Origin of the sequence: Rhizobium viscosum (genome assembly GCF_014873945.1) — a bacterium.
Taxonomy (GTDB): Bacteria; Pseudomonadota; Alphaproteobacteria; order Rhizobiales; family Rhizobiaceae; genus Rhizobium; species Rhizobium viscosum.
This window is the reverse complement of the sequence record NZ_JADBEC010000001.1, coordinates 2126213-2332500: the sequence shown is the minus strand read 5'-3', so window position 1 is coordinate 2332500 and position 206288 is coordinate 2126213. Positions and strand designations below refer to the sequence as shown.

The following is a 206288-nucleotide window of genomic DNA, read 5'->3' as shown; positions in this document are numbered from 1 at the left end:
CACACCGCAGACTGAAGAATTCGCCGACGACATTCTGCCGGTGCGCCAGGACACGACAATCGCCAAGGCGCTTGCCGATTCCGGCTATCCGCAGCCGCAGGCAGACGGCATGTCCGGTTATATCGCTCCCCTGCTCGGCACCGATACGCTTTCGAAGGGCGATGTCCTGCGCATCGGCATCATTCAGAAGGGCGAGCAGGCGAAGATCATTCGCGCCAGCATCTATCGCGGTACACGGCATCTGATTACCGTCGCCCTCGACGACAAGGGCCGTTTCGTGGCCGGCAGCGAACCGCCGATGCTGGATGCGGTCGCCACTGCCTTTGAGGACAATTCCTTCGCTCCGCCCGCCGGCCAGAATCTGCCGCGCGTCTATGACGGTATTTACCGCGCAGCTCTTTCCTATGGCATGACCAAAGACATGACGGCGCTGATCATCAAGCTGCTCGCGGCCAATGTCGACTTCCAGGCGCAATTGAAGCCGACGGATTACCTCGAAGCCTTCTTCTCCGTCACCGACAGCAACGGCCAGGCGACCGAGGATTCCGATCTTCTCTACGTCAATGCCCGCTTCGGCGATACATTGACGCGCTTCTATCGCTTCCAGGACCCGGAAGACGGCACGATCGATTACTTCGATCAGGACGGTAAGAGTATCCGCCAGTTCCTGCTGCGCAATCCTGTCCCGAACGGCATCTTCAAGTCCGGCTTCGGCATGCGCCGCCACCCGATCCTCGGCTTCGCGCGCATGCATACTGGTGTCGACTGGGCGGCCCCGCGCGGTACGGCAATCATTGCGGCCGGCAACGGCACGGTCGAAAAGGCAGGCTGGGATTCCGGCGGCTACGGCAACCAGACGATCGTCCGCCACGCCAATGGCTATGAATCCTCCTATAACCACCAGAGCGCCATCGCCAAGGGCATCGTGCCAGGCGCTAAGGTGCGACAGGGCCAGGTCATCGGCTGGGTGGGCACGACGGGTGAATCCACCGGCCCGCACCTGCATTACGAACTGATCGTCAACGGCACCAAGGTCGACCCGCTGCGCATCCGCCTGCCGGGCGGCAAGTCGCTCCAGGGCGATGCGCTCGCCAAGTTCGAGGACGAACGCAAGCGCATCGACACACTGCTGAATAACCAGCCCGCCACGGATCAGGTCGCGAGCAAATAATTCCCCCTTCTGCGGAAACAAAATTGGCGGCCCAAGGGCCGCCAATTTCAATTCTCATCTGCGCAACCTTACGCCGCTTCGCTGACCGACTGTTTCGACCGGAACAGCAACCGATCTGAGCCGCTGGTGATCTTCACCGTCGATCCATCCGGCACCTGACCCGAAAGGATCTGCTCGGCGAGCGGATCCTGGACGAACTTCTGGATCACCCTCTTCAGCGGACGAGCCCCGTAGACCGGATCGTATCCCTTATTCGCCAGCCAATTGCGGGCATCCTCATCGAGGTCGAGTGTGATCTTGCGCTCGGACAGCAACGAGATCAGCCGCTTCAGCTGGATATCGACGATCGCGCCCATCTCCTCGCGCTTGAGGCGATGGAAGAGGATGATCTCATCGATACGGTTCAGGAATTCCGGCCGGAAGTGACCGCGAACAACATCCATGACCTGCTCGCGAACAGTCTCGCTGTCCTCGCCCTCGCGCAGCTGCGTGAGGTATTCGGCACCGAGGTTCGAGGTCATGATGATCATCGTGTTACGGAAATCGACCGTCCGGCCCTGACCATCGGTCAGGCGACCATCGTCTAGGACCTGCAGCAAGACGTTGAAGACGTCAGGATGCGCCTTCTCGATCTCGTCGAACAGAACGACCTGATAGGGCCGGCGACGGACCGCTTCCGTCAGCGCACCACCTTCGTCATAGCCGACATAGCCGGGAGGCGCACCGATCAGCCGGGCAACGGAGTGCTTCTCCATGTACTCGGACATATCCATGCGCACCATCGCCGTCTCATCATCGAAGAGGAAGCGGGCGAGCGCCTTGGTGAGCTCGGTCTTGCCGACACCGGTCGGGCCGAGGAAGATGAACGAGCCGATCGGCCGGTTCGGATCCTGAAGGCCTGCGCGGGCCCGGCGCACGGCGCGGGATACGGCCTGAACCGCATCGCCTTGGCCGATCACCGACTTCGCCAGCTCGTCTTCCATCCGGAGCAGCTTGTCACGTTCACCCTCCAACATCTTGTCAACGGGAATGCCGGTCCAGCGGGAAACGACATGGGCGATATTGTCAGGGATCACGACCTCCTGCACCATCGCGTTGCGGCTGTTGTCTTCCTTGCTTTCAGCCTCAGTGAGCTGTTTTTCGAGACCGGGGATCACGCCATAGGCGAGCTCGCCGGCACGCTGGAATTCACCCTTGCGCTGGGCGATTGCCAGTTCGTTGCGGGCATCGTCGAGCTGCTTCTTAAGGTCAGCGGCAAGGCCGAGCTTCTGCTTTTCCGCCTGCCAGCGGGCCGTCAGTGCGTCGGCTTCTTCCTCGAGCGAGGTAAGCTCGCCTTCCAGCCGCTTCAGCCGATCGGCGGAAGCCACGTCGGTTTCCTTCTTCAGCGCCTCGCGTTCGATCTTCAGCTGGATGATACGGCGGTCGAGCTCGTCGAGCTCCTCCGGCTTGGAGTCCACCTGCATGCGAAGGCGGGCAGCCGCCTCGTCCATCAAATCGATCGCCTTGTCCGGCAGGAAACGGTCGGTGATGTAGCGGTTCGAAAGGGTCGCAGCGGCAACCAGCGCGGCATCGGCGATGCGCACTTTGTGATGCTGCTCATACTTTTCCTTCAGGCCGCGCAGGATCGAAATCGTATCCTCGACCGTCGGCTCTTCAACCATGACCGGCTGGAAGCGGCGGGCAAGGGCCGGATCCTTCTCGACATGTTTGCGGTATTCATCGAGCGTCGTTGCGCCGACGCAATGCAGCTCGCCACGGGCAAGAGCAGGCTTCAACAGATTGGAGGCATCCATTGCCCCGTCCGCCTTGCCGGCGCCAACAAGCGTGTGCATTTCGTCGATGAAGAGGATGATCTCGCCATTCTCCGACTGAACCTCGTTCAGCACAGCCTTCAAGCGCTCTTCGAACTCGCCGCGGAATTTCGCACCGGCAATCAGGGCACCCATGTCGAGCGCCATCAGCTTCTTGTCCTTCAGGCTCTCCGGCACGTCGCCATTGACGATGCGCAGCGCAAGGCCTTCGACGATTGCCGTTTTACCAACGCCCGGCTCACCGATCAGGACGGGATTGTTCTTGGTGCGACGCGAGAGAACTTGGATTGTGCGGCGAATTTCGTCATCGCGGCCGATAACCGGGTCAAGCTTGCCTTCGCGGGCTTCGCTCGTCAGGTCGCGAGCATATTTCTTCAAACTGTCGAAGCCTTGTTCGGCGCTCGCCGTATCGGCGGTGCGGCCCTTGCGGATCTCGTTGATGACCTGGTTGAGTGCCTGTGCGGTCACACCGGCATTCTTCAGCGACTGATAGGTCGAGGCAGAGGTTTCGATCGCCAGTGCCTGCAGCAGACGCTCGACCGTCACGAAGCTGTCGCCGGCTTTCTTCGCGGCCTCTTCGGCAGTGGAAAAGACCTTGGCGAGCGGCTGGGCGAGATAGATGTTGCCGTTACCGCCGGAAATTTTCGGCAGCTTGGCAAGTGCGGCATCATTGGCAAGCCGCGCGGCCTTTGCATCGCCGCCAGCGCGCTCAATTAGCGAAGCAGCCATGCCCTGATCGTCATCGAGCAGGACTTTGAGCACATGTTCTGCGGTGAATTGCTGGTGCCCTTGCGCAAGCGCATAGGTCTGTGCGGACTGAACGAAACCGCGCACCCGCTCGGAGTATTTTTCGATATTCATACGTTACCTCCATGAATCGCCCTGCCCTTCATAAGGCACAGACCGATGATTGAGATTGAGCTCCCTTAAAAGGCAAGCCCCTGTTTGTCGCGGTTAAGATTTGCGGCAAACAACATGGGCAGGATATGGTGGAGAATCCCAGGAGTTTAAAGGGGGAACACACGGGAAAACTGTCACCCCCGGACACCTATCCCTCGCGCCCCTACTTGCGCATCAATGCGACATCCGGCAGCACCCATTTCTTGTCAAAGAAGTCCTTGGTTGGACCATAAGCGCGAAACATCAGCTCGAACTTCCGCTTGGGATCGGTCGGTACCCAATTGGCCTCCTTGCCCCTCGGCGCACTTGGCCCGAAATAGAGGTCGATGGAACCATCCTCGTTCTTGACAAGCTCAGAAATCTGCGATGAGCGGCTCGCACGCGAAACGTTCTTGATCAGCGCATGCGTCTGCCGGTCATAGGCCGTCACCGACCAGTACTGCTCGACAGGCACATTTGGCGGAACGTTGAGGCGATAGGTCTTGCCACCGTCAAAATTATTCCCGTCCTTGTCGCGGATCGAGATCGAATAGAATTGGCCTGCGCCCAGCCGCTTGATGCCGATATAGGCATAGCTGTAGGCAACACCGCGATGATCGACGGGATAGGCATCGGGTTCATCGAAATTGGACTGCGAAGCCTTGATGAGATCGGGGTAAGCCGGGAAGGTCCAGCGGCTTTTCTCGGTGAAAAATGGAGGAAGCCCGGCATCGTATTTCGCCTCCAGAAGCGCCTGCGCTTCCTTGACGCCTTTGGTCAGGAGGGACTGCACATGCCGGTCCGGCTTGAAGGGCTTGTCCTTTTCGATGCCGATCGATTTCAACTGATCGATCATCACGCGGTCACGGACAATCCACGGCTCCTCCTGAATGACGCGGTTCAGATTGTCGAAGAAGCTCTCATCCCATTTGATGGTGGAATCAAAGAGGATGTTTTTGACATCAGCAAAAATGGTCTCCGGCGGATTGCCGGCAACGGAGAGAGGGTAGATCTTCAGCTTCTTGCCATAGTCGATCGAAGCCTGCACGTCGGTGTCGCTGTGGCTCTTCAGGTTTGAACGGAAGAGCATGTAGCCGCCGTAGATCTCCGACTGCAGCGGAATGAAACCATCCGGCAGCTTGTCCTTGTAGTCCGGCGGCAGGATTACGAATTTTCCGCCCTTGCCTTTATCGATTCCGAGCAAGCCGGCATCCTCGAGCGGCAGTTGCCAGGCATTGACGATGTTGCCGTTGAAAGAAGCGCCGCTCTCTGCGGCCGGCAGGTCGAGAACAACGGGACCATCCCTCGTGGTGAAGAAAGCCATGAAATAGAGGGCATCGGGATTGGGCGTCAGCGTCTGGTTCTTCCAATCCAGTGGCCGGCCCCAATAGATGACCTGCCCGACCTTGCCCGATGTCTTGGTCAGCATCTCCTGGCGCATCAGGTCGTAATTGACGGCAGGAATTCCCCATACGACGGCCTGGACGGCCTTCCGCTCGATCTCATTGTCGAAAACTTGCTGCGCTGCCTTCTCCACACCATGGGCGGAGGCAGCGACCAGCAGCATGCACACGAACACGAGATACTTCATGACGGCGTTCCTCCGGTCCCGACAGGTGCCCTGGAGTGAATGCCTCGGAGGCTCAATCTGGAAGTACGTTACTGTAAATTCGCGTGTAAACACGCCCTGGCAATAGCCGCAGCAACTGAAAGCAGCAGGCGCCGGCAAAAGAAAGGCCGCCCGGAAAGGCGGCCTTTCAAATTCTACGATTGAAGCAGGCTTATTCGGAAGCAGCTTCAGCCAGAACCGGCGCGTCGGCGGAAGCACCGTCCTCACCGGCCGCCTCACCTTCAGCGCCGCGGCGTGGACGGCGCGGACGGCTGCCAGCATTGCGACGACGGGGTTGACGCTCGCGCTGCGGCGCAGCAGAGCCTTCGTCTTCCATCGCGACTTCGGCGGGAATGCCTTCGATTTCCGGCTGCGGGCCGGTTCCATCAATCGCTTCCGCCTGCTGCACCGGCGCCGCTACCGGAGCCGCCTGCTGCTGTTCGCGCTGCTGCTGGTGGGGCGGCTGAACGATGACGACATCGTCAGCCGTATCCAGTTCGTCGCCGTCACGGTCCACGTTGTCACGATCATTATAATCGTTGCGGTCGTCGCGCTGAAAGCGTTCCTGCATCTGCGCCTGTGCGGCAGCAATGATGCGGTTATAGTGTTCGGCGTGCTGCAGGTAATTCTCAGCTATGACGCGGTCGCCGGAACTCTGGGCGTCACGGGCGAGCTGCGCATATTTTTCAGCTATGTGCTGGGCAGTGCCGCGGATTTTCACATCGGGGCCGGAACTGTCATAGGTCCGGGTCAGCGGGTTCCCGCCCTTGCGGTTGAAATTGTTGTTGTTGTTTCCACCGCCGCCATTGTTATTGTTGTTGTTATTACCACGCCCTCGACCGCGCTTGTTCTGCTGTCCTGGCCTCATCGATCGTTCACCTGAATTCTCTGTTTGTGATTGGATACATGGCACCAACCGCCAAGACCGGTCCATCCGGATCAGGGCCTTCGTGCCGCAAGCATAGTGCGCCTTCGCGCCGACCTGCCGCTTGTCTTCAAGTCAGTTTGACTGATTCACGCATTGGGTCGTGTTCAACCTTTGAAACTCTCGTTTAAAAGAGCAGACCCCCGAGGCCGAGCAAGTACCGAACGAATCTCGTTCATTCCTATGCGCCCAACGCGTGAGGGCAACCTATATTGCTTCCTCGGGAAATCCAAGCCTTTTCTTCGCAATAGCAATAAAGTCCAGTTAGATGCTGCAATTTGTCGCCGGTCATGCCAGCGAGAACACGAGCACTCTATCATTCTGGCCATAGTCTTTCACGGATTTGAGACACTTGAAGCCTTCCGCTTCGAAGATCGCCGTCACGTCGTTTCGTTGATCATAGCCGATTTCCAGTCCGACGATTCCATTTGGCCGTACGAACCTTCCCACATCCTTTGCTATGGCTTTGTAGGCGTCAAGCCCATCCGGGCCGCCGTCCAGAGCTGCAGCCGGATCAAATTTCGTCACTTCGGGAGCGAGATCGTGAATGACATTGGAAGCAATATAGGGCGGATTTGAGACAACCACATGAAACGCCCCATGGATGTTCTCGAACCAGTTCGATCGAATGGTCGTGAATCGATCCTGCAATCCGTTTCTCTCTGCGTTTGATCTTGCCGTCTCAAGTGCATCGGTCGAAATGTCACTACCGATGGCTGATGCTTCCGGGCATTCACTGAGGAGCGCAAGGCAAATCGCTCCGGTCCCGGTTCCTATGTCCAGGATGTGGAGATTGCTTTCTGTTTTTGCAAGGTCACGCAGATAAGGAATGATCGTATCGACGAGAATTTCCGTATCGGGCCGCGGCTCCAGCGTGCCGGCGGACAACGAAAGCGGCAGACCGTAGAATTCCCGCTCTCCGAGAATGCGATGCACCGGCTCGTGTTTCAACCGCCTTTCGATCGCCCGACCGATGGTTCCTGCCTGCTCTTCCGAAACCACGTCACGGCTGGCGGTCAGCATCTCGGTCGGCGAAAGTTTCAACAATCCTGAAATCAGCAGCCGCGCATCGGTCTGCGGATCGGCAATGCCGGCTTCCGTGAAACGGCGCCGGGCCTCGGCGAGCATTTCGGAAACCGTCGGCCCAGATGCGGTCATTGCTGTTCGCCAAGCTGCGCGAGCTGACTCGCCTGGTAGTCGGCGAGCAGCGCATCCACCACTTCGTCGATCTCGCCGATCATCATCCGGTCGAGTTTATAAAGCGTCAGATTGATGCGATGGTCGGTCACACGCCCCTGCGGAAAATTGTAGGTGCGGATGCGCTCCGAGCGGTCGCCGGAGCCGACCTGACTTTTTCGATCGGCCGAACGTTCGCTATCGGCCCTCTGCCGCTCGGCATCGTAGAGACGCGAGCGAAGCACTTGCATGGCCTTGGCGCGGTTCTGATGCTGCGATTTTTCCGAGCTGGTCACAACGATGCCCGTCGGCAGGTGGGTGATGCGCACCGCCGAGTCCGTTGTATTGACGTGCTGGCCGCCCGCACCCGAGGAGCGCATCGTATCGATGCGTATATCTTCCGGCCGGATATCGATATCGATCTCCTCCGCTTCGGGAAGAACGGCAACCGTCGCGGCCGAGGTGTGAATACGTCCCCCTGCTTCCGTCTCCGGTACGCGCTGTACACGGTGTACGCCGGATTCGAATTTCAGCTTGGCAAAGACCCCCTTGCCGGTGATCGTCGCGATGATTTCCTTATAGCCGCCGGCTTCACCTTCGCTCGACGAGAGCACTTCCACCTTCCATCCGTGCGTTGACGCATAGCGCTCATACATGCGGAAAAGGTCGCCGGCGAAAAGGGCCGCCTCATTGCCGCCGGTGCCCGCGCGGATTTCCAGGATCGCGCTCTTCTCGTCGGCCGCATCCTTCGGCAGCAGCAGGATCTGGATTTCGTTCTCCAGCGCCTCGATCCGCTCTTTCACGTCAGGCAGCTCGAGTTCGGCAAGCTCACGCATGTCGCGGTCGACGGACTTGTCCTCGATCAGCACCTCCAGATCGGCAAGCTCGCCGACAGCCTTCTGATAGGAGCGGATCTTGGTCACGACCGGCTGCAGTTCTGAGTATTCGGACGCGAGCTTTACATAGACATCGGCCGAAGGGCCGACCGACATGCGCGCTTCGATCTCGCCGAAGCGACGCTCAAGCTCGCGCATTTTTTCAATGGGAAGCTTCGCCACCCCTTACTCCAATTCTTGTTATATATGACTAAAGGGGAATATTGTGGCTCTCGGCGAAGCGGGCAAGCACCTCGCGCATCGGCACGGTCGCATTCCGGTCGTCCAGCGCCTCGTTGACAGCCTTCGTCAGAGCCTCGGCATCGAGGCCGAGCAACATCGCCTTGACCGGCCCGATCGAAGCCGGCGACATGGAGATGGAGCGGAACCCGACGCCGAGCAACGCCATGGCCGAAATCGGCTTGCCTGCCAGTTCGCCGCAGAGCGTCACCGGCGTCTTGTTGCGATCCGCGCCGCGCACGATATCGCGCAGGATACGCAGGAATGGCCGTTCCAGCGGATCGAAGCGCTCGGAAACCCGTGCATTGCCGCGATCAACAGCCATGGCAAACTGGAAGAGATCGTTGGAACCGACCGAGACGAAATCGACCGCATCCATCAGTTCATCGAGCTGCCAGAGCAGCGCCGGCACTTCCAGCATCGCGCCAAACTGCAGTTTGCGCGGCAGACCGTGGCCGAAACGTGAAAGATGCTGCACTTCCTTTTGCAGGAGTTCGCGCACCTGCCTGAGCTCAGAAACCTCGGTCACCATCGGCACCATCAGCTTCAGCTCGGCGCCTGCCGCAGCTTTCAGCATGGCGCGCAGTTGGGTGCGCAACAACCCCGGACGGTCAAGTGACAGGCGGATTGCCCGCCAGCCAAGTGCCGGATTCTCTTCCTCGTGGCCGCGGAAATAAGGAACGACCTTATCGCCACCGATGTCGAGCGTACGAAAAGTCACGACACGACCCGCCGCCTGCTTCAGCACATTGCGGTAGAACATCTCCTGCTCTTCCGCTTTCGGCATGGTCGAGGCGATCATGAATTGCAGCTCGGTGCGGAATAGGCCGATACCCTCTGCCCCGGATTCCGCCAGTTGCGGCAAGTCGACCAGCAGGCCGGCATTCATCAGAAGCTGGATGCGTTGCCCGTCCCGGGTGACCGGCTCGACGGAGCGCAGCGCCCGGAACTGCTCCTGCCGCCTGGCACGAAAGCGGACCTTTTCCTCATAGGAGCGCTGATGCTCCGGCATCGGCCGGATATGCACATGCCCTTCGTCGCCATCGATAATGACGGCGTCACCATTTTCGGCAAGCGCCACAACACCCGCCGCCTGGCCGATAACCGGAATGCCCATGGCGCGTGCGACGATGACAACATGGCTCGTCACCGCGCCTTCCTCCAGCACCAAGCCGCGCACATTGGCGCGCGGATAGTCGAGGAGTTCCGCTGCGCCCATGGCGCGCGCCAAAATGATCGCATCGGTCGGAAAGCCCTCGGCCGCCGTGCGGCCGGTATAACCGGTCAGTACGCGCAGCAGCCGATTAGCCAGATCTTCGAAATCGTGCATCCGTTCGCGCAGATACGGATCAGTCAGGCGCATCATTCGCGCCTTGGTGTCGCTCTGTACTTTCTCGACGGCCGCTTCCGCCGTCAAACCGTTGCGGATCGCTTCCTCCAGCTTGCGCACCCAGCCCTGATCGTGAGCGAACATGCGATAGGTTTCGAGCACCTCGCGGTGCTCACCTTCCATGGAAACATCGCGGCGCGATAGCATGTCGTCGATGGAGATTCGGAGGGAGCCCATAGCATCCGCCAGCCGCCGGATTTCCTTCTCCGCATCTTCGTTGAGCAGATTGGTGACGACGATGCGCGGCTCGTGCAGCACGACGTAACCAAGGCCGATCCCGTCATTATACGTATCGCCGTCAACCGTGACCGAACGGGTCAGATCGAGTTCGAGGCCAGGCTTGGTGATCTTCTTGAGTTCGCCGGTCGCGATCATCTCGGCGAGAACCATCGCCGTCGTCTCGAGCGCTTCCAACTCCTCGTCGCGATAATTGCGGCTCGCCTTGTTCTGCACGACGAGAACGCCGAGCGAACGTCCCGTACGTAGAATCGGCACGCCAAGGAAGGAATGATAAATCTCTTCGCCCGTTTCCGGCAGGTAACGGAAGGCCGGATGCGACTGCGCGTCGGAAAGATTGAGCGGCTGGGCCGATGCGGCGATGGTGCCGACGAGGCCCTGTCCCATCTTCAGCTGCGAGAGGTGGACGGCTTCCTTATTGAGGCCTTCGGTCGCATAAAGCTCGAGAACGCCATCAGCGCGCAGCACGTAAACGGAGCAAACCTCCGCCACCATGTTGCTGGCGATCTGGCGCACGATCCGGTCGAGTCGCTCCTGCGGCTCCAGCGGCTCCGCCATCAATTCGCGCAGCCGCTTGAGCAGCACGCGCGGACCGCCGGAAAGGTCTCTCATTGCGTCTCAAGCTCCCCGAAACAAACGCTTGGTGCGGCCAAAAGAACTGGCCGCATCTTCAACCTGAAGGGGCAGGCCGCCCGCTGGGAATCAATTCTTATCCAGACCGTAGCAGGAATGCAAAGTTCTGACAGCGAGTTCTGCATAAGGACCGTCGATCAGGATCGAAATCTTGATCTCCGAGGTTGTAATTGCCTTGATGTTGATGCCTTTTTCGGCAAGTGCCCGGAAGGCAGTCGCTGCAACGCCCGCATGACTGCGCATGCCGATGCCGATGACCGAGACCTTCACCAGACCCGATTCGCTTTGCGCAACGTCGTAGCCGATCTTGTCCTTGTTGTCGGAAAGAACCTTGATGGCCTTCTCCACATCACCCGAGGGCACGGTGAAGGTCATGTCGGTCTTCGAACCGTCTTCGGAAATGTTCTGGACAATCATGTCGACGTTGATGTGGCTTTCGGCAAGCGGCCCGAAGATCGCGGCAGAAACGCCCGGCCGGTCGGCAAGACGGCGAAGCGAGATCTGAGCCTCATCCTTGGCATAGGCGATGCCGGTGACTACTTCCTGTTCCACGATTTCATCCTCGTCACAAATCAGCGTTCCGGGAGGGTTCAAGAGGTCGCCCATGCCCGGAGCATCGGGATCCTCGAAAGACGAACGCACGAAGGTGCGTACCTTGTGCACCATGGCAAGCTCGACCGAGCGCACCTGAAGAACCTTGGCACCGAGCGACGCCATTTCCAGCATTTCTTCGAAAGCGATCTTCTTCAGGCGCCGTGCCTTCGGCTCGATGCGCGGGTCGGTGGTATAGACGCCATCGACATCGGTGTAGATGTCGCAACGATCGGCCTTCACAGCAGCAGCAATCGCCACTGCCGACGTGTCCGAGCCGCCGCGTCCGAGTGTCGCGATACGGTTATCGGGACCGAGGCCCTGGAAGCCGGCAACGATGGCAACCTGCCCCTCACCCATGCGCTTGATGATATCAGCGCCCTCGATCTCCATGATGCGAGCTGCGCCATGCGCATTGTCCGTACGGATCGGGATTTGCCAGCCCTGCCAGGAGCGGGCATTGATGCCCATGCTCTGCAAGGCGATCGCCAGAAGACCGGATGTGACCTGCTCGCCGGAAGCGACGATGGCGTCATATTCGCGTGCATCGTAGAACGGCGAATTGGCACCGATCACTTTAGGCATGTTCTGGACCCAGCCGACCAGTTCGTTGGTCTTGCCGGACATGGCGGAAACGACGACGGCCACTTCATGGCCAGCATCGACTTCACGTTTCACATGGCGGGCAACGTTCTTGATGCGATCCAGATCAGCGACGGAAGTTCCGCCGAATTTCATAACGATGCGTGCCATAAGCCTCTACCATGACCCGCGCGCGATTGCCGGAAACGGGATTTGCTTTCCCGGCACGCCACGCGCCATTCACAAACCGCCGGGAGACGCATTGCCCTCCCGGGCATCAGAAAACCTCAGCTGTCAAATGGCCGAAGAGCCCGGAAATACTGGTTTCTGGAACGCTTCTAAAGCCCCGCCAACCAAGGACGAAAGTTGGCGCGTCTCTTAGCGAGTTTGACAGGGGGTGGCAAGGGCGGGGAAAGGGTGAAGTGGAAGCGGCAGGATTTCGTCGGAAATGGTTGCTGCGACTGCTGCAAAAGCGCCCTATATCCCATCCCGATGAAGAGGCATGGGGACGATGGAAACTTATTGGCCTCAAATGCGTTTTGATTGCAGATAGATATATCAGGAAAGCTGGTAAGCAGAATGAGAAGATTAGTGATAATTGCACTGTCGATAGCGACCGCATTCTCCGGAATGCCCGCCTGGGCAGGACCGACCTATACGTCAAACCCGATTCAGTCGGCAGCGCAGCCGCAAACAACCGGCGGCCAAGCCACCCCTCTTCTTCAGGTTGGCTGCAACAACTTCACGAACTGCCCTCGTTATAACCAGGGTTGGGGCCGCAATTACCGCTATTCGGACCGTTATCGCTATGACCGCAGGTGGGACAGGGACCGCCGCTATTATGGCGACCGCTACTACCGCGACCGCTATTATCGCCGCCATGACAATACTGGCGCCATTATCGGTGGCCTGGCTGCCGGCGCGATCATCGGTAGTATCATCGCCTCGCAGCCGCGCGTGCGTGCGGGCAGTTCGCATGCCGATTACTGCTACAGCCGTTATCGCTCGTACCGTGCATACGACAATACGTACCAGCCCACGTACGGCCCGCGCCGTCAGTGCCGCTAAATCGGCGTCACCCAGGATCCGAAACCCCGCGAAGAGGCGGGGTTTTTTACTGCTTTCAGACTTGCTCTATTTTTTGCGGTCCTTGCCAAGCCTCCGGTGCGACCCGAGCGCCCTTGACTTATCGCCTCGATCGTCCGACTTCACTCACAGGACATTAAGGAGCGGCAGATGAACGAAGCGGCCAAAACCACCATCGACCAGAGCGAAGTCGATCGCTTTTCCGCCATGGCAGCCGAGTGGTGGAGCCCGACGGGCAAGTTCAAGCCGCTGCACAAGTTCAATCCTGTTCGCCTGGCCTATATCCGCGACAAGGCAGCAGAGAATTTTTCGCGCAGTCCGAAGAGTGCCAAGCCGCTTGAAGGCCTGCGCGTGCTCGATATCGGCTGCGGCGGCGGCCTCTTGTCGGAGCCCGTCGCCCGTATGGGCGCTGAAGTCGTCGGCGCCGATCCCTCGGAAAAGAACATCGGCATCGCCTCCACCCACGCCAAGGCATCGGGTGTTGCAGTCGACTATCGCGCCGTCACCGCCGAGCAGCTTGCCGAGGCAGGCGAGACCTTCGATATCGTGCTCAACATGGAAGTGGTGGAGCATGTGGCCGATGTCGAGCTTTTCATGAATACCTGCGCCGGCATGGTCCGGCCGGGCGGCCTGATGTTCGTCGCCACGATCAACCGGACCATGAAGGCGGCCGCACTTGCGATTTTTGCCGCTGAAAACGTCCTGCGCTGGCTGCCGCGCGGCACGCATCAATATGAGAAGCTGGTGCGCCCGGAAGAGCTGGAAAAGCCGCTTGCCGCAAGCGGTCTCGAGATTATCGACCGCACAGGCGTCTTCTTCAATCCGCTGGCAAACCAGTGGAACCTGTCGAAGGACATGGATGTGAATTACATGCTGCTGGCAAAACGGCCGGCCTGATCGCGCCGCATATCAGTTCACGTCTTCGGGCAAGACCGGCAGGGCTGCGATCTCGATGCCCTCTTCCACCAGCGCTTCAGCTTCGTCAGGCGTTGCCTGGCCGATGATACCGCGGGCATCCGCCTCACCGTAATGGATCTTGCGAGCTTCTTCGGGAAAACGCGTCCCGACATCCTCCGAATTCGCCTTGATTACAGCAACTGCTTCCTTGAGCTTCAGGAAGGCTTCGCGGCGGACCGTGTCCATCGCGACCGTCTGCATCTCTTCCTTCTTGCGCGCGGTCGAGACGGAGGGAGCCATGAGTGACTTGGAAATGGACGCGGAATTGCAGACGGGACAAGTCAGAAAGCCGCTTGCGACCTGCCGGTCAAAATCGGCGCCTTCAGAAAACCAGCCTTCGAATTCGTGGGCATTCTCACAAATGAGGGAATAGCGGATCAAGCTGCTGCGCCTCCTGAAATTTCCCCCGCAATCCTCTCGATAGAAAACTCCCGGCCGTTCTTAAGGTTCGGAATCTTGTCATGCGCGGCCTTCACGGCGGCCGGATCGATCTCTGCCAAAATGACGGCCTCGCCGGTCGGACCGGCTGACGCCAGCACCTTGCCCCAGGGATCGATGATCATCGAATGGCCGAATGTCTCGCGCCCGTCTTCATGCAGGCCGGCCTGCGCTGCGGCGATGACGAAGACACCGTTTTCGATGGCACGCGCCCGCAGCAGAATTTCCCAATGTGCCTCGCCGGTCTGCTTCGTGAACGCGGCCGGAACAGTCATCACCTCGGCACCGGCAACCGCCTGCGCTCGGAAAAGCTGCGGGAAGCGCACGTCGTAACAGATGGTGAAACCCATCTCGGCAAACGGCAACGACAGAACGCGCGCTTCCGAACCCGGCCTGTAAGCCGCACTTTCGCGCCAGCTCTCGCCATTGTCGAGATCGACGTCGAACATGTGGATCTTGTCGTAACGGTTCAGGATCTTGCCGTCAGGTCCGAAGAGGAAACCGCGATTGGCCATCTTACCATCGTCGAGCGCAATCGCCGTCGAGCCGACATGCATGAAGATGCCGAGTTCGGCCGCAAGGGCCGAGCCGGTTTTGACGATGATGTCATTGCTCTCGTCGCGCAGAACTTCTTTTGCCGCCGCGCGGTTACGCTGCAGCATGCCGGTCATTTCAGGCGTCTGCACGTAGGTTGCGCCCTTTACAGCAGCCTCTCGGACGAGGCGCGCCATCGAAGCGGCATTCCGCTCCGGATCAACGCCGGAACACATCTGGATGGCGGCGGCCGCGAAGCTCATCGCTCTTCCTCAGGCTGCCAGCAGCGGATCGAGCTTGCCGGCCCGATCAAGCGCGTAGAGATCGTCGCAACCGCCGACATGCGTGCTGCCGATAAAAATCTGCGGAAAGGTGGTGCGGCCGTTCGACTTGCCAAGCATTTCCTGGCGGAGCTCGGGCGAGAAGGTCGCGTCATGTTCGACATAGTCGACGCCCTTCTCTTCAAGAAGAGATTTGGCGCGTGCACAATAGCCGCAGAATTGACGCGTATAGATGGCAACCGGTACCATAAAGGTCTCCAGACAGTGCTGTTTTCTTTCTGTCATATAGTTTCTGCGATAGCCCTTGCAAAGGTCAAAACCGTTATATCGGCAGCCCCGGCCTTGCGTAGCGCACGCGTTGCCGCACCAACTGTCGCCCCTGTCGTAAAGACGTCGTCGACAAGCACGATGCGCTTGCCGAAGACATCGCTTTCCCTGCCCGCGGCAACCGCAAAAGCGCCACGGACATTGTCCTCGCGCGCCCGTACACCAAGACCGACCTGCTGGCTGGTGCGCTTCACACGCCGAAGCGTTTCCGGCAACAGCGGTTTTCCTGCAAGCCGCGCCAGATGTCGGGCAAGCTCCGCGGCCTGGTTGAATTTGCGCGAGACCATGCGGGTGCGATGAAGCGGAACCGGAATGACGGCATCGCAGCATTCGACCATGCCGTCCGACGCGCGCAGCATCCAGGCGGACATCATCGGCGCGAGATCGGTGCGATCCCGGTATTTGAGGCCGTGTACAAGAGTGCGAACGGCATGATCAAGAGTGGCTGCTGAACGCAGCCGATCGAAGGGCGGCGGATTGGCGATCGCCTCGGCGCTCAGGATGCCGGCCCCGAGATCATGCGAAAAGGGAAGGCCGAGCACCTCGCAATAGGGCCGCTCGATGAAGCGGACCTCGGACCAGCATGTGGCACAGAGCCCGCGATGTCCGCCTGTCGAAACACCGCAAGCCGCACAGGACGGCGGATAGACAAGATCGGCAAGCATCGAAAAGGGCCGCAGGAGCTGCGCCCATATCCGCCCCGTCTCACCTTTCGTCTCGATCGTCCCCATATGAGCAGACTAACGCATGTCGCGCAAAAGTGTGTAGCGGTTTTGCGAGAACGACATGCGTAAAAACAAAGACCGAAAGCGCTGCTAGCGGATCTGATGATCGCGACGCGCTTCAGCGTGTCGCGCCAAAGGAAAATCGCCTTGCCGCCCGCTGGATGGCGGAATATGGACATCGCCATGGATATCATCTTCGATAAGGCGCAGATCGCCTCAAACCGTCGGCGCGCGCTCGCAAATAACGACCCGAAAGCGGGCTTCCTGCTCGATATCGCCGCCGAGGAACTGGCAGACCGCCTGGCCGTCGTGGAGCGTCGGTTCGAACATGCGGTGGAACTGCACGGCACCACGGGCGCAGCCGCCCGTGCGGCGATCGCGACCGGCAAGGTCGGCAGCCTCACCCGCGTGGAAAGCGACATGCGCTATGTCGCGCCGGGCGAACCTTTCCTCGAAGCACCACTCGAAGACGTGCCGCTCGCCCCCCAATCGGCTAATCTGGTCATTGCACCGCTCAACCTGCACCTGACCAACGACACACCCGGCGTCTTCATCCAGATCCGCCGCGCGTTGAAGCCGGACGGCCTGTTCCTGGCCGCCATTCCGGGCGCCGGTACGCTGCAGGAACTGCGCGACGTGCTGCTCGCGACCGAGATCGAGATGACCGGCGGTGCAAGCCCGCGCGTCATCCCCTTCGCCGATGTCCGCGATGTCGGCAGTCTGCTGCAGCGCGCAGGCTTTGCGCTGCCCGTCATCGATGCGGAGAATTATACGGTACGCTACGATTCAATTTTTCCGCTGATGCGCGACCTGAGAGCAATGGGCATGACCAATCCGCTCGCTGCCCGCAGCCGCAAGCCACTGACGCGCGCCTTCTTCCTGCGCGCCGCTGAAATCTATGCCGAGCGCTATTCGGACCCAGACGGCCGCATCCGTGCGACATTTTCAGTGATCTATGTGTCGGGATGGGCACCGCATGAAAGCCAGCAGCAGCCGCTGAAGCCAGGAACGGCCAAGGCGCGGCTTGCTGACGCACTGAAGGTGGAAGAGCAGAAGCTCAGGCAGTGAGTGAGGCCTAACGGATAGCTCAGTTGATCGTCAGGTTATTCTCGACGGTGTTGAACACGCCGCGTAGGCCATTGGTGAACACACCCAGGCCCCCAATAAGGGCAACCGCCATCAGCGCTGCAATCAATCCATATTCGATCGCTGTCGCACCGCTTCTGTCTGCCAGAAATTTCTTCAGCAAATTCATCAACCCAACCCTTCTGCGCGCAAGACAGCAATGAAAATCATGGCCCCTGGAACGGGAGCTTCATTTCCTCAGCAGCCGGCGCCGACGCCGTAGCCCTGGACAACACAGACCGAACCAGGCGTATCCTGCAGCACGCTGCGGCGGATTGTATAGCGCTTACCGCTCTCGCTCTTCGGGCCATTCTCGGTCTTCGGGATGGAGCCGGTGGTAATCGTGTCGAAATCCGCCGGCGCGCTGGCTAGCACACTCTTCTTGGAAGAATCCGCCAGCATTGGCGTCAGGATGAGGGTCAACGCCACTACCGCCGTACCGAATAGAAGGGCAATATTGAGCGCCCCCGTCCTGCGCGAAGCAGACGAAGAAGCGCGTTCCTTTTCGCGCACAGCTTTCCAGAAATCGTCGTCCATGACGTCAAGCCCTTAAATACACACACGCCAGTTGCTTGAGTGAGGCCGATCATTGCCAGAAGGTGCTAAATGATCGATTAATATCCACAGGCGAAATCGACGTTTCGTCCCGATAATCAGCAAAAGCTAAAGTAGATCCTGCAGTACCGGGATGAGCGGCTCGTCGGCCGGCGGCATCGGATAATCGCGCAGTGCCTGCGGGCGCACCCATTTGATTGCCTGGCCCTCACGGCCCTGCGGAATGCCTTCATAGCGGCGGCAGACATACAGCGGCATCAACAGGTGGAACGTATCATAGCTGTGGCTGGCGAAGGTCAGCGGCGCGAGACACGCCACCTTCGTAGAAATACCGAGCTCTTCGTTCAGTTCACGCACCAGCGTTTCCTCCGGCGTCTCGCCGGGTTCGACCTTACCGCCGGGGAATTCCCACAGGCCGGCAAGCGACTTGCCTTCCGGCCGCTGTGCCAGAAGGATACGTCCGTCCGCATCGATCAGCGCACAGGCTGCGACCAGAAGCAGCTTCCGTCCGGCCTCGCTCATTCGCAGCGCTCCTGCCAGTAGCAATAGTGATAGGCATCACGGAAACCAAGACGCTCATAAAGAGCGATTGCCGGCGCGTTCGAAAGCTTCACCTGCAGCCAGGCCGTGCGGGCACTGCGCATCCGCGCCCAGCGCAGGGCCGAAGTCAGGATTTCGATGCCGAGCCCCTTGCGGCGATGGCCGCCCGCGACCGAAAGCGACATGATGCCCGCAAGATCGTTGTCCTGCACGCAAAGGACCGTTGCCAGCGAGCCGTGGACGGTATCCTCGATCATGAAAAGACCGGATGGCGGCTTGATTGCCGAGATGATCTCGGCAAGCGCCGGTTTCAGAGAAAGCTGCGCCTGATCGACGGCGAGATTGGCATCGACGAACCGGCCGACATCGTGGGTCGGGAGATGATCGAGCGTATCGGGCAAATCGGCCTGCGAAAGATCGCAGACCATCACAGCCGTCTCATCGAAACGCTTCCATCCCTGTTCCTTGATCAGGTCGATCAGAACAGGCGAGGCAAGCGGCGTCTCGCGCACGACGGCAGGGCGGCCATAGGCCTCGAATTTGCGGCTTGCCTTCTCCAGCCTGATCTCGACATCACGATGGTCGGAGGGATCGAGCGGCACGATGGAATTCAGGCGGTTGGAGGGATGGCCCGCCGTCAGGCGAACCTGCCAGCTTCCGTCATATTGTACGGAAGCGGCCGGCCAGGCGCGAAAGCCCACGGCTTCCAGCCGCCGGACCAGCGGCAGGTTCTGCTTCGGAAGGGATGCCTGCATCAGCGAACGATCAGCTCCGGTAGTCGCCATTGATCGCAACATATTCCTTGGTGAGGTCGCAGGTCCAGACCGTAGCCTTGCCGGAGCCGAGACCAATATCGACTTTAACAGGAATATCCTGCTTCTTCATCACGGCAGACGCCGCATCCTCGGAATAGGAAGGGTCGCGCTCGCCGTTAACGGCAACGCGCACGTCGCCGAACCAGATGGCCAGCCGGTCGCGATCGGCCATTTCGCCGGCTTTGCCGACGGCCATGACAATACGGCCCCAGTTGGCATCCTCGCCCGCAGCCGCAGTCTTGACCAGCGGCGAATTGGCGATGGAAAGGGCGATCGTCTTGGCAGCGGCATCGCTCTCGGCACCGGTCACGGTGATTTCGAGCATCTTCGTGGCGCCCTCGCCGTCGCGGGCGACCTGGATCGCCAGATCCTTGAGGAGGTCGTTGAGGACCGCGCGGAATGCGTCGAGCTGCGGATCGCCCGCGCTCGTGATGCGAGCTTGTCCGTCGGTTGCTGCAGCACCCGTCGCAAACAGCATCAGCGTATCCGAGGTCGAGGTGTCGCTGTCGACGGTCATGGAGTTGAAGCTCGGCTCGACGCCGGCAGACAAGAGCGACTGCAGGACGGAGGAATCGATCGCAGCATCCGTGACGACGAAGGAAAGCATGGTCGCCATGTCGGGCGCGATCATGCCGGCCCCCTTGGCGATGCCGTTGATCGTCACCTTGACACCGCCAATTTCAGCAGTGCGGGTTGCAACCTTCGGATAGGTGTCGGTGGTCATGATGGCCTTGGCGGCCTCGAACCAGAAATCGCCTGTCGCATCGGCATGCATCTGGTCGAGCACACCGGCAAATTTGGTGGCGTCGAGCGGTTCGCCGATGACGCCTGTTGACGCAAGGAAGATTTCATTTTCGCCGCAGCCGACGGCAGTGGCGGCAGATTTGGCGGTAAGCTCAGTCGCGGCACGGCCCTTCATGCCGGTAAAGGCATTGGCATTGCCGGAATTGACAACGACGGCACGTGCCGTGCCATGCGGTAGGTTGGTCCGGCAGAAATCGACGGGCGCGGAGGGGCACTTCGACTTGGTGAAGACGCCCGCGACGGCAGCCGGCGCGTCAAAGACCATCATCAGCACGTCCGTCCGGTTCTTGTACTTGATGCCGGCGGAAGCGGTCGCCATGCGCACGCCGCGAAGCGCCGGCAGCGAGGCAAAGGTTTTCGGGGCAAGTGGAGAAACGGTAGCGGACATGGGATGTGACCTGTCTATCATAGTGAAGGGCCCGGAAGAACCGGGCCCAGATGCTGATGATTACTGCTGCGGCGCCGGTGCGGGCGCGGGTTCGGCACCCGGCTCAGGCTGCTTGTTCGCGTCTTCGTAACCCTTGCGGAGCGTTTCGTCCATGATCTCGACCTTGGCCGAAGCCTTCGCCTGGTTCAGGAGTGCAAGATACTTGTCGCGCATGACGAGCTGACGAACCTGGTCCTTCACCTGGTCGAACGGCGGCGGCGGGGCGTCGCGCTTATCCTCGACCTTGATGACATGATAACCGAAGTCAGTCTTCACAGGGGTCTTGGAATAGGTGCCCTTCTCAAGTGCGAAAGCGGCATCCTCGAATTCCTTGACCATGCGGCCACGGCTGAAATAGCCGAGGTCGCCGCCGTCATCCTTGTTCGGATCAGTGGACTTTTCCTTGGCGAGCTCGGCAAAGTCCTTGCCGGCGTCGAGCTGCTTGATAACGTCCTTGGCCTCATCCTCTGTCTTGACGAGGATGTGGCGGGCGTGAACTTCTTCCTGCTTCGGCAGGGCGGCAACTTCCTTGTCGTAACGCGCCTTCACGTCGGCATCCGTTACAGTGTCGACGACATGCTTCTTGAAGTAGGCGTTGTGAAGCTCGCGGTCGGTCAGGTATTGCATGCGCTTCTTGAAGTCGTCCGTCTGGTCGAGCTTCTCGGCGGTAGCGTCGGCGGCAAGCAGCTTCACGTCGATAGCGGCAGAAAGTGCGGCGACCTTCTTCTGGTCGTCAGGGAGCTGCGCAAGCTGCGGGTCGAGATTGGCCACCGCCAGATCGAGTTCCGACTGGTGGATTTCCAGATTGCCGACCTTGGCGACGACGGCATCATCGGCATAGGCCGGAGCCTGGAAGGCGACGAAGGCCGTAAACGCCAGCGCAGCAAGTTTGTTGGTGCTCAACATCAAATAACCCTTCACAATTATACCGCCGGCTTCAGCTTTCGTGAATCCAGCCCGAAAACAGCCTTCAACACCGGAATGTGGCCTTTCTATATCAGCCAAATCCGTTGACATCATTTGCCCCCCCTCTTATCTGTCACGCAACCTCGCGTCCAGAACAGTTTCCGGGCGTTTTCAAGCGTGCGCCTGTTTTTCGGCTGGGTAGCGAATAAGAAACGTCGGGGAAGAATATTCAGAAAGGACCAGTCATATGGTCAGCTTTGGCGGTATTGCCCGCAAGTTATTTGGCTCAGCCAACGATCGCCGTGTGCGGTCCTTCCAGCCGAACGTCGCCGCAATCAACTCTATTGAAGAGAAGACCAAGGCGCTGACGGATGAGCAGCTTGCCGCAAAGACGGTGGAGTTCCGTGCCCTTCTGGCTGAAGGCAAGACGCTGGACGACATCCTCATTCCGGCCTTTGCGGTCGTGCGCGAGGCCTCCCGCCGCGTTCTCGGCATGCGACCTTTTGACGTACAGCTCGTTGGCGGCATGATCCTGCATTCCAACGCCATTGCCGAAATGAAGACCGGCGAAGGCAAGACGCTGGTTGCGACCCTGCCGGTCTATCTGAACGCGCTTTCCGGCAAGGGCGTGCATGTCGTCACCGTCAACGACTATCTCGCACAGCGCGACGCTGCGACCATGGGCCGCCTCTACGGCTTCCTTGGCATGACCACGGGCGTCATCGTCCATGGCCTTTCCGACGAGGAGCGTCGCGACGCCTATAATTGCGACATCACCTACGCGACCAACAACGAGCTCGGCTTCGATTATCTGCGCGATAATATGAAGTACGAGAAGAACCAGATGGTCCAGCGCGGCCACAACTTCGCAATCGTCGATGAAGTGGATTCGATCCTCGTTGACGAAGCGCGCACGCCGCTCATCATCTCCGGCCCGCTCGATGACCGCTCCGACCTCTACAACACCATCGACACCTACATTCCGCTACTGACGCCGGAAGATTATGAGATCGATGAAAAGCAGCGTTCGGCGAACTTCTCCGAAGTCGGCACCGAGAAGCTGGAAAACCTGTTGAAGCAGGCCGGCCTCCTGAAGGGCGCCTCGCTCTACGACATCGAGAATGTCGCGATCGTTCATCACATCAACAATGCGCTGAAGGCTCACAAGCTGTTCCAGCGCGACAAGGACTACATCGTCCGCAACGGTGAAATCGTCATCATCGACGAATTCACAGGCCGCATGATGCCGGGCCGCCGCTACTCGGAAGGTCAGCACCAGGCGCTGGAAGCCAAGGAAAAGGTACAGATCCAGCCGGAAAACCAGACGCTGGCCTCAATCACCTTCCAGAACTACTTCCGCATGTACGGCAAGCTCGCCGGCATGACCGGTACGGCCCAGACGGAAGCGGAAGAATTCGGCAATATCTACAACCTCGATGTCATCGAGGTGCCGACAAATCTGCCGATCAAGCGTCTCGACGAGGATGACGAGGTCTACCGGACGGTCGAAGAGAAATACAAAGCGATCATCGCCGAGATCCTGGACGCCCACGAGCGCGGCCAGCCGGTGCTCGTCGGCACCACCTCGATCGAAAAGTCGGAATTCCTGGCCGAGCTGATGCGCAAGCAGGGCTTCTCGAACTTCCAGGTACTGAACGCCCGCTACCATGAACAGGAAGCCTATATCGTCGCCCAGGCCGGCGTGCCGGGCGCGGTCACGATCGCTACCAACATGGCCGGCCGCGGTACCGACATCCAGCTAGGTGGCAACCTCGATATGCGTGTCGAGCGCGAGCTCGGAGAAATCGAGCCGGGTTCGGAGCGCGACACCAAGATCGAGGCGATCCGAGAAGAGATCAAGCAGCTCAAGGAAAAGGCGCTCGCCGCCGGCGGCCTTTACGTCATCGCCACCGAGCGCCACGAAAGCCGGCGCATCGACAACCAGCTGCGCGGCCGCTCGGGCCGTCAGGGCGACCCGGGCCGTTCCAAGTTCTATTTGTCGCTTCAGGACGACCTGATGCGCATCTTCGGCTCCGACCGTATGGACAGCATGCTGCAGAAGCTCGGTCTCAAGGAGGGCGAAGCGATCGTCCATCCCTGGATCAACAAGGCTCTGGAACGCGCGCAGAAGAAGGTCGAAGCCCGCAATTTCGACATCCGCAAGAACCTTCTGAAGTACGACGACGTTCTGAACGACCAGCGCAAGGTCATCTTCGAACAGCGCGTCGAGATGATGGAAGCGCCGAACATTTCCGAGACCGTATCCGACATGCGTCGCGAAGTGGTCGATGATCTGGTCACGACCCACATTCCGGAACGCGCTTACGCCGAGCAGTGGGATGCCGCCGGTCTGAAGACGCAGGCTGCCAACATCCTCAACCTCGATCTGCCGATCGAGGACTGGGTGAAGGAAGAAGGCATTGGCGAAGACGATATCCGCGAACGCCTGACGGAAGCCACCAACGCCGCCTTCAACGAGAAGGTCGAGCGTTTCGGCCCCGACATCATGCACTATGTCGAGCGCCAGGTTGTCATGCAGACGCTCGATCATCTGTGGCGCGAGCACATCGTCAACCTCGACCACCTGCGTTCCGTCATCGGCTTCCGCGGTTACGCCCAGCGCGATCCGCTGCAGGAATACAAGTCGGAGGCCTTCGAGCTTTTCCAGGCGCTGCTTAACAACCTGCGTCAGGCCGTCACCGCGCAGCTGATGCGCGTCGAGTTGGTGCAACAGGCTCCGCCGCAGCCGGAGCCGCCGATCATGCAGGCCCATCACCTCGATCCGACGACCGGCGAGGATGAGTTCACCAACACGACCTATCAGGCGCTTGAAGTCACCGTGCCACCAGAAAACCGCAACCCCAACGATCCCCAGACCTGGGGAAAGGTCGGCCGCAACGAGGCCTGCCCCTGCGGCTCGGGCAAGAAATACAAGCACTGCCACGGTGCTTTCGAACAGGTCTGAGAATGGCGCCTTCAGGCGCCATTTTTCTTGGGTAATTTCCGCCCAATTATGGATCATCGCGGCGGGTAATGCTGCCTCGTTCGGCATACCGTTTCTTAACTCTGATCTGGCAAGACTTGGCCGTGCGAATGCCCTGCCCTTAGAGTTTTGCGTGTTCAGAATGGCGGTCATAGAAACAGCGGAAAAGATGCTGCCCGCGGGGCTGCGGCCGATCGCCGGCCGGGCGCGGCGCATGCTTGCCGCGGTTCTGACCGAACGAGGCGACAAGGCCACCGCACAGCGCATGGCACTAATCGCCTTTTCAATCCGTATTCTGAGCGCCGCTCTCGCCTTCCTGTCGCAGATCGTGCTCGCCCGGCTGATGGGCGAATATGAATACGGCATCTTCGTTTTCGTCTGGGTGCTGGTCGTCCTCTGCGGCGATCTTTCCTGCCTCGGTTTCCACACAGCGATCGTCCGATTCCTGCCGCAATATCGCGCCGCCGGTGCCTTCGCCGAAATCCGCGGTCTGACGGGCTCCGCGCGCGTTTTCGCGCTGCTCTCGGGTACGACCGTTCTCATCGCCGGCATGCTTGGCCTCCATTTCTTCGGCGACAGGATCGAGAGCTATTATCTGGTGCCGATCTTCCTCGGCCTCATGGCCATGCCGATGATCGCGCTCGGCGATATTCTCGAGGGCACGTCGCGGGCCAATCATTGGCCCGTCATGGCGCTCAGCCCGGTCTATATTGTCAGGCCGATCCTCATCATCCTCTTCATGCTGACTGCGATCTTCTTCGGCGCGCCGCACACGGCAGTCACCGCCATGCAGGCAGCACTCGCGGCAACCTTCGTCACCGCGCTCGGCCAATATGCCGCCACGCTCTATCGGATGCGTAGGCATTACGATGCCGGCCCACGCAAGGTGGACTTCCTGGAATGGCTGGGCGTTGCCTTCCCGATCTTCCTGATCGAGGGCGTGAGCTTCCTGCTGACCAACTCCGATGTCGTCGTCGTCGGCATCTTCCTGGAGCCGCATGATGTCGCAATTTATTTCGCAGCGGCCAAGACGATGGCGCTCGTGCATTTCATCAATTTCTCGGTGAAGGCCGCCGCCGGCCCGCGCTTCTCCTCGATCATCGCCGAGGGCAACCGGGCCGATCTCGCGGTTGCGGCTGCCGATGCCGCCCGCTGGACTTTCTGGCCTGCGCTTGGAGCCGGTCTCGCGGTGCTGGCTGCCGGCCATTTGCTGCTGTCGCTTTTCGGCGGCGCCTTTACGGCCGGTTATATGCTGATGGCGATCCTGCTGGCCGGTATCCTTGCCAAGGCGCTGGTCGGCCCCGCCGAGACGCTGCTGATGATGGCAGGCAAACAGAACCTCTGCGTCGCCCTTTATGCTGGAGCGCTCGCCGCCAATGTCGGCCTCAATCTCCTGCTGATCCCACACTACGGCATCGTCGGCACGGCGATCGCCACGGCCTCCGCCATGGCCGTGGAAGCGATCCTGCTGCATGTCTTCGTGCGTCGCGCACTCGGCTTTACGCTTTTCGCCTTCGTAACCCCTTCCGCCTCAACGCCAGAAATGAGAGCCCGATAGATGGTGCGTGTACCACCCATCACCGAGAGCACCGACAGCAACGCGAACCGCATGGTTCACGATCTTGCCGCACTCAGGTTCGAAGCCCCGCAGGCTGAAGCACGGATCGAAATCGGCCGGCTGGGGCGCGAGCTTTGCCTTTACCCTGGTAAGCTGGGTTACGATCTGCAGGAAGAATTGGACTTCCTTTCCAACCGCGCGATGGAGCCGAATGTCTTCTTCAGTGGTCGTTTTCTGGCGCCTGCCATGCCGCGGCTGGAAGACCGGCAGATCAATTTCGCGATCATCCGCGACGAGAACGAACATCGCAGCCGCATGCGTCTGCTCATGCCCTTCTCGGTCGACAAACCCGGTTTCGCCGTCGGTCCATCGATCATACGCGGCTGGGCAAACAGTTTCGGTCCGCTCGGCACCCCCTTGGTTGATGCCGAGGACGCGGCCGAGACGCTGGACAATCTCTTCGAAGGCCTTGTCACACCAGATCTCGGCTTGCCGGGCACGCTGGTGCTGCCGGACGTCCGGCTGAACGGCATCTTCGTACGCATGGCAAAGGCGGTGGCGCTTAGTCGCAACCTGCCGCTGACCATCGCCAATCCCTATGAGCGGCCGATGCTGCAGAGCGATGACGAGGCCATGGTCTATCTCGGCCGTACCGTGTCCTCCTCCCACCTGCGCGAGATGCGCCGCCAGTGGCGGCTGCTCGAAGAACTCGGCAATGCCGTCCACACCGTTGCCCGACAGCCGCGGGAGATTCACTTGCGCTTCGAGGAATTCCTGGCGCTGGAGGCTGGAGGCTGGAAAGGCAAGCGCCGCAGCGCGCTGGTAACCGACCGCTATCACACCGCCTTCGCTCGCGAGGCCGTCTCCAATCTGGCGGAAGTGGATGCCGTGCGCATCCACACGATCGACATCAATGGCAAGGCGATTGCCGCCGTAGTCGTGCTGATGATGGGCGGCGAGGCCTATACCTGGAAGACCGCCTATGACGAAAGCTACTCCCGCTACTCGCCGGGCAAGCTCTTGATGAGCGAACTGACGGAATGGCATCTCGACGACGCCAATGTCGTGCGTTCGGATTCCTGCGCAGTCTCCGATCATCCGATCATGAGCCGCTTCTGGCAGGAACGCGAGGAGATGGGCACGCTGGTGATCGGCCTCACCCAGAACGGCGACCGCGACATGCGCCAGGTCGCAGCCCAGCTTCACATGTACCGCAGTACCCGCAACATGGCGAAGATGCTCCGCGAGAAGATCATGTCGCTTGCCGGCCGCGGCTAGAGCAATTCCAGCAAAACTGCGCAGCGGTTTTGTGTCCGGAATTGTGTAAAAACAAAGATATAGAGCATTTCCGTGACTTGGAGAGAGACGGAGATGCTCTAGTTTTTAGCTTCCGCCGCAGCCTTTTCCCGCAGCAGCCGGCGAATGACCTTGCCCGTGGTCGTCAGCGGCAGGGCATCAACAAATTCGACCTCGCGCGGATATTCGTGCATCGAAAGCCGGGTTTTCACCCAGTCTCGGATTTCGGCTGCCAGCTCCATGCTGGAGCTGTAGCCCGGCGAAAGCACGATATAGGCCTTGACGATCTCCGTACGCAGAGCATCGGGCTTGCCGACAGCGGCGGCAAGCTGCACGGCCGGATGGCCTATGAGACAATCCTCGATCTCTGCAGGCCCGATACGGTAGCCAGATGAGGTGATGACGTCGTCGTCGCGACCTGCAAAGGTGACATAGCCCTCAGCGTCCTGCCGACCGATATCGCCAGTCAGCAGCCAACCCTTGGCATATTTCCTCTCCGTCGCGTCGGGATCGTTCCAGTAACCGAGAAACATTACCGGATCAGGGCTGGCGATCGCGATCTGCCCCTGCTCGCCGACCGGCAGCTCGTCGCCCTCGTTGCTGACGATCGCCACCCTGTGGCCGGGTGAGGCACGACCGATCGCACCGGCCTTCGTCACCCCGAAAGCAGCGCTGGAAGACAGCACGAAATTGCACTCCGTCTGCCCGTAAAATTCATTGACTGTAACGCCGAGCGTACGGCGCACCCACTCGTAGGTTTCGCGCCCCAGGGATTCACCTGCCGAACCGATGGTGCGCAGCACGAGATCGTATTTCGAGCGCGGCTCCTCGACGGATTTCAGGAGCCGGAGTGCCGTCGGCGGAATGAAAGCATTGCGCACCTTCATCTCGGCCATGATGCGATAGGCCGTGTCCGCATCGAATTTCTGTGCCGGCGATGAAGCAACAGGTACGCCGAGCAGCAGGCTCGGCAGCAGCGCATTGAGCAGCCCGCCCGCCCAGGCCCAGTCTGACGGCGTCCAGACCTTGTCTCCCGCCTGCGGGAAACCCTCATGGGCAAACTGCATGCCGGGAATATGGCCGGCGAGAACCCGGTGCCCGTGCAGCGCGCCCTTCGGCGGCCCCGTCGTGCCCGACGTGAAGATCATCAGCGCTGGCTCGTCCGGGCCTGACTGCGCAATTTCGAAAGTGGAAGAATGGGCGGAAACCAGATCGGCAAAGCCGAGTGTGCCTGCGGAGGCTCCCTCGACGCTGATGACATGTTTGACGTCGGGCAGTCGGTCGCGGATCTGGTTGATGCGCCCGAGCCCGAAACCATTAGTGACGATAACCGCCGCACCCGCAGCCTTCAGCCGGTACTCCAGCGCCTCGACACCAAAAAGCAACGCGAGCGGCAGCGCGATCGCGCCCATCTTGTAGATCGCCACATGCGAAATGACTGTCTCGAAGGATTGCGGCAGGAGCAGCGCCACACGGTCCCCCCTGCCAACGCCAAGCGCTGAAAGCGCATTGGCGAAGGATGAGGAGCGGGCGGCAAGCTCGCCATAGGTCAATGACAGATGGTGGCTGTCGGGACTGAAATGTTCGAGGCAGACACGACCGGGATCACGCGCAGCCCAATCATCGCAGACGGCCCGGCCGATATTGAAATCCTCTGATATCTGCCAGGAGAAATTGCGGTAGAGCGTGTCATATCGATCGCCGGGCGGCAGTTTCATGGGCATGATCCGGTAAAATGCTGCACCAGCTAACACCTCACCGACCGAATGCGCAAGCATTGTAATCCGCATGGATAAAACGACATCCCGCCCGCTCATCACGTATTATTGCGCTAGCTGCAGAACACATTCTCCGCGTGCTCGCTGAGACTTCGGCGATTTCTGCGCTACATCATGTGCATGCGCCTGGGGAGTCGCTGAAATTCATCGCGGAGCACTTTCATGGAATATGTAAAACTCGGGAAAACCGGTCTCGAAGTCTCGAAGATCTGCCTCGGCTGCATGACCTATGGCGATCCCAACCGCGGAAATCACGCCTGGAGCCTGCCGGAAGAGGAAAGCCGCGCGCTCCTCAAACAGGCGATCGATCTCGGCATCAATTTCCTCGACACGGCCAACACCTACTCCAATGGTTCCTCCGAGGAGATCGTCGGACGCGCCATCAAGGATTTCGCCAAGCGCGAGGATATCGTACTCGCCACCAAGGTCTTCAACCGCATGCGGCCCGGGCCGAATGGCGCCGGCCTGTCGCGCAAGGCGATCTTCGACGAAATAGACAACAGCCTGCGCCGCCTCGGCACTGATTACGTCGACCTCTACCAGATCCACCGCTGGGACTATACGACACCGATCGAGGAAACGCTGGAAGCCCTTCATGACGTCGTGAAATCAGGCAAGGCACGTTATATCGGCGCCTCCTCCATGTATTCCTGGCAGTTCGCCAAGGCGCACTACACCTCACGTCTGAATGGCTGGACGGAATTCGTCAGCATGCAGGACCACGTGAACCTGCTCTACCGCGAGGAAGAGCGGGAAATGCTGCCCTTCTGCGAGGACCAGAAGATTGCCGTCATTCCCTGGAGCCCGCTTGCCCGCGGCCGCCTGACCCGCGACTGGAATGAGAAGACCAACCGCAGTGAGACCGATGAATTCGGCAAGACGCTCTATAAGCAGGCCGAAGATGCCGATCGCAAGATCGTCGAGAAGGTTGCCGAAATCGCCAGGGCCCATGGCATTTCCCGCGCGCAGGTCGCCACCGCCTGGATCCTGCAGAAGAGCGCCGTTACCGCCCCGATTATCGGCGCATCCAAGGCACAACACCTGACGGACGCCGTCGGCGCACTGACGGTAAAACTCAGCGCCGATGATATCGCCGCACTCGAAACACCCTACATCCCGCACAACGTCGCCGGCTTCAAATGAGCCGCCACGTGACTGCCTCCCTCCGCCGATGCGGCGGGAGGCTCATTCCTTTCCCGATATCAGGACTTTCAGGTGGGTGCCTTCTGTGTGAGCTCGGCCGCGACCTATTGAAGCAGATCATGCCGCTCCGGCGCTGGGTGGCGGAAAACGCGGTCTCTTTCGAGGCCGCGCGTACGCAATCCAGGAGACCATCACGAGCCGGTCACAGTTGAGCCTTAGCGGTTTGCGGCAAACGGAGGACCGTCCTCATGACCATCGTTCCCTACGAAGCTCGCCGCTTTCGCACCACTGCCGTCTACTACAGCCGCTTCCGTGTCCCCTATCCGGACAGACTGATCGAACGCGTCGCCGAAAGAACCGGCCTGAAACCCGGCGATCGCGTGCTCGATCTCGGCTGCGGACCAGGACCGCTCGGCGTCGCCTTCGCACGCCTCGCCGGCGCTGATGTGATCGGGGTCGATCCCGAGCCGGAAATGCTGGATGCCGCGCGCGAAAATGCGGCCGAAGCCGCCGTGAACATAAGGCTCATCCAGGGCTCCTCTTACGATCTCGACCCGGATCTGGCGCCGCTGAAACTTGCTGTCCTGGGCCGATCTTTCCATTGGATGGACCGCCCGGCGACGCTTGCGGCACTCGACAAGCTCATCGATCCGGACGGGGCCGTCGTTCTCTTCTCCGACAGGCATATCGCAGCGACACCGGATTGGCGTGATGTGCTGCATCAGCTGTCGGAGACCTATTCGCCGGAAAAAAGCGCCGAGCGTAAACGACGCCGCGCGCAGGAATTCGGAGCCCATGAGGCGGTCTTGCTGCGCTCCCCCTTCCGCAACCTCGAACGCATCGGCATCGTCAACGAACGGGTAATCGGAACGGAGGATATCGTCGGCCGCGCCTTCTCCATGTCCGCTACCTCTCCACAGGCGCTCGGCGACAAGACAGAGGAATTCGAAGCAGCCTTCCGCAGCGAGCTCGCCGCTCTGTCGCCGGACGGCACCTTCACCGAAATCGTCGAAGGCCATGCGATGATCGCTTCGCGGGATTAGGATTATTGCGCCGGGTCGAGCTTGCGGCGCATCGTGACCAGAAACTGCTCTGCGAGCGCCCGATCCTCGACCGCGCGGGCAAGGATGACGGCCCCCATCATCGATGAAAGCGTCGACGTCGCATTGGCGCGGCGCTCTTCCTCCGTCGCACCCGGCACTACCTCCTTCAGCACATCAACCAGCGCGGCCAGCCCCTCGCTGAAGGTCGCACGAACCGCACCTTCGCTGCGGCTGACTTCCTGGATCAGTGAGGCGAACACGCAGCTTCTTCCGGGATCGTCGACCGTGCGCCAATGGATATAGTGATCGAGCAGCGCCTGAAGCGGCTTGTCTGGTTCAGCGGCGATCAGCTCACGCCAGCGTTCTTCCACCCGCTCGATCAGCTTGCGGCTGACCTCCAGCGCAAGGTCATCCTTCGATTCGAAATGGCCGTAGAACCCGCCATGCGTAAGACCAGCAGCCTTCATGATGTCGGCGACGCCGACGCCGTCGAACCCATTCTCGCGGAAGAGCATGCTGGCTGCCGTCAGGATCTTCTCGCGGTTTTCTGCAAATTTCTCGCGGCTGACCCGCATTTTCGTCTCCGGAATGGTCGCTTGACAATTTATATGATGTCCATCATCAATACGCAACAAATATGATGGCCGTCATGTAAAGCGGCCTTGTATATGGTCCTCACGTCATAACCGGAATTTGCCCATGGTCTCTGCAGTCCTTGCATCATCCCTTGCCCGGCGAAACATTCACTATGGGTGGGTCGTCGTCGCCGCCACCTTCCTGACCATGCTGGTAACTGCCGGCGCAATGGGCGCGCCGGGCGTGCTCATCAAGCCGCTGCAGGATGAATTCGGCTGGGAGACCTCGCAGATTTCCTCCGCACTCGCCATCCGCCTGATCCTCTTTGGCCTCATGGGTCCGTTTGCGGCAGCCTTCATGAACTATTTCGGCGTCCGCAAGGTCATCGTCTTCGCCCTTGCCCTGATCGGTGCCGGCTTCGTCGGATCGCTGTTCATGACCAAGCTTTGGCACTTGCTCGCGCTCTGGGGCATCGTCGTAGGTTTCGGCACCGGGCTCACGGCCATGGTGTTGGCAGCCACCGTTTCAACGCGCTGGTTCGTCAAGCATCGCGGCCTTGTCGTCGGCATGCTCTCGGCAAGCTCGGCAACCGGCCAGCTCGTTTTCCTGCCGCTGATGGCGGAATTGACCGAACGCTACGGCTGGCGCGCCACCGTCTTCTTCGTCTGCGCCATGATCATGGTCGCCGCTCTTCTCGTGCTGCTCTTCATGCGTGACCGCCCCTCGGACGTAAACCTGCCCTCGGTCGGCGAGACCCAGGTTGCGCCGGCCCCGGCCCGCGGCACGCTCGGCGCAGCACTTGCAATGCCGATCACGGTTCTCAGGGACATTTCGACGACCTCGACCTTCTGGATCCTGTTTGCCACCTTTTTCATCTGCGGGCTCAGCACGAACGGCCTTATCCAGACGCATTTCGTCACACTCTGCGGCGATTTCGGCATCATGCCGGTCGCAGCCGCCAGCGTTCTCGCCGTCATGGGCATCTTCGATTTCTTCGGCACGATCGGCTCCGGCTGGCTCTCCGACCGCTTCGACAATCGCTGGCTGCTCTTCTGGTATTACGGCCTGCGCGGCCTCTCGCTGCTTTTCCTGCCTTTCAGCGATTTCAGCTTCTACGGCCTGTCGATCTTCGCCGTCTTCTATGGCCTGGACTGGATCGCCACCGTCCCGCCGACCGTCAAGATCGCCGCCGACCGCTTTGGCCGTGAGAAAGCCGGCCTCGTTTTCGGCTGGGTCTTCGCCGGTCATCAGCTTGGTGCCGCCACCGCGGCTTACGGCGCAGGCCTGTCGCGCACGGCGCTGGAAAGCTACCTGCCGGCCTTCTTCATCGCCGGCGCCTTCTGCCTCCTGGCCTCGGTTCTGGCGATCACGCTGAAGAAATCCGGCCTCACTGCCCAGAGTGGGGCAGTCGCCCACTAAACCCGGATTTCCAGACGCCAAAACTTCGCCCGCCGTCTTGCACGCGCGGGCGAACGCATGTTAGACAGCCGCCTCGTATTTCGCTGCCCCATTGGCGGAATTGGTAGACGCGCTCGACTCAAAATCGAGTTTCGAAAGAAGTGCTGGTTCGACCCCGGCATGGGGCACCAGAAACTTCTAAGCGACATTGATTCTGTTGATAAAAGCGGGCCGATTTGCCCCACATTTTCCAACCCTAGAACGAGTGGGACAAATCTGAGTCACTTTTGTTCCAGTGATGTCTTCGCGATCATCCGTCGATTCGCCACCCTCAAGCGAAAATCTTCACTGGGCGCAAACGCGCGTTCAAACAGTGCGAGGGATGTGATCCATGAAACGCGACCGATCCTCATCGATCGGCAACGTCACGAGCTGGCTCCAAAAGCGTGTTCAGATGCGGGGCTGCAATACCTTAATCCGCCATATACGAATTAAATCACTTGAAGACGTTTCACGCGTTTCTAAATGATTTCATTGCGCGTAAATGCGTGTGCAATAAGCTGCTCTAGCGAACACAAACACTTTATCCCACATATACGGCTGAGTGTTCGCCAACTTTTGATTTGACGCTTTCGTCATTTTCACTGATATTGATTGTGTCTCAGCGGTCAATTTTCTAATTGGCCCTTCAAAGAAGCTCGGTAGGCCACCACCCTACCGAGCTTTCCGTTTCTAGATCAATGATTTTGTTCATCATTTCCTACGTCGGATGCGATCTACGATTTCAATGATAGCAATAGCCGCTACCGGTACCGTGAGTACCAGCGTTAATGTCTCAGCGGTCATTTTCTAAAGGGTCCTCATATTTGTGGCCATCGGCCGGTTGCTGTTTCCCCGTGCAGTCTCCACCACAGAGCTACACGAAGCACTTGAGCGATTTTGCCTGTAAATCGCTATTCTTGAATTCTACTACTAGTACCCGGGATTGGCTACCCGGGGGCACTTTGGGTACGAGGTTCCAGTTACTAGATATAGCACTCTAATTCTCACTTTTCGTTAACTCCACTTATTGTTTCCTCCTTAATGCTTTCAGGCAAGAGCCTGTTTGTGCATCACGCTGTGGAAGGCTTAACTTCCAAGGACAACATGGAGAACGGGTGGTTAAAACTCAATCTCGTAAACTGCGCAGTAAGCTACACTCTCATGCTCTTCTGACAAAACTGAAATCCGCTGAGTGGATGCAAAACACGACCAACCTACGAAACTAATATGAGCCAAAGCCCTCCAAAAACCAATGCGTGCAACTGATTAACGAGGCAAAACTCATGAAGCACGCGACGCTTTTATGACGTATCCCCTCTTTCTCACCCGAACCTAGTGTCGAATATTCGTCTTCTTCAACATGCGGAGATTTGCAAACGTCTGCAAGTCCAGGAAATAGGGTCGGCCCCTCCCCGGTATGGACCCGTTCACCTCTTGCTGTCGGTCTAAGTTGCGTGCCACGCCCTCGTATCGACATCGATTATCATTAAACGGCTGCAACCTTCTGTGAAATTTTTCGTCGGCCTCCAGTCAAACCATTCGAGTCTCAGCTTCAATCAACTGCGAGTGAAAAATTAACAAAATAAGGTTCTGCCCGGAAATCACGTTTTAGTCGTTTGGATCGAGATCGCCTCTGTCCGCCGCCGGCGGCGGACATCACCCGTCAGCAACTCAATGCGTCTGAAGTCGTTGGACATAAGCCTATACTCAAGCCTTTGCTTGAGCCTCTCTGCTTATGCCGACTGTCCGGTCGAAATGGGGTGCAGTTCAGCCACCTATCGCACGTCGACCATCATCCGGCGCGTCGACTGGAAGGACCATATGCCGGCAGACGCCGCTTCAGAAGAGCGGGAGGCGGCATGATGGATTTTCAAAGAGTTCAATTATGCCCAAACATACTGCTTAAGAGATCGCTTCCATTTGTCACTCAAATCGACGCCCGGGATCTGAGCGCCGAAAGGAGTGAGATAGCGTTGCGCGTGTGCTTCAAGGTCAATGATGTATTGGCCAATCTGCAAGCAGGCTCCAACAAAAACCAATCGCTGCGATCGTGCGTCTGTAATCGGGCCATCAAACCATTCTTCGGTGACACTAAGCACATTCAGCTTCTTAAGCTCTTCTCTGAGGTGGCTCGCGAGCGTTTTGACAAAAACCGGCTCCATATTTTTATTCTTATAAATCAAGTCGTTGTAAGTATCGAATTCGGCTTCATCGAGTGCGCCGTTGAGTTTTTCAACTCTGAAACCCAGATGCTCAAATTTCGCAGCGGCGCTAATGCTCGATCGTTGGTCCGAGATCGATACGATGCAAGCGGTAAGCTCGAAATCACATCTTCTTGCTTGGGCAACAATCCTTTTTGCCAGTTCAACGTGTTCGCGGTTTTCAAGCGTCAGAGCCTGCTGGTGATGCAACCTGGCATCACGAAGTTGTTGACGCAACAACATAAGCGTCACGATCGTTGCCAGCGCACCAACCCAGCCGCTCATCGCTGCAATCCATTGTTGCAGGCACGGATCACCGATTTTGCAAAGTTGGCCGGAGGGGATTACCGGCAGCCAGTCATTCGTAGAAAGAGCGATGACCGCAAGTGCGGTCAATGCTGCAAACAGAGCAAGTTTACCCATCCCCATCGTAGTTTCCCCGGCTCGGACCCTACTATAGGCGAGCCTTCGGTTATTCGGCAACAGACGCGGGTTATGCTGGAAGGTGAGCGGGAGACAGGCCGGTGAGCGAGCTTCTCCCTATTGTCGAAGAGCTGGAAAACTGCACTACGCATGAGCAGCGCCGCGCGTGGCTGCTCATGGTCCCGCCATCGGTGCTTCTCCGCGCCGAATTCGCAATTCGCGCCATTCTGCGCAAGGCCGGCTTTCGGTCGGGAGTCGCCTAACTCGATGCGGAATTGAACGCCAGCCGTTCGGTGCGGCTTGAGGACGGCTCTCTGCCGCAGACGCGCATTATCACCAGCAACATGGCGAAGATCGACATGGCGATTGAAGCGCGCACCGGCAGGAGCTTGTCGTGATATACTGCCCCCTTTATTTGATTGGATTTGCCTTCCCCAAAAAGTCGGTGAACGACGGAGGGTCGAGATTTTCTGGCCCTTGCCCGGGCGCTGGACGGAAAAGCGCATTCAAAATGAGCCCCCTCTCCTCAGTCGTCGCGGCATTTCGTTCGAGCAGAATGAAGTAGGTGTCCATCATTGTCTGTCGCTGCCGGGCATCGTCGTGAAGTGTGAGCGAGCGCGTATTGAAGCGGACGATGAGCCTGATAACCCAGAGATACAGTACCAAGGGGAACGTTACGACAACCAACCTGCTGATGGTTGCGACAGTCAGCAACGTCCCGCTTTCCGTAGCCGGAATGCCTACGGTCGTCGCCTCACCGATATGCCTCAATACGCCGATTACCCAGTCCAGTTGCCAGAGGCCAATAACCGGAACTATCACCAGGAGGATTGCCAGTATACCGGTGGAAATTGCGAAAGCGTTCCATGCTTCTTCATCTCGATTTTGCCAAAGCTTTCGTGTTTCAGCGCCACGCACTTCTTCCTGCACGGCCGTCTTGAAAGCCGAAATATTGGTTGCGTTCGTAACGACTTTGGCGTCAAGCTTGCTGATTTCTTCATCCAATTTTCGAAGCTCAGTGGATTCCGCTTCTGTGCGCTTGGCGGTCGCGGCGAAAAGCTCCTCAACCTGTGTGGTCGCCTTGTCGAGCGATTCTCGGATGCGCACATCGCGGCTTTGAAGATCGAGTCCTCGCGTGTTGAATTCTGCCAATCGGGCATCAAGCTCAGCAACCGCGTTTTTGTGACACTCTTCGAGGGCGGCAAGTGTATCCGTGTAGCGAGTTCCAAGCTCTTCAAGTGCCGTTATGTTGTTTTTGGTCAGATTGTCATTCTCGACAATATTGAGCCACGATGTGTAGCTCCACATTTCGAATCGTACTTCGTCGCTTATCTGTTCGTCATCCAAGTTAACGATATTCCGAAGCTGGACGAGAAGGGCGGCGATGATAGCAAGGCCAACATCTTTGCGGTTTCCTCCCCGCGTTTGAAACTGTTCCTGCAGCTTCATTTGGAAAGTTATCACCCTATCCGGATAAATTCGCGGCGGCGGTGATGTTGTAGATTTGAGAGCAGACTGCACCTGCGTCATGAGCGACTTAAGGGGTGGCACCAACACACCGAGAGTCGGAAGGATCACAGAGATTATCTCGCCAATGATCTGCGAATAAAGGTCGGCGACCTCAACATTGCGGGAGATCCCGCGCGTCTTTTCACGCGGTTCGGTAGCGCCCTCAAATTCATTGTTGCGCAGATACGGACTGTGCGCCAGTTGAAAGACTTCTCGGTTCATATTTCCTCCAGAGTACTTCCAAATAGCACTGCATCTTTAAGTCGCAAAGTATTTCGCGTACTAAAAGCTGTCGATGCGACTTTTGCCAGCTTGAATGGGGCAGCCGCATGAGCGCCTTTCAGACCGATGAAGGCACTGTCACAAAAACGGTCAGACTGTGTGATTGAATAGCAGGCTGAGGGCTCGGCACTCCACCCCGCCGCGACTTCAGCATCATGCGATTACACGCATAGGATGGGATTCCTATGCAGCCTCGAAAAGGTTGTAGAGGCGGCAAATCAGCCGGAAATACCATGCACGAACGGGCAAGAGACCGGCAGGGCATTAGCTGCCCGCTCGCGCTTGAGGGCATCGCATCAAGCTTCGTCGCGGTTCACCGGGATTCTGAGCTGATGCAGGCATGGGCCGCAGAACATGAGCGGCGCGGATGGCCGTTCTTCAATCCGCCAGAATGGAGCTACTTCCCGGCCATCGTGTCGGGTGGAGACGATGCGGCAGCGGTGCGGGCTGCTTTGGACGAATTAGATGCGGCTACAGCGATTATCAGAAACGAGGGAATACCACACATGACGGCAGCGTAAAATCATACTTAGCAATGTTGAGGAACAGCGAGCGCTGGCGACGGCTAGGCGTGGCCGCCAACCTCAGGAAGAGAAACCACGAAAGTTCCGACCGGAGCGCACGTTTCCATGTCGAAGACGAACGACTTTTATACCTCGCCCACGCCCCGAAGGGCGAGGGCATGATCCCTGGCAGGTGCTATTAATCACAACGGCGAACCGTCTTGGTCACAGTGCCTTCATCGGTCTCACGGGTCACGCTACGCGTGTAGCAACGGTCACGGTCCCGATCGCGCCAGCGATCCCGTTCGCGCACCGCGCCGAACGTAATGCCGCGATCACTAATGGTAACGCCGGGACGGACCCGGTCACGGTCATATCGATCATAACGGTCATAACCGTCATAGGCACGCTCGCGTGTGACCGTCACGCTGTCTGCCATTGCAGGCGCTGCAGCCGAACCAAGGGCAAGGGCAGCGATGGCACAGTTGATGATGATCTTTCGCATCTCTCTTCTCCTTGTCGTCATGTATAGGCAACGACACGGGAGCTTAGTGGTTCCGCTCAAAAAGCCGGCCATTTAAGCCTAATCCATCCAAATCAACTCTTTAACTTTGCCGGCGCTTCATCCTAAAGTGCCGGCCGCGGGGCATTTTGAGAGGGCTGATGCATCAGGAAGCGGGATTGATTGCGACGGTAGCCATAAGCTTCGTCTTTGCGGCGGTTCTTGGCTATTGCGCCGACAGGCTGCGGCTGCCGCCACTGGTCGGCTATCTCTTCGCCGGCATTCTCATGGGACCGTTCACACCGGGCTTTGTGGCCGACACGGAGCTTGCGAGCCAGCTCGCCGAAATGGGCGTGATCCTGCTGATGTTCGGCGTCGGCCTGCATTTCTCCGCATCCGATCTTTTGGCCGTGCGCGGCATCGCCGTGCCGGGCGCGGTCGGCCAGATCCTGCTTGCCACCCTGCTCGGCGTCGGCCTCGGCGAACTCTGGGGGTGGAGCCTCGGCGCCGGCATCGTCTTCGGCCTCAGCCTTTCGGTTGCCAGCACGGTCGTGCTCCTGAAAGCGCTGGAAGACCGCAACCTCGTTAATACCGCCGGCGGGCGCGTAGCCGTCGGCTGGTTGATCGTCGAGGATCTCGCCATGGTACTGGCGCTCGTGCTGCTGCCGGCCCTCGCCGAACTTCTGGGTGGACATGCGAGCGACACCGCCTCGCATGGCCTCGATCTGCCGCTTTGGATCACGATCGCGCTTACCTTGCTGAAGGTCGCAGCTTTTGCCGCCATGGCGATCTTCCTTGGGCCGCGCATCGTGCCCTGGCTTTTGACGCTGATTGCCCGCACCGGCTCGCGTGAACTCTTCACGCTTACCGTGCTCGCCATCGCACTCGGCATTGCGTTCGGCTCAGCGGCAATCTTTGGCGTTTCCTTTGCGCTCGGCGCCTTCTTCGCCGGCGTGGTCATGAGCGAATCCCATCTCAGCCATCGCGCCGCCGCCGACTCCCTGCCGTTGCAGAATGCCTTCTCGGTGCTGTTTTTCGTTTCTGTCGGCATGCTCTTCGATCCGTCGATCATTGTGCAGCATCCTCTGGCCGTGATCAGTGCTTTGGCACTGATCATCGTCGGCAAGGCAATCATCTCTTTCGGTATTGTCGCCCTGTTGCGCTATCCGATCGGCATGGGCCTGACCGCCGCCGGCGGCCTTGCCCAGATCGGCGAGTTCTCCTTCATCCTTGCCGGCCTCGGCGTTTCGCTCGGGCTCCTGCCGCATGAAGGACAGGATCTGATCCTTGCCGCCGCAATCCTTTCAATCACGCTGAACCCACTCGTCATCTTTGTGGCCGAGAAGCTGAACCGCAAGATCAGGGTGAAATGGCCGCGCCTACATGAAAGCTACGGCCGGAAAAACCAGGACGCCCTGGCACGGGAACTGGAAAAGATCAGGGCGCTCGGCGAGGAGCGCGCGCGCCAGCATCATCTGCGGATCCAGCAGTTGGTCGAGACCTTCCCGCTTTTCTCCGAAGTAGGCGAAGATGCGCTTGAGGAATTGCTTTTGCTGTTCAACCCCAAACTCGCCTCGCCGGGCGAACGCGTCATCCGCCGGGGCGACCGTGGCGACAGCATGTATTTCATCTCCTCCGGCGCGGTCGAGGTGCGGCTGGCAAGTGGTGCCGTGCGACTCGAACCCGGCGCCTTCTTCGGCGAAATGGCGCTGCTCAGCGGCGGACGCCGCACGGCTGATGTCACCGCCGTCGATTTCTGCCAGTTCGAAGTACTGGAACGGCGCGACTTCAATATGTTCATGTCTCGCCACCCCAACCTTCGCGCCATCGTCAGCGAAATGGCGCAGAAGCGCACCGAAATGAACGTCATGCGCCAGCAGTGGGAAAAATCCATGGATCTGTCGTAGGCGGATCACGCCGTCGCAGTTTCATCCAGCTTCGGCCAGTAAAGATCAGAACGAAAATCGGCCGGGATGGGATCGAGCTGGCAGATAGCATCGGCAGCGAAGTCGATCTGCATGGCGAAATATTGCAGTGCCGGCGGCATCGGCACGCCGGCTGCTTCCATAATGCGGAAACGGTGATAGCCGCTGGCGCTGAGACGACGAGCCGCCTCGTGCCTGATATCCTCGTGCTCAGGCCCGCGATCGTTCGCCTGCCTGTCCCTCGCCGCGGTAGAATTCAACCCGCCCTCTATGACCCTGAATTTCATGACATGCCCGGATTCGTCGAAGGTTTCCAGCCTGACGCAATTTCACGCTTTTGCCATCCCGCAAGATCTTGGGAGGGAATGCCTGCATCAGATCACGAAAATTTTCAGCGGGAACGCCGGGAAGCCGCAACCCGAGCATTTACAGCGTCATGATCGCCCCCTAATGCTTTGTGCGTCGCAACAGAGAAAGGAAACGGATGCTCCGCAGACTTTACGACTGGACCATGTCTCTGGCCTCGAAGAAATCAGCCGAAGTCTGGCTCGCCGTCATCGCCTTCGTCGAAAGCTCCGTCTTTCTAGTTCCCGCTGACGTGCTCTTCCTGCCGATGGCGCTTGCCAAGCCCGAACGCTCCTATCGCTACGCGATCGTCGCCACCGTCGCATCGGTGCTGGGCGGTATCGCCGGCTGGGCGCTCGGCTATTTTGCCTACGAAACCGTCGCACGCCCGGTTCTGGAATTCTATGGAAAGCTCGATCAATTCGAGCAGATGAAATCCTACGTCACTTACGAGACGATCCTGCTGCTGCTCGTCACCTCGGGTCTCGCGCATCTGCCACCGATCAAGATCGTTACGATTCTATCAGGCGTCATCCACGTCAGCCTGCCGCTCTTCATCGTTTCGGCGATCATCGCCCGCGGCGCCCGCTTCCTGTTCCTTGCCTGGCTGCTGCGCCGTTACGGCGAACCGATCCGCTACTTCATCGAGAAGCGCCTCGGGCAGATCGTCGGCATCGGCGCGGCGATCGTGATCGTGCTATATATCGCCTACCGATACTTTGCCCACTGAGCCAACTTCGCGGAGTTCCGCCATGAATGCCACCACCTCGCCGCTTGCCCGCCCGGGCTTCACCCTCTCGCTGCTTCTTGCCGTTGCCATGGCGGTGGTCGTCGGAACGGCACTCGGCTTCCAGTATATCGGCGGCTATATTCCCTGTGCGCTCTGCCTGCTGCAGCGCCAGCCCTATTATTATGGCATTCCGATCGCGATCGTCGGCGCTCTCGCAGCCCTCATTGGCCTGCCGAACTGGATGACGCGGGCCATCATTCTCGCCGTCGGCATTCTCATGCTCGTCGGCGCCGGTATGGGCGTCTATCACGCAGGTGTGGAATGGCACTTCTGGCCAGGCCCTGCCACCTGCTCGACCACCGCAAGCAGCATGACCACCAATGCCGGCGATCTGCTGGGCGAATTGAACACGATCAAGGGCCCGTCCTGCACGGATGCAGCACTGCGCGTTCTCGGCCTGTCATTTGCGGGCTGGAATGTGATCGCAAGCCTGATCCTCGCAGCCTTCGCCTTCTGGAGCGTGAAGAAGACTGCGTAATCAATTCGATCACGGCTGCAGTTCGGTATCCCAGTAGAGGTAGTCGAGCCAGCTGTCATGCAGATAGTTCGGCGGGAAGAGCCGGCCGTTGTTGTGCAGATCCTGCACGGTCGGCTGGTACGGCTTCTGCGCCGGGAACATGCTTGCCTGCTTCGGAAGCTTGCTGCCCTTGCGCAGATTGCAGGGCGAACAGGCCGCCACGACATTCTCCCAGGTCGTCTCGCCGCCATGAGCGCGCGGGATGACGTGGTCGAAAGTCAGATCGTCATGCGCGCCGCAATACTGGCACTCGAACCTGTCGCGCAGGAAGACGTTGAAGCGGGTGAAGGCGGGATTGCGGGACGGCTGAACGTAAGTCTTCAGGCACACGACACTCGGCAACCGCATCGAGAAGCTCGGTGAGGAAACCTCATGCTCATATTCTGCGATAATGTTCACACGGTCGAGAAATACCGCCTTGATCGCGTCCTGCCAGGACCAGAGCGACAAGGGGTAATAACTCAGCGGCCGGTAGTCAGCGTTCAGGACGAGCGCTGGCAGGGCCTGTGGTGAGACTGCAATCGTCAAGGAGCCCTCCTGGATCGATTCGGCATCTGCACTTGTATATTAGGCCGGTTGTTACAGGATTGTGAAGTCCAATAAATTCAGGGGATAAAGGCAAATTGAGGGAGGGCGTCCGTTAGCCGATCGGCAGCACGTCGCGACGCGTTTTTGCGGCGTAATAAGCCCAGAAAAGCCGGGCTGCGACCGAGCGCCAGGGTGACCAGATTTCCGCAAGCCCTGTAAGTACCTTGGCTTGCGGGCGTTCAGCGAGACCGAATGCCGCAGCGACCGCCGCCTGAAGCGCCACGTCACCCGCCGGAAACACGTCCACATGGCCGCCGCAGAACATCAGATAGACCTCGGCCGTCCACGGTCCGATTCCCTTCTGCGCCGTCAGTTCTGCGAGCGCTTCGGCAGGCGGTTTTTGCACCAGCGCCTGCAGATTGATTCGCCCGGAAGCGACTGCCTGCGCAATCCGCGTCAGTGTATCGGCCTTGGCGCGCGAAAGCCCGAATTCGCGCCAGGCATCGGGGTGAAGCAATATATAAGATTCCGCGCTTAGCAGTCCGCTCGCCGGCTGCATCCGCCGCCAGATCGCCTCGGCGCTGGCGCGCGATACCATCTGCGAAACGATGATATGGGCAAGGCCGGCAAAGCCCGGCTCGCGCAGCCTCAGCGGGACAGGCCCGGCCTCTCTGGCAATCGCCACGAGCCGTGGATCGAGAACAAAGAGAGAGGCAAGCCCCTCTTCCATATCCTTTTCATTGCTAATGACCCGCACCTTGCCTCGCGATCGCTTCAAATCCATGCCAGAAGAAAGCATGATCACGACTCCGCGTCAAAAACCCGTCTTCCGTTTCGCCCCGAGCCCCAACGGTCCGCTGCATCTCGGTCACGCGCTGTCGGCTTTCCTGAATGACGACATGGCCAGGGCCGCAGACGGCCGGTTGCTGCTGCGTATCGAAGACATCGATCTGACGCGCTGCACACCCGAATTCGAAGCCGGCATCTACGCCGATCTCACGTGGCTTGAGATCGAATGGGAGCAGCTGGTCCGTCGCCAGTCGGAACATTTCGCTGAATATCAGGCCGCCCTTCATTCGCTGATCGAACGCGGCCTAGTCTACCCTTCATTCCTGACGCGTGGCGAGGTCAAGACCCGCGTAGCGGCTTACGAACGGATAAGCGGCCCCTGGCCGCGTGACCCTGACGGCACACCGCATTATCCGGCCGATGACCGGGACCGCAGCGAGGAGGAACGTGACACCATGCTGCTTTCCGGTCTCAAACATGCATGGCGGCTCGACATGAACAGGGCGATGGAATTGATCGGCGAGCCGCTGTTCTGGACGGAGACCGGTGACGAACGAAAGGGCGAAATCCTGGCTGAGCCTGCCGCCTGGGGCGATGTCGTTCTCTCACGCTCGGATGCCCCTTCGAGCTACCATCTCTCAGTCGTCATCGACGATGCGCTGCAGGGCGTGACCCATGTCGTGCGCGGCCTCGACCTCTTCCACGCCACCTCGGTGCACAGGCTGCTGCAGAACCTGCTCAACCTGCCGCAGCCCGTCTACCACCATCATCGCCTCGTCGTGGATGCAGACGGGCGCAAGCTTTCCAAGAGTGAGGGCGATACCGGCCTTGCGGAGCTGCGTGCGAAGGGACTGTCAGCTGCCGATATTCGCCGTCTTGTCGGACTTTGAATCAGCGGCGTGATCACGTCCGACCACCGAGAAGGTTCTCGAGAAATTGCGCAGCACGCGGAACTTCATCAGCGCTGCATTGATCTCGGCGCCGACGATGAAAATGACACCGACCATATAGAGAAAGATCAGCACGATCACCACCGATGCCAGGCCGGCGTAAGTGGCGGTGTACGTGGCGAAAGTTACCAGGTAATAAGCAAAGATGAGCGCACCGACGAGCCAGGCAAGCAAGGTCAGAAAAACGCCGGGAATGACATCGAAGACGCGGCGCTTGCCAGCAGGCAGCCAGAGATGAACGACAAACAGTGCAATCGTCAACATGAAGAGCGTGCCATAGATACGCCAGCTGAAAACAATTTCCAGCGTGTCAACAATGGCAGGCAGCCACTGACGAATCGTTAGGGGAAGCCATTCGAGCGTGTCGTTATGCAGCAGCCAATTGCGCGCATAATCGAGACCAACGGGAACTGCCACGAGCAGAATACTGATGGCTGCAAAGATGATTACAGCGATGAGGACATAGCCGAGGCTCGCAAGACGCGTGAGATACCAGGGCCGGGTTTCCTGCACACGATAGGCACGATTGAGCGAGATTCTGAGTGCCTCGACACCGTTCGAGGCGAAATAGGCAGCTGCAAGTACGGAGATGGTCAGCAGCCCGCCGCGAGGGATCGTCAATACCTGCACCACTTGGTCGGCCAGGGGCTTGGCGATGGCTTCCGGCCATGTATCGAAGATCAGATGGATGGCCGTGGTGGAAAACTGGTCGGCGCCAAGAAAATTGGCAAGCGCCGTGCCGAAGATCAGGAAGGGAAAGACTGCAAGCAGAGTGGAAAGTGCCACATGGCTTGCCATGGCAAAACCGTCATCGTCAATGAGGTGGCAGATGGCGTCGTAGACCACATCATAGAGCGTGCGCAGGAATTTCGGCATTCGGCTTCCCAATTGTATCCTTCCCGCGAATATGGGAAACGAGTCCCATTTTGTACAGGAATCATTGAATGGCCGATCAGCGCACCATCGTCGTGACCGGATGCTCTTCCGGCATCGGCGCCTATTGCGCACGCGCCCTGAAAGCGGACGGCTGGCGTGTCTTCGCCACAGTACGCAAGGTGGAAGATCTGTCGCCGCTCGAAGCAGACGGCATCGAAGCTTTACTGATGGACTACACACAGCCTGAGACAATCTCGGCACTGGTGGGCGCAGTGGCCGAGCGCACTGGCGGCAGGATCGATGCCTTGTTCAACAACGGCGCCTATGGGCAGCCGGGCGCGGTCGAGGATCTCCCTACGCAGGCGCTGCGCGACCAGTTCGAGACCAATGTCTTTGGCTGGCACGAGCTGACCAGGCTAATCATTCCCCTCATGCGCCGGCGCGGCCAGGGTCGTATCGTGCAATGCTCCTCGATCCTCGGCCTCGTACCCTACCGCTACCGCGGCGCTTACACAGCCTCGAAATTCGCGCTCGAAGGCCTGAGCGTCACCCTGCGCATGGAGCTGCAGGGAAGTGGCATTCATGTGAGCCTGATTGAGCCGGGGCCAATCACCAGCCGCTTTACGGCCAACGCGCTGGCGAAGATCAAGGAACATATCGACCTCGAACATTCGCCCCATGCGGTCGAGTACCGCAGACAGCTTGCCCGCCTTGAAGGCTCAGGCCCGGTCAACCGCCACAAACTTGGCCCCGAGGCTGTCTACGCAGCATTGACACGTGCATTGAACTCCAAAAATCCGAAGCCACATTATCCCGTAACGACTCCGGCTAAACAGGGCATATTGTTGAAGAGGCTGCTTCCGTCCAACCTCTTCTACCGCCTGATGCGCTGGACGGACTGAAGAAGAAAAGAGACTGCGATGTCTACAGTCACCTACGTCATTGCGATCATCGTCATGGGCCTCGTCGCCCTCGTGCTGATCCGCGGCCTGTTCAACATGATGAAAGGTGGCGATGCGAACCTTTCCAACAAGCTGATGCAGCTCCGCGTCCTACTGCAGGCGATCGCCGTCATCCTGATCATGCTAACGCTCTGGCTGACCGGCGGCGGACGCCCGAGCTGATCCGAGAACCGGCGATGGTCAAGCTCAACAAGATCTACACTAGAACCGGCGATGACGGCACGACTGCGCTGGTCTCCGGCCCGCGCCGCGTCAAACACGACATGCGCGTCGAAGCCTACGGAACCATCGACGAAACCAATTCGGCAATCGGCGTCGCAAGGCTGCATGCGGCGGACCTGGCCGAACTCGACGCCATGCTGGCACTGATCCAGAATGACCTCTTCGATCTCGGCGCCGATCTCGCTACCCCTGGAACTGACGAGCCACCGGCTTACGAGCCGCTGCGCGTCGTCGAAAGCCAGGTCACACGGCTGGAGCGGGATATCGACAGTCTGAATGCCGATCTGCAACCGCTGAAGTCCTTCGTGCTGCCCGGCGGCAGCGCCGCGGCCGCCCATCTTCACCTCGCCCGTACGATCGCGCGCCGCGCCGAACGGCTGATGGTGGCGCTTGCCCGAAGCGACGGAGAAATCGTCAGCGCCGCAGCACTCCAATACGTCAATCGCCTCTCCGATTTCCTGTTCGTAGCCGCCCGTCATGCAAATAATGGCGGCAAGGCAGATGTGCTTTGGGTTCCTGGAAAAAACAGGTAGGTTCGCAGCCGTCACGATCGCCCGGGGGCAGGCCTTCATGTTCATACCGCTGCACGATGCCAATACGCTGAAACACATTAGGGTTCAGTGGGTCACGCTCGGCCTGATGACAATCGATATCGTCGCCTGGATCGTCACCACGATCGAGAGCGAGCAACTCGTGCAGGCCACGACTGTCGGCCTCGGTTATATCCCCGCCATCATCTTCGGCCATGCGGAGCTGGCACCGGGGCTGGAGATCGTGCCGGAAGCAGCGACCTACATTACATATTCCTTTATCCATACGGGCTTTTGGCATCTTGCTGGCAACATGATCTTCCTCTGGGTCTTCGGCGATAATGTCGAGGATGCGATGGGGCACCTGCGCTTCCTCATCTTCTACCTCGCCTGCGCAGCCGCCGGCGCCCTCTGTCACGGCCTGCTGTCGACGACATCCGAAGCGCCCCTCGTCGGTGCATCAGGCGCAATTTCCGGCGTGGTGGCTGCCTATCTGATGCTGCATCCGCGCGTGCGGGTCTGGGTGCTGGTCTTTTTCCGCGTGCCGTTACCGCTGCCGGCCTTCATCCCGCTGCTGCTCTGGGTTGGTCAGCAGTTTTTCATGCTGTTGGTCGATCCTGACGGTAACGTCTCCTGGGGCGCCCATGTCGGCGGCATCATCGCAGGCGCCCTGCTCGTTCTCGTCCTGCGCCGGCCAGGCGTGCCGTTGTTCGATCGGCAGATCGTCACGCCGCGCACCGTCAAGGATCGGCCGATCCCCATTCGCGTCACCGCCTCGGGCATGCCCATGCCGCCGCGCCTGCCTTGGGGCCGGGACAAGCTTTAATATTGACGTGAACGTAAACGTTAATATATTGCCATTCAAATCGACCGGCTGCGTCACGGAAGCGTTGTATTTGGAGGAAAAACGCGTATCCATGTCGCCATTCGACAATCGGAGCGGCGTCCAAGCGCGCATTTTCCCAGAAGTCTCTGTTGAAGGCCCATCTCTGTTCGAAGGAAGGACCCCATGAAAATTCTCGTCCCAGTCAAGCGCGTTGTCGATTACAACGTGAAGATCCGCGTCAAACCGGATGGATCGGGCGTCGACCTTGCCAACGTCAAAATGTCGATGAACCCGTTCGACGAGATTTCGGTCGAGGAGGCCCTTCGCCTGAAGGAAGCCGGCAAGGCCGAAGAAGTGGTCGTCGTTTCGATCGGCCCGGCCAAGGCAGAGGAAACGTTACGCACCGCGCTTGCCATGGGCGCCGACCGCGCCATCCTCGTCGAAACCGATGACGCCGTCGAGCCGCTCGCAGTCGCAAAGATCCTCAAGGGTGTCTCAGACGCTGAAAAGCCCGGCCTCATCATTGTCGGCAAGCAGGCGATCGACGATGATTCCAACCAGACCGGCCAGATGCTTGCAGCCCTTCTCGGCTCCGCACAGGCGACCTTCGCATCCAAGGTCGAGATCGCCGGTGACAGCGCGACGGTTACCCGTGAGATCGACGGTGGCCTGCAGACGATCAAAGTCAAACTTCCGGCCGTCGTGACGACCGACCTGCGTTTGAACGAGCCGCGCTACGCAACGCTGCCGAACATCATGAAGGCGAAGAAGAAGCCGCTCGACAAGAAGAGCCCGGCCGATTTCGGCGTTTCCACCGCGCCGCGCCTGAAAGTGCTGAAGACGGAAGAACCGTCGGGCCGCAAGGCAGGCGTGAAGGTGAAGTCGGTCGCTGAGCTTGTCGACAAGCTCAAGAACGAAGCCGGCGTACTCTGAGATTTGGAAAGGGAGAACACGATAATGGCCATTCTTCTTCTGGCTGACCACGACAATGCGAGCCTTTCCGACCAGACCGCCAAGGCCCTGACGGCCGCAACGCAGATCGGTGGTGACATCCACGTACTCGTCGCCGGCAAGGGCGCCAAGGCTGCGGCCGATGCCGCTGCGAAGCTCTCCGGCGTCTCCAAAGTACTGCTCGCCGAAAGCGACGAACTCGCCAACAACCTTGCTGAACCGCTCGCCGACCTGATCGTTTCGCTGGCCGGCAGCTATGACACGATCGTCGCTGCGGCCACCTCCACCGGCAAGAACGTCATGCCGCGTGTCGCGGCTCTGCTCGATGCCGCCCAGGTCTCCGAAATCATAGAGGTTGTCTCCGCCGACACCTTCAAGCGCCCGATCTATGCCGGCAATGCGATCCAGACGGTGCAGGCGACCGACGCCAAGAAGGTCATTACCGTACGCACGGCCTCCTTCGCCTCCGCTTCCGAGGGCGGCTCGGCTGTCGTCGAACTGATCCCGGCCGTTTCCGATCCCGGTCTTTCGAATTTCGTGTCCGACGCGCTGTCGGCCTCCGAGCGGCCGGAACTGACCTCCGCCAAGATCATCATTTCCGGCGGCCGCGCTCTCGGCTCCGCCGAAAAGTTCAAGGAAGTCATCCTGCCGGTCGCCGATAAGCTCGGTGCTGCCGTCGGTGCATCGCGCGCCGCCGTCGACGCCGGCTACGCCCCGAACGACTGGCAGGTCGGCCAGACCGGCAAGGTCGTCGCCCCGCAGCTTTACATCGCCTGCGGCATCTCCGGTGCAATCCAGCATCTCGCCGGCATGAAGGACTCGAAGGTCATCGTCGCCATCAACAAGGACGAGGAAGCCCCGATCTTCCAGATTGCCGACTATGGACTTGTCGCCGATCTCTTCGACGTCCTGCCGGAGCTCGAAAAAGCCCTCTGATCGGGCAGATTGCCTTCTTTTCGCACTTGCGAATGACTGGAAAATTGTCTTCTATCGGTCTACTACTTTTGCCGGGCGATCTTTCGTCCGGCAATTTCATATAAGAATACCGGCAGCGCGGAGGTGTATGCCGGGCGGGGGTTGGAGATGAGTGCGGTGTTGAAGAATATTGGTATCATCGGTGCGGGCCAGATGGGCTGCGGCATCGCGCATGTTTCGGCCGCCGCAGGATACAAGGTTCACATCTACGATCTGTCGCAGGATCGTATCGAGTCCGGCCTTGCCACCATCAACGGCAATTTTGCCCGTCAGGTGACGAACGGCAAGATGACCGATGAAGAGCGCAGCGTAGCGCTTTCCCACATCACCGGCTCGGCCGATGTCAACGATCTCGCCCCCTCCGATCTCGTGATCGAGGCGGCGACCGAGGATGAAAGCGTCAAGCGCAAGATTTATGCGCAGGTCTGTCCGGTACTAAAGCCGGAAGCAATCCTTGCCACCAACACCTCCTCGCTGTCGATCACACGTCTTGCATCCGCGACAGACCGCCCCGAGCGCTTCATGGGCATCCACTTTATGAACCCGGTTCCGGTGATGAAGCTCGTGGAGCTGGTGCGCGGCATCGCGACCGAGGAAGCAACCTTCTCTGCCGCCAGGGAATTCGTCGCATCGCTGGAAAAGACGGTCACGGTCGCTGAGGACTTCCCGGCCTTCATCGTCAACCGCATTCTGCTGCCGATGATCAACGAAGCGATCTATACGCTGTACGAAGGTGTCGGCACGGTCGATGCCATCGATACCGCCATGAAGCTCGGCGCCAATCATCCGATGGGGCCGCTGCAGCTTGCCGATTTTATTGGCCTCGATACCTGCCTGTCCATCATGCAGGTGCTGCATGACGGCCTCGCCGACAGCAAGTACCGCCCTTGCCCGCTGCTGGTGAAATATGTCGAAGCCGGCTGGCTCGGCCGCAAATCCGGCCGCGGCTTCTACGATTATCGTGGCGAAACGCCGGTTCCGACCCGCTAAGCAAATCATCGCCTGAAAAGGCGAGTGGAACAAACGTCCGAGAAATGCTTTCCTTGCCGTGAACGGAAGGAAAATGCCATGTCGAGCGAATTGCCGATGTTCCTGCTGCAATGCTGCGTCCTGATCGGACTTGCAGGCGTCTTCCTCATTCGCGGCGCCGGCGACCCCTGACGGCCGCTCCTACGAACCCACCGCACCCTTTATCAGCGCCTTGGCATCCTCGCTGTCCCAGGCAGCAGGACCGTTCATGGCGGAGATCAGGCAGCCCTTGTCGTCGAGCAGCAGCGTCACTGGAAGACCAAAGGCGAGGCCTTCTTTCTTGAGGCTATTGAAAACACCGATCGTGTTGTCACGGTAGAGCTGCAGAGCAGCCACACCGATTTCGCTGAGAAACGCCTTCGGCTTCTCATCGTCACCAGTATCGATATTGACCGGTACAACCTGGAACTTGTCGCTGCCCATCTCCTTCTCCAGCGCATTCAGCGCCGGCATCTCCTCGCGGCAGGGCACGCACCATGTGGCCCAGAGATTGAGAAGCACGGTCTTGCCGGCGAAATTATCAAGCGTCATCGGCTTGCCGTCGGGGCCGTTGAAGGCAACGGTTTCAAGCTTCTTCGGCTCGTTGGCGGCGACCATGGCTGCAACCTGGCCCTTCATGAGGGGACTGAGATTGGCGGCGCGCTCCTTTGTCAGCGGGCATTCGGCAGAGGCCGTATCACTGACGCCATTGCCAATGCCCGTCTCCTTCACGTATACCGCTGCCGCACCGGCAATGATGCCTGCAACGGCAGCGATTGCGATCAGTTTCACGGACGGCAGGCCGAAGGGTTTTTTCGTCGTCATTTCATTCTCCAGGACGGGCATCTTCCATGGCTGAGGGCAACACGGACACCAAATCCTCCAACCAGATGTGGGGCGGACGTTTCGCCTCCGGCCCCGATGCGATCATGGAGGAGATAAATGCCTCGATCGGTTTCGACAAGAAGCTGTTTGCCCAGGATATCCGCGGATCGATCGCCCACGCCACGATGCTCGCTCATCAGGGCATCATTTCCGCCGACGATAAGGACAAGATCGTTCACGGGCTAAACACGATCCTGTCAGAAATCGAAAGCGGCAATTTCGAATTCTCTCGTCAGCTCGAAGACATTCATATGAATGTCGAGGCCCGGCTTGCGACCCTGATCGGCCCCGCCGCCGGCCGCCTTCACACCGCCCGCTCGCGAAATGACCAGGTGGCGCTCGACTTCCGCCTGTGGGTAAAAGAAGAGCTGCAGAAAACCGAGGCGATGCTGACCAACCTGATCGCAGCCTTCCTCGACCGTGCCGAGGAACATGCAGACAGCGTCATGCCCGGCTTCACGCATCTGCAAACCGCCCAGCCGGTCACCTTCGGCCATCATTGCATGGCCTATGTGGAAATGTTCGGCCGCGACCGTTCCCGCGTTCGCCACGCGATCGAACATATGGACGAGAGCCCGATCGGTGCGGCAGCGCTCGCCGGCACCGGTTATGCGATCGACCGCCACATGACGGCAAAGGCGCTCGGTTTCCGCGAACCGACCCGCAACTCGATCGACACCGTTTCCGACCGCGACTTCGCCATCGAATTCCTGGCGATTGCCGCTATCTGCGCCGTGCATCTGTCGCGCCTTGCCGAGGAAATCGTCATCTGGTCGACGCCGCAATTCGGCTTCGTGCGCCTCTCGGACGCCTTCTCGACCGGCTCCTCGATCATGCCGCAGAAAAAGAACCCGGATGCGGCCGAGCTGGTGCGCGCCAAGACTGGTCGTATCAATGGCTCGCTTATCGCCTTGCTGACGATCATGAAGGGCCTGCCGCTTGCCTATTCCAAGGACATGCAGGAAGACAAGGAACAGGTCTTCGACGCCGCCGAAAGCCTGGAACTGGCCATTGCCGCCATGACTGGCATGGTGCGCGACATGACGATCAACACTATCAAAATGAAAGCGGCTGCCGGATCCGGTTATTCGACCGCGACGGATCTCGCCGACTGGCTGGTGCGCGAGGCGGGCCTTCCCTTCCGCGACGCCCACCATGTCACCGGCCGCGCCGTGGCCCTTGCCGAAAGCAAGGGCTGCGATCTCTCGGAGCTTCCGCTCGCCGATCTGCAGGCGATCAATCCCGCCATCACCGACAAGGTCTATGACGTGCTGACGGTCGAAGCTTCGGTCGCCAGCCGCAAAAGCTTCGGCGGCACTGCACCTTCGGAAGTCAGGAAGCAGATCGCCTATTGGCGCGCGCGCAATTAAGGCATCTCCGGGCGAAACGGAGATCGGTTCGCCGTCCGGAAATGCGCACAGGCCGAAGCTTCAACAATCGGGGTGCACAAGGCTGATAAACTTCGCTATGAAGATGCCAGCCAGTGCCCCGTGCCCGATATGAGGATATTCATGCAGATGAGCTTGCCGCATTTCATCCGCCTTACGGTGGTTTTTGCCGTCATCGGCCTTGCCGTTGCCGGATGCGGCCGCAAGGGCGACCTCGATCCGCCGAGCGCCAATGCCACGAAGGGCGGCGATGTTTCCAAGCCGACGAAACAGCCCGGCAGCGTCGATAAGCCCTTCATTCTCGATCCCCTTCTCTAAGGCCCTGCTACCGTGAACCACTTCGAGTACCGCGACGGCATTCTCTACGCCGAGAATGTTCCCGTTCCCGAAATCGCCAAGGCAGTCGGCACGCCCTTCTACGTCTATTCGACAGCAACGCTCGAGCGCCACTACCGGGTCTTCTCGGAAGCCTTCGGCGATGTCGATTCCATGGTCTGCTATGCGATGAAGGCAAATTCGAATCAGGCCGTGTTGAAGACGCTCGGCCGGCTCGGCGCCGGCATCGACGTGGTTTCCGAAGGCGAGTTGCGCCGCGCGCTTGCCGCCGGAATTCCGGCCAACCGCATCATGTTCTCCGGCGTCGGCAAGACACCGAATGAGATGGATTACGCACTCGAAGCCGGCATCTACTGCTTCAATGTCGAATCCGAACCGGAACTCGAAATCCTCAACCAGCGTGCCGTGCGCGCCGGCAAGAAAGCCCCTGTTTCCTTTCGCATCAATCCCGATGTTGATGCCCGCACCCATGCGAAGATTTCGACCGGCAAGAAGGAAAACAAGTTCGGCATCTCCTGGGAGCGCGCCCGAGCCATCTATGCCCGCGCAGCCAGCCTGCCCGGCATCGAAGTAACCGGCATCGACATGCATATCGGCAGCCAGATCACCGAGCTGCAGCCCTTCGACGATGCCTTCAAGCTGCTGCACGATCTGGTCAACACGCTGCGCGCCGATGGCCATAACATCCACCACGTCGATATCGGCGGCGGTCTCGGCATTCCCTATAAGGACGACAACAATCCGCCGCCCCTGCCGGACGCCTATGCCGCGATCGTCAAGAACCAGCTTCGCGCTCTGAATTGCAAGATCATCACTGAGCCCGGCCGCCTGATCGTCGGCAATGCCGGCATTCTCGTCACCGAAGTCCTCTATGTGAAGGATGGCGGCGAGAAGACTTTTGTGATCGTCGACGGCGCGATGAACGACCTCATCCGCCCGACACTCTATGAGGCCTATCATGAGATCCGGCCCGTGGTGATTTCGGCCGCCAACGCGCCGCGCATCCGCGCCGATGTCGTCGGCCCCGTCTGCGAGACTGGCGATTACCTCGCGCTAGACCGGGAAATGGCGACCCCGAAGCCGGGCGATCTCCTCGCCGTCGGCACGGCCGGCGCCTATGGCGCGGTCCAGGCCGGTACCTATAATAGCCGCCTTTTGGTGCCTGAAGTACTGGTCAAGGGTGACGAATTCCATGTGGTTCGTCCTCGCCGCACCTATTCGGAGCTGATCGGTCTCGATTCCGTTCCGGCCTGGCTGGACTAAAAGTCGCAATCACTTTTTGGCGACCACACGCGAAAAAGCGGTATTGACAGGTGCTCGCCCTCGCCTTCGCCACAAAGAGTGTTATCCTTTTCTTTCGTGAGCGTATTGCCCAGCAATCGCCGGAAGCGCCCTCTGTTCCCTGAACACCAGATCGCGGAGACCGGATTGATGACTAGCCTCGCAAGGCAGAAGAAAGGCGCATTCGCGCTTCAACCCTCTCTTGCGCGGCTGGTGGCGGCAAAACGTTTCCTGGCCCGGATCGTGCTTTTTGCCGAGCAGGTTCTTCCGCTGCTGGTGCCTGCCCTTTCCGTCATCGCGATTTATCTCTCGGTCTCCTGGTTCGGCTTCTTCCGTATTGTACCGGACTGGCTGCGTGTCCTCCTCCTGATCGCCTTTGCTGCCGGCTTCCTTGTTTCCCTGCTGCCGTTCCGTAATCTTCGCTGGCCACAGGTTGTCGACGCCGACCGCATGCTGGAAGAGCGCAACGGCCTGCCACATCAGCCGGTCATGGTGCAGGAGGATGAGCCCGCCTTCGATACGCCCTTCTCTCGCGCCCTATGGCGTGAACACCAGACGCGCATGGCGCGGAAGATCGCGACATTGGACGCTGGCCTGCCGCGACCCGATATCGCCCGGCACGACCGTTTCGCGCTACGCGCCATACCGGCGCTGCTTGTCGTCACCGCATTCGGTTATTCGCTGTCGATCAACGGCGGCTCCGTCGCCGACGCATTTCAGCCTGCACCCGCACAGGTTACGAGCAACCCGGCCGTGCGTATCGACGCATGGGTGACCCCGCCCTCCTATACCGGCCGCGCACCGATCTATCTGACAGCCGATGGCAGTGAACAGACCGCGATCGGTGTTCCGCAGTTTTCCAGTCTGACGGTGCGCGTCAGCGGTGGCCAATCGGCCGAGAAGGTACTGTTCAGGAAGGCCAATGGCGAAAGCCAGGAAATCGCTGTTCAGGAAGACACCCGGCCGCAGCTGGCCACCAACTCCAATGCTGAACAGGCCTCAGGCGCTCCAGCTGCACCTCAGCTGATGGCGCAGACGCACATCATGAAGCTCGAGGAGAACGGCGCGCTACAGGCAAACGGCCGCATCTGGAGTTTCGACGTCCTGCCCGACAAGGCGCCTGAAATTGCCTTCGATGGCATGCCGCGCCGCGCCGTCAACGGTGCTCTGGAAATCGGCTTTACGGTGAAGGACGATTACGGCGTGCAAGAGGCTCATGCCGAGATCGTACCGGTCGAATCCGATCCGGCCGCAACGCCGCTCTATCCGCTGCCGGAATTCCGGCTGGACATTCCCCGCCGCAATGCACGTGACGGCAAGGGCCTGACGAGCAAGAACCTGACCGAACATCCGCTGGCAGGCAAACGCGTGCGCATCACCCTCGTCGCCAAGGATGCCGCCGGGCAGACGGGCCGCAGCCCGCCCTATGAGATGATCATGCCATCGCGTCCGTTCAGCGAGCCGCTGGCAGCGGCCGTCGCCGAAGAGCGCCAGACCTTCGCTCTCGATACCCGCAAAATGCCGGAAGCTATCGCGCTCAACGAAGCCCTGACGATCCGGCCCGAGGAGACGATCCCGAACACCACCCATTACCTGCTGATCGAGTCCGCGCTGACCCGCATGAAGCTCGCCAGAGGTGATGAGCAGCTCAAGGATACCGCCCAATATCTCTGGGACATCGCGCTTGGCATCGAGGAAGGTGATCTTTCGCTGGCGGAACGGCGGCTGCGCGACGCCCAGCAGAACCTTGCCGATGCGCTGAACCGTAATGCTCCAGACGCCGAAATTAAGAAACTGATGGATGAGCTGCGCAAGGCGATGCAGGACTATATGAACGAGCTCGCCCAGCGCCTGCAGAACATGCCGATGCAGCCGAACCAGAACGCCCAGAATTTCCTGCGCCAGCAAGATCTGCAGCGCATGATGGACCAGATCGAAAACCTGGCACGTTCCGGCAATCGCGATGCCGCCCAGCAGATGCTCTCCGACCTGCAACGGCTGATGAACAACCTGCAGACGGCGCGCCCGCAGCGCGGCCAGCAGCAGGAAAACAGCCAGTTGACTCAGCAGATGAACAAACTCGGCCAGATCCTCCGCGACCAGCAGAAGCTGATGGAGGAGACTTTCCGCCTCGACCAGCAGCTTCGCGACCGCATGCAGCGCGGTGACCCCAACATGGACGACATGATGCCCGGCGAGGAAGGCCAGCAACAACAACAGCAGGGCCAGCAGCAGCAAGGCCAGCAGCCCGGCGACCAGATGACGGCCGAGCAACTGCGCGAAGCGTTGAAGCAGCTGCGTGGCCAGCAGGATGCGCTCGGCAAACAGTTGCAGGAACTGCAGAAGAGCCTTGGCGATATGGGTATGAAGCCGGGCGAAGGCTTCGGCCAAGCACAGCGCGAAATGGAAGGCGCCGGCCGTGATCTCGGTCAGGGCAACGGTAGCAGCGCTGTGGAGGGCCAAGGCCGGGCTCTCGAAGCCCTGCGCCAGGGCGCACGTGACATGATGAGCCAGATGATGCAGGCGCAGCAGGGCCAGCAAGGACAGCAGGGCCCGAACGGCCAGCTCGGCCAGGGCAACCAGAACGGCCGCGATCCGCTCGGCCGCCCACGCCAGACTGACCTCGGGCCGGATATGAACAACGATGTGAAGATACCTGACGAGATCGACGTTCAGCGCGCCCGGGAGATTCTGGACGCTATCCGCGAAAAACTCGGCAACAATCCGACCCAGGCGATCGAGCGTCAATATCTCGAACGACTGCTCGATATTCAGTGATGCTGAGAGGATATCGGGCTGTTGGCGTGCCCTGGGAGCACGCCTGCGCCACAAGATGCTAAGCGACCAGAGCCCGCGCTACGGCCCTGCGAATGTCCGGCAAGGCGAACGGCTTCGGCACGACATCGATGATCTTTTCAGCGAGGTCGTCGGCCCGTTCGCGCTGTTCGGCATAGCCCGTCATCAGCAGGATTTTCAGCGCCGGAAAGGCGTCCTTCGCCTGATGCGCCAGTTCGATGCCGTCCATGACCGGCATACGGATATCGGAAAGCAGCAGGTCGTAGCTGCCGCCCTTCAGCTTTTCCAGCCCTTCCGCCCCGTCGGCGGCTTCATCGGTCTCATGACCGTCAAGGCGTAGTGCCCGGGCTACGAAAGTACGAAGGGAATCCTCGTCTTCCGTGATCAGAATTTTTGCCATCTGTGCATTGCTCCGTCGTCATGCCCCGCGACGGAGATCGCATGCGGTTCCCTAGCGATCGGTAAACGCGCAAAGCCGATCGACGGAATGGTTAACAAGCCGTCTTGAAGCAGAACGCCTTACGCATCGCCGGTAACCACGCCGACGAAGGGCAGCTCGCGGAAAGCATAGGCGACATCCATGCCGTAGCCGACCACGAAATAGTCGGGGCATTCGAAGCCGACATAGTCCGCTTCCAGCTCTTCCTTGCGCTTCACGCGCTTGTCGAGCAGTACGGCGATCGTCACGTTGCGTGCGCCGCGCTCATAGAGCAATTCCTTGGCAAACCGCAGCGTACGGCCGGATTCGAGAATGTCGTCGATCAGCAGGACATCACGGTCCTTCACGTCGCTATCGATATCCTTGACGATGCGCACACCCTGCGAAACCGTGCCGGCGCCATAGCTCGAGAGCGTGATGAACTCTACCTCGGGAGCAAGGCCGGTATCATGCAGAGCGCGCAGCAGATCGGCCGCAAAAATGAAGGAGCCCTTCAAAACAGCGATGACCAGCAGGTCCTTCGTCGGGCCGGCGGCGATATCCCGCGCCATGGAGTGATTGCGCTCGGCGATCTGCTCGGCAGTGAAGAGCGGCTCGATGTTTTTTCCGCGCACGACAGGCATAAAGGCTTGCTCCGTAAAATGAAGGGTAAGCCGTTAGCACATTAATTCCGGCGAAACACCCCGGAGCGACAGGTTTTTCCCCTCGAACAATCCAAAAACGCGCCTCTGCGCTCAAGGCATGAACGAAAGCCGGACCTCCGGCACCTTGCCGCCGGCATGCTGCACGCGGGCTGAAAAGCCGCGACTCTGGCCGGCATAAATGGCATCCGTCGGCGGCGCGATGACGATGCTGGCGGTCAATCGCTCGTCGGCGACGAGATCGGCGCGGATCGGCTGGACCTGTTGTGTCACGCCGCTTTCATTCTCGATGATGCCGTTGATCAGCAGGATGCGCATGCCATTGGCGTCGCGCGGGGTAATCGTCACATGCGAGAAGTGGAGCGTGGTAGCCGGCGACGCTCCGCTCTTCGAAAGACCGGAAAATCCGCCGGCAAGCCCGAAGACCAGCACGAAAAGCGAGATTACAAGTGCCGCAAAGCCCCGCAGCGACGCTTGTTGCAGCCAGACCTCCATGCCCCGCACGACCGCGGCAGCGGTTGCAAGCAAGACTGGAGGCTGGGTCTTGAGCGGAACGCTACGACGGCGATTGTCGTTGCGGGTCGTATCGCGGGCACTGGCAGACGCACCTTGCGGTCGCACTTTGCCGACGACGACGAATTCGGCATCGGCAACGTCATCCCTGCGCGGCATGCGGCGGGGTTGGCGGATAACCGGCTCTGGCGGCAGAAAATCATAGGCCCGACCGGCGGCCTGTCGTCTGAAGGAGGATGCTTCCATGATGGCGACCTCTCGGATGTCCACATGGTTTCGCTGCCCAAGACAATCTTGGCATTGAAACGAATCCAGCCCAGTCGTAAATTTCAATGGTTAATGCTTCGCAAAGATCGCCATCAAACGGGCGTCTTTCCGGCAAAATTTACCTGCTGTTAACGGTGTTGGTTAACAAGTCATGCGGTGAAACCACGAAAGACTGAGCTACCCCGTTGATCCACTTCGAGAATGTCGGTTTGCGATATGGTATGGGCCCGGAAATCCTCCGGGACCTGACTTTCGATATCCCGAAAAAGTCCTTCCAGTTTCTGACCGGCCCGTCCGGCGCCGGCAAGACCACGCTGCTGCGCCTGCTCTTCATGTCGCTGCAGCCGACCCGCGGCCTGATCCGCATGTTTGGGCGCGACATATCCGAGATCCCGCGGCCCGAACTGCCGCTGCTGCGCCGCCGCGTCGGCATCGTCTTTCAGGATTTTCGTCTCCTCGACCATCTGACGACCTACGAGAATGTGGCTCTGCCGCTTCGCGTGCGCGGCAAGGATGAAAGTACTTACAAGACCGACGTGCTGGAACTTTTGAAATGGGTCGGCCTCGGCGAACGTATCAACGTGCTGCCGCCGGTGCTCTCAGGCGGTGAAAAACAGCGTGCCGCAATTGCCCGCGCTCTGATGGACCGGCCGGAAGTGCTGCTTGCCGACGAGCCGACCGGCAATGTGGATCCGCCGATGGCCAAGCGCCTTCTGAACCTCTTCATGGAACTCAACCGTCTAGGCACCGCAGTGGTGATCGCCACCCACGATCTCTCGCTGATGGACCAGGTGGAAGCCCGCCGCATGATCCTCTCGGAAGGGCATCTCGATATTTATGACTAAAACGCCCACCAGGACCCGCGCAAAGGCGCCCGCCGCTGCCCCTGCCCAGCAGCCCAAGCGGCCGGAGATGCGCGTGCGCCCCACGGCACCGATCCTGCCGCCATCAAACATTCAGGGCAATGCGCTGATGGTTGTCATTGCCATCATGGCCTTCCTCGCCTGCCTGACGCTCGGCGGCGTCAGCATGGTTCGCTCGACGGCAGCGAGCTGGGAAAGCCAGATCTCCCGCGAAGTCACCATTCAGATCAAGCCGGACGACAATCTGGATATGGAAAAGGCCCTCGTCCAGGCCCGCGATATCGCGCTGACCTTCGTCGGCACGAAGAGTGGTCAGATCGTCGATGAAGCCGCCACCGCACGTCTTCTGGAGCCATGGCTCGGCAGCGGCCTGGACATCAAGGAACTCCCGGTGCCGCGCCTCGTGATCATCACCATTGACGAGAGCCATCCACCCGACTTTGCGGCGATGCGGGACCTTCTGAAGGAAAGCATTCCGCAGGCCTTCCTTGATGACCACCGCACCTGGGTGGACCGGCTGGTCGCAATGGCCCGCACGACGGTCATGATCGGCACCGGCATCCTGCTGCTCGTTTTCACTGCCATGGTGCTGACAGTGGTCTTTGCCACGCGCGGCGTGCTCTCCGGCAATCGCCACATCGTCGAGGTCCTGCATTTCGTCGGCGCCGAGAGCTCGTTCGTCGCCACGGAATTCCAGAAGCACTTTCTGAAAATCAGCCTGAAGGGTTCGGCAATCGGCAGCGCGCTGGCCGCCCTCTTTTTCGCCGGCGCAGGCTTCTTGCAGAGCAAAACAATCGCCACGCCGGAGACCGATCAGGCAACGGCCCTCTTCGGCACTTTTTCGGTCGGCGCCCTCGGCTATCTCGGCATCTTCGCGACGATGATCGTGATTGCGTTGCTGACGACGTTGACGGCGCGGCTCACCGTCATGCGCACGATCTATGAAATCGATACATTGCGTTCAGATCCGACGCGCGCGGACGGTATCGTGAATTAGTCGCAGCATGCCGATTTGCCATGAAAGCGTCTGTTCCGCGCCGCAATCAGCGTATAATCACGATTCATGACGATGGGCCATACGACACGCAATCCGATTCGCCCGGACCCGGAGCTTGAACGCCCCGAGAGCGTCTCGCCGCGGCGTGGCCCGATCCGTCGCGTCCTGCGCTGGATGGGTTTTTCCTGCGTGTTGATCGCTGCGCTGATCTTCGGCGGCTTTTTACGCTTTGCAGATTCGGTGACGACCCTGAAGCCTCCGGCCGAGCCGCGGGCCGATGCAATCATCGTGCTGACTGGTGGCTACCAGCGTATCGATCAGGCCGTCGAACTCTTGCAGAAAGGCGCCGGCAAGCGGCTGCTGATCTCGGGGGCACATCCCTCCACTACGCCAGCGCAGATCCGTAGGATGACACAAGGGCCTGCTGATCTTTTCTCCTGCTGTGTCGACATCGGCTACGACGCACTCGATACGATCGGCAACGCGGAGGAGGCGTCGAACTGGATTCATGCCAAGGGCTATAAGAGCATCCTCGTCGTCACCAACAACTATCATATGCCACGCAGCCTGGCTGAACTCGCCTACGTGGACCCCGACATCGAGTTCATCCCCTATCCTGTCGTCAACTCCGATCTGAAGACACGCGACTGGTTCACCGACCCGAACGCCTTGCGCGTCATGCTGGCCGAATATGCCAAGGTGCTGCTGGCAGGGGCGCGAAACATTCTCGGCCTGCGCCATACCGGCCTGCGCTCCGCCAGCCTGGCCAGCCAGAGCTAAGGCTTTTATGCGCTACAGCATCGGCCTGAAAATCGAAATCGATTTTCAGAAAGCCTGATGCGTAGATTCAAAGAGTTAGAGCATCCTTTGTGCGTCCGAATGGACGCACGGAGCTCTAGCGGCAATCAGACGCTTTTTCTGACGAGCAATATCGTGTAGGCCGGTCCGCGTGACCGTGCCTCGGGAAAGTTTCATGATCGCCCTGCGTTCCGTTCTGTTCAACACAATCTTCTATGCCAACCTCATCATCAGGATGATCGTGCTCTCTCCCATCTACTTCATCATCCCGCGCAAACTTGCCTACAGCGTTCCAAAGAACTGGGCGCGCTCGAACCACTGGCTGATGCGGGTGATCGTGGGAACGACTTTCGAGATCGAGGGCATCGAGAACCTGCCTCACGGCAGCTACATCATTTCGCCGAAGCATCAGTCCTTCTGGGATACTTATGCGCTGCTGCCCAACCTCGACGATCCCGTCTACATTCTCAAGCGAGAGCTGATGTGGATCCCGCTCTTCGGCTGGTACGCCAAGAAGCAGCGCATGATTCCGGTCGATCGCGGCGCTCGCGGTAAGGTGATGGTCGAAGTGCTGAAGCGCACCAAGGAAGAACTCGCCACCGGCCGCCAGCTCATTATCTATCCCGAGGGCACGCGGCGCCCACCAGGTGCCGAGCCACAATACAAATACGGCATTGCCCGCATGTATCGCGACCTGCAGCTCCCGGTCGTACCCATCGTCATGCATCCCGGCCTGTTCTGGCCGCGCCGCAGCGTTATGCGCTATCCCGGTCATTTCAAGGTACAGATCCTGCCGCCCATCATGCCCGGCATGGATCCCGACGCCTTCTTCGCCCATCTGATCGACGTGACGGAAAGCGCCAGCGATCAGCTTCTGATTGACACGGTCGAACGCAACCCGCATGTGCCGCTGCCGCCGTCGGCAGTAGAACGGCTGGCCGAGTTGCGCAAGGCAAAGGCCGCGACGGCTTGAAGCAATTCCAGCAAAAGCGTGCTGCATGAAAACAAAGAAATAGATCCTTCCTGAGAAAGGATCTAAGCCGCAGCGCGCAGCCGCGTGACCTCCTCGACCACCTGTTCCAGCCACTGATCGCGAATGCCCATCTCCTTCAGATGGGAAAGCGTATTGAAGACATAGGCATCGTTCGGCCCCGACTGGCCGACCGAAACGTTGACGACCCGCGCAGCCGCAAGCGCATCCAGCGCACCGGCATATTGCTCGTGGGCACGGTCGACCACATAGGCGACGGCCCGGGCGCTGCGTCCATCAGAAAGCTGCAGCGGCAAGTGCCGTTCCAGATAGACATTGGTAACGAGTTCGCGGGCGCGCAGATAGTCGATCACCTCGTCCCATTTCTCTGGTGCTACGCGAAAAGCCATGCCGCGGCAGGCGCCGCCCCTGTCGAGACCGAGAACAAGGCCGGGATTTTCGCGACTGCCGCGATGCACGAAAGAACGGACGCAGAGCGAGCGCCGGTAGCCATAAACCAAGGCTTGCGATCGCTCGACGAATTCGAAGCCCGGATTCCACATCAACGAGCCGTAGCCAAATACCCAAAATTCGTCCATATCGCACGCCAGATCAAATCAGATTTCGCTCTCACCATTGGAGAACATCATGGCAGCGTCAAGCCAATCCGGCAGCGGCCAATACAGCAGCGGCAGGAAATTCTGGTTGCTGGGCGGCGCCATCCTTCTGGTGATCGCTCTTTATACGGGCGGCTGGTTCTATGCGGCGTCTGCGCTGAAACAGACCGTGCTGACCGCAATCGCTCCCCGTGCCGATGTGGGCGTGAGCGGCGAGTGCTCCGATATCGAATTCCGCGGCTTTCCTTTCCGCATCGGGCTCTTCTGCTCCAAGGTAGACGTGGATGACAATGTGAACGGCATCTCCGCCACTTTCGGCGCGCTCCGTTCCGCCGCCCAGGTCTATGCCCCCGGCCACATCGTCTGGGAACTCGACTCGCCCGCCGAAATCCGTACCGCGCAGGGCCTGACCGTCAATGCCCAATGGGACAATCTGCAATCGAGCCTCGTCACCAAGGCGCCGGGCATCGCCCGTACCTCCACCGTCATCGACGGACTGAAGGCCGTGGCCATCTCCTCCTTCACCGGGCAGACCGTCAATTTCGATGCCGCCCGCACCGAAGTCCACCTGCGACAGAACGGAGCGGATCTTGACGGCGCAATCTCGGTCGAAAACGCCAATGCGATCGTCAAGGACTGGCCGCAGGTCTTCCCGAAATTCTCCGCCAGCGCCGACCTGACATTGATTGGCAAGGCCGGAATGATCGATGGTACCGACGAACAAGGCATCCACGGCTCTCAGGGCGAGCTGCGCCGCATCGTCGCCGATATCGGCGATGGCAAGGTGATGACCGTCTCCGGTCCCTTCGCCTTCGATGAACAGGGCTTCCTGTCCGGCAAGTTCAAACTCGAGATCGAGCAACTTGGTCCCTGGGGCAAAAGCATCAAAGAGGCCTTCCCCGATATCGCCTCGACAGTCGATACCGCAACCAAGCTGTTGAAGGCACTTGCCGGCGGCGGCGACAAGGTTTCGGTCGATCTGGTCGTCGATCACGGCAATGCAACGGTGAGCGGCTTCATCCCGCTCGGCAAGATTCCGCCTGTTTAATCGAGTTTCTTAAGGAAGAAGACTTCCGGCACCGTCTGGATGCCGGGCAGTTCGATCGACCCGGTTTCAGAAAAGCCGTTGCGGCGATGCCAATCCTGCGGACGACTTTCATCGCACTCGCTCGACGTCATCAAAAGACGCGCGCCGCTCTCGCGCATCTCGGTTTCCCAGGCGAGAAACAGCGCCGTGCCGACGCCGGACCGGCGATGGCCATCCAAAACGCGAATCATCTCCATATAGGGGATCCTGCCCCAGAAGCGGGAGAAGCGCAGGAAGCCGAGGATCTCGCCCTCTTCGCGAGCGATCAGATATTCGTCGAGATCGATGCAGCGGGAAACCCAGGCTTCGCCAACATGATGATCCTCGCGAAGTAGCCATTCCTTATCCCCCTGGCCGGGCTTCGCGATCTCCACCATGAGATTATTTCTTTTCCAGCGGATGCGGGCGGCCGAAGTCCGGCGCATCGACATCCTGGCCTGCCTGGACAATCGAGCGGCGGATGGCACGCGTGCGGGTAAAGAGTTCGAAAATCTTGTCGCCCTCGCCCCAGCGGATGGCACGCTGCAGATAGGCGAGGTCCTCTGAGAATCGCGCCAGCATTTCGAGGATCGCATCGCGATTATGAAGGCAGACGTCGCGCCACATTGTCGGGTCGGATGCGGCAAGACGGGTGAAATCGCGGAAACCGGAAGCGGAATATTTGATCACTTCCGATTCCGTCACGGTCTCCAGATCGTCGGCCGTGCCGACAATATTGTAGGCTATGAGATGCGGCAGATGCGAGACGATGGCGAGCACCTTGTCGTGATGCTGGGCGTCCATCTCGTCGACCCGGGAGCCGAGCGCTTCCCAGAAGCTGCGCAGCGTCTTCAGCGCCACTGGGTCAGTCCCTTCGAGCGGAGTCAGGATGCACCACCGCCCCTGGAACAGGCCGGGAAAGCCTGCATCCGGGCCGGACTTTTCCGTACCCGCGATCGGATGGCCGGCTATGAAATGCACATGGCTGGGCATATGCGGCTGCATCTGCGCGATCACGGACGCTTTGGTGGAGCCGACGTCGGTAACGATCGTACCGGGCTTCAGGGTACCAGCGATCTCTTTCGCCACGCTTTCGGAGGCGCCGACCGGCACCGACACGATAACGAGATCGGCATCCTTTACCGCCTCTGCCGACGAGGTCGTATAGCGATCGCCGAGCTTCAGCTCTTCGGCACGCTTCAGCGTCTCGGCACTGCGCGTGGCGACGACGATTTCATTGGCAAGGCCCAGACGCTTGATGTCATGGGCAAGCGAAGAGCCGATCAGCCCGATGCCGATCAGGGTGATGCGATTGAACTGCGCTGTCATGCCTTGCGTCCCATGAATTCGCTGAGCGCCTCGATGACGCCGCGATTGGCTTCTTCCGGACCGACGCTCATACGCAGCGAGTTGGGAAAGCCGTAGCCGCGCACCGCGCGCAGGATATAGCCGCGACTCGTCAGGAACTCATCAGCATCCGCCGCCCGCCTGCCGTCGACATCGGGGAAGTGGATGAGAACGAAGTTGGTGACCGATGGTGTAACGTTCAGGCCGAGGGCTTCGAACGCGCTCGTCAGTTTCTCTATCCAAATCTGGTTGAAGGAAACGGCGTCCTGAACGAAGGATTGGTCGCGGATCGCCGCGGCACCAGCCGCGATTGCCGGCGCGTTCATGTTGAAAGGCCCGCGCACGCGGTTCAGCGCATCGATGATCTCGGCCGGCGCATATATCCAGCCGACACGCAGTGCCGCAAGGCCATAGATCTTCGAGAAGGTGCGGGTCATGACGACATTGGCGTTGGACGAGACGACCTCGATGCCGGCTTCGTAGTCGTTGCGGCGAACATATTCCGCATAGGCAGCATCGAGCACGAGAACGACGTGCTTGGGCAGGCCGGCCTGCAGGCGGCGGATCTCGCTGACGGGAACATAAGTGCCGGTCGGATTGCCGGGATTGGCGATGAAGACGATCTTCGTCTTGTCGGTCACCGCAGCAAGGATCGCATCGACATCGACCGTATGGTTCTTTTCCTTGACCACGACAGGCGTCGCACCCGCGCCCATGATCTGGATCTTGTAGACGAGGAAGCCGTGCTCGGTAATGATGCCTTCATCGCCAACGCCGAGATAGACGTGGCAGAGCAGACCTAGCAGTTCGTCGGAGCCGTTGCCGCATAGGATGTTTGCCGGGTTGAGGCCGTGCACTGAAGCGATCGCCTCGCGCAGCTCGTGCGCCTGTCCGTCGGGATAACGCTCGAGATTGCCTGCGGCCGCCTTGAATGCTTCGATCGCCTTGGGGCTCGCGCCAAGCGGCGTCTCGTTGGAGGAGAGCTTGTAGACGCGGGCCACGCCCGGCGCATGCTCCTTGCCCGGCACATAGGCAGCGATGTCCAGAATACCGGGACGCGGAACGGGCTTGCTCATCTCAACACTCATGGATCGACCTTGGAAATTGCCGAAAAGCCGGCGAAAGACTTGAGTGCCAATTAAAGCGGAATGGCGATTTTGTCGAGTGCTGCGACGCCTAGCGGCTGCGCGTGGTCGGCACGCCATGCGGCGCAAGCACGGGCACGAAAACGCGCCGCGAGGCGCGCGCGGCAACCGGCAGACCTTGATAGAGCCGCTTCTGCGCTTCCACGATGATGACGCCGGAAAAAGCCGGCCAGAGCGTGCGGCCGACCCGCTCGAAGCCGCGGCGCAGGCGCAGCACGGCGCGCAGTTTCGACGGCGGGAAGAACAGCGCTTCGGCCGTCGCGCCCGGCGTGAAATTGGTCTCGCGCAGCAGATGGGTCAACTGGCCGCGCGAATAGGGCCGGCCGGAGCCGAAAGGCGTATGCTCCATGCGCGCCCAGACACCACGGCGGTTCGGCACGACGATAACGAGGCGCCCGCCCGGCGCCAGCACCCGCCAGAGCTCCTTCAGCGTCTCGCGCGGGCTTTCGGCAAATTCCAGCGAATGCACCATCAGCACTCGGTCGATGGAGGAATCCGGCAGCGGCAGTTCCTCGTCGAAGATCAATGCGGTGGAAGAAAGCGAACCGACAGGCCAGTTCACAGCCCCTTGTCCCGCGGGCATGAAAGCGAAGGTGCGTTCCGTATCGGCCTGGAACCGGTCGAGGAAGGGCACGGAATAACCAATACCCACAAGCCGCTCCTGCGGCAGGCGCACCCAGAGCGACGACAGCGCCATGGCAATCGACTGCTCGGCCATGTGTCCAAGCTCGGAATGATAGAATTGGCGAAGGTCGACGATATCGGCGTGCATTAAGACAAATGTTATCAGTGACCGGTTGGACTTCAAGGCCGGAACCTCTACATTCCCGGTCAGTACGAGGGATAAGGGACTATTTGAGCAATGAAACCTTTGGAATTAGAAGTTTTTCTCTGCCGCAGCGACAATTTCGGCGTTCTCGTCCATGACCCGGAAACCGGGCAGACGGCCTCGATCGACGCGCCCGATGCGGCAGCCGTCGAAGCCGCTGCTGTCCGCCGTGGCTGGAGTATCACCCATGTCTTCACGACCCATCACCATATAGACCACGTCGAAGGCAATCTCGCCCTGAAGGAACAATACGGCCTTGAGATCATTGGCCCGGTCAACGAAGCGGTAGCGATTCCCGGCCTCGACAAGACGGTGGGCGACGGCGACAGCTTCCACTTCGGCGACCATACGGTCAACGTCATCGAAACGCCCGGCCATACTGCCGGCCACATCTGCTATCATTTTGCCGACGACAAGCTGCTCTTTGCGGCCGATACGCTGTTTGCGCTCGGTTGCGGCCGCCTATTCGAACGGCCCGCCGCCGACATGTGGCATTCGCTGCAGAAGCTTGCCGTTCTTCCGGATGAGACCGCCGTCTATTTCGGCCACGAATATACGCTTTCCAACGCCCGTTTTGCGGTCACCATCGACCCGGACAACGAACGCCTGAAGAGCCGCGCGGCGGAAATCGAAGCGTTGCGGGCTGAAGGCAAGTTCACCATTCCGACGACACTGGCGCTCGAAAAGGAAACCAACCCCTTCCTGCGTGCCGCCGATCCCGCAATCCGCCGCAATCTGCTGATGGAAGGCAAGACCAATGAAGAGGTCTTCGCCGAAATCCGCAAGCGCAAGGACAATTTCTAGGGCATGGCCGGCAAGACCCTGTCACCCGAGGACATTATCCGCGAACTCGGTATGCAGCCGCATCCCGAGGGTGGCTGGTATGTGCAGACCTTCCGCGATAGGAATGGCGGCGAACGCGGCCATTCGACGGCGATCTATTATCTGCTCGCCAAGGGCCAGCGCTCACACTGGCACCGTGTCCACGACGCGGCGGAGGTCTGGCACTATTACGCCGGCGCCCCGCTCGCACTGCACCGCTCCGAAGACGGTAGCCACAGCGAAACGTTAAAGCTCGGCACGGATATGGCCGGCGGCGAACGACCGCAGGCAATCATTCCTGCCAACTGGTGGCAATCGGCCGAAACACTGGGCGACTATACGCTGGTCGGCTGCACTGTGGCGCCCGGTTTCGAATTCTCCAAATTCGAAATGGCGCCGCCGGGCTGGAAACCGGGCTCTTAAATTTGCTCCGCCGCCGGCTGCATCTGTGGCTTGCGGCGGAACATCTCTTGCGCCGCAAGCACTGCACCGCCTGTGATCAGCAGGCAGGCGAGCGCAATACGCCAGCTCGGTTCAGCTATTCCGAAGACAGTCAGTATCAGCGTTGAAAGCAGCGGCGCGGCATAGCTGGCAGCGCCGAGAATCTGAATGTCGCCGTTCTTGACTCCGTGATCCCAGGCATAGAAGGCCGCACCGACGGGGAAGAGACCGAGACCGACCACCGCAATCCATTCGAAGCCCGTTTCCGGCCAAACAGTTGTCTCCAGCCCCAGATGGCAGAGCAGCGAAAGGACCGAGGTCGCAAGGCAGAAGCCGGTGACGACATCGGTGGAGACGGCATCAAAACGCCGCGTCAGCAGCGAATAGCCCGACCATGTGAAGGCACAAAGGAAGGCCGCCCCATACCCTACGGCATAGGCACCGTCGAAATCGACGCCGTTGCGCCCGACGATCATGAAAGTGCCGCTGAGACCGGCCAGAGCGCCGACGATGTGGTACCAGCGCAGCCTCTCGCCTGGCAGCAGTGCCGAACCGACGACGATCAGCAGCGGCCAGAGATAGGCAATCAATCCTGCTTCCACGGCCGGCGCATTTCTGAGCGCCGTGAAATAGAGGAAATGATAGCCGAACAGACCGGCAATACCCGTGATCCAGACCTTTGCCGGCTGCTTCAGGAGGGCGATCCGCGACGGGTTGAGGGTGAGCACGAGAATGCCGGGGATGCTGCCGATGGCAAAGCAGATGGCAGAGAGCTGGAACGGCGGCATCTTGCCGGAGGCAGCCGTAAAGAGCGCCAGAAACGACCACATCAGAATGGCCGTAAAACCGATCAACGTTGCCCGAAGCTTCACCCGTCCCCCTCGCGGAGACTTACCAAAGCTCCGTCAACTGTTCACGCGGCCGTACTTCACAGCCCTGATCGTCACCGTCCCGTATTCCGTGGGAATGCGGACGTAGACCGGAGCATATACATTTGCCGCCTCCGCCTTGGCAAACCAGATTTCCATCCGGTTGCTCTTGCTGAGGTAGACGAGATCCTTGCGGCCCTTTTTGTAGCCGGAGCGCGGAATGAAGCGCACACCGCAGACGGTCGCCTTGCCCTTGAAGCCATCCGTCGAGAAATCCTCGTCGCCTTTCGGTGAAAGCACCAGGTCCATGCGCGTCTCGCCGTCGAAGATCGGCAGCTTCTGCGAGCAGACATCGGTATCGCCGGTGAAAATGAGCCCCGAAATCGGGTCAAGCACGGAGCGCATATCGCCCTGTGTTACCGGAATCCATTCCTTCGGCCGGCGCGGCTCCGGTGTCGTGGTGGCCGAAACGATATTGCCGTCGCGGTAGCTGACCTCATAGGTGCGAACCTTTTTGCCCGTCTTGTAATAGAGGACATATTTTGCCGCCTGCAGCCGATCGTTGCGTACCACCCCGGTAACGCTGGTCTTTGCCAGGATATCGGTCACGAGATCGGCAAGCCCGGCCGATTTGATGTCACCGTCGATTTTGTAGCTGTGATCGTCTTCGATCTTGGTGAGAAAGGCAGCCCGCGCGATCGTCAGGCCGGCAAGGGCTACCCTGTACTCCGTGCGGTGCTGTACTTCGCTCGCACCGGCCGGCAGGGCCAGAAGCGCAGCAAATGCCGAAACTAAAATCCGTCTGCCCAGATGAGCCATGGTGAGAGCCTTGTCTTGCCGGGCCGCTTGCGCCCTTGCACTGCGGTCTATACTCCTGCCGCATTGCGAAGAAAACAGCAGCTTTTTGACAGAATTGCGGGAAAGGCCAAGGTTTGGCTTGACGCGCGCGACCGGTCTGACTATAGAACCGCAACTTTCCAATCATGGCCTGATGGATTGCGCAGCCGGTTGTTACCGGATTGTCATTCAATGGCCCGAGAAAAACAAGAATAGGTGTTCCATGTCCCGCATGTGCGAATTGACCGGCAAGGCAGTCCTGACTGGTAACAATGTCAGCCATGCCAACAACAAGACCAAGCGCCGGTTCCTCCCGAACCTGTGCCAGGTTACGCTGATCTCCGACGCGCTCGGCCAGCGTTACCGTCTTCGCGTTTCGGCTGCTGCTCTTCGTTCCGTCGAGCATCGTGGCGGCCTCGATGCCTTCCTGCTGAAGGCAAATGAAGGCGAACTTTCGATGCGCGCCCGTCTGCTGCGTCGTCAGATCGTCAAGAAGACGGCTGAAGCTGCTGCTGCTTAAGCTTCAGCCCACGTTCTTCTAAAGCTTTGAAAGGCTTGCACGGATAATACCGGACAAGCCTTTTGCTTTGCTAGGCTGGCCCTGGTTCCAGCCTGAAATTTTTACTCGAACTGGTGGCATCACCCAGGATAAAAAAATGCTGACGACCCGCTATACCCTTATCTATGTCGCCCTGATGACGTTTGTCGTCGTCGCCTCCAACTTCCTCGTCCAGTTTCCGCTGAACGCGACGGTTGCCGGCATCAATCTCGCCGACATTCTCACCTGGGGCGCCTTCTCCTATCCGATCGCCTTCCTGATTACCGATCTGACGAACCGCCAGTTCGGCCCGCAGGCTGCGCGGAAGGTGGTTTTCGCTGGCTTTGTCGTCGGCGTCGCCCTTTCCTTCTTCACCTCCGTCCCGCGTATCGCGATTGCCTCCGGCTCAGCCTATCTCGCCGGCCAACTTCTCGATATCGCCGTCTTCAACCGCCTGCGCCGTCAGGCCTGGTGGCGCGCGCCGATCTTCGGCTCGCTGATCGGTTCGGCGTTGGATACGGTGATGTTCTTCTCGCTGTCTTTTGCCGCCTTCTTCGTCCTCCTCGGCCCGAACGAACCCTTCGCGTTAGAAAACGCGCCGATCTTCGGCGTTCTCTCGACGGAAGCTCCGCGCTGGATCTCCTGGGCACTCGGCGATTTCGCGGTAAAGATGCTTGTCGGCCTGGTTATGCTGCTGCCTTATGGCGCACTCATGAACGTGCTGCGCCCGATGCAATCCGCTGCGGCCCGGTAAATACCGTCCCCCAGTCCACCCTCGGATCGGAATCTTCGCATTCCCCACCTTGCTCCTCGCTTTGGACGGAGATCATTTCTGGTCGAGCGACCCAGGAAAACGCTCAGATCATGAATGCTGGACGGGCTGGCTGCAGATTGCTGCAGCCAGCCCGCACCAACCAATGGCAACGCCACCGCAGATCTCACGACGACTGAGGGCGCCCTGCAATAACCGCCGGGTGACTCAGCACCTCCGCAACGAGTTCGTCGACAGGCCGTGATGAATCAAGCCGCAGGATTGGCTTCGTCAGCGTCTTCAGCCACTCCTCATGCCCAACGAGACTTCGGCGTTCCGGTCCCGCCGTATCGTAGCTCTCTGCCCATTCCATGAATTCGCGGCTTTTCACCGCCATATCACCACCAGGCCTGATCCTCTCGCCGTAGTGCGCCTCCTCGCGCTTGCGAATGCGCTCCATACGCGCGATGGGATCGATCCTCAGAAAGACCACCAGATCGTAAAGCGGCTCGAATTCTGCGCCCCATTTCATCGCCGAGCCGGAAAGCACCCAGCCGGCATGGGGCAACGCTTCCCGCCTGAGCATCGCGATACGCGCCCCAACCTCGCGCTGCGTCGTGAAGGGCGGATCGGTCGGCATCCAGAAGAAATGATCGGTATCGAGATGACGGATGCCGAGCAACTCGGCCAGCGCCAGGCCAAGCGTCGTCGTGCCGGAGCCCGACGCTCCCGTGATATGGATGTGCATGATACGCTCTCAAAGGCTGGTGTCGAAAGGGATGGTCCGCATAGCGCAGAGTTATGACAGCCGTTCGACGGCCGCTCAATCGATGAGCCGGAATTCCAGCAACAGGTTGCGCTGCAGGATGGAGTGATTGTCATCGGACACCAGGATGACATGCGTCGTGCCATCGGCGGCCTGGAAGGCATCGAGCCCTTCCATATTATCGATATTGTAATTGAAGTTGCCCTCGACGAGCAATTCGCCGTTCACGATGGCGCCGGGCTTGATGTCTGCTCCCTTGATGCGGCGAATGCGCATGCCGATACCTTCGGCCATGTTGAAGCGCCGTTCCAGCAGCAGCAGGTCGCCACCCGGCAGGAAGGCACCGTCAGTCACATCGAAGCTGCCATCCTTCTCGACTGTGAACTGGCCCTTCAGCGGCCCGTCCAGAATAGCCGCAAGCCGATTGCCGTCCTCGTCGAGGCTACGCTCTGCTACGATTACAGGCGCCCCTTTCAGCGGGCCTGAGGCAGGCGCCACGACAACGGTTTCAATTCCACGGTTTGACCGCATCTCGTCACGTGGAATGAGGAGCCCGACCGTCGACAAGGATCGCGAGTCGAGAAAACCTGGATCCGGATAGACGTCGACGCGATGATACTGTTCGAAGGACACAAGAACCCTGTCGCCATCCAGCGCAAGGCCTTCGGCATCCATATGTCCCTTACCCTCATAGGTCCGGCCAACCCGATCCCGCATCGAGGTAATTTCGACACCGGAAAGCCCAGACAGCCTGCCCTCGGCATCGCGCTCGATGCTGCCCGTCAGCCAGTGTCCGGTATCGAGAACGCCGACGAAACTCCTGCCGTCAGGGCGCATACGGATGGAGGAAAGCGAGCCGAAGAGCGAATTGCTCGATACCATCTCCAGCCCACCGATAAACTCCAGCGGGCCGAAACGGGTTTCGCTACGACCGATATGGAAATCCGAAATCTTGCGGCTGATGATCTTCGCAGGCTCGCCCGCATGAGCGCTTGAGAACCCTGTCGCAAGGCCGAGGGCGACAAGGGCCGCGCGAGACAGGTTTTCAAACGCCATGCGGATATTTCCCCGGGACAGTATCAGCCAGCGCGGCGCAGACGGCCACCGCGCGGCTGCGCGGCATGATCCTCGAACAATTCGGCAAGCTGCTCGGTCATGGCGCCTGCAAGCTCGTCGGCATCGACAATTGTCACGGCGCGGCGATAGTAACGCGTCACGTCATGGCCGATGCCGATTGCCAGAAGCTCGACCGGAGAACGCGTCTCGATCTGCTCGATCACGGCGCGCAGATGCCGCTCCAGATAATTGCCCGGATTGACCGATAGCGTGGAATCATCGACCGGCGCACCATCCGAAATCATCATCAGAATGCGGCGCTGTTCGCGCCGGGCCAGCAGGCGATTATGCGCCCAGATCAGCGCCTCGCCATCGATGTTTTCCTTGAGCAGGCCTTCGCGCATCATCAGGCCGAGATTGGTGCGCGCGCGCCGCCACGGGGCATCGGCAGACTTGTAGACGATATGGCGCAGGTCGTTGAGACGGCCGGGCGTCTGCGGCTTGCCATTCGCAAGCCAGCTCTCGCGTGCCTGACCGCCCTTCCAGGCCTTCGTCGTAAAGCCGAGGATCTCGACCTTGACGCCGCAGCGCTCGAGCGTGCGCGCCAGGATATCGGCGCAGGTGGCCGCAACCGTGATCGGCCGGCCGCGCATGGAGCCGGAATTGTCGATCAGCAATGTCACGACCGTATCGCGGAACTGCGTGTCGCGCTCCATCTTGAAGGAGAGCGGCTGTGTCGGATCGATGATGATACGCTGCAGGCGCGCCGTATCGAGATAGCCTTCCTCGAGATCGAAATCCCAGGAACGGTTCTGCTGCGCCATCAGCTTGCGCTGCAGGCGGTTGGCAAGACGGCCGACAGCACCCTGAAGATGTGCAAGCTGCTTGTCGAGGAAAGCGCGCAGGCGCTCCAGTTCGGCGGCATCACATAGCTCCTCGGCCGTGATGATCTCGTCGAACTCTTCCGTATAGACGTGGTAGTCGACCTTCTCGTTGAAATCGGCGAATGGCGTATTCGGACGGCGGGTTTCGCCCGGAGTCTCGGAATCGTCCTCACCTTCTTCCATCATGTCGTCGTCGGAGATTTCGGCGCCTTCGGTTTCGCCGTCCTCCATCTGCTCATCGGAGACTTCGCTGTCCTCGACGGGTGCGGCATCGCTGCCGGCATCCTCGTCGACCTCATCCTCGTTCTGCTCGTCACCGGTCGGCTGATCATCATCGCTGGACTGATCGTCGGCGTCAGGATCACTGTCGTCATCGCCATATTCCTCAGCCATCTCCATGGCCGAGAGCATGTTGCGAATAACCTTCGAGAAGGCCTGCTGGTCGTTGATGACACCGGAGAGGTTGTCGAGCTCGCTGCCGGCCTTGTCCTCGATGAAGGAACGCCACAGGTCGAGAACTTTTCCGGCCGAAGCCGGCGGCCTCTGGCCGGTGAGCTTTTCGCGCACCATCATCGCAACGGCTTCGCCAATCGGCGCATCTTCCTGCCGTTCGATGCCGGTGAAATTCGCCTTGGCGTACTTCTCCTCGGTCATGGAACGCAGATTGGCAGCCATGCCTTCCATCCGCAGGGAACCGATCGATTCCACGCGCGCCTGCTCGACAGCGTCGAAGATCGCCCGGGCATCCGAGCCCTGCGGCGCCATGCTGGAATGGACCTTCTCGTCGTGGCAGGCGATACGCAGTGCCATGGAATCACCAAGGCCGCGCGTCACTGCCAGCTCATGCGCCGTCGGACGCTTGGAAAGCTCCGGCAGACGAATGCGCTCGCCCGTCATGCCGGGACGCTCATTGGCGAAGGCTACCTCGACCTGGTCATCGCCTGCGATTGCGCGCACGCAGCCCGTTATCGCCCGCCGCAGCGGCTCGACATCGACGGGCGCACCAGGCTTTGCTTTCGAATTGTCACCACGAGATGCCATGATCGACTGGCCCTTAAGCCCCCAGCACGATGTTGGCAGCGCTTTCCTTCAGTTCCACGCCGAAGGCGCGCTGATAATGCTCGGCCACCAGAGGACGCTCCAGCTCGTCGCACTTGTTGAGGAAGGTGACGCGGAAGGCGAAGGCGATATCACCGAAGATCTCGGCATTCTCGGCCCAGGTGATGACAGTACGCGGGCTCATGACCGTGGAGAGATCACCGTTCATGAACGAAGCGCGTGTGAGATCCGCAACGCGGACCATCTTGGAAACGGTATCGCGGCCTTCCTTGTCCTTGCCGAAGCTCTTCACCTTGGCGGCGACGATATTCACTTCGTGGTCGTGCGGCAGATAGTTCAGCGTCGAGACGATCGACCAGCGGTCCATCTGCGCCTGGTTGATCTGCTGCGTGCCGTGATAGAGGCCAGTCGTGTCGCCAAGACCGATGGTGTTGGCGGTCGCAAACAGGCGGAAGGCCGGGTGAGGACGGATGACGCGGCTCTGGTCGAGCAGGGTCAGGCGGCCGGAGGATTCCAGCACACGCTGGATGACGAACATCACGTCGGGGCGGCCGGCATCATATTCGTCGAAGACGAGCGCGACATTGTGCTGGTAGGCCCAGGGCAGGATGCCGTCCTTGAATTCGGTGACCTGCAGCCCGTCCTTGACGACGATCGCGTCCTTGCCGACGAGATCGATACGGCTGACATGGCTGTCGAGGTTGATACGCACGCAAGGCCAGTTGAGGCGCGCGGCAACCTGCTCGATATGCGAAGACTTACCCGTACCGTGGTACCCGGAGATCATCACGCGTCGGTTATGGGCGAAGCCCGCGAGGATCGCGAGCGTCGTCTCGCGGTCGAAGAGATAGTCGGAGTCGAGATCCGGAACATAGGCGTCGCCCTTGCTGTAGGCGGGCACACGAATGTCGGAATCGATGCCGAAGACCTCCCGGACCGAAACGGTGGTATCGGGCAGTTCGGAAATATCAAGGTCAATCTTGCTCATCATGTCTCCAAGGCGGGTGACGGCCACCCGACCACACTATCTCAGCCATTGCGCAGCCATGCGCCGCAGTATCTGTTTCGCGTTCTCCAAGGGTCGGAACGTCGGCGATACTTCTCCGGGACTGAAACGAAACCTCGGCGGGATAATGACCGCTGGCGGGCATTCTTGAAAGAGTCCCGGACAAGAAACGCCGCGTCCGGAAGGTCGGCAGAGGCGATGTCGGGAAAACGCACAAATATATATGCCGCGGTTGCCTGCGGCCTCAGCCGATGTGGACCATACCCGATTGAAGCTTAAGAGCAAGGACGGGAATTAACAAAAACCGTTCTGCTTCAATAATTGATAGGCCTGGATGACGGCGCGGAAACGCTCTTCCGAACCGCGATCGCCGCCATTCGCATCGGGGTGATGCTTCTTGACCAGTTCCTTGTACTTGCTCTTGATCTCCGCCGAGGTGGCGTTGGCTGCAAGTCCCATCGTGTCGAAAGCCTTGGCTTCCAGCGATTTCAGCTTGCGGGCCTGCGGGAAACGCGGGCCGCTGCCCTTGCCGCCACCTTCCTTCACAAAACCGAACGGATCACGCACGCGCGAATAGGCGCCGGAGCGAACTTCGGCATGCAGCGGGCTGTTCTTGGCATCCTTGTTGACGCCGACCGTCCAGGTGGGGCGGTGACCGGTGATCGCCTCCTTCTGGTAGCGTGCGATCTCGCCGTCCGAGAGGCCGGAGAAATAATTGTATCCCTTGTTGTAGTCCTTGACGTGCTCGAAGCAGAACAAAAAGAACTGGCCTTCCGCATTGCGTCCCACAGGAGCGCGATGCGTACCTTTTTTGTCGCAGCCATCCCACTGACAGCTTGGAGGCGCCTGTTCGGGCTCCTGCTCTCGCCTGCGGCGCGTTCGGATGCGATCGAAATATTTGGAATCAAGTCTCATGGCGGCGCTAATTATGGGGCTGCTGACTGCTGACAACAAGAATTGACAAACGGGAATGTTGCTGGCTTGGTGGGAACCTTTTTCGTGAACTCAGAAGACCCGGCAATGACACTCCAGACCAGCATCGAAGAGAAGCTCAAGGCGACCTTCGCACCCGAACGCCTCTCCGTCATCAACGAGAGCCATCTGCACGCCGGCCACCAGCCGGACATGACGGGTACCGGCGAGACGCATATGCGCGTTCGCATCGTCTCTGCAAAATTCGTCGGCATGTCCCGGCTGCAACGGCATAGGGCGATCACCGACCTCTTGAAGCCCGAGCTGGATGCCGGGCTTCACGCGTTGGCCGTCGAGCCGGCAGCGCCAGGCGAACCGACGCGCTGGTAGTGCTTGCTTCACGCAATTCCGGACGCAAAACCGCTGCGCGCTTTTGCTGGAGTTGCTCTAGCGGATAATAAGCGCCGTCGCGTAGAGCCCGAAACCGAAGACGGTATGGGCGAGCAGATTGAGCACCCGGACCTTCGTGGGGTTCGACGTCTTCGAAGCCGCCCAGCCAAGCCCGAGACCCGGCTGCATCAGGAACCAGCCCGCACCGACGGTGACGATGCCGAGGATCCAGGCCGGCAGGAAAGTCGGCGCGGCAAACCAGGCCGGACCGACGAAGATCGCCAGCAGAATACCGTAGAGGATTCCGACCACGTAGTGGCCGATCCAGCCGAGCGCCAGCTCGTTGGCATAGGGCGCGGCATCAGTGATATTATCGTGAAAGACCTTGCCCTTGCCGAGGTGCCAGAACCAGCGGCCGGCCGGCGCCCAGTTCGGTGACGACGTCACCCCGAGCTTTGCGAGCAGGATCGCCCAGAGATCCATGAGGATGGTTGCCCCGATGCCGATGACGACGGAGCGCCAGATGATGTCGAACATGTCAGATCCTGCGGAATGAGCCGGCATCAGGAGATTTCCTTGCCGGCATGAAGGCTATAATCAGACGGATTTCGTCTCGTCTTCCTCGGCGGGGCGGATACGCAGCTTGGTGATGCGGTTCTTTTCCCGCTTCATGACGACGAAGCGCTTGCCGTAAAAGGTGAAGGCCTGCCGCTCTTCGGGAATGGTCATCGATTCATGGATGACGAGGCCCGCGATCGTCGTCGCCTCCTCGTCCGGCAGGTTCCAGTCCAGCGCGCGGTTGAGATCCCGGATCGGCACGCCGCCATCGACGACGATGGAACCATCAGCCTCCTGTCGCACGCCCTGCATGTCGATATCGTGCTCGTCGGAGATATCGCCGACGATTTCCTCCAGAATGTCCTCGAGCGTCACGATGCCCTGCACCTCGCCATATTCGTCGACGACGACGGCGAAATGCTGCTTGCGGCGCAAGAAGGCATTGAGCTGGTCTTCGAGATTGGTACTGTCGGGCACGAACCAGGGCTTTTGGGCGATCTTCACGATATCGAGCTGCTGCGGCTCCATGTTCGGTTCGGCAAGCGCCCTGAGCAGATCCTTGGCGTGCACGACGCCGATGATGTTGTCGATCGTACCGCGCCACAGCGGCATGCGCGTATAAGGACTTTCGAGGATCGCCCGGACCACGGATTCCGGCGGATCGTCGGCATTAATCGCCCGCATCGCCATGCGGTGGACCATGATATCGGAAAGCTCGAGTTCGCCGAGATCGAGTACGCCCCCGAGACGGTCACGGTCGGCCTTGACGACAGACCCCTCGCGATGCAGCAGGTCGACGGCGCCGCGCAGCTCCTCATGGGCTGACAGCATCGACACTTCGCGCGAGAGGTTGATGCCGAAGAGGCCAAGGATCTGGCGCACGATCGCATTGACGAAAGAAGAGAGTGGACCGACCACGGCGACGAAGATCCGCGTCGGTATTGCAACATTGAGCGCAAAACGCTCCGGCGTCGAGATCGCCCAGCTCTTCGGCAGAACCTCCGCGAAGATGACGAGGATGATGGTCATGGCAAGCGTTGCCAGTGCCACGCCGGAATTGCCGAAGATCCCCAGAAATACGCTTGTCGCCAGCGACGACGACAGGATGTTGGCGAGATTGTTGCCGATCAGCAGCGCACCGATCAGCCGGTCACGACGCTCGATGAGGGTTCTGACGAGACCGGCACGCTCATCGCCATTGGCTTCCAGCGTATGGATCCGGCTTCTCGAAACGGCGGTCAGCGCGGTTTCCGATCCCGAAAAGAAGGCAGACATCAATACCAGGGCCACGATCGAAAGGATCTCCGGCCAGTAGACCGACAAAAACGCCAGGGTGCCCTCGACTGACATCAGGGATGTTTTTCCTTCAGAAAGCTGATGACTTCGGAAGCCGGCACGTCATCGGCGACGAATGACTGGCCGATGCCGCGGGTGAGGATGAAGGTAAGCTTGCCGCCCTTGACCTTCTTGTCCTGCGCGATCGCATCCATCAGCACTTCGGCCGGCGGCAGGGTGCCCGGAATTTCCGACATGCGGGTCGGCAGGCCGACAGCCTTTAGATGCGCCTCGACGCGGCGGGCATCATCGGGGCTTGCGAGATTCATGCGTGCCGAAAATTCATGCGCCAGCACCATGCCGATCGAAACGCCTTCGCCATGCACGAGGCGGCTGCTGTCATAGGCGGTCGCAGCCTCCAGCGCGTGGCCGAACGTATGCCCGAGATTGAGCAAAGCCCGCTGGCCATTTTCATGTTCATCGGCAACGACAACATCCGCCTTGGCCTGGCAGCTCACGGCAATCGCCTCGATCCGCTCGGAACCGCCGGCAAAGACCGCCTGCCAGTTTTTCTCCAGCCAGGCGAAGAAATCCGGCTTGTCGATCAACCCGTATTTGGCGACCTCGGCATAGCCTGCGCGGAACTCACGCTCGCTCAGCGAATTGAGCACATCCGTATCGGCGAGAACCAGATTCGGCTGATGGAAGACCCCGACGAGATTCTTGCCGTGGCGGCTATTGATGCCGGTCTTGCCGCCGACGGAAGAATCCACCTGAGCGAGCAGCGAGGTTGGTATCTGTACGAAGCGCACGCCGCGCCTGACGATGCCGGCCGCAAAACCCGTGAGGTCGCCGATGACGCCGCCACCGAGCGCGATAACATAGTCATTGCGTTCGACACGCGCTTCCAGAACCTTGTCGCAGACATTGATCAGATGCTCGAAGCTCTTGGTCTTTTCTCCGGCCGGCAGCACGACAGCTGCCGAAACGATGCCGACGGCATCAAGGCTTGCCTTCAATGCATCGAGATAAAGCGGTGCCACATGCTCGTCGGTGATGATGGCCGCCTTGCGACCCTTGATCCGCGAGGCAATCTCGGAGCCTGCGCTTGCGATCAGCCCTGGCCCGATCAGAATGTCATAAGCACGTTCGCCAAGCGGGACATGCACCTTGCGGACGGCGGAAGCGGAGGTGATCGCGTTCATGATACTGCACTTTCCTTCTGGGCCTCGACCACGGCTCTCAGCACTTCATCGGCCATGACTTCCTTGCGCACGTCGCGCGAAAGCACCGTAAGATCGGCCTCGGCATAAACGGGGTAGCGGGCATTCATCAGATTTTCGAGCGTCTGCTTCGGATTTTCTGTCTTCAGCAGCGGACGTGTATCGCGCTTGTTGACCCGGTCCCAGAGCACGTCGAGATCGGCCTTCAGCCAGACCGAAAGGCCGCCCTTCTTGATGTGCCTGCGCGTGCGGGCGTTGATGAAGGCGCCGCCGCCGGTAGAGACGACGCGCGGGCCGCCTTTCAGCAGGCGCTTCATCACCCGCGCTTCGAGCGCCCGAAACTCTTCTTCTCCATAGGCTGCGAAAAGCTCAGTGATCGTCATGCGCGAAACACGCTCGATCTCAATATCGCTGTCGATGAAGGGAATGCCGAGCTGGTGCGCAACGAGGCGGCCGACTGAGGATTTTCCGGCTCCCATAAGGCCGACGAGGATCAGATTGCGTGAACCGAGCGCGGCGCGAGCTCTGTCTCTCAGGCTGTCAGCAACGGAAACTGGCGGTTCACTCATCGGTCCATTCACACTTTGTTTGCAAACGGTATCGACAAATGCGGGTGTAGCGTCAAGTCGCGGGCAAGGGAATCATGGTCTCACTGCCGCTTCTTGCACTTGCAAACATGCTTCTTATAACAGAAGCAGAGTTCTAAGGAGTAGCCGGATGCCGAGCCTGATCCGTTTCCTGTCCGTCTTGGCGGTCATCGCCGGACTGATCTATGGAGCGATGTGGGCGCTCGTCACCTTCGTCGAACCGCAAGAGCGGGACGTGACGATCCGCATCCCCTCCGAGCGGGTAAACCCGCCCTCGACAGGCACGATCAACACGACGAAGAAGTGACGCGATGAAGGATCTCGGCCGCGTCCATGTGGAATCATTCCTGGAAATGATGAGTGCCGAGCGGGGTGCTGCGGTCAATACGCTGCAATCCTACGAACGCGATCTGGACGACTTGCGCTCCTTCCTCCACGGCCGCAGCATCCGCCTGACGGAGGCGGCTTCAGGCGATCTCGGCGCTTATCTCGCCTCGCTATCCGCACAGGGTTTCAAGCCTTCATCGCAGGCCCGTCGCCTTGCCGCCATGCGCCAGTTCTACAAATTCCTCTATGCCGAGGGCCTGCGCACCGACGATCCGACCGGCATTCTTGATGCGCCGAAGAAAGGTCGGGCGCTTCCGAAAACCATGGGCGTCGGGGAGGTAACGAAGCTGCTCTCGCAGGCGGAAGCCGAAGCCGCCGACCCAGCCCCCGGCCAGCTTCATCGCCTGCGCATGCTGGCGCTGCTGGAACTGCTCTACGCCACCGGCATGCGCGTCAGCGAACTCGTCTCGCTTCCCGCCCGCGTTCTCGATCAGGAGGGCCGCTTTCTGATGATCCGCGGCAAGGGCAACAAGGAGCGGCTGGTGCCCCTTTCCCAATCAGCCATTGCCGCGCTGAAAGCCTACGGCCGCATGCTGGCGTCTGAAAACGCCGCATCAAAACAGCCCCAGGAGAGCCCCTGGCTCTTCCCGGCCGCCTCGAAAGAGGGATACTTGCCGCGCCAGGTTTTCGCCCGCGATCTCAAGAATCTGGCAATCCGAGCCGGCCTCACACCGTCGATGATTTCGCCGCACGTCATGCGACACGCCTTCGCGAGCCACCTTCTGGCCAATGGCGCGGACCTGCGCGTGGTGCAGGAACTCCTCGGTCATTCGGACATTTCGACGACACAAATCTATACGCATGTTCTGGAAGAACGGCTCCAGCAGCTCGTCCATACGCACCACCCCCTTGCAAAACAGGCGAAAAAGCACGAATAGGACCGGCGACAAGGGACGGAACCAGGAAACTGTCCCGCGCACAAGGAACGGAAACGCACCTCATGCACAACTATCTCGACTTCGAAAAGCCGATCTCCGACCTCGAAGGTAAGATCATCGAGCTTAAGAAGCTGGCGACGGAAGACGAAAGCATCGACACCTCCGACGAAGTCGGCAGGCTCGAAGTCCGCGTCCGCGAGGCGATCGTCGAGATCTATTCGAAGCTCAACGCCTGGCAGAAGACGCAGGTCGCGCGCCATCCGCAGCGTCCGCATTTCGTCGATTATGCCAAGACGCTCTTCCAGGAATTCACGCCGCTTGCCGGCGACCGCAAATTTTCCGAGGATGCCGCCATCCAGGCCGGTCTTGCCCGTTTCCGTGGCCAGCCGGTCGCCGTCATCGGCCAGGAAAAGGGCAATGACACCAAGAGCCGCCTGAAGCATAATTTCGGCAGCGCCCGTCCTGAAGGTTATCGCAAGGCGATCCGCATCCTCGAAATGGCGGATCGTTTTCAGCTTCCCGTCATTACTCTCGTCGATACCGCAGGCGCCTATCCGGGTGTCGGCGCCGAAGAGCGCGGTCAGGCCGAGGCCATCGCCCGCTCGACCGAGATGTGCCTCGGCGTCAAGGTGCCGCTGATCTCGATCGTCATCGGCGAAGGCGGCTCGGGCGGCGCGATCGCGATTGCCACCGGCAACCGCGTCTACATGCTCGAACATTCGATCTACAGCGTCATCTCACCGGAAGGTGCCGCCTCGATCCTCTGGCGCGATTCCACCCGCGCCAAGGAAGCTGCGACCAACATGAAGATCACGGCGGAGGACTTGAAGGCGCTCGGCGTTATCGATGGCATCATTCCCGAGCCGCTCGGCGGCGCACACCGTGATCCCGACAGCGTCATCGCCGCCACCGGCGATATGATCTCCAATGCGCTGGCCGAAATGGCTTCCCGCTCCGGCGAACAGTTGCGCAACGACCGCCGCCAGAAGTTCCTCGCCATGGGCCGCAATCTGTAAGTTCCAAAGGGCAGCACAGCCGATTGGGGCCAAATCTTGGCCACAATAATGTTATCTGTAACATTGCGCTTGCAGGACACGTCCGCGCAAGTCATAGGCTGGTAAGGATTTATCAAGTATAAGCCGCCTATGATTCCGCGCTACGCCCGGTTTCCGTAAGCGGGTTGGGTCGCATTATTGATGGGCTGATTGAATGCGCATACGTCATTTTGCCTATGTTTCACTCATGGCGCTGGCTCTGACCGGCTGCAATGACGCATTGGAATCGGCTCAAGGCATCGACCTTTCGACCGTCAAGAACAAGGTGGAGCAGCCGCTTCCCGCCCGCATCCTTGCCGACATGTCGGCCAAGGGCATGGACCGCAACTCGCCGATCATGATCCGCATCTTTAAGGAAGAAGGTGCGCTGGAAGTCTGGAAGGCGAAGACGGACAACCGGTTTGAGAAGATCGCCGGCTACAAGATCTGCGCCTGGTCCGGCAAGCTCGGCCCGAAGGTCAAAACCGGCGACCGGCAGGCGCCGGAAGGCTTCTACAACCTGAGCCGCGCCAATCTGAACCCCAATTCCAAATATTATCTGGCGATCAATACCGGTTTCCCGAACCGGTATGATGCCGTCAACGGCCGCACCGGCAGCGACCTGATGATCCACGGTGCCTGCTCATCGTCCGGCTGCTATTCGATGACCGATCAGCAGGTTCTGGAAATCTACGCCTTTGCCCGTGACGCCTTCAAGGGCGGCCAGGAAAGCGTCCAGCTTCAGGCCTTCCCCTTCCGCATGACGGCCGAGAACATGGTCAAACATCGTCTGGATACGAATTATGATTTCTGGAAGATGCTGAAGGTCGGCTACGACAATTTCGAAGTCACCAAGCGCCCGCCGGAAGTGAATGTCTGCGAGAAGAAATACGTCTTCAACCAGCAGGCCACGAACGGCGGCAGCTTCAATCCGGCCGGCGCCTGCCCGGCCATGTCTACGCCGCCGGCGCTGACGGCAGCGCTCGCCTCCTACGGCAAGACCTATGATGCCGATTATCAGACGGCGCTGAAGAAATATGACGGACTTGCCTGGTACGACCCGACGGAAGCAGAACGTAAGGCTGTGGTCGCCAAGCAGCGCAAGGGTCGTGAACTCGCCTATGCTCCGACGGGCACGTCGCTTGAGGCCGGCCGCATGGTCAAGATTGCCGAACTCGAAGACATGATGGCCAATCAGGCCGCAAAGAGCGTGGCTGCAAAGACTGCAGCTGCTGCTACGCCGACGACGCAGGCTCAGGCCACGACCGTTGCCGCAGCGCTGCCAGCCAATATTCCCGTGCCAATGCAGAACCCGCTGGCCTATGCCGCACCTGAGCCGGCACCGCAGGAAACCGCAGACGCCACCAAGAAGCCGTTCTGGAAGTTCTGGGCCAGGAACTGATCGGCTTGGACGCCGTTCTCTACGATCTGCGCGGGCTGAAATGCCCGCTTCCCGTCATCAAGACGCGCAAGAAGCTGACTGCCATGCCGAGCGGTGCGATGATCCTCGTCGACACCAGCGATCCGCTTGCCGTCATCGACATCCCGCATTTCTGCAATGAAGACGGCCATGAGCTTGTCAGCACGGAAAAGACCGAGCGCGGCCACCGTTTCCTGATCCGTAAGGGATGATCGTCAGATCCGCATGCCCGGAATGGCGAGCGGATTGTCGCTGAGGGCTGCCCGATCCGGCGCATCGATCCGCGGTTTGTCGAGGAAGGCGTCGAAGAGATCCTTCACGAAAGCCTCCGGCAGATCCTTGGTGATCAGCACCATGCGCGTGCGCCGGTCTTCGGGGTTTGGCCAAGCCGCAAGCCGCACCGGCGGGTGGAAGATGCTCTGGACGCCATGCAGCACCAGCGGCCGCTCCGGCCGGTCCGATGTGGCGATAATCGCCTTCATGCGCAGAAGCTTTTCCCCATGCGCAGAACGCAAGAGATCGATGAACATTTCGAGCGCCATCGGATCGATCGCCTTCTCCTCGATGATCGAGAAGGAGCGGATCGACGCATCGTGACGATTGACGTCGTGCGGGTCCTGATCGTGGCCATGACCATGATGATGATGATGGTGGTGATGACCGTGATCGTGATCGTGATCGTGCCCATGGTCGTGATGATGATGCCCCTCGTGCTCATGCTCGTCTTCATCATGCAGCCATCGGCGGACATCGGCGATCTTTGTGCCGGGATCATAAAGCCCGTTGACGAAAATACGCGCTGAGCCTGCCTCATCACTGTCGGCATCCATGATGGCGGCGCGTGGATTGAGGCCATGCAGACGTGCCATCAGCGCATCCGGGTCGCCGGCTATGCTCTGTTTCGAAACGATCAGCCGATCGGCAACAGCCGCCTGCTTGCGCGCCTCCTCGTGATTATCGAGCGTCTGCAGGCCGTTGACGGCATCGACGACGGTGACGACGCCATCGAGCTCGAAATTCTGCGCAACAACAGGATTGCCCATGATCGCCTGCATGACGGGAGCCGGATCGGCAAGGCCGGTGGTCTCGATGACCACGCGCTTGACCGGCTTCACACGGCCCGTCTGCACGGCATCCATGAGGTTCGCCAGCGTATCGACCAGTTCCCCGCGCACAGTGCAGCAGAGGCAGCCATCGGAGAGCTCGATAATGGAATCGCCGGAGCTTTCGACCAGCAGATGGTCGATGCCGACATCGCCGAATTCATTGATGATGACGGCCGCATCCTTCATGGCAGGATCTTTGAGGATACGGTTCAGAAGCGTCGATTTTCCGGCGCCGAGGAAGCCGGTCAGGATGGTGACCGGGATCTTGTCGCTAAACGTGCTCATGTTTCTTCCTTAGAAGGATTTCGGCCGCGGGAGCGGCACCGGCACATTGGCAAGCGCCTCGACCGCGTCGCCCTTGGCGATCTTGTCGTTCTGCGCGACCGGCTGCGGATCCTGCCCCGGAATGAGGCCGGCGAACACGAATTGCGGCTCGTGATCCATCTCGTGAATATAGGGCGACTGCACCTTCATGCGGCCAACCTCGTCACGCGTTTCGCTGCGCACTTTCGCGCCCTTGGCGCTGCAGATATCGGCCGTGATGTCATTCACCTGGTCCTGCCCCGGACCGTAGGGCCTCAGCGAACCCAGTGTATCATTTGCCACAAACTGCGTGGTGAAGCCCTTCTGCAGTAGATTGGCGGTGGCGTCGGCGCGGGCCGCCAGGCTGTCGGTACCGAGCACGACGGAAACCAGCGTGCGGCCGCTGCGTGTCGCCGAACCGATCTGGTTGAAGCCCGAAGCGCAGATGAAGCCGGTCTTCATGCCGTCGGCGCCGGCAAAACGACCGATCAGCATGTTGATGTTCGGAACGTTCTGCTTGCCGGTCGTAAAACCTTCCAGCGAGAAATAGCCGGCATATTGCGGGAAGTCGCGGCGCAGCGCCACCGACAGGATCGCGAGGTCGCGAGCCGTCGTATACTGCCCCTTGCCCGGCAGGCCGTTCGGATTGATGAAATGCGAATCCGACATGCCGAGCTTCGCCGCTTCGGCATTCATGCGCACGACGAAAGCCTCCTGCGTGCCGCTGACCGCTTCGGCGACGGCGACCGCGATATCGTTCGCCGACTTCACCATCAGGATCTTGAGCGCGCTGTCGAGGGTGAATTTCTGGCCTGGCTTGAAGCCCATCTTGGCTGGCGGTTCGGCGGCTGCCCGCTTGCTCATGACAACGGGCGTGTCGAGGCTGATCTGGCCGGAGCGGATCGCATCAAACACCGTATAAACGGTCATGAGTTTGGTGAGTGAAGCCGGATACCACTTGCGGAAAGCTTCCTCATGCTCCAGCACCCGTCCGGTCTGCACGTCGACGAGGATATGCGGATTGGCCTGAGCAAGTGTAACGGACGAGACAAGAACCGCTGTTGCTGTCGCTATAAAAGAAAACGGCCGCAAAGCGGCGAACAAACGATCGTGGCGCGTCGACAAGTGCTCGTCCTTCAGGGAATTATCTCGAAACCTTCCCCTATTTACCCTATATGGCTATGACATGGCAAAGGTCATTGACTAAGTTATTTCCAAGGCATCACGCCCTTGTGATGCTTTCAGACAGGCCCCACGCATTTCATTCACAGGAACCCAAGAATGCCGATTCTGAATAGAGCCGCCGAACTTCAGGATGAAGTCGCAGAGTGGCGCCGCCACATCCATGCGCGGCCGGAACTTCTCTTCGCAGTCGAAAATACGGCCGCCTTCGTTGCTGAAAAGCTTAAGGAATTCGGCGTCGACGAAATTGTCACCGGTATCGGTCGCACCGGCGTCGTCGGCGTCATCAAGGGCAAGGGCGAAGGCAGCCGCACGGTGGGCCTGCGCGCCGATATGGATGCCCTGCCGCTCACCGAAATCACCGGCAAACCCTGGGCATCGAAAACACCCGGCAAGATGCACGCCTGCGGTCATGACGGCCATACTGCCATGCTGCTGGGTGCCGCGAAATATCTCGCAGAGACGCGCAACTTCAATGGCAATGTCGCGGTGATCTTCCAGCCGGCCGAAGAAGGCGGCGGCGGCGGCAATCTGATGGTCAAGGACGGCATGATGGAGCGCTTCGGCATCGAAGAGGTCTACGGCATGCACAATCTGCCGGGCCTGCCCGTCGGTCAGTTCGCCACCCGCAAAGGCCCTATCATGGCGGCGACCGATGAGTTCACCGTCACCATCAAGGGCCGCGGCGGCCATGCGGCGCAGCCGCACCGTACGATCGACCCGATCGCCATCGGCGCGCAGATCGTCGCCAACCTGCAGCTGATTGCCTCGCGCAGCGTCAATCCGCTCCGCTCGGTCGTGGTCTCCGTCACCAAGTTCAATGCCGGCTTCGCCCACAACGTCATCCCCAATGACGCAACCTTCGCCGGCACGATCCGCACGCTGGATGACGAGGTGCGCGCCCAGGCCGAAGCACGCCTGCGCGAAGTCGTGGAAGGCATCTGCGCCGCCCATGGTGCGGCAGCCGACATCAACTTCCACCGCAACTACCCCGTCACCTTCAATCATGCGGATGAAACGGAACATGCCGTCGCCATCGCTAGCGACATTGCCGGCGAAGCCAACGTCAATCCCGAGGTCGATCCGATGATGGGCGGCGAGGATTTCTCCTACATGCTGAATGCCCGCCCTGGCGCCTTCATCTTCATCGGCAACGGCGACACCGCCGGCCTCCATAATCCCGCCTATGACTTCAACGACGAGGCCATCGCCCACGGCATTTCCTACTGGGTGCGCCTTGCCGAACAGCGCCTCGGCGCTTGAAACGAAACGACATTGGAAACACTGAAAAGGCTTGGCTTCCTTCCAAGCCTTTTGTATGCATGGCAACGGAGTGGTCCCGTAGCTCAGCAGGATAGAGCACCAGATTCCTAATCTGGGGGTCACGCGTTCGAATCGCGTCGGGATCACCATTCTCTCATCGATAACCAGGTCGCCACTGCACGGCGCGTTTTGCGCCTATCCCGAACAGTACCGCGACGATCCAGCCGCCGATGAAGCCAATTGCCGCCCAGGCGAGACCGGGGAAGCTGACGGGGACTCCAAGCACGAAGTCGTGCCATGTATTGGCAAGGATCCCTTCATCGGCATTACGCATGAGAACGAAGGGCCTTGCGACCGGCGCCGTACTACCGAGATCCGATTGCTGGGTGACGAGGCGCTCATAGCGCTCCAGCGTACTGCGCATCGAAAGGCCGCGATCGCGCAGGAAATCGTCGGGAGAACGGGCATAGACATCGAGCGCCTGCTGACGATCGAGATGATGGTCGGCGGCCTGTTTCGTGAAGTCGTCCACGATGACCTTGAGCTCGTCGATCGCCCCACCGATGCGCTGGCGATATTGCTGCGCGAATTCCGGCGCCTGCGAGAAAAGCGTGCCGCCGGCAAGTCCAACCGCAAGTGTGACGGCCCTTCCGATCTGTCCCATGACGATGTCTCCGGCTGTTCCGACATGAGAACGATTTCAGGCGGGCAAAGGTTGCCACTGACACAATTGGTAACGCTATGTGATTGAACTGATTGCGCTTCGTTCGAGTTGATCACCCGACCAACTCAGAAAGAGAGGCTTGTCATGAAGAATATTATCATCGCTTCCGCATTTGCTGCGGCTACGATTCTCGCCACTGCTCTGCCCTCGCAGGCGGCCAGCGTAACCATCACAACTGACAATGATGGATACGGATATCACCGCATGGTGGACCGTCCTTACTATCGCCATCGCCTGCCGCCGCGCCGTGTTTCGCATGACTGTTATACCCGCACGGAACGCTTCCATAGCCACGGCGAAACCGTGATCAAGAAGACCCGTGTCTGCCGCTAAGACAGGAAGATCCCGGCTGGAGGCCCAGCCGGGGTCATCTGTTCTGAAGCATGAGGAACTTCGGAATTTTTCCCGCGTTTACCGGCAAAACAGGAGTATCCGTCATGCGTATTCGAATGACCCTGCTTGCAATTGGCGGCGCAATCGCCTGCGGTCTGCTCATCGCCATCAGCTACCAGCCGCAAGGCCCGGTCACCACACATAAGACCGATCGGCTCGTCGGTGAAAAGGCGCCTGCTGGCTTCCTGACCGAGCGGTTCGGCTGATCAGCTGAGCGACGGCTTGCGTGCCAAGACGTGGAAATATTCCTCGTTCGCCGGCATTTCGCCATCGAGGGGGCGACCATCGACCGAAAAGAGTAACGGCTCGCCGGTAAAACCGCTTTCTGTGAGTTGTGAGCGCAGCTGGCCGGGTGTCGTGGCGTAGACCATGATGCCGAAATCATGGGCGCGATGCAGCAGGATTGCATGTTCGCCATCCCGCTCCTCCAGCGGCGCGAAACGGCACTCCCGCACCATTCCCATCGCGTGCTTGAGGAGCCGGAAACTCAGCTTCACCGGGTGATTGGACCAGACGATCGAGGAGCGGGCACGGTTTTGGCCAAAACCGTGCCAGTTGCGATTGAAGGTCGAAAAGGCAAAGGTGCCGCCGGCCTTCAACACGCGCGAGACTTCACGCAGGACCGATTTGCGTCCATCGGCATCGACGGAGTCGATGCCGTTATAGCTGAAAACGACGAGATCGAAGGAGCCATTGGCAAAGGCCGAAAGATCACGTGCGTCCATATTTTCGAAGCAAAGACCCAGGTGGTTGGAGCGCGCAAGCGTTACCATCTCGGGCGTATAGTCGATGCCGACATAGTTGGCGGCCTCCCTGGCGAGAAGCGCAGCCGTGCGACCGCCGCCGATGCCTATATCGAGGACGCTGCCTCCCCTGGAATTCGCAAGGCCAATGCCGAGCACCACGCGCTCGCCTTCATTGATGAAACCGCTGCTATTGCGATAGTCGCGCCGGGAGAGCGGACTGCTCCATGTCCGACGATTGATCATTTCCATCTGATGCATCGAAATACCTGACTTTCCGGGGCTGTGGAATAGGTCAAACCTAGGTCAGGGGACGGTGCGGATAAACTTACAGAAAGTTAATATTTGGTTAATAGTTAATGTCGAACATTAACTATCGGGTCCGCAAGCAAAATACGGTTTCGAACCGTATGCACGCCTTCAACAGTTCTTGCGACGACTGTTGCCCGCTCGATTTCATCAACCGTACCGACGCGTCCGCTCAAAACGATCTCGTCGCCTTCGGCCGTAACCTCGACATCGGATGCATCGATACCGCCAGCAACGGCCAGTGCATTGGCGACCGCAGATTCCAGCGTCGCGCGGTTGGCATATTCAGCCTCGGCTTCGGGCAGATGACCGTGAAATGTCTGTTCCTTGAAGACCATCGTTCTGTCCTCCTTGGTGATTAGGAAGAAACGCGGCTGACAAGGCTTTGGTTTCGCCTACCAGCGAAGCTGATAGTTCAAATTGACATTCCCCGTCCGCCCCGTCGAAAGCGGATCGGACACGGACGCGCTGAGTCCGAGATTGGGCAGGATGTTCTGGCTGACGGCAACGGTGCTGGAAAAGTCGCCATTGACATTACCGATGCTGCTGCCCGCGGAAATCGATGTGCCAGTCCATGGATAGATAAGCTTCACCGCCTGGGAGGCCGACACCGTTGCCTGCCGCGCATCGACGGCGTTGTAACCGAGGCTCACCGCGCGTGTCGTCTGCATGTCGAGCGAATCGGAAAGTATCCAGCTTCGCGAGCGGCTGAGCATAAGCGCGCCGCTGCCGCGTAAAGTATCGACCTGCAGCGTCACATCCTGCTGCGCACGGCTGGCCGGCGTAACACTTACCTTCTGCAGCTTCCCCCAGAGCATCGCCTGGCCGGAATCCGGCAGCGGTGCCCCGCTCTTGTTCGAGGCGAGCGCGAGATCGGCGCCGGCGCTCGTCTCCCATTCCATCGGCAGGCGAAACCCGACCGTCGTTTTGTAGGAACGAGTGGACACCTTCACCGGCGACCAGATCACCAGATCATCCGCAAATACCGGATTGGCCAGAGGCAGAAGGGCAAAAACAAAGCATGCAATCTTTATTTTCGTCATAATATCGCATCGTTTTGAACTAGCACGCCAATCGCGCACCGATAGGCGCAAAGCGGACGTGGAGCGCTCGCGTCGAACGCAATGAAGGACGGTGCAGACACGCAATCCCGGTTCAGTCTTCGATTTTTGTTTGGCCGCGGCCAATGGCATTAAATTGCCGGTCGCTCGTCGGACGCATCAACGCCCAGCGGATTTGCCTTTTTCGACCGTAACCGGCCGCAGCAGATGATCATCCCCGTGAGGACCGTTATCAGGATCACATCATGGCGGACCTATGTAAACCCCTCTGGAGTTGAAATTTGCTGCACCGCACACTTGCTGCCTCCCGCGATCCCCTGTAGAGCCGATGCCGAATATGCAATTTCTTGCGAAATCGACGATGATGACGAGCAAAATCGCGCCTCGGCGCCTCAGTATCTTCGGTTCGACAGGCTCGATCGGCCAAAATACGCTCAATGTCATCGATCATCTGGGCGGCCGGGATAATTTCGAAATTTCCGTCCTGACCGGCAACGGCAATGTGGAATTGCTGGCGCAGCAGGCAAAATCGTCAGGCGCGCAGCTGGCCGTCATCGCCAATGACCGGCATTACGAATCGCTGAAGAGCGAGCTTTCGGGCAGCGGCATCGCAGTCGCTGCCGGCAAATCCGGCCTGATGGAGGCAGCAGACCGCGAGGCGGACTGGGTGATGGCAGCCATCGTCGGCACGGCCGGCCTTGCTCCTACGCTTGCGGCGGCACGCCGCGGCGCCGATATCGCGCTCGCCAACAAGGAATGTCTTGTTTCGGCAGGTGATCTCTTCATCGAGGCGGTGAAGAACGGCGGCGGCAAGCTGTTACCTGTCGACAGCGAACACAATGCGATTTTCCAGGTGCTGGAGGAAAACCAGCGCCATGCCGTGGAACGTATCATCCTGACGGCATCAGGCGGTCCCTTCCGCACATCCTCGCTGGAGGAGATGGCCAACGTCACAGTGGAGACCGCACGCGCCCATCCGAGATGGTCGATGGGCCTGAAGATTTCCATCGATAGTGCGTCGCTGTTCAACAAAGCGCTGGAGATGATCGAGGCGAAGCACCTTTTCGGTCTGCGCCCCGAGCAGGTGGAGGTGATCGTCCATCCGCAGTCGGTTATCCATTCGATGGTCGGCTATACGGATGGTTCGGTGCTGGCGCAGCTCGGCGCACCGGATATGCGCACCGCAATCGGCTACGCCCTTTCCCATCCGCGCCGGGCGAACCTGCCGATCGAGCGGCTGGATTTCGCCAAGCTCGCGCGGCTGGACTTCGAGGCTCCGGATGAAAAACGTTTCCCTGCCCTGCGGCTTGCCCGTCTGGCGATGACGCGCGGCGGCGTCCAGGGTGCAGTGCTGAACGGCGCCAAGGAAGTGGCGCTCGAAGCCTTCATCGAGGGCCGCCTGCCCTTCCTCGCCATGGCCGAGATCACCGAAAAAGTGATGGACGATCTCATCGATCTGCCAGCGGCGGCAACGATGGATGATGTCTTCGCCGCAGACAAGGAAGCCCGGCAGCGGGCTGCCGGGCTCATCCGATAAAGAAATTTTCCTGAAAAATCAGGCGCAGTGACGTCAGGCTACGTGACGGGCGAGCGCGCAGCGCGACCAGAGCGAATGCAGCGCGCCGACGAGATGTTCGATATCGGCGTCCGAATGCAGCGGTGTCGGCGTGATGCGCAGGCGCTCGGTCTTCTTCGGCACCGTCGGATAGTTGATCGGCTGCACATAGACCCCGAAATTGTCGAGTAGCAGATCCGAGATCCACTTGCACTTGGCGGCATCGCCGACCATGACCGGCACGATATGGCTCGGGTTCGGCATGTGCGGAATGCCCTGCTGGTCAAGCAGCGCGCGCAGCTTTCGCACGCGATCCTGATGGCGGGCTCGCTCGAAGGGGCTCGCCTTCAGATGCCGGATCGAAGCGATCGAGCCGGCAGCGAGGGCCGGCGGCAGCGACGTCGTGAAGATGAAGCCCGATGCAAAAGAACGGATGAAATCGCAGAGCGCCGTGGAAGCCGCGATATAACCGCCCATGACGCCAAAAGCCTTCGCAAGCGTGCCTTCGATGACGGTGATGCGATCCATCAGGCCTTCGCGCTCGGCAATGCCGCCGCCGCGCGGACCGTACATGCCGACGGCATGCACTTCGTCGAGATAAGTCATCGCGCCATACTTGTCTGCGAGATCGCAGATTTCCTTGATCGGCGCGATATCGCCATCCATCGAATAGACGGATTCGAAGGCGATGAGCTTCGGCGCCTTGGGATCGGCTGCAGCGAGCCTGGCTTCGAGGTCGGCCACGTCATTGTGCTTCCAGATGACCTTCTCGCACTTGGCGTAGCGGATGCCCTCGATCATCGAGGCATGGTTGAAAGCATCGGAGAAGATGATGAGGCCAGGGATCCTGGCGCCGAGCGTGCCGAGCGCTGCCCAGTTGGAAACATAGCCTGACGTGAAGGTCAGAGCGGCTTCCTTGCCGTGCAGATCAGCGAGCTCCTGTTCGAGCAGAACATGGTAGTGGTTGGTGCCAGAGATATTCCGGGTGCCTCCCGCACCCGCGCCACAGTGATCGATGGCTTCCTTCATCGCCTCGATCACCTTGGGGTGCTGGCCCATGCCGAGATAGTCGTTGGAGCACCAGACGGTCACTTCCTGTTCGCCATTTGCCGTGTGGCGGGTCGCACGCGGAAAGTTGCCGCGATGGCGCTCCAGATCGGCAAAAACGCGGTAACGGCCCTCAGTGTGAAGCCCGTCCAGCTCGCTTTTGAAAAACGCTTCGAAATCCATCATATGCTCCAGTTCGTACGGCTGTTTCTTGCTGAGACGGCAACCGGACGTCAACCCTTACGTCCCTGATTTAACATCAACTGCGGCAAAAGGCGCAGACTTTTGAATGATTCCAGATAAAAAATATGCGAGCCGTGATCGGGGAAATTGATCGACGTCAATTCCAGCGAAAAATTCGCTTTTAATCGTGGAAAGAAATCCACGCCTTACGAAAAAAGCTCGATGATGGTGGACAAGCCCTTCTTGCGACATAGTTTTCGGGCTAGCCTGAGAAAAAAACAGGTTAGGGACGACATCCGCCCGCTGGGGCGCCAAAAACCTCGGAGAGAAGAATGAAAAAAGTCCTCGTACTCGCGTTGATCGGCCTTTCGATCGCAAGCTGCACACCCACGCAACAAGGTGCCGGTATCGGCGCAGCGTCTGGTGCCGTTATCGGCGGCGTGGTCACCGGCGACGTGCGCGGCGCGGCAGTCGGTGCAGCAATCGGCGGCGTTTCAGGCGCGCTTATCGGCAGGGTCGCAGAGCAGCCCGGCCAATGCTATTACCGGGACCGGTATGGTCGCCGCTACATCGATGATTGCCGCTGAGATCTGCAATCAGAATAGGAAAAATGGAAATCCCGGACCCTCGTCCGGGATTTTTTTGTGCTAAATTAGTGCGCCAACAGTTTAAATTGGTACACGTGGCGCGATTTTGCCGCTAAGCTTGCTATCGGCTGGGCAACGCAGAGCTTCATTTTAATGTAACCAAAAAGCGGCGGATGCGGATTAGAGGGACGGGCCTGAGAACTGGTATTGCGTATCGAGCAGGCGCCATGGCGGTGGTCGCAGCGGCGACTGCATTTTCACCGGTCCTCGTGGGCAACGCTTACGCATTCAAGCTTTTCGGCATCACCATATTCGGCAAGGACGAGGACGAGAACCTGCAGGTGCCCGATCCTGTGCGCTATGATGTCGACCTCGAAACCGGGACAGCCGATAGCGACCTCAAGGAAGCGCTGGAGAACAGCTCTCGTCTCGTCGGCGATAAGAACCGTCCGGTTTCAGGCGATCTTGGCGTCGTCGTGAAAGCCCGCGACGACCGCGACAGGTTGATCGCCACACTCTTCGAAAAGGCGCGCTACGGCGGTGTGGTGACGATCACCATCGACGGCCGCAATATAGACGATCTGCCTCCTAACCCGACTTTCGATCGCTCAAAGCCCGTCCCGGTCAAAGTGGATATAGCCCCTGGCCCGGTCTTCACCGTGAATGAAGTACAGTTCGGCGGCGATGCCGCGCACCGCAATCCCGCCGATTACGATCTGGCACCTGGTGAGCAAGCCGGCTCGCTCGCCATCATCAAGGCCGGCGATACGATCGTCGACCAGTTGAAGAGCGAGGGAAGGCCTTTTGCCAAGCTCACCGAACGCCGCGTGGTTGCCGACCACAGCAGGAACACCGTCGATATCGTTCTCGCTGCCGAAGGTGGCCCGGTTGCTCCGATCGGCGAAGTCGGCGTGACTGGGGAGGAAAGGGTCAAGCCGGAATTCATCCAGCGCTATTCCCGCCTACAGAAGGGCGAGGCCTATTCGCCCGAGGCATTGAGAAAGGCAGGCGAGCGCCTGCGCGCACTTGGCGTGTTCTCCAGTGTGACGATCCACGAAGGCGACGCGCTGGCCTCCGATGGTACCTTGCCCATGACGATCGAGGTTTCCGAAGGTAAGCGGCGCTACCTCGGCATCGGCGCGCAATATTCGACGATCGACGGCTTCGGCGTCAACGGCTACTGGGGCCATCGCAACCTGTTCGGCGAGGCCGAATCGCTGCGCATCGAAGGCGCCGTCTCGCGTCTCGGCGAAGCGTCCGACCTCGGCGATCTCGATTACTCCGCCGGCATCCTCTTCACAAAACCGGGCTTCATCCACCCGTCCGCCACCTTGAAGGCCGGCATCGTCGCGAAGACGGAAAATCCGGATGCTTATAATGCGAAACTTATTACCGCTTCGCTCGGCATCTCCTATGAATTGACGGATCAGGACACCATCTCTGCAGCGGGCGAGGTGAGCTTCGAGAATGACGACGACGCTTTCGGCAACAACAACTATCTGACCTTCACGCTGCCGATCACCTATGATCGCGACGCCCGCGACGACAGATTCAATCCGACCAGCGGCTATCACGCCACGCTCTCGGCAAAGCCGGGCTATGAATTCTTCAACGGCACGATCTATTCAGCCTTCGAAGGCTCGATATCAGGCTATCTCGGTCTCGGCGCCGAAGACGGCATCGTGCTGGCCGCCAAGCTCGCGGCCGGCACGCTGATCGGCGGCGGCGGCGTTCAGGATATTCCGGCCACCCAGCGTTTCTTCGCCGGCGGCGGCGGTTCCGTGCGTGGTTACGGCTATCAGGAAATCTCGCCCTATAATGAAAACGACGAGGCCACCGGCGGTCGCTCCTATGTGACCGGCTCCTTCGAGACGCGTATCAGGATCACCGATACGATCGGTATCGTGCCCTTCATCGATGTCGGCACGGTTTCGGACAGCATTGCGCCTGATTTTTCCGATATCAGGGCCGGTGCGGGCGCCGGTATCCGCTATGCAACGCCTTTCGGCCCCCTTCGGCTTGATTTTGCCGTACCGCTGAACAAGTACGAAGGTGGGACGGATTATGGAATTTATGCCGGCATAGGCCAGTCGTTCTAAAGCAATTCCAGCAAAAGTGTGCAGCGGTTTTGCGTCCGGAATTGCGTGAAAAAAGATAGAGCATTTCCGTGACCAGAAACGGAAATGCTTTGAGAATGCCGATTTCGCAGTGCTTTCCGACCTGTGAGCTGTCATGAAAACGGGATAGTGTCCGCTCTTATGCAAATGTTGGCGAAAATCATGAACTGGATAATGCGGCTCGTTGGCTACGGTCTCGGCGCGGCGATCATCCTTGCCGTCATTGCTTTGGCGATCTTCGGCTTCACCTCCTTCGGTGCCCGCATTGTCACAGAAAATGTCGCTTCAGCACTTTCCAACCGCGATATGACGATATCGGTGCGCGAACCCGAGGGCCTGCTGACCGGCGGCTTACGCGCAGCCGAGATCACCCTCTCGGACACGCGTGGCACATTTGCAGAAATCCGCGGCATCGCCGTCGACTGGAATCCCCTGGCGCTGCTGACCGGTACCTTCCATGCCAGGCAGGTATCAGTCGCCTCCATCGAGGTGCGCCGCCAGCCGGTACGCACCCTCCCTTCCAGGCCGGTGACTCCAGAGGAAGGAGGCAGCGGGGGCTTCCGGCTGCCGCTGAAGATCGATATCGAGCATATCGCTTTGCCCGATATTTCCCTTGGCGCGCCTCTGGCCGGCCGGGCCTTCTCACTTGCCGCCACTGGCAACCTCAGAGCCGATGGCGATGGCGGCGAAGCGCTTGTTAACGTCAACCGCCATGAGGTTCCCGACGCAAAGCTCTCCGCCGATATCGCCTTCACCCCGGCAAATGGCCATCTGCGGCTGAACGCGCAGCTTGCCGAACCGCAGGGCGGCCTGCTCGCAGGCTTTCTTGGTCTGCCCGGCAGCCCGGCAGTTAATATCGCGCTCAACGGCGAAGGTCCGATCTCGGACTGGAACGGCAAGCTGCAGGCTGCCCTCGATGGCCAGCAACGTGCCTCGCTGGAAGGCAAGCACGCGATCACGCCCGACGGCTTGCATCATCTCGACCTCAAGGGCGGCGGCGATGTAAGCGCGCTGCTCCCCATGGCATTCCGGCCGCTTTTCGCAGGCCAGACGAATATCGATGTATCCGCAACCTTCGACGATCACGGTAAGATCGATATCCAGACCGGCAATCTGGCGACCGGCAGCGTCGTCATCGCTGCATCCGGCACGCTCGACCCTGCCGGCAATAACAGCCTGAACGCCAATGTGCTCGGCACCTCCGGTCCGGTCGATTTTCGCTGGCCGCTAGCAGATGGCGAAGCACGCTTCATGATTTCGGGCCTCAATCTGGCAATGACCGGACAGGCACAGGCCGTGCGCATCAACGCCAGCGGATCGCTGGATTCCGCCACGATGCCACAAGCCGATATCCGCAACGTCAAGCTGACTGCCAAGAGCGATGCCTTCAATCTCGCCAATGGTGCCGGCGATATCCAGCTGCGCCTCGTCGCGGGAGACGCAACCTTCACCGAGCCCAACCTCAACCGCGCGGTTCGGGGTCCGATCACACTCGTCGCGCCGCTTCAGATTTCCCGCAACGGCATCGGCTTCAACGGCACGACTGTCGAAAGTGCCAATATCGGCGCCGATCTCAACGGTTCCTATCGCCTGGCCGACAATACGCTGACCGGCAATGCGAAATTTACTGTCCAGCCTGCCGCCTTGCCGCCGGCCGTCGCCGAAAAGTTCGATGCACCGATCAACCTCGAGACCCAGATTGCCGGCACGATCCCCTCCAAGGTGACGCTGTCGAACATCACGATCAAATCCCCCACCATCGAGGCAGGCGGCAACGTCGTGCTCGAGGATGACGTGCTGACGGCCGATCTCGCCGGCAAGCTTCCCGATATCGGCAAGCTGCTGTCAGGCACGAGCGGGGAAGCGGATTACAGCATTAAGGCAAGCGGCACGCTTCCAGCACTTGCACTCACTGCCAATATGAAAGCTGCCAGCCTGCAGATGGCCGATCGCAAGGTCGGCGATCTCAACATCGATCTGACGGGCTCCGCCGATCCTGCCGCTCCGCAGGGCCGGATAGCCGCGACCGGCACGATCGACGGCCAGCCGATCGGCATCAATGGAGACGTTAAATCCGAGAAGGGGATCATTTCTATCCCCGCGCTGACGGCCGATGTCGGCGGCAATCGCCTGGCAGGCAACCTCACACTTTCGTCAGGCATGACGCCGGCGGGTGCGCTGACCTTCGACTTCCCCGATATCAGCCTGCTTGCCGCTCTCGGCGGCCAGAAGGCGGAAGGCGACCTCAAGGGCTCCGTCGACATTACCGGCACTGAAGGCAAGATTGCGCTCAAGGTTGCCGCCAGCGGCAGTGGCATCCGCCGTGACACGCTTACGATCGCCAGGCCGACGATCGACGTGACCGTCAGCGATATCAAGGCTTTTGCAGCCAGCGGAACAATAAGGGCCGACGAGTTCGGCGTCGGGACCAATAAGCTCACCGGCATTGCGCTCGATTTCGTCCAGCAGCAGACCCGCACCGACTTCAATCTGGATGCGGGCTATGACGGCAATCCGCTGCAGGCCGCCGGCAACGTGCAGTCGGCAGGCGGCATGATCGATCTCAATCTCGACCGTTTCGCCGCCAAGCCGCACAACATTCCGGTCGAGCTGGCGTCACCCGCACAGGTCAACATCACCAAGGGAGTTGCCAGCCTGAACGGTCTGACCGTCAAGACCGGCAGCGGCTCGGTATCGGTCACCGGTTCGGCTGGTGAGACCCTGAAGCTCGATGCCGTCATCACTGACCTGCCGGCAAGCCTTGCCAACAGCTTCGTTCCTAATCTTGCCGCCGATGGCACGATTTCCGGTACGGTGAACGTAACCGGGACACCGGCCGCCCCCGCTGTCAATTTCAAGCTCGACTGGAAGGATGCGGCCACCAGCCATACAAAAGGCGCCGGCATCGCCCCTCTCGGCGTCTCGACATCTGGCACCTTCGCCGACAACAGGCTGAACTTCGATGGCGGCATTAGCGGCGCTGACGGACTTTCCCTGAAGGCGGCGGGCGACATCGGTCTTGCGGATCCGAACGGCCCGATCCTCAATATCAACGCCGACATCGTCAGCCTGCCGGCAAAGGTCGCCAATGGCTTTGTTCCCGATCTTGCTGCCGAGGGTACGGTTTCGGGAACAGTCACGGCAACGGGCACGCCAGCAGCACCAGCGGCCGATTTCAAGCTGAACTGGAAAAACGCCGCGACAAGCCAGACAAAGAGCGCCAGGCTTGCTGGTCTGTCGTTCAACGCATCCGGCAAATTTGCGGATAACAGGCTCGATTTCGATACTGCGCTCACTGGCAAGGGTGGACTATCGCTGAAAGCGCTCGGTAATGTCGCTATTATCGGAACCACGATCGGCGACATCAAGATCGACGCAAATCTTGCGAATGTTCCGGCCAATATCGCCAACGGTTTCGTGAAGGATCTCGATGCCGGCGGAGTGATTTCCGGCACTGCCTCGGTATCAGGGACGCCTGCCGCTCCGGCTGCGGATTTCAAGCTCAGCTGGCAGGACGCCACGACACGGCACACCAAGACCGCCGGCCTGACCGGGCTGAACCTTACGGCAACCGGCCAGTTTGCCGGCCAGAAACTCGATTTCGATGCCAATCTCGCCGGACCGAAGGCCTTGTCGCTGAGAGCGATGGGCAATGTCGAGCTAGCAGGGACGGCGGTGCGCAATCTGAAGGTCGATGCCGATCTCGCAAACCTTCCAGCAGGCCTTGCCAACGGCTTCGTTCCCGATCTGGGCGCTGAAGGCACGATTTCCGGCAAGGCGTCGGCCTCCGGCTCGCTGCCGACACCGGCAGTCACCTTCGATCTGGCCTGGGTAAATGCGGCAACGCGCCAGACAAAGAGCAACGGCCTCACCGATCTCTCCGCCAAAGCTACCGGCAAATACGAAAACAACAGGGTCGATTTCGACGCCAATCTCGGCAGCAGCAATGGCGCGCTGCTGAAGGCGAACGGCGGCGTGACGATCGACGGCACCGCCATTCGCGACCTCGCGGTCAACGCCGACATTGCCGGCCTGCCCGCAAACCTCGCCAATGGCTTCGTGCCCGGTCTTGGCGCCGAGGGCATAATCTCCGGCACTGCCGTCACCTCAGGCACGCCGACAGAGCCGGTGGTCGATTTCAAGCTCGACTGGACGAACGCGGCAACGCGCCAGACCAAGACCGCCGGTCTTTCCGGCCTGGCGCTAGCCGCCTCGGGAAAATACGTCAGCAACCGTCTGGATTTCGACGCCAGCTTGAATGGCAAAGGTGGCGTCTCGCTCAAAGCCGCCGGCAATCTCGCATTGGCAGGCACCACGATCCAGGGCATCGATGCGAAGGCTGACATCACCAATCTGCCGGCTGCCGTCGCCAATGGGTTCGTCCCTGATATTGGAGCCGAGGGCATCATCACAGCGACAGCCACGGCCTCCGGATCGCTCACCGCCCCCGCCGCCGATTTCAAGATCGACTGGAAAAACGCCGGAACGAAACAGACCAGGACTGCCGGCCTTTCCGGCCTGACGCTCGCTGCTTCGGGCAAGCTCAGCAAAGACCGGCTGGATTTCGATGCCAATCTCAGCGGTAATGGCGGTGTCTCGCTGAAGGCCGCGGGCAATCTCGATATAGCCGGAACGACTATCAAGGGCGTCAACGCCAAGGCCGATGTCACCAATCTGCCGGCCGCCGTCGCCAATGGGTTCGTTCCGAACCTTGGTGCCGAAGGCGCCATTACCGCGACAGCGACTGCCTCGGGATCGCTTCCCCTTCCCTCGGTCGATTTCAAGGTCGACTGGAAGAATGCCGAAACGAACCAAACGAAGGGCGCCGGCCTTGCCCCACTCACCCTTGGCGCAAGCGGTAAGCTGGCCGACAACAGGCTGACGGTCGACACCAGCCTTGCCGGCGACGGCGGATTGTCGCTGAAAGGCGGCGGCACTCTCGCAATGACTGGCAACCGTGCCATGTCGATGCGCTTCAACGGAAGCCTCCCCTTCGCCGTTCTCGGCGCACAGCTCGCCCAGCAGGGTCTCGTTGCCGAAGGCGTCGCCAATGTGAACCTGGAAGTCAGCGGCACGACGGCGGCACCCGTCATTAACGGAACGGTCACCACGGATGGCGCAAAGCTGATCGACGTGCGCCGCAACCTCGCCCTCGAAGGCCTCGGCGCGACCATCACGTTCAACGGCCAGCAGGCTGTCATTTCGCGGCTGAACGGCAGGCTCGCAAGCGGCGGCTCGATCTCGGCCAGCGGCTCCGTCGGCATTACCGGCAACTTCCCCGCTGATCTTTCCATCCGCCTGGACCGAGCGGTCTATGTCGATGGCACGCTGGTTGTCGCAACGGTTGACGGCATGCTGGGATTGAGAGGACCGCTGCTTTCTAACCCCACGTTGAACGGCAGGCTTCACATCGACAAGGCCTCGATCACCGTTCCTGAAAGGTTGCCGACATCGCTGCGTGAGATCGATATTCGCCATATCAACGCGCCGCCTGCCGTACTCGCACAACTCAAGAACAAAGGGAGACAGGAGCCGCCGCGCGAAAAATCGTCGACCATTATGCTGGATATCCAGCTCGATGCACCCTCGCAGATCTTTGTACGCGGCCGCGGCATCGATGCAGAGGTCGGCGGTAACATCACGATCCGCGGCTCAGCTTCAGTCCCGGAAGTTGTCGGCGCCTTCACCATGCGCCGCGGCCGCCTGACGATCCTCAACCGTCGTCTCGATTTCTCCGATCGCAGCCGCATTACCTTTGCCGGCGACCTGACGCCCGCCCTCGACATGGAGGCCACGTCCACGTCAGGCACGACGACGCTCACGGTGGATGTCGCAGGCCTTGCGACCGACCCCGCCATCACCTTCTCCTCGTCGCCTGCCCTGCCGCAGGACGAAGTGTTGGCCCAGCTCATCTTCGGTCAATCCATGTCCCGCCTGTCGCCGGTGCAGATCGCCCAGCTTGCCGATGCCGTCAGCCAGCTCGCCGGCAATCGCTCGACCTCGCTCTTCGAGGGACTGCGCAACCAGCTCGGCGTCGATGACCTCGACATCAGCACGGACGCGAAGGGCCGGACCAGTGTCAGTGTCGGCCGCTACCTCAACGAACGGACCTATTTCGAGCTGCAGCAGGGCGGAGAAGCCGGCGCCAAGGCAATCATCAATCTGGATGTCGGCCGCGGCGTGAAGCTGCGGGGCGCCGCCGGCGGCAATGGCTCAGGTGAGGCCGGTATCGTCTACGAACATGAATATTGAGGCCTAAAAGCTCGTCTTGCTGGTCTTCAGCAAAATGTTGGTTTCGGTCGTGTTGATGCCGTCGAAGAGGCGTATCCGACGCAGCGTCTCGTCGAAGGAGACGAGGTCACGGTCCTCGAGCTCGGCGACGAAATCCCATTTGCCGTTGGTGCTGTGCAGCGCGCGCACCTGCGGCAAGCCGCGCAATTGGGTAGCGACCTTGTCGGCAAGCTTACCATGCACTTCGATCATGACGATGGCCCGGACGCCAGCGGAACGCGTCTCGTGACCGGTGCGGATGGTGAAGCCGGCAATCGTGCCGTTTTCGACCAGCCGGTCGATGCGCGTGGCAACCGTCGCCCGCGAAGCCCCCGTCAGCGCCGCAAGCGAGGAGACGGAGATTCGCGCATTGTGCCGAAGCGCACTCAGGAGCTCGTTGTCGAGATCGTCCATGGTTTCACTTTGTCAAATTAGCTTTATCAATCTGCGCAATCATAATCCATTTCTGACATTTTTCCATCTATTTGCCGCCGCCACTTTATCTCACTATCGGCCAAAACAGGCCTCAGAACGGAGCCCTTGGAATGGAAGTACAACCTCGATCTGTCGCTCTTATCGGCGTTCCCCTTGAAGAGGGCTCCGGCCGCAGAGGTGCGGGCATGGGACCGACAGCGTTGCGCATTGCGGGTGTCGATAAGGCGCTTAGCGATCTCGGCCACACTGTTGTCGATACGGGCGATCTCAGCATCGTCCCGGCCAGGGATCTCCCCAATCACCCGAAAGCGCATAATCTCCGCATCGTCGGCGCCTATACGCGTGCGCTCGAAGCAGCCACCTATGATGCGGCGAAAGCCGGCCATTTCCCGCTGATCCTCGGCGGAGACCACAGCCTTTCCATGGGCAGCGTCTCCGGCATGGCGCGTTATGCCGCCGAAAAGGACCGCCCGCTCTTCGTGCTGTGGCTTGACGCCCATTCGGATTTCAATACGCCCGAGACCTCGCCGTCAGGCAATATTCACGGCATGCCCGTCGCCTTCTTCTGCGGTCTGGCGGATTTTGCCGAAATCCTGCCGAAGGACCGCGCACTCGTAGATCCCAAGAAGATCTTCCAGGTGGGCATCCGCTCAGTCGATGCCTCCGAGCGAGTCGAAATCCGCAAGCACGGCGTCAACGTCTTCGACATGCGCTCGCTCGACGAACAGGGCGTGGCTGTGATCCTCCGCCAGATCCTGGAAACGATCGAGAAGGCAAACGGCCTGCTGCATGTCAGCTTCGACGTTGATTTCCTCGATCCGGATTTTGCGCCCGGCGTCGGCACCACCGTTCCCGGCGGCGCCACCTTCCGCGAAGCTCACCTTATCATGGAGATGCTGTCCGACAGCGGCCTCGTCTCCTCGCTCGACCTCGTCGAACTCAATCCTTTCCTTGATGATCGCGGCAAGAGCGCCCGCATCATGGTGGAGATGACGGCAAGCCTCTTCGGCCGCCGTATCTTCGATCGTCCTACACGCGCCGCATAAGGGAGCACCGGCCATGAACATCTCGTCGAACCTCATCGCCACCGAACAGCGTCTTGGAGCCAATAACTACAAGCCGCTTGATGTCGTGCTGACGCGGGGTGAAGGTGTTCATGTCTGGGACACGGATGGCAAGCGCTACCTCGATTGCCTCTCGGCCTATTCTGCCGTCAACCAGGGCCATTGCCATCCGAAGATCCTTGCCGCCATGGTCGAGCAGGCAAGCCGCCTGACACTCACCTCGCGCGCCTTCCGCAACGACCAGTTGGCCTATCTCTACGAGGAGCTGGCCGCGCTGACCGGCTCCCACAAGATCCTGCCGATGAACTCGGGCGCGGAAGCCGTCGAGACCGCCATCAAGGCGGTCCGCAAGTGGGGCTACGAGGTGAAGGGCGTCCCGGAGGGTAAGGCGGAGATCATCGTCTGCGCCAACAATTTCCACGGCCGCACGCTGAGCATCATCAGCTTCTCGACTGACCCCGACGCTCGGACCGGCTTCGGGCCTTATACGCCAGGCTTCCGCATCGTTCCCTTCGGTGATGCAGAGGCCTTCGCGGCGGCCATCAACGCCAATACCGTCGCAGCACTGATCGAGCCGATCCAGGGCGAGGCTGGCGTCATCATTCCCCCGGCCGGTTATTTCACCCGCGTGCGCGAACTCTGCACGGCAAACAACGTCACGCTCATCCTCGACGAAATCCAGACCGGCCTTGGGCGCACCGGCAAGCTGCTCGCCGAAGAACATGAAGGTATCGAAGCCGACGTAACGCTCATCGGCAAGGCGCTTTCCGGCGGCTTTTATCCGGTTTCAGCCGTGCTTTCGAATTCGGAAGTCCTCGGTGTGCTCAAGCCCGGCCAGCATGGCTCGACCTTCGGCGGCAACCCGCTGGCCTGTGCGGTCGCCCGCGCCGCGCTGAAGGTGCTGACTGAAGAAGGAATGATCGAGAACGCCGAGACGATGGGCGACTACTTCCTCGAAGGTCTGCGCTCGATTCGCTCCAACATCGTCAAGGATGTGCGCGGCCGCGGCCTGATGCTCGCGGTCGAATTGGAGCCGGAGGCCGGTGGTGCCCGGCAATATTGCTATGCACTGAAGGATCTGGGGCTTCTCGCCAAGGATACGCACGACCATACGATTCGCTTTGCGCCACCACTCGTCATCGATAAGGAACAGGTGGATTGGGCGGTAGAGCAGATCGAAAAAACCCTCACCTAAAGTAAAGCGTAATATATTTCTGCAATCACTAATCCATTACTTTCGAATATGCGCGAATTTTTCTTCCGAAATCGTGAGGAAAGCTGCGTTATTTCAATTCTATCGAACGTCCGGTTACGCATCATTAACCGAAATAATCATACTTAAATACTGCAATTCAAAAACATCACGTGCCTCGGGACTTTGGGGCCGTATTTATAAACAATTGATGCTGCTCCGCCGTCACATGCGAGGCAGGTCGGGCTTAAGTATTGACGGATATACTGCAGCCCATGCAGATTCGGCATAGCTTGAATCCGATCACCCGACAGCGGCCGACCGCCAAAGAGAAGAGATCGGATTTTGACATGTCGTTGTTTTCGCTGGGCGGGACACTGGACTCGCGGGCCATCGTCACCGCACTCATGAAATCGCAGGCTACAATCGAATTTGACCCGCAGGGAAATATTCTGAACGCTAATGAGAATTTCTGCCAGGCCCTGGGCTACAAACTCAGCGAGATCGTTGGCAGACACCACAGTATTTTCTGTGAACCCGACTACGTCGCCTCACCTGGCTACCGGGAATTCTGGCAGAAGCTCGGCAGGGGCGAATTCGATGCCGGTGAATACAAGCGCATCGGCAAGGACGGTCGTGAGGTCTGGATCCAGGCGAGCTACAACCCGCTGATGTCGGGCGGCAAACCCTACAAGATCGTCAAGCTGGCAAGCGACGTGACCGCCGCCAAGCTGAAGGCAGCCGATGCCGAAGGCAAGATCGCGGCCCTCTCGCGGGCTCAGGCCGTCATCGAGTTCACGCCGGATGGCGAGATCCTGCAGGCGAACGACAATTTCCTCTCGGTCATGGGTTACCGGCAAGAGGAAATCCGCGGCAAGCACCACAGTATGTTCTGCGAACCGGCCTATGTGCGCTCCGAAGCCTACAAGGAATTCTGGAAGAAGCTTGCCGCCGGCCAGTTCGTCGCAGAGGAATTTCTGCGTATCGGCAAGGGCGGCAAAGTCGTCTGGATCCAGGCATCCTATAATCCTATCTTTGACATGAGCGGCCGCATCTTCAAGGTCGTCAAATTCGCGACCGACGTCACCGAACGCGTCCGTGCCGTCGATGATCTTGCAACCGGCCTGACCGCGCTTGCCGAGGGCGATCTGACGAAGCGGGTCGAAAACCCTTTCCCGCCCGCGCTGGAGAAGGTCCGGACCGATTTCAACGCCGCGATCGACAAGCTCGGCAGCGCGATGCGCACGGTCCTCGTCAATGCCGAGGCGATCGCCAGCGGTGCGCGCGAAACGAAGGAAGCCGCCGACGTGCTATCCAAACGCACCGAACAGCAGGCTGCGACCGTCGAGGAAACCGCTGCCGCACTCGATGAAATCACGCAGACCGTTGCCGACAGCGCCAGACGCGCCGCCGATGCGGGCGGCCTCGTTGCGGAAACGAAACGCGGTGCGGAACATTCCGGCAGCATCGTCCGCAAGGCGGTCGACGCCATGGGCCAGATCGAGAAATCCTCGCGCGAGATCAGCAATATCATCGGCGTCATCGACGAGATCGCCTTCCAGACCAACCTGCTGGCGCTGAACGCCGGCGTCGAGGCAGCGCGCGCCGGCGAGGCCGGCAAGGGTTTTGCCGTCGTCGCCCAGGAGGTGCGTGAACTTGCACAGCGCTCGGCCGGCGCCGCCAAGGAGATCAAGGCGCTCATTACCACCTCCTCGGAGCATGTGAAAAGCGGTGTCGAGCTTGTCGGCCAGACCGGCCAGGCGCTGGAACAGATCGTCACCCAGGTCGGCAACATCGACGTCAACGTCACGGCGATCGTCGAATCCTCGCGCGAACAATCGACCGGGCTTGTCGAAATCAACAAGGCCGTCAACATTATGGATCAGGGCACACAGCAGAATGCCGCCATGGTGGAGGAGACGACAGCGGCGAGCGCACGGCTTTCGTCCGAGACTGAAAACCTTCGCAATCTCGTCTCACAATTTAGATTTGGGCAACACTCTTCCGTTAATGTCATCGATAACCGTAACGATGCTTCGCCAAGTGCAAAGCCATCGCGTGGTGTGAAGGCAAAGCTCGTCCGCGCCAATGGTGGCGCATCCGCTTCTGCCCTGGCTTATGACAGTTGGGAAGAATTCTAATGGCCACGATCAATTCCACTAGCTTCAGCGGCGATACGCTCGAAATCATTGCCTTCCGCCTGCATGATCAGGAGTTTTGCGTGAAGACCACGACCATCCGCGAAATCCGCGGTTGGGCACCGTCGACGCCGATCCCGCACTCTCCGGCAGATGTCATCGGTGTCATGAATCTGCGCGGTTCGGTCATCCCGATCATCGACCTCGCCTATAAGCTCGGCATGAAGAGCACTGTCGCCAATGAGCGTAGCGCCATTGTCGTCGCCGAAGTGCATAATATGGTCATCGGCATGCTGGTTGATCGTGTTTCCGACATCCTGACGATTTCTTCCAGCCATGTGCAGCCCGTTCCGGAAGTAACCGCTTCCTTCGACCGTGCCTTCTGTGAAGGTATCATCGCTTCCGAAAACGGCATGATCTGCTTCCTGAACCTTGCAAAGATGTTCAAGGAAAATGAGACGGACGAACTGGCCGCCTGATCGCTTCGCGATATGACATGAACGAGGAACCGCCCCACAAGGGCGGTTTTTGTTGTTCAAGCTCTCGTTGTGTACCGGAGGTTCGCTGTCACGATGTCGTTGGAGACGAGCGGTTTCGACGCCAGCCTCGTTAAGCTTTGCAAGATTGTTCCTGCAAATGAACTGATCCTCCTAAAAACCGGGCGGGAAGCAGGCCTCCCGCCCGGTCTCCTCCAACTCCAATCTCCCTACAGCTCCCGCAAGGGAGCTGTTAGCCGAACAATGCCAGGGTCGCCTTCAGCGTCACCCAGACGCCCCAGAGCAGCGGAATGCCGACCACAGCCCAGGCAAGCGCCGCCTTGGCGTCGAGACCGCCCGTGCCAATGCCGAAAGAGCCTGTGGGGCCGGCATTGGCCGCAGCGCTCCTCGCCTGAAGTGCAGCGACTTCATCATCCGACATGAACCATTTGTCGGAGAGCGGCCGGACGAACGCATTGGCGATCAGGCCGAGCGCCAGCATGCAGGCGAGAATGTACATCGTACCGGTATAGAGCGCCGGTCCGGGCGCCACGCCAGCAGCGATCTGTGCTTCGCGGATATAGTTGACGACAACGGGCCCGACGATGCCGGCTGTTGCCCAGGCCGTTAGCAGGCGGCCGTGGATCGCGCCGACGAACTGCGTGCCGAAGATATCGGCGAGATAGGCGGGGATAGTCGCGAAGCCACCGCCATACATCGACAGGATGATACCGAAGGCAAGCACGAAGAGAGCCTTGTTGCCCATATCTGCCAGTGTCGGAGCCGCGGCATAGAGCACGATGCCGAGGATGAAGAAAGTATAATAGGTATTCTTGCGGCCGATCTTGTCGGACAGCGAAGCCCAGAAGAACCGCCCGCCGATGTTGAAGAGCGAGAGCAGACCGGCAAAGCCGGCAGCAATCGTCGCAATCGACGCCTTCTGACTGGCATCAAGCTGCGCAAAGCCGACATCCGGCAGCCCAATCAGCGAACCGGCGAAGATTTCCTGCAGCATCGGCGAAGCCATGCCGATGACGCCGATACCAGCCGACACGTTGAGGCAGAGCACCGCCCAGATCAGCCAGAACTGCTTCGTCTTGTGGGCATCGCGCAGATGCACGTGTTTGGTGGTGATCATCGTGCTTTTGGCGGCAGGCGGCGTCCAGCCTTCCGGACGCCAGCCGACCGGCGGAATACGGTAGCCGAAGGCACCGCCGATCATGAAGACGAAATAGATGGCCGCCATGACGAGGAAGGTCTGCCAGACGCCGACGGACGTATCCGTCTTGAAGCTGTTCATCAGCAAGTTGGCCAGCGGAGCGCCGATCATTGCACCGCCACCGAAGCCCATGATCGCCATGCCGGTTGCCATGCCGCGTCGGTCCGGAAACCATTTGATGAGCGTCGAAACCGGTGAAATGTAGCCGAGACCAAGGCCGATGCCGCCGATCACGCCAGCGCCGATCCACATGATCCAGAGCTGATGCGAAATGACGCCGAAAGCCGCGATCATGATGCCGCCGCACCAGCAGCAGGCCGAGACGACGCCCGCCTTTCGCGGACCGACCCGCTCCAGCCAGCCGCCCCAGATGGCAGCGGACGAACCGAGCAGCACGAAGAAGAGCGTATAGATCCAGCCGAGGTCGGCAACGCGCCAATCGCATGTCGTGGTGAAGAGCGCCGATACAAGCGTCAGATCCGGGCAGGCCGTCGAAGCGGTAACGCCGAGGGATTTTGACAGCGGCAGCCAGAACACGCTGAAGCCATAGGCCATGCCGATGCAAAGATGGATGGCGAGCGCGGCCGGCGGTACGAGCCACCGATTGAAGCCGGGCCTTGCGATGATCCTTTCGCGATCCAGCAGGCCCGCGCCTGCCAGAATTCCGCCTGAACTTGTATCCGCTGCAGTCATGAACAACTCCTCCTTAATTCAGACCTTGCTGTCACAAGCGCATGCGCAAGCGGGCTGATCCCGCTCGCCTCTTTCATGCGCCGATGTTGGTTTATCGAAGCGGCTGTTCTGCCGGCTCCGGTTTGCGGATCAGAGGAACGGCCTGCAGCACGAGCGCGTCGAGGCCATTGTCTTCCTTCTCAAGAATTTCAAATAATTGCCGCCGCATACGCGGCTCCCAAAATTTGTTGATATGCGTCGCTACCCCCTGCGCAGCCTCGCTTTCGGGCTGGGTCTTGAAGAAGGTTGCAATCTGGTTTGCCATGTAGACGAGTTTGGTCTTGGTATCATGCGACATCGGCGATGCTTCCGGGCGACAGGCGATGTGGGTGGGTGAAAATCTCGAAATCCTCGCCGCGCACGAGGGCGACAAGCGTCATTCCTGCTTCCTCAGCCGTGCGGATGGCAAGTGCCGTCGGTGCGGAGATGGCGATCAGCACCGGCGCGCCGAGGATCGCCGTCTTCTGAACCATCTCGACGGAGAGGCGGCTGGTAACGGCAACAGCGCCGGAAGCGCCGGCCTCCCCCGCCCTGATGACGGCGCCACAAAGCTTGTCGAGCGCATTGTGTCGGCCGACATCCTCACGTACGGCGATCAATCCCTTGCCGGGGATGTAGAAGCCGGCCCCGTGAACGGCTCGCGTCTCGCGATGCAGAGGCTGGGAATCGTTAAGCAGCGCGATCGCCTGCACAATATCGGCATGCGACAGCGACAGCTCGGTCATGGAAACATCAGGCACCTTCCTGACCGCCTGCTCGATCGACTCGATACCGCAGAGGCCGCAGCCGACAGGCCCCGCCATGCTGCGCCGCCGCTTTCTGAGCGCGTCCTCGACATCATCGACAAGCGTCACCTGGACGTCGATACCCTTCTCGTCCTCGATGAACTCGACACCAGCGACCTGGTTGCAGTCGGTGATAATGCCCTCCGTAAGGCTGAAGCCGACGGCAAAATCCTCAAGGTCGCCGGGCGTGCCCATCATGACCGCATGCGAACTGCCGCCATAGGAAAATGCAATCGGCACTTCCTCGGGCACGATACGCTCGCCCCGCGCCATGATGCCGCCCCTCCGGGCGACCTCCGTCACGCTTATGCGGGTCGCCCGTTCGGTCATTATTCCGCCGCCTCCATCTTGCTCGCGATACGGCGGGACTGGCGGGCCTGCTCGTCATACTCGACCTGCCACTCGGACGGACCGTTGGAGGGCGAAACCTGCACCGCCGTCACCTTGTATTCCGGGCAGTTGGTCGCCCAGTCGGAGAAGTCGGTGGTGATGACGTTTGCCTGCGTATCAGGGTGGTGGAAGGTCGTATAGACGACGCCGGGTGCCACGCGGTCGGTGATCAATGCACGCAGCGTCGTATCGCCGGAGCGGCTGCCAAGCTTCACCCAATCGCCATCGCGGATGCCACGCTGTTCAGCATCATGCGGATGGATTTCCAACCGGTCTTCGGAGTGCCAGACGACATTATCGGTGCGCCGTGTCTGCGCCCCGACATTATACTGGCTAAGGATGCGGCCGGTGGTGAGAAGCAGCGGGAAGCGTGGACCTGTGCGCTCGTCGGTTGCCACATATTCCGTGCGGATGAACTTGCCCTTGCCGCGCACGAATCCATCCACATGCATGATCGGCGAGCCGAGCGGATGCGCCTCGTTGCAGGGCCATTGGACCGAGCCCATCTTTTCGAGATAGTCGTAAGAGACCGAAGCGAAGCTCGGCGTCGTCGCGGCAATCTCATCCATGATCTCAGACGGGTGCGTATAGTGCCAGTCGAGGCCCATGGCCTGGGCGAGCTTCTGCGTCACTTCCCAGTCGCCATAGCCGTTGCGTGGCGTCATGACCTTGCGCACGCGGTTGATGCGGCGCTCGGCATTGGTGAAAGTGCCGTCCTTTTCCAGGAAAGTAGAACCCGGCAGGAAGACATGAGCATAGTTCGCCGTCTCGTTCAGGAAGAGATCCTGCACGACGACGCATTCCATCGCGGCAAGACCGGCGGCGACATGTTTGGTATCCGGATCGGACTGCAGGATGTCTTCGCCCTGGATATAGATACCCTTGAAGGAGCCGTCGACGGCAGCGTCCAGCATATTCGGAATACGCAGGCCCGGCTCGTTGTTGAGCTTCACGCCCCAGAGCTTTTCGAAAATATCGCGCGTCGCATCGTCTGAGATGTGGCGATAGCCCGGCAGCTCATGCGGGAAGGATCCCATGTCGCAGGAGCCCTGCACATTGTTCTGGCCGCGCAGCGGATTCACGCCGACGCCGGGACGGCCGATATTGCCGGTCGCCATGGCAAGATTGGCGATCGCCATGACCGTCGTCGAGCCCTGACTGTGTTCGGTCACGCCGAGACCGTAATAGATGGCGCCATTGCCACCGGTTGCGAAAAGCCGGGCAGCGCCGCGCACATCCTCCGGTTTCACACCGGTAAACTTCTCGACGGCTTCCGGGCTATGCTGCGGCTCGGCGACGAAAGCTGCCCAATCCTCGAATTCCGACCAGTCGCAGCGCTCACGGATGAACTTCTCGTCGTAGAGACCTTCGGTCACGATCACATGCGCAAGCGCCGTCATGATTGCGACATTGGTGCCGGGCTTCAGCGGCAGATGGAAGGATGCCTCGACATGCGGCGAGCGGATGATATCGATACGGCGCGGATCGATGACAATAAGCTTTGCGCCCTGCCGCAACCGCTTCTTCAAGCGCGAACCAAAGACGGGATGGCCATCAGTCGGGTTGGCGCCGATGATGACGACCACATCGGACTGCTCCACGCTGTCGAAATTCTGTGTACCAGCTGATGTGCCGAAAGCCTGACCGAGCCCATAACCTGTCGGCGAATGGCAGACACGGGCGCAGGTATCGACATTGTTGTTACCGAAGCCGGCGCGGACCAGCTTCTGGACGAGATAAGTCTCTTCGTTGGTACAGCGGGACGATGTGATACCGCCGACCGCTTCGCGACCATACTGATACTGGATGCGGCGGAACTCGGAAGCGACATGGGCGTAGGCCTCGTCCCAGGTCACCTCACGCCAGGGATCCGTCACTTTCTCGCGGAGCATCGGGTTCAGGATGCGGTCCTTGTGCGTGGAATAGCCATAGGCAAAGCGCCCCTTGACGCAGGAATGGCCGCGGTTTGCCTGCCCATCCTTCCACGGCACCATGCGCACCAGCTCTTCGCCGCGCATTTCCGCCTTGAAGGAGCAGCCGACGCCGCAATAGGCGCAGGTCGTGACGGCCGAATGTTCTGGCTGGCCGATGCGGATCACCGATTTTTCCGTTAGCGTCGCGGTCGGGCAGGCCTGCACGCAGGCGCCGCAGGACACGCATTCGGAATCGACGAAATGCTCGTGCATACCAGGCGAAACGCGCGATCCGAAACCGCGCCCCTCGATCGTCAGTGCAAAGGTGCCTTGCACCTCTTCGCAGGCGCGCACGCAACGGGAGCAGACGATGCACTTCGACGGATCATAGGTGAAGTACGGATTGGACTCGTCCTTCGGCATCCATTTCAGATTGATCTCGCCGCTGTTGCGCGCCTTGACGTGGTTGTCACCCTCGTAGCCATAGCGCACGTCGCGCAGACCGACGGCGCCCGCCATGTCCTGCAGCTCGCAATCGCCATTGGCCGCACAGGTCAGACAGTCGAGCGGATGGTCGGAGATATAAAGCTCCATGACGCCGCGGCGGATATTCTTCAGCCGCTCCGTCTGCGTATGGACGACGATGCCGGACGCCACCGGCGTGGTGCAGGAGGCGGGCGTTCCGTTGCGGCCGTCGATTTCGATCAGACAGAGACGGCAGGAACCGAAGGCATCGACCATATCGGTCGCGCAGAGCTTCGGCACCTGAATGCCGGCCTCCATAGAGGCGCGCATGATCGAGGTTCCCTCAGGAACCGTCACCTGCCGGCCGTCGATGGTCAGTGTCACCATCGTTTCGGATTTCGAAGCCGGCGTTCCGTAGTCGATTTCATGAATGAGAGACATGGCTTATTCCGCCGCTTCAATGAGAGGGACCGGAGCAAAATCGTCCGGGAAATGCGTCATGGCGCTCATGACAGGATAGGGCGTGAACCCACCGAGCGCGCAGAGCGAGCCGAACTTCATCGTATTGCAGAGATCGGCGAGCAGTTCGCGGTTCTTCTCGGGCTCTATGCCCTGGGCAATCTTGTCCGCCGTTTCGACGCCGCGCGTCGAGCCTATACGGCAGGGCGTGCACTTGCCGCAGCTTTCCACCGCGCAGAATTCCATCGCAAAACGCGCTTGTTTCAGCATATCCGCGGTATCGTCGAAGATAACGAGACCTGCATGCCCGATAAGGCCGTCCTTGGCTGCAAAGGCCTCATAATCGAACGGCGTGTCGAAGAGTGCACGCGGGAAATAGGCGCCGAGCGGCCCGCCCACCTGCACCGCCTTCACCGGCCGGCCGGACGCCGTCCCGCCACCGATCTTCTCAACGATATCGCCGAGCGAAAGACCGAAGGCGGTTTCGTAGAGACCGCCATATTTCACATTGCCGGCGATCTGCAGCGGGATGGTGCCGCGTGACCGACCCATGCCGAAATCGCGATAGAAGGCAGCCCCCTTGTCCATGATCACAGGCACGGACGCGAGCGAGATCACATTGTTGATGACGGTCGGACAGTTGAACAGGCCCTTATGCGCCGGCAGCGGCGGCTTGGCGCGCACGATGCCCCGCTTGCCTTCGAGGCTGTTGAGCAGTGCCGTTTCCTCGCCACACACATAGGCGCCCGCACCGGTGCGGATCTCCATGTCGAAGGCCTTGCCGGAGCCAAACACCGAAGCGCCCAGAATGCCGGCCTTGCGGGCAATTTCCACCGCCTCCGTCATCGTGGCGATCGCATGCGGATATTCCGAGCGCGTATAGACGAAACCTTTTGTGGCGCCAGTCGCAAGCCCGGCAATCGCCATGCCTTCGATGAGCACGAAAGGATCGCCTTCCATGATCATCCGGTCGGCAAAGGTACCGCTGTCGCCCTCATCTGCATTGCAGACGATATATTTGCGCAGACCCGCCGCATCGAGCACCGTCTTCCATTTGATGCCGGTCGGAAAGCCTGCGCCGCCGCGGCCGCGAAGGCCGGAATCGGTGACTTCCTTGACGACATCGGCAGGCTGCATCGAAATCGCGCGGCGAAGACCGGCAAGCCCGCCATGGGCCTCGTAATCCGAGAGCGAGAGCGGATCGGTAATGCCGCAGCGGGCAAAGGTGAGGCGCGTCTGGTTCTTCAGGAACGGGAGGCCTTCAACCTCCCCGAGACAGAGCGCATGCGCTCCGCCTTCCGTCAATCCAGCATCGAACAGAGCGGCGATATCCTTCGCCTTGACTGGCCCATAGCCAATCCGTTTCCCGGAAATCTCAACCTCGACCAGCGGCTCCAGCCAGAACATTCCGCGCGAGCCGTTGCGCACGACTGTCGCATCGAGGCCGCGGGCGGCGATCTCCTGGGTAATCGCCATTGCCACCTTCTCGGCCCCGAGCGAGAGCGCTGCGGCATCGCGCGGAACATAAATCTTCACAGTCATCGGCGCGCCTCCTCGACGAGTTCGGTCGCCAGTTCGTCATCAACTCGGCCATGCACTTCGCCATCCAACATGGCGGCTGGCGCGCAGGCACAGAGACCGAGACAGTAGACGGGTTCCAGTGTGACGCTGCCGTCGAGTGTCGTCTGATGAAAATCGATGCCGAGCAGGGTTTTGATGCGCTCGGCCAGAGCATCGCCGCCCATCGACTGGCAGGCTTCGGCGCGACAGAGTTTCAGCACGTGCCGACCGGCGGGATGATCGCGATAATCATGATAGAAGGTTACGACGCCGTGGACCTCGGCGCGGGAAAGATTGAGCTCGTCGGCGATAACCGGCAAGGCCTCCTGCGGCACATAGCCGAACTGGTCCTGAACCTCATGCAGAATGGGGAGCAGTGGGCCTTCGAGGGATCGAAGATCGGCAACGATCGAGCGGATACGCCCGGCAATATCGCCCTGGGCGATACGTATATTCATCAGCAGCCTCCCTTCGGCTTACGCATTCGGTGAAAACCGCAAAACTCCCCATGCCATTGCGATTTCTACGGAACTGTCTCAGGGAAACAGGCTGCAATCAATAAAGCAGTCTTGTTGCTTGATAGTTTTTTTCTATCAAAGTTCTGCGTCTTCAACGAGTGTTCTTGCTTCATGCAACAAAGCGGAGACAAGCGGCGTGAAAGGCTCCCGATAAGGAGCGACAAGGCCCACGAGATGGTGCGCTTCCGGCTCGACGATCGGGATCATCCGGATCTCCACAGGAAAACCGAATGATTTCGCGACATTATGCGGCATTATGCTCGCCCAGCGGCCGGTGCGCACATGAGAAAAAAGCACGATCATCGAGTTCGATTCGAGTGTCGGATGGACTGTCGCGCCTGCTTCGGCCAAATGTCGGTTGATGATACGCCGGTTCTGCATGTCGGCCGTCAATAGGCAAAGCCGAAGATCGCCCACTTCACGCCATGTCACACTCTCGCGATCCGAGAGCGGACTGCCGGCGGCGGTGATGAGATTGTAGCGTTCCGCATAGAGCGGCACCGAAGTGACGCGCCCGAGCGGCTCGTTTTCGAGATAGGTGATTCCGGCATCGATCTCGAGATTTTCGAGCATGCTCAGCACCTGCAGCGAATTGCGCGAAACGATGGAGAAGGTGACGTCGGGATGCCGCTCCTGAAAAGGCGTGGTGATTCGCGACAGCATGGCGAGTGCGGTCGGAATGGACGCCAGGCGCAGATGGCCGGAGAGGCCCTTGCGGGCGGCGCGCATTTCCTCGCGCATGGTACGCGTGTCACCGACGATGCGCCGCGCCCATTCAAGCACGCGCTGCCCTTCCGGCGTCAATCCCTGGAAGCGCGAGCCGCGCTGCACCAGCATGACGCCCAGTTGATCTTCGAGCTGGCGAATGGCGGCCGAGAGCGTGGGTTGGGAAACGCCGCATTCCTCCGCCGCACGACCGAAATGTTTCTCGTTGGCGAGTGCGATGAAGAATTCCAGCTTGTCGATCATCCGGCCTCCTGCCGAATTCGGGATGAGGCCTATTTTTGCGGCTTGTCAGCGACTTCGCAAGAGTGAGCGGTTCAGCTTTTCTCGGCAACCGGAAAGAGACTGAAAAGTGATTCGAGGAAAGCCATGACGCTGTCATTGCCCATGCTGTAATAGACGAGCCGCCCTTCGCGCCGCGTATTGACGAGGCCTTCGAGCCTCAGCCGCGCAAGCTGCTGGGACACCATAGCCTGCTGTATACCAAGGATATTCTCGATTTCGCCGACTGTCTTTTCCCCTTCCGACAGGATACAGAGAATGAGCAACCGGGTCTGATGGGCTAGCGCCTTCAGGAGATCGCTCGCCTCGTGGGCTTTGTCAGCAAGCTTCTGCAAGTCCTGGCCGGTCATGCCCGGCTTCGGTTTAGGCAATGGCATTTGCTTCTCGGAAGGAGGTAATAGGGTAGATCAGTACAATATCATATTCGCAGAAGCGAATTCGTCAAATGTCGCCAAACACCAAAAAAAGTCCAACCAAATCAGCAAATAAGCTGGCCGCCATTAATCTCCAGGACTTGACCTGTGATGTAACCGGAGAGCGATGGAGCCGCCAGGAAGAGATAGGCGGGAGCACAATCCTCTGCCGTTCCGAGCCGCTGCAGTGGTATCGACTTGCGGGTCTGCTCCAGCTTTTCACGCGATGAATAGCGTGCATGGAAATCGGTTTCGATCGTACCGGGCGAGACGCAATTGACCCTGATACCATCAGGCGCAAGCTCTCGGGCCAGCGCTTTCGAATAGGTGGCAACAAATGCCTTCGATGCGGAATAGATTGCAGAACCGGGGCTTCCGCCCGTCAGCGCCGAAATCGAGACCGTATTGACGATGGCTGCGCCCTGTGCGGCCCGGAGCGCTGGAAGCAGCGCCCGCGTCAACTCCACTACCGACGTCTGGTTGAGGCGCACGACAGTTTCATAATCGGCATCGGTCAGTTCACCGGCGGGAAAACGCCCATGCATCGTGCCGGCATTGTTGACCAGCACATGCACCTTGTCGAAGAATTCGAGCGCCTCTTGCGCAAACTTCGCAGCGCCGCCCGGCCGCAGGAAATCCGCCGGCAACAGCAGGGCCCGGCGCTCTGATTCGGCGGTCAGGAGAAAATCCGGCAGTTCGCGTTCCCCATCGCGCCCGGTATGGACAAGGACGCGCGCCCCGCAATCCAGAAACTGTCGGGCAACTTCGAGGCCGATACCGCGGCCGGCACCTGTCACGACGACATTGCGGTTTTCGAACAATTTGGGATGAAACACGAAGCTCTCCTCCTTGCGGGCCGGCCCGCCGCTTGCGCTGTCAGACCTAACATATGCAGCCATCGGCCAAAAGAAAGCCCGAAGGTCTAGGCACCCGGGTCGAGAAGCCGCGCACCGGCGCCTTGCCTGCCGAGCACATCGAAGGGATTACGCAGCGGACAGGCGTCGATCGAGAGGCAACCACAGCCGATGCAGCTCGTCAGATGGTCCCGCAGCAGGCTGAGCTGCTTGATGCGTGCATCGAGATCATCCTTCCAGAGTGCCGACAGTTTCTGCCAGTCCTCGACTGTCGGCGTCCGGCTCTGCGGCAGGGTTTCGAAGGCAGTCTGGATTTCGGCAAGCGGAATGCCGACGCGTTGCGCCACCTTGATGATACCGAGGCGCCGTAGCACATCGCGGCCGTAGCGGCGCTGGTTGCCGCGGGTGCGGATGCTGGAGATCAGTCCCTTCGCCTCGTAGAAATGCAGGGCGGAAACCGCAAGTCCGCTGCGCTCCGCCACCTCGCCCACCGTCAGGAGCCTGCTCAGGGAGAATGCCGGATTTTGCTGCATGGCCTATTGACCTCAATATTAGTTGAGGTTTTATAGACTGCGCTCCCGAGGCCGTAAAGCCGAAACGAGAAGGAGCAATGCATGCAGAAACCCATGAGGCTTGCCGTCATCTACGGCAGCACGCGCGAGGGGCGCATCTGCGACAGGGTTGTGAAATGGCTCGAAAGAGAACTCGCCCGCTTTCCGCAATTCGAGATCGATATCATCGACCCGCTGGCATTTTCACTGCCGCGAGAGCATGTACCGCATCATCCGGAGGCAAGACGGCTTGCAGACAGGCTCCATCAGGCCGACGGCTTCATCTTCGTCACGCCGGAATATAACCACAGCTTCACTGCTTCCCTGAAATTCCTCATCGATCTCTTTGCCGAGCCCTGGCACGGCAAGCCGATCGCCTTCGTCTGCTATGGCGGCATCTCCGGCGGGTTGCGGGCGGTCGAACAGCTCCGCCTCGTCTTCGCGGAGCTTCACGCCGTCACGATCTGCGATGCCGTAAGCTTCAATTCCCCCTGGCGCCGTTTCGACAATGACGGTCGGCTGCAGGATCCGGAGGACGCGTTGCGCCGGCTTTCCCGAATGATGGCCCAGTTGCAATGGTGGACTGAGGCGCTGATCGCTGCCCGCAGCGACACTCCTTATGCCGGCATCGCCGCCTGAGACAACGACATCCGATTCCGTTTCTGGCAGGTACGGAACCGGCTGGACACCCGGACAGGACCTCCGTCCGGGTGTTTCCTTCCCAGCACTTGGTGCGTCCGAACCCTTACCGACCGAGTAGCCGGATAGGAATTTTACGGTTGCGGTATCGCAGGCCCGGTGATAGCTTCCGCCACAATTCACGGGGGAGCTCCGAATTGCCGGGGCTGAGATGTGAGGCGCATGCCTCCGGACCCTTCAAAGCTGATCTGGGTAATGCCAGCGGAGCGAGGTCCAAGTGTTTTCCGGCGCACAAGTGTCTCTATATCCGATGTCCGGCAATTTCGTCGGCATCATCCTTGAAGCGATCAAGGCTCTCGATCCCTATCGCGATCGTCTTCGCATCGAAACCGACGATATTTCCACGCTGATGGTCGGCCCGCCCGACGTGCTGTTTGCCGCCATGCGCGACCTCTTCGTCTCGGCTGCCGCAAGCGGCGAGCATTGCGTATTGTCCGCCGCGATCTCGCGGGGCTGCCCCGGCGAACCGGATGATGCGATCTGCGGCGTCGGCCTGTCTTCCAGCCGATCAGAGCCGCTCGCCGAACGGGTGGAAGCCGCGATCGCGGCAGTCAGGGATACGACCGAAACCGGTCAACCAACCGCCGCCCAATTCTCTCTCTATGTTATGGGAACAGGCACCCATATGGACGAGATCTACGGCTGCATCGATTTCCTGAAGCGCTCGGGCACATTCGACCGCTCCAAGAATTTCTGTACCAAGCTGCGTGGCGATGCCGGCGCGATCTTCGCGACAATCCATGAAGCCTTCCATCGCTTTGGCGATCCCGAAGGTCATGTGACACTGGATATCACGGTCTCCGCGAACAGCCCGAGCAAAGCCTGAGACGCCTGACGGCAATGACCCTATCGAAACCGGATTCGACATTTGCGCCACTGAGGCGGGTCTTGCCCGCCATTCTTGCCGTGTTTGCCTTCCTGGCTGTCTGGGAGCTCTATGTCGATCTCTCCGGCATCAAGCCCTCGATCCTGCCCTCACCTTTGCGGATCCTCACACAGGGCTGGCTGAACAGGCAGGCGCTGCTCGACAATACCTGGCCGACACTCGGCGCGACGCTCGGCGGTTTCGCTTTGTCGCTGGTCTTCGCCTTCGCCTCGTCGGTGCTGATGGATTTTGTGCCCTTCATGCGCCGCGCGCTGCTGCCGCTCTTCATCGTCAGCCAGACATTGCCGCTGGTCGCGATCGCCCCTCTCGTCGTGCTCTGGTTCGGTTTCGGACTGCTGCCGAAACTTCTGCTCGTTGCTCTCGTCACCTTCTTTCCGCTGCTGGTCGCCCTGCTCCAGGGCTATGAAGCGACGGACCGGGATGTCACCGAGCTTCTGAGTTCCATGAAGGCAAGCCGCTGGCGCATCTTCTGCCTGGCGAGGCTTCCCTCCGCCATGCCCTTCTTTTTTGCCGGCCTGCGCATTTCGATCACCTATGCCGTGGTCGGCGCCATCTTCGCCGAATATGCAGGCGCCGCACGCGGCCTCGGGATCTATATCCTCAACGCCAAGAACAATTTCCGGCCCGACCTCGTGCTTGCCGCCGTCGTCGTTAGCGCCCTCCTGACGCTCTGCCTCTTCGGTCTCACGCTGGCGGTGCAGCGTTTCGTCATGCCCTGGCAATCTCCTGCGGAGAAACGCCCATGAGCGGGATGCTTGAGCTGAAGAACGTCTCGAAGTCCTTCGACGGCATGGAAGTGCTGAAGGACATTTCTCTTCATATCGCAGGAGGTGAATTTGTCTCGATCGTCGGCCCCTCCGGCTCCGGCAAATCGACGATCCTCCGCTTACTGACACAAGCGCTGCAGGCTGACAGAGGCGAGATGCTCTTTGACGGCGCGCCGCTCTCGCAAGCAGCGCACGCCTTCGCCTTCATGCCCCAGCGCGATGCGCTGATGCCGTGGCGAAGCGTCATCGACAATGCGATCCTTGGTCTCGAAGTGCACGGCATGCGCCGCAGCCAGGCGCGCGCCATTGCAGCCCCTCTCTTTGAACGCTTCGGCCTTGCCGGTTTCGAAAATCACTATCCCGTGGCCCTCTCAGGCGGCATGCGCCAGCGGGCGGCCCTGCTGCGCACGGTGATCCAGCGGCAGGACATGCTGCTGCTCGACGAGCCCTTCGGGGCACTCGACGCGCTGACCCGCACCCAGATGCAGGAATGGCTGCAGGGCATGTGGACCGATCATCGCTGGACGGCCCTGCTGATCACCCATGATGTGCGGGAAGCCGTTTTCCTGTCTGACCGTATCTATGTGCTTTCCGCCCGCCCGGCGGCCGTGATCAGGGAATTCGAAGTGCCGCTGAAAAGGCCGCGCACGCTTGCCGATCTCGGCTCCCCGGCCGCCCAGGCGATCGAAACCGAAATTCTTCAAACATTGCTGCATCCGCAAAGAACCTGAGGAGGTTATGATGCTTCTCACCCGCCGACAGACCCTTTTTGCCGCCATGGCCGCAAGCCTCGCCGGCCGCACTGCCTTCGCCCAATCCGCCGCAAAGGTGCGTATCGCGCTCGACTGGACACCGAACACCAATCATATCGGCATCTATGTCGCCAAGGCCAAGGGCTTCTATGAGGCCGCCGGCCTCGACGTCGAGATCCTGCCCTACGCCGATACCAGCGCCGGCACGCTGGTCGCGAACGGCGTTGCCGATTTCGGCATTTGCGGAGAGATCGAGGCCTTTACCCAGCGCGCCGCCGGCGCTGATGTGAAACTCGTCTATGCCGTCGTGCAGACGGAAACCGGCAGGCTGATCTTCAAGGGCGGCCGCAACGATATCAAAAGTCCCAAGGATCTGGACGGAAAAACCTATGGCGGCTTCGGCGGCGCATGGGAGGAGGCGCTCGTCTCCGCGATGATTCGCAACGACGGCGGCAAGGGCACCTTCCAGAATGTCACGCTCGGCACCTCGGCCTATGAGGCGCTCGACAACGGCGCCGTGGACTTCACGCTGGAAATCTACACCTGGGAGGGTATCGCGGCGCAGCTGGAGAACCGGCAGGTCGGCCGCTGGCGCTACAGCGACTACGGCATTCCCGACGAACAGACGACCGCGATCGCTTCCAGCGACGCCTATCTCTCGGCCAATCCGCAAAATGCCCCCGCCTTCATCCAGGCAACGCTCAAGGGCTACGCCTATTCGGTCGACAATCCGGACGAGGCCTGTGACCTCCTGATTGCCGGCAGCAACGGCGCGCTTTTGAATACCGAACTGGTCAAGGCATCGCAAAAGGCGCTGGTCGAAGGTCATTTCCTCAAGGGTGACAATGGCACGATCGGCATCATCGATCCGGCCAAGGCAGAAGCGATCGGCACTTTCCTGTTCGATCATGGCATCCTGCTTGATGCCAATGGTGTGGCGCTGAAGGAAAAGCCCGACTTTTCCAGCTATTACACCAACGATCTGCTTGGCTGAGACGACCCTGCCCTTGCCGGCAGTAGCTTTCCGCTGCAAAGTCCGGCAAGGAGCGAGGGAGTGACATGCAACAGCAGGACCGGGTGGCCGGAGCGGATTTCTTGCGTGCAACCGCCTGCCTGCTGGTTCTCATCCACCATCTTATTCTGCGCATCGACCTCAACAAGACCGAGGCATTGCAGCCGACGCTGACTGCCCTGCGCTTCGGCAATTTCGGCGTCGCAATATTTTTCATCCTCAGCGGTTTCCTGCTGGCCCTGCCGTTCTGGCGTTCCCTTGATGCCGGTTGCGCCGTGCCTGACCTGCGCACCTATGTGCTGCGTCGAGCGGCCCGCATCGTGCCCGGTTATTGGGTGGCTTTGACGGCGGGCTTCATCCTCAGCGTCACGCTGCTTGGGCATGCGCTGACGCCGGAGCTCGTTATGCGCTATGTCAGCGGGCTCTTCTTCATGAGCCAATGGCACTGGCGCACCTTCTTTCCTGTCGAAGGCAACGGCCCGCTCTGGTCCATATCTTTCGAAGTAACGAGCTATGTGCTGCTGCCGCTTGGTTTCCTCTGGCTTTTCGCTATCCTGGAAAAACGCCGTTCTCCGCTCGTGACGCGCCTTGCCTGGCTCGGCATCATTGCCGTGACGCTGCTTGCCCACGAAACCTTCCGTGCGCTTCTTCCCGCCAATGAGATTGATCGTGGCTGGCAATACGGCATGCAGGGCGGCGCGAAGGAGTGGATGCCGAACTATAATCCCGTCGGTTTCTTCGCCATTTTTGCGCTGGGCGCGCTCGCAGGCGGCATTCAGATCATGCTGCCGCCAAAGCGGCAGATCTGGTTCGACATCCTCGCGGTCGCTTCCCTGATCGCCGCCGGCTTCCAGCTGCCGCTTTCGACGGGTGGACCTTGGGAGGCCTATGGATGGCTCGGGCTCCCTTACGCCTTTCCGCTGTTTCCGATTATGATCGCTGTCGCGCTTGTAGCCCTCTCGCGCTCTGTGCTGCTGGCGGCACTGCTCGACAATGTCTTCATGCGCTTCACGGCAACCGTCTCATTCGGCATTTATATCTGGCAGGACATCGTTCTGACCTCGATGCAGACGATCTCTCCCGCCATATTCGGGATCGGCAAAGACGATCCGCTACGGGACTGGTTTGTCGGCTGCGCCTTTGCGACAGCAATTACTTTTCTTCTGGCGAGCCTCAGCTATTTCGCTATCGAACGGAAGGTAATACGACACGCCGCACGCATAGCGCGCAAGAATACCCCTAATACTCAATATAGTTAATTCCCAACCAGCCAAAAATATCAGGGACATATTTAGAAATACTCCCAAATTTGGATCAATTGAGGTTACGAAAACATTAAGGAAGCGGGTGACAAATCGATCCCGTCCATGTATTTGTGCCAGCGCGACGCAATATGCGAGTATTTCCACGGACGTTGCTTAATGAACGTGTTTACTTCAAATAAGCTTCAAGACACGGCTTTCTCTGCAAAGACAGTGAAAATGAAGGCTCTCGACGCAGCGAATTCCAATATTCGCCAGCCGGAAAGCTTTGCCTCATTGGATGGCCGGAACAGGCTTCAGCTTGGCTTGAAGAGAGCTTTCGACATTTTCGGTGCAGCAAGCGCGCTGGTCGTCCTGTTTCCCGTCCTTATGACGATCGCGCTTCTCATCGTGATCGATGATGGCGGGCCGGTGTTTTTCCGGCAAATTCGCTGGGGCCTGCGGGGCAGCAAGATCACCGTCTACAAATTCCGCTCCATGCGAGCGGATCTCTGCGATCCCACCGGCGTCGAACAAACCGTCAAGGGTGATCGGCGCGTGACGCGGATCGGCGCCTTCCTGCGCAAGACCAACATCGATGAGTTGCCGCAGCTTCTCAACGTCATCAAGGGCGATATGTCGCTCGTCGGGCCCCGCTGCCACGCCATCAACATGCGTGCGGCCGGCATGCTCTACGAAGAACTGGTGCCCGAATATCATTACCGCCATCTGATGCGGCCAGGCATTACCGGCCTTGCCCAGACGCGCGGCTGGCGCGGCCCGACGGAGCGCCCGACAGAGGCACGCGCCCGCATCGCCAGCGATATCTATTACATCAGAAATTTCAGCCTCCGGCTGGATATGAAGATCCTGTTCGGCACACTGATGTCCGAACTTCGCGGTGGCACCGGTTTCTAAGTAGTTCCAATTAATCTCGGGCACGGGCGGTCAAAGGCCGCCTGTTTTCGTTTCTGAGGTCTCGGCGTGGAAACCTTAGCTTTCGCCGTGATGAGAACGGCCTGCCCGGCGTCAAGAAACTTTCCAGGATGTCTCAGGCCACTTCCACGCGGTTTTCCGTGCTGCCGGTGACGCATGGCCGAAGCTCGTTGCGGCAGACTCGGCAAAAAGAAAAGCGGCCTTGAAAGCCGCTTTTCTCACTCTGTTTATCTCTGGCTGAGCCGGTCAGTCCTGCTGGACGACACCACGCAGATGCGTCAGTTCCATGATGAAGTGCTCCAGCCTGGATTTGTGCTCGTGGTGCTCGGCATCTTCGAGCTCCTTCTTCGCAGCTTCGATGCGGCGAGTGAGTTCATCCTTGTTGAGCTCTTGGACCGGAACAGCGGATTCGGCAAGCAGCGTGCAGCCAGTCGGCAAGATGTCGGCGAAACCGCCGAACACAATGTAATCCTGCTTCGATCCGGAACCGGAACGTACACTCACGATGCCCGGCTTGATGGTCGTCATCGTCGGAGCATGGTTGGCCATGACCGTCATTTCGCCCTCGGTCGCGGGAATGACGACCTCGGTCACCATTTGCGACAGCAGCAGACGCTCCGGCGAAACGAGCTCAAAGTTGAAATTGTCAGCCATCAGTGACTTACCTTCTCGGCTATGGCTTCTGCATCTTGCAGTTTGGTCCCGCAGAACGGGCAGTGCATTATCGCATGGTCGAGATAGCCGAGGCCTTCCTCGCTCTGGGCCAGCCCGACGACCATCATCATCACGCCGTTATCGGCACGGTAGATGGTCGGCGCTGCCGGTTCAGGAAGCTCTGCCACGACACTTTTAAGGGTGTCGCAGCAGAATATCTCGTCCTGAGCGTCGCTCATCAAGCGGCTGCGAGCTTCTTGGCCTTCTCGATAGCTTCTTCCATCGAGCCAACCATGTAGAAGGCAGCCTCAGGCAGGTGATCGTACTCGCCGTTGACGAGCCCCTTGAAGCCCTTGATCGTGTCTTCGAGCGCAACCAGCTTGCCCGGCGAACCGGTGAAGACTTCGGCAACGAAGAACGGCTGCGACAGGAAGCGCTCGATCTTGCGGGCGCGGGCAACCGACAGCTTGTCTTCTTCAGACAGTTCGTCCATGCCCAGGATGGCGATGATGTCCTGCAGGGACTTGTAGCGCTGCAGCGTCGACTGAACCTTACGAGCAACTTCATAGTGCTCTTCGCCGACGACCATCGGGTCGAGCATGCGCGAGGTGGAGTCGAGCGGGTCGACGGCCGGGTAGATGCCCTTTTCAGCGATCGAGCGCGACAGAACCGTCGTTGCATCCAAGTGGGCGAACGAGGTTGCCGGTGCCGGATCGGTCAAGTCGTCAGCCGGAACGTAAATGGCCTGAACCGAGGTAATCGAGCCCGTCGTCGTCGTGGTGATGCGTTCCTGCATCTGGCCCATGTCGGTTGCAAGCGTCGGCTGATAACCGACGGCCGAAGGAATACGGCCGAGCAGAGCCGACACTTCCGAACCAGCCTGCGTGAAGCGGAAGATGTTGTCGACGAAGAACAGAACGTCCTGGCCCTGGTCGCGGAAATGTTCAGCAACCGTGAGGCCCGTCAGAGCGACGCGAGCGCGGGCGCCCGGCGGTTCGTTCATCTGGCCATAAACGAGCGCAGCCTTGGAGCCTTCGCCGCCGCCATGCTTGTTGACGCCCGATTCGATCATTTCGTGGTAAAGGTCGTTGCCTTCGCGGGTACGTTCACCCACGCCTGCGAAGACCGAGTAACCACCGTGCGCCTTGGCGACGTTGTTGATCAGTTCCATGATGAGAACGGTCTTGCCGACGCCTGCACCGCCGAACAGACCGATCTTGCCGCCCTTTGCGTAGGGAGCGAGAAGGTCGACGACCTTGATGCCGGTGACGAGGATCTGTGCTTCCGTGGACTGCTCGACATAAGCCGGAGCGTCCTGGTGGATGGCGCGCTTGTGAGCGGTGTTCAGCGGACCAGCTTCGTCGACCGGCTCGCCGATGACGTTCATGATACGGCCGAGCGTTTCGTCACCAACCGGAACCGAGATCGGAGCACCGGTATCGGTAACCTGCTGACCGCGAACGAGACCTTCGGACGAGTCCATGGCGATCGTGCGGACTTCGTTTTCGCCCAGATGCTGAGCGACTTCGAGAACCAGACGGACGCCGTTGTTGTCGGTTTCGAGCGCGTTCAAAATCGCCGGCAGTTCGCCTTCGAAAGCAACGTCGACGACGGCGCCGATAACCTGGGTGACTTTGCCGACAGAGCGGGTAGCTGCCTCAGCCATTTTCTTACCCTCTTTCCCTAACTCAGAGCGCTTCCGCGCCCGAAATGATTTCAATCAGTTCCTTGGTGATCTGAGCCTGACGCTGACGGTTGTAGCTCAACGTCAGCTTATTGATCATCTCACCAGCATTGCGCGTCGCATTGTCCATCGCGCTCATCTTGGCACCCATTTCACCCGCGACGTTCTCAAGGAGAGCGCGGAAGATCTGGACAGAGATGTTGCGCGGGATCAGATCGTCGAGGATCGAAGCCGGATCCGGCTCGTACTCATAGACGGCGCCGGCATGGGCTGCATCTTCGGCAACGGCTTCAGGAGCCTTGGCCGGGATGAGCTGCTGCGCCGTCGGGATCTGGCTGATCACCGACTTGAATTCCGAGTAGAACAGCGTGCAGACGTCAAATTCACCGGCTTCGAACATCTCGATGATGCGTTTGCCGATCTGGTCAGCATTCTCGAAACCGATCTTCTTGACTTCGCGCAGTTCCTTGCGCTCGACGATCATCGACGCAAATTCGCGACGCAAGATATCGTGGCCCTTCTTGCCGACGGTGAAGATCTTCACCGTCTTGCCTTCGGCGACCAGCTTGCGAACGTGATCGCGAGCAAAGCGGGCGATCTGCGAATTGAAGCCGCCGCACAGCCCGCGTTCGGCCGTGCAGACGACGAGCAGGTGCACTTGATCCTTGCCCGTGCCGGTCATCAGGACCGGCGCGCCGTCCGCATCGGTAACGGCCTTGGCGATATTCGCCAGGACCGCACCCATACGCTGCGAGTAAGGCCGGGCGGCCTCGGCCGCCTCCTGCGCACGCCGAAGCTTCGCCGCGGCGACCATCTTCATCGCCTTGGTGATCTTCTGCGTCGCCTTGACGGAGGCGATCCGGTTTTTCAGATCCTTAAGTGAAGGCATCCGTTATCCGTCCTAACCTGGGGCCCGATTACTGGAAAGACTTGGCGAAGCTGTCGAGAGCAGCGGTGAGCTTGCCCTTCGTAGCGTCGCTGATAGCCTTTTCCGTGCGGATCGCATCCAGGATGGCAGAGCCTTCCGAACGCAGGTAGGACAACAGGCCCTGTTCGAACTTGCCGACCTGAGCGACCGGCAGCTTATCGAGGTAGCCATTGACGCCCGCGAAGATCACGGCAACCTGCTCTTCCGTCTTCAGCGGCGAGAACTGCGGCTGCTTCAAGAGTTCGGTCAGGCGCGCACCGCGGTTCAGCAGGCGCTGCGTAGCGGCGTCAAGGTCCGAGCCGAACTGTGCGAAGGCGGCCATTTCGCGATACTGGGCGAGTTCGCCCTTGATCGAGCCGGCAACCTGCTTCATCGCCTTGATCTGGGCCGAAGAACCGACGCGGGAAACCGACAGACCGACGTTAACGGCCGGACGGATACCCTGGTAGAACAGGTCGGTTTCGAGGAAGATCTGGCCGTCGGTGATCGAGATCACATTGGTCGGAATGAAGGCCGAAACGTCGTTACCCTGCGTTTCGATGACCGGCAGAGCGGTGAGCGAACCAGCACCCTTGTCGTCGTTCATCTTTGCAGCGCGCTCGAGGAGACGCGAGTGCAGGTAGAAAACATCGCCCGGATAAGCTTCGCGGCCCGGCGGGCGGCGCAGCAGCAGCGACATCTGACGGTAAGCAACGGCCTGCTTGGACAGGTCGTCATAGCCGATCAGCGCGTGCTGGGCGTTGTCACGGAAGTATTCGCCCATTGCGCAGCCTGCAAACGGAGCGAGGAACTGCATCGGAGCCGGATCGGAAGCCGTAGCGGCAACGACGATCGAATACTTCAGTGCACCGCGCTCTTCGAGAACCTTGACGAACTGGGCGACGGTTGAGCGCTTCTGGCCAACGGCGACGTAGACGCAGAAAAGCTTGTCCTGATCCGGGCCGTTGTCATGGATCGGCTTCTGGTTCAGGAAGGTGTCGAGGATGATGGCGGTCTTGCCGGTCTGGCGGTCGCCGATGACGAGCTCGCGCTGACCGCGGCCAACCGGGATGAGCGCATCGATAGCCTTGAGGCCGGTCGACATCGGCTCATGAACCGACTTGCGCGGAATGATGCCCGGAGCCTTGACGTCGACGCGCGCACGGCGGGTCGCGTTGATCGGGCCCTTGCCGTCGATCGGGTTGCCGAGAGCGTCGACAACGCGGCCGAGCAGTTCCGGACCAATCGGAACGTCAACGATCGCGCCGGTACGCTTTACGGTGTCGCCTTCCTTGATGTCTCGGTCGGAGCCGAAAATAACGACACCGACATTGTCGGATTCAAGGTTGAGCGCCATGCCGCGGATGCCGCCGGGGAACTCGACCATTTCACCAGCCTGGACGTTGTCCAGGCCGTAAACGCGAGCGATACCGTCACCAACGGAGAGAACCTGGCCGACTTCCGAGACTTCTGCCTCTTTGCCGAAGTTCTTGATCTGGTCTTTAAGAATTGCGGAAATTTCCGCAGCGCGGATATCCATCAGCCGACCTCTTTCAATGCAAGCTTAAGGGTAGAGAGTTTGGTACGAAGAGACGTATCAATCTGACGGGACCCGACCTTGACGATCAGACCACCAAGAATTGACGGATCAACCGTGACAGCAATTGCCACGTCTTTGCCGGTGACGCCCTTCAGCGCCGCCTTCAATTCATTTTCCTGCTCTGCCGAGAGAGCATGAGCCGAAGTGACTTCGGCAGAAATTTCGCCGCGATGATTGGCAGCAATGATGCGGAAGGCCTTGATCATGCCCGGCAGGGCAAAGAGGCGGCGGTTACGCGCCACGACCTTGAGGAAATTGGCAAAGAAGCCCGAGAGACCAGCCTTTTCGCTGATTGCAACGATGCCCTTGAGCTGATCTTCTGCGGAGAAAACCGGGCTTTGGACAAAGCGCTTCAGGTCGTCGCTTTCGTCCAGCATGGCCTGGAAACGGTCGAGATCGGCGGTAACGCTGTCGACTGCGCCTTCTTCGAGCGCCAACTCGAAAAGCGACGAGGCATAGCGCTCTGCAACACCAGAAGTAAGCTGGGACGTGTCTGCCACGGGCACAAATTTCCCTGATTTCAATTCAAAATCGGACTTCCGGCGGGCGCCGAACCTATGACTTTGAATTCGTTTTGATTTCCCCCAGAAATCGCAAGAGAAGCCTCTTGCTTCTTCCGAAATTCGGGGTCCGTCTAACATAGGATGTTCGGACTCGCAACACGCGTAACGTCCGAATACGTGTTTCGCATGATTTTCTGTCAGCAAAATTACGGAAACATCCAGAAGCAGCCCGCAAATCGCATGAATTTCGGCTTTGGATCAGCCCTGCAAGAAGCCGAATACGTGTAGCAACGGCAATGCGGCTATCGCCATCTGCACAACCAGAAGTAAATAGTTGAGGAGCGTGCTCCCCTTATCGGACAGGATGGAAATGATGCGTGCGAAAGCCGCCATCGCGAAGGCCGCTCCGAGCGACAGATAGGTCCAATCCTGCGCCAGCATGATCGCGGCAACGCCGAGACCGAGATAGAGGCCGCCCATGGAGCGCACTTCGCTGAAGCCTTCGCGCCGTTCACCGCGAGGCGCCAGACCAAAAGCCCGCATGGCAAGACCGGGCGCAAACATGATGACGAAGCCGGCAAGTGCGGTGAAGGCTGCTGCACCAAAGGCAAGCTGCTCGCCAAATTCCGTCGGAAAGTAGAATTCCATGCCTCGCCCCAAATAATCAGCTGATTCTGCGTTTATGCCACGATCAGCGACATCCGGAAACGCCAGGAGGAAATGATCTACAGGAAGCTCTGCGGGTCGATATCGAGCTGCACCTGAACCGAGCCCCGCTCCTTCGGCGCTTGCGACAACATCGCGCGCAGATAGGCCTGCATGTCGGAGTTTCGGCGTCCGTGCACCAGCAGACGGAAACGATGGCGGCCGCGCACCAGCGCCAGCGGCGCTTCTGCCGGGCCCAGCACGGAAATGCCCGAAACCTGCGGTGCCGCATTGCGCATGCCGCGCGCGTGGTTTTCCGCATCGTGCCGCGTGTCGGCAGAAACGATGATGGAGGCGAGCCTGCCGAAAGGCGGAAGGATCGCACGCTCCCGCTCACTGATTTCGCGCTCGTAAAAGGCCCGCGCGTCGCCGGAGACGATTGCCTGCATGACGGGATGCTGCGGCTGATAGGTCTGCAGCAGGCCGTGGCTTTTGAGGCCGGTTCGCCCGGCACGACCAGTGACCTGCGAGAGAAGCTGGAATGTTCGCTCCGCCGCACGCGGATCACCGTTCGCCAGGCCGAGATCGGAATCGACGATGCCGACCAGCGTCATCAGTGGAAAATTGTGCCCCTTGGCGACCAACTGCGTACCGATGACGATATCCGCCTCGCCTTTGGCGATGGCATCGAGCTCCAGCCGCAGCCGCTTCACCCCGCCCATGATGTCGGAAGAGAGGACAATTGTGCGCGCATCCGGAAAATGTCGTTCTACTTCTTCGGCGATGCGTTCCACACCCGGCCCGCAGGCGACGAGGTGGTCGAGCGTTCCGCATTCCGGGCAAGCCTCCGGCGTCGGCTCGGAATGACCACACTGATGGCATTGCAGCTGCCGGCGAAAGCGATGCTCCACTAGCCAGCTCGAACATTGCGGGCACTGGAAACGATGGCCACACACGCGACAGAGCGTCAGCGGCGCATAACCGCGGCGATTGAGGAAGAGCAGCGCCTGCTCGCCCTTTTCCACCGTCTTGCCGATCGCCCGGACCAGTACCGGCGACAGAAAACCACCGCGCTCAGGCGCGTGGCGCCGCATGTCGACCAGATGCAAGTCGGGCAGCGCGGCATCGCCGAAACGTGTCGGCAAATGGATTGTGCTGTAGCGTCCGCTCTGGCCGTTGACCTGGCTTTCGACGGAGGGCGTCGCCGAAACGAGAACGACGGGAAAATCGCCGATCCGCGCCCGCACGACCGCCATGTCACGCGCGTTGTAGTAGACCCGGTCTTCCTGCTTATAGGCAGGATCGTGCTCTTCATCGACAATGATGAGGCCGAGATTCTCGAAAGGCAGGAACAGCGCCGAACGCGCGCCGGCGACCACCCGTACCTCACCCGTCACCGCCTGGCGCCAGACCTTTTCGCGCATACGCGGGGCAAGGTCGGAATGCCACTCGGCAGGTTTCGCACCGAACCGGTCCTGGAAGCGTTCGAGAAAACTTGCAGTGAGCGCGATCTCCGGCAGCAGGATCAGCACCTGTTTGCCGCGCCTCAGCGTCTCGGCGATCGCCTCGAAATAAACTTCCGTCTTGCCGGAACCGGTCACGCCGTCGATCAGCGAAACCGCGAATTCACCCTTGCGCACTTCGTCCAGAATTTCTTCAGCCGCCTCCTTCTGCGGCCCCTCGAGGCGGGAACCGATAAAGTCCGGATCAGGCTCGGCGACGACAGGTGGCGGCGACAGGAAGATCGTCTCGAAAATGCCTCGCGCGATCAGCCCATCGACGACGCTGGTGGAAACGCCGGCTGCATGCGCAAGGCCGGTCCGCGTCCAGGACAGCCCCTCAGCGGCAGTGTCGAGCACGCGGGCGCGCGCCGGCGTCATCCGCTCCGGCTCACCGCCGACGAAGCGCAATCCTTCCACCATCGGCTCCGGTTCGAAGGCATTCGGCGCTCTCAGCGCCATACGCGCCACCAGTCCGGGTGGTGAAAGCGTATAGGCGGCGACCCAGTCGATGAAATCCCGCATCTCCTTGTTGAGTGGCGGGCAATCGAAGACATGGGTGATGGGCCTGAGCTTCTTCGGATCGACATCATCCTCGACGCCATCCCAGACGACACCGATCACCTGGCGCGGCCCAAGCGGCACCTGCACGACCGAGCCGGGCTCGACCGCCATGCCCTCAGGCACCGAGTAAGAATAGGGCCTTGGCGCCGGCATCGGCACCAGCACCGGAACCGTGCGGTTCGCGGGCGGAGCCTCGAAAAGTGCACCAAAGAGATCGGACGAATCTGTGCTCATCGCGGCAGACCATGCCCGCAACGGCCGTAAATTGGAACCCGCCGACAATGAGGGTTAATCGTCATCATCGTCTTCACCGGTGATGGTTCCCGTCAGCCGCATGCCTTCGATCCACGTGGCGCCATTCTCGCGGATAACCTTTCGCGGACGAACACCACAGCGTTGGCGCACCGCCTCGGCCAGTTGTACCGAATGGGTAACGATCCAGATCTGGCTGCTCTTTGACGCTTCTGCGATCATGTCAGCGAGCGGCACCAGCATATCGGGATGCAGGCTCGCCTCCGGCTCGTTCAGGGCAATGAGCGCCGGCAGCCTGTAGGAGAGCAATGCGGCAGCAAGACCGAGGAAGCGAATCTGCCCATCAGACAGTTCACGCGGATGGAAGACACGGTTCGGGAAATCCGGAAGCATCAACCCGAACTCGGCCGTCTCGCCCGGTTCCGGCACGACAAGCCTCGCCCCGCCGAGCGCCGATGCCAGGATGCGATCGAGCTCGACCGTGTCCTGGCGAGTATGTGCAAGCGTTGCAAAGACGGCGGCGAGATTGGACCCGTCCTCATCCAGAATCGGGCTCGTGACCGGTAGACAGGGGTGGCGAAGCGGAGACGCCCTGTCGGTACGAAAACCGTGGAAGAAGCGCCAGTTGTTGACAACGCGGCGGAAGGCGGCAATCTCAGGAAAATGGCCGGCATCCCCAAGAAGCGCGATCGCGGTTTCCGATGTCAGCGCTTCGTCCGGATAATCCTGCATCCGTCCTGCAGCATCGCGAACGGAGATGCCAGCACCGGCACGTTTCATCATCGTCACTGCGCGACGGCCGGTTTCGACGGACAGTTCTTCAGTCTTGATCTGCGGCTCCAGCGCGAATCCGGCCGCCGCCGGCGAACGCAGCCCTGCTTCGACATGATATCGGAATGTGACGGCGCGCTCCTCATCGACGATCTCGACCTCCAGACGGATTCGGACAGGTCCGTCGGACGCGCGGCGCGATCCGGACCAGAGGGCTGAGAACATCCCGCCCTCCGCGGCCAATTCATATGCCAGCCGCCCGCGAACCGCCGCCTGCACGAGCTGCAGCGCCCGATAAAGATTGGACTTGCCGGCACCGTTCTCGCCAAGAAACAGCGTCGTATCCGCCAGATCCATACGGATTGAGCGCAGTGACCGGTAATTCTTGGCAAACATGGAGCGAAGACGCATGTCTCCGCTTTAGCGCAAAGCAGCGCTAAAAAGAATGGGCAGCAAGTGGTTCCAGCGCCGGCTCACCGGAGACCGGCACGAACCGCGCATCGCCGTCAGTGGCAAGCGCGGCAACGGTATGCTGCTCCAGGGCCTTGGTCACGTCGTTGATGTCGCCATCCAGATGCTCGACGGGGATGAGGTCGCCGACCATGAAATCGAAACGATCGCCGCGCTTGTTCAGGAGTTCGTGGAAGACCGTCATGTCGCGCAGCTCTGTCGACCACTTGGCAAACCAGTAAAACAGGCCGGAATTGCGCGCCGTCATATGAACGGGAAGGATCGGCAGGCCGTATTTGCGGGCAAGGCCAACCGCCGATGTCTTCCAGGGCCGCTCGTTCAACCGGCCGTTCGCCCAATAGGCGATGCGGCCGGACGGGAAAAGCACAGTCGCCTTGCCTTCCTTCACCGCATGATTGGTCAGTTGCAACGTCTCGCGCGTCTTGAGCTTGCTCTTGAATTCCTCGCGCCATTCGACCGGAATGATGATTTCCGAAAAGCGTGGATTGACGCGCACCGCATCGCGATTGGCAAAGAACATCATGTCCGGGCGGCGCGTCTTCAAAAGGTCGAAGACAGCAACTCCGTCAGCAATGCCGGTCGGATGATTGCTGACGAGAATGAAGCCGCCCGATGCCGGAATGCGCTCGGCATTAGTGACGTTGATGTCGAGCTTCAGCAGGTTGCTCATATATTCGAACGACTGAAAGCCCGGCATGTTGGCGACGTCATTGGCGAATTCGAGTGCCTTGTTGTAGCGCAGCAGCGTATAGAGAAACGGCCGCATGAGCGGCCACAGAGGATGGCGGACGATCTTCTGTCCGCGCTCGGCAATCAGGATATCGACGATATGGCCGGGTCTTCCGTGTGAAACCAGGGCAATCGCTTCCGCGAGCTGTCCAAAGGCCGTCATGGAATCGCGCCGTGCCATGAAAATTCCTGTTTTACGGAAGCTATAAGCTATCTCAATGAATTATGATCGATACATGACAAGGGCTTGGCACGCATTAGCAATTCCATAACGCCACTGTTTCAGAATTGGCGTCACCGAAAGCAAATTCAAGAGCCAAAATCGTGAATGAACTCCTGATCATCGCCGATCCGCACCTGATGAAGGAATGCAGCGCCTGGCTCGAAAATCTCGCCCGGGAGCGCCGCCTTTCCGAACATACGCTTGATGCCTATGAGCGCGACACGCGCCAGTTCCTGACTTTCATGACCGGTCATCTCGGCGGCCCTACGACGCTGCGCGATATCGAGGCACTGCGCCCGGCAGACTTCCGCGCCTTTCTGGCTGCCCGGCGCAAGGAGGGCTCCGGCGCCCGCTCAGTTGCTCGCAATCTCGCCGGCATTCGCTCCTTTCTGCGTCACCTTGAAAAGAAGGGCCTCGTGAATGCCGCGGGTGCCGGCGCCGTGCGATCCCCGAAGCAACCGAAATCTCTTCCGAAGCCTTTGTCGGACAGACAGGCCATCACCGTTGTCAGCAACGAAGCCCAGCTCCACGACGAACCCTGGATTGCCGCGCGCGATGCCGCCGTCATGACGCTGCTTTATGGTTGCGGCCTGCGCATTTCCGAAGCACTCGAACTGACACCTGCTGATATCAGGACCAGCACCACCACGCTGCGCATCACCGGTAAAGGTAACAAGACGCGCCTCGTGCCGTTGTTGACCATCGTTTTCGAAGCCGTCGAGAAATACCGAGCGCTCTGCCCCTTTCATCTTGACGAAGGCGAGCCGCTCTTTCGCGGCGCCCGCGGCGGTAAACTGCAGCCTGCCATCATCCAGCGCGCCATGCAGAAGCTGCGCAGTGCGTTCGGCCTACCGGAAACCGCAACTCCGCATGCGCTGCGCCACTCCTTCGCCACGCATCTGCTGGCCGGCGGCGGCGACCTGCGCACCATTCAGGAGTTGCTCGGGCATGCCAGCCTTTCCACCACGCAGGTCTATACCGGCGTCGATGCATCGAGGCTTCTGGAGGTGTATGATAGGGCGCATCCGCGCGCGTAAGCCTTCGTTAACGCTCTCTCTTAAAGGAATATGCGCAAGCCCGGCGTAGAGCATGAGGCTTGAAGCACATGTGACCGGATTACCATCATGACGATCTCCATCGGCCACCGCACTTTCCATATCGCGCAGCCGGGCAATATCCTGCTCTGGCTGATCGCCGCCTTTCATATGCTGCTTGCCGCCGCACTGCTCGCTGTCGTCTTTTCCGTCACGCCAGCCGATGCCGCGGAAGACAGCTGCACCGGAGCGAATCTGCTGACCGAACTGCAGCAGAAGGACCCTGCCCGCTACGCCGAGGCCGTGAAGGAAGCGGATGCCACGCCAAACGGCAAAGGCATTTTCTGGAAGATCGAAAAACCAGGCCTCAAAGCCTCCTGGCTGCTCGGCACCATGCATGTCACCGATCCGCGTGTCCTGAACCTGCCGCCCCGCACGCAGGAAGCCCATGACGGCGCCGATACTATCGTCATCGAGTCCGACGAAATCCTCGATGAGAAAAAGGCCACTGCATCGCTTCTGATGCGACCGGACCTGATGATGTTCACGGACGGCACGACCATCGAAAAGCTTCTTTCACCTGAGGACTATACCCGCCTCGAAGCCGGACTGAAGCAGCGCGGCATCCTGCTCTCGGCCGTTTCGCGCATGCGCCCCTGGATGATCGCGAGCGCCGTTGCACTTCCCGCCTGCGAGATCGCCCGCAAGGCCAGGGGCGTACAGTTCCTCGACCAGAAGATCGCTGCCGATGCGGCCGCCGAAGGCAAGCAGGTCAAGGGGCTGGAAACGCTTGCCGAACAATTGCAGGCCATGGCCGAGTTGCCGATCGAATTTCATCTGAAGTCGCTGATCGAAACCCTCGAACTCGGAGCCAGGATGAACGACGTGGTCGAGACCATGACCGACATCTATCTCTCCGGCGATATCGGCATGACCATGCCGATGCTGAAGACCGTATCGCCGGAAGGCAGCGACGAGGACGGCGATTACGCCGCCTTCGAACAGCGCATCATCCTCGACCGCAACAAGGTGATGGCCGAACGCGCCGCCCCCATCCTCGCCAGCGGCAACGTCTTCATGGCCGTCGGAGCCCTGCACCTGCCGGGCAAAGAAGGCGTCATCGAACTGCTGCGTCAGCAGGGCTTCACGGTCACGGCGGTCAACTGACCGCCTTATCGCTTAACCGACAGTCATCCGCCGCAACACATCGGTCTTCCAATAGAACTGGTGGACCAACGCACCAAAGACATGCGCGACAATGACGATCCAGAGGATGAGCTTCAGGACGTCGGCATGCAGCGAGCCCAATGCTTGCGCACCAAAATAATAGACCGCAATGCCTGAAGCCGGTAGGGTGAGCAGCAGCAAATAGAGGCTCGCATGCGCGAGTCGCGAGGCGAGCCGAAAGATTGCCGGTTCGTCTGAGGCTTCGGGCGGCACGCCCTGTAAGAAGCGCAGGCCGAGCCTCAGGATCGTCATAAGCAGGATTGCGATACCGACATAGGCGTGGATATTGGCCGAAGCGATCTGTTCCGGCGATGGCGTGCCGCCATGGCGGACAAGCCGGTACCAAGCATTCATGCCATCAGGCAAAAGAAGATTGAAAAGGACCAGGAGCACGGTCGCCCAGTGAAGGAAACGCTGGGAGAGGCTGTAGCCGACAACGACGCGATCATTCATTTTCTTGGCTTTCGTCAAATAGTTAGCGAAGCTTGCCTGTTAAATAAAAATGCCGCCTGCCCGAAGGCAAGCGGCATTATGAATGATTGCTGATATTTAATCTTACATATGGATCGGCTTGAAGAAGGCGGCGAGCGCTGCTTCCTTCACGGCTTCCGACATGGTCGGATGCGCATGGCAGGTGCGGCCGAGATCCTCTGCCGAACCACCGAATTCCATCAGCACGGTAATCTCGTGGATCATCTCGCCGGCGCCGAAGCCGACAATATGGCCGCCGAGCACGCGGTCGGTTTCCTTGTCGGACAGGATCTTCACGAAACCTTCGGTCGCCAGCATCGCGCGGGCGCGGCCGTTTGCCGTGAACGGGAACTTGCCGACCTTGTAAGCGACACCGGCAGCCTTCAGCTCTTCCTCGGTCTTGCCGACGGAGGCGACCTCCGGCTGCGTGTAGACGACGCTCGGGATGACGTCATAGTTCACATGGCCGTGCTGGCCGGCGAGGATTTCGGCAAGCGCGACACCCTCGTCTTCGGCCTTGTGCGCCAGCATCGGGCCCTGCACGACGTCGCCGATCGCATAGATGCCCTCGACATTGGTCTTGAAGTGACCGTCAATTTCGACACGGCCGCGATTGTCGAGCTTGACGCCCGCTTCTTCGAGACCAAGGCCTGCCGTGTAGGGAACGCGGCCCGTGGAAATCAGGACAACATCGGCTTCAAGCGTCTGCGCAGCACCACCCGCCACCGGCTCAAACGTCACCTTTGCGCCCTTGTCGCCCTTCTCGACGCCGGTCACCTTGGAGCTCAGCTTGATATCGATACCCTGCTTGCCGAGCATACGCTGGAACTGCTTGGAGACATCGGCATCCATCGCGCCGAGGATCTTGTCGAGAAATTCGATGACGGTGACCTTGGCACCGAGGCGCGACCAGACCGAACCAAGCTCGAGACCGATGACACCGCCGCCGACGACGATCATCGTTTCCGGCACTTTCTCCAGAGCAATGGCGCCGGTGGACGAGACGATCACCTTCTCATCGAGATCGACCTTGACGCCGGGAATGCCGGCAACGTCGGAGCCCGTGGCGATGACGATGTTCTTGCCTTCGATTTCCTGAACCGTGCCGTCTTCGGCGGTCACCGAGACCTTGCCGGCGGAGACGATCTTGCCGGTGCCGTGGAAGGCATCGATCTTGTTCTTCTTGAACAGGAAGGCAACGCCGTCGACGTTCGACTTTACCGTCGCATCCTTGTGCGCCAGCATCTTTTCGAGATTGAGCTTCGGAGCAGCGACCTCGATGCCGAGTTCATCCATGTGATGCGTTGCATGGAACATTTCGGAAGCGTGCAGCAGCGCCTTGGAGGGGATGCAGCCGACATTCAGGCAGGTGCCGCCATAGGTGGCGCGCTTCTCGACGACAGCGACCTTGAGGCCGAGCTGGGCAGCCTTGATTGCCGCGACATAGCCGCCGGGGCCGGTTCCGATAACAATCACATCATAGGACATTGCTTTTTCCCTTTGCGTTATTGACTAGCGCCCGCCGCTCACATTGAGGATCGCGCCTGTTATGTAGGATGCCGAAGGTGAGAGCAGGTAAACGATTGCATCGGCCACCTCCTCCGCCTGTCCGGCTCGCTTCATCGGGATCGATGAAGCCATTTCTTTTGGTCTGTCGGGCTGCCCGCCGGAAGCATGGATATCCGTCTCGATGATGCCGGGGCGGATCGCATTCACTCTAATGCCTTCGGCCGCGACTTCCCTGGAAAGCCCGATCGTGAAGGTATCGATGGCTGCCTTGGAGGCGGCATAGTCGACATACTGTGTCGATCCGCCGATGACAGCCGCCATGGAAGAGATATTGACGATCACGCCGCCATGCCCGCCATGCCTGGAGGACATGCGCCGCACCGCCTCGCCGGCGCAAAGGATGGAACCAGTCACGTTGATCCGCATCATCCGTTCGAGACGATCGGCCGACATTTCATCAACGCGCGCGGTGTTATCGACAATACCGGCATTGTTCACCAGCCCGTCCAACCGCCCAAAATGCTTGTCGACCGCCTCGAACATCGAGACGATATCGGCGCTATTGCCGACATCGCCCTTGATGGCGATCGCATCGCCGCCAGCCTTCTTGATCTCGGAAACGACGGCATTTGCCGCAGCCTCGTTCAAGGCGTAGTTCACCGCAACGCGCCAGCCATGGCGGGCGGCAACCAAGCAAGCGGCAGCACCAATGCCGCGGCTGCCGCCGGTCACGAGCAGAACGGGACCATCAGTCATTGTGCGCATCCTTTGAAATTGAGGACATCCCACGGCGCGACCTTTGCCTTGCCGTCACCCCAAGCCGAAGACTGGCGGATTGCCGGGCCGAGGCCGGGAAAGACGATCTTTTCCGCCGCCGGGCTGTCACCGGACCGCAAATTATCGAGCCCGCCACTGGCGCTTGCGCGATAAACGAAGCCCTGCCAGACCATGCAGGCATCGAGATCGGCGCCGGTGACATCGCCATCCGGGCAGTTGAACATCACCATGCCCATGGTCCGCTCCGGATCGTCGGAGGACATCACATAGCCATTCATGACGACAGGGCTCTTCAACGCGCTGAGCTTGAATTGATGGGTCGAGGTCATGGCCTCGGAGGTAGTCGGCGAGAAGCGCAGTTCATAGGCACCGTCACGATCTCCATAGATCGCGCTGGCCTGCTTGCACTCGGCAGCGATGGCGGAAACCGGCGCACAGGATAGTGCGGCGATGACGATCGCTGCCAGCCCTTTCCGCTTCGTCGCCTTATGCTCCCCACTCATTGCAAGTTCGGCTTTCTGCGCCCGTCGGCGTTTTCGATGACCTGGAAATCCGTCAGCAGCACCAGTGGATGCTCGTCCTTGTCCATGCCCCAGAACACTGGATAGAAGCCGTCGCCCGAGCCGCTCCAGAAGATCGCGACATTACCCTTCTTGCCGGCCATTGGCCGGTGCAGGGCATAGACACCCTTGTTGGCATCAAGCTCCCGAGCGAGCACGTCGTCATAGTAATTCACGTCGGAATCGGGCTTCTGCGCCTGCACCTGCTGCTCGCGCTCCCCAATCAGATTGAGCGTATCGGCATCCATGTAGCTGCCGAGGCCGGCATCGACCGGACAACCGAAGATCTCGTCATCCTTGAGCGTCACGATATCCTGACCCGGAACGGTCGCAAGCTCCCAGTGATCCGGCTTGCCCTCGCCGAAACGCATGCTGGCAGCGGCAACATGACCGAAAGCCTCATAGAGCCGCACCGGATAGTCGCCGGCAGGAACCGCTTTTGCGAAGGCCGGCCGGTCCGGCTGCGCCAGCGGATCGGCGGCAACGATATGACCCGAGGTGAGCTCGACATTGCCCATATCGACCGTCTTGATGGAGCGTGCGGAAAGCTCCGCATCGCTGAGCGACACAAGGTCGAAATTGCTGCTCGCCTTGTTCACGTCGAAAGCGAGAGCCGAGACCGGAATGAAGGCAACCGTGGCGCAGAAAACTGCGCCCGCCGCTCGCATGATCCGGTCTCGCATGGCAGACCGCTCCGCTTAGAGGTCCAGAACCAGACGTTCCGGATCTTCCAGGCTTTCCTTGACGCGCACGAGGAAGGTCACGGCTTCCTTGCCGTCGACGATGCGGTGATCGTAGGAGAGCGCCAGATACATCATCGGGCGGATGACAACCTGGCCGCCGATGGCGACCGGACGCTCCTGGATCTTGTGCATGCCGAGAATGCCGGACTGCGGCGCATTGAGGATCGGCGAAGACATCAGCGAGCCGTAGACACCACCATTGGTGATGGTGAAGGTGCCGCCTTGCATCTCTGCCATGGAGAGCGAGCCGTCACGGGCCGCCTTGGCGAGACGGCCGAGTTCCTTCTCGATTTCGGCGATCGACATCTGGTCGGCATCGCGGATGACGGGGACGACCAGACCCTTGTCAGTGCCGACGGCCATGCCGACATGGCAGTAGTTCTTGTAGATGATGTCGGTACCGTCGATCTCGGCGTTGACGGCCGGCAGTTCCTTGAGGGCATGCGTGACCGCCTTGGTGAAGAAGCCCATGAAGCCGAGCTTCACGCCATGCTTCTTCTCGAAGACATCCTTGTACTTGTTGCGCAGGTCCATGACGGCCTTCATGTCCACCTCGTTGTAGGTGGTGAGCATGGCAGCCGTGTTCTGTGCATCCTTGAGACGCTTGGCGATCGTCTGGCGCAGGCGCGTCATCTTCACGCGCTCTTCGCGGCCGGCATCTTCTACCGTCGAAGGACCACGCGGTGCAGCAGGCGCTGCCGGTGCAGCGGCTGGAGCTGCTGCAGCCTTGGCGACAGCGGCGATGACGTCACCCTTCAGCACCTGGCCGCGCTTGCCGCTACCATCGACCTGATCGGCGGAGAGATTGTTTTCTGCGAGCATCTTTGCGGCAGCCGGAGCCGGCGGCATGGAGGATACGGAGGCGGCTGGAGCGGCAGCGGCAGCAACCGGAGCAGCTGGCGTCGGAGCCGGTGCTGCAGCCGGAGCTGCGGCAACTGGAGCAGCTGCGGCAGCAGCACCTTCGGCGATCTGGCCGAGGAGCGCACCGAGACCAACCGTCTCGCCAGCCTGGGCGACGATTTCCGAAAGCGTGCCGGATGTCGGCGCCGGAACTTCGATGGTCACCTTGTCGGTTTCAAGCTCGAGAATGGGCTCGTCGGCCTTCACGGCGTCGCCGACCTTCTTGAACCAGGTGCCGACGGTTGCCTCGCTGACGGATTCACCGAGTGTTGGAACGCGGATTTCTGTGGCCATTGTTCAAATCCTGATTGTGCTTGTTATCGTGTTAGATGGCGGTCCCGGCCTGCGGCCGGAGAATGATTGAGGGCATCGGCGAGACATCGAAACGGAAACCGAAACCGGAAGTGATGATCGGGTCCGCATCGGCAAGCGCTTTGGCTGCCGCCTGATCCGTGACCTCGACAATGGCGATGCCGAAAGACCCTCCAGCCTCTAAAACGGGACCGACGGCAATCGCCGATCCCGCCAGGGCCTTCTGGTGCCAGTATTCGGCATGGCGCTTCATCGCCGCCATTTCCTCCCCGGTCCCGTCATGCGGGAACGTGGGGCGCGGCGGCACAAGTCTCATGAAGAAATATGCCATCGCGCTCCCCTTTCGTTAGCCGCCCAGCGCATCCTCGAGGAACGCGGCGAGCTGCGACAGATGCTTGGACATCAGGCCCGTTGCCGGCGAAGCGGCGGCCGGGCGACCCGTGTAGCGAACGCGCTGATACTTCGCGTCGATATGGGCAAGCACCCATTCCAGATACGGGTCGATGAACGACCAGGCGCCCATGTTTTTCGGCTCTTCCTGGCACCAGACCATCTCGGCGTTCCGGAAGCGGGACAGCTCGTTGATGAGCGCCTTGGCCGGGAACGGATAGAGCTGTTCGATACGCAGCAGATAGATGTCGTCGATGCCGCGCTTTTCGCGCTCTTCCAGCAGGTCGTAATAGACCTTGCCGGTGCAGATGACGACGCGACGGATCTTGGCATCCTTCTGCAGCTTGATCGGACCGTCCTTGATGACCTCGGCATCGTCCCACAGGAGACGATGGAAGGAGGATTCGCCGGCCATTTCGGCAAGCGTCGAGACAGCACGCTTGTGGCGCAGCAGCGACTTCGGCGTCATCAGGATCAGCGGCTTGCGGAAATCGCGCTTCAGCTGGCGGCGCAGGATGTGGAAGTAGTTCGCCGGCGTCGTAACGTTGGCGACCTGCATGTTATCCTCAGCGCAGAGCTGGAGATAACGCTCCAGACGGGCGGACGAGTGTTCCGGACCCTGGCCTTCATAGCCGTGCGGCAGCAGGCAGACGAGGCCAGACATGCGCAGCCACTTGCGTTCGCCAGACGAGATGAACTGGTCGAAAACGACCTGCGCACCGTTTGCGAAGTCGCCGAATTGGGCTTCCCAGAGCGTCAGCGCATTCGGGCGAGCCAGCGAATAGCCGTATTCGAAGCCGAGAACGGCTTCTTCCGAAAGCATCGAGTTGATGACTTCGTATCGAGCTTGCGTCGGCGACAGGTTTGCGAGCGGGATGTAGCGCTCTTCGGTTTCCTGATCATAGAGAACCGAATGACGCTGCGAGAAGGTGCCGCGTTCGCAATCCTGACCGGACAGACGGATCTTGTGGCCCTCGACGACAAGCGCACCGAAAGCAAGCGCTTCCGCCATCGCCCAGTCGAGGCCTTCGCCGCTCTGGACCATGTTGGCGCGGTTTTCCATGAAACGCTGGATCGTGCGATGCGCGTTGAAGCCCGCCGGAATCTCCGACAGCTTGCGGCCGATATCCTTGAGCGTCTTCATCGGCACAGCGGTCTTGCCGCGGCGCTGTTCGTCTGCATTGTCAGCCGTGCGCAGGCCGGACCATTCGCCGTCCAGCCAGTCGGCCTTGTTCGGCTTGTAGTGCTGGCCGGCTTCGAACTCCTGCTCGAGATGGGCGCGCCAGTCGGCCTTCATCTTTTCGACTTCGCCGTCGGTCAGCAGGCCTTCGCGGACGAGGCGGTCCGCATAGAGCTGCAGTACCGTCTTGTGGCCACGGATGACCTTGTACATCTTCGGCTGCGTGAAGGATGGCTCATCGCCTTCATTGTGGCCGTAGCGGCGATAGCAGAACATGTCGAGCACGACAGGCTTGTGGAACTTCATGCGGAATTCGGTCGCAACCTTGGCCGCATAGACCACAGCTTCCGGATCGTCGCCATTGACGTGCAGGATCGGTGCTTCGATCATCTTGGCAACGTCGGACGGATAGGGCGACGAGCGCGAGAAGGCCGGGTTCGTGGTGAAGCCGATCTGGTTGTTGATGATGACGTGCATCGTGCCGGCAACGCGGTGGCCACGCAGACCGGAAAGACCGAGGATTTCGGCAATGACGCCCTGACCGGCAAAGGCCGCGTCGCCGTGGATCAGCAGCGGCAGAACCTTGGCGCGTTCGGACAGCGGAATGATGTCGCCGTCCCAGACAGTGGCGCTCATGTCCTGCTTGGCGCGCGCCTTGCCCATGACGACGGGGTCGACGATTTCGAGATGCGACGGGTTTGCCGTCAGCGAGACGTGCACCTTGGTGCCGTCGAATTCGCGGTCGGAGGAAGCACCCAGATGGTACTTCACGTCGCCCGAACCTTCGACTTCGTCAGGCGCGTAGGAGCCGCCCTTGAACTCGTGGAAAATAGCGCGGTGCGGCTTGCCCATGACCTGGGAAAGCACGTTCAGGCGGCCGCGGTGCGCCATGCCGAAAACGGCTTCCTTGAGGCCGAGGTGACCGCCACGCTTCAGGATCTGTTCGAGCGCCGGGATCAGCGATTCACCGCCGTCAAGGCCGAAGCGCTTGGTGCCCTTGAACTTGACGTCCAGGAACTGCTCATAACCTTCGGCTTCGACAAGCTTGGCGAGGATCGCCTTCTTGCCTTCGGCCGAGAAGGCAACGCCCTTATCCGGACCTTCGATGCGTTCCTGGATCCATGCCTTTTCTTCCGGATTGGAGATATGCATGAATTCGACGCCGAGGGTCGAGCAATAGGTGCGCTCGAGGATCTCGATCATCTCGCGAAGGGTCGCATATTCGAGCCCGAGCACATTATCGATGAAGATCTTGCGATCGTAGTCGGCAGCCGTGAAGCCGTAATTTTCGGGCGAAAGCTCGTGATAATCTTCGACCGCGGCAGCAATGCCGAGCGGATCGAGCTTGGCGTGCAGGTGGCCGCGCATGCGATAGGCACGGATCATCATGATAGCGCGGACGGAATCGCGCGTCGCCTGCAGCACGTCGGCGGCGCCTGCCGGCTGACCGGCGGCTTCGGCCTTCGCCTTTACTTTGGTCTCGATGACCTTTTCGACGATGCCCCAGTCGCCATCGAGCGCTGAGACGAGATCGCCGTTTGCCTGCAGCGGCCAGTTCTTCTTGCGCCAGGAAGCGCCCTTCGCCGCCTTCTTCACATCAGCAGGATCGTCTTCCAGCGCCTTGAAGAAGGACCGCCACTGGTCGTCTACCGAGTTTGGATCGTCTTCATAACGGGCGTAGAGCTGCTCGATATAGGCAGCATTGGCGCCATCCAGAAACGAGGTGATCTGAAATTGCTCGTTGGCTTCTTGCCGTGCCATGGTGTTACGCGGACGCTTCCGTCCGCCTCCTGACTTAGATGAATTTGCCGGCTTCATCGCCGGCTGCCGCATTCCGATTGCCGCCTGTCCGCGGCGCATCCTGATTGAAATGGAGAGCCGGGCGAAGGTCGGATGCCGTTCCTCCGCCCGGAGATGTAAGTTGGTTTAGCCCTTGAGGACTTCAACCAGCGTCTTGCCGAGGCGAGCCGGAGATGGCGACACCTTGATGCCTGCCGATTCCATCGCCGCGATCTTCGATTCCGCGTCACCCTTGCCGCCGGAAACCACAGCACCGGCATGGCCCATGGTGCGGCCCTTCGGCGCGGTACGGCCAGCGATGAAGCCGGCCATCGGCTTCTTGCGGCCCTTCTTGGCTTCGTCCTTGAGGAACTGCGCTGCGTCTTCTTCAGCCGAGCCGCCGATCTCGCCGATCATGATGATCGAGGTCGTGGCTTCGTCGGCCAGGAACATTTCGAGCACGTCGATGAATTCGGTGCCCTTGACCGGGTCACCCCCGATGCCGACAGCCGTCGTCTGGCCGAGACCTTCGTTGGAGGTCTGGAAGACGGCTTCGTAGGTCAGCGTGCCCGAGCGGGAAACGATACCAACCGAACCCTTGCGGAAGATCGAGCCCGGCATGATGCCGATCTTGCATTCTTCCGGCGTCAGGATGCCCGGGCAGTTCGGTCCGAGCAGGCGCGACTTGGAGCGGTCGAGGCGAGCCTTGACGCGAACCATGTCCATGACCGGGATGCCTTCGGTGATGCAGGTGATGAACGGGATCTCGGCGTCGATCGCCTCGATGATTGCATCGGCAGCACCTGCCGGCGGAACATAGATAACGGTCGCGTCGGCGCCGGTCTTTTCCTTGCCTTCGGCAACGGTAGCGAAGATCGGCAGGCTTTCGCCCTTGGAACCGGTCCAGGTTTCGCCGCCCTTCTTCGGGTGAATACCGCCGACCATCTGCGTGCCGTAATAAGCAAGCGCCTGTTCGGTGTGGAATGTACCGGTTTTGCCGGTCAGACCCTGAACAAGGATCTTGGTGTCTTTGTTGACGAGAATAGACATGCGAGGCCTTTGTCTAGGAGAGGTTGGAAGACGTGAGGGACGCGCGACGATAGATGCCGCTGACGACCTCCTGCCAAGTATCGCTGCCTGCAGGCGAAAAGCTGACGCCCATCCGGTAGCAGTCTTCATTTTCAAATGTGAACGCGGTGCGCTGCCTGCCACGCGGAGAAGTCTTGATCAGCACGAGTTCATCGCCATTCCACGCGCCGGAAGCCGGGGTGGGCGGAGCAAAACCGACGCTGTCGAACTGGTAGAGCTTGTAAGCCTGGTCCGAACTATCGAAACCGAAAACATTGCGGGCTTCGAAGGAAACTTCGCCGCCGCGCATCTGACAGTAACGCTGCTCGAGGAAAAATCCGCCGAACAGCGCCTCGCCAGAAAGCGAAGCGCTGGCCTTGCCTTCCTTCGTCCACGCCGAAGCCGCGACATGCTCTTCCCCTTCCCAGACACCGGAGAAGGCATCGAGGCGGAGATGAGCAGCACTAGGCGTGGACTGGAAAGCCATGACCGTTCTCAACCGTTGATCGCAGCGACGATCTTCTTGGCCGCATCGTCGAGATCGTCAGCCGCCGTGATCGCCAGACCCGACTCGTTCAGGATCTTCTTGCCGAGCTCGACATTGGTGCCTTCGAGGCGAACGACGAGCGGAACCTTGAGACCGACTTCCTTGACCGCGGCAATGACGCCCTCGGCAATGACATCGCATTTCATGATGCCGCCGAAGATGTTGACGAGAATGCCTTCGACCTTGGGGTCAGCCGTGATGATCTTGAAGGCCGCAGCAACCTTCTCCTTGCCAGCACCGCCGCCGACGTCGCAGAAGTTTGCCGGCTCCTTGCCGTAGAGCTTGATGATGTCCATCGTCGCCATGGCAAGGCCGGCGCCGTTGACCATGCAGCCGATATTGCCGTCGAGCGCTACGTAAGCGAGATCCCACTTGGAGGCCTCGATTTCCTTGGCGTCTTCTTCCGTCTCGTCGCGCAGCGTCTTGACGTCATCGTGACGGAAAAGAGCGTTGCCGTCGAAAGACATCTTTGCGTCGAGGACGCGCAGGTGGCCATCCTTCATGACGATCAGCGGGTTGACCTCGAGCAGGGCCATGTCCTTCTCGCCGAAAGCCTTGTAGAGCGCCGGGAAGAGCGTCTTGGCGTCTTCGGCGGCTGCACCATCGAGTTGAAGTGCCTTGGTGATTGCGGCAACGTCGGCAGCCGTCACACCAGCTTCCGGATCGATGGCGATCGTGTGGATCTTCTCAGGCGTGTCGTGGGCGACTGCTTCGATATCCATGCCGCCTTCGGTCGAAACGACAAAGGCTACCTTGCCGACCGAGCGGTCGACCAGGAGCGAGCAATAGAGCTCGCGAGCAATGTCGGCACCGTCTTCGATGTAGAGGCGATTGACCTGCTTGCCGGCTTCGCCGGTCTGCGCGGTTACCAGCGTATTGCCAAGCATTTCCTTGGCATGCGCAACGACTTCGTCGATCGACTTGGCGAGACGGACACCGCCCTTGGCATCCGGGCCGAGCTCCTTGAACTTGCCCTTGCCGCGGCCGCCCGCATGGATCTGGCTCTTGACCACGTAGAGCGGACCAGGAAGCGACTTGGCGGCAGCCTCGGCTTCTTCAACCTTGAGGATAGCCACACCCTGCGCAACCGGCGCGCCATAGGTCTTCAGCAGAGCCTTGGCCTGATATTCATGAATGTTCATGGGTTTGTCCCTATTTCGATAACGTCAGCGCACCGATTACTTGAGAGCGGGCGCGATGTTGATGCAGGCTTCGCAGAGACCGGCAACGGCGCCGACGGACTTGTCGAAGGCTTCCTTCTCGGTCTTGTTGAGGTCGATCTCGATGATGCGCTCGACGCCGCCGGCACCGATGACCGTGGGAACGCCGACATACATGTCCTTGACACCGTACTGACCCGTGAGGTGGGCAGCGCAAGGCAGAACGCGCTTCTTGTCCTTGAGGTAGGATTCGGCCATTTCGATCGCGGAAGCAGCCGGAGCGTAATAGGCCGAACCGGTCTTCAAGAGGCCGACGATTTCGGCGCCGCCGTCACGGGTACGCTGAATGATTTCTTCGAGGCGTTCCTTGGTGACCCAGCCCATGGTGACGAGGTCGGTCAGCGGGATGCCGCCGACGGTCGAATAACGGGCGAGCGGCACCATCGTGTCGCCGTGGCCACCGAGAACGAAGGCCGTGACGTCCTGAACGGAAACGTTGAATTCCTTGGCGAGGAAAAGACGGAAGCGCGAGGAGTCGAGAACGCCGGCCATGCCGACAACCTTGTTGGCCGGCAGGCCGGAGAACTTCTGCAGCGCCCAGACCATGGCGTCGAGCGGGTTGGTGATGCAGATGACGAAAGCGTTCGGGGCATACTTCTTGATGCCGGCGCCGACCTGCTCCATGACCTTCAGGTTGATGCCGAGAAGGTCGTCGCGGCTCATGCCCGGCTTGCGCGGAACGCCGGCGGTGACGATGCAGACGTCAGCGCCTTCGATCGCGGAATAGTCGCTGGCGCCGGTCAGGTTGGCATCGAAGCCTTCAACCGGTGAGGACTGTGCGATGTCGAGGCCCTTGCCCTGGGGAATGCCGTCGGCAATGTCGAAGAGGACGATATCGCCCAGTTCCTTCAGGCCGGCGAGATGCGCCAGCGTGCCACCAATCATGCCAGAACCGATGAGTGCGATCTTGTTACGCGCCATTTCGCTTTTCCTTTGCGATCAAAATCCGTCGGGCGACGCGCGGGCATCGCCCAATGCCGCAATCGCATAGACCCAAAGCCAAAAAATGGCAATCCATTATTTTTGGTGCAGCAATTTCAATCGTTTAGATATTAAAATTCTTACGTAAACGTAAGATCAATTGTCACCAAAGTGTTACTCGGCAGCCCGCCGTTCGTGATGCGCCGCAAGATATTCGGCGCTTCTCATCTCAAAAAGACGAGATGCCGTACGATCGAATTCAAAACCTTCGGTGCCGCATCTTTCGATGAGCAGTTCCTCGGGCATGGCGGCGGCGGAAGCATAAAGGCGGGTGCCATGATCGTAGAGCGTATCGATCAGAATGATGAAGCGCTTGATCTGGTTCCGCTTTTCAGGACCGAGCAAGGGAATGTGATCGAGGAAGATCGTATCGAAGCGTTCGGCGATGGCCAGGAAATCGGCAGCACCCAGCGGCTTTTCGCAGAGATCGGAGAAGGAAAAGCGTGCCATGCGATCGACGGCGAACGGCACATGGATTGCCCGCCCCTTCATGGCAATTTCCGTCGGCTGCGCCTTGCGACCGTGCAGCGCCTGCGTCCAGGACGCATCCATCGCCATGTCAGTGCGCTCATCGATCGGGATGAGGTAGACCGGCTGACTGTTCAGCTTCTCCATCCGGTAGTCGGTCGGCGAATCGAGCGAGACGATCTCGACATGTCTTTTGAGGAGACCGACGAAAGGCAGGAAAAGCCCGCGATTGAGGCCCTCCCAATAGAGATTGTCCGGCTCGACATTCGAGGTCGCCACAAGCACGCAGCCGCGCGCGAAAAGCTCGGAAAATAGCCGCGACAGGATCATCGCATCGGCGATATCGGTGACCGTGAATTCGTCGAAGCAGAGAAGTTCCGCTTCCTCGAAAAGGGCAGCGGCGACCGGCGGCATCGGATCGGCCTGCTTCGTCTCGCCGTTCTTCAGCTTTTGCCGGTGGGCGGCGATGCGATTGTGCACATCGGCCATGAACTCATGGAAATGCGCGCGCCGCTTTTTCCGACAGGGCGCCATTTGGAAGAACATGTCCATGAGCATCGTCTTGCCGCGCCCGACGCTGCCGTGGATATAGAGGCCCCTAATACCGGCCTCGGTCTTCTTCTTGGATGCAAACAGCCAGCCAAGCGCGCTGCTTTTGGAGGCAGGACGCTTTCGCTTGAGAGCGGCAAGCACCCGGTCGAGGCACTTGGCCACATCCATCTGGGCAGAATCAACCTGCAACGTCCCCGATGCGGTCAGCGATTTGAGCTGCTCGGTGACGCTGAGCGAATAGTCTGGCATTGGCTGCATGAGGGCTTGTCCGCCTATGCGTAACCGGCGGAACCCCGCCGGACTGTCTTACCGGCTGAGGGTGATCGGCTGCCCGGTCGAGGTCTGGCCATTGAAGCTGTTGTCGGCAACCTTGTAGACGGAACCGATCTGGTTGCCGCTGCGGTCCTTGAGCAGAACCTGTTTGCCGGACACTTCCCAGGAACCCATCGCCGTCAGCTCGCCGACGCAGCCGCGCGTACCGCCCCGCGAGCCGCTGCCGAGATTGGTGAGCGTCAGGAACATGTCGCAGGTGCCGTTGACGCGCCAGCTGCCGACCATCGATTCCTTGGTAACATCAAGAGAGGTCGCGGGCGCTGCGCCACCCGGCTGAACACCCGCCGTCGGCGCCGTCGAGGTCGGAGCGGCAGGAAATTGTCCGGTCGGAGGCGGAAGCTGGCCGCCCTGCACGGAGGGTACCGGCTGCGCCGTCAGCGGCGGAGGTGCGCTGTTACTGCTATAGTCATATGAGGTGCGCTGGCATCCCGCCAAGGCCAGAGCGGCCGTTAGACCCGTCACCACATATCGCAACTGCATCATCAAGCTCCCGAATGTCCGTCTCAACCGCAGAGATATTTCAATTCTAGGTTCGAATTACCGTATTTCACTTTGGTTAATCAAGTCAGCACAATGCAAATCGGCCTTCGTGACACCTATGGCGAAGCCGGCACAATTCAACCGACCGCTCGCCGGACTTCTTGCTGATAAAATATGTCAGCAAGGTGTTGTACCCGGCCGTCGCGTTCTTGATTAAGTTCGATCCGTTCGGCGAAGTCGAGATAACGCTCAATTGAATTCGATGGAGGCGTCGACGCTCACACGCGACGCTCGACCATCATCTTCTTGATTTCGGCGATCGCCTTGGCCGGGTTCAGACCCTTCGGGCAGGTCTGCGCGCAGTTCATGATCGTGTGGCAACGATAAAGGCGGAACGGATCCTCGAGATTGTCGAGGCGCTCGCCGGTCGCTTCGTCACGGCTATCGATCAGCCAGCGATAGGCCTGCAGCAGCACGGCCGGTCCGAGATAGCGGTCGCCGTTCCACCAGTAGCTCGGACAGGAGGTCGAGCAGCAGGCACACAGGATGCACTCATAGAGACCGTCGAGCTTCTGACGATCTTCATGGCTCTGCTTCCATTCCTTGGCGGGCGTCGGCGAAACCGTCTTCAGCCAGGGCTCGATGGAGCGATGCTGGGCGTAGAAATTGCTGAGATCCGGAACCAGATCCTTGACGACAGGCATATGCGGCAGCGGGTAGATCTTCACCGTGCCCTTTATGTCGTCCATGCCCTTGGTGCAGGCGAGCGTATTCGTGCCGTCGATATTCATCGCGCAAGAACCGCAAATGCCTTCACGACAGGAACGGCGCAGCGTCAGCGTCGGATCGATCTTGTTCTTGATGTAGAGAAGCGCATCAAGAACCATCGGCCCGCAATCGTCGACATCGACATAGAACGTGTCGATCGACGGGTTCTGGCCGTCATCCGGGCTCCAGCGATAGACGCGGAACTCACGGGTGTTCTTGGCACCCGCCGGCTTCGGCCACACCTTGCCTTCGCGCATCTGGGAATTCTTGGGGAGAGCGAGTTCAACCATGTCAGGTTCCTCTGATCAGTATACGCGGGCCTTCGGCTCGATCTTGTGCGGATCGATGCCGTCTGCAATGAGGTCGGTGTGGACAGGCCGATAATCGAGCTTCACGTCGCCCGCCTCGTTCACCCAGGCCAGCGTGTGCTTGCGCCAGTTGACGTCGTCTCGGCCTGCGAAGGCACCTGACGTGTAGTCTTCACGGGCGTGCGAGCCGCGGCTTTCCTTACGGGCTTCGGCGCCGTAGATCGTCGTGATGGCATTGGCCATCAGGTTCTGCAGTTCCAATGTCTCGACGAGATCGGAGTTCCAGATCATCGAGCGATCGGTGACCTTGATGTCCTTGAGTTCGCCCCAGATTTCCGAAAGACGACGGCAGCCGGATTCCAGCGATTCCTGCGTACGGAAGACGGCCGCATCTTCCTGCATGGCGCGCTGCATCTTTTCACGCAACACGGCCGTCGGCGTGCCGCCACTTGCGTGACGCAGGCCGTCAAAACGATCCATGATCTTGTCGCAGGCAGCAATGTTCAACGCCGGTACCGGTGCGTCGCGATCAATGATCTCACCAGCACGGATTGCAGCCGCGCGGCCGAAGACCACGAGATCGATCAACGAATTGGAGCCAAGGCGGTTGGCGCCGTGAACCGAGGCGCAGCCTGCTTCACCGACGGCCATCAGACCGGGGATGATGCGTTCCGGATTGGAGCTGTCGGCATTGAGCACCTCACCCCAGTAGTTCGTCGGAATGCCGCCCATATTGTAGTGAACGGTCGGCAGGACCGGGATCGGTTCGCGCGTTACATCAACGCCGGCAAAGATCTTGGCGCTCTCGGAAATACCCGGCAGGCGCTCGTGCAGCACGGCCGGATCGAGATGGTCGAGATGCAGGAAGATGTGATCCTTGTTCTTGCCGACGCCGCGGCCCTCGCGGATTTCCAGCGTCATGCAACGCGAAACGACGTCACGCGAGGCGAGGTCCTTGGCCGACGGCGCATAACGCTCCATGAAGCGCTCGCCTTCGGAATTGACGAGATAACCGCCTTCGCCGCGCGCGCCTTCCGTAATCAGACAGCCGGAGCCGTAGATGCCGGTCGGGTGGAACTGGACGAATTCCATGTCCTGCAGCGGCAGGCCGGCACGCGCGATCATACCGCCGCCGTCGCCGGTGCAGGTATGGGCTGAGGTTGCCGAGAAATAGGCGCGGCCGTAACCACCGGTCGCCAACACCACCATCTTGGCCGCGAAGCGATGGATCGTGCCGTCGTCGAGGCACCAGGCCACGACGCCGGTGCAACGGCTGCCATCGTCGGACATGATGAGGTCGAGCGCAAAATACTCGACGAAGAATTCAGCATTGTTGCGCAGCGACTGGCCGTAGAGCGTATGCAGGATGGCATGGCCGGTACGGTCGGCAACGGCGCATGTGCGCTGCACCGGTGGGCCTTCTCCGAAATTCTGCATGTGGCCGCCGAACGGCCGCTGGTAGATCTTGCCTTCCTCGTTGCGCGAGAAGGGCACGCCGTAATGCTCGAGCTCATAGACCGCCTTCGGCGCTTCCATGGTCAGATACTGCATGGCATCGACGTCGCCGAGCCAGTCGGAGCCCTTGACGGTATCGTAGAGGTGCCACTGCCAGCTATCGGGCGTCATGTTCTGCAGCGAAGCGGCAATGCCGCCCTGGGCGGCAACCGTGTGCGAGCGGGTCGGGAATACCTTGGTGATGCAGGCTGTGCGGAAGCCCTGTTCGGCCATGCCGAGCGTGGCGCGCAGGCCGGCGCCGCCGGCGCCGACGACGATTACGTCATAGGAATGGTCGACATAGGTGTAGGCCTTCCCATTCTGAGCGGGTGAAGACGTTGCCATGATACGGTTATCCTACGAATGCGATTTTCAGAATGGCGAAGAGACAGAGGCCGGCGATGAGCACCGCGAAGAAGGTATTCAGCATCAGGAGCAACAGCTTGCCGATCTCGCCGTGAACATAGTCTTCGATGATGACCTGCATGCCGAGCTTCATGTGAATGGTGCCGGAAACGACCATCAGACCCATGACGACCGCGACGAACGGGTTCGACAGCGCGTGAACCACGTCTGCATAAGGCGCGCCAGCATAGACGATCATGAAGATTGCAAAGAAGATGATGAGGGGCACGTTGGCGACGGCCGTCAGGCGCTGGCGCCAGAAGTGATCGGTGCCTTCCTTGGCGGAGCCGAGGCCGCGAACCTTGCCCAGAGGAGTGCGCATATCCATGAGTGCGACCTTCAGAAGCGAATGATGAAGCCGATCACCCAGACCAGCACGGTCAGACAGAGTGATCCGATGATATTGGCGATAGCGAGCTTGGTCGAGAACTCCTTCTCGAAGCCGTGGCCGAGGTCCCACATGAAGTGGCGGAAGCCGCCGAGCAGGTGGTGGATCAGCGCCCAAGTGTAGCCGAGCAGGACGAGCTTGCCGATAATGCTGCCAAGCACCCAGTTGGCCCAGTCATAATAGGCTTGGCCGCTGGCCGCCGCGATCAGCCACCAAGCAACCAGCAACGTGCCGAAGTAGAGCGCGCCACCGGTGATACGGTGAACGATCGACATGGCCATGGTAGGGATTAGCTTATAAACCTGCAGATGCGGCGACAGGGGCCGGTTTGTCACATTCGCCATCAGAACCTCGCGGCGTCTTCTCTTTGCCCCTGACGTCAGAGGCTTTTCTCAGTCAACCACACGAATGACAAAATTCTGTGTGCGTTGCATCATTGTCGACGTTTAATCACCGAACCCCCTGACGACAAGCATAATTGCTGCCTGCTTTTAATTTAATCGATTCGCGTTACCGGGAAGTTTTCAAGGCCGCGAAACTCGTCTCTTTCGCTCGATTTTTAAGCTGACTGCACGCCTGCGTGGACAAGATCAGCCTTTTGGCGCAATCTGGCGTTAACGATTTGTTAGCGTTTCGGAGTTTGGTCCATGTTTCGCAGTCAGTCCAAGACCACCCTCGCTCTCCTTGCGGTGCTGACAGCGCTGCCCGCAGCAGCAGGAGAGCGCAACTTCGATCATCGCTTTCCGCGCCATAAAGGCTTTAATGACGGCGTCTTCCTCGGCAGGCGCACTCATTGGGATAGTGGCCTTCACTTCACACACGACAACGTCATCCGCTATCGCCCCCGCACCCCTTTTCTCAAACAGTTCAACTATCCGGGGACAAGCCGCTACGGTGGCCGCAACGTCGTCGTCATTATGTCCCAGCCCCAGAGCTATGATCAGAATTACGGGAGCAACGGCATCTACGCCGGATCGTCCTACGCCTATCAAACGGATGGCGGAACCTATATCGGCGGCGACGGGTACTTTCGCCTGGCTGCACCGGAACGCAACCTTGCCCCCAAGGCCAAAGTCATCGATGTCGGCATCGCCGATGATCCCTGCTCCTACGAGGCCAACGTCTGTGTCATCCGGCCCTAAGGCCTGAACCGCCAGACAGTCGTCTTCTTGACCTCGCTATCTTCAAGCGCCCGGGTCACGGGCACTTCATAAACGGCGCAGAATTCCACCCTGTCTTTTGGCAAATAGGCGCGCCCGGGATCGCCGACCAACACGTCCTTGCCGATGGCCGCAAGTGCCTCGAACCACGGTATCAGCGCAGCGGCGAAAGTTTTGTCGTAGAAGACATCCCCCGCAAGCACGACATCCGCATCAACCTCGCGCCCGATGAGATCAGCTCCGTCGAACTCAAGCGAAACAGAATTAGCGGCCGCATTCAGCCGCACCGCCGTCTGCGACCACGGATCGATATCAGCAGCAAGAACCTCAGCGGCTCCAGCCTTGCTCGCTGCGATGCCGACCAGTCCGGAACCGCTCGCGAAATCGAGGACACGCTTGCCGCGGACTGTTTCGGGATGATCGAGAACATAGCGCGCCAGCCCCTGCCCGCCCGCCCAGGCAAAGGCCCAGAACGGCGGCGGCAGGCCGATCGCCTGCAGCTCCTCCTCCGTCTTCAACCAGAGCTCATGGGCTTCGCTCGCCAGATAGAGCCGGATCTCCGGCACATGCGGCGGAGCAAGCAGGCTGGTATTGGCGCGGATGAAGGTTTCCGGGTCGGTTTTCAAAGCGGCTCAGCGCGGCGGGTTGTCAAAACCGCCCATGCGGCAGACCTCGGCCCATTCGTCATCCGTCACCGGCTGCACGGAAAGCCGCATCGAAGTGACCAGCGACATCTTGGACAGCTTCTCGTTTACCTTGATGTCCTTCAGCGTCACCGGCTTCGGCACATCCATGACGGCGCGGATATCGACACAATCCCAGCGGTCGTCGCCCTTCGCCGTCGAATCCGGATGCGAGAGCGCGCAGACCTCTACGATACCGACGATCTCCAGCCCGTCATTGGAATGGTAGAAGAAACCCTTGTCGCCAATCTGCATGGCCCGCATGTTGTTGCGCGCCAGGTAGTTGCGCACACCGGTCCATTCGGTGCCCTTCTCGCCGGCTGCCTTCTGCTGTTCCCAAGACCAGGCAGCAGGCTCGGACTTGTATAGCCAATGCGCCATCCTGCTTAAGCCTCCGGCTTGTTGAAGACCCAGTTGAAGGGCTTAATCTCGACGCTTTCGAACAGGCCGGCCAGTGCATAGGGATCGGCAGCGCCGAGTGCCTTGGCATCATCAGCCGTTTCGGCATGGACGATCACAAGGCTGCCATTCGGCTTGCCTTCCGCATCGAGGAACGGGCCAGCCATGGCAAGCTTGCCTTCGGCATTCAGCTTGTTGAGATAATCGAGATGGGTCGGGCGCGTTTCCATGCGCACATTGAGATGGCCGGGCTTGTCCTTGCAGAGAAGGGCGAAAAGCATGTCTGTCTCCTATTCGGTCGTAATCGGACGTGTCATCAATTGTTCGATGGCTTCGGATATGCCGAGCTTGCCTTCGATGATCGCAGAGACCGCATCGGTGATCGGCATCTCGACGCCGAGCTCCCCGGCAAGCCGCGAGGCGACAGCCGCGGCGAACGCCCCTTCCACCAGCTCGCCACGGGACGGATCGACCTTTTCGCCGCGCCCGAGCGCGATCCCGAAACGCAGATTGCGTGACTGATGGCTGGTTGCCGTCAGCACCAGATCGCCGAGGCCGGAAAGACCGCGCGCCGTATCGGCGTGCCCGCCCTTGGCGACGATGAAGCGTGACATCTCGGCGAGACCACGGGCAATCAGCGCCGCTCGAGCCGAATCGCCAATACCGGCGCCTTCGACAATGCCGCAGGCAATCGCCAGCACATTCTTCAGAGCACCGCCGAGCTGTACGCCGATCGGATCTGCCGAAGCATAGAGCCGAAAGGTGCGGCCCGAGACCGCCTGCGCCAGCCGTTCGGCGACCTGCATGTCGGCCGCAGCGATCGCCATGGCCGTCGGCAGCCCTTTGGCTATATCGGCCGCAAAACCCGGACCGGAGAGCACGCCGACCGGGTGATCGGGCAATTCCCGCTCCAGCATATCGGTCAGAAGCGCGCCGGTCTGCCGCTCGATACCCTTCGCGCAGGTGACGACGGTGGCGTCTTTAGCCAGATAAGGACCATAGTTCCGGGCAGCGTCCGCCTGCGCCTGCGAGGGCATCGCGAAAAGCACGATGCCTGCATTGCCGATCGCATCTGCTTCAGCGGAAAATTCCAGCGCTTCCGGCAGCGGAATGCCCGGCAGAACGGCGTCGTGCAGCCGATCCGCCCTGAGGTCTTCGATCAGCGACGGATCGCGACCGACGAGCACAGCCGAATTGCGTCCTGTCAGCGCGATGACGGCTGCAAGCGCCGTGCCGAAAGCTCCCGATCCGACGACGGCGATGCGCTCGCTCATGCCTTGGCTCCCCGCTTTCCAGACCCGAGCACGGTCGCTGCGTTGGTATCGAGCGGCCAGCGCGAGCGCGGCTGCACGTCGAGATCGTCAGGCGCAATGCCATTTGCCATGCGCTCAAGTCCGGCCCAGGCAATCATCACGGCGTTGTCGGTGCAGAGGTGGAGCGGCGGCGCGATAAAACGGAAGCCATTCTTGTCGCAAAGCGCCTGCAGCGTGCTGCGGATCTCCTGGTTCGCTGCGACACCACCAGCCACCACCAGCGCCGGCTTTTCCGGAAGATCCGGAAATTCCGCCTTGAATCGCTTCAGGCCGCGGCCGATGCGATCTTTCATTGTGCGGGAAATCGCCTTCTGGAAGGAAGCGCAGATATCGGCCACATCCTGATCCGTCAGCGGCGCAATCTCGGTCGCTGCCTGGCGCACAGCCGTCTTCAGGCCCGAGAAGGAAAAATCGAGCCGCGCCTCGCCGACCAGCGGCCGCGGAAAATTGAAACGATCGGCATTGCCATCCTGCGCCATCTGCTCCACCGCGGGTCCGCCGGGATAGGGAAGACCGAGCAGTTTCGCCGTCTTGTCGAAGGCTTCTCCTAACGCGTCATCGATCGTCGTGCCCCAGCGCTCATAGTCACCGATGCCGCGCACGAGGATGAGCTGCGTGTGGCCACCGGAAACCAGCAGCATGAGATAGGGAAAGGAAAGCCCGTCCGTCAGCCGCGCCGTCAGCGCATGGCCCTCCAGATGGTTGACGGCGTAAAGCGGCTTGCCGGCTGCCTTGGCGATTGCCTTGCCGGTCATCAGCCCGACAAGCAGCCCTCCGATGAGGCCAGGCCCCGATGTCGCGGCAATGGCGTCGACATCCGAGAGCGACACATTGGCGCGCTTCAGGGCCTCGTCAATCAGCTCGTCCAGCGCCTCGACATGGGCGCGGGCAGCGATCTCCGGCACCACGCCGCCATAGGCGCTATGCTCGTCGAGCTGGGAAAGAACGACATCCGACAGGACATTAGAGCGGCCTTCGGCATCGCGCTCGACGACCGCAGCGGCGGTCTCGTCGCAGCTTGTCTCGATGCCCAGGATGCGCAGAAAGGGAGCCATGAAACCTGTTCGTTGATTGCGATAGGGTTTAAACCTGTTTACGAGAACTCCGGTAACAACGGATCAAAGCGGATGCAAACAAAACCTTTCCGGATCGGCACACGCGGCAGCCCGCTGGCGCTCGCGCAGGCACATGAAGCCCGCGACCGGCTGATGGCAGCCCACAATCTGCCACAGGAGATGTTCGAGATCGTCGTGCTGACGACCAAGGGCGATCGCATTACCGATCGTTCGCTGGCCGAGATCGGCGGCAAAGGACTTTTCACACAAGAGCTGGAGCAGCAGCTCGCTGCCGGCGATCTCGATCTCGCCGTGCATTCGAGCAAGGACATGCCGACTGTCCTGCCGGAAGGTCTCTATCTCTCCACTTACCTTCCGCGCGAAGATATCCGCGACGCCGTCGTCGGCCGCACCGCGCCGAAGCTGATCGACCTGCCGCATGGCGCGACGGTCGGCTCTTCCTCGCTTCGCCGTCAGGCGCTCATCCGCCGCATGCGGCCCGATATCAATGTCATCACCTTCCGCGGCCTCGTCGACACGCGCCTGCGCAAGCTGCAGGAAGGCCAGGTCGATGCGACGCTTCTGGCACTTGCCGGCCTCAAGCGCCTCGGCAAGGTCGAGGTGATCACCGATATCCTCGACCCCGACAGCTTCCCGCCGGCACCCGCACAGGGCGCGATCTGCATCGAAAGTCGCATCGGCGACACAAGGATCGACGAGCTGCTGGCGCCAATCAACGATGCGCCGACATTCGACACGGTCTCCTGCGAGCGCGCCTTCCTTGCCGCCCTCGATGGCTCCTGTCGCACGCCGATCGGCGGTTACGCCGTCTGCGAGGGTGATCAGATCCGCTTCTCGGGCCTCATCCTCACTCCCGACGGCCGCCGGCAGCATGCGATAACCATCGACGGCCACCGCCGCGATGCCGCAGCCCTCGGCACCCGCGCCGGACAGGACGTGCGCGCAAGGGCCGGCAGCAACTTCTTCGAGGACTGGAGATAGCCTGCATGCGCGTGCTCGTCACCCGTCCGGCGCATTCGGGCGAGCGCACCGCTCAACGTTTGCGCGAGCTGGGTCATGAGCCGCTGCTGCTGCCACTCGCCCGTCCCGTCCATGACATGACCGCCGCTCGGCACGCCCTGGAAACAACCAATGGGGCGATAGCCATAACGAGCGCGGAAGCGGTGCGTATGTTGCAGTCTTTGGGTGAGGCGCTGGCTCCTCACCTTTCGCGCCGTCTCTTCGCCGTTGGCGAAACGACGGCCGAGGAGGCCCGCAGACTAGGGTTCCAATCTGTGACGGCGTCATCGGGCAACGGCCGCGAGCTGGCCGAACTCATTGCGACAAACAACGTGGACAGGCTTCTCTATCTCGCCGGCAGTCCGCGCGCCGAGACCTTCGAGACGCGCCTGAAGGAGCTCGAGCGGCATTTCCGGGTGATTGAATGCTACCGGATGGAGCCTGTTGCCCCCAACCCGGAGACTGTCGCTGCTCTCCTGACGAACAATCCTCCTGACGCAGTTCTTTTTTACTCCCGCCAAACGGCCGGAAATTTCTTCCGCATACCGCAAGCAGAATCTCTTTTATTGCAGCTGCCGAAAATCCGTCTCATTTGTCTCAGCAACACTGTTGCGGAAGCAGTTCCACCGGCGTTGAAAACGGCCCTGGAGATTTCGCAGATGCCGGATGAAAAAAACCTTTTGTCGCTGCTTTGAAGGCTTGAGCCGCCCAAATTTGATCTAACCTCTTCCCTTAATTGCCATCCCTGTCTAGTTTCGTTGCACTGCAGGATAATGAGGACCTCATGGTATCGGGAAATCCGCCACGCCACTCGAAGAGCTCCGACGAGCCGGTCACGATCGACCTGGACGCGCAGGACTTCGCCTCGGCGACTGATCCTGAAAAGCCTGCAGAAGAAGCCACGCAAGCAGCCGATCATGCGCCTGTCACCGAAGCCGTAGCCGCTGCAGAAGCCGGCGGTGAGCCGTTGTCGGAACATGAGAGCGAACGCGCCGCCGGCGCACAGGAAGAGTCCCTTTCGAAGGAGCTGCCGCCATCAGAGCCGGTACAGCCGCCGCCACAGAAGAGCGTAATGACCTCCGGCCTGATTGCCGCTGGCATCTTCGGCGGTCTTGTTGCCCTGCTTGGCGCCGGAGCCATTCAATATGCCGGTTATCTGCCAGGCTCGTCCCACCAGCCGCCGAACTCTGCCGAAATGGCCGACCTCTCCGGCGAGATCGAGGGACTCAAGCAATCGATCGCAAACCTTGCCGCCAATCCGCCACCAGCCGCTGATAGCAGCGCTCTCGAAAAGCGCATTGCGGCTCTCGAAGCGGCGCCTCGGACACCTGTCTCAGGTACGACGACCGGTTCGGCCGATGTCGAGGCACTCAACCAGAAGATTGCAGACCTGACCGCCGAAATCGATCAGTTGAAGACGAGCCTTGCCCAGACCACCGAGCAGCAGGCCTCCAATGGCGCCGATATTTCGAGTCGTCTCGCCGAAGCCGAAAAGAAACTGAACGAGCCGCGCGAGGATGTCGCCGTCGCCCGCGCCATTGCAGCCGCAGCTCTCAAGGCCGCGATCGACCGCGGTGGCCCCTTCATCGCCGAACTCGATACGTTTGCCGGCGTAGCACCCGATGATCCCGCTGCAACCGATCTCCGCAATTTTGCCGAAACCGGCGTGCCTTCACGTGCCGAGCTGATCCGACAGGTTCCGGATGTCGCCGCTGCCATCGTCGAATCCGTCAACCAGCCCGATCCCAATCAGAGCTGGTCGGACCGGCTGATGTCGAGCGCCAAATCGCTCGTGTCGGTTCGCCCCGTCGGCAATGTCGAAGGCGAAAGCGTTGAAGCGATCGCCGCCCGCATGGAGGACAAGGTGAAGAACGGCGATCTGCCCGGTGCCGCCACCGAATGGAACAGCCTGCCTGCTGTCGCCAAGCAGGCTTCCGCCGCATTCAAGCAGTCGCTCGAAGCCCGTATCCGCGTCGAGGATCTCGTCGGCGGTGCCCTCTCCAAGGCCGTTTCCGGCACCGGCAAGGAAGGATGAGTATGGTCCGCCTGGTTATCTTCGCGCTCCTCGTCCTCGTTCTCGCCTATGGTTTCTCCTGGCTTGCCGATCGCCCCGGCGATCTGTCGCTGATCTGGGAAGGCCAGATTTACCAGACCAAGCTGATCGTCGCGGCAAGCGCCATCATCGCGCTGATCGCCGCTGTCATGGTCGCCTGGTGGTTCATCCGCCTCGTCTGGACCTCTCCACATTCGGTGACACGCTTTTTTCGCGCCCGTAAGCGTGACCGTGGCTATCAAGCCCTGTCGACCGGCCTGATCGCCGCCGGCGCAGGCAATGCCCTGCTCGCCCGCAAGATGGCTGCCCGCTCGCGCGGCCTCATCCGCGCCGATCAGGAACCGCTGATCAATCTTCTCGAAGCACAGGCCGCTCTCATCGAAGGTCGCTACGACGAGGCACGCTCCAAGTTCGAAGCCATGGCCAACGACCCAGAGACGCGGGAGCTCGGGCTGCGCGGTCTTTACCTGGAGGCCAAGCGCCTCGGTGCCAACGAAGCTGCCCGCCAGTACGCCGAAAAGGCCGCCGATAACGCGCCTTACCTGCCTTGGGCCGCGCAGGCGACGCTCGAATATCGCAGCCAGTCCGGTCGCTGGGATGACGCCATCCGCCTACTGGAACAGCAGAAGGCCGCCAAGGTCGTTGAAAAGGCCGAAGCAAACCGCCTGCATGCCGTGCTGCTGACTGCCCGTGCGGATGACAAGCTGGAAAGCAATCCCGCCGGCGCCCGCGACGATGCCTTGCAGGCGCTGAAGCTGTCGGTGGATTTTGTACCCGCCGCCCTGATTGCCGCAAAGGCGCTGTTCCGCGAAGGCGGCATCCGCAAGGCAGCATCCATACTCGAACAGGCGTGGAAGGCCGGACCTCACCCGGAGATCGGCCGCGTTTATGTCCGCGCCCGCAGCGGCGATTCAACGCTTGATCGCCTGAAGCGCGCCGAGCGGCTGGAAGGCATGCGGCCGAACAATGTCGAATCTCTCCTCATCGTCGCACATGCAGCGCTCGATGCGCAGGAATTCTCCAAGGCCGGCGCCAAGGCGGAGGCTGCTGCCCGTATCGAGCCCCGCGAGGCGGCCTTCCTGTTGCTTGCAGATATCGAGGAAGCGGAGACCGGCGATCAGGGACGCGTGCGCCATTGGCTGGCACAGGCGCTGAAGGCGCCGCGTGATCCGGCCTGGGTTGCCGATGGTTTCGTTTCCGACAAGTGGCTGCCGGTCTCGCCGGTAACTGGCCGTCTCGACGCTTTCGAGTGGAAGGCGCCTTTCGGCCAGCTCGAAGGCCCCGTCGAGGAAGGGTCGACCACTTCGATCGAAACAGCGCTGAAGACCCTGCCGCCGCTGCGAGAAACCCGGCCGGAAAGCGTGGTTAACGACCACCGCATCATCGAGCTGGAACGGGCAGCGACGATTGCCGAAGCCGTGCGCCCGGCAACTCCGGCACCCGCACCGGCAAAAGCTGCCGAACCGTCCACTCCCCGGCCGGTTCCTGCCGCTTCTGAACCAAAACCCTTCTTTGGCCGCCTGCCGGACGATCCTGGTGTCCGCGATCCCAAGATGGAACCGGAACCCAAGACACGGCTCCGCCTTTTCTGAAATGGAACAAAAACCGCATGTTCGAACGCTTTCAGGCATTCTTCCAGAATCTGACCGCCGACCGCCCCAAAGCAGGCTTTGCCCCCGATGACCCGCGCATCGCAGTTGCTGCACTCTGTATGCAGGTCATGGAGGCCGACGGCCAGATCAAGGACAGCGAAAAGAAGCGGCTGCGCAAGCTCCTGAAGGAGCAATATGCGCTCGATGGCAAACAGCTCGACGCCTTGATGGCCGCGGGGCTGGAAGCCGAAAGCACGGCAGTTGATTATTTCCGCTTCACCTCCGATCTAAAGAGACATCTCAATACCGAGCAGCGTCTGGAGTTGATCGGCATTCTCTGGGATATCGTCTATGCCGATGGCGAGCGCAGCGAAATGGAAGACCATGTGATCTGGCGGATCGCCGATCTCCTGGGAGTGTCCTCTCGTGAGCGTATTCAGAAGCGGCAGGAGGCGGCAGCACGGGTGACAAACGCACAGGTGGTGCAGGATGACGCTGACTGACAGAAGCGTGAGACGCGACAGGCGCCCTGTTCTCATCATTCTTCATCAGGAGCGCTCCAGCCCCGGTCGTGTCGGCCAGCTTCTCGTCGGGAAAGGTTATGATCTCGATATCCGTCGCCCCGCCCTTGGTGATCCCCTACCTTGCACCCTTGAAAACCATGCCGGCGCGGTGATTTTCGGCGGCCCGATGAGCGCCAATGACCCAGAAGAATTCGTCAAGGCGGAGATCGACTGGCTGGAAGTGCCGCTCAAGGAAAACCGGCCCTATCTCGGTATATGCCTTGGCGCGCAGATGCTGGCGCGAAAGCTCGGCAGCAAGGTTGCGGCCAATTGTGACGGATCGACAGAGATCGGCTGGTATCCGCTGCATACGACCGAAAGGGGCCGGCGGCTGATGCGCTGGCCGAAAATGGTCTATCACTTCCACCGGGAAGGATTCGAACTGCCGCATGGCGCCGAGTTGCTGGCGTCCGGCGACGCCTATCCCAACCAGGCCTTCCGCTACAACGACAATGCCTGGGGCCTGCAATTCCATGCGGAGCTGACGCGGGTGATGATGCATCGCTGGGTCGTGCACGGCGCGCATCGCTTCATCCTGCCGAACGCGCAGCAGGGACGCGAACATCTGGAAGGCCGCATGCTGTTCGATGCGCCGCTTAAAGCGTGGCTCGATGACTTCCTGGATATCGTCTTCGAAGGGAAGACGGCAGCCGCCACTACACCACTTCTCGTATAGGCGCGTCGAGCGTATCGATCTTCCTGAGCTTCGGAAAACCGTTTGCCCAGATGGCGGCTACGGCGAGCGTACCGACGCCGCCGACAATGACGGCCGGAACCGCACCGAAGACCGAGGCCATGGTGCCCGCCCGGAACTCACCGAGCTCGTTGGACGCGCCGACAAAGACCGTATTGACCGCGTTGACGCGGCCGCGCAGGTGGTCCGGCGTCCAGAGCGCGATCAGGCTCTCGCGGACATAAACGGAGATCATATCCGCAGCGCCCATGATGGCGAGCGCTGCGATGGAAACCTCAGTATTGGTCGAGAAGCCGAACACGATCGTGCCGAGGCCGAAAATCGCAACCCCGATGAACATATACAGGCCGGCCCTATGCTTCAGCGGATAGGCAGCAAGGAAGATCGCCATGATGATGGCGCCCACACCCGGCGCCGAGCGCAGCAGGCCGAGCCCCCAAGGCCCAAGTGTGAGTATATCGCGCGCAAAGATCGGCATCAGTGCGGTAGCGCCGCCAAGCAAAACGGCGAAGAGATCGAGCGAGATGGCGCCAAGTACGACTTTCTCTTCCCGGATATAGCGGAAACCGCCGAGGATCATGTCCCAGCTCCTGGCCTCGCCCGTCGTCTTTTGCGGCGGCTTGGGGATCATGTAGAGCAGGATCGCGCCGAGTGCAGAAAAGATGACAGCGACCATATAGGCCGTCGAAGCGCTGACGCCATAAAGCAGACCGCCGAGCACGGGGCCGGTGATGGCCGCCAGCTGCCAGGAGGACGAATTCCATGCGATCGCATTGGAGAGATCCTTCTCCGGCACGAGGTTCGGCGCAAGCGACTGCACGGCCGGCGTCATGAACGCCCGCTCGATGCCGAAGACCAAAAGCACGATGAAGACTGGGATCGGTGAAAAGCTGCCGGTGATCGTCATTCCGAGCAACGCGAGCGTGCAGAGCGCGCTGACGAGTGAGCAGATCGAGGCAATGGCGCGGCGATTATGCCGATCGGCCACCGAGCCGGTGACAAGGATCAGCACGAGAGACGGCAGGAACTGCACAAGCCCGATCAGACCGAGATAGATAGCACTCCCGGTCTGGTCGTACATTTGCCAGCCAACCGCGACGCTGACGATCTGCTGCGAGAAGGAAAGCAGGAACTTCGCAAAAAAGAAGCGCGTGTAAGACGGATGCCGGAACGCGGCAAAACGGTCTCCGGTGGACGAAAGCGACATGAAGCTTTTCCGAGAAGACGGGCGCGGAATTGCCGGCAAAGCGACCCGTTAAACATGATTTGCCATGCGTCTCCACACAGCCCTTGCTCGTTTAATCGCCAATGTCTACATATCTGTCAACAACGAACTGGAGACGGTAATGGCGGGAATTCTTCAGGCCATATTTCTAATCATCGATGTGGCTTTGAACCTCTATTGGTACGTGATCATTGCCAGCGCCATTTTTTCATGGCTGTACGCATTCAACGTCATCAATTCGAACAACCAGTTTGTGAACCAGTTGGGCAGTTTCTTCTATAACGCGACTGAACCCGCGTTGCGGCCCATACGCCGCTTTCTGCCCAATTTGGGCGGCATCGACATCTCTCCGATTATTCTGCTGCTCATCATCATATTCATACAGGCCATACTCAATAATCCGATCAAGCCCTTCCTATACTCGCTGGTCGTTTGAACCGCCCCTGGAAGCTTTCCGGTGATCACATACGTCTTGCCGTACGGCTGACGCCGAATGGCGGGCGGGATACCATCGACGGTATCGAACCAGATGGCGAAGGCGGTACGCTCTTGAAGGCGCGCGTCACCGCCGTCCCGGAAAAGGGAAAAGCCAACAAGGCCCTCATAGCGCTCGTCGCCAAGTCTTTGGGTATTGCCAAGTCCTCGGTCAGCCTTGCTTCCGGCGATACGTCGCGCAAAAAAATCCTCCGGATCGATGGAGACCCGGAGGATTTGATCAACAAGCTCGAAACGCTATTCGGCTAAAGCAATTCCAAAAAACTGTGCACCGGTTTTGCGTCTGGAATTGCGTAAAGGCTGGATCAGGCCTTTTCTTTCTTGGCACGCGCGATGGCTTCGAGGATCAGTTCGCCCGCCTCCTTGGAATCGCCCCAGCCATAGATCTTTACCCACTTGCCAGGCTCGAGATCCTTGTAGTGCTCGAAGAAGTGCTCGATCTGCTTCAGCGTGATTTCCGGAAGGTCGGTATAATCCTTGACCTTCTCATAGCGCAGCGTCAGCTTCGGCGAGGGGACGGCGATGATCTTCTCGTCCTTGCCGGAATTGTCTTCCATCTTCAGAACGCCGATCGGGCGGACATTGATGACGCAGCCCGGAACCAGCGGACGGGTGCTGGCGATCAGCACGTCGATCGGGTCGCCATCTTCCGACAGCGTGTGCGGTACGAAACCGTAGTTCCCCGGATAGGTCATCGGCGTGTAGAGGAAACGATCGACGACCAGTGTGCCGGCTTCCTTGTCCATTTCATACTTGATCGGATGACCGCCGACCGGAACCTCGACGATGACATTGACGTCTTCAGGTGGATTCTTACCGATTGAAACGGCATCGATGCGCATAGGAAACTCCCGGGAGGTTGAATTGCTCGAAGCCAGTTAATCGGTTTCATGACGCAACGCAACATGCCTCGCAAGCATTGCTTAATATGCGAGGCGGCCAGAATATATAGTTTTTCTAACAAAGGATGCGAGGCTGCGGCACCTGCAATCAATTCCAGATGAAGCCGATCTTTTTGATCTGCTTATGGTCGAAGTTTTCCATACCTTCGCAGAAATCGATTCCGCCATGGTCGCGATAAAAGTCAGCGGCCGTTTCATTTTCTTCCAGGCACCAGACAACCATACCGTTGCAGCCCAGAGACTTCAAAAGCCGCCGGGCTTCGCCGAAAAGCAGCTTGCCGAGGCCGATACCCTGATATTCCGGGCGCAGATAAAGCTCGTAGATTTCGCCTTCCTGAGGCAGTGCGCGGGCGCGATTAAGGCCGAGGGTTGCATAACCAGCGACGGTCCCCGCCACATCCAAAACGAGCAATGTCGCCGGGCCGCGAGTGGCCTTGCGCCACCAGTTTTCACCGCGGCGCTCGATCATCTGGGTCAGAGCACGATGCGGAATGATGCCCGCATAAGTATGCTGCCAGGAAAGCCGATGGGCTTCCGAAATGGCTCGGGCATCATGCGGTTCAGCCCGCCGGACATCGATCGACAACGTCTTCATAACGCTTACTCTGGTCCTGCCGGAGGCAATTAACCATATGCGACAACCGCATCGTGATCGATTGCCCACAGACTTGATATGTGGACGACAACGAAATTTTAACGCTTTTTTAACGATTGTCACAAGCCGGAATCGACGCAGCGCACAATAAAAAACCCCGGCGCGAAGGCCGGGGTTTTAAGGGAAGGCTTCAGGCTCTTAGAGGGCCGCCTTGGACTTTTCGAAACGCTTGCGGTCGTTGGCATCGAGATACATCTTGCGCAGGCGAATGTTCTTCGGCGTCACTTCCATCAACTCGTCGTCCTGGATCCAGGAGAGAGCACGATCAAGCGTCATGCGGATCGGCGGCGTCAGCTTCACCGCTTCATCCTTGCCGGCGGCGCGGATGTTGGTGAGCTGCTTGCCCTTCAGGACGTTCACTTCAAGGTCGTTGTCGCGCGAATGGATGCCGATGATCATGCCGGCATAGACCTTTTCGCCCGGCTCGATGATCATCGGGCCGCGATCTTCCAGGTTGAACATTGCATAGGCGACGGCTTCGCCGGAACCGTTGGCGAGTAGCACGCCGTTGACGCGGCCACCGATCACACCCTTGTAGGGCTGGTAGTCGTGGAACAGGCGGTTCATGATCGCCGTACCACGCGTATCCGTCAGCAGTTCCGACTGGTAGCCGATCAGGCCGCGGGTCGGCGCGTAGAAACGCAGGCGAAGACGGTTGCCGCCCGACGGACGCAGCTCGGCCATTTCAGCCTTGCGCTCGGACATTTTCTGGACGACGACACCGGAATGCTCTTCGTCGACGTCGATGACGACTTCTTCGATCGGCTCCAGAAGCTGGCCGTTTTCGTCCTTGTGCATCACGACACGCGGACGCGATACGGCAAGTTCGAAACCTTCACGACGCATGGTTTCGATGAGAACGGCGAGCTGAAGTTCACCGCGGCCGGACACGTAGAACGAATCCTTGCCTTCGGCTTCTTCGATCTTCAGGGCGACGTTGCCTTCGGCTTCCTTGAAGAGACGGTCGCGGATGACGCGGCTCGTCACCTTGTCGCCTTCGGTGCCTGCGAGCGGGCTGTCGTTGACGATGAAGGACATGGTGACCGTCGGCGGATCGATCGGCTGCGCCTTCATGGCTTCCGCGACCGACGGATCGCAGAATGTGTCGGCGACAGTACCCTTGGAGAGGCCGGCGATGGCGACGATGTCGCCCGCCTGCGCATCGTCGATCGGCTGACGTTCGATGCCGCGGAAAGCGAGGATCTTGGAAATACGACCGGTTTCGATGAGCTTCCCGTCCTGACCGAGAACCTTGACGGACTGGTTCGGCTTGATCGAGCCCGATGCGATACGGCCGGTGATGATACGGCCAAGGAAGGGGTTGGCTTCGAGGATGGTGCCGATCATGCGGAACGGACCTTCTTCGACAGTCGGCTCCGGAACATGCTTGAGAACCAGATCGAGAAGCGGCGCAAGGCCCTCGTCCTTCGGACCCTCGGGATTGACGTTCATCCAGCCGTCGCGGCCCGAACCGTACATGATCGGGAAGTCGAGCTGTTCGTCGGTCGCATCGAGATTTGCAAAGAGGTCGAAGACTTCGTTGATGACTTCTTCGTGGCGGCCGTCGGGACGGTCGATCTTGTTGATCGCGACGATCGGGCGAAGGCCGACCTTCAGAGCCTTGGAGACGACGAACTTCGTCTGCGGCATCGGGCCTTCGGAGGAATCGACCAGAACGATCGCGCCATCCACCATCGAGAGAATGCGCTCGACTTCACCGCCGAAGTCGGCGTGGCCGGGGGTGTCGACGATGTTGATGCGGACACCCTTCCATTCGACCGAGGTCGCCTTGGCGAGAATGGTGATGCCGCGTTCCTTTTCGAGATCGTTCGAGTCCATCACACGTTCTGCAACGCGCTGGTTCTCGCGGAACGAACCGGACTGTTTCAGGAGCTCGTCGACGAGGGTCGTTTTGCCATGGTCAACGTGCGCGATGATCGCGATGTTGCGAAGTGCCATTTGTCATAATCTCTGAGGCTGGGGCGCTACGCTTAGTGGACGCGCCATTTATGTTTGGCGCGCTCATACCGTTTTTTTCGCGATTGCGAAAGGGGGTGGCACGCGAAAGCTGCGGCATGGCTTTCACCATGCCGCTTTGCTCCTTGTCATCAAACTGTCTTATGCGTCGCTGCCTGTCAATTCCTCGAAGGTCGCAAGCCCCTTCTTCACCAGCATCGCATCCGGGCTCGGCAGCTTGCCGCGGAACCCCTTGTAGGCATCTTCCGGATCGACCGAACCGCCGGTGGAGTAGATATTGTCCCGTAGCTTCCTGGCCATTTCACCATCAAAGGCATCGCCCGTCTCCTCGAAGGCGGCGAAGGCATCGGCATCAAGCACTTCCGACCACATGTAGGAATAGTAGCCGGCCGAATAACCGCCCGAGAAGATATGCTGGAAGTGCGGCGTGGCATGACGCATGACGATCGATTTCGGCATGCCGATCTCCGAGAGCACCTCAGCCTGCACGGCCATCGGATCATCAACCTTGTTTCTCGTATGGAAGGCCATGTCGACGAGCGCCGAGGAGGTGAATTCGACGGTGGCGAAGCCGGAATTGAAGGTGCGCGCCGCCAGCACCTTGTCGAGCAGTGCCTGCGGCATCGGCTCTCCGGTTTCGAAATGCACGGCATATTCCTTGAGAATGGCCGGAACAGTCAGCCAATGCTCGTAAAGCTGCGAGGGCAGTTCCACGAAATCGCGCGAGACGCCCGTACCGGCAACCGACGGATAGGTGACGTTGGAGAGCATGCCGTGCAGCGCATGACCGAACTCGTGGAACAGCGTGCGCGCATCATCGAGCGAAAGCAGCGCGGGCTTGCCTTCCGCGGGCTTCGCAAAGTTGCAGACATTGTAGATGATCGGCATCTCGCCATGGTGGCCGTTCTTCAGCACCAGCTTGTGCTGCGACTGGAACGAACTCATCCAGGCACCCGAACGCTTCGAGCTGCGCGCGAAGTAATCGCCGAGGAAAAGTGCGACCAGCTTGTCGTCACGGTCGCGGATCTCGAAGACGCGCACGTCAGGATGATAGGCAGCGATCCCTTTCTTCTCCACCGCCCGAATACCGAACAGCCGGCCAGCAACATCAAAGCAGGCATCGATGATCTTTTCGAGCTGCAGATAGGGCTTCAGTTCCGCTTCCGAGAAATTGAACCGCTGCGCGCGGATCTTCTCGGCGTAGTGGCGCCAATCCCAGGGCATGACGTCATGGTTCTTGCCTTCGGCGGTGATCAACCCGGCAATATCCGCTTCTTCCTCCTGGGCGCGCTTTACCGCTCTCGACCAGACTGCGCGCAACAGGTCGTTCACGGCTTGCGGCGTTTTTGCCATCGTGTTGTCGAGCTTCAGTTCGGCGAAATTGCCATAGCCAAGAAGCTTCGCCACCTCGCCACGCAGGGCAAGCGTCTCGCGGATGACGCCACGATTGTCGGTGGCGCCGGCATTTTCACCGCGTGCCACCCAGGCCTTGAAAGCCTGCTCGCGCAAATCACGGCGCTCGGAAAACGTCAGGAAGGGCTCGATGATCGAGCGCGACAAGGTTACGGCATATTTGCCGTCCTCGCCGCGTTCGCGTGCGGCTGCCGCCATCGCGTCGCGCAGGAAATCGGGAAGGCCGGCCAGCTCGTCTTCGCTGGAGAGGATGAGCAACCAGCTCTTCTCGTCGGCCAGCACGTTCTGCCCGAAGCTGGTGCCGAGGCCGGCAAGTTTTTCATTGATCGAGGCAAGCTTTTCCTGCTCCGCCTTTGGCAGCTTGGCACCGGACTTGACGAAGCCCTTCCAGTGCCGCTCCAGCACGCGCGTCTGCTCCAGCGTCAGGCCAAGACTTTCACGTTTCTCCCAGAGTGCATCGATCCGCTTGAAGAGATCCGCATTCATGCCGATCTTCGAATAGTGCCGCGACATTTTCGGGGAGATTTCGCGCTCCAGCGCCTGAATGACATCGTTTGTATGGGCGCCGGCGCGATTCCAGAAAAGAGCGGAAACGCGCGACAGCTCATCGCCAGCGATCTCGAGCGCGACGACCGTATTGTCGAATGTCGGCTCTTCCTTGTTGCTGGCGAGCGCGTCGATCTCTCTTTCGTGCGAGGCAAGAGCGGACTCGAAGGCCGCAGCGAAATCGCCATCGGCGACCGCGTCAAAACGCGGCAGGCCATGAAGGCCATTCCAGTTGATAAGTGCCTGATTGAATTGACTGGGAGAAGACATATGAAAGTCCTTTATGCCGGCAAGTGGATCGGTAATATAGGGAGGCCATCACGGAATTGATATGTGGCTGACTTGGACTTTTGCGCGCCCGGCTAAATCTTGGGGGCAAGAATTGATACATAAAAATTAACCAATCGTTAACGATTGACGCGAATCGGGCCAAGACGCTAAATTCCCCTTAATCTTCAAGTAAGAGGACATGCGCATGGAAATCTTTTCCGTGCGGTCTTCTCAGAGTTTGCTATTCAAAAATAATCCCAATAATAACGCAAAAAGTTCGAAGACCGCTGATATTACAATTGAGCCGAAGCCCACTGTCGCCCAAGGTTCATTCCAGATCGAAGACTCTGACAACAGGCAGGCGCTCGATTTTACAGCCGTCAGCCCGGGCGAATTGCGCAGCTATGCCCGACAAGGCTACGATAACGGCCTGATCGATCAGAATACGTTTGCAGCAATATCCGAACCGCTGCCGATGCACGCGATCGATCCGCTCGGCAATGTCATCGACCTGTCCAACGTCACAGACGGCACGAGCTTCAACTTCCTCGACTATTATCGCAACCAGCTTCAGATCGCCATGTCGATCGGCGATCCGAATGAGGTTCAGACGCTGAATTCGGTCGTCGGCTTCCTCGTCAACGAGGCCTGATCAGGCCTTTCGCCAGCCAAGCAGACCGGGTGTGGCGTGCCACAGCGCCTGTACGGCAAAGCCCATGAAGAGCACACCAGAGCAGCGTACGATCAGCCGCTCATGCGCGCGGTAGAAGCGACGCACGACGCCGGCACCGATGATGCCGATCAGGATGATATCAGCAGTGACGAAACCGACGAAGGAAACGCTGAGCAGCATCGGCAGGGCCTGAAAATCGAGCGCGCTTGCAGAGCCCGCGACCAGCGCCGTGAAAGTGGCGAGCGCCACGGGATAGCCTTTCGGATTGGTGACGCCGAAAATCAATCCACGGCGGAACGGCCGTTCCACGACGAGCAGCCCCTGCCCCTCGGCCTTCGGCTTGGCATTGACGGCGCTCCAGCCGATCCAGGCGAGATAGAAGCCGCAGGCAAGTCCCAGCAGGTCGAAAACGAACGTGCCGATCGTCTTTGCGCCGACGATCGCAACCAGCGCCAGCCCCGACCAGACCAGATCGCCGACGAGATGGCCCATCATGAAAAAAGCGCCTGCCTTGCGGCCCTGCCCCGCGCCAATACCGAGAAGCTGCAGGAAGGCCGGTCCGGGGATGAGCACATAGAAGAGCGCCGCCAGAAAGGCGCCGACAAGCAGGGAAAGCGGCATAGAAAGGCTCCGGTGATGACAGCTCAGCTTATGCGATAGCCCTGCCGCGTCAAGACGTTACAACCTGCAATCGGCGCGACAAAGAAAGGGCCCGCGCGGCAGAGCCGGCGGGCCTTTCAGGATCGGTCTGGTGTGACTTACTTCTTGAGGTTACGTTTGCCGAGCGTGCGAAGACGCAGCGCGTTGAGCTTGATGAAGCCGGCGGCATCCTTCTGATCGTAAGCGCCCTGGTCGTCTTCGAAGGTGACGAGCTTGTCGGAATAGAGCGACTTTTCGCTCTCGCGGCCGATGACCATGACATTACCCTTGTAGAGCTTCAGCGTCACTTCACCTTCGACATGCTCCTGGCTCTTGTCGATGAGAGCCTGCAGCATTTCGCGCTCCGGCGAGAACCAGAAGCCGTAATAGATGAGCTCGGCATAGCGCGGCATCAGCTCATCCTTGAGGTGAGCAGCACCACGGTCGAGCGTGATCGATTCGATGGCGCGATGCGCTGCGAGCAGGATCGTGCCGCCGGGGGTCTCGTAGACGCCGCGCGATTTCATGCCGACGTAGCGGTTCTCGACAAGGTCGAGGCGGCCGATGCCGTTGTCGCGGCCATAATTGTTAAGGGTCGCGAGCAGCGTGGCCGGAGACATCTCGACACCATTGATCGAGACGGCGTCACCCTTGCGGAAGCCGACCTTGATGGTGGTCGCCTTGTCGGGGGCCGCTTCCGGGGAGATCGTGCGCATATGCACATATTCAGGCGCTTCCTGCGCCGGATCTTCCAGAACCTTACCCTCGGAAGAGGAGTGCAGCAGGTTGGCGTCTACGGAGAAAGGCGCTTCGCCCTTCTTGTCCTTCGCAACCGGGATCTGGTGCTTTTCAGCGAATTCGAGCAGATCGGTACGGCTCTTGAACGACCAGTCGCGCCACGGTGCGATGATTTTGATATCGGGGTTCAGCGCATAGGCCGAAAGCTCGAAACGGACCTGATCGTTGCCCTTACCGGTCGCGCCGTGCGCGATCGCATCCGCGCCAGTCTTTCGGGCGATGTCGATGAGGTGCTTGGAAATCAGCGGACGGGCGATCGAAGTGCCGAGCAGGTAGACGCCTTCATAGACGGCATTGGCACGGAACATCGGGAAGACGAAATCGCGCACGAATTCTTCACGCACGTCCTCGATATAGATCTCCTTGATGCCGAGCATCTCGGCCTTCTTGCGCGCCGGCTCCAGCTCTTCGCCCTGGCCGAGATCGGCGGTGAAGGTGACGACTTCGGCGCCGAGCTCCGTCTGCAGCCACTTCAGGATGATCGAGGTATCGAGACCGCCTGAATAAGCGAGCACGACTTTCTTCACGTCTTTGTATGATGCCATGATGATGAGGTCCGTTGCATAGAGGCCGCGGCACACCCGCAAAGCCCGGTATCCCGGCACTTTTAGCGAGATTGGCGCGTGACGCAAGGGCAAGGAGGGTAGCAAACGACGCCTGGGGGTTTGACAGCGCAAACCGTGAGCCCATATTCGGCACCGTCCGAACAATGCTCCGAGGAGAGGCCAGGCCGTGACAAATATTCAAGACATTTTCAAGAAATCCAATGTTGCCGTCATCACCGGGGGTGCATCCGGCATCGGCCTTGCCGCCGCAAAACACTTTGCCAAGGCCGGCATGAGCGTGGTGATCGCCGATCTCGGTGGCGACAAGCTCGCAGAAGCACGCGCCGAACTGGAGGCGATCGCCGGCCAGGAACACGTGATGGCCGTGGAGACCGATGTCTCGCAGAAGGACCAGATCGAAGCGCTCGAGCGAGCCGTCATTCAGCGCTTTGGCCGCGTGCATGTGCTGATGAACAACGCTGGTATCGGCCCGGAAACTTCGATCTTCAGCGCTCAGGCCAATTGGGACAATATACTCGCCGTCAATCTCCTCGGTGTCATCAACGGCGTCAGAGCCTTCGGCCCCGGCATGATCGCCCATAACGAACCCGGCCTCATCATCAATACCGGCTCCAAGCAGGGCATTACCACGCCGCCCGGCAACCCCGCCTATAATATTTCAAAAGCCGGCGTGAAGGTTTTCACAGAAGCGCTCGAGCATGAACTGCGCAACACCGCAGGCGCAGGCATTTCCGCACATTTGCTGATCCCCGGTTTCGTCTTCACCGGCCTTACCAAGGGCGACCGCAGCGAAAAGCCGGCTGGCGCCTGGACGCCGGAACAGACGATCGATTTCATGGTCGAAAGTCTCGAGCGCGGCGATTTCTATATTCTCTGCCCCGATAATGACGTCGCCCGCCCCGTCGATGAGCGCCGCATGGCCTGGGCGATCGGCGACATCATCGAGAATCGTCCGCCGTTGTCGCGCTGGCACAAGGATTATGCCGACAAGTTCAAGACCTACCTTGAACAGAAGTAATCGGCGCTATCACAAGGTTTGATTGGTAATTTTCTGAAAGCCGGATAAGAGATCCGTCACATCTTTTTCCGGCTTTCAGAGCAGACCATGGATTTCCTGCCGAGCTTTCCGACGCTTCTTGCCTTTGCCGCCGCGACCTTACTGCTGGCGGCGACCCCAGGCCCTGACATGACATTGTCGATCAGCCGCGCACTGGTGCAAGGCAAGAAGGCAGCCCTTTTCGTTGTTCTTGGCACCAGCCTCGGCATCGTCGTGCACACGATGCTGGTTGCCTTCGGGATCTCGGCGCTGATTACCGCTTCCCCGACCGCCTTTCTGATCCTGAAGACCGGCGGTGCCGCCTATCTCTTCTGGCTGGCCGTTCAGGCGATCCGCTACGGCTCCAAGCTGACGGTCGCCAAGGTCGAAGGCCCGAAGGGCACGATCCTGTCGAACATTTCCTCAGGTTTCTGGGTCAACCTGCTGAACCCGAAAGTCATCATCTTCTTCATGACTTTCCTGCCACAGTTCGTCAGCGCCAACGATCCGGCCGTCACGCACAAGCTGCTCTTCCTCGGCTTCTGTTTCATCGTCATCGGCATGCCGGTCAATGCAACCGTCGTCATGGCAGCCGACTGGCTGTCGAGCTGGCTGCAGAACAACAGGAAGGTGCTGCGCGGCATGGATTATACCTTCGCCGGCGTCTTCTCGGTCTTCGCCGCCAAAATCCTGCTCACACAGGCACGCTGATCACCCGATCACCACGCTGTCGGCTTACCCGATCAGCACGCTGTCGGCCTAGCCGATCAGCAGCGCATCGTCGTCGAGCGTCTGGCCGCGCATCTTGCGGAACATCGCGATCAGGTCCTCGACCTGCAGGTTCTTCCTGTTGTCGCCGGCCACGTCGAGCACGATCTCGCCACCGTGCAGCATGATCGTGCGATGGCCGTAATCCAGCGCCTGCCGCATGGAGTGCGTCACCATCATCGTCGTGAGCTTGCGTTCGGAAACGATCTTCTGCGTGAGGTTCATGACGAACTCCGCCATGCCAGGATCGAGCGCTGCGGTATGCTCGTCGAGCAGCAACACTTCGGAACCGGCAAGCGTCGCCATGACCAGCGAAACCGCCTGCCGCTGACCACCGGACAACAGGTCCATGCGGTCCTTCAGCCGGTTTTCCAGCCCGAGATTCAGTTCGGCGATCCGCTCCCGGAAATAATCGCGCCTGCTGCCCCCGAGCGCTGACGCAAGCCCGCGCTTCTCACCACGGCGTGCGGCCAGCGCGAGATTTTCCTCGATCGACAGCGCACCGCAGCTTCCCGTCAGCGGATCCTGGAATACGCGGGCGACCATGCCGGCACGCCCTGCCGTCGACTTACGCGTCACGTCGGTCTTGCCGATCAGCACCGAACCTTCGCTCGGCAGGACATCGCCGGCGAGAACGCCGAGCAGTGTCGATTTACCGGCGCCGTTGGAGCCGATGACGGTGACGAAGGAGCCTTGCTCGATGGTCAGGCTGACGCCGTTCAGCGCCTGTTTTTGCAGCGGCGTGCCGCGCCCGAAAACGACCTTGATATCCTTGACGCTGATCATGATGCGGCACCTCCGCGAAGGCGAGGAAGAATGAGCGCGATGGTGACAAGCACCGCTGTCACGAAATTGAGGTCGGAAGCCTGCAGGCCGATGACGTCGCTCGACAGTGCCAGCTGGATGGCGATGCGATAGATGATCGAGCCGAACACGCATCCGACAAGCGCAATCAGCAGTCCACGCCGGCCGAGCAGCGTCTCGCCGATGATGACGGCGGCAAGGCCGACGACGATGGTGCCGACACCCGAGGTGACATCCGCAAACCCGTTGGTCTGCGCAAAGAGCGCGCCACCGAGTGCCACCAGCGCATTGGAAATCGCCATGCCCAGATAGATCTGCCGGCTGGTATCGACACCCTGGGCACGGGCCATGCGGGCATTGGCGCCGGTCGCACGCATCGCAAGCCCGGCATCGCTTTCAAGAAAGCGCCAGACGACGATGACGGCGATAACAACGAGGGTGCCGACGAAGAGCGGCCGAACGTAAAAATCCCTGAGCCCATGTCCGAAGAAGGGACTGATCATCGTATCAGCATTGATAAGCGCAACATTCGGCTTGCCCATGACGCGTAGATTAACCGAGAAGAGCGCGATCATCGTCAGGATAGAGGCAAGCAAGTTGAGGATCTTGAAGCGCACGTTGAGGAGCGCCGTCACCATTCCGGCTCCAGCCCCTGCTGCCATCGCGATCAGTGCTGCGAGCCACGCATTGACGCCGGCGATGATCAGCACCGCAGTCACGGCAGCACCGAGCGGGAACGAACCGTCCACTGTCAGATCCGGAAAATCGAGTACACGGAACGCAAGATAAACGCCGAGCGCGACGAAGGAATAAACCAGGCCGAGCTCGACGGCCCCCCAGAATGCAATTTGGCTCAAGGCTTTCAGCCCCTTTTTGTTTCCGTTCCGCCCGTCGCGAAACGGGAGCCTTTTAATATATTCAGCCGCCCCCGTGCAAACGGGAGCGGCTGATCGTAACTAAGACCTTGGAACGACAGTCGATTATTCGATGACCTTGTTGGCGCGCGAGACAACGCTTTCCGGCAGGGTGACACCCATCTTGGCCGCAGCTGCCTTGTTGATGACGAGGTCGCTGCCGGCCGCGGTCTTCACCGCGATATCACCTGGGTTTTCACCCTTCAGCACGCGAACGACAATCTCGCCTGTCTGCTTGCCGACGTCGTAATAGTTGAAGCCAAGCGCTGCGATCGACCCGCGCGAAACGGAATCCGTATCCGCGGTGAAGAGAGGCAGCTTGCTCTCTTCCGCAACGGCGACGGCACCTTCGAGAGCCGAGATGATTGTGTTGTCCGTCGGGATGTAGATTGCATCGGCGCGGCCGACGAGCGCACGGGCAGCGCCCTGCACTTCGGCGGACTTCGTTGCAGCCGATTCAACGATGGTGATGCCGGCCTTCTCAGCTTCAGCCTTCAGTGCCGCCAGCAGCGAGACCGAATTCGCCTCGCCGGAATTGTAGAGGTAGCCGATCGTCTTCACATCAGGCAGGATTTCCTTGATGAGCGCGATATGCTCGCCGACCGGCGACATGTCGGAAAGGCCCGTCACGTTCCCACCCGGCTTGTCCATGTTCTTGACGAGCTGCGCGCCGAGCGGATCGGACACGGCAGTGAAGACAACAGGGATATCGCGCGTCGCCGAAACGACGGCCTGGGCCGACGGCGTGGAGATCGGCACGATGACATTGGGTTCGTCGCCGGCGAACTGGCGAGCGATCTGGGCTGCCGTCGCGGGATTGCCCTGCGCGGATTCGAATACGAACTTGAGGTTTTCGCCTTCCTTATAGCCGGCAGCAGTCAGCGCATCGAGTACGCCTTTACGCGCAGCATCGAGCGCCGGATGTTCGACGATTGCGGTCACGGCAACCGTGACGTCAGCGGCCTTGACCGGCAGTGTGAGAGCCAAAGTTGCGGCACAGGCCAGAAGAATTGAACGCATGGGGTGTCCTCCAGAATGATTTTGGGGGCACTTTTAGAAAAAGCGCCCCCGTTAATCAATCTCGGAGAATTGTTGCGACGATCAAACTTGCTGATCAGTCGTCCGCGCCGTGGTTGGCGATCATCATAGCTTCGAAGGCAAGACGCTCGGTTTTGCGCATGCGTTCGGATTCCGACTTCAGCTGGCCGCAAGCGGCGAGAATGTCGCGGCCACGCGGTGTGCGGATCGGCGAAGCGTAGCCGGCCGAATTGATGAAATCGGCAAACTTCTCGATCTGCGCCCAGTCGGAACACTGGTAGTTCGTGCCCGGCCACGGGTTGAAGGGGATGAGGTTGATCTTCGCCGGCACGCCCTTCAGAAGCTGGATCAGTCCCTTGGCGTCTTCCAGGCTATCGTTGACGTCCTTGAGCATCACATATTCGAACGTGATGCGCCGCGCATTCGAAAGCCCCGGATAGTTCTTGCAGGCCTCGATCAGCTCCTTCAGCGGATACTTCTTGTTGATCGGCACGAGGATATCGCGCAGGTCGTCGCGCACCGCATGCAGCGAGATCGCCAGCATGACGCCGATCTCCTCGCCGGTGCGCAGAATCTCGGGCACGACGCCGGAGGTGGAAAGCGTCACCCGGCGCTTCGACAGCGACAGGCCATCACCATCAGTCGCGATCAGCAGGGCCTGCTTTACGGCATCGAAATTATAGAGCGGCTCGCCCATACCCATCATCACGATATTGCTGACCTTGCGGCCTTCGGAGGGCACCACGGCGCCGACAGGCACGTCGCGATCGGGGAAGTCGCCCAGCCGGTCGCGGGCGAGCAGAAGCTGGGACAGGATTTCCTCGGCCGTCAGGTTGCGCACCAGACGCTGTGTCCCGGTATGACAGAAGGAACAGGTGAGCGTGCAGCCGACCTGGCTGGAAATGCAGAGCGTACCGCGCCCTTCCTCGGGGATGTACACGGCCTCGATTTCGACCGGCCGGCCGGCGCCGCGCGGCGGAAAGCGTAGCAGCCACTTGCGCGTGCCGTCATTGGAAATCTGTTCTTCGACGATTTCAGGCCGGGCAATGGTAAAATGCTGCTTCAGCATCTCGCGCATATCCTTGGCGACATTCGTCATATGGTCGAAATCGGAGACGCCGCGCACATAGATCCAGTTCCAGAGCTGCGACACGCGCATCTTGATCTGCTTGTCCGGCACGCCCCTTTCGCGCAGTGCCGCACCCATTTCCTCACGCGTCAGGCCGATCAGCGAGGGTTTTGGCGAAAGCTCAGTGCCAAGAGGCATCCGCCCGGCGGGCTTGGCAACGGTCATCGCATCCATAACGGACATAATCTTCTAATCCCGAACTCAACATGGCAACCATCCCGGAAAGCCGGAAGACTTACGGGGCCGGTGACGCATGATTGCAGAAATGAATGGGCGGAGCGGCGATAAATCGCCATCCTTCCGCAGTTGCGCGCCGCTTTAGCATCATTTTCCCTCCACGTCACTAGACCCGCGTATCGAGAGATGGAAGCGTCACCATAGATGGAAACGACAAAGGCCGGCGCAAGGCCGGCCTTCAAAACACTGCCCTTCGAGGTCAGCTTACTTGCAGCTTTCGATCTGCTTCAACGCAGCCGAAATGCCCGAAAGCGAATAGCTGTAGGATGTGCCGGTGCCCTTGCGCGAGGTGGCGCTGACGGTCATCGAATGGCCGGTCTTCATCGCCGCGACGAGCGCCGGCTCCTGAGCCGCATTCTCGACCCACCCGGCCTTATCCTTGGTGAACATCACGAAAGTTTTATTGTCGATCGTAACGTTGATCTTCGAATTTTCCTTCACCGTGTAGCCCATCATCGCCTGCGGCTCATAGGAGATGTTCTGGCCCGGACGCTGAGAGACGATGAAGAAATTGTCGCCGTGGTCGACGCTCGCCGGCTGCTTGGCAGTCGGCACCGAAAGCACGTAGCAGACGGTGGAGGGGCCGGACTTATAGGAATAGGCGCCCCATGCCTGGAACTGCTGGATGCGGGTCGGTGCTGCTGCCGCCTGCTGCGCTGCCGCCACTCCGGTCATAGCAACTGTGAGGGCGAAAGCGGATACGATACTTTTTACGAACATGGAATTCCTGCCGGTTCTTGCGGTTCAAGGCCCGAAGCGATCATTGCGGGCGGCGCATAATCACGATCTGCTTTATTTTGACTTAATTCAGGTTACCAAATGGTCAACAATGACTGCGAATTGTCTCTGCCTGTTTCATTTTCGCCCGACTGTTAACTAGCGAACCGACAGCGGCGCGTGAGATTGCGCGCTGTCTTGATGGCCCAGCCCATCGGTTCGGGTGAATTTAAGACACAAAGATTCAGGCAAGAGTTTGACCTTTCTAAAATCCGTTGTAGGTCGTTAAGATCAGGAAATTCAGACCGAAATCTTGACTGCAGGGAGTTCGTGAGAGGGATGGATGCCGAGGAAAGACAGCGTTTCGCTGCCCTCGCAAAGGCCGTTGCCGATGAGCGCGACGAGTCCGCATTCTCCGTACTCTTCGACTATTTCGCACCGCGCCTCAAATCATGGCTGATGCGCCAGAAGATGACACCAGGCGAGGCCGAGGAACTGGTGCAGGAAATCATGATCGTTCTCTGGCATAAGGCCGCTCTCTACGACCCGGCCCGCTCCTCGCTTTCCACCTGGCTTTTTTGCATCGCCCGCAACCGGCGCATCGATCAGCAGCGCCGCGCTCTGGTTCGTGTTCTCGATGGCGAGGATCCGACGCTGCAGCCGCCGGAGGAAATGCGCGCCGACGAGATCGTTGCCAATGACGACCGCGATGCGCAGGTGCGCGATGCCGTCAGCCAATTGCCCGAGGAGCAGCGGGCGCTGCTGCAGGCTGCCTTCTTCCTTGGTCAGTCGCATACGGAAATCGCAGACGCGACCGGCCTGCCGCTCGGCACGGTGAAATCGCGCATCAGGCTCGCCTTCGGCAAGCTCAGAAACCTGTTGGAGCGGGAAGAGGTCTAAAGCATGTCGCGCAAGACTGTGCAGCGGTTTTGCGACAACGACATGCGTAAAGACAAAGACCTGGCGCGGCGGGTGGATCTCAGAGATCGCGACGCGCTTTTAGATCGTCTTCATGCCATCTTCGGAACGGTCCGCGAGAACGCGATCAGCCGCCTCGTAGTGGCTCGGCCGGATATTGCCCCTCACCATGGCAAAGGCTGCCGACAGGACGGCGACATCGTCCGAAAAACCGATAACGGCGAAGATATCGGGGATGATATCGACCGGCATGACGAAGTAGGCAAGGGCTGCCAGGAGAACGCCGCGCACTCTGGTAGGCGTCTGCGGATCGAGCGCGCAGTAGAAACCGGCAACCACATCGCGAGAGAATGGAATCTGCCGCACGGCGCGGCGAAAGGTCGGCCAGAATTTCTGCCGCACCGTCTTTTCACGACGGTTCTGCGTATCCTCGTCGCCCGGCAACAGAATTTCCCCGTATTTGACCTCGTCCATCCCGATATCCCTTGTGGTCGCTCCGAACATATGGTGACGGCCAAAACCGTTTCAATCGGCCCATTCAATCAGTCCGGCGCGCTGCAGCCTTCTCCATGGCCTTTGCGAGCTTGAAATCCAGCTCCGTCAACCCGCCGGCATCATGCGTGTTGAGCTTCACCTCGACGCGGGAATAGACGTTGAACCATTCCGGATGATGGTTGAGTTTTTCGGCCGCAAGCGCCGATTCCGTCATGAAACCGAAAGCTTCCACGAAGTTCGCGAATTTGAACGTCTTCGAAATCGAACCTGCGGAATCATCGAGCGTCCAGCCCGTGAGTTCCCCAAGCAACTGGCTGATCGCCGGCCTTTCCAGCTTTTCCATTTTCATGCGATGTTCCTTTCATCCTTTCGTTGGATCCTCAGATGAAACGTATCAGCATCCTCTTTGTTTGCATGGGCAATATCTGCCGCTCTCCGCTTGCCGAGGGAATATTCCGCCATGTCGCGGGGGAGGAAGGCCTTGGCAAGGCGTTCCATATCGGTTCCGCCGGTCTCGGCGGCTGGCATCAGGGAGAATTGCCCGACCGACGCTCGATCACCACCGCAGGCGCGCATGGCATCGACATTACCGGGCAGCGCGCCCGGAAGATATTGCCTGAAGATTTTGACGATTTCGATCTGATCCTCGCCATGGACCGCTCGAATATCGCGGAACTGCGTCGGCGTTCAACGCACGCGGACAACATCCATCTCTTCGGCGATTTCGCGCTCGGCACCGGCGAAGATATTCCCGATCCCTATTATGGCGATCGGGAAGACTTCGAGTTCGTTTATGCTAGGCTCTTCAGCGGCTGCAACACGTTGGTCGAGAGGCTTGGCACCGTCAGCGGCTCGTGGAGCGGGAAGACTTCCTCGGTAAGATAAGGTCCGCCGCCGACCGATTCGCGTGACGACAGAAGCACGAAGCGCGGCACGGTGAAGGTCGAGGTCTGGAAGTTGCCGCGGCCGGCGAGGTAATGGACGACGTCGTCGACGCGCGAATATTTCAGCCGGGCAAGTGTGACATGCGGTGTGAATTTGCGCGGATCCGGCGGCAGGCCGATGCGCTGGCAGATGCGTTCGATCTCGCCCTGCAGGGCGTACATTTCAGGCGAAGGAGAAACTCCCGCCCAGATCGAATGCGGTTTCTTGGAGCCAAAGGAGCCGATGCCTTCAAGCCGGAGCTGGAATTCCGGCCGGTCGATGCGATCGAGACGCTCGACGATTTCGTCTGCCGTGCGTCCATCGACATCGCCGATGAAGCGAAGTGTAATGTGGTAATTCTCCACATCGATCCATCGTGCTCCGGGAAGACCACCGCGCAACAATGACAGGCTCATCGCCGCATTGCGCGGAATTTCGAGGGCGGTAAATAGTCTCGGCATAACGAGCACTCCCCGAATCTTTTGCAGGTGCTCACACGGAATCACGCATTACAAACCTGTGCAAGCCCCTATTTCTTCACAGAAGAAATCGTCTCGACGAATTTTGTGACAGCCGGCTCCATCTTCTCCACCATCACATCCACGCCCCTGGCATTGGGATGCATGCCATCATCGAGCTTCAGGTCCGCATCCAGCACCACACCGTCGAGGAAAAATGGATAGAGCTCAACCCCATGTTTTTCCGCAAGTTTCTGGTAGATCGGGTTGAAGCGTTCGGCATAGTCTGCACCCATGTTCGGCGGCGCCATCATGCCGGCAAGGAGCACGGCAATGCCGCGCTCTTTTAACCGGCTTATCATCTGGTCGAGATTCTTTTCGCTCTGCTCCGGCGGGATACCGCGAAGCGCATCATTGGCGCCGAGTTCGAGAATCACCCCGTCGGTTCCGTCAGGAATGGACCAGTCGATTCGCGCAAGCCCACCTGTGGTGGTGTCACCCGAGACGCCGGCATTGGTGATCGAAACGTCAATCCCTCTGGCCTTCAGAGCCGCCTGCAGCTTCTCTGGAAAGCCGTCGCCTGGCGGCAACTGGTAACCCGCCATCAGGCTGTCGCCGAAACCGACCAGATTGATCGTGCGTGCTTGCGCAACCGTCGAGAAAATCAGGGAGAAGACAATGACAGCGAAGTGAAGGGCGGCAACTTTAAATCTCATAATGCTTTCCCTAGATTGGCTAGGTGCCGTTATGCGGCCATTCGGTTACGGAACTATATAGGGCGATTTCTGTTGGCCAAAACCATCATCGATCTGAAACACGCCGATTTGACTCTCGGCAATGCTGCTGCCTCCGTCCATGTGCTGAAAGGCATTGATCTCAAGATCGGCGCAGGAGAATCCGTCGGTATTGTCGGGCCCTCGGGTTCCGGCAAGTCCACGCTGCTGATGGTGCTTGCTGGCCTGGAAAAGCTCGACAGCGGCGAGATCAACATCAATGACACGCCCCTGCATGCGCTGAGTGAGGATCAGGTCGCCGATTTCCGCGGCCGCAACATCGGCATCGTCTTCCAGTCGTTCCATCTGATCGCCAACATGACGGCGTTGGAAAATGTCGCAGTGCCGCTCGAGCTCGCCAATGTTCCCAACCCCTTCGAGATCGCCGAACGCGAACTGAACGCCGTCGGCCTCGGCGAACGCCTGAGCCACTATCCCGGCCAGCTCTCGGGCGGAGAGCAGCAGCGTGTGGCGATCGCCCGTGCGCTCGCCCCCTCACCTGCCCTGCTTATTGCTGACGAGCCGACCGGCAATCTCGACACCGATACCGGCCGGCAGATCGCTGATCTCCTGTTTTCCAAACAGGCCGAGCGCGGCATGACCCTGCTGCTCGTCACTCACGATATCGGTCTCGCCAATCGCTGCTCGCGCCAGATCCGCGTCCGGTCCGGGCGCATCGAGGGCGATAGCGCCGTCCGCCAATCAGAGGCGACGTCCGAGGCGGCGATTGCATGACGATCGTCACTCCGCGCATCTCGCTCGCCTTCCGTCTGGCCCTTCGCGAGCTGCGCGGCGGCTTGAGGGGCTTCTACATCTTCCTCGCCTGTATCGCTCTCGGCACCGCCGCGATCGCGGCCGTCAACTCGGTCTCGCAGTCTATCACTGATACGATCGCCTTGCAGGGGCAGGAGCTTCTAGCAGGTGATGTCCGCTTCGAGCTCAACAACCGCGAAGCCACGCCAGAGGAGATGAATTTCCTCCGAGGCCTCGGCGAGGTCTCCGTTTCCACCGGTCTGCGCTCAATGGCCCGCAAGCCTGATGGTTCGGATCAGGCACTGGTCGAGGTCAAGGCCGTCGACGATGCCTATCCGCTCTACGGCACTTTTGTAGCGGAGCCGAATTATCCGCTCGCCTCACTGCTATCAGGCGAAGGCGGCACTTATGGCGCTGTCGTCGCTCCGCTGCTGCTGGAGCGACTGGGACTGCGGATCGGCGACGAATTGCTGCTCGGCAACGTCAAGCTCAGTATCACGGGCACGGTCAAGACCGAGCCGGATGCGCTCTCGGAAGGCTTCGGCTTCGCCCCCCGCATGCTCATCAGCCGAAACGCGCTTCAGGCATCCGGCCTGATCCAGACCGGCAGCCTTGTAGAGCACGTCTACAAGATCAAGCTGGAAGACCGCAGCACGATGAGCGGTATCCAGGCCCGCGCCACCAGGGAATTCCCTTCGGCCGGCTGGTCGGTCCGCACCAGCGATCGCGCCGCCCCATCGCTGACGGAAAACATCACCCGCTTCTCGCAGTTCCTCACGCTGGTCGGCCTGACCGCACTGATCGTCGGCGGCGTCGGCGTCGCCAACGCGGTCCGCGCCTTCCTCGATGCCAAGCGTACGACGATCGCCACCTTCAAATGCCTGGGCGCGCCTGCCGCCGTCGTGGTCTGGATCTATCTTTTCCAGATCGGCATTATCGCGGCAGCCGGTATCCTGGTCGGTCTTGTGTTCGGCGCATTGTCACCGATGCTGGCAGCGCAGTTCCTTGCCCAGTTCCTGCCGGTCTCCACCGATCCGACGCTTTATCCCGGCGCTCTGCTTCTTGCGGCCCTCTTCGGCATGCTGACGACGCTTGCCTTCGCCATCCTGCCGCTCGGCCATGCACGCGAAGTGCCGGCAACCGCACTCTTCCGCGAACAGGGTTTCGAGGCACGCCGCCTGCCCTCCTGGCCCTATGTACTGCTGGCCGTGCTCTTCATGGCAGCGCTGGCAGGCCTTGCCATCTTTACCGCTTATGACCGCTTCATCGCCGTGATCTTCGTCGGCGCCATCATCTTCGCCTTCGTTATCTTGCGTCTCGTCGCGGCGTTGATCGCCTGGCTGGCGCGCAGAAGCCCGCGCGTCAACTCGCCGGCGCTGCGGCTGGCGATCGGTAATATCCATCGCCCCGGGGCACTGACGCCCTCCGTCGTCCTCTCACTCGGTCTCGGTCTTGCGCTGCTCGTGACGCTGACGCTGATCGACGGCAATCTGCGCCAGCAATTGACCGGCCGCATGAATGAAGGCGCGCCGAATTTCTTCTTCGTTGATATCCAGGGCGCCGAACTCGATACCTTCCGCAACCTGATCCACACCCGATCACCAAATGGCAAACTGGTGGAAGTACCGATGCTGCGCGGCCGCATCATCGCCTTTAACGGCCAGGACGTGACCAAGATGAATGTTCCGGCGGCTGGCCGCTGGGTGCTCAACGGCGACCGCGGCATCACCTACGAGGAAAGCCCGCCGGAAAATTCGACACTTGTCGAAGGTCAATGGTGGCCAAAGGATTACAGTGGCGAGCCGCTCGTTTCCTTTTCCGCGGAAGAGGCGCATGAACTCGGCCTGAAGATCGGCGATACCGTGACTGTCAACGTCCTCGGCCGCAACATCACGGCCAAGATCGCCAATCTGCGGCGGGTCGAGTGGGAATCGCTGTCGATCAACTTCGTGATGGTCTTCTCGCCGAACACCTTCCGTGGTGCCCCGCATGCGTGGCTGGCGACACTGACCGACCCTGCCTCGACCGAGGCGGAGGACGCCGCGATCCTGAAATCGGTGACCAATGCCTATCCGACGATCACCAGCGTGCGTGTCAAGGACGCGATCGATATCGTCAACCAGTTGGTCGGCGAGCTTGCGACCGCCATCCGCGCTGCAGCATCCGTTGCACTCATCGCCTCCGTTCTCGTGCTGGCCGGCGCACTTGCCGCCGGAAATCGAGCGCGCACTCATGATGCTGTGGTGCTGAAAACGCTTGGCGCGACGAGGGCCATGCTGATCCGTGCCTTCAGCTACGAATATCTCATCCTCGGTGTGGCCACTGCGATTTTCGCGCTCTTTGCCGGCGGTGTCGCTGCCTGGTTCATCGTCAGTCGCATCATGCGCCTACCCTCCAGCTTCATGCCTGATGTCGCGGGTCTCACGCTTGTCACCGCCCTTGTATTGACCGTCGGCATCGGCCTGATCGGCACTTGGCGCATTCTCGGACAGAAGGCATCACCCGTTTTGCGCGAGCTGTAACGGGTGGGAAGCCTAAATCCCTTCACCTTACGGCGATTTAACCGAACGGCAGATTGCAAAGGCCTTGTTTGAAATGGGCGAAAGCCTCATATTGTCAGCAGGCATGCTGGAAGCTCCGCAGCGGCGCCCGGGTCGTAAACCCGACACCGTATTTCCATCGGAGCTTGTAAGAGGAAACTATGGCTGATCTTCGTAACTACCAAAGCCGTGCACAAACCGGCGAAGTGATTGATCAAGGCCTCCGCGCTTATATGCTCAAGGTCTACAACCTGATGGCGCTGGGTCTGGCGATCACTGGTTTGGCCGCCTATTTCGCATTCACCTTCGCCGTCCAGGACGGCCAGCTCACCCAGTTCGGCCAGGTGCTGTACCAGTCGCCACTGCGCTGGGTCGTGATCCTTGCACCTCTTGCGGCGGTCTTCTTCCTGAGCTTCCGCATTAACCGCATGAGCGTGGCTGCGGCTCAGACAACCTTCTGGGTCTATGCCGCACTGGTCGGCCTCTCGCTGTCGTCGATCTTCCTGATCTATACGCAGTCGAGCATCACGCAAACCTTCTTCGTGACCGCCGCCTCCTTCGGTGCGCTGTCGCTCTACGGCTACACGACCAAGCGTGACCTGTCGGCGATGGGCTCGTTCCTGATCATGGGTCTCTTCGGCCTGATCATCGCTTCGCTGGTCAACATCTTCCTGGCTTCGTCGGCCCTGCAGTTCGCAATCTCCGTGATTGGCGTGCTGATCTTCGCGGGCCTCACCGCCTACGATACCCAGCGGATCAAGGAAATGTATTATGAAGCAGACGGTTATGACGTCGCTGGCCGCAAGGCCATCATGGGCGCTCTGACACTCTATCTCGACTTCATCAACCTCTTCATGTTCCTGCTGCAGTTCATGGGCAACCGTAAGTAAGCAGGCTGGACTGAAAACGAAAAGGCGGCTTCGGCCGCCTTTTTTGTTGCGGGCAGTTCGCTGGAGTGCTTCAACGTAAGCCGTCATCCAACCGTGCCGATCGATCCGAAATGCTCCCTCTCCTGCGCGACGCCCTTCCTTCCGATCTTCCCGCCATTACTGAAATCTACCGCGAAGCTGTGCTGAGCGGCACATCGAGTTACGAGATCGTGCCGCCGGCCGAGACGGAAATGACGGCCCGCTACTCCGCTATTCGCGAGCAGGGCTATCCTTATATCGCCGCAACAGCCGAGGACGGAACCCTGCTCGGCTATGCCTATGCCTCGGCCTTCCGCACCCGCCCGGCCTATCGCTGGCTGGTCGAGGATTCGATTTATCTAGGCACGGAGGCGCGCGGCAAGGGCATCGGCAAACTGCTTCTTGGAGAGCTGATTTCGCGCTGCACCGTCTCTGGCTTCCGCCAGATGACCGCTGTCATCGGTGGTGCAAGCCCGGCTTCTATCGCGCTTCATCGTTCGCTGGGTTTCGAAGAGATCGGCCTGATGAAAGGTGCCGGATACAAGCATGGCCGCTGGCTCGATACGATGCTAATGCAGCGCAGACTGGGCGAAGGAACAGAAACCCATCCCGACCCTGAAACCTATCCGGGCACGTTGTTCAAGGGGTGATATCGCTTACTTGTCGACGAGCTTCAGCGACTTGTCGAAAACCTTCAGGACTGGCCCAAGCTCATGGCCGCGCTTCAGGATCATGCCGTTGATGTTCACGACCGAAAAGGCGCCCTGCTTGGCAGCAAGCTTCGGATTCTTCTCGATGCGGAAGAGCGGCATTTCGCCCGAACGCTTGAAGACGGAGAACACCGCCTTCTCCCCAGTGTGGTCGATGGCGTAGTCTTTCCACTCGCCTTCGCCCACCATTCGACCATAGATCCACAGAATCTGGTCGAGCTCCCGCCGGTGAAACGTCACTGGCATCGGATCTTTGTTCTGTCTGTATTCCTTGAGATCAACGACGGTTGAAGAGCTATTGTCGACGGAGCGGCTTTCGCCGTATCGCAAATCCGGCGTATCTGTCATCAGACTCCCAAGACCTCCACGTGTGACAGGAGAGTGACAGTTTGCCCGAGCCGCAGCAAATTGCAAGGGCACCGACTGTCACACTGGGGACGAAACCTGCTTTCTGCGGAGTGCCGCATTTCAGTCAAAACAGCGCCTCATTTCCAAGAGAACTATAGGTTCCAGTTTGGCGCCAGCGCGCCAAAGGGCCCGGCGGAGCGTATCGACCTTAACCCCAGCCCCGAATACGCTTGGCCGGGCCGCCTGACATTCACCCGCAAGTGAATGAAATTCTTAGATATTTTTTCCTGCCATGACGACTGTCGCGCCGAGGATCGCTCCTGGATCGCCGTTGTCAGTCACAGACTGCAAGAGAATCGCCGACCCCTCGAGATCCGGTTTTTCCATCACGCTCGCCGGCAGAGTGAGCGTCGTAGCCTTGCCATCCCACATGCCGACGGTCTCCACATCAGTCACACTGTGGAGGTAAGAAATCTTCTTGCCGCTGTTTTCGCCCTTCTCGACCTCGATCGTTTTTTCCTTGTCGAAATAGACGATCACCACATTGGCCTTGCCCTGGCCGGCGCCAAGCTTGATCTCCAACTCATCGCCGCTCATGTGAGCGCTGACAGGCACGGTCAAGCCTTTGCCCTCGTTGGCATAGCTGTTTATCTTGCCGTTGATACCGGCAAGATCGGCGCCTGCGAGATGGTCACGGCCATTGACGATTACCTGCGGCGTATAGACGTTGCTGCGGCCCATCATGCGGGCATAGCCGTACTGCCGCTCGGTATTTTCCTTCGAGCTCAGCGTGTCGGCCCAGCCGAGATAATTCCAATAGTCGACGTGATAGGCGAGCGCGATGACATTGCCCTGGCTAACGAGCTTGCGGAATGCGGCATCGGCCGGCGGACAGGAGGCGCAGCCCTGCGCCGTGAACAGCTCAACGACGCCTTTCGGCGTGCCATCTTCGGCCAGGAGAGGACCTGCAAAAGCAAGCCCGGCGATCAACGGGATCATAAAACGCGGGGACATTCACCAGCACCTCTTTTCCAGGGCCGGCAGCGGTCCTGAACCGCCGGCTCTGAGATATGAACGTACGAATAATCCTTCCCAGTCCAAACGGAAAGTCACGAACGGGTGAGACGGAGCCCCAGGCGGATGGCGGCCGAAACACATCACCGTGAGCAATGAAACAGCCTCGCTTTCCGCAAAGAAAAACCGCCGGAAATTGCTCTCCGGCGGTCATTATCAGGCAAGTATCTTAACAATCAGGCAGCGAGATCACGCAGAACCGTCTGCAGGATGCCGCCATTGTTGAGGTAGACGACCTCGTCCAGCGTATCGACGCGCGACACCAGCGGAACGTCCTTCACGGTGCCATCGGCATAAGTGATCTTGGCGATCTTCTTTTCGCGCGGCTTGATGTTTTCGAGGCCCTCGATGGTAACGAGTTCGTCGCCCTTCAGGTTGAGGCTCTGCCATGTCGTGCCCTCTTCGAAGACGAAGGGGATGACACCCATGCCGACCAGGTTCGAACGATGGATACGCTCGAAGCTCTGGGCAATGACGGCCTTTACGCCGAGCAGGTTCGTGCCCTTTGCGGCCCAGTCACGCGAAGAGCCATTGCCATATTCCACGCCGGCGAAGATGACGAGCGGAACGCCTTCGGCCTTGTACTGCATGGCCGCATCGTAGATCGAGGTCTCTTCCTTGGACGGATAGTGGATGGTGTAGCCACCTTCCTTGCCGTTCGCACCGAGCATGAAGTTGCGGATACGGATGTTGGCGAAGGTGCCGCGCATCATGACTTCATGGTTGCCGCGACGCGTGCCGTACTGGTTGAAGTCGGCGACTGCGACGTCGTGGCCAAGCAGGTAGGCGCCGGCCGGCGAAGCAGCCTTGATCGAACCGGCCGGAGAAATGTGGTCGGTGGTGATCTTGTCGCCGAAGAGGCCGAGGACACGTGCGCCCTTGATGTCGGACGTGCCCGTGCCCTTCTTACCCATGCCGACAAAATACGGTGGGTTCTGAACATAGGTCGAATCGTCGTCCCAGGCATAGGTCTGGCCCGGGGGAACCTGAACGGCCTGCCAATTTTCGTCACCCTTGAAGACGTCTGCATACTTCGTCTCGTAGAGTTCGCGGGTGACGTACTTCTGGATGAAGTCCTGCACTTCATGCGAGGTCGGCCAGATGTCCTTGAGATAGACAGGGTTGCCGTTCTGATCTTCGCCGATCGGCTCCTTGGTCAGATCCTTCTGAACCGTGCCGGCGAGTGCGTAGGCGACGACGAGCGGCGGCGAAGCGAGGTAGTTCGCCTGAACGTCCGGCGAGATACGGCCTTCGAAGTTGCGGTTGCCCGAGAGCACGCCGGAAACGATCAGGCCCTTATCGTTGATCGTCTTGGAGATCGGCGCCGGCAACGGGCCGGAATTGCCGATGCAGGTCGTGCAGCCGAAGCCGACGAGGTTGAAGCCGAGCTTGTCGAGATCGGCCTGCAGGCCGGACTTGGCAAGATATTCACCGACGACCTGCGATCCCGGAGCAAGCGAGGTCTTGACCCATGGCTTGGTCTTCAGACCCTTGGCAACAGCATTGCGGGCGAGAAGGCCGGCAGCGATCAGCACCGACGGGTTCGACGTGTTGGTGCAGGAGGTGATGGCGGCAATCGCAACGTCACCATGGCCGAGATCGAAATCCGTGCCTTCGACCGCATAGCGGTTGTTGAGCTGGCCGGGCTTCTTGTAGTCGGTATCCATCGAGCCGGCGAAACCGGAGGCGATGTTTTCGAGAGCGATGCGGCCTTCCGGACGCTTCGGGCCAGCCATCGACGGCACGACGTCGCCAAGGTCGAGTTCCAGTGTGTCAGTGAAGACGAGATCGGAACCATCACCTTCGCGCCACATGCCCTGAGCCTTCGAATAGGCTTCGACGAGCGCGATCCGGTCATGCGTGCGGCCGGACATGGTGAGGTAGTTGATGGTTTCGCCGTCGACCGGGAAGAAGCCGCAGGTCGCGCCGTATTCCGGACCCATGTTGCCGATCGTTGCACGGTCGGCGAGCGGCATATTGTCCATGCCCGGACCGAAGAATTCGACGAACTTGGAAACGACGCCCTTCTTGCGCAGCATCTGCACGACGGTCAGAACGAGGTCGGTCGCGGTGACGCCTTCCTTGAGCTTGCCAGTCAGCTTGAAGCCGATGACTTCGGGCAGAAGCATCGAAACCGGCTGACCGAGCATGGCGGCTTCAGCTTCGATACCACCCACACCCCAGCCGAGAACGCCGAGACCGTTGATCATCGTCGTATGCGAGTCGGTGCCGACGCAGGTATCCGGATAAGCGATCGTTTCGCCATCCTCTTCCTTCGTCCAGACAGTCTGGCCGAGATATTCGAGATTGACCTGGTGACAGATGCCGGTGCCCGGAGGAACGACGCGGAAATTCTTGAATGCCTGCTGGCCCCACTTCAGGAAGCGGTAGCGCTCGCCGTTGCGCTGGTATTCCAGTTCGACGTTCTTGGCGAAAGCCTGCGGCGTGCCGAATTCGTCGACGATGACGGAGTGGTCGATGACGAGGTCGACGGGAACGAGCGGGTTGATCTTTTCCGGATCGCCGCCCAGGGAGACCATGGCGTCGCGCATTGCGGCGAGGTCGACGACAGCCGGAACGCCGGTGAAGTCCTGCATCAGCACGCGGGCCGGACGGTAGGCGATTTCGTTCTCGACAGCGCCCTTATTGTTCAGCCATTCGGCGACGGCAAGGATGTGCTCCTTGGTGACCGACTGACCGTCTTCGAAGCGCAGCAGATTTTCCAGCAGCACCTTCATCGAATAGGGGAGCTTCGATACGCCGGGGAGACCGTTTGCCTCAGCCTTCGGCAGGCTGTAGTAGACATAGTCCTTTCCACCAACGGAAAGCGTGGACCGACAATTGAAACTGTCAAGAGATTTAGACACGAGAGACCCCGTTTCTGATAGCCAACACAGTCGTGCGAACGCCTATGCACTTAATGCACATCAGGATGCGGGTACGGCCATTTCCGCTGTCCGCACGTGAGGAAAGCCCTCAAGTTCGGCGCAAGGATGAAATTCACGCCGACCGCTGGCGTGGTTGCAGGTCTTATAGATAATTTCGTAAAGACTTGCCATACCGACAAAGGTCAAAATTGGACATTTTTTGAGCTTGCCGACAGCGCCAACGAAGAAAGAGCCGATGCATGCATCTTACCGCTGAAAATCTGGCAGCCCGGCGCGGTGAGGATCTCATTTTCGTTAACGTTTCCTTTCACTTGCAGCCCGGCGAGGCACTTATTCTGACGGGTAAAAACGGATCGGGAAAGTCCACTTTATTGCGCGTCATCGCCGGTCTTTTGAGGCCGGAAAAGGGCTCTGTCACGGCCTCTGATTCGGTCAGTGCCGGGAGGCGTCCGGCAGCCGAAGCCAGCCACTACCTTGGCCATCGTAACGCCATGAAGACTGAACTTACGGTTGCAGAGAATCTGGATTTCTGGAGATCCTTCCTTGAACCTCGCAAAGCTGCCGGTCTGAGCACCGAAGAAGCCGCCGAAGCTGTCGGCCTGCCCGGCATCACCCACCTCCCCTTCGGCTACCTCTCGGCCGGCCAGCAGCGCCGCTTCGCTTTCGCCAAGCTTCTGGTCGCGTATCGTCCGGTCTGGCTTCTGGACGAGCCGACTGCAGCGCTGGATACCAGTGCAGACAGGTTGTTTACGGAATTGATTGAAGCGCATCGCAGGAAAGGCGGGATTGTCGTCGCCGCGACGCATCAGCCTCTTGGGCTGGAAGGGACCAGGGAACTGAAAATGACTGGTTTTGCCGGGGTGGATCAGGGAGTGTGGGGATGACCGCCCTTTTCCTGCGTGACCTGAGGCTCTCCATCCGCGCCGGCGGTGGCGCCCTGATCGGCATCCTCTTCTTCCTGACCGTCGTCGCCGTCATCCCCTTCGGCGTCGGGCCTGATCTTGCGCTTCTCTCGCGCATCGGTCCAGCCATCGTCTGGATCGGCGCGCTGCTCGCTGCCCTTCTCGGGCTCGATCGGCTGTTCCAGGCGGAGCGTGACGACGGTTCACTCGATTTGATGCTGATGCAGGAAACGCCATTGGTGCTGACAGTGTTCATCAAATGCGCCGCCCACTGGACCGCAACCAGCCTGCCGCTCGTCATCGCCTCCCCATTGCTCGGCCTCTTCATGAACATGAACGAGACGGCGATCGGTGCGACCATGCTCACGCTCTTCGTCGGCTCTCCGGCGATCACCTTCATCGGCGCTGTCGGTGCAGCCGTTGCCATAGCACTGCCGCGTGGCGGCCTGCTGGTCTCGGTACTCATCCTGCCGCTGACGATCCCGGTGCTGATCTTCGGCGTCAGCGCCAGCTATGCAGCGGTCGTGGGACCGGCGCCCTTCCTGCCGCCATTCCTGATCCTTATCGCCCTGACGCTCTTCTTTGCCGTCATCGGTCCGGCGGCCGCAGCCCTTGCGCTCAGAAACACAGCGGATTGATCGGCGCTTCGATTGCGGCTCCGGGCGGATCAAGGTAAGGAAACGGATATGAGCGAAACGAGCCTTGCCATCAGCAAATTCAGCGATCTTGCCAACCCGACGCGGTTTCTGGCGCTGGCATCGCGCATCATTCCATGGCTGGCCGGCATCACGGCCCTCTGTTTTATCATCGGGCTCTATCTGAGCTTCTCGACCGAGGGCGACTATCAGCAGGGCGAGACGGTGCGCATCATGTATGTGCATGTGCCCGCCGCCTGGCTTTCCATGATGTGCTATACGATCATGAGCATTTCGGCGATCGGCACACTCGTCTGGCGCCATCCGCTGGCGGATGTTTCGGCCAAGGCCGCAGCTCCGCTCGGGGCCGCCTTCACTCTGCTTGCACTCGTCACCGGCTCGCTCTGGGGCAAGCCCATGTGGGGCACATGGTGGGTCTGGGATGCGCGGCTCACCTCCGTCTTCATTCTCTTCCTGATGTATCTCGGCCTGATTGCACTGAACCGCGCCATGGATGAACCGTCCAAGGCAGCGCGCGTCACCGCCATCCTCATTCTCGTCGGCTTCGTCAACATTCCGATCATCAAGTTTTCGGTCGACTGGTGGAACACGCTGCATCAATCGGCAAGCGTCCTGCGCCTCGATGGGCCGGCGATCGATCCGGAATTCCTGCACCCGCTGCTGATCATGGCGATCGCCTTCACCCTGCTCTTCTTCACGCTGCATCTGATGGCGATGAGAAATGAGATCTGGCGCCGCCGCATCGCCTCTCAGCGCCGCATGGCCGCCCGCATGGCAAGCCGGGAGGAATAGCGATGAGCTCCTACGCTTTCTACGTCTATGGCTCCTATGGCTTTGCCGCCGTTGTGACGATCGCGGTAACGCTCTGGACCTGGACTGACGGGCGCGCACGCCAGAAGGAACTGGCAGCGCTTGAAGCCGCCGGTATCCGCCGCCGGTCCGCCCGACCGAAGGACGAGGAATGACCGAGGCTCCGCAAGAAAATAGGCCGAAAAGCCGCGGCGCCAGCCGCTATGTGCTTGCCCTGATTCCGCTGCTCGTCTTTGGCGGCATCGCGGCAACGGCAGCGAAAATGCTCTACGATCAGGATTTCCATGGCAAGAATATCGCCGAAATCCCCTCAGCTTTGATCGGCACCAAAGCGCCGTCGCTGAACCTGCCGCCGCTCGAAGGTTCCAATCTGCCGGCGCTGACGGATGAGGCAATCAAGGGCAAGCTTACCCTCGTCAACGTCTTCGCCTCCTGGTGCATTCCCTGCCGCGATGAACATCCCCTTCTCAAGCAGCTTGCCGAGGATGGGCGGCTGAACATCGTCGCGATCAACTACAAGGACAAGAACGAGAACGCCTTGCGCTTCCTCGGCGAACTCGGCAATCCCTATCACGCCATCGGCGTCGACCCGAACGGCAAGGCGGCAATCGACTGGGGCGTCTACGGCATTCCGGAAAGCTATCTCGTCGCGCCAGATGGCACGATCATCTACAAGCGTGTCGGCCCCTTTGACGATATCAGCCTGAAGGAAGGTCTTTTTCCAGCAATGGAAAAGGCGCTGGGCAAGCCGGTTTCCTAAGCCCCGCCCTGCCAGACCTTGATCGCTTCGACAGGCCAGATCAGCATCAGCACATTCAGCGTCAGATTATCCCGGATCACGTAACCGGTGAAAATCTCGAAGAAGATGGCAATGGCAACAGTCAGCGCCACAGGCGCTCTCGAGGCGAAGAAGAAGCCGACGGCCATGAAGATCGTGTCCATGGCCGAATTGATGATGCTATCGCCGTAATAGTCGAGCGAGATTGTCGCCGTGCGGTAGCGATCGATAATCAAAGGCGAATTTTCCAGAAGCTCCCAGCCGGATTCGATGAGAACAGCCAGGAGCAGGCGCGCCGCAAACGGCTTGCCGCGAAGCACGAGATGCGCCAGCCCGTAGAACAGGAAGCCGTGAATGATATGCGACGGTGTGTACCAGTCGGACAGATGCTGGGAATTGCCGCTGGAATTGACCGTGCCTTCCCACAGCTTGACGTAGCCGCAAGTGCAGATCGGCACCCGGCCCACCAGATATTCGGCAACTATCTGGGCGATCAGAACTGCAAGGCAGGCGGAAAACCAGAAGATCTGATGCCGTGACCGGTCGGCGCCGTTGATAACAGTCACTTCTCGCTTTCAGCCTCGGTGGAAATGCTGTGCTTCAGCACCAGCGGCATCTGCGCCATGGTGAAGATGATGGTGATCGGCATCGTGCCCCAGACCTTGAAGGCAATCCAGAAATTATCCGAGAAATTACGCCAGACGACTTCGTTCAGCACCGCAAGAAACAGGAAGAAGATGCCCCAGCGGATCGTCAGCTTGCGCCAGCCTTCGGCATCGAGCTGGAAGGCGGCGTTGAAGACATAGCCGAGCAGCGATTTGCCGAAGGCGAGGCCGCCAAGCAGGGCAAAACCGAAAAGCGCATTGACGATCGTCGGCTTCATCTTGATGAAGGTTTCGTTCTGAAGCCAGATCGACAGAGAACCAAAGATCAGCACGACGATACCAGAAACGAACGGCATGATCGGCAGATGGCCAAGCATGATCTTGGAAACCACCAGCGAGAGAATGGTCGCGCCCATGAAGAGGCCGGTCGCCACGAAGAGCGGACCACCGAGTTCGGCCAACGCCGGAAAACGCGCGACGAGCCATTCACCACGCAGATTGGCAAAGAAAAAGACCAGAAGCGGCCCGAGTTCCAGCGCCAGTTTCAGAAGCGGATGATGCCGGTCTGCGGCGCTGGGAGTAATATCGCTTTCAGTCGTCATGCTTCTTCAAACCTGCTTTTTTGCAATGCATGCAAGCCATCAACGGCTAATCTGTGGCATCATTGGCCAAGACCGGCAATGGCCTGCGCAAAATCCTCTGCCTCGAACGGCTCGAGATCGTCGACCCCTTCCCCGACACCGATGAAATAGACCGGCAGCTTATGCTTGGCGGAAATCGCCACCAGAATGCCGCCACGCGCCGTTCCGTCAAGCTTGGTCATGATCAGCCCGCTGACGCCGGCGACATTGCGGAAGATTTCCACCTGATTGAGTGCGTTCTGACCCGTCGTCGCATCGAGCGTCTGGAGAACGGTGTGCGGCGCATCCGGGTCGAGCTTGCCGAGCACGCGCACGATCTTCTCGAGCTCGGCCATCAGCTCCGCCTTGTTTTGCAGGCGGCCGGCCGTATCGATGATCAGCACATCGCATTTCCTGGCCTTCGCCTGCTCGAAGGCATCATAGGCAAGGCCTGCCGCATCCGCGCCGAGCTTGGTGCCGATGAATTCGGACTTGGTGCGATCGGCCCAGATCTTCAGCTGCTCGATGGCGGCTGCACGGAACGTATCGCCGGCCGCCACCATGACCTTGAGGCCGGAGCCGGAAAGCTTCGCCGCAAGCTTGCCGATCGTCGTCGTCTTGCCGGTACCGTTGACGCCGACGACGAGGATAACATGCGGCTTGTGCGAGAGATCGAGCTGCAGCGGCTTGGCGACCGGCTTCAGCACCTTGGCGATTTCGGCCGCCATGATGCGGCTCACATCCTCGCCGGTCACGTCCTTGCCGTAACGCTCCGAAGCAAGCGTATCGGTCACCCGCATCGCCGTCTCGACGCCGAGGTCAGCCTGGATGAGCAGATCTTCGAGATCCTGCAGTGTCTCGTCATCGAGCTTGCGCTTGGTGAAGAGCGCGGCGATCTGGCCGGTTAACTGCGAGGACGTGCGCGCGAGGCCATTGCGCAGGCGCTGGAACCAGGAAAGTCTTGGCTGCGGAGTGACCAGAGGCTCGGGTTCAGCGACCGGTCCAGTGGCAAAGCCTCTGGGAAGGATGGGATCCGGCGCCGATTCGGCGGGGGTGACACCCCCCTCTGTCCTGCCGGACATCTCCCCCACAAGGGGGGAGATTGGCAAGGATTGAGAACCTTGCTCCACCTCCACCGGAATATTCTGCGCCTCCTCAACCGGAATCTCCTCTGGAAATACTTCCGTAGGCTCGACTCTGCCTTCCTCTCTCACGGCAGCGTCATCCTCCAAACGATCTCCCCCCCTGTGGGGGAGATGTCCCGAAGGGACAGAGGGGGGTGCTACCGCAGCGTCATCTGCATTCGCTTCCGCCTCGGCTTCCAACAGCGACAGGGGAACCACGTCCATGTCGCCCAGATCATCGACGGTGGGGAGCAATTCCGACTGAGCTTCAACCGGTTCTTGCTCGGCGAGAGCTTCATCGATATCCGCCGCCGGCCCGCCGGCCGTATCCATTTCCTCGGCCAGAACAGGATCGGCCGCAACTGGCAGATCTTCGTTGCGCGAGCGCGGCTCCAGCTCCCGTTCAACGGCCTCTGGCACAGGCTCTTCCGCCGGCTTGCCGAAGGTGAAGACCTTTTTGATGAAACTGAGCGCCATGAGCTGTCCGTGAAGTCAGGCCGCCGCGGCAGCCGTCAATTGCATATCGAGATGCTTGCCGTTGTGGCCTGATATCGTCGCTTCGACGATATCGCGCGGGCGAAGGCCGGGCACGGCAACAAGCGTGAAGTTTTCCGTATGGGCAAGACCGTTATTTTCCACCAGCAGCCATTGCCGTGTTCCGACCATCTTGTCCAGATGGCGCTGGTACAGCATCTGTCCAGTGGCGCGGAGGCGAGCGGCGCGATCCTTGATGAGCGAGCGATCGAGCTGCGGCATACGCGCGGCAGGCGTGCCGGGCCGTGGGCTGTAGGGGAAGACGTGCAGATGCGCGATGTCGGCTTCTTCGGCGAGGCGCACAGCGTTCTCGAACATCTCTTCGGTCTCCGTCGGGAAGCCGGCGATCATGTCTGCGCCAAAGCTGATCTGCGGCCGTAGCCGCCGCACGTCTTCGATGAAACGCAGAGCATCGGCACGCAGATGGCGGCGTTTCATGCGCTTGAGGATCATGTCGTCGCCATGCTGCAGGGAGAGATGTAGATGCGGCATGAAGCGCGGTTCGTCCGCGATGAGGTCCATGAGATGGCGATCGGCCTCGATACTGTCGATCGAAGATAGCCGCAGCCTGCGTATGTCAGGCACCTGCTTGAGCAGCGTCTTTGCGAGCAGCCCAAGCGTCGGCTCGCCGGGAAGATCTGCGCCATAGCTCGTAGCATCGACGCCGGTCAGCACGATTTCACGATAGCCGCTTTCCGCGAGACTGTGCGCCTGTTCGACCACCGCCCCCATCGGCACGGAACGCGAATTGCCGCGCCCATAGGGGATGATGCAGAAGGTGCAGCGGTGGTCGCAGCCGTTCTGCACCTGGATGAAGGCCCGCACGTGGCCGTCGATATGCTTGACCATCTGCGGCGCAGTGTGGCGCACGCTCATGATGTCGTTGACGCGCAGTTTCTCTTCCGCCGAAACGCCGAAATCTGGAAGCGCGCGATAGGAGGCAGCCTTCAGCTTTTCCTCATTGCCGAGCACGGCATCGACTTCAGCCATTTCGGCGAAGGTCTGCTTTTCCGTCTGGGCTGCACAGCCGGTGACGATGATGCGGGCATGCGGATTGTCGCGGCGCGCGCGGCGGATCGCCTGGCGGGCCTGGCGCACAGCTTCACCGGTCACGGCACAGGTATTGACCAGAATGGCATTGTTGAGCCCGGCCGCTTCGGCCTGCGATCTCATGACTTCGGATTCATAGGTATTGAGACGACAGCCGAAGGTGATGACCTCGACGCCGCTCACCGCGCTTCCGCTCCGGGTGCAGCATCGCGTGACCATGAGCCGGTCGTCGGATCGACCGTGCCGGACCATTCCCATTCGGCAGGACCAGTCATGACGACATGGTTATTCGCGCGCCAGTCGATAACCAGCGGCTGGCGGATCGGGCTGGAGGCGACATCGATCGTCACCTTGCGGCCGGTGCGGCCGGTGCGCGCGGCACTGACGGCGGAAGCACAGGCAGCCGAACCGCAGGCGAGTGTCAGGCCGGCGCCGCGCTCCCATGTGCGTGTCCGCAGCGCCGAATCCGAGATGACCTGCGCCAGCGAGATATTCGCCTTTTCCGGGAACATCGGATGGTTTTCCAGTAGCGGCCCGAAACGTTCGAGATCGAAGCTCATCGGATCGCGGTCGACCCAGAAGATCGCATGCGGATTGCCCATCGACATGGCCGAAGGCGAATGCAACACCGGATTGTCGATCGGCCCGATCTGCAGCTCGATGCGGCTCGTATCGTGAAATTCTTCGGCGAGTGGAATACGGTTCCATTCGAAAACCGGCCGGCCCATATCGACGGAGATCGTGCCATCCTCATGCTCGACGGCATTCAGGATGCCGGCAACCGTCTGGAAGGTGAAGGCCTTCTTGCCGGTCTCGGCGGCGAGCGCCTGCACGACGCAGCGCGTACCATTGCCGCAGGCCTGCGCCTTGGATCCGTCGGAGTTGAGGATGTCGATATATGCGTCTGTTCCCTGCGCCTTCGGATCATGGATCGCCATGATCTGATCGAACTGCGTCTCTGCATCCGTATTGAGTGCGATCGCCGCCTCCGGCGTCACCTTGTCGGTCCGCCCGCGCATGTCGACAACCAGGATCTTGTTGCCAAGCCCGTTCATCTTCGCGAATTCGACCGTGTTAGTCATTTGACTATTTCCGCTGCGTTTTGGCTGTATATGGCGGAAATGCTCGGGGATTACCAGTGGGTGAACGCCAAGCGAGGTTCGTCCTCTTTCTTAAGCATAAAGGCCAGGCCCGCGAAATCAGAACGGGTACGGCACTGTCAGCCTTTGCAAACTAGGCGAAATCCGGATCTACCGCACCGTGCCTTCGGAATTGAGAGACGCCGCGTGCGCTTCGACGATAGCGGCGGTAATGACCTTTCTGAGCTCGTAGACCAGCAGGCGGGACCGCTTGCGATCCAGGTCCTGTGCCGCCTTCGCCAAATTCAGGCCTTCTCGCAGAACTATATTATGGGCGCGTGCCAGCGCCCAGCTTTCTATATCTG

General features: G+C 59.9%; 208 protein-coding genes and 2 tRNA genes (2 of these 210 running past the window's edge). 88 read left to right on the top strand and 122 right to left on the bottom strand.

Features of this window, described 5'->3' with window-relative positions; all coding sequences use genetic code 11:
• Positions 1-1171, top strand: partial view of a M23 family metallopeptidase gene (locus H4W29_RS11550; RefSeq protein ID WP_192729034.1) — the 3' portion only. The gene continues 773 nt to the left of window position 1, outside the view; the window shows 1171 of its 1944 coding nt (coding positions 774-1944); the start codon falls outside the window, past its left edge; its stop codon occupies positions 1169-1171.
• A 68-nt stretch (positions 1172-1239) separates the two neighbouring features.
• Here the strand turns inward: H4W29_RS11550 and clpB are convergent, their stop codons facing one another.
• The 7 genes from clpB to H4W29_RS11515 all read right to left on the bottom strand — a co-directional run bounded on the left by clpB (position 1240) and on the right by H4W29_RS11515 (position 12290).
• Entirely contained in the window at positions 1240-3843 is a 2604-nt protein-coding gene (clpB, locus tag H4W29_RS11545) for an ATP-dependent chaperone ClpB (RefSeq protein WP_192729033.1), read from the bottom strand.
• 202 nt (positions 3844-4045) lie between these two features.
• A complete protein-coding gene (locus tag H4W29_RS11540) occupies positions 4046-5452 on the bottom strand; it encodes a DUF1254 domain-containing protein (RefSeq protein WP_192729032.1) in 1407 nt (468 codons plus the stop codon).
• Positions 5453-5642: 190 nt separating this feature from the next.
• Positions 5643-6338, bottom strand: a complete 696-nt coding sequence (locus tag H4W29_RS11535; protein WP_192729031.1) for a DUF4167 domain-containing protein — start codon at positions 6336-6338, stop codon at positions 5643-5645.
• Positions 6339-6683: 345 nt separating this feature from the next.
• The gene (gene prmC / locus H4W29_RS11530) at positions 6684-7553 is read right to left on the bottom strand and encodes a peptide chain release factor N(5)-glutamine methyltransferase (protein WP_192729030.1); all 870 of its coding nucleotides are present in this window, start codon (positions 7551-7553) and stop codon (positions 6684-6686) included.
• Positions 7550-8629 carry a peptide chain release factor 1 gene (gene prfA / locus H4W29_RS11525; protein WP_192729029.1) on the bottom strand — a complete coding sequence of 360 codons (1080 nt, stop codon included), beginning with the start codon at positions 8627-8629 and terminating at the stop codon, positions 7550-7552. Before prfA ends, prmC begins: the two co-directional genes overlap by 4 nt.
• Positions 8630-8657: 28 nt before the next feature.
• The gene (gene ptsP, locus H4W29_RS11520; protein ID WP_192729028.1) at positions 8658-10925 is read right to left on the bottom strand and encodes a phosphoenolpyruvate--protein phosphotransferase; all 2268 of its coding nucleotides are present in this window, start codon (positions 10923-10925) and stop codon (positions 8658-8660) included.
• A 90-nt stretch (positions 10926-11015) separates the two neighbouring features.
• Complete coding sequence (locus tag H4W29_RS11515; protein ID WP_192729027.1) at positions 11016-12290, bottom strand: aspartate kinase; 1275 nt, start codon at positions 12288-12290, stop codon at positions 11016-11018.
• Between the two features lie 408 nt (positions 12291-12698).
• Here H4W29_RS11515 and H4W29_RS11510 point away from each other — a divergent pair, with 408 nt between their 5' ends.
• Both H4W29_RS11510 and ubiG read left to right on the top strand, forming a co-directional pair.
• Positions 12699-13187: a BA14K family protein gene (locus H4W29_RS11510; RefSeq protein WP_192729026.1), complete on the top strand. Its 489-nt coding sequence runs from the start codon at positions 12699-12701 to the stop codon at positions 13185-13187.
• A 168-nt stretch (positions 13188-13355) separates the two neighbouring features.
• A complete protein-coding gene (gene ubiG, locus H4W29_RS11505; RefSeq protein WP_192729025.1) occupies positions 13356-14102 on the top strand; it encodes a bifunctional 2-polyprenyl-6-hydroxyphenol methylase/3-demethylubiquinol 3-O-methyltransferase UbiG in 747 nt (248 codons plus the stop codon).
• Positions 14103-14114: 12 nt separating this feature from the next.
• Here ubiG and H4W29_RS11500 read toward each other — a convergent pair whose 3' ends face one another.
• From H4W29_RS11500 to H4W29_RS11485, 4 genes are read right to left on the bottom strand one after another with little or no spacing between them, the layout of a single operon-like run.
• Positions 14115-14543, bottom strand: a complete 429-nt coding sequence (locus tag H4W29_RS11500; RefSeq protein WP_192729024.1) for a DUF1178 family protein — start codon at positions 14541-14543, stop codon at positions 14115-14117.
• Positions 14540-15397: a carbon-nitrogen hydrolase family protein gene (locus H4W29_RS11495; RefSeq protein WP_192729023.1), complete on the bottom strand. Its 858-nt coding sequence runs from the start codon at positions 15395-15397 to the stop codon at positions 14540-14542. Before H4W29_RS11495 ends, H4W29_RS11500 begins: the two co-directional genes overlap by 4 nt.
• 9 nt (positions 15398-15406) lie before the next feature.
• A complete protein-coding gene (grxC, locus tag H4W29_RS11490; RefSeq protein ID WP_007825499.1) occupies positions 15407-15664 on the bottom strand; it encodes a glutaredoxin 3 in 258 nt (85 codons plus the stop codon).
• Between the two features lie 32 nt (positions 15665-15696).
• Positions 15697-16473 carry a ComF family protein gene (locus tag H4W29_RS11485; RefSeq protein WP_192729022.1) on the bottom strand — a complete coding sequence of 259 codons (777 nt, stop codon included), beginning with the start codon at positions 16471-16473 and terminating at the stop codon, positions 15697-15699.
• A gap of 177 nt (positions 16474-16650) precedes the next feature.
• On the opposite strand from H4W29_RS11485, the gene H4W29_RS11480 reads away from it, so the two are divergent.
• On the top strand, positions 16651-17535 hold the full coding sequence (locus tag H4W29_RS11480; protein WP_192730718.1) for a methyltransferase domain-containing protein: 885 nt from the start codon (positions 16651-16653) through the stop codon (positions 17533-17535).
• Between the two features lie 19 nt (positions 17536-17554).
• Here the strand turns inward: H4W29_RS11480 and H4W29_RS11475 are convergent, their stop codons facing one another.
• The 6 genes from H4W29_RS11475 to H4W29_RS11450 all read right to left on the bottom strand — a co-directional run bounded on the left by H4W29_RS11475 (position 17555) and on the right by H4W29_RS11450 (position 21639).
• A complete protein-coding gene (locus H4W29_RS11475) occupies positions 17555-17722 on the bottom strand; it encodes a Flp family type IVb pilin (RefSeq protein WP_007825504.1) in 168 nt (55 codons plus the stop codon).
• A 68-nt stretch (positions 17723-17790) separates the two neighbouring features.
• Entirely contained in the window at positions 17791-18129 is a 339-nt protein-coding gene (locus tag H4W29_RS11470) for a hypothetical protein (protein ID WP_183749637.1), read from the bottom strand.
• A gap of 126 nt (positions 18130-18255) precedes the next feature.
• Positions 18256-18669: an 8-oxo-dGTP diphosphatase MutT gene (gene mutT, locus H4W29_RS11465; protein ID WP_192729021.1), complete on the bottom strand. Its 414-nt coding sequence runs from the start codon at positions 18667-18669 to the stop codon at positions 18256-18258.
• Entirely contained in the window at positions 18666-19472 is an 807-nt protein-coding gene (locus H4W29_RS11460; RefSeq protein WP_192729020.1) for a GNAT family N-acetyltransferase, read from the bottom strand. The genes mutT and H4W29_RS11460 overlap by 4 nt, the downstream gene beginning before the upstream one ends.
• Positions 19453-20694 (bottom strand): bifunctional glutamate N-acetyltransferase/amino-acid acetyltransferase ArgJ, encoded by a 1242-nt coding sequence (gene argJ / locus H4W29_RS11455; RefSeq protein ID WP_192729019.1) that lies wholly within the window; start codon positions 20692-20694, stop codon positions 19453-19455. The genes H4W29_RS11460 and argJ overlap by 20 nt, the downstream gene beginning before the upstream one ends.
• 60 nt (positions 20695-20754) lie before the next feature.
• Entirely contained in the window at positions 20755-21639 is an 885-nt protein-coding gene (locus H4W29_RS11450; protein ID WP_192729018.1) for a peptidylprolyl isomerase, read from the bottom strand.
• Between the two features lie 247 nt (positions 21640-21886).
• Here H4W29_RS11450 and secA point away from each other — a divergent pair, with 247 nt between their 5' ends.
• From secA to H4W29_RS11435, 3 genes are all read left to right on the top strand, one after another.
• Entirely contained in the window at positions 21887-24604 is a 2718-nt protein-coding gene (gene secA / locus H4W29_RS11445; protein WP_192729017.1) for a preprotein translocase subunit SecA, read from the top strand.
• A 160-nt stretch (positions 24605-24764) separates the two neighbouring features.
• Positions 24765-26180 (top strand): oligosaccharide flippase family protein, encoded by a 1416-nt coding sequence (locus H4W29_RS11440; protein WP_192729016.1) that lies wholly within the window; start codon positions 24765-24767, stop codon positions 26178-26180.
• Entirely contained in the window at positions 26181-27458 is a 1278-nt protein-coding gene (locus H4W29_RS11435; RefSeq protein WP_192729015.1) for a GNAT family N-acetyltransferase, read from the top strand.
• 98 nt (positions 27459-27556) lie between these two features.
• On the opposite strand, the gene H4W29_RS11430 is transcribed toward H4W29_RS11435, so the two are convergent.
• Positions 27557-29194: an AMP-binding protein gene (locus H4W29_RS11430; RefSeq protein ID WP_192729014.1), complete on the bottom strand. Its 1638-nt coding sequence runs from the start codon at positions 29192-29194 to the stop codon at positions 27557-27559.
• Positions 29195-29416: 222 nt separating this feature from the next.
• On the opposite strand from H4W29_RS11430, the gene H4W29_RS11425 reads away from it, so the two are divergent.
• Together H4W29_RS11425 and H4W29_RS11420 are read left to right on the top strand one after the other, a co-directional pair.
• On the top strand, positions 29417-30397 hold the full coding sequence (locus tag H4W29_RS11425) for an aldo/keto reductase (protein ID WP_192729013.1): 981 nt from the start codon (positions 29417-29419) through the stop codon (positions 30395-30397).
• A gap of 248 nt (positions 30398-30645) precedes the next feature.
• Positions 30646-31440, top strand: coding sequence for a class I SAM-dependent methyltransferase (locus H4W29_RS11420; RefSeq protein WP_192729012.1), 795 nt, complete (start codon positions 30646-30648; stop codon positions 31438-31440).
• 2 nt (positions 31441-31442) lie between these two features.
• Here the strand turns inward: H4W29_RS11420 and H4W29_RS11415 are convergent, their stop codons facing one another.
• Positions 31443-32015, bottom strand: a complete 573-nt coding sequence (locus H4W29_RS11415) for a TetR/AcrR family transcriptional regulator (RefSeq protein ID WP_192729011.1) — start codon at positions 32013-32015, stop codon at positions 31443-31445.
• Positions 32016-32139: 124 nt separating this feature from the next.
• On the opposite strand from H4W29_RS11415, the gene H4W29_RS11410 reads away from it, so the two are divergent.
• Both H4W29_RS11410 and H4W29_RS11405 read left to right on the top strand, forming a co-directional pair.
• Positions 32140-33435, top strand: a complete 1296-nt coding sequence (locus tag H4W29_RS11410) for an MFS transporter (RefSeq protein ID WP_192729010.1) — start codon at positions 32140-32142, stop codon at positions 33433-33435.
• 85 nt (positions 33436-33520) lie between these two features.
• Positions 33521-33605: transfer RNA gene (locus tag H4W29_RS11405), tRNA-Leu, on the top strand.
• Between the two features lie 1734 nt (positions 33606-35339).
• Here H4W29_RS11405 and H4W29_RS11400 read toward each other — a convergent pair.
• On the bottom strand, positions 35340-36086 hold the full coding sequence (locus tag H4W29_RS11400; RefSeq protein WP_192729009.1) for a hypothetical protein: 747 nt from the start codon (positions 36084-36086) through the stop codon (positions 35340-35342).
• 95 nt (positions 36087-36181) lie between these two features.
• Between H4W29_RS11400 and H4W29_RS11395 the strand changes: the two genes are divergently transcribed.
• Positions 36182-36343 carry a hypothetical protein gene (locus tag H4W29_RS11395; protein WP_192729008.1) on the top strand — a complete coding sequence of 54 codons (162 nt, stop codon included), beginning with the start codon at positions 36182-36184 and terminating at the stop codon, positions 36341-36343.
• 12 nt (positions 36344-36355) lie between these two features.
• Positions 36356-36478, top strand: coding sequence for a hypothetical protein (locus H4W29_RS34650; protein WP_281401257.1), 123 nt, complete (start codon positions 36356-36358; stop codon positions 36476-36478).
• A 13-nt stretch (positions 36479-36491) separates the two neighbouring features.
• Here the strand turns inward: H4W29_RS34650 and H4W29_RS11390 are convergent, their stop codons facing one another.
• Positions 36492-37811, bottom strand: a complete 1320-nt coding sequence (locus H4W29_RS11390; RefSeq protein ID WP_192729007.1) for a DUF6161 domain-containing protein — start codon at positions 37809-37811, stop codon at positions 36492-36494.
• 293 nt (positions 37812-38104) lie between these two features.
• Here H4W29_RS11390 and H4W29_RS11385 point away from each other — a divergent pair, with 293 nt between their 5' ends.
• Positions 38105-38392, top strand: a complete 288-nt coding sequence (locus tag H4W29_RS11385) for a hypothetical protein (RefSeq protein ID WP_192729006.1) — start codon at positions 38105-38107, stop codon at positions 38390-38392.
• Between the two features lie 181 nt (positions 38393-38573).
• Here H4W29_RS11385 and H4W29_RS11380 read toward each other — a convergent pair whose 3' ends face one another.
• A complete protein-coding gene (locus tag H4W29_RS11380; protein WP_192729005.1) occupies positions 38574-38879 on the bottom strand; it encodes a hypothetical protein in 306 nt (101 codons plus the stop codon).
• A gap of 158 nt (positions 38880-39037) precedes the next feature.
• On the opposite strand from H4W29_RS11380, the gene H4W29_RS11375 reads away from it, so the two are divergent.
• Positions 39038-40783, top strand: coding sequence for a cation:proton antiporter domain-containing protein (locus tag H4W29_RS11375; protein WP_192729004.1), 1746 nt, complete (start codon positions 39038-39040; stop codon positions 40781-40783).
• A gap of 5 nt (positions 40784-40788) precedes the next feature.
• Here H4W29_RS11375 and H4W29_RS11370 read toward each other — a convergent pair whose 3' ends face one another.
• The gene (locus H4W29_RS11370; RefSeq protein WP_192729003.1) at positions 40789-41088 is read right to left on the bottom strand and encodes a hypothetical protein; all 300 of its coding nucleotides are present in this window, start codon (positions 41086-41088) and stop codon (positions 40789-40791) included.
• Positions 41089-41285: 197 nt separating this feature from the next.
• On the opposite strand from H4W29_RS11370, the gene H4W29_RS11365 reads away from it, so the two are divergent.
• Complete coding sequence (locus tag H4W29_RS11365) at positions 41286-41876, top strand: YqaA family protein (protein ID WP_192729002.1); 591 nt, start codon at positions 41286-41288, stop codon at positions 41874-41876.
• Between the two features lie 22 nt (positions 41877-41898).
• Positions 41899-42414, top strand: a complete 516-nt coding sequence (locus H4W29_RS11360) for a disulfide bond formation protein B (protein ID WP_192729001.1) — start codon at positions 41899-41901, stop codon at positions 42412-42414.
• Positions 42415-42423: 9 nt separating this feature from the next.
• Here the strand turns inward: H4W29_RS11360 and H4W29_RS11355 are convergent, their stop codons facing one another.
• Both H4W29_RS11355 and H4W29_RS11350 read right to left on the bottom strand, forming a co-directional pair.
• Positions 42424-42981, bottom strand: a complete 558-nt coding sequence (locus H4W29_RS11355) for an HNH endonuclease (RefSeq protein ID WP_007825539.1) — start codon at positions 42979-42981, stop codon at positions 42424-42426.
• Positions 42982-43093: 112 nt separating this feature from the next.
• Positions 43094-43780, bottom strand: a complete 687-nt coding sequence (locus H4W29_RS11350; protein WP_192729000.1) for a DNA-3-methyladenine glycosylase family protein — start codon at positions 43778-43780, stop codon at positions 43094-43096.
• On the opposite strand from H4W29_RS11350, the gene gluQRS reads away from it, so the two are divergent.
• Positions 43779-44660: a tRNA glutamyl-Q(34) synthetase GluQRS gene (gluQRS, locus tag H4W29_RS11345; protein WP_192728999.1), complete on the top strand. Its 882-nt coding sequence runs from the start codon at positions 43779-43781 to the stop codon at positions 44658-44660. The two genes, H4W29_RS11350 and gluQRS, sit on opposite strands and share 2 nt — an antisense overlap.
• Here gluQRS and H4W29_RS11340 read toward each other — a convergent pair.
• On the bottom strand, positions 44625-45596 hold the full coding sequence (locus tag H4W29_RS11340; RefSeq protein WP_192728998.1) for a YihY/virulence factor BrkB family protein: 972 nt from the start codon (positions 45594-45596) through the stop codon (positions 44625-44627). The genes gluQRS and H4W29_RS11340 overlap by 36 nt on opposite strands.
• A gap of 68 nt (positions 45597-45664) precedes the next feature.
• On the opposite strand from H4W29_RS11340, the gene H4W29_RS11335 reads away from it, so the two are divergent.
• The 7 genes from H4W29_RS11335 to H4W29_RS11305 all read left to right on the top strand — a co-directional run bounded on the left by H4W29_RS11335 (position 45665) and on the right by H4W29_RS11305 (position 51052).
• Positions 45665-46498, top strand: a complete 834-nt coding sequence (locus H4W29_RS11335) for an SDR family oxidoreductase (protein ID WP_192728997.1) — start codon at positions 45665-45667, stop codon at positions 46496-46498.
• Positions 46499-46516: 18 nt separating this feature from the next.
• On the top strand, positions 46517-46720 hold the full coding sequence (locus H4W29_RS11330; protein WP_007825545.1) for a twin transmembrane helix small protein: 204 nt from the start codon (positions 46517-46519) through the stop codon (positions 46718-46720).
• Between the two features lie 14 nt (positions 46721-46734).
• The gene (locus tag H4W29_RS11325) at positions 46735-47313 is read left to right on the top strand and encodes a cob(I)yrinic acid a,c-diamide adenosyltransferase (RefSeq protein WP_192728996.1); all 579 of its coding nucleotides are present in this window, start codon (positions 46735-46737) and stop codon (positions 47311-47313) included.
• Between the two features lie 37 nt (positions 47314-47350).
• The gene (locus tag H4W29_RS11320) at positions 47351-48136 is read left to right on the top strand and encodes a rhomboid family intramembrane serine protease (RefSeq protein ID WP_192728995.1); all 786 of its coding nucleotides are present in this window, start codon (positions 47351-47353) and stop codon (positions 48134-48136) included.
• A 183-nt stretch (positions 48137-48319) separates the two neighbouring features.
• Positions 48320-49069 (top strand): electron transfer flavoprotein subunit beta/FixA family protein, encoded by a 750-nt coding sequence (locus H4W29_RS11315; RefSeq protein ID WP_192728994.1) that lies wholly within the window; start codon positions 48320-48322, stop codon positions 49067-49069.
• Positions 49070-49093: 24 nt separating this feature from the next.
• Complete coding sequence (locus tag H4W29_RS11310) at positions 49094-50023, top strand: electron transfer flavoprotein subunit alpha/FixB family protein (protein ID WP_192728993.1); 930 nt, start codon at positions 49094-49096, stop codon at positions 50021-50023.
• Between the two features lie 147 nt (positions 50024-50170).
• Positions 50171-51052: a 3-hydroxybutyryl-CoA dehydrogenase gene (locus H4W29_RS11305; RefSeq protein WP_192728992.1), complete on the top strand. Its 882-nt coding sequence runs from the start codon at positions 50171-50173 to the stop codon at positions 51050-51052.
• A 180-nt stretch (positions 51053-51232) separates the two neighbouring features.
• Here H4W29_RS11305 and tlpA read toward each other — a convergent pair whose 3' ends face one another.
• Positions 51233-51895, bottom strand: a complete 663-nt coding sequence (gene tlpA, locus H4W29_RS11300; protein WP_192728991.1) for a thiol:disulfide interchange protein TlpA — start codon at positions 51893-51895, stop codon at positions 51233-51235.
• A gap of 26 nt (positions 51896-51921) precedes the next feature.
• Here tlpA and argH point away from each other — a divergent pair, with 26 nt between their 5' ends.
• The 4 genes from argH (at position 51922) to H4W29_RS11280 (ending at position 57738) form a co-directional block, all read left to right on the top strand.
• Positions 51922-53325 carry an argininosuccinate lyase gene (argH, locus tag H4W29_RS11295; protein ID WP_192728990.1) on the top strand — a complete coding sequence of 468 codons (1404 nt, stop codon included), beginning with the start codon at positions 51922-51924 and terminating at the stop codon, positions 53323-53325.
• Between the two features lie 141 nt (positions 53326-53466).
• Complete coding sequence (gene lptM / locus H4W29_RS11290; RefSeq protein WP_192728989.1) at positions 53467-53661, top strand: LPS translocon maturation chaperone LptM; 195 nt, start codon at positions 53467-53469, stop codon at positions 53659-53661.
• Between the two features lie 12 nt (positions 53662-53673).
• Positions 53674-54942 carry a diaminopimelate decarboxylase gene (gene lysA, locus H4W29_RS11285; RefSeq protein WP_192728988.1) on the top strand — a complete coding sequence of 423 codons (1269 nt, stop codon included), beginning with the start codon at positions 53674-53676 and terminating at the stop codon, positions 54940-54942.
• A gap of 168 nt (positions 54943-55110) precedes the next feature.
• Positions 55111-57738, top strand: a complete 2628-nt coding sequence (locus tag H4W29_RS11280; protein WP_192728987.1) for a TIGR02302 family protein — start codon at positions 55111-55113, stop codon at positions 57736-57738.
• Positions 57739-57796: 58 nt separating this feature from the next.
• Here the strand turns inward: H4W29_RS11280 and H4W29_RS11275 are convergent, their stop codons facing one another.
• From H4W29_RS11275 to H4W29_RS11265, 3 genes are all read right to left on the bottom strand, one after another.
• Entirely contained in the window at positions 57797-58156 is a 360-nt protein-coding gene (locus H4W29_RS11275; protein WP_192728986.1) for a response regulator, read from the bottom strand.
• Between the two features lie 119 nt (positions 58157-58275).
• The gene (hpt, locus tag H4W29_RS11270; RefSeq protein ID WP_192728985.1) at positions 58276-58818 is read right to left on the bottom strand and encodes a hypoxanthine phosphoribosyltransferase; all 543 of its coding nucleotides are present in this window, start codon (positions 58816-58818) and stop codon (positions 58276-58278) included.
• Between the two features lie 111 nt (positions 58819-58929).
• The gene (locus H4W29_RS11265) at positions 58930-59595 is read right to left on the bottom strand and encodes a hypothetical protein (RefSeq protein WP_192728984.1); all 666 of its coding nucleotides are present in this window, start codon (positions 59593-59595) and stop codon (positions 58930-58932) included.
• 206 nt (positions 59596-59801) lie between these two features.
• Between H4W29_RS11265 and ftsE the strand changes: the two genes are divergently transcribed.
• The 4 genes from ftsE to H4W29_RS11245 all read left to right on the top strand — a co-directional run bounded on the left by ftsE (position 59802) and on the right by H4W29_RS11245 (position 63247).
• Entirely contained in the window at positions 59802-60461 is a 660-nt protein-coding gene (gene ftsE / locus H4W29_RS11260; RefSeq protein WP_007825071.1) for a cell division ATP-binding protein FtsE, read from the top strand.
• A 67-nt stretch (positions 60462-60528) separates the two neighbouring features.
• Positions 60529-61476 (top strand): cell division protein FtsX, encoded by a 948-nt coding sequence (locus H4W29_RS11255; protein WP_376776581.1) that lies wholly within the window; start codon positions 60529-60531, stop codon positions 61474-61476.
• 66 nt (positions 61477-61542) lie between these two features.
• Positions 61543-62256 (top strand): YdcF family protein, encoded by a 714-nt coding sequence (locus tag H4W29_RS11250; RefSeq protein WP_192728982.1) that lies wholly within the window; start codon positions 61543-61545, stop codon positions 62254-62256.
• Positions 62257-62449: 193 nt separating this feature from the next.
• Positions 62450-63247, top strand: a complete 798-nt coding sequence (locus H4W29_RS11245; protein ID WP_192728981.1) for a lysophospholipid acyltransferase family protein — start codon at positions 62450-62452, stop codon at positions 63245-63247.
• Between the two features lie 62 nt (positions 63248-63309).
• On the opposite strand, the gene H4W29_RS11240 is transcribed toward H4W29_RS11245, so the two are convergent.
• Positions 63310-63843, bottom strand: coding sequence for a gamma-glutamylcyclotransferase (locus tag H4W29_RS11240; protein ID WP_192728980.1), 534 nt, complete (start codon positions 63841-63843; stop codon positions 63310-63312).
• A 49-nt stretch (positions 63844-63892) separates the two neighbouring features.
• On the opposite strand from H4W29_RS11240, the gene H4W29_RS11235 reads away from it, so the two are divergent.
• Positions 63893-64909: a DUF2125 domain-containing protein gene (locus H4W29_RS11235; RefSeq protein WP_192728979.1), complete on the top strand. Its 1017-nt coding sequence runs from the start codon at positions 63893-63895 to the stop codon at positions 64907-64909.
• On the opposite strand, the gene H4W29_RS11230 is transcribed toward H4W29_RS11235, so the two are convergent.
• From H4W29_RS11230 to H4W29_RS11215, 4 genes are all read right to left on the bottom strand, one after another.
• Positions 64906-65325: a GNAT family N-acetyltransferase gene (locus H4W29_RS11230; protein ID WP_192728978.1), complete on the bottom strand. Its 420-nt coding sequence runs from the start codon at positions 65323-65325 to the stop codon at positions 64906-64908. The genes H4W29_RS11235 and H4W29_RS11230 overlap by 4 nt on opposite strands.
• A gap of 4 nt (positions 65326-65329) precedes the next feature.
• Positions 65330-66256, bottom strand: a complete 927-nt coding sequence (locus H4W29_RS11225) for a prephenate/arogenate dehydrogenase family protein (RefSeq protein ID WP_192728977.1) — start codon at positions 66254-66256, stop codon at positions 65330-65332.
• A complete protein-coding gene (gene hisC, locus H4W29_RS11220; RefSeq protein WP_192728976.1) occupies positions 66253-67350 on the bottom strand; it encodes a histidinol-phosphate transaminase in 1098 nt (365 codons plus the stop codon). The genes H4W29_RS11225 and hisC overlap by 4 nt, the downstream gene beginning before the upstream one ends.
• Before the next feature lie 100 nt (positions 67351-67450).
• Complete coding sequence (locus H4W29_RS11215) at positions 67451-68227, bottom strand: class I SAM-dependent methyltransferase (protein WP_192728975.1); 777 nt, start codon at positions 68225-68227, stop codon at positions 67451-67453.
• 54 nt (positions 68228-68281) lie between these two features.
• On the opposite strand from H4W29_RS11215, the gene gloB reads away from it, so the two are divergent.
• On the top strand, positions 68282-69052 hold the full coding sequence (gloB, locus tag H4W29_RS11210; protein WP_192728974.1) for a hydroxyacylglutathione hydrolase: 771 nt from the start codon (positions 68282-68284) through the stop codon (positions 69050-69052).
• 18 nt (positions 69053-69070) lie between these two features.
• Entirely contained in the window at positions 69071-69493 is a 423-nt protein-coding gene (locus tag H4W29_RS11205; RefSeq protein ID WP_192730717.1) for a cupin domain-containing protein, read from the top strand.
• On the opposite strand, the gene yddG is transcribed toward H4W29_RS11205, so the two are convergent.
• Complete coding sequence (gene yddG, locus H4W29_RS11200) at positions 69490-70383, bottom strand: aromatic amino acid exporter YddG (protein ID WP_192728973.1); 894 nt, start codon at positions 70381-70383, stop codon at positions 69490-69492. The genes H4W29_RS11205 and yddG overlap by 4 nt on opposite strands.
• Before the next feature lie 33 nt (positions 70384-70416).
• Positions 70417-71199 (bottom strand): DUF3108 domain-containing protein, encoded by a 783-nt coding sequence (locus tag H4W29_RS11195; RefSeq protein WP_192728972.1) that lies wholly within the window; start codon positions 71197-71199, stop codon positions 70417-70419.
• Between the two features lie 241 nt (positions 71200-71440).
• On the opposite strand from H4W29_RS11195, the gene rpmB reads away from it, so the two are divergent.
• Together rpmB and H4W29_RS11185 are read left to right on the top strand one after the other, a co-directional pair.
• On the top strand, positions 71441-71737 hold the full coding sequence (rpmB, locus tag H4W29_RS11190) for a 50S ribosomal protein L28 (protein ID WP_007822210.1): 297 nt from the start codon (positions 71441-71443) through the stop codon (positions 71735-71737).
• Between the two features lie 136 nt (positions 71738-71873).
• The gene (locus H4W29_RS11185) at positions 71874-72509 is read left to right on the top strand and encodes a VUT family protein (protein ID WP_192728971.1); all 636 of its coding nucleotides are present in this window, start codon (positions 71874-71876) and stop codon (positions 72507-72509) included.
• A gap of 184 nt (positions 72510-72693) precedes the next feature.
• On the opposite strand, the gene H4W29_RS11180 is transcribed toward H4W29_RS11185, so the two are convergent.
• From H4W29_RS11180 to H4W29_RS11160, 5 genes are all read right to left on the bottom strand, one after another.
• Entirely contained in the window at positions 72694-73257 is a 564-nt protein-coding gene (locus H4W29_RS11180) for an ATP-binding protein (protein ID WP_192730716.1), read from the bottom strand.
• Between the two features lie 72 nt (positions 73258-73329).
• Positions 73330-74328, bottom strand: a complete 999-nt coding sequence (locus tag H4W29_RS11175; protein ID WP_192728970.1) for an esterase-like activity of phytase family protein — start codon at positions 74326-74328, stop codon at positions 73330-73332.
• A gap of 23 nt (positions 74329-74351) precedes the next feature.
• On the bottom strand, positions 74352-76253 hold the full coding sequence (cobT, locus tag H4W29_RS11170) for a cobaltochelatase subunit CobT (protein ID WP_192728969.1): 1902 nt from the start codon (positions 76251-76253) through the stop codon (positions 74352-74354).
• A 13-nt stretch (positions 76254-76266) separates the two neighbouring features.
• Positions 76267-77259, bottom strand: coding sequence for a cobaltochelatase subunit CobS (gene cobS, locus H4W29_RS11165; RefSeq protein ID WP_007822226.1), 993 nt, complete (start codon positions 77257-77259; stop codon positions 76267-76269).
• Between the two features lie 312 nt (positions 77260-77571).
• On the bottom strand, positions 77572-78192 hold the full coding sequence (locus tag H4W29_RS11160) for a J domain-containing protein (RefSeq protein ID WP_007822228.1): 621 nt from the start codon (positions 78190-78192) through the stop codon (positions 77572-77574).
• A 105-nt stretch (positions 78193-78297) separates the two neighbouring features.
• On the opposite strand from H4W29_RS11160, the gene H4W29_RS11155 reads away from it, so the two are divergent.
• The gene (locus tag H4W29_RS11155) at positions 78298-78579 is read left to right on the top strand and encodes a BolA family protein (RefSeq protein ID WP_192728968.1); all 282 of its coding nucleotides are present in this window, start codon (positions 78298-78300) and stop codon (positions 78577-78579) included.
• A 57-nt stretch (positions 78580-78636) separates the two neighbouring features.
• Here the strand turns inward: H4W29_RS11155 and H4W29_RS11150 are convergent, their stop codons facing one another.
• The 4 genes from H4W29_RS11150 to H4W29_RS11135 are packed head-to-tail and all read right to left on the bottom strand — an operon-like array spanning position 78637 to position 82204.
• Positions 78637-79116 (bottom strand): DUF2938 domain-containing protein, encoded by a 480-nt coding sequence (locus H4W29_RS11150; RefSeq protein ID WP_192730715.1) that lies wholly within the window; start codon positions 79114-79116, stop codon positions 78637-78639.
• Between the two features lie 60 nt (positions 79117-79176).
• Positions 79177-80487, bottom strand: a complete 1311-nt coding sequence (locus H4W29_RS11145) for an HlyC/CorC family transporter (protein ID WP_192728967.1) — start codon at positions 80485-80487, stop codon at positions 79177-79179.
• A complete protein-coding gene (gene aroB, locus H4W29_RS11140) occupies positions 80487-81617 on the bottom strand; it encodes a 3-dehydroquinate synthase (protein WP_192728966.1) in 1131 nt (376 codons plus the stop codon). Before aroB ends, H4W29_RS11145 begins: the two co-directional genes overlap by 1 nt.
• The gene (locus H4W29_RS11135) at positions 81614-82204 is read right to left on the bottom strand and encodes a shikimate kinase (RefSeq protein ID WP_192728965.1); all 591 of its coding nucleotides are present in this window, start codon (positions 82202-82204) and stop codon (positions 81614-81616) included. The genes aroB and H4W29_RS11135 overlap by 4 nt, the downstream gene beginning before the upstream one ends.
• A 148-nt stretch (positions 82205-82352) precedes the next feature.
• Between H4W29_RS11135 and H4W29_RS11130 the strand changes: the two genes are divergently transcribed.
• The 5 genes from H4W29_RS11130 to H4W29_RS11110 all read left to right on the top strand — a co-directional run bounded on the left by H4W29_RS11130 (position 82353) and on the right by H4W29_RS11110 (position 86153).
• Positions 82353-82529: a hypothetical protein gene (locus H4W29_RS11130; RefSeq protein ID WP_007822234.1), complete on the top strand. Its 177-nt coding sequence runs from the start codon at positions 82353-82355 to the stop codon at positions 82527-82529.
• Positions 82530-82533: 4 nt separating this feature from the next.
• Positions 82534-83487, top strand: coding sequence for a site-specific tyrosine recombinase XerD (gene xerD, locus H4W29_RS11125; RefSeq protein ID WP_192728964.1), 954 nt, complete (start codon positions 82534-82536; stop codon positions 83485-83487).
• 62 nt (positions 83488-83549) lie between these two features.
• The gene (locus H4W29_RS11120; RefSeq protein WP_007822237.1) at positions 83550-84503 is read left to right on the top strand and encodes an acetyl-CoA carboxylase carboxyltransferase subunit alpha; all 954 of its coding nucleotides are present in this window, start codon (positions 83550-83552) and stop codon (positions 84501-84503) included.
• A 193-nt stretch (positions 84504-84696) separates the two neighbouring features.
• A complete protein-coding gene (locus H4W29_RS11115) occupies positions 84697-85923 on the top strand; it encodes a L,D-transpeptidase family protein (RefSeq protein WP_192728963.1) in 1227 nt (408 codons plus the stop codon).
• Positions 85924-85928: 5 nt separating this feature from the next.
• On the top strand, positions 85929-86153 hold the full coding sequence (locus tag H4W29_RS11110; RefSeq protein ID WP_007822239.1) for a sulfurtransferase TusA family protein: 225 nt from the start codon (positions 85929-85931) through the stop codon (positions 86151-86153).
• Positions 86154-86156: 3 nt separating this feature from the next.
• Here the strand turns inward: H4W29_RS11110 and H4W29_RS11105 are convergent, their stop codons facing one another.
• On the bottom strand, positions 86157-87332 hold the full coding sequence (locus H4W29_RS11105) for a CobW family GTP-binding protein (protein ID WP_192728962.1): 1176 nt from the start codon (positions 87330-87332) through the stop codon (positions 86157-86159).
• A gap of 9 nt (positions 87333-87341) precedes the next feature.
• The gene (locus H4W29_RS11100; RefSeq protein ID WP_192728961.1) at positions 87342-88475 is read right to left on the bottom strand and encodes a D-alanyl-D-alanine carboxypeptidase family protein; all 1134 of its coding nucleotides are present in this window, start codon (positions 88473-88475) and stop codon (positions 87342-87344) included.
• 156 nt (positions 88476-88631) lie between these two features.
• Here H4W29_RS11100 and H4W29_RS11095 point away from each other — a divergent pair, with 156 nt between their 5' ends.
• Together H4W29_RS11095 and H4W29_RS11090 are read left to right on the top strand one after the other, a co-directional pair.
• On the top strand, positions 88632-89795 hold the full coding sequence (locus tag H4W29_RS11095) for a M20 aminoacylase family protein (RefSeq protein ID WP_192728960.1): 1164 nt from the start codon (positions 88632-88634) through the stop codon (positions 89793-89795).
• A 72-nt stretch (positions 89796-89867) separates the two neighbouring features.
• Positions 89868-89944 (top strand) — tRNA-Arg (locus tag H4W29_RS11090).
• Positions 89945-89949: 5 nt separating this feature from the next.
• Here the strand turns inward: H4W29_RS11090 and H4W29_RS11085 are convergent.
• Positions 89950-90459 (bottom strand): DUF2937 family protein, encoded by a 510-nt coding sequence (locus H4W29_RS11085; RefSeq protein WP_192728959.1) that lies wholly within the window; start codon positions 90457-90459, stop codon positions 89950-89952.
• A gap of 144 nt (positions 90460-90603) precedes the next feature.
• On the opposite strand from H4W29_RS11085, the gene H4W29_RS11080 reads away from it, so the two are divergent.
• Both H4W29_RS11080 and H4W29_RS11075 read left to right on the top strand, forming a co-directional pair.
• Positions 90604-90852, top strand: coding sequence for a hypothetical protein (locus H4W29_RS11080; RefSeq protein WP_192728958.1), 249 nt, complete (start codon positions 90604-90606; stop codon positions 90850-90852).
• Positions 90853-90956: 104 nt separating this feature from the next.
• Positions 90957-91118, top strand: coding sequence for a hypothetical protein (locus tag H4W29_RS11075; RefSeq protein ID WP_007822250.1), 162 nt, complete (start codon positions 90957-90959; stop codon positions 91116-91118).
• Here the strand turns inward: H4W29_RS11075 and H4W29_RS11070 are convergent, their stop codons facing one another.
• The 3 genes from H4W29_RS11070 to H4W29_RS11060 form a co-directional block, all read right to left on the bottom strand.
• Entirely contained in the window at positions 91119-91907 is a 789-nt protein-coding gene (locus H4W29_RS11070; protein WP_246517166.1) for a class I SAM-dependent methyltransferase, read from the bottom strand.
• A gap of 104 nt (positions 91908-92011) precedes the next feature.
• Positions 92012-92302 carry a BON domain-containing protein gene (locus tag H4W29_RS11065; protein WP_192728956.1) on the bottom strand — a complete coding sequence of 97 codons (291 nt, stop codon included), beginning with the start codon at positions 92300-92302 and terminating at the stop codon, positions 92012-92014.
• 57 nt (positions 92303-92359) lie between these two features.
• Positions 92360-93007, bottom strand: a complete 648-nt coding sequence (locus H4W29_RS11060; RefSeq protein WP_192730714.1) for a hypothetical protein — start codon at positions 93005-93007, stop codon at positions 92360-92362.
• Between the two features lie 379 nt (positions 93008-93386).
• Here H4W29_RS11060 and dxr point away from each other — a divergent pair, with 379 nt between their 5' ends.
• Positions 93387-94562, top strand: a complete 1176-nt coding sequence (dxr, locus tag H4W29_RS11055) for a 1-deoxy-D-xylulose-5-phosphate reductoisomerase (RefSeq protein WP_192728955.1) — start codon at positions 93387-93389, stop codon at positions 94560-94562.
• A 33-nt stretch (positions 94563-94595) separates the two neighbouring features.
• On the opposite strand, the gene hemA is transcribed toward dxr, so the two are convergent.
• Positions 94596-95810: a 5-aminolevulinate synthase gene (gene hemA / locus H4W29_RS11050; RefSeq protein WP_192728954.1), complete on the bottom strand. Its 1215-nt coding sequence runs from the start codon at positions 95808-95810 to the stop codon at positions 94596-94598.
• A gap of 332 nt (positions 95811-96142) precedes the next feature.
• On the opposite strand from hemA, the gene H4W29_RS11045 reads away from it, so the two are divergent.
• The 3 genes from H4W29_RS11045 (at position 96143) to H4W29_RS11035 (ending at position 104766) form a co-directional block, all read left to right on the top strand.
• Positions 96143-96397 (top strand): YMGG-like glycine zipper-containing protein, encoded by a 255-nt coding sequence (locus tag H4W29_RS11045; protein WP_007822262.1) that lies wholly within the window; start codon positions 96143-96145, stop codon positions 96395-96397.
• A gap of 173 nt (positions 96398-96570) precedes the next feature.
• Positions 96571-98496, top strand: coding sequence for an autotransporter assembly complex protein TamA (locus tag H4W29_RS11040; protein WP_192728953.1), 1926 nt, complete (start codon positions 96571-96573; stop codon positions 98494-98496).
• A gap of 159 nt (positions 98497-98655) precedes the next feature.
• The gene (locus tag H4W29_RS11035) at positions 98656-104766 is read left to right on the top strand and encodes a translocation/assembly module TamB domain-containing protein (protein ID WP_192730713.1); all 6111 of its coding nucleotides are present in this window, start codon (positions 98656-98658) and stop codon (positions 104764-104766) included.
• 3 nt (positions 104767-104769) lie between these two features.
• Here H4W29_RS11035 and H4W29_RS11030 read toward each other — a convergent pair whose 3' ends face one another.
• The gene (locus H4W29_RS11030; protein ID WP_192728952.1) at positions 104770-105198 is read right to left on the bottom strand and encodes an Lrp/AsnC family transcriptional regulator; all 429 of its coding nucleotides are present in this window, start codon (positions 105196-105198) and stop codon (positions 104770-104772) included.
• A gap of 131 nt (positions 105199-105329) precedes the next feature.
• On the opposite strand from H4W29_RS11030, the gene rocF reads away from it, so the two are divergent.
• From rocF to H4W29_RS11010, 4 genes are all read left to right on the top strand, one after another.
• On the top strand, positions 105330-106265 hold the full coding sequence (gene rocF / locus H4W29_RS11025; protein ID WP_192728951.1) for an arginase: 936 nt from the start codon (positions 105330-105332) through the stop codon (positions 106263-106265).
• Between the two features lie 13 nt (positions 106266-106278).
• Positions 106279-107478: an ornithine--oxo-acid transaminase gene (rocD, locus tag H4W29_RS11020; RefSeq protein ID WP_192728950.1), complete on the top strand. Its 1200-nt coding sequence runs from the start codon at positions 106279-106281 to the stop codon at positions 107476-107478.
• A 347-nt stretch (positions 107479-107825) separates the two neighbouring features.
• The gene (locus tag H4W29_RS11015) at positions 107826-109616 is read left to right on the top strand and encodes a methyl-accepting chemotaxis protein (RefSeq protein WP_192728949.1); all 1791 of its coding nucleotides are present in this window, start codon (positions 107826-107828) and stop codon (positions 109614-109616) included.
• Entirely contained in the window at positions 109616-110092 is a 477-nt protein-coding gene (locus tag H4W29_RS11010) for a chemotaxis protein CheW (RefSeq protein ID WP_007822287.1), read from the top strand. The genes H4W29_RS11015 and H4W29_RS11010 overlap by 1 nt, the downstream gene beginning before the upstream one ends.
• A gap of 250 nt (positions 110093-110342) precedes the next feature.
• Here the strand turns inward: H4W29_RS11010 and H4W29_RS11005 are convergent, their stop codons facing one another.
• From H4W29_RS11005 to soxR, 10 genes are all read right to left on the bottom strand, one after another.
• Positions 110343-112001 carry an OFA family MFS transporter gene (locus tag H4W29_RS11005; RefSeq protein ID WP_192728948.1) on the bottom strand — a complete coding sequence of 553 codons (1659 nt, stop codon included), beginning with the start codon at positions 111999-112001 and terminating at the stop codon, positions 110343-110345.
• 91 nt (positions 112002-112092) lie between these two features.
• Positions 112093-112338: a formate dehydrogenase subunit delta gene (locus H4W29_RS11000; protein ID WP_192728947.1), complete on the bottom strand. Its 246-nt coding sequence runs from the start codon at positions 112336-112338 to the stop codon at positions 112093-112095.
• Positions 112328-113155 (bottom strand): formate dehydrogenase accessory sulfurtransferase FdhD, encoded by an 828-nt coding sequence (gene fdhD, locus H4W29_RS10995; RefSeq protein ID WP_192728946.1) that lies wholly within the window; start codon positions 113153-113155, stop codon positions 112328-112330. Before fdhD ends, H4W29_RS11000 begins: the two co-directional genes overlap by 11 nt.
• Positions 113155-116034 (bottom strand): formate dehydrogenase subunit alpha, encoded by a 2880-nt coding sequence (gene fdhF, locus H4W29_RS10990; protein WP_192728945.1) that lies wholly within the window; start codon positions 116032-116034, stop codon positions 113155-113157. Before fdhF ends, fdhD begins: the two co-directional genes overlap by 1 nt.
• Positions 116035-116037: 3 nt before the next feature.
• A complete protein-coding gene (locus H4W29_RS10985) occupies positions 116038-117594 on the bottom strand; it encodes a formate dehydrogenase beta subunit (protein ID WP_192728944.1) in 1557 nt (518 codons plus the stop codon).
• A complete protein-coding gene (locus H4W29_RS10980) occupies positions 117591-118070 on the bottom strand; it encodes a formate dehydrogenase subunit gamma (protein ID WP_192728943.1) in 480 nt (159 codons plus the stop codon). The genes H4W29_RS10985 and H4W29_RS10980 overlap by 4 nt, the downstream gene beginning before the upstream one ends.
• A gap of 135 nt (positions 118071-118205) precedes the next feature.
• On the bottom strand, positions 118206-119099 hold the full coding sequence (locus H4W29_RS10975) for a LysR family transcriptional regulator (RefSeq protein ID WP_192728942.1): 894 nt from the start codon (positions 119097-119099) through the stop codon (positions 118206-118208).
• A 71-nt stretch (positions 119100-119170) separates the two neighbouring features.
• On the bottom strand, positions 119171-119512 hold the full coding sequence (locus H4W29_RS10970) for an ArsR/SmtB family transcription factor (protein WP_192728941.1): 342 nt from the start codon (positions 119510-119512) through the stop codon (positions 119171-119173).
• A gap of 101 nt (positions 119513-119613) precedes the next feature.
• Positions 119614-120384 (bottom strand): SDR family NAD(P)-dependent oxidoreductase, encoded by a 771-nt coding sequence (locus tag H4W29_RS10965; protein ID WP_192728940.1) that lies wholly within the window; start codon positions 120382-120384, stop codon positions 119614-119616.
• 86 nt (positions 120385-120470) lie between these two features.
• The gene (gene soxR / locus H4W29_RS10960; protein ID WP_192728939.1) at positions 120471-120935 is read right to left on the bottom strand and encodes a redox-sensitive transcriptional activator SoxR; all 465 of its coding nucleotides are present in this window, start codon (positions 120933-120935) and stop codon (positions 120471-120473) included.
• 81 nt (positions 120936-121016) lie between these two features.
• On the opposite strand from soxR, the gene H4W29_RS10955 reads away from it, so the two are divergent.
• The 7 genes from H4W29_RS10955 to H4W29_RS10925 all read left to right on the top strand — a co-directional run bounded on the left by H4W29_RS10955 (position 121017) and on the right by H4W29_RS10925 (position 127228).
• Positions 121017-121592, top strand: coding sequence for an NADPH-dependent FMN reductase (locus H4W29_RS10955; RefSeq protein ID WP_192728938.1), 576 nt, complete (start codon positions 121017-121019; stop codon positions 121590-121592).
• A 277-nt stretch (positions 121593-121869) separates the two neighbouring features.
• Positions 121870-122478: a YkoF family thiamine/hydroxymethylpyrimidine-binding protein gene (locus tag H4W29_RS10950; protein ID WP_192728937.1), complete on the top strand. Its 609-nt coding sequence runs from the start codon at positions 121870-121872 to the stop codon at positions 122476-122478.
• Between the two features lie 14 nt (positions 122479-122492).
• Positions 122493-123284 carry an ABC transporter permease gene (locus H4W29_RS10945; RefSeq protein ID WP_192728936.1) on the top strand — a complete coding sequence of 264 codons (792 nt, stop codon included), beginning with the start codon at positions 122493-122495 and terminating at the stop codon, positions 123282-123284.
• The gene (locus H4W29_RS10940) at positions 123281-124036 is read left to right on the top strand and encodes an ABC transporter ATP-binding protein (protein WP_192728935.1); all 756 of its coding nucleotides are present in this window, start codon (positions 123281-123283) and stop codon (positions 124034-124036) included. The genes H4W29_RS10945 and H4W29_RS10940 overlap by 4 nt, the downstream gene beginning before the upstream one ends.
• A 7-nt stretch (positions 124037-124043) precedes the next feature.
• Entirely contained in the window at positions 124044-125051 is a 1008-nt protein-coding gene (locus tag H4W29_RS10935; RefSeq protein WP_192728934.1) for an ABC transporter substrate-binding protein, read from the top strand.
• Positions 125052-125116: 65 nt separating this feature from the next.
• Positions 125117-126328, top strand: coding sequence for an acyltransferase family protein (locus H4W29_RS10930; RefSeq protein ID WP_192728933.1), 1212 nt, complete (start codon positions 125117-125119; stop codon positions 126326-126328).
• A 162-nt stretch (positions 126329-126490) separates the two neighbouring features.
• Positions 126491-127228 carry a sugar transferase gene (locus H4W29_RS10925; RefSeq protein WP_376776561.1) on the top strand — a complete coding sequence of 246 codons (738 nt, stop codon included), beginning with the start codon at positions 126491-126493 and terminating at the stop codon, positions 127226-127228.
• A 264-nt stretch (positions 127229-127492) separates the two neighbouring features.
• On the opposite strand, the gene H4W29_RS10920 is transcribed toward H4W29_RS10925, so the two are convergent.
• From H4W29_RS10920 to H4W29_RS10875, 10 genes are all read right to left on the bottom strand, one after another.
• On the bottom strand, positions 127493-127900 hold the full coding sequence (locus tag H4W29_RS10920; RefSeq protein ID WP_192728932.1) for a F0F1 ATP synthase subunit epsilon: 408 nt from the start codon (positions 127898-127900) through the stop codon (positions 127493-127495).
• Positions 127900-128139: a hypothetical protein gene (locus tag H4W29_RS10915; protein WP_113324252.1), complete on the bottom strand. Its 240-nt coding sequence runs from the start codon at positions 128137-128139 to the stop codon at positions 127900-127902. Before H4W29_RS10915 ends, H4W29_RS10920 begins: the two co-directional genes overlap by 1 nt.
• The gene (atpD, locus tag H4W29_RS10910; RefSeq protein ID WP_192728931.1) at positions 128139-129566 is read right to left on the bottom strand and encodes a F0F1 ATP synthase subunit beta; all 1428 of its coding nucleotides are present in this window, start codon (positions 129564-129566) and stop codon (positions 128139-128141) included. Before atpD ends, H4W29_RS10915 begins: the two co-directional genes overlap by 1 nt.
• 22 nt (positions 129567-129588) lie before the next feature.
• Positions 129589-130473, bottom strand: coding sequence for a F0F1 ATP synthase subunit gamma (locus tag H4W29_RS10905; protein WP_192728930.1), 885 nt, complete (start codon positions 130471-130473; stop codon positions 129589-129591).
• Between the two features lie 28 nt (positions 130474-130501).
• Positions 130502-132031 (bottom strand): F0F1 ATP synthase subunit alpha, encoded by a 1530-nt coding sequence (gene atpA / locus H4W29_RS10900; RefSeq protein ID WP_192728929.1) that lies wholly within the window; start codon positions 132029-132031, stop codon positions 130502-130504.
• A complete protein-coding gene (locus H4W29_RS10895) occupies positions 132031-132597 on the bottom strand; it encodes a F0F1 ATP synthase subunit delta (RefSeq protein ID WP_192730711.1) in 567 nt (188 codons plus the stop codon). The genes atpA and H4W29_RS10895 overlap by 1 nt, the downstream gene beginning before the upstream one ends.
• Before the next feature lie 255 nt (positions 132598-132852).
• Entirely contained in the window at positions 132853-133242 is a 390-nt protein-coding gene (locus H4W29_RS10890; RefSeq protein ID WP_192728928.1) for an AGROH133_08824 family phage infection protein, read from the bottom strand.
• 77 nt (positions 133243-133319) lie between these two features.
• Entirely contained in the window at positions 133320-135536 is a 2217-nt protein-coding gene (locus H4W29_RS10885; protein ID WP_192728927.1) for a primosomal protein N', read from the bottom strand.
• A 54-nt stretch (positions 135537-135590) separates the two neighbouring features.
• Positions 135591-136736: an AAA family ATPase gene (locus H4W29_RS10880; RefSeq protein WP_192728926.1), complete on the bottom strand. Its 1146-nt coding sequence runs from the start codon at positions 136734-136736 to the stop codon at positions 135591-135593.
• Between the two features lie 25 nt (positions 136737-136761).
• Positions 136762-137706 (bottom strand): lysophospholipid acyltransferase family protein, encoded by a 945-nt coding sequence (locus tag H4W29_RS10875; RefSeq protein ID WP_192728925.1) that lies wholly within the window; start codon positions 137704-137706, stop codon positions 136762-136764.
• A 143-nt stretch (positions 137707-137849) separates the two neighbouring features.
• Here H4W29_RS10875 and H4W29_RS10870 point away from each other — a divergent pair, with 143 nt between their 5' ends.
• Both H4W29_RS10870 and H4W29_RS10865 read left to right on the top strand, forming a co-directional pair.
• Positions 137850-138785: a tyrosine recombinase XerC gene (locus tag H4W29_RS10870; protein ID WP_192728924.1), complete on the top strand. Its 936-nt coding sequence runs from the start codon at positions 137850-137852 to the stop codon at positions 138783-138785.
• Between the two features lie 87 nt (positions 138786-138872).
• On the top strand, positions 138873-139949 hold the full coding sequence (locus H4W29_RS10865) for a TraB/GumN family protein (RefSeq protein ID WP_192728923.1): 1077 nt from the start codon (positions 138873-138875) through the stop codon (positions 139947-139949).
• A gap of 12 nt (positions 139950-139961) precedes the next feature.
• On the opposite strand, the gene H4W29_RS10860 is transcribed toward H4W29_RS10865, so the two are convergent.
• The 18 genes from H4W29_RS10860 to sdhC all read right to left on the bottom strand — a co-directional run bounded on the left by H4W29_RS10860 (position 139962) and on the right by sdhC (position 157986).
• Entirely contained in the window at positions 139962-140462 is a 501-nt protein-coding gene (locus tag H4W29_RS10860; RefSeq protein ID WP_192728922.1) for a cytochrome b, read from the bottom strand.
• Between the two features lie 102 nt (positions 140463-140564).
• A complete protein-coding gene (gene lpdA / locus H4W29_RS10855) occupies positions 140565-141968 on the bottom strand; it encodes a dihydrolipoyl dehydrogenase (RefSeq protein WP_192728921.1) in 1404 nt (467 codons plus the stop codon).
• A gap of 24 nt (positions 141969-141992) precedes the next feature.
• The gene (locus tag H4W29_RS10850) at positions 141993-142745 is read right to left on the bottom strand and encodes an SDR family oxidoreductase (protein WP_192728920.1); all 753 of its coding nucleotides are present in this window, start codon (positions 142743-142745) and stop codon (positions 141993-141995) included.
• Positions 142742-143269 (bottom strand): hypothetical protein, encoded by a 528-nt coding sequence (locus tag H4W29_RS10845; RefSeq protein ID WP_192728919.1) that lies wholly within the window; start codon positions 143267-143269, stop codon positions 142742-142744. Before H4W29_RS10845 ends, H4W29_RS10850 begins: the two co-directional genes overlap by 4 nt.
• Positions 143266-144009: a DUF4241 domain-containing protein gene (locus tag H4W29_RS10840; protein WP_192728918.1), complete on the bottom strand. Its 744-nt coding sequence runs from the start codon at positions 144007-144009 to the stop codon at positions 143266-143268. Before H4W29_RS10840 ends, H4W29_RS10845 begins: the two co-directional genes overlap by 4 nt.
• 15 nt (positions 144010-144024) lie before the next feature.
• On the bottom strand, positions 144025-145263 hold the full coding sequence (odhB, locus tag H4W29_RS10835; protein ID WP_192728917.1) for a 2-oxoglutarate dehydrogenase complex dihydrolipoyllysine-residue succinyltransferase: 1239 nt from the start codon (positions 145261-145263) through the stop codon (positions 144025-144027).
• Positions 145264-145294: 31 nt separating this feature from the next.
• A complete protein-coding gene (locus H4W29_RS10830) occupies positions 145295-145612 on the bottom strand; it encodes a YciI family protein (protein ID WP_192728916.1) in 318 nt (105 codons plus the stop codon).
• 15 nt (positions 145613-145627) lie between these two features.
• Positions 145628-148612, bottom strand: coding sequence for a 2-oxoglutarate dehydrogenase E1 component (locus H4W29_RS10825; protein WP_192728915.1), 2985 nt, complete (start codon positions 148610-148612; stop codon positions 145628-145630).
• 165 nt (positions 148613-148777) lie between these two features.
• Positions 148778-149680 (bottom strand): succinate--CoA ligase subunit alpha, encoded by a 903-nt coding sequence (gene sucD, locus H4W29_RS10820; RefSeq protein WP_192728914.1) that lies wholly within the window; start codon positions 149678-149680, stop codon positions 148778-148780.
• Between the two features lie 13 nt (positions 149681-149693).
• Positions 149694-150185 (bottom strand): DUF1579 family protein, encoded by a 492-nt coding sequence (locus tag H4W29_RS10815; protein ID WP_192728913.1) that lies wholly within the window; start codon positions 150183-150185, stop codon positions 149694-149696.
• 8 nt (positions 150186-150193) lie between these two features.
• Entirely contained in the window at positions 150194-151387 is a 1194-nt protein-coding gene (gene sucC / locus H4W29_RS10810; protein ID WP_192728912.1) for an ADP-forming succinate--CoA ligase subunit beta, read from the bottom strand.
• Positions 151388-151423: 36 nt separating this feature from the next.
• Complete coding sequence (gene mdh, locus H4W29_RS10805) at positions 151424-152386, bottom strand: malate dehydrogenase (RefSeq protein ID WP_007822364.1); 963 nt, start codon at positions 152384-152386, stop codon at positions 151424-151426.
• Between the two features lie 174 nt (positions 152387-152560).
• Positions 152561-153724, bottom strand: a complete 1164-nt coding sequence (zapE, locus tag H4W29_RS10800) for a cell division protein ZapE (RefSeq protein WP_192728911.1) — start codon at positions 153722-153724, stop codon at positions 152561-152563.
• A gap of 48 nt (positions 153725-153772) precedes the next feature.
• Positions 153773-154279, bottom strand: coding sequence for a protease inhibitor Inh/omp19 family protein (locus H4W29_RS10795; protein ID WP_183749654.1), 507 nt, complete (start codon positions 154277-154279; stop codon positions 153773-153775).
• A 278-nt stretch (positions 154280-154557) separates the two neighbouring features.
• Positions 154558-155337, bottom strand: coding sequence for a succinate dehydrogenase iron-sulfur subunit (locus tag H4W29_RS10790; RefSeq protein WP_007822372.1), 780 nt, complete (start codon positions 155335-155337; stop codon positions 154558-154560).
• 15 nt (positions 155338-155352) lie between these two features.
• On the bottom strand, positions 155353-157194 hold the full coding sequence (sdhA, locus tag H4W29_RS10785) for a succinate dehydrogenase flavoprotein subunit (protein WP_192728910.1): 1842 nt from the start codon (positions 157192-157194) through the stop codon (positions 155353-155355).
• A gap of 7 nt (positions 157195-157201) precedes the next feature.
• Entirely contained in the window at positions 157202-157582 is a 381-nt protein-coding gene (sdhD, locus tag H4W29_RS10780; protein ID WP_192728909.1) for a succinate dehydrogenase, hydrophobic membrane anchor protein, read from the bottom strand.
• Between the two features lie 11 nt (positions 157583-157593).
• Positions 157594-157986, bottom strand: coding sequence for a succinate dehydrogenase, cytochrome b556 subunit (gene sdhC, locus H4W29_RS10775; RefSeq protein ID WP_192728908.1), 393 nt, complete (start codon positions 157984-157986; stop codon positions 157594-157596).
• A gap of 303 nt (positions 157987-158289) precedes the next feature.
• Here sdhC and H4W29_RS10770 point away from each other — a divergent pair, with 303 nt between their 5' ends.
• Complete coding sequence (locus H4W29_RS10770) at positions 158290-158784, top strand: hypothetical protein (protein WP_192728907.1); 495 nt, start codon at positions 158290-158292, stop codon at positions 158782-158784.
• On the opposite strand, the gene H4W29_RS10765 is transcribed toward H4W29_RS10770, so the two are convergent.
• From H4W29_RS10765 to tsaD, 5 genes are read right to left on the bottom strand one after another with little or no spacing between them, the layout of a single operon-like run.
• Positions 158781-159428, bottom strand: coding sequence for a class I SAM-dependent methyltransferase (locus H4W29_RS10765; RefSeq protein ID WP_192728906.1), 648 nt, complete (start codon positions 159426-159428; stop codon positions 158781-158783). The genes H4W29_RS10770 and H4W29_RS10765 overlap by 4 nt on opposite strands.
• A 6-nt stretch (positions 159429-159434) precedes the next feature.
• Entirely contained in the window at positions 159435-159866 is a 432-nt protein-coding gene (locus H4W29_RS10760; RefSeq protein WP_192728905.1) for an EVE domain-containing protein, read from the bottom strand.
• A gap of 5 nt (positions 159867-159871) precedes the next feature.
• The gene (locus H4W29_RS10755) at positions 159872-160165 is read right to left on the bottom strand and encodes a YciI-like protein (RefSeq protein ID WP_183805898.1); all 294 of its coding nucleotides are present in this window, start codon (positions 160163-160165) and stop codon (positions 159872-159874) included.
• Positions 160166-160174: 9 nt separating this feature from the next.
• The gene (locus H4W29_RS10750) at positions 160175-161158 is read right to left on the bottom strand and encodes an NAD(P)H-dependent glycerol-3-phosphate dehydrogenase (RefSeq protein ID WP_192728904.1); all 984 of its coding nucleotides are present in this window, start codon (positions 161156-161158) and stop codon (positions 160175-160177) included.
• On the bottom strand, positions 161155-162252 hold the full coding sequence (gene tsaD, locus H4W29_RS10745; protein WP_192728903.1) for a tRNA (adenosine(37)-N6)-threonylcarbamoyltransferase complex transferase subunit TsaD: 1098 nt from the start codon (positions 162250-162252) through the stop codon (positions 161155-161157). Before tsaD ends, H4W29_RS10750 begins: the two co-directional genes overlap by 4 nt.
• 72 nt (positions 162253-162324) lie before the next feature.
• Between tsaD and hemC the strand changes: the two genes are divergently transcribed.
• From hemC to H4W29_RS10715, 6 genes are all read left to right on the top strand, one after another.
• Positions 162325-163254, top strand: coding sequence for a hydroxymethylbilane synthase (gene hemC, locus H4W29_RS10740; protein WP_192728902.1), 930 nt, complete (start codon positions 162325-162327; stop codon positions 163252-163254).
• 5 nt (positions 163255-163259) lie between these two features.
• Complete coding sequence (locus tag H4W29_RS10735; protein ID WP_192728901.1) at positions 163260-163967, top strand: uroporphyrinogen-III synthase; 708 nt, start codon at positions 163260-163262, stop codon at positions 163965-163967.
• A gap of 89 nt (positions 163968-164056) precedes the next feature.
• Positions 164057-165307: a COG4223 family protein gene (locus H4W29_RS10730; protein ID WP_192728900.1), complete on the top strand. Its 1251-nt coding sequence runs from the start codon at positions 164057-164059 to the stop codon at positions 165305-165307.
• Between the two features lie 2 nt (positions 165308-165309).
• The gene (locus H4W29_RS10725) at positions 165310-166917 is read left to right on the top strand and encodes a heme biosynthesis protein HemY (protein WP_192728899.1); all 1608 of its coding nucleotides are present in this window, start codon (positions 165310-165312) and stop codon (positions 166915-166917) included.
• A gap of 17 nt (positions 166918-166934) precedes the next feature.
• The gene (locus H4W29_RS10720; RefSeq protein ID WP_192728898.1) at positions 166935-167420 is read left to right on the top strand and encodes a tellurite resistance TerB family protein; all 486 of its coding nucleotides are present in this window, start codon (positions 166935-166937) and stop codon (positions 167418-167420) included.
• Complete coding sequence (locus H4W29_RS10715) at positions 167407-168156, top strand: glutamine amidotransferase (protein WP_192728897.1); 750 nt, start codon at positions 167407-167409, stop codon at positions 168154-168156. The genes H4W29_RS10720 and H4W29_RS10715 overlap by 14 nt, the downstream gene beginning before the upstream one ends.
• Here the strand turns inward: H4W29_RS10715 and H4W29_RS10710 are convergent.
• Positions 168137-169381 (bottom strand): MFS transporter, encoded by a 1245-nt coding sequence (locus tag H4W29_RS10710; protein ID WP_192728896.1) that lies wholly within the window; start codon positions 169379-169381, stop codon positions 168137-168139. The genes H4W29_RS10715 and H4W29_RS10710 overlap by 20 nt on opposite strands.
• 64 nt (positions 169382-169445) lie before the next feature.
• Here H4W29_RS10710 and H4W29_RS10705 point away from each other — a divergent pair, with 64 nt between their 5' ends.
• Together H4W29_RS10705 and H4W29_RS10700 are read left to right on the top strand one after the other, a co-directional pair.
• Entirely contained in the window at positions 169446-169835 is a 390-nt protein-coding gene (locus tag H4W29_RS10705; RefSeq protein WP_192728895.1) for a YggT family protein, read from the top strand.
• Complete coding sequence (locus H4W29_RS10700; protein ID WP_192728894.1) at positions 169832-170143, top strand: DUF167 domain-containing protein; 312 nt, start codon at positions 169832-169834, stop codon at positions 170141-170143. Before H4W29_RS10705 ends, H4W29_RS10700 begins: the two co-directional genes overlap by 4 nt.
• 56 nt (positions 170144-170199) lie before the next feature.
• On the opposite strand, the gene ppa is transcribed toward H4W29_RS10700, so the two are convergent.
• From ppa to H4W29_RS10680, 4 genes are all read right to left on the bottom strand, one after another.
• Complete coding sequence (ppa, locus tag H4W29_RS10695; RefSeq protein ID WP_192728893.1) at positions 170200-170736, bottom strand: inorganic diphosphatase; 537 nt, start codon at positions 170734-170736, stop codon at positions 170200-170202.
• A gap of 148 nt (positions 170737-170884) precedes the next feature.
• Complete coding sequence (locus H4W29_RS10690) at positions 170885-171391, bottom strand: GNAT family N-acetyltransferase (protein WP_192730710.1); 507 nt, start codon at positions 171389-171391, stop codon at positions 170885-170887.
• A 198-nt stretch (positions 171392-171589) separates the two neighbouring features.
• On the bottom strand, positions 171590-173410 hold the full coding sequence (gene typA / locus H4W29_RS10685) for a translational GTPase TypA (RefSeq protein WP_192728892.1): 1821 nt from the start codon (positions 173408-173410) through the stop codon (positions 171590-171592).
• Positions 173411-173569: 159 nt separating this feature from the next.
• On the bottom strand, positions 173570-175657 hold the full coding sequence (locus H4W29_RS10680; RefSeq protein ID WP_192728891.1) for a M3 family metallopeptidase: 2088 nt from the start codon (positions 175655-175657) through the stop codon (positions 173570-173572).
• A 205-nt stretch (positions 175658-175862) separates the two neighbouring features.
• Between H4W29_RS10680 and H4W29_RS10675 the strand changes: the two genes are divergently transcribed.
• On the top strand, positions 175863-176309 hold the full coding sequence (locus H4W29_RS10675) for a hypothetical protein (protein WP_007814507.1): 447 nt from the start codon (positions 175863-175865) through the stop codon (positions 176307-176309).
• Here the strand turns inward: H4W29_RS10675 and H4W29_RS10670 are convergent, their stop codons facing one another.
• Positions 176310-176951, bottom strand: coding sequence for a LysE family translocator (locus tag H4W29_RS10670; RefSeq protein ID WP_192728890.1), 642 nt, complete (start codon positions 176949-176951; stop codon positions 176310-176312).
• Between the two features lie 137 nt (positions 176952-177088).
• A complete protein-coding gene (locus tag H4W29_RS10665) occupies positions 177089-178312 on the bottom strand; it encodes an argininosuccinate synthase (RefSeq protein WP_007814510.1) in 1224 nt (407 codons plus the stop codon).
• A 187-nt stretch (positions 178313-178499) separates the two neighbouring features.
• Between H4W29_RS10665 and H4W29_RS10660 the strand changes: the two genes are divergently transcribed.
• On the top strand, positions 178500-179351 hold the full coding sequence (locus tag H4W29_RS10660; RefSeq protein WP_192728889.1) for an SDR family NAD(P)-dependent oxidoreductase: 852 nt from the start codon (positions 178500-178502) through the stop codon (positions 179349-179351).
• Positions 179352-179438: 87 nt separating this feature from the next.
• Complete coding sequence (locus H4W29_RS10655; protein WP_192728888.1) at positions 179439-180080, top strand: LysE family translocator; 642 nt, start codon at positions 179439-179441, stop codon at positions 180078-180080.
• A 48-nt stretch (positions 180081-180128) separates the two neighbouring features.
• On the opposite strand, the gene H4W29_RS10650 is transcribed toward H4W29_RS10655, so the two are convergent.
• The 5 genes from H4W29_RS10650 to H4W29_RS10630 form a co-directional block, all read right to left on the bottom strand.
• Positions 180129-180923 (bottom strand): ABC transporter ATP-binding protein, encoded by a 795-nt coding sequence (locus tag H4W29_RS10650; protein WP_192728887.1) that lies wholly within the window; start codon positions 180921-180923, stop codon positions 180129-180131.
• Positions 180920-181798 carry an ABC transporter permease gene (locus tag H4W29_RS10645; protein WP_192728886.1) on the bottom strand — a complete coding sequence of 293 codons (879 nt, stop codon included), beginning with the start codon at positions 181796-181798 and terminating at the stop codon, positions 180920-180922. Before H4W29_RS10645 ends, H4W29_RS10650 begins: the two co-directional genes overlap by 4 nt.
• 123 nt (positions 181799-181921) lie before the next feature.
• The gene (locus H4W29_RS10640) at positions 181922-182875 is read right to left on the bottom strand and encodes an ABC transporter substrate-binding protein (RefSeq protein ID WP_192728885.1); all 954 of its coding nucleotides are present in this window, start codon (positions 182873-182875) and stop codon (positions 181922-181924) included.
• 94 nt (positions 182876-182969) lie between these two features.
• On the bottom strand, positions 182970-184205 hold the full coding sequence (gene rlmN, locus H4W29_RS10635; protein WP_192728884.1) for a dual-specificity RNA methyltransferase RlmN: 1236 nt from the start codon (positions 184203-184205) through the stop codon (positions 182970-182972).
• Between the two features lie 258 nt (positions 184206-184463).
• Entirely contained in the window at positions 184464-184979 is a 516-nt protein-coding gene (locus H4W29_RS10630) for an invasion associated locus B family protein (protein ID WP_192728883.1), read from the bottom strand.
• A 336-nt stretch (positions 184980-185315) separates the two neighbouring features.
• Here H4W29_RS10630 and H4W29_RS10625 point away from each other — a divergent pair, with 336 nt between their 5' ends.
• Entirely contained in the window at positions 185316-185876 is a 561-nt protein-coding gene (locus H4W29_RS10625; RefSeq protein ID WP_192728882.1) for a sigma-70 family RNA polymerase sigma factor, read from the top strand.
• 99 nt (positions 185877-185975) lie between these two features.
• On the opposite strand, the gene H4W29_RS10620 is transcribed toward H4W29_RS10625, so the two are convergent.
• Complete coding sequence (locus H4W29_RS10620; RefSeq protein ID WP_029868950.1) at positions 185976-186368, bottom strand: YkvA family protein; 393 nt, start codon at positions 186366-186368, stop codon at positions 185976-185978.
• Between the two features lie 64 nt (positions 186369-186432).
• Positions 186433-186738, bottom strand: a complete 306-nt coding sequence (locus tag H4W29_RS10615) for a 4a-hydroxytetrahydrobiopterin dehydratase (RefSeq protein WP_192728881.1) — start codon at positions 186736-186738, stop codon at positions 186433-186435.
• A gap of 35 nt (positions 186739-186773) precedes the next feature.
• On the opposite strand from H4W29_RS10615, the gene H4W29_RS10610 reads away from it, so the two are divergent.
• Positions 186774-187274: a low molecular weight protein-tyrosine-phosphatase gene (locus H4W29_RS10610; protein WP_192728880.1), complete on the top strand. Its 501-nt coding sequence runs from the start codon at positions 186774-186776 to the stop codon at positions 187272-187274.
• Here H4W29_RS10610 and thpR read toward each other — a convergent pair.
• Both thpR and H4W29_RS10600 read right to left on the bottom strand, forming a co-directional pair.
• The gene (gene thpR, locus H4W29_RS10605) at positions 187181-187774 is read right to left on the bottom strand and encodes an RNA 2',3'-cyclic phosphodiesterase (RefSeq protein WP_192728879.1); all 594 of its coding nucleotides are present in this window, start codon (positions 187772-187774) and stop codon (positions 187181-187183) included. The two genes, H4W29_RS10610 and thpR, sit on opposite strands and share 94 nt — an antisense overlap.
• A 68-nt stretch (positions 187775-187842) precedes the next feature.
• Positions 187843-188487 (bottom strand): arylesterase, encoded by a 645-nt coding sequence (locus H4W29_RS10600; RefSeq protein WP_192728878.1) that lies wholly within the window; start codon positions 188485-188487, stop codon positions 187843-187845.
• 72 nt (positions 188488-188559) lie between these two features.
• On the opposite strand from H4W29_RS10600, the gene H4W29_RS10595 reads away from it, so the two are divergent.
• The 4 genes from H4W29_RS10595 to H4W29_RS10580 all read left to right on the top strand — a co-directional run bounded on the left by H4W29_RS10595 (position 188560) and on the right by H4W29_RS10580 (position 193395).
• Positions 188560-189279, top strand: a complete 720-nt coding sequence (locus H4W29_RS10595; RefSeq protein ID WP_192728877.1) for an ABC transporter ATP-binding protein — start codon at positions 188560-188562, stop codon at positions 189277-189279.
• Positions 189276-191819 (top strand): ABC transporter permease, encoded by a 2544-nt coding sequence (locus H4W29_RS10590; protein WP_192728876.1) that lies wholly within the window; start codon positions 189276-189278, stop codon positions 191817-191819. Before H4W29_RS10595 ends, H4W29_RS10590 begins: the two co-directional genes overlap by 4 nt.
• A gap of 179 nt (positions 191820-191998) precedes the next feature.
• Positions 191999-192727, top strand: coding sequence for a Bax inhibitor-1/YccA family protein (locus H4W29_RS10585; RefSeq protein WP_113013307.1), 729 nt, complete (start codon positions 191999-192001; stop codon positions 192725-192727).
• Between the two features lie 110 nt (positions 192728-192837).
• Positions 192838-193395 carry a GNAT family N-acetyltransferase gene (locus H4W29_RS10580; protein ID WP_192728875.1) on the top strand — a complete coding sequence of 186 codons (558 nt, stop codon included), beginning with the start codon at positions 192838-192840 and terminating at the stop codon, positions 193393-193395.
• A gap of 6 nt (positions 193396-193401) precedes the next feature.
• Here H4W29_RS10580 and H4W29_RS10575 read toward each other — a convergent pair whose 3' ends face one another.
• From H4W29_RS10575 to acnA, 3 genes are all read right to left on the bottom strand, one after another.
• Entirely contained in the window at positions 193402-193803 is a 402-nt protein-coding gene (locus H4W29_RS10575; protein WP_192728874.1) for a DUF2794 domain-containing protein, read from the bottom strand.
• A gap of 273 nt (positions 193804-194076) precedes the next feature.
• Entirely contained in the window at positions 194077-194817 is a 741-nt protein-coding gene (locus H4W29_RS10570; protein ID WP_192728873.1) for a DUF1223 domain-containing protein, read from the bottom strand.
• A gap of 236 nt (positions 194818-195053) precedes the next feature.
• Positions 195054-197744 carry an aconitate hydratase AcnA gene (gene acnA, locus H4W29_RS10565; protein WP_192728872.1) on the bottom strand — a complete coding sequence of 897 codons (2691 nt, stop codon included), beginning with the start codon at positions 197742-197744 and terminating at the stop codon, positions 195054-195056.
• A 260-nt stretch (positions 197745-198004) separates the two neighbouring features.
• On the opposite strand from acnA, the gene ccmA reads away from it, so the two are divergent.
• Genes ccmA through H4W29_RS10540 form a run of 5 tightly spaced genes read left to right on the top strand, consistent with a single transcriptional unit; the run spans position 198005 to position 200893 of the window.
• Positions 198005-198649 (top strand): heme ABC exporter ATP-binding protein CcmA, encoded by a 645-nt coding sequence (ccmA, locus tag H4W29_RS10560; RefSeq protein WP_192728871.1) that lies wholly within the window; start codon positions 198005-198007, stop codon positions 198647-198649.
• Positions 198646-199305, top strand: a complete 660-nt coding sequence (ccmB, locus tag H4W29_RS10555; RefSeq protein ID WP_192728870.1) for a heme exporter protein CcmB — start codon at positions 198646-198648, stop codon at positions 199303-199305. Before ccmA ends, ccmB begins: the two co-directional genes overlap by 4 nt.
• Before the next feature lie 48 nt (positions 199306-199353).
• A complete protein-coding gene (locus tag H4W29_RS10550; protein ID WP_192728869.1) occupies positions 199354-200115 on the top strand; it encodes a heme ABC transporter permease in 762 nt (253 codons plus the stop codon).
• 2 nt (positions 200116-200117) lie between these two features.
• A complete protein-coding gene (gene ccmD / locus H4W29_RS10545; RefSeq protein WP_192728868.1) occupies positions 200118-200288 on the top strand; it encodes a heme exporter protein CcmD in 171 nt (56 codons plus the stop codon).
• Positions 200285-200893, top strand: a complete 609-nt coding sequence (locus H4W29_RS10540) for a DsbE family thiol:disulfide interchange protein (protein ID WP_192728867.1) — start codon at positions 200285-200287, stop codon at positions 200891-200893. Before ccmD ends, H4W29_RS10540 begins: the two co-directional genes overlap by 4 nt.
• Here the strand turns inward: H4W29_RS10540 and H4W29_RS10535 are convergent.
• The 6 genes from H4W29_RS10535 to H4W29_RS10510 form a co-directional block, all read right to left on the bottom strand.
• Positions 200890-201477, bottom strand: a complete 588-nt coding sequence (locus H4W29_RS10535) for a DUF2585 domain-containing protein (protein ID WP_376776558.1) — start codon at positions 201475-201477, stop codon at positions 200890-200892. The genes H4W29_RS10540 and H4W29_RS10535 overlap by 4 nt on opposite strands.
• A complete protein-coding gene (locus H4W29_RS10530; protein WP_192728866.1) occupies positions 201474-202118 on the bottom strand; it encodes a septation protein A in 645 nt (214 codons plus the stop codon). Before H4W29_RS10530 ends, H4W29_RS10535 begins: the two co-directional genes overlap by 4 nt.
• Positions 202119-202177: 59 nt before the next feature.
• On the bottom strand, positions 202178-203737 hold the full coding sequence (gene ftsY / locus H4W29_RS10525) for a signal recognition particle-docking protein FtsY (protein ID WP_192728865.1): 1560 nt from the start codon (positions 203735-203737) through the stop codon (positions 202178-202180).
• A gap of 15 nt (positions 203738-203752) precedes the next feature.
• Complete coding sequence (mtaB, locus tag H4W29_RS10520) at positions 203753-205027, bottom strand: tRNA (N(6)-L-threonylcarbamoyladenosine(37)-C(2))-methylthiotransferase MtaB (RefSeq protein ID WP_192728864.1); 1275 nt, start codon at positions 205025-205027, stop codon at positions 203753-203755.
• Positions 205024-205926 (bottom strand): diaminopimelate epimerase, encoded by a 903-nt coding sequence (dapF, locus tag H4W29_RS10515; protein WP_192728863.1) that lies wholly within the window; start codon positions 205924-205926, stop codon positions 205024-205026. Before dapF ends, mtaB begins: the two co-directional genes overlap by 4 nt.
• Positions 205927-206094: 168 nt before the next feature.
• Positions 206095-206288, bottom strand: the 3' portion of a protein-coding gene (locus H4W29_RS10510; RefSeq protein WP_183749420.1) for a hypothetical protein. It continues 31 nt past the right edge of the window; 194 of the gene's 225 nt are visible here — the last part of the coding sequence; its start codon lies off the right edge, out of view; the stop codon is at positions 206095-206097.

Excerpts from the sequence above, each read along its gene's own strand:
- H4W29_RS11365 (WP_192729002.1), top strand. The coding sequence starts at position 41,286 with ATGCTCCGCAGACTTTACGACTGGACCATGTCTCTGGCCTCGAAGAAA.
- zapE (WP_192728911.1), bottom strand. The coding sequence starts at position 153,724 with ATGCAGCCAATGCCAGACTATTCGCTCAGCGTCACCGAGCAGCTCAAA.
- H4W29_RS10850 (WP_192728920.1), bottom strand. The coding sequence starts at position 142,745 with ATGACTGATGGTCCCGTTCTGCTCGTGACCGGCGGCAGCCGCGGCATT.
- H4W29_RS10650 (WP_192728887.1), bottom strand. The coding sequence starts at position 180,923 with ATGATCAGCGTCAAGGATATCAAGGTCGTTTTCGGGCGCGGCACGCCG.
- rpmB (WP_007822210.1), top strand. The coding sequence starts at position 71,441 with ATGTCCCGCATGTGCGAATTGACCGGCAAGGCAGTCCTGACTGGTAAC.
- atpD (WP_192728931.1), bottom strand. The coding sequence starts at position 129,566 with ATGGCTGAGGCAGCTACCCGCTCTGTCGGCAAAGTCACCCAGGTTATC.
- H4W29_RS11135 (WP_192728965.1), bottom strand. The coding sequence starts at position 82,204 with ATGAGTGAACCGCCAGTTTCCGTTGCTGACAGCCTGAGAGACAGAGCT.
- H4W29_RS11030 (WP_192728952.1), bottom strand. The coding sequence starts at position 105,198 with ATGGACGATCTCGACAACGAGCTCCTGAGTGCGCTTCGGCACAATGCG.
- H4W29_RS10625 (WP_192728882.1), top strand. The coding sequence starts at position 185,316 with ATGGATGCCGAGGAAAGACAGCGTTTCGCTGCCCTCGCAAAGGCCGTT.
- H4W29_RS11540 (WP_192729032.1), bottom strand. The coding sequence starts at position 5,452 with ATGAAGTATCTCGTGTTCGTGTGCATGCTGCTGGTCGCTGCCTCCGCC.
- H4W29_RS11115 (WP_192728963.1), top strand. The coding sequence starts at position 84,697 with ATGCGCATACGTCATTTTGCCTATGTTTCACTCATGGCGCTGGCTCTG.
- argH (WP_192728990.1), top strand. The coding sequence starts at position 51,922 with ATGGCTGAGGGCAACACGGACACCAAATCCTCCAACCAGATGTGGGGC.
- H4W29_RS11185 (WP_192728971.1), top strand. The coding sequence starts at position 71,874 with ATGCTGACGACCCGCTATACCCTTATCTATGTCGCCCTGATGACGTTT.
- H4W29_RS11235 (WP_192728979.1), top strand. The coding sequence starts at position 63,893 with ATGGCAGCGTCAAGCCAATCCGGCAGCGGCCAATACAGCAGCGGCAGG.
- sdhA (WP_192728910.1), bottom strand. The coding sequence starts at position 157,194 with ATGGCAACGTCTTCACCCGCTCAGAATGGGAAGGCCTACACCTATGTC.
- H4W29_RS11310 (WP_192728993.1), top strand. The coding sequence starts at position 49,094 with ATGGCCATTCTTCTTCTGGCTGACCACGACAATGCGAGCCTTTCCGAC.
- H4W29_RS11195 (WP_192728972.1), bottom strand. The coding sequence starts at position 71,199 with ATGGCTCATCTGGGCAGACGGATTTTAGTTTCGGCATTTGCTGCGCTT.
- H4W29_RS11225 (WP_192728977.1), bottom strand. The coding sequence starts at position 66,256 with ATGACAGCGCAGTTCAATCGCATCACCCTGATCGGCATCGGGCTGATC.
- typA (WP_192728892.1), bottom strand. The coding sequence starts at position 173,410 with ATGGCACTTCGCAACATCGCGATCATCGCGCACGTTGACCATGGCAAA.
- H4W29_RS11015 (WP_192728949.1), top strand. The coding sequence starts at position 107,826 with ATGTCGTTGTTTTCGCTGGGCGGGACACTGGACTCGCGGGCCATCGTC.
- H4W29_RS11415 (WP_192729011.1), bottom strand. The coding sequence starts at position 32,015 with ATGCGGGTCAGCCGCGAGAAATTTGCAGAAAACCGCGAGAAGATCCTG.
- rocF (WP_192728951.1), top strand. The coding sequence starts at position 105,330 with ATGGAAGTACAACCTCGATCTGTCGCTCTTATCGGCGTTCCCCTTGAA.
- H4W29_RS10620 (WP_029868950.1), bottom strand. The coding sequence starts at position 186,368 with ATGGACGAGGTCAAATACGGGGAAATTCTGTTGCCGGGCGACGAGGAT.
- argJ (WP_192729019.1), bottom strand. The coding sequence starts at position 20,694 with ATGTCCGCTACCGTTTCTCCACTTGCCCCGAAAACCTTTGCCTCGCTG.
- H4W29_RS11060 (WP_192730714.1), bottom strand. The coding sequence starts at position 93,007 with ATGACGAAAATAAAGATTGCATGCTTTGTTTTTGCCCTTCTGCCTCTG.
- H4W29_RS11105 (WP_192728962.1), bottom strand. The coding sequence starts at position 87,332 with ATGAGCACGTTTAGCGACAAGATCCCGGTCACCATCCTGACCGGCTTC.
- H4W29_RS11255 (WP_376776581.1), top strand. The coding sequence starts at position 60,529 with ATGCGCGTGCGCCCCACGGCACCGATCCTGCCGCCATCAAACATTCAG.
- H4W29_RS10925 (WP_376776561.1), top strand. The coding sequence starts at position 126,491 with ATGAACGTGTTTACTTCAAATAAGCTTCAAGACACGGCTTTCTCTGCA.
- H4W29_RS10945 (WP_192728936.1), top strand. The coding sequence starts at position 122,493 with ATGACCCTATCGAAACCGGATTCGACATTTGCGCCACTGAGGCGGGTC.
- H4W29_RS10580 (WP_192728875.1), top strand. The coding sequence starts at position 192,838 with ATGCTCCCTCTCCTGCGCGACGCCCTTCCTTCCGATCTTCCCGCCATT.
- H4W29_RS11480 (WP_192730718.1), top strand. The coding sequence starts at position 16,651 with ATGGATATCATCTTCGATAAGGCGCAGATCGCCTCAAACCGTCGGCGC.
- H4W29_RS10680 (WP_192728891.1), bottom strand. The coding sequence starts at position 175,657 with ATGTCTTCTCCCAGTCAATTCAATCAGGCACTTATCAACTGGAATGGC.
- ptsP (WP_192729028.1), bottom strand. The coding sequence starts at position 10,925 with ATGAGAGACCTTTCCGGCGGTCCGCGCGTGCTGCTCAAGCGGCTGCGC.
- H4W29_RS11335 (WP_192728997.1), top strand. The coding sequence starts at position 45,665 with ATGGCCGATCAGCGCACCATCGTCGTGACCGGATGCTCTTCCGGCATC.
- H4W29_RS11045 (WP_007822262.1), top strand. The coding sequence starts at position 96,143 with ATGAAAAAAGTCCTCGTACTCGCGTTGATCGGCCTTTCGATCGCAAGC.
- H4W29_RS10905 (WP_192728930.1), bottom strand. The coding sequence starts at position 130,473 with ATGCCTTCACTTAAGGATCTGAAAAACCGGATCGCCTCCGTCAAGGCG.
- H4W29_RS11340 (WP_192728998.1), bottom strand. The coding sequence starts at position 45,596 with ATGCCGAAATTCCTGCGCACGCTCTATGATGTGGTCTACGACGCCATC.
- hisC (WP_192728976.1), bottom strand. The coding sequence starts at position 67,350 with ATGAGCAAGCCCGTTCCGCGTCCCGGTATTCTGGACATCGCTGCCTAT.
- H4W29_RS11385 (WP_192729006.1), top strand. The coding sequence starts at position 38,105 with ATGCACGAACGGGCAAGAGACCGGCAGGGCATTAGCTGCCCGCTCGCG.
- H4W29_RS11040 (WP_192728953.1), top strand. The coding sequence starts at position 96,571 with ATGCGGATTAGAGGGACGGGCCTGAGAACTGGTATTGCGTATCGAGCA.
- H4W29_RS10760 (WP_192728905.1), bottom strand. The coding sequence starts at position 159,866 with ATGGCGCATTGGCTATACAAGTCCGAGCCTGCTGCCTGGTCTTGGGAA.
- H4W29_RS11485 (WP_192729022.1), bottom strand. The coding sequence starts at position 16,473 with ATGGGGACGATCGAGACGAAAGGTGAGACGGGGCGGATATGGGCGCAG.
- H4W29_RS10750 (WP_192728904.1), bottom strand. The coding sequence starts at position 161,158 with ATGAGCGAGCGCATCGCCGTCGTCGGATCGGGAGCTTTCGGCACGGCG.
- H4W29_RS11315 (WP_192728994.1), top strand. The coding sequence starts at position 48,320 with ATGAAAATTCTCGTCCCAGTCAAGCGCGTTGTCGATTACAACGTGAAG.
- H4W29_RS10615 (WP_192728881.1), bottom strand. The coding sequence starts at position 186,738 with ATGAAAATGGAAAAGCTGGAAAGGCCGGCGATCAGCCAGTTGCTTGGG.
- H4W29_RS10860 (WP_192728922.1), bottom strand. The coding sequence starts at position 140,462 with ATGAATGATCGCGTCGTTGTCGGCTACAGCCTCTCCCAGCGTTTCCTT.
- H4W29_RS10710 (WP_192728896.1), bottom strand. The coding sequence starts at position 169,381 with ATGTCGCTTTCGTCCACCGGAGACCGTTTTGCCGCGTTCCGGCATCCG.
- H4W29_RS11080 (WP_192728958.1), top strand. The coding sequence starts at position 90,604 with ATGAAGAATATTATCATCGCTTCCGCATTTGCTGCGGCTACGATTCTC.
- H4W29_RS10930 (WP_192728933.1), top strand. The coding sequence starts at position 125,117 with ATGCAACAGCAGGACCGGGTGGCCGGAGCGGATTTCTTGCGTGCAACC.
- H4W29_RS10715 (WP_192728897.1), top strand. The coding sequence starts at position 167,407 with ATGACGCTGACTGACAGAAGCGTGAGACGCGACAGGCGCCCTGTTCTC.
- H4W29_RS10770 (WP_192728907.1), top strand. The coding sequence starts at position 158,290 with ATGTTTCGCAGTCAGTCCAAGACCACCCTCGCTCTCCTTGCGGTGCTG.
- H4W29_RS10970 (WP_192728941.1), bottom strand. The coding sequence starts at position 119,512 with ATGCCATTGCCTAAACCGAAGCCGGGCATGACCGGCCAGGACTTGCAG.
- ccmB (WP_192728870.1), top strand. The coding sequence starts at position 198,646 with ATGACCGCCCTTTTCCTGCGTGACCTGAGGCTCTCCATCCGCGCCGGC.
- H4W29_RS10640 (WP_192728885.1), bottom strand. The coding sequence starts at position 182,875 with ATGCGTTCAATTCTTCTGGCCTGTGCCGCAACTTTGGCTCTCACACTG.
- H4W29_RS10655 (WP_192728888.1), top strand. The coding sequence starts at position 179,439 with ATGGATTTCCTGCCGAGCTTTCCGACGCTTCTTGCCTTTGCCGCCGCG.
- H4W29_RS10725 (WP_192728899.1), top strand. The coding sequence starts at position 165,310 with ATGGTCCGCCTGGTTATCTTCGCGCTCCTCGTCCTCGTTCTCGCCTAT.
- mutT (WP_192729021.1), bottom strand. The coding sequence starts at position 18,669 with ATGAGCGAGGCCGGACGGAAGCTGCTTCTGGTCGCAGCCTGTGCGCTG.
- H4W29_RS10705 (WP_192728895.1), top strand. The coding sequence starts at position 169,446 with ATGCGTCTCCACACAGCCCTTGCTCGTTTAATCGCCAATGTCTACATA.
- hemA (WP_192728954.1), bottom strand. The coding sequence starts at position 95,810 with ATGGATTTCGAAGCGTTTTTCAAAAGCGAGCTGGACGGGCTTCACACT.
- H4W29_RS11010 (WP_007822287.1), top strand. The coding sequence starts at position 109,616 with ATGGCCACGATCAATTCCACTAGCTTCAGCGGCGATACGCTCGAAATC.
- H4W29_RS11325 (WP_192728996.1), top strand. The coding sequence starts at position 46,735 with ATGGTCAAGCTCAACAAGATCTACACTAGAACCGGCGATGACGGCACG.
- xerD (WP_192728964.1), top strand. The coding sequence starts at position 82,534 with ATGAAGGATCTCGGCCGCGTCCATGTGGAATCATTCCTGGAAATGATG.
- H4W29_RS10980 (WP_192728943.1), bottom strand. The coding sequence starts at position 118,070 with ATGAATATACGTATCGCCCAGGGCGATATTGCCGGGCGTATCCGCTCG.
- H4W29_RS11375 (WP_192729004.1), top strand. The coding sequence starts at position 39,038 with ATGCATCAGGAAGCGGGATTGATTGCGACGGTAGCCATAAGCTTCGTC.
- secA (WP_192729017.1), top strand. The coding sequence starts at position 21,887 with ATGGTCAGCTTTGGCGGTATTGCCCGCAAGTTATTTGGCTCAGCCAAC.
- sucD (WP_192728914.1), bottom strand. The coding sequence starts at position 149,680 with ATGTCTATTCTCGTCAACAAAGACACCAAGATCCTTGTTCAGGGTCTG.
- sdhD (WP_192728909.1), bottom strand. The coding sequence starts at position 157,582 with ATGGATATGCGCACTCCTCTGGGCAAGGTTCGCGGCCTCGGCTCCGCC.
- H4W29_RS10540 (WP_192728867.1), top strand. The coding sequence starts at position 200,285 with ATGACCGAGGCTCCGCAAGAAAATAGGCCGAAAAGCCGCGGCGCCAGC.
- H4W29_RS11250 (WP_192728982.1), top strand. The coding sequence starts at position 61,543 with ATGACGATGGGCCATACGACACGCAATCCGATTCGCCCGGACCCGGAG.
- H4W29_RS11410 (WP_192729010.1), top strand. The coding sequence starts at position 32,140 with ATGGTCTCTGCAGTCCTTGCATCATCCCTTGCCCGGCGAAACATTCAC.
- H4W29_RS10865 (WP_192728923.1), top strand. The coding sequence starts at position 138,873 with ATGACGATCTCCATCGGCCACCGCACTTTCCATATCGCGCAGCCGGGC.
- H4W29_RS11230 (WP_192728978.1), bottom strand. The coding sequence starts at position 65,325 with ATGGTGGAGATCGCGAAGCCCGGCCAGGGGGATAAGGAATGGCTACTT.
- ftsY (WP_192728865.1), bottom strand. The coding sequence starts at position 203,737 with ATGGCGCTCAGTTTCATCAAAAAGGTCTTCACCTTCGGCAAGCCGGCG.
- mdh (WP_007822364.1), bottom strand. The coding sequence starts at position 152,386 with ATGGCGCGTAACAAGATCGCACTCATCGGTTCTGGCATGATTGGTGGC.
- H4W29_RS10825 (WP_192728915.1), bottom strand. The coding sequence starts at position 148,612 with ATGGCACGGCAAGAAGCCAACGAGCAATTTCAGATCACCTCGTTTCTG.
- H4W29_RS11495 (WP_192729023.1), bottom strand. The coding sequence starts at position 15,397 with ATGAGCTTCGCGGCCGCCGCCATCCAGATGTGTTCCGGCGTTGATCCG.
- H4W29_RS11095 (WP_192728960.1), top strand. The coding sequence starts at position 88,632 with ATGCCGATTCTGAATAGAGCCGCCGAACTTCAGGATGAAGTCGCAGAG.
- H4W29_RS11145 (WP_192728967.1), bottom strand. The coding sequence starts at position 80,487 with ATGTCAGTCGAGGGCACCCTGGCGTTTTTGTCGGTCTACTGGCCGGAG.
- H4W29_RS11130 (WP_007822234.1), top strand. The coding sequence starts at position 82,353 with ATGCCGAGCCTGATCCGTTTCCTGTCCGTCTTGGCGGTCATCGCCGGA.
- H4W29_RS11535 (WP_192729031.1), bottom strand. The coding sequence starts at position 6,338 with ATGAGGCCAGGACAGCAGAACAAGCGCGGTCGAGGGCGTGGTAATAAC.
- aroB (WP_192728966.1), bottom strand. The coding sequence starts at position 81,617 with ATGAACGCGATCACCTCCGCTTCCGCCGTCCGCAAGGTGCATGTCCCG.
- H4W29_RS10730 (WP_192728900.1), top strand. The coding sequence starts at position 164,057 with ATGGTATCGGGAAATCCGCCACGCCACTCGAAGAGCTCCGACGAGCCG.
- clpB (WP_192729033.1), bottom strand. The coding sequence starts at position 3,843 with ATGAATATCGAAAAATACTCCGAGCGGGTGCGCGGTTTCGTTCAGTCC.
- gloB (WP_192728974.1), top strand. The coding sequence starts at position 68,282 with ATGAAACCTTTGGAATTAGAAGTTTTTCTCTGCCGCAGCGACAATTTC.
- H4W29_RS10720 (WP_192728898.1), top strand. The coding sequence starts at position 166,935 with ATGTTCGAACGCTTTCAGGCATTCTTCCAGAATCTGACCGCCGACCGC.
- H4W29_RS10675 (WP_007814507.1), top strand. The coding sequence starts at position 175,863 with ATGGAAATCTTTTCCGTGCGGTCTTCTCAGAGTTTGCTATTCAAAAAT.
- H4W29_RS11245 (WP_192728981.1), top strand. The coding sequence starts at position 62,450 with ATGATCGCCCTGCGTTCCGTTCTGTTCAACACAATCTTCTATGCCAAC.
- H4W29_RS10840 (WP_192728918.1), bottom strand. The coding sequence starts at position 144,009 with ATGCGAGACCGGATCATGCGAGCGGCGGGCGCAGTTTTCTGCGCCACG.
- H4W29_RS10795 (WP_183749654.1), bottom strand. The coding sequence starts at position 154,279 with ATGCAGTTGCGATATGTGGTGACGGGTCTAACGGCCGCTCTGGCCTTG.
- H4W29_RS10845 (WP_192728919.1), bottom strand. The coding sequence starts at position 143,269 with ATGAGTGGGGAGCATAAGGCGACGAAGCGGAAAGGGCTGGCAGCGATC.
- H4W29_RS11070 (WP_246517166.1), bottom strand. The coding sequence starts at position 91,907 with ATGGAAATGATCAATCGTCGGACATGGAGCAGTCCGCTCTCCCGGCGC.
- H4W29_RS11435 (WP_192729015.1), top strand. The coding sequence starts at position 26,181 with ATGGTGCGTGTACCACCCATCACCGAGAGCACCGACAGCAACGCGAAC.
- tsaD (WP_192728903.1), bottom strand. The coding sequence starts at position 162,252 with ATGGCTCCCTTTCTGCGCATCCTGGGCATCGAGACAAGCTGCGACGAG.
- H4W29_RS11360 (WP_192729001.1), top strand. The coding sequence starts at position 41,899 with ATGAATGCCACCACCTCGCCGCTTGCCCGCCCGGGCTTCACCCTCTCG.
- H4W29_RS10585 (WP_113013307.1), top strand. The coding sequence starts at position 191,999 with ATGGCTGATCTTCGTAACTACCAAAGCCGTGCACAAACCGGCGAAGTG.
- H4W29_RS11240 (WP_192728980.1), bottom strand. The coding sequence starts at position 63,843 with ATGGACGAATTTTGGGTATTTGGCTACGGCTCGTTGATGTGGAATCCG.
- H4W29_RS11440 (WP_192729016.1), top strand. The coding sequence starts at position 24,765 with ATGGCGGTCATAGAAACAGCGGAAAAGATGCTGCCCGCGGGGCTGCGG.
- tlpA (WP_192728991.1), bottom strand. The coding sequence starts at position 51,895 with ATGACGACGAAAAAACCCTTCGGCCTGCCGTCCGTGAAACTGATCGCA.
- H4W29_RS10940 (WP_192728935.1), top strand. The coding sequence starts at position 123,281 with ATGAGCGGGATGCTTGAGCTGAAGAACGTCTCGAAGTCCTTCGACGGC.
- H4W29_RS10630 (WP_192728883.1), bottom strand. The coding sequence starts at position 184,979 with ATGTTCGTAAAAAGTATCGTATCCGCTTTCGCCCTCACAGTTGCTATG.
- H4W29_RS10735 (WP_192728901.1), top strand. The coding sequence starts at position 163,260 with ATGCGCGTGCTCGTCACCCGTCCGGCGCATTCGGGCGAGCGCACCGCT.
- ubiG (WP_192729025.1), top strand. The coding sequence starts at position 13,356 with ATGAACGAAGCGGCCAAAACCACCATCGACCAGAGCGAAGTCGATCGC.
- H4W29_RS11475 (WP_007825504.1), bottom strand. The coding sequence starts at position 17,722 with ATGAATTTGCTGAAGAAATTTCTGGCAGACAGAAGCGGTGCGACAGCG.
- H4W29_RS10875 (WP_192728925.1), bottom strand. The coding sequence starts at position 137,706 with ATGGCACGGCGCGATTCCATGACGGCCTTTGGACAGCTCGCGGAAGCG.
- H4W29_RS11400 (WP_192729009.1), bottom strand. The coding sequence starts at position 36,086 with ATGGGGATGGGTAAACTTGCTCTGTTTGCAGCATTGACCGCACTTGCG.
- H4W29_RS11320 (WP_192728995.1), top strand. The coding sequence starts at position 47,351 with ATGTTCATACCGCTGCACGATGCCAATACGCTGAAACACATTAGGGTT.
- hemC (WP_192728902.1), top strand. The coding sequence starts at position 162,325 with ATGCAAACAAAACCTTTCCGGATCGGCACACGCGGCAGCCCGCTGGCG.
- H4W29_RS10600 (WP_192728878.1), bottom strand. The coding sequence starts at position 188,487 with ATGAGATTTAAAGTTGCCGCCCTTCACTTCGCTGTCATTGTCTTCTCC.
- H4W29_RS10590 (WP_192728876.1), top strand. The coding sequence starts at position 189,276 with ATGACGATCGTCACTCCGCGCATCTCGCTCGCCTTCCGTCTGGCCCTT.
- H4W29_RS10530 (WP_192728866.1), bottom strand. The coding sequence starts at position 202,118 with ATGACGACTGAAAGCGATATTACTCCCAGCGCCGCAGACCGGCATCAT.
- H4W29_RS10755 (WP_183805898.1), bottom strand. The coding sequence starts at position 160,165 with ATGCTTTTCGCCCTTCTCTGCAAGGACAAGCCCGGCCATCTCAATGTG.
- H4W29_RS10670 (WP_192728890.1), bottom strand. The coding sequence starts at position 176,951 with ATGCCGCTTTCCCTGCTTGTCGGCGCCTTTCTGGCGGCGCTCTTCTAT.
- H4W29_RS11420 (WP_192729012.1), top strand. The coding sequence starts at position 30,646 with ATGACCATCGTTCCCTACGAAGCTCGCCGCTTTCGCACCACTGCCGTC.
- H4W29_RS10690 (WP_192730710.1), bottom strand. The coding sequence starts at position 171,391 with ATGAAGACGTTGTCGATCGATGTCCGGCGGGCTGAACCGCATGATGCC.
- H4W29_RS11380 (WP_192729005.1), bottom strand. The coding sequence starts at position 38,879 with ATGCGAAAGATCATCATCAACTGTGCCATCGCTGCCCTTGCCCTTGGT.
- cobS (WP_007822226.1), bottom strand. The coding sequence starts at position 77,259 with ATGAGCAAGATTGACCTTGATATTTCCGAACTGCCCGATACCACCGTT.
- H4W29_RS10550 (WP_192728869.1), top strand. The coding sequence starts at position 199,354 with ATGAGCGAAACGAGCCTTGCCATCAGCAAATTCAGCGATCTTGCCAAC.
- rlmN (WP_192728884.1), bottom strand. The coding sequence starts at position 184,205 with ATGTCCGTTATGGATGCGATGACCGTTGCCAAGCCCGCCGGGCGGATG.
- fdhD (WP_192728946.1), bottom strand. The coding sequence starts at position 113,155 with ATGACCGAACGGGCGACCCGCATAAGCGTGACGGAGGTCGCCCGGAGG.
- H4W29_RS11350 (WP_192729000.1), bottom strand. The coding sequence starts at position 43,780 with ATGCTTTCTTCTGGCATGGATTTGAAGCGATCGCGAGGCAAGGTGCGG.
- H4W29_RS10915 (WP_113324252.1), bottom strand. The coding sequence starts at position 128,139 with ATGAGCGACGCTCAGGACGAGATATTCTGCTGCGACACCCTTAAAAGT.
- cobT (WP_192728969.1), bottom strand. The coding sequence starts at position 76,253 with ATGGCATCTCGTGGTGACAATTCGAAAGCAAAGCCTGGTGCGCCCGTC.
- H4W29_RS10880 (WP_192728926.1), bottom strand. The coding sequence starts at position 136,736 with ATGCGTCTTCGCTCCATGTTTGCCAAGAATTACCGGTCACTGCGCTCA.
- H4W29_RS10975 (WP_192728942.1), bottom strand. The coding sequence starts at position 119,099 with ATGATCGACAAGCTGGAATTCTTCATCGCACTCGCCAACGAGAAACAT.
- H4W29_RS10890 (WP_192728928.1), bottom strand. The coding sequence starts at position 133,242 with ATGGAATTCTACTTTCCGACGGAATTTGGCGAGCAGCTTGCCTTTGGT.
- soxR (WP_192728939.1), bottom strand. The coding sequence starts at position 120,935 with ATGCAGCAAAATCCGGCATTCTCCCTGAGCAGGCTCCTGACGGTGGGC.
- H4W29_RS11390 (WP_192729007.1), bottom strand. The coding sequence starts at position 37,811 with ATGAACCGAGAAGTCTTTCAACTGGCGCACAGTCCGTATCTGCGCAAC.
- H4W29_RS10610 (WP_192728880.1), top strand. The coding sequence starts at position 186,774 with ATGAAACGTATCAGCATCCTCTTTGTTTGCATGGGCAATATCTGCCGC.
- H4W29_RS11035 (WP_192730713.1), top strand. The coding sequence starts at position 98,656 with ATGCAAATGTTGGCGAAAATCATGAACTGGATAATGCGGCTCGTTGGC.
- H4W29_RS11305 (WP_192728992.1), top strand. The coding sequence starts at position 50,171 with ATGAGTGCGGTGTTGAAGAATATTGGTATCATCGGTGCGGGCCAGATG.
- H4W29_RS11280 (WP_192728987.1), top strand. The coding sequence starts at position 55,111 with ATGACTAGCCTCGCAAGGCAGAAGAAAGGCGCATTCGCGCTTCAACCC.
- H4W29_RS10885 (WP_192728927.1), bottom strand. The coding sequence starts at position 135,536 with ATGAGCACAGATTCGTCCGATCTCTTTGGTGCACTTTTCGAGGCTCCG.
- lptM (WP_192728989.1), top strand. The coding sequence starts at position 53,467 with ATGCAGATGAGCTTGCCGCATTTCATCCGCCTTACGGTGGTTTTTGCC.
- H4W29_RS11065 (WP_192728956.1), bottom strand. The coding sequence starts at position 92,302 with ATGGTCTTCAAGGAACAGACATTTCACGGTCATCTGCCCGAAGCCGAG.
- dxr (WP_192728955.1), top strand. The coding sequence starts at position 93,387 with ATGATGACGAGCAAAATCGCGCCTCGGCGCCTCAGTATCTTCGGTTCG.
- ccmD (WP_192728868.1), top strand. The coding sequence starts at position 200,118 with ATGAGCTCCTACGCTTTCTACGTCTATGGCTCCTATGGCTTTGCCGCC.
- sucC (WP_192728912.1), bottom strand. The coding sequence starts at position 151,387 with ATGAACATTCATGAATATCAGGCCAAGGCTCTGCTGAAGACCTATGGC.
- H4W29_RS11370 (WP_192729003.1), bottom strand. The coding sequence starts at position 41,088 with ATGAAATTCAGGGTCATAGAGGGCGGGTTGAATTCTACCGCGGCGAGG.
- H4W29_RS11005 (WP_192728948.1), bottom strand. The coding sequence starts at position 112,001 with ATGACTGCAGCGGATACAAGTTCAGGCGGAATTCTGGCAGGCGCGGGC.
- rocD (WP_192728950.1), top strand. The coding sequence starts at position 106,279 with ATGAACATCTCGTCGAACCTCATCGCCACCGAACAGCGTCTTGGAGCC.
- H4W29_RS11085 (WP_192728959.1), bottom strand. The coding sequence starts at position 90,459 with ATGGGACAGATCGGAAGGGCCGTCACACTTGCGGTTGGACTTGCCGGC.
- H4W29_RS10985 (WP_192728944.1), bottom strand. The coding sequence starts at position 117,594 with ATGACTGTGAAGATTTATGTTCCGCGCGATGCCGCAGCGCTCTCGCTC.
- dapF (WP_192728863.1), bottom strand. The coding sequence starts at position 205,926 with ATGACTAACACGGTCGAATTCGCGAAGATGAACGGGCTTGGCAACAAG.
- H4W29_RS10830 (WP_192728916.1), bottom strand. The coding sequence starts at position 145,612 with ATGGCATATTTCTTCATGAGACTTGTGCCGCCGCGCCCCACGTTCCCG.
- H4W29_RS10955 (WP_192728938.1), top strand. The coding sequence starts at position 121,017 with ATGCAGAAACCCATGAGGCTTGCCGTCATCTACGGCAGCACGCGCGAG.
- H4W29_RS11155 (WP_192728968.1), top strand. The coding sequence starts at position 78,298 with ATGACACTCCAGACCAGCATCGAAGAGAAGCTCAAGGCGACCTTCGCA.
- H4W29_RS11150 (WP_192730715.1), bottom strand. The coding sequence starts at position 79,116 with ATGTTCGACATCATCTGGCGCTCCGTCGTCATCGGCATCGGGGCAACC.
- ppa (WP_192728893.1), bottom strand. The coding sequence starts at position 170,736 with ATGCGCATCGATGCCGTTTCAATCGGTAAGAATCCACCTGAAGACGTC.
- H4W29_RS10575 (WP_192728874.1), bottom strand. The coding sequence starts at position 193,803 with ATGACAGATACGCCGGATTTGCGATACGGCGAAAGCCGCTCCGTCGAC.
- H4W29_RS11450 (WP_192729018.1), bottom strand. The coding sequence starts at position 21,639 with ATGTTGAGCACCAACAAACTTGCTGCGCTGGCGTTTACGGCCTTCGTC.
- hpt (WP_192728985.1), bottom strand. The coding sequence starts at position 58,818 with ATGCCTGTCGTGCGCGGAAAAAACATCGAGCCGCTCTTCACTGCCGAG.
- ccmA (WP_192728871.1), top strand. The coding sequence starts at position 198,005 with ATGCATCTTACCGCTGAAAATCTGGCAGCCCGGCGCGGTGAGGATCTC.
- H4W29_RS11175 (WP_192728970.1), bottom strand. The coding sequence starts at position 74,328 with ATGGCGTTTGAAAACCTGTCTCGCGCGGCCCTTGTCGCCCTCGGCCTT.
- gluQRS (WP_192728999.1), top strand. The coding sequence starts at position 43,779 with ATGATCACGACTCCGCGTCAAAAACCCGTCTTCCGTTTCGCCCCGAGC.
- lpdA (WP_192728921.1), bottom strand. The coding sequence starts at position 141,968 with ATGTCCTATGATGTGATTGTTATCGGAACCGGCCCCGGCGGCTATGTC.
- H4W29_RS11000 (WP_192728947.1), bottom strand. The coding sequence starts at position 112,338 with ATGTCGCATGATACCAAGACCAAACTCGTCTACATGGCAAACCAGATT.
- prmC (WP_192729030.1), bottom strand. The coding sequence starts at position 7,553 with ATGACCGCATCTGGGCCGACGGTTTCCGAAATGCTCGCCGAGGCCCGG.
- H4W29_RS10570 (WP_192728873.1), bottom strand. The coding sequence starts at position 194,817 with ATGTCCCCGCGTTTTATGATCCCGTTGATCGCCGGGCTTGCTTTTGCA.
- H4W29_RS11275 (WP_192728986.1), bottom strand. The coding sequence starts at position 58,156 with ATGGCAAAAATTCTGATCACGGAAGACGAGGATTCCCTTCGTACTTTC.
- H4W29_RS10665 (WP_007814510.1), bottom strand. The coding sequence starts at position 178,312 with ATGGCATCATACAAAGACGTGAAGAAAGTCGTGCTCGCTTATTCAGGC.
- H4W29_RS10815 (WP_192728913.1), bottom strand. The coding sequence starts at position 150,185 with ATGGCTTTCCAGTCCACGCCTAGTGCTGCTCATCTCCGCCTCGATGCC.
- H4W29_RS11460 (WP_192729020.1), bottom strand. The coding sequence starts at position 19,472 with ATGGCGACTACCGGAGCTGATCGTTCGCTGATGCAGGCATCCCTTCCG.
- atpA (WP_192728929.1), bottom strand. The coding sequence starts at position 132,031 with ATGGATATCCGCGCTGCGGAAATTTCCGCAATTCTTAAAGACCAGATC.
- grxC (WP_007825499.1), bottom strand. The coding sequence starts at position 15,664 with ATGGTACCGGTTGCCATCTATACGCGTCAATTCTGCGGCTATTGTGCA.
- H4W29_RS11265 (WP_192728984.1), bottom strand. The coding sequence starts at position 59,595 with ATGGAAGCATCCTCCTTCAGACGACAGGCCGCCGGTCGGGCCTATGAT.
- H4W29_RS10935 (WP_192728934.1), top strand. The coding sequence starts at position 124,044 with ATGATGCTTCTCACCCGCCGACAGACCCTTTTTGCCGCCATGGCCGCA.
- H4W29_RS10790 (WP_007822372.1), bottom strand. The coding sequence starts at position 155,337 with ATGGTTGAACTCGCTCTCCCCAAGAATTCCCAGATGCGCGAAGGCAAG.
- H4W29_RS11160 (WP_007822228.1), bottom strand. The coding sequence starts at position 78,192 with ATGAGACTTGATTCCAAATATTTCGATCGCATCCGAACGCGCCGCAGG.
- H4W29_RS11430 (WP_192729014.1), bottom strand. The coding sequence starts at position 29,194 with ATGAAACTGCCGCCCGGCGATCGATATGACACGCTCTACCGCAATTTC.
- thpR (WP_192728879.1), bottom strand. The coding sequence starts at position 187,774 with ATGCCGAGACTATTTACCGCCCTCGAAATTCCGCGCAATGCGGCGATG.
- H4W29_RS10920 (WP_192728932.1), bottom strand. The coding sequence starts at position 127,900 with ATGGCTGACAATTTCAACTTTGAGCTCGTTTCGCCGGAGCGTCTGCTG.
- H4W29_RS11075 (WP_007822250.1), top strand. The coding sequence starts at position 90,957 with ATGCGTATTCGAATGACCCTGCTTGCAATTGGCGGCGCAATCGCCTGC.
- H4W29_RS11425 (WP_192729013.1), top strand. The coding sequence starts at position 29,417 with ATGGAATATGTAAAACTCGGGAAAACCGGTCTCGAAGTCTCGAAGATC.
- H4W29_RS11515 (WP_192729027.1), bottom strand. The coding sequence starts at position 12,290 with ATGGCACGCATCGTTATGAAATTCGGCGGAACTTCCGTCGCTGATCTG.
- H4W29_RS11330 (WP_007825545.1), top strand. The coding sequence starts at position 46,517 with ATGTCTACAGTCACCTACGTCATTGCGATCATCGTCATGGGCCTCGTC.
- odhB (WP_192728917.1), bottom strand. The coding sequence starts at position 145,263 with ATGGCCACAGAAATCCGCGTTCCAACACTCGGTGAATCCGTCAGCGAG.
- H4W29_RS11120 (WP_007822237.1), top strand. The coding sequence starts at position 83,550 with ATGCACAACTATCTCGACTTCGAAAAGCCGATCTCCGACCTCGAAGGT.
- H4W29_RS11470 (WP_183749637.1), bottom strand. The coding sequence starts at position 18,129 with ATGGACGACGATTTCTGGAAAGCTGTGCGCGAAAAGGAACGCGCTTCT.
- sdhC (WP_192728908.1), bottom strand. The coding sequence starts at position 157,986 with ATGGCGAATGTGACAAACCGGCCCCTGTCGCCGCATCTGCAGGTTTAT.
- H4W29_RS11510 (WP_192729026.1), top strand. The coding sequence starts at position 12,699 with ATGAGAAGATTAGTGATAATTGCACTGTCGATAGCGACCGCATTCTCC.
- fdhF (WP_192728945.1), bottom strand. The coding sequence starts at position 116,034 with ATGTCTCTCATTCATGAAATCGACTACGGAACGCCGGCTTCGAAATCC.